Here is a 230,686-nt window from a genome sequence, read left to right on the forward strand (position 1 = left end):
AATCTCCATTAGTTGAAATATTTCCGGAATTTAAAATATCATTTTTTACAGTTATTTTGCCTATAGAAGTCAAGTTACCTGAATTATTTAACTTCCCGTCAATCCCTGTACTTTTAGAAACTTGAATGCTACCACTGTTTTCCAAGTTTTTAACATTCAAATTTCCACCTGTATTAACAGTTGCCAAAACATTTTTAAAATCATCAGCCTTAAAATTCCCGGCAACATTAATATCGCCTGTATTCAAAAGACTTCCTGTATTAAAATTCCCTTCAGAATATATTTTAGAGTTATTTTGAGTATTCCCATTTAAATTAATATCCCCAGCTGCCTGTGTTTCTCCATTTAGCTTAATATTTTTAGCATTGATATTAATCCCTTTATCAGAACTGGCAAGCTCACTTTGGGCATATTCTGTTCCATTAATTTCAATACCGTTCCCTTTAATTTTTGCAACATTAATTTTCCCATCTGCTGTAATTTCAAGTTTTTTATCTCTTGAGTAAACAATTCCCCTTGAGTTTACTCCTGCACCCTTATCAGTACTGATTATGCTTATCTGTCCTGCATACATCGAACCCAGTTTACTTGCATCAATTGCAACAGAATTTATTCCATGCTTTGAAGTAACTGCACCATTTTTATCAACTGTATTTTCTCCAAGAGTTACATCAACCTTATTTCCGACAAGGCTTCCCTGCAATTCAAGAGCTTTTGCAATTACATTGACATAATCCGTAGTCGATGCGTCAAACCCATTTGAGCCTATTACAACTCTTCCCTTTTCAACATCGATTCCTACAAAGTCCCCATTCTGAAGCTTTACTCTTCCTGTAGTCGGAACAAAATTTCTAATATTAATGGTTCCTGCACCATTTAAGTAAATACCATTTTCATTACTCAAAATGACATTTACCTTCTGACGGCTCAAAGCTTCCAGATACCCTTCAATATCCGAACGGTTAGACCCGTTTACCTGAAGGATTATCAAGTTTGCAGCCTGATTGGCAGCCAAATTCGGATTAGCATTAATAATCCCGGCAAGATGGCTACGCCCAATGTTATCAGCATTATTAAGCACTTGCCCTTCATGACCGACATTGTAGTTAAGAAACTCATTAATACTTATTCCACGACCATTCGGAGTAGAAATATTAACGATTGGAGTTCCATTTCGTGACATATCAAGTTTTGTATTGTATCTTGAGTTAGGATCTAGTTCAAGATTTGCTGCAAAGCTATTCATATTCATTGATAACAATAATAAAAATGCGATTGTTTTTTTTTAAAATTTTATTTTCCAAATTTTACCTCCTTTTATATTAATTATTAAAAACTAATTTTCATATTTCCGCTAAAGTATATATCCTGCTTTTTAGGATTTAAATAATCTGAATGTGCCATTGGCTTTGCATATCCAAAATCAAAATCAAGATATTTCGTATTAAGCCTTAATCCTGTTGTAATTCCTGTTACATACCCTCTTGCATATTTTGAATTATCCTTGTTGTATTTTGCCGTTCCATATCCATAACTCAAATATGGTGAAATTATTGCAAATTTTTTTATAGGAATGTTGTATGAAATCTCATTATCAATTTCAACTGCTTTATCCCCTTGTATCGTATCATTCTTGAATCCTCCGACACTTCCGACACCGCCTATTGTCTGTCTTTCGCTTCCGTAAAGCACATCATTTGAATAACTGCTGTAAATATTTGCCCTGTATACAAATTTATTTGTAATAGGCTTATAGTAGCTTACATCAAGAGTATATTTATCGAATTGAGCCTTTGGATTTATATCCAGCTTTCCATTATCCCTTTCTGCCCCAAAAATTTTAAGTCCTCTTTCATATCCTAAATTTACTCCTAGAATACCACTGAATAATGATGTTGTTGTATTTAAGCCAACTGTCCCTATTGACAATTTTCTATTTGATAGAACTGACTTTTCCAAATAGTTCTGATTATGCTTCTGTTTTATCCCCGCTTCAAAACTTACTTTGCTCTTTTGATTTCTGAACAATATTTTTTCCAAATTTGCTTGTGTAGTCCGACTCGATGAGTACATATCATAAACTGTGTTGCCTGAATAGAAACTGCTTTCCTGAATACTTTTACTTGAATTAAGTCTTAAAGTATATGTTCTAAATTTCATCGTATATCCAAAATTAAACATATCAAGCCGTCTTTTATATGGCAATGTATCTCCCTTTGAAGGATCATAACCAACTGGACCAATTGGTAAAATTTCTCCCGGAGCTAAATCTTCTATGTTTTTCTTCCAGCTTCTGTCAGGATCTTTTTTAGGAACTGTCATGTATGTGAAATAGAAGTTGTCCCCAATTCCAAGAGGGCTGTCAATATTAAGGTTTATACCTCTTCTCCAAATTCCGTTCTGCTTATCGTCCCCATAGTTGTTAGTCAAAATTCCAACAGTATATTTATTCTTTAATCTGTTTTTTACTTCAATTCTTGAGTAGTTTTCACGGCTTGAAGGAACAATATCCATCTTCATATTGTTAGCTCCAATAGAGTTAAAATTATCCGTAGCAGTATCCAGATCTCTTATATTCAACACTTTCCCTCTGTTTTTAGGGAACATAAAAAATTCCTTATATTTATCAAGTCCATTGCCAGAATTAATTCTGACGTCTTCAATCTTCCCTGCGATAACTTTTAAATTTAAAGTACCTGTAGTCAAATCATTTTTATCTGAAACTGTCGCAATACTTGTAATATACCCTTTAGAAACTAATTTATTAGTAATTTCAACCAGAATATTTTGAATATCGCTGCTTCCCATTTCCAAATATTCATATTTTTTAAGTATGTTTTTCTTTTCTTTCTTAGAAAGTAGTTTGTCTTTATCTTCAATATCAATTTCATTTATCAAAAACTTTTTAGAATTTTTATCATCAAAGTTGCTATCTTTATCAATTTTTGGAACATCATTAAATCTAGTATTTTCAAATTCTTCTTGACTTTTTTGCTGCTCCATCCTGCTTCTTTCCTGCTCTTGTTGTCTTTGTTGAATATCTAAAATTTTAGTAGCATCATCAACAGGTGCTGAAAAATTAATAGTGGCTAGGGGAAAAATTAGTATTGTTATATATTTTTTTATGTTTTTCACCTCCTGCTAATATAAATTAAATAATTTTAACATAAATCAGAAGGAATGTCAATTAAAAATTTTAGAGGCGACAGAGTAATTGTGTACAGATGTCAAACATTTGTTACAAAAATATATTAAAAAAATTTGAAATTAAAAATCAGATCCTAAAATTTTAAAACTATTTTTTATCATTGAAATTTTTCTAAAAATTGAAATGGCCTCTTTTTTTTGGTATAATTTAAGCATAAATAAAAATTTTAGAAAAAGTGAAGAGGGCAGTTATGATAAAAAGAATAAATACCAAAAGTGGTAAAACAATTTCTTATGTATATAATTTGAAAGATGAAGATTATAGAATTGTGTCTGAAAGATTGGAGATGGATGAGGAAAAGATAAAAAATGTTATTGATGAAGAAATTTTCACGCCTAGAATTTCGAAATCGGATTGGGAAATTTACAAATTATATTATCCGACTGTGAAAAAGTCTACAAGAGATAAAGAGGCTACCTCTTACGAAATTAATCCGATTGTGATTTGTTTGAAAGAAGATAAGATTGTTATTTTGGATGATGACTATTACGAAGATTTTTATGATTTTGTTGAAGAATATACTGAATTGAGAGATGATATTCTTGAAGAAAATCGATTTTTTCTAAATATGCTTCATAAAATTTCGCAAAGTTTGTATAAATATGTGCGAATTTTGATTGGGGAACACGATAAGATTGAAACAGTTTTAAGGGAGCAGCAAAGTAATGAGAAATTGATTTCGTTGTCGGAAGTGGAGCAAGGTTTTTATGTATATAATATTGCGATGAGAAATTTGGATTATGTCGTTGAAAATTTGAAAGAAGATGGGCAATTTCAACAATTTGAAGAATATATGACAAGAATTTTGCAAGAGATAAATTTTACGCTTGATTTGTCGTCTTCGTACTGTGAAATTTGTAAAACAACAAGAGAAACGTATTCGTCATATATTGGCAACAATATGAATATCACGATGAAAGTTTTAGCTGCAGCGACAATATTAATCACAGTTCCAAATATGATTTTTGGATTTTATGGAATGAACGTGAAATTGCCACTTCAAGATACGGGATTTTTTGCACTGGGAATAATTTTTGTGATAATGATGATTTTGATGATAGTTTTGTGGAAATATTTGAAAGATAAAGTTTTGTAAAACTAAGTTTTTTTTATTTTAAAAATTACGATATAATTTTGGAAAAAAATTTTGATTGAAAGAGGGAAAAATGGAAATAAAATATTTAGGCTTGGGAGCAGATTTAAAAGAATTTTTATTTTGTGAATTTGAAAAAAATGAAAACGTATTGTATGTATTTGAAAATGTTTCAACTTTTTATGAAATAAAAAAGGAGCTTTTACAAAATGTCGAATTTAATGAAAAAATTGGAATTTTTCATAATTTTAAACTTATGAGCGCTTATGATTTTAATGAGAGTCTTTTTTTTACAGATAAAATTTTTATAAAGGAAGAAAAGCAAGTTATCTTTTTTTACAATGCACTAAAAAACAATATTGATAAAAAAATGAAAGTTAAAAATTATTATGATATTATTGATGTGGCTTATAATTATTACAATCTGTTTGCGGAATTGCAAGAATACAAAATCAATGTGGAAAAAATTGAGGTGGAAAACTGGCAGCAGGAAATATTTGAAAATTTAAAGGAGATTGATCGAAGTATCAAGTTGCAAATTGAAAAAAAAGGGTTAATTTTACCATATATGGTTAGGAAAGTTGAAAATATTTCAAAAGAATTTGTGAAGAAAAATAAAAAAATTTATTTTGTGGGGAAAGTTAGTTTTACTCCATTTGAAAAGGAAATGATTGGTGAACTGGAAAAAAGAGGAGTGGAAGTAAAAAATATTTTGCAGCTTTCGGAAGAAGATTTTGACAAAAAAGAATTGAAAATAAAAAAAAGTTTTTCAATTTTAACAAAAGAAAAATTTGACAAAAAAAATATAAATATTGAAATTTGTGAGTATAGTTCTAAATTTAATCAGCTGTTAGGTCTAATAAAAAAATTATCGGACAATAAAAAAAATCAATATCAAATCTATGATATGCAGGATATAAATAGTGAAACTAAAAAAGATTATCAACTACTAAATCAAAATAAAATAGTTTATAATCTTGAAGAAACAATGAAAGAAACTAAAATTTATAAAGTTTTGGATGTACTCTATAAGATTTTAAATGAAGTAAAAGTAGGAAAAAATGAAAGCGGAAAAGAATATATTTTTAAAGTGAAAGAGCTCTATAACGGATTTAAATTAAAAGAGTTTTTAACAACATTTAAAATTGAAGATATTTATTCGTTATTTCAAAAATTTGTCAGAGAAGACTACAAATATTTGTCGCAACAAATGTTAAATAAATATTTGACAAATGAAAGTGAAAATTTGAAAGTCAAAGAGGAAATTTTTTCAGATTTTGAAAAAAAAGTTAAATATTTGAGAGAAGATTTTAAAAATGGGAAAAATGGAAAAGAAGAAAAATATTCAAAAATTTTCGATTCTGTAATTTCAAAAAATAGAAATATTGATGAAAAAAAGTTACAAGAATTGATTTTGTCAAAGAAAGAACAAATTGAATATGAAAGAAATAAATTTTTTGAATTGAGAAAAAATATAAATAAATTTTCTCAATTTTTAAAAGAATTGGAAGAAATTTTTGAAATAAAAGACTTGTCAGATTATTCAAAAGTTTTGGAAGAAATATTTGATAGACAAAAAAAAGAAAGAAAAAATGTAAGAGATAAATATTTTGAGGCGCTTTCAGAAATTGCGGTTTTGGAAGAGTTTGAATTTGATAATCTTTGGGATAAATTTTTTGACAATGAAAATATTTCAGCGGGACTTCTAAAGATGTTTTTAAAATATTTAGACAAAAAAGCGATTAGTTTGGATTTGGAAGAAATTGCAAGCCAAGAAGATGACAGTAAATATAAAATTAATGAATTTAAAACTTTGTCTGAAACAAATAAAAAAAATGTTGTATTTTTGAATTTTCAGGACACTTTTCCAAAAGGCAAAGTCAATAATTATTTGTTTTCACAAATTCAAAGAAAAAAAATGGGACTACTCGTTCCTGAAGATGTAAAATTGATAGAAATTTTTAACTTTTTAAATTCAATTTTTGGAGCGAAAAATGTCTGTTTGTCGTATATAAAAAATTTAGATGAAAATATTGACTGCTCTGGAATTTTAGAAGAGATAAAAATGAAATATGATTTGGAAATAAATGATAAAAACGAAAAGATTTCTGAAGAAGAAGAGATGGAATTTATAAAAAATTATTTTATAAAAAATCATGAAAATAAAAAAATTGGGAAGTTTATACAGTCAAAATTAATTAAGGATGTAGAGGAATTAAAAAATAAAAAAATAACTCTAGGCTATTATGATTACAAACATCTGAAAGAATCAGAGTACGCTTATTACATTGATAAAAAATTGGGGAAAGTTGAAAAAGAAAAAATTGAAGAAGTTATAGATGCAAAATTTTTCGGAACAATAATTCACTCAATTTATGAAAATATTGTCAAAAAAAATAAAAAAATACTGGAAAAAGGGAATTTTGATATAAGTTACGAGGAAATTGAAACAGAATTTAAAAAAGGGATACAGTTTTATAAATATAAAATTCCACAAGAATATTTGGAATTTTATAAAAATATTTCATTTGAAGATTTAAAAGCTGGAATAAAAAAATATTTTTTCAATTTATCAAGTAAAATTAGTGATAAAAGTATGATAAAAGTGAGCTCAGAAGAAAGAATAAAAGAAAAATTTGAAAAGGAAATTGATAGCGAAAAATTTGGAAATGCCTCTTTTAATATCTCAATTGATTTGCACATAACAGATGAAAATGAGGAAATTTTAGTGGATTATAAAACTGGAGATTTGAAGCAAAAAAAGATAGAAGATGCATTTACACAGCTAGATTTTTATTCGATAGTTCTAGGAGAAAAGGAATACAAAAAATTTGTCGTGGATGTCTGGGACGGTAAAATTATTTCTGATGGTAGAAAAGACAATAAAAAACTTACAAAAGATGAAGTTTTGGAAGTTTTAAAAAAATATTTTGAAGTTGAAACTGGTAAGAAAGTAAATTTTTACAGATTGGGAGAAAAAAATAATAACCTTGAGAGTTCAAATCAGAAAAAATATGAATTGATATTGCGATGGGAGGATGAAGATGTCAAAACAAGATAGTAATAAAGTAATACTAAAAGCCAGTGCTGGAACTGGAAAGACTTATAGGTTGTCGCTGGAATACATTTACAATTTACTAAAAGATATCAATTACAAAAATATAGTTGTTGTAACTTTTACAAAAAAGGCAACTGCAGAAATAAAAGAGCGGATTTTTGATTTTTTGTACCAAGTGGCGTTTGAAAAAGGGAATGTTTTTGAATTAAAAAAAAATCTGAAAGAAATTTACAGTTTGAATGAGTGTGATTTTGATAAAACAAAGTTACAAAACATTTATTTTGAAATGTTAAAAAATAAAGAAGACATAAGAATTTACACAATTGACAGTTTTACAAACAGAATTTTTAAACAAGCAATTGCTCCTTATTTTGAAATTTCTAGTTTTGAAACTCTTGACAGTGAGAGCGATGATTTTTATGAAAAAATTTTTAAAAAAATAATGGACAATAAAAATTATTACGAAAAATTTGAATTTTTGATTGAAGAAATTGGTGAAAAAAAAGAAATTAAAAATTATGTAAAAGTTATCGAAGAATTGGTGAAACTTCAAAAAAAATATGTGATTGCAAAAAATTTTGAGTTTAAGAAAGAAAAAAAAGACTTAGAAATTTATGATTTTTTGACGCCACTTCAAGAGATTTATTCAGAAGTAAAAAACTTTTCTGAAAAAAAAGGAAAAGAGCTTTCTGAATGCTTTAACAGCGGTTTTTATGAAATTTTTGAGCAATTGAAAAAAGAAAGTGAAAATTCTGATGAGAAAAAAATAGAAATTGTAATTAAAAATTTGGAAGTTTTTTCAATTTCTGAAGAAAAAAATTATTACAGTGGAAAATTTATTCGCGGAAAAACAAGTGAACATTTGAAAGAATTGCAAAATGAATTTTTAGATAAATTGTCAAAATATGTTTTGAAAAATAAAGTATATCCATTTCACAATAAGTTAAAGGAATTTTGTGAATTTTTATATGATTTGGTCAGAAGAGAAAAAATTTCTTCAAAAAAATTTACACATGATGATATTTCAATATACACATATGAATTTATTTTTGACAAAAATTTAAAATTTATTGAAAATAGTAAATTTAGTCAGGATTTTTTTGAGATAATCGGCGGAAATATTGATACAATAATGGTTGATGAATTTCAAGATACGAGTATTTTGCAATGGAAAATTTTAAAACTCATAATGGACTGCGCTAAAAACATCATTTGTGTAGGTGATGAAAAGCAAAGTATTTATGGTTGGCGTGACGGAGAAAAAGAACTTTTTGAAAATCTTGATGAAATAGTAAAAAATTCAAGAGTGGAAACATTAAAAAAATCCTACAGAAGTTACAAAGAAGTAATTGAAAATGTGAATAAAATTTATTTTAATTATGACGAAAACAGTAATTGGAACTATGAAAAAGTGAGTTATAAAGATGATGATAAAGAATATCAAAAAGGATATTTTAAATTTGAAATAAATGAATTAGAAAATAAGAAGTCGCAAAGTGAAACAAGAGTTTTTAGAAAAATTATTGAAATGATTGAAAATAAAGAAATTAAAAATCTTGGAAAAAGTTGTATAATCGCTGGAAAAAATGTATATTTGACTGAAATTGCAAATGAATTAAATGAAAATAACATTCCGTATACCTTGAAAAGCAACAAATCACTTTTGGAACACAGTGCAATTAATCCAATTTATAGACTTATAAAATATTTTTTATATAATAATTTTCAGTATTTATTGGAATTTTTCCGTTCGGATTTGATTGGGGGCTTGAATAGTCACGTAAAATATATTTTGGAAAATAAAAATATTATTGAAAATTTTATGAAAGTTTCAAAAGAAAAAAATTTTGTTTTATTTTTAGAAAATTTTGATTTTAAAAACGAAAATGAGAAAGAAAGATTGATAGAATATAAAAAAATAAATAAAATTGAAAGAAATGGATGGATTTTTTCGGATATTTTGAATAAAATAAAAAAACTAAAGAATTTATCTCAAAAATTAAATTCAAAAACAGAAAAAGAAAATTTTTCGCTGGAAGTAATAAGAGAATTTGAAATAACAAATTTTTATTCGACAAATAGTGACATAAAAAATATTTTTGAGTTTTTTAACATTTTAAAAAGTTACACCAATTTATTTGATTTTATAAACTATATTGAAGAAAAAAAAGAAGACATAAAACAGTTTGGAAGTGAAGATAAAAATGCTATAAACCTTATGACCGTGCATAAGTCAAAAGGACTGGAATTTGATACGATTTTTTACTATAAATGTAAAAGAACAAGTAAGAGTTCAAGAAATGAAACGTCAAAAATAAAGACATTTATTCAGTTTGACAAAAACTTTAAAAAAGTTACAGAATTTTTAGTAACTTTAAAAAAATATGAAAAATTAATTTTAAGACATGAAAAATACAGTAAAATTAGAAAATTAGAAGAGGAAAAAGAAAAAATCGAAGGAATTAATCGAGATTATGTAGCACTTACAAGAGCCAAAAAAAATCTGATTTTGTTATTTGATGTAAAAAAATCAAAAGAAGGTTATTGTGATGAATTAACTAAAAAATTAATCGAAAAATATTCAAGGGAAGATTATTTATGTGGAAATATTTATGAAGAGATTGGAGAAAAAAAAGAAAAGAAAGACAAAAAAGTGTTAGAAATAAAAAAAATACTCCCATATTTTTCAGATAATATCGTAAAAGAAAATAAAAATGATAGTAAAATCAATTTAGAAAAAGAGTTTAAACGAAAAAAAGGACTTGCTATGCACTACTATTTTGAACATATTTTGACAGATGTGGAAATTGAAAAAAAAATCGCAACTTCAGCTATTTTCAGTCGTTATGGGAATATGATTGGGAAAAATAATATTTTTAAAATGATAGAGAGAATGAATAATTTTATTCAAAAAAATCTTGAAATTTATGATCCAAAATACACAGTTTACAACGAATTTGAAATTTTTGACGATGAAAAAATGATAAAAAAAATAATTGACAGAATTAATATTGATGAAAAGAATAAAAAAATTTATATTTTTGACTACAAAACAGGTTACGAGCCTGAAAAAAATGAGAAATATAAAGAACAGATAGAAGATTATAAAAAAATTTTAGCAAGAAAAGTTGGAAAAAGTTATGAAATTGAAGCAAGAATATTGGAAGTTTAATTTTTACTACTTCGCCCAATAAAATTGAATGAGTAAAATATTTAGAGGTAGGTGTGTAAAAATTTTTGTGTAAAGTCAAAATTGATTTTACATTCCTAAAATTACAACTAAAATAAAATAAACACGGTAAGATAATTATACACTAGAAAAATAAAAAAATCTTGACATAAAGTCAAAATTAAAGTACAATTAGGTGAAATTGCTTATTTTAATTTTGAATTTTGACTATATTTTAAAAACAAAAATTAATGTATTTATTTGTTGATTCAAACGAAAATATAATAAATTTGTAGTATAATACAATAATTGTAATAGTTAGTAATTTAAATTGGTTTTAAAATTATAAAACTAAAAGAAAGGAGATTTTATGGAATACCATAAACCAGTGTTATATGATGAAGTCATCGAAAATATTATTACAGATAAAGATGCAATTTATGTTGATTGTACACTTGGTGGCGGTGGTCATACGCAAGGTATTCTTAAAAATTCTTCGAAAAATTCAAAGGTTATTGCAATAGATCAAGATATTGAAGCAATTGAATTTGCAAAAAAGAGACTTGAAAATTATAATAATTTTACAGTATTTCAAGATAATTTTAAAAATATAGATACAGTTGTTTATTTGGCGGGATTTGAAAAAGTTGACAGAATACTTATGGATATTGGAGTTTCTTCTAATCAGCTGGATAACGCAAAAAGGGGTTTTTCTTACAGATTTTGCGCAAAATTGGATATGAGAATGGATAAATCGCTAAAATTGAGTGCTTATGATGTTGTAAATACTTTTTCTGAAAAAGAAATTGCAGATATAATTTATAAATATGGGGAAGAGCCAAAATCCAGAAAAATTGCTAAAAATATAGTGGAATATCGTAAAGATAAAAAAATAGAAACTACAACAGAATTGGCTGACATTGTGATAAGATCGATAGGAAAAAGTATGAAAAGACATCCAGCAAAAAGGACTTTTCAAGCAATAAGAATTTTTGTAAATAAAGAACTGGAAGTCTTGACACAAACATTGGATAAAGCGGTTAAGTTATTAAATGACAAAGGGAAACTTCTGGTAATTACATTTCATTCGCTGGAAGATAGGATAGTAAAAGAAAAGTTTAGGGAATATGAAAATCCTTGTACTTGTCCAAAAGATATACCAATATGTGTGTGTGGGAAAAAAAGTTTGGGAAAAGTGATTACAAAAAAACCTATTGTGGCAAACGATAAAGAATTGACTGAAAATAAAAGAGCGCATTCAGCTAAATTAAGAATTTTTGAAAGGAGAGAAAATAGGAATGAATGATATTTCTAAAGAAAAAAAAATGCAAGTATTGGAAGTTCCAAAAATAACTAATACAGCTAGACAAGTTGCAAATCAAAGAAAAGAGCAAGAGATTATAATTCCTAAGAAAATGAATAAAAGACTTTCAAAAACTGCAGGACTTGATAAAGCAGTGATAAGAAAATTTATTGTTTATATTGGAATTGCAGTAATAGTAGCTTTAATAAAAATTGTAGCAATATATAATGTCAATTCTTTAGATGTTCAATTAAAAAATAAAAATAGAGAACTAAAAGATTTAAAAAAAGAAGTTTCTAGTTTAGAAAACAAATTTTATGACGGAATTGATAGAAGAAGAATGGAAAAGAAGGCGTATGAAGATGGCTTTGTTCCCAATGATCCAATAAAATATATCACAATAGAAAATAAAAATAAGGCAAAATAAAAAATAAATAGAAAAGATGTACATTTAATTTTAAATAAAAAAGTGTATGTCTTTTTTTTAAAAATATAATTTTTCCCTGAAAAAATTGATTATTCGGACTTGAATAACTAAAAAATTTATGATAAAATTAATAAGCGAAGTTTTGGAGGTAGAACTATGAAAAAGTATTTATGTCTAATAATTTTGTTAATTTTTGCGAGTTGTACATCTTTAAATGCCTATAACAAAAATATTTCTCAAATTGAAATTAATAAAATTAACAGTGAAATAACAGATGTTATAACAAATTTAAAAGAAGCTGCAAACTCAAATAGATATGATGAAATAAAAGAGATTTTTTTACCTACATTTAAAAATAATATTATTGTAAAAAAATTGCAAGAATATGACCTTTCAAGTTTAACATTTATTTTTTCTGAACCAAAAGTGAAATCTAATAATAAAGCAATCAGTGTTATGGCTATAAACTATAACACGGCAAGTAATTATTTTAATATAACATGGAAAAAAATGGATGACGGGAGTTGGAAGATTTCAAATGTAGCTGAAAAAAAATAAGAAGGGAGAAAAATGAACATAACAATAGTAATACTTATTTTATTAATTGTTATTTTTTCTTTTTTAGCTTTTCTAGTAGCTTATTTTTGGGGAAGTTCGGTATTTAAAAAAAAGTATGGGGAATTAAGCGAACTTGAACTAAGAATAGTTGATGTCAAAAGAAGACTTGTAACGTCAAAAAGAGAAGTTGAAAGAGAAATTGAGTCTTTTAGAAAAGAAGAAACATTAAAAGTAAAAGAAGAATTGTTAAACGAGAAAAAAATAGCAGATGATGAAATAAAAAAAATTAAATCAGAATTAGCTGTTAAAGAAGAAAGAATTGTAAAAAAAGAAGAAACATTAGAAACAAAAATGGAAAGACTGGAAGAAAAAGAATTAAGAAACGAAAAGTATCGGGACAGACTTGCAAGAAAAGAAAAAGAACTGGATGAAATGATTTTGAGCCAAGAAAAGGAATTGGAGCGAATTTCAGAACTTACTCAGGATGATGCAAGAAAGATTATATTAGAGAAATTAGAAAATGAATTGGATCATGATAAAGCAGTGCTAATAAGAGATTACGAGCATAATTTGGACAGGGAAAAAGATAGAATTTCCAAAAGAATAATTTCTACTGCAATAGGAAAAGCATCGGCTGATTATGTCGTGGATTCAACGATTTCAGTGATACAGCTACCTAGTGAAGAAATGAAAGGTAGAATTATCGGAAGAGAAGGTCGAAATATAAGAGCAATTGAAGCCGCAACTGGAGTGGATTTGATAATTGATGATACGCCAGAAGCTGTTGTACTTTCTTCGTTTGATGGAGTTAGAAGAGAAATTGCTAGAATTGCATTAGAAAAATTGATTTCAGATGGAAGAATCCATCCGACAAAAATTGAAGAAGTTGTGGCAAAAGCACAGCTAGAAGTGGAAGAAAGTGTGCTAGAAGCAGCAGAGCAAGCAATTTTAGAAGTTGGAATTCCAACTCTTCCGAGAGAAGTATTAAAAGTATTTGGAAGACTGAAATTCAGAACGTCATTTGGACAAAATATTTTACAGCATTCGATAGAAGTAGCTCATATAGCAGCTGCACTTGCAGCAGAAATCGGTGCAAATGTGGATGTAGCTAAAAGAGCAGCTCTTCTTCACGATATAGGAAAAGCGTTTTCACATGAGCAGGAAGGGTCACACGCATTAAACGGTGGGGAATTTTTAAGAAAATTTTCTAAAGAAAGTGAAATTGTCATAAATGCAGTTGAAGCTCATCACAATGAAGTTGAGCAGCTAAGTATAGAAGCGGTGTTAGTTCAAGCGGCTGATTCTATTTCTGCGTCAAGACCAGGAGCTAGAAGAGAAACATTGTCCAATTATTTAAAACGATTAGAGCAGTTAGAAGAAATAGCAAACAGTCACGAAGGAATTGAAACTTCATACGCTATTCAAGCAGGAAGAGAACTTAGATTAATTGTTCATCCTGACAATGTTGATGATGATAAAGCTACAATTTTGGCAAGAGATGTTGCAAAAGATATCGAAGAAAAAATGCAGTATCCAGGACAGATAAAAGTAACGGTAATAAGAGAAACTAGAGCGGTAGAATATGCAAAATAGATAAATTAAAGACTGAATTAGTTTTCAGTCTTTTTTATAACAATTTTTGTTTTTTTCCTAAAATAATGAATATTTTAAAATATAAATTTTTTTTAAGGAGGTTTATTTTGTGAAAATAAAAATTAGAAGAGCTAATAAAGATGATATTGATGGATTAAATATACTTTTATATCAAGTCCATGGAGTTCACGTAAATGGCAGACCTGATATTTTTAAAAAAGGCGAAAAGAAATTTAGTGACAAAGAATTGAAAGAATTATTAAAAGATGATACAAAGCCAATCTTTGTGGCAACCGATGAAAATAATAATATTTTGGGACATTGTTTTTGTGTATTTCGTGAAGTGAAAAATGATAAAAGTTTGTGCGACAGAAAAGTTTTATATATTGATGATTTATGTGTGGATAAAAATATTAGAAATAGTGGAATTGGAAAAAAGTTGTATGAATATGTGCTAAATTTTGCAAAAGAAAATAATTTCAATAGTGTTACATTGGAAGTTTGGAATTTTAACGGGAGTGCGCTTAAATTTTATGAAAAAATAGGATTTTTGCCATTGAAAACATTGATGGAAAAACAAATTTAAATTTTGAAAGGAAGATAGAATGAAATTTTTGATAATTGGAGATGTAGTCGGAGAGCCTGGAAGAAATACTTTGTTTAAATTTTTGGAAAAAAGAAAGCAAAATTATGATTTTATAATTGTAAATGGAGAAAACTCAGCTGGAGGATTTGGGATAAATGTAAAAATAGCTGAACAGTTTTTTTCCCATGGAGCGGATGTAATTACACTAGGAAATCATAGCTGGGACAAAAAAGAAATTTATCCATATATAAATGAGCATAAAAATTTAATTAGACCGATTAATTTTTCCAAAGAAGCTCCAGGAAATGGGTTTATAGTAGTTGAGAAAAATGGAGTAAAAGTTGCAGTTATCAATGCACAGGGAAAAGTTTTTATGCCACCGATTGCCTGTCCATTTTTAACTGTGGAAGAAATTTTGCCTGAAATAAAAAAAGAAACGGATATAGTTGTGCTTGATTTTCACGCTGAAGCAACTTCAGAAAAACAAGCTATGGGGTGGAATTTGACTGGGAAAGTATCTGTGGTATATGGAACCCACACGCATACACAAACTGCTGATGAGAGAATTTTACCAGGGGGAACAGCTTTTATTTCTGATGTTGGAATGACTGGCGGACATGATGGAATTTTAGGGATGAATAGAAAAGAAAGCATTCAAAAATTTAAAGATGGGATGCCAAATAGATATTCTGTCTGTAAAGAAAATCCTAAAATAAATGGGATAGAAGTGGAAGTAAACGAAAAAACTGGAAAAGCTTTCTCAATTAAAAGAATAAACATGAGCTATGACGAAATTTAAAAGTAAAAAATTAAAAAAATGAAAAGGCTAAAGAGGAAATAAATGAAGTGGATAAAAGTAAAAATTGATTATTTTTCAGACAACTTGAAAGAGACAAAAGCAAAATTAGTAAATATTTTTGAAGAAGTTGGGATAAAACAAATGGAATTTGTTGATTACTTTTCTGATAATTCCTTGGACTACAGTGTGAATTTTAAAAATAAAAATGATATTTGGAGCATAATTGGATACATCATTTACAATCGTTTTGCACAAACTAAATTAAATATAATTTATGAAAATGTCAATAAAATTTCAAAAGATGATAAAAATTTTATGTCTGAAATTTATACTTTACGGTGTTCTGATGAAGAGTGGCAAGACGAGTGGAAAAAATATTTTCACACAGTGAATATAACACCAAATATCGTAATTAAGCCAAGTTGGGATAATTATGAAGTAAAGGGCAATGAAACTGTGATAGAAATTGATCCAGGACTTGCTTTTGGGACAGGGACTCACGAGACGACTTCACTATGTGTAGAATTTTTAGAAAAATATGCAAAAGGCAAAAATAATTTACTTGATATTGGATGCGGTTCTGGAATTTTAATGCTAATCGCCAAAAAATTGGGGGTTAATAAAGTTACTGGAATTGATATTGATGAAAAAGTTGAAAAAGTTGTCTATGAAAATTTTAGAAAAAATAATATTGAAAATAATTATAAAGTCGTAATTGGAAATTTAGTCGATGATGTTTCCAAAAAGTATGATTTGGTGGTTTCAAATATATTAGTTGATGTTTTGATAGAACTGTTAAAAAATATTGAAAAAACTTTGGAAAATGAAGCAACAGTAATCTTTTCTGGAATTTTAAAGGAAAAAGAAGATATATTTTTAAAAGAAACGCTAAAATATAATTTAAAAAATATTGACAGAAATGAAAAAAATAACTGGGTATCTTTAGTTTTTAAATATAAAAAAATTTAAAAATGAAATGGAGAAAAAATGATAATTGCAATAGATGGACCTGCTGGAAGTGGGAAAAGCACGATTGCTAAAGAGTTAGCAAATGAACTTGACTTTGTGTATTTGGATACAGGAGCGATGTATAGACTTGTCACGTTGAAAGCGTTGAATGAAAAAATTTCATTTGATTCTTTGAAAAATATTGTAGATCTATCAGAAAATAAAAACAATAATTCTGATTTTGAAATTATTCAAAATATGAAAAAAATTTTGGAAAATTTGAATATTGATATTAAAAAAAATAGATTTTTTTTAGATGAAATTGATGTAAGTGATGAGATCAGAAAGCCTGTAGTTTCTGAAAATGTGTCAAATGTTGCAAAAATTAAACAAGTGCGAGAAAAACTAGTTGGTTTGCAAAGAAAGTTTTCTAAATCTAAAAATGTCATTTTGGACGGTCGGGATATTGGGACAGTTGTTTTTCCAAATGCCGAACTAAAAATATTCTTGGTGGCGGATGCAATGGAAAGGGCTAAAAGACGGTACAAAGAGTTAATTTTAAAAAATGAGGACATAACTTTAGATGAGATTTATAAAAATATTTTAGAGCGAGATAAAATTGATTCTACGAGAAAAGAATCACCTTTGGTAAAAGCGCAAGATGCTTTTGAGATTGATACAACTTTTAAGACAATCGAAGAAGTTAAAGATGATATAAAAAGTCTTTTAAGAAAATCAGCCAAATAGATTAATTAAAAATTAAATTTTTAAAAAAATAAAAAAATTTGAAAAAAACACTGGACAAATATTGAAAATAGTGTATAATAACTAAGTAATTTAAAAACACTAGAAGCAGTGTAAATATTAAATTCAGTTAAATAAAATTTTGGAGGTTTAAAATATGTCAAAAAAAGAATTTGTTGATGCTTATGCAAAAGCGACAGGAGAAACTAAAAAGAGAGCTGAAGAATTAGTAAATCAATTTCTTGAAACAGTGGAAGGAGCTTTAGTAAACGGTGATTCTGTTCAGTTTGTTGGATGGGGAACATTTGAAGTAAAAGAAAGAGCAGCAAGAACTGGAATTAATCCTCAAACTAAAAAAGAAATTCAAATACCTGCAAAAAATGTAGTTAAATTCAAAGTAGGTAAAAAATTAGCTGACAACGTAGCAAACGCTAAATAATTAAAAAAGGCTATTTTGATGTGACAACTGTCATTGACAAATAGTCTTTTGTTAATTTTATTAAATAAAATTTTATGGAAGAAGATATATATGTTAATAGTTTATAATTTAATAAGATTTTTTTTATATTTTGTAATAATGATATTGTCGTTATTCAACAGAAAATTATTGGGATTTTTTAAAACTAGATTGTTTCAAAAAATTTCAAGTGAAAAATTTTTAGGAAAAAATGAAAAGTCTATTTTGATTCATTTGTCATCAGTTGGGGAATTTAATTTATCATGTGAATTAATTGAAAAAATTTTATCTAGAAATGAAAAAGTAATTATTTCAGTTATGACAGATACAGGATTTTTAGCAATTAATAAAAAATACAGTGACAATAAAAATGTGAAAATTTTGTATTTCCCACTAGATGATTTTTTTGTGCTAAAAAAAATTTATAAAAGATATAAAATAAAAAAAACAATCATTATTGAAACTGAAATTTGGGTTAATCTGTATTATTTAGCAGCTAAATTTGGCGACCTATTTGTTGTGAACGGCAGACTTACTGATAAAAAAATGAAATCTTATAAAAAAGTGAGATGGTTTATAAGTTCAAGTTTAAATAAAGCTAAAAAAATTTTGGTGCAAAGTGAGAAAGATGCGAAACGATATGAAAATTTAAAAATAAAAAGTGAGAAAATAAAAGTTTTTAAAAATTTAAAATATTCGATAAAATATGATATTATTTCCGAAGAAAGAAAGAATAAATATCTCAAAGAAATTTTAGATAAAAATAAAAAAATTATAGTTTGTGGGAGTACTAGGGAAAATGAAGAAAGAATTTGGCTGAAAGTTTTTAAAAAAATAAATATTAAAAATGAATATCAGCTGGTGCTAGTCCCTAGACATCTGGAAAGAATAAAAAAAGTAGAAGATGAAATTTTAAAATTATTTCCTCAAAAAAATTATTCTTTGCTTTCGGATTTTGAAAATTGGAAAAATCTAAAAAAAACTGAAATAGTAGTTGTGAATAAAATGGGAGTGCTCACAGATTTTTATCAAATGGCAGATTTTGTGTTTGTAGGTGGGACACTTGTAAATGTTGGCGGACATTCGATTTTAGAGCCGCTGTATTATGGAAGAAAGCCGATAATTGGAAAGTACTACCAAAATATCGAACAGATCGTAAATGATGCGAAAAAGTTTAATTTTGTTGAAATTGCAGAAAGTGAAGATGAGATTATTAATTATTTAAAAAGTGGAGAAAAAATAAATACAAAAGAATTTTTTGAAAAAAATAATGAAATAGATAAAATAGTGAAAGAAATATTTTGATTTGGAGCAAGATTATGGACAATAAAAAAAGAGAAAATAGATTGAGAGAAAAACTAATTAAAGCTGAAAAAAATAAAAAAATTTTATCAAAGGAAGAACTTGAGCGAAGGGAAAAAATAAAAAAAATAAACGATGAATTTAAAATAAAAAATTACGAGAAAAGTCAAGTTATAAACGAAAAAGAAATTTGGAAATATTTTTTTGAAAAACCTAAAAAAAATTATAACAAATATATGTGTGAAATGCTGGATTATCCGGAATATTTAATGTATGACAACGAAAAAGTGAATGAGTTTCGTGGAAGATGGAACGAGTTTTTTAAAAATGAGAATGACATATATTTAGAAATCGGTTGTGGGAGTGGAAATTTTACGGTGCAAAATGCACAAAAGTTTTTGGATAGAAACTACATTGCGCTGGAATTGCGATTTAAAAGACTTGTGATGGGAGCTAGAAAAGCTGAGAAAAGAAATCTTAAAAATATACTTTTTTTAAGAAAAAGAGGTGAAACAATTTTGGAGTTTTTCGCTGAAAATGAAATTTCAGGAATTTACATCAATTTTCCAGATCCTTGGGAAGGAGAGGAGAAGAAAAGAATAATTAGTAAAGATTTATTTAAAAAGATGGATGTGGTGTTAAAATCAAAAGGGAAACTTTTTTTTAAAACGGATCACGAAAAATATTATAAAGATGTTTTGGAACTGGTTAAAAATCTTGAAAATTATGAAGTTATTTATCACACAGATGATTTGCACAATTCGGAAAAGGCTTCTCAAAATATAAAGACAGAATTTGAGCAGATGTTTTTGAGTAAACATAATATAAATATTAAATATATCGAGATACAAAAAAAATAGAGATAAAAATGAAATTTATTTTTCAAAATTCGGATTAACTTTAGCAAAACCCAAAAAATTTCCTTGAATATTTATGAAAATAATAGTATAATTCTAGTTAGGAAGTATTTTTAATAAATTTTATTAAAAAGACAAAATCGGGAGGTTTGTATGAAAAATAAAAAAAGATTAATTTTAATAGGGAGTCTGGTATTGGGTATACCGTTATTAGCAGTTAGTACAAATGTGATATTAAAACAAGCAAGAGATAATTATTATAAAGAACAAAAAATAAAAATGGAATTGGAAAAAGCACAGCAAAAGGCGCAGCAAGAACAGGAATTAGCACGACAAAAAGCAGAACAGAAAAGATTGGCAGCTCAGGAGGAAGAAAAAAGAGAACAAAAATTTGTTGAGGAAAAACCTAAAAGACAAGTAGTTGTACCTAAAAAAATAACTTCACAGGAAAAAAATAATGAAAAAGTAAAAGAAGTCATAACAGAAGTGAGAAAAGAAGTAAAACCTGTAGTTGTTTATGAACCTGTATCAAATGTGGTTGCAAAATCTGAATTGACAGCTAAAGATCGAGCAAGAGTACAAAAAGCACTAAAAAACATAAGAGCAGAGTATTTTGCAAAAAATAAATCTCAAAAAACAAAGAATAATGAGACACTTATAGTAAAAATGGATAGTGATGGAATTGAAACAAAAAAATATTCTAATGCAAAAATAAAAAAAGTTTTAAAAGAAATAAGAGAAAATTACAAAAAGTAAAAAGGTTTATAGTACACTTTAGATGTTGATTTAAAGTGTGCTTTGTTATTTTTTTAGAAAAAATTTTTTCGTATTATAAAAAAAGACTTGAAAAATTTTAAAAAATGTATTATTATATATTAGCAGTCAGAGTTAAAGAGTGCTAAAAAAGAAACATAATATTTAGGAGGCAATAAAAAATGAAAATTAAACCATTGGGAAAAAGAATTTTAATAAAACAAATCGAACAGGAAGAAGTGACTAAAAGCGGTATTGTACTACCGGGAACAGCTTCAAAAGAAAAACCTATAATTGGAGAAGTTTTGGCAATAGGAAAAGAAATTGAAGATGTTTCTGCTGGAGATAAAGTTATTTTTGAAAAATATTCGGGGACTGAAATAAAAGATGGCGATGAAACTTATCTAATCTTGGAAAAGGATAATGTTCTTGCTATCGTGGAATAATTATTTAAAATTTTTAATTTAGAATACAGGAGGAGAAATAAAATGGGAAAAATAATAAAATTTAATGAAGAAGCAAGAAAATCACTAGAAGTAGGTGTTGACACACTTGCTGATGCTGTAAAAATTACACTTGGACCAAAAGGAAGAAATGTTGTATTAGATAGAGGATTTGGAGCGCCTATGATTACAAATGACGGTGTTACAATTGCAAAAGAAATCGAGTTAAGTGATCCAATCGAAAATCTTGGAGCACAAATTGTAAAAGAAGTTGCAACAAAATCTAACGATGTGGCAGGAGATGGGACAACTACGGCAACAGTACTTGCTCAAGCTTTGATAAAAGAAGGATTAAAAATGGTTTCAGCAGGAGCAAATCCAGTGTTTATCCGTCGTGGAATGGAACAGGCTTCAAAAAAAGTGATTGAAGAACTTTCTAAAAAAGCTAAAAAAGTTGAGGCAAATGAAGAAATTGCACAAGTTGGAGCAATTTCAGCTGGAGATAAGGAAATTGGGAAATTGATTGCACAAGCGATGGAAAAAGTTGGAGAAGAAGGAGTAATTACAGTTGAAGAAGCACGTTCGCTTGATACAACTTTGGAAGTGGTGGAAGGAATGCAGTTTGACAACGGTTACTTATCACCATATATGGTTTCGGATTCTGAAAGAATGGTCGTAGAAATGGACAATCCTTACATCCTTATAACAGATAAAAAAATATCAAATATGAAAGAATTGCTTCCAATTTTGGAAAAAACAGTGGAAACAAGCAGACCTATGCTTATAATTGCTGAAGATGTTGAAGGAGAAGCGCTTGCAACATTGGTTGTAAATAAACTTCGTGGAACATTAAATGTGGCTGCTGTAAAAGCTCCGGCATTTGGAGATAGAAGAAAAGCAATGTTACAAGATATAGCAATTCTTACAGGTGGAGAAGTTATTTCTGAAGAAAAAGGAATAAAATTGGAAGAAGCTGATATTACATTCTTGGGACAAGCTAAAAAAGTTAGAATTACGAAAGACAATACAGTAATTGTGGATGGAATGGGTAAAAAATCTGAAATTAGCGCAAGAGTTGGACAGATTAAAAATTCTATTTCAGAAACTACATCTGACTATGATAGGGAAAAATTGCAGGAAAGACTAGCAAAACTCGCAGGTGGAGTTGCAGTGATAAAAGTGGGTGCTGCGACAGAAACTGAAATGAAAGAGAAAAAATTGAGAATAGAAGATGCGCTAAATGCGACAAAAGCAGCAGTTGAAGAAGGAATTGTAGCTGGTGGAGGAACTGTTTTAGTTGAAATTGCAAATGCGATTGAAGACTTTAAATTAGCCGGTGAAGAAGGATTAGGAGTGGAAATTGTTAAAAAAGCTCTATTTGCACCACTTAGACAAATTGTTGTAAATGCTGGAATTGATGCTGGAGTTGTGCTTGAAAAAGTTAAAAATTCTGAAAATGGAATAGGGTTTGACGCTGCGAAAGAAGAATATGTAGATATGGTAAAAGCTGGAATAATTGATCCAGCCAAAGTAACTCGTTCAGCAATTCAGAACGCTGTTTCAGTGTCTTCGGTTTTACTTACAACTGAAGTAGCTGTCGCAAATGAAAAAGAAGAAAGTCATGCAGGTGCAGGAATGCCAAATGGAATGGGAATGCCAGGAATGATGTAATAATTTAGGTATTTTCTAAAATAAAAATATTTTAGAAACAATAAAATAAATAAATGTAAATTAAAGAGAGGTAGCGGTTAAACTACCTCTTTTCTTTTTTTTATTTTATTTCTTTCAAAATTTTCTTCACATTTTCTAAGTTAATACTTTTCCCGCTTTCCAAGAGCCTTTCCACAGCAATATCAATTTCCTTTCCTTTTGCACCAGCAAATAATGCCAACGAACGAGCCTGCAACTTCATATGTCCGTGCTGTATTCCAGTTGTAACAAGTGCTTTTATTGCGGCAAAATTCTGAGCGAGTCCTACTGATGTAATAATGCTTGCCAGAGTTCTTGCGTCAGGATTTCCTAAAATATTAAATGCAGCTTTTACGCTTGGATTTAGCCCTATTGAGCCGCCTACACTTGCGATTGGCATTGGAAGGGTAAGTTCGCCTTTTAATTTATTTGCGTTTTCATCAAAAGTCCAAGTTGTAAGCCCTTCGTATTTTCCATTTTTCACAGCAAAGGCATTTCCGCCAGCTTCGATTGCGCGCCAGTCGTTTCCGGTAGCGATTACCACAGCGTCAATTCCGTTAAAAATTCCTTTATTATGAGTTGTGGCACGGTAAATGTCAAGTTTTGCAAATTTGCTTGCAAGTTCAATTTTTTTGGCAGTTTCAATAGATGTTTCCATTGAGCTGCTAAGAAGTTTTACATTTACTTCACATTCGGCTTTTACTAGAGATTCGGTTGCATAATTTGATAAAATTGCCATTAGGCTTTTTCCGTTTGTAATATTTTCAAGCGGTATTTTTATGGCTTCAAGCATTGTATTCAAAATATTTGCACCCATAGCCTCCTTCACATCGGCAATCAGATAAACAATCAAAAATTCATCAATATTTTTTACTTCAATATTAATTGCACCGCCGCCACGTGCCACAATCGAAGGATGAGCATCATTTGCAATTCTTAGAATCTCATTTTTGTTTTCTAAAATCATCGAAGTCGCATTATCAAAGTCCAAAATATCATACAATGCAACTTGTCCAATCATTTTCCTGTCTAAAATCTTTGTTGTAAAACCGCTAGATTTTCCAATAATTTTAGCTGCATAGCTGCACCCTGCCACAACAGATGGCTCTTCGGTAACCATTGGCACAGCATAATCCTTTCCGTCAATAACAAAGTTTGAAGCAATGTTAAATGGCAAAGCAAAGGTTCCAATCCCGTTTTCAGCCATCTGATTTGCAGTTTCCAGTGGCAAGTTCTCATTTTTTTTCAGAATTTTTTCAAATTCATCAGTTAAAAAGCCATTATCTTTTAACATTTGGATTCTTTCAAGCCGATTCTTTTTTTGAAATCCGAGCCAGTTTTTTTTCTTTTTATTCATTTTGACAACCTCTTTTTTATAAATTCTTTTATGATTTTCAATTTTTTCCAAATAAAAAAGACTGTTATCTTGCGGGAAATTAACACTATTTCCATCTTCATCAAGTTTTATCTGCTCAAAAAATATTTTTTCGTATTCGGCGGTGCTAAGTCTTTTTCTTTTGTCGAAGTCCTTAATTCTATCGTTTCTCAACTGATTTTTAAATCCATCGACAAGCGTAATACTAAAAATTTCACAAACCGCACCACTTCCATAACTGTACATTCCAATCACATCGTTAGATTTTAAATTTTGGCAATTTTCCAGTAATGAAAGTAAGCTTAAATAGAGAGAACCTGTGTAAATATTTCCAATTCGTTTGCCGTAAATTATTGAAGAATAAAAATTGTCCAAAAGTGATGTCTTCCGTTCTTTTGTCAAATTTTCAGTTTCGGAAAAAAGTGAATTTAAACCTTTCAGTCCAAGTTTTGGGAAAGGCAAATGGAAACAAAAGGCGCTAAAATCAAGTAAATTTTTATTATAACGTTTTTGATATTCGCAAAAAGTCGTAGTAAGGCAGTCCAAGTACTGTTTTGAAGAAAAATGTCCATCTACAAATGGGAAATTGGAATAATTTGGACGCCAAAAATCCATTATATCCCTTGTCTGACAGACACTGTCATCATTTAAAATTGCAATTTTGGGGTCTTTTTTAATAAGCATGGCCATACTTCCTGCACCTTGAGTGGATTCTCCAGCGGTACCAATACCGTATTTAGCAATGTCAGAAGCTATGACCAGAACTTTTGATTCTGGATTTTGTAAAATGTGATTTTTTGCAAAATTTAGTGCAGCAGTTGCACTGTAACAAGCTTCCTTTATTTCAATACATTTTGCAAAAGGCTGAATTTCAAGTAAATGATGAATAAAGACTCCAGCGGATTTGCTCTGATCAATTCCCGATTCTGTTCCAACTATTATTAAATCAATCTCTTTTTTATCTTTTTCATTTAAAATTTTTTCTGCTGCACTAGCTCCCAATGTTACAATATCTTGAGTAATTGGAGCAACACACATTTCACTTTGCAGCAGTCCCTTTGTAAACTTATTTTCATTTTGTTCCCTAGATAACGCTAAGTCTCTAATATCCAAAAAGAAATCAGGCATTGCAAATCCAATTTTATCTATTCCGATTTTCATATGAAATTCACCCTTTCGTTGTATTATTTATACTTTAAATTTTAAGTTTTTTTAAAATGTATTTTATAAGCATTTATTATATTTTACTACAAAAAAAATGAAATATCAAATATATTCTTAGACAAGATAGAACATTTGCAAGAAAAAAACTTTAAAGTCTGAATAAATGATTTTTAAAGAGTTTGAAATAATAAAAAAAAATTTTTTTATAAAAAGTTAATTTATTTATTTTATTCGATAAATAAAGAGTTTTATAGAAAATGAGAGTGTAAACTTTTTTGTGTAAATAAACTAGAGAATCCTTATATTACTGGATTTATATATACATTTACACAAAATTATGGACACTCTCGAGAAATTTTAAAATGTGATAACCCTATTAGATAAGAAATAGAGTAAAGTATTTAATAGAACTTTATTAGTGTGTTCACAAAGGTCAATCTTCTGAAAAAGGTATCTGTAAAGGCGTTTATGATGTATTGTTTCATGTTTTATCATTTTTGTTTGTTTTAAAATAATGATATTTTATTGTAAATGTTCACATTTTTCAAGAAGTTTTAAAAAATCTCTCACATCATTCATCCGAATTTTATTAAAAATTTGGGTGTGTAAAAATTTTTGTGTAAACCTCTAGATAATATATGGTAAAATAACTGTATAATATTTGGAGGTTTTTGTTATGACTAAAAAGAAAATTGACAACGAAATTTTTAAAACACTGATTGAGGATTACAATATTAAAGATACTAATGATATTAAGGATATGCTTAAGGATTTGCTTTCGGGTACTATCCAAACCATGCTTGAAGCTGAAATTGAGCATGAACTGGGGTATGCTAAACATTCTATGAAAGATAAGACTACTTCTAATGCTAGAAATGGACATTCCAAGAAAACTGTTAGAAGTGAGTATGGCAATCTTGATTTAGATATTCCTAGAGATAGAAATGCTGAGTTTGAGCCTCAAATCATCCCTAAATATCAAAGAGAAATTACTGGCATTGAAGGACAGATTCTTTCTCTTTATGCTAAAGGAATGAGCAATAGAGATATCGAGGACCATCTCAATAATCTTTATGGAATTGATGTTTCGCCATCTATGATCAGTAAAATTACAGATAAAATTATACCTGAAATTAGGGAATGGCAGTCTAGACAGCTTGAGGATGTATACCCAATAGTTTTTATGGATGCTATCCATTACAGCGTAAGAAAAGATGGAGTTGTTGTTAAAAAGGCGGTATATTTAGCTATAGGAATAGATAAGGAAGGGCGAAAGGAGGTCTTAGGATTTTGGATAGGAGAAAATGAATCAAGCAAGTACTGGCTAAATGTTTTAAATGAATTAAAAAACAGAGGAGTTCAGGATATACTAATTATGTCTGTTGATAATTTAAAAGGGTTCAGCGAAGCAATATCTTCGGTGTTCCCTAAGACAGAAATTCAAAAATGTGTGGTTCATCAAATTAGAAACAGCATAAGATACATATCTTACAAAGATGTAAGGGAATTTACATCAGACTTAAAAGAAATGTACAATGCACCAACACTGGAACAGGCAGAGTTTAAACTGGATGAACTAGAAGAAAAATGGGGTAAAAAGTATATGGCAGTAATTAATTCCTGGAGAAGTAACTGGAATGAGTTGACAACATACTTTAAATATGATACAAAGATAAGAAAGCTGATATATACGACAAACCCGATAGAAAGCTTAAACAGACAATTAAGAAAGTATACGAAGACAAAATCACTTTATCCGACAGATGAAGCATTGATGAAGTCAGTATATTTAAGTTTAAAGGAAGCAACAAGGAAATGGACTGGAAGAATACCGGGCTGGGGAGAAATATATTCTCAGTTAAGTATTTATTTTGAAGGAAGGATTTAAAAACAGGATGATAAAAATACCATCCTGTACCATATATTATATTTTGAGTTTACACAAAATTCTGGACACTCTCAAAAATTTTTGAATTTAAAAATCTAATCCATCTTCTTGAGTGAAAAAATTTTTTTATTTCTGTTTTTGTAGTTACATTTTTAGAAATTTTTTCATAGTAATCCAGTATTTCTTCTAAATTATAGTCAACTTTGTATTTTTCAAGCGAGAGTAAAAATAGAATCACATCCCTTATTTGCAGTTCTTTTACATATTTTTCCTCTATTTCTTCTTCGAAATCAATCATATAAACTTTGTTATCTTTTAAAGTAAAATTTCTAAGTTGGGATCCACCTTTTGCAAAGCCTTTTTTGTGTAGTTCAACGAGTGATTCTAATGCTTTTTTTACTAACGTGTTTACTTTTTCTTTATCATTGCTTTCTTCTATAATTTCAACAAAATTTTTTCCGGTATCTTCCATCACATAGTAATTTTTTGTTTTGTATACGACTTTTGGAACATTTAAGCCAGATTTTGCCATTTTTTCTAAAATATTTGATTCAAACAAGATCAAATTTACTTTACTTGATGGAACAGTTGGATAAACTATTGGATTTTTTGTGATTTTATAAAGCAATTTTTGCAATCTATGTCCTGTATGTAACTTTCTTTCATTATTTTGTTTCAAATAATATTTTTTATTTATTTTAAAAACTCTAGGTTTATCTTTTAATTGTTTTTTTGTATAAAAAAGCAGCGAATTTTCGTGCATCTTAATATTCCTTTTTATTATAAAATATAGTATCTTTTATTTATTAATATTTTTATTTTTTTAATATATAAATAAACTTTTATATATCTTTGATTATAAGTCATTCAATTAAAAAAGTCAATATATTTTAATGAAAATTTATGGATTTATTGAGATTTTTGTATTTTATATCTGAAGTTCATATTAGATGCGATATAATTGAAGTATAGAGATTTTCTGACTTTTGATATATCTAATGTTTAGAAGAATGTTACTAACAAATAGTTCCGCCAGTTTCTTTAATATCTTTATCATTTTTTACAATAGCTTCAATTGCGGCAATTAAACCTTTTACAGTAGTATTTAATTCCATTGATGGTGTATTTTTTTTATTAATAACTTGCTCTGGTAAAAATGGAATATGAATAAATCCAGATTTTTTGCTTTTATATTTTTTATTTATTAAATAAAGTGTACCGTAAAGAACATGATTACAGATGAAAGTTCCTGCGGTGTACGAAACAGAAGCTGGAATTTTATTTTTTTGTATGTTTTTTACCATAGCTTTTACAGGCAGATCTACAAAATACGCATTTTCTCCATCTGGAAAAATTGGCTCATCAATAGTTTGGTTTCCTTCGTTGTCAGGTATTCGGAAATCATCAAGATTTATTCCAACTCGTTCAACGGAAATATCAAATCTTCCGCCTGCTTGTCCGATTGACAAGATGACATCTGGATTATGCTCTTCAATAGCCTTTTCAATTTTTTTTATAGATTTTCCTTTTACTGTCGGAATTTCCAATTTGATAATTTGTGCTCCTGCAATATTATCAGGTAATTTTTTAACTGATTCGATAGCAGGATTTATGGGCTCACCTCCAAAAGGATCAAAGCCAGTAACTAATATTTTCATAGTATTTTTTGTATGATTTTATAAAAATAGATTGAATTTATAATTTCATACTCTCCTTTCTAGATTTTTTTTAATTTAGTTGTTTGTAAAAATTTAGAAATCTCAATAAACATAGTATTTTCAGTTTTATTTTACTCCAAATAACAACAGCATAAGTATAACATGTGTTACAAGCAGTAATAAAGCCATTGGAGCTTGGACTTTTATAATTCCATATTTATCTTTTATTTCCAAAATTGAAGCAGGGACAATATTGAAGTTTGCTGCCATTGGAGTCATAAGAGTTCCGCAATAGCCGGCGGTCATTCCTAAAGCACCGATAATAGCTGGATTTCCACCATTTTTGATAATAAAAGGGATTCCAATTCCTGCAGTTATTACTGAAAATGCAGCAAAGGCATTTCCCATAATCATAGTGAATATAACCATTCCAATAGCATAAATAACAATTCCTATAAAGATATTTCCAGTTGGAACAACAGATGAAATGTTGGCAGCTATTACTTTTCCAACTCCAGCTTTAGTAAATACAGCACCTAGTGCAGCAAGAAGTTGTGGCAAAATAGCAGTTGCACCAATTTGCATAAGGAGTTTTGAAGTATCTTCGTTTGTTTCGCTAAATTTTGGTTTTATGATAATTGCAGCTGCTAGAAGAGCGACAAGCGAACCTCCACCGATACCTAATGCGGGTGGTATAGCAGTTTTTCCAATTTTAAATTGAAGTATTAGAAAAGCGGCAATTCCAATTAATACAGCTGGGATGAAAATTTTATTTTTTAATTTTTCACTTTGTGCGATTTTGAATTGTGAAGAAATATTTTCAAATTTTCCAATATGTAATTGTTTTGTTACAGTAATTATGGCAAGAATTACAAGAAGTCCGCCAGTAACCTTATATGGAATAGCTTCTCCAAAAATAAATATTATCCCAAGAATAGTCCAAAACAAAAATGTTCCTATTTTTGCCTTTTCATTTTTCAATCCTCTAATTCCAGTACTTATACTGACAAGTCCGCAAAGAATATAAATAATTTGTGTCAAAAGTTTTAAAAGAGCTTTTATTTCCATTATTTTTTACCTCCTTTGCTCAAAATTATTTTTTTATCATAAATATATACTTGAATAAAAGTAAAAATTATTGCAATTATCCCAATTGGTATTGAAGATAGTGCCAATTGCTTCAAAGATACGGCATATCCATTTTCCTTCAGTGTAGTCTGAATCAAAAGAAGTCCCGATGCACCGACAAATATGTTTTGTGAAAAGAAATTTCCATAATTTTCAATTGCAGCACTTAAACTTTTTAACTCTTCAGTTTGCTTTTCTGTTAAATCCTGATTTTTATGAGCTTTTGCAGCAGCTTCAGACATTGGGTAAATAAGAGGTCGTATAAACTGAATATGCCCACCAATTCTAATTGACAATGCACTCGCAATCGAACGGATTACCATATAAAGTCCTAAGATTCTACCGGCAGTCGCATTTTTTAATTTTTCAATTAAAGCTGCACTTCTTTCTCTAAGTCCATATCTTTCAAGGACTGCAATGACTGGCAAACTAATCAAAAAAATTGACATAAGTCTATTATCCACAAAAGCCTTTCCAATAATTCCAAGAATTTCAAAAAAATTCATTTTTGCAGCAATTCCAGTAGCTATACCAGCAGTAAGCACCACAGCCAGCACATCTAGCTTCAAAGAAAATCCCACTACAATAATAACAATACCAATAAGTATCCATAAATTCATAAATATTCCTCCTAATAAAGTTTATTATTTTTTTAAAATTATCATATAATCCTAATATGATTTTACCTTGAAATAGTGAAAATGCAATAGTTTTAGAGAAAAAATAGATCTCTAATTTTATACTGCTTTTTAAGTTTTGAAAAATAGAAAATAAAATTAGTTTTAAATATTTTAAAGTATTGTATAGTAAAATGGGAAAAAATTCAAGATTTTTTAAAAAATTTTATATTAAGAAATAAATTTTATGTGAAATTATGATATAATATTAAAGAAAAGTAAATTACAAACATAGTTAAGGAGAAAAAATGAAAAATACAAAAGAATCAAATGAAACGACACAAAGAGCAGAATTACATCATAAAATCTGGGCAATTGCAGATAATGTGCGTGGAGCAGTGGATGGTTGGGATTTTAAACAGTATATTTTGGGAATATTATTTTATAGATTTATTTCGGAAAATATGACAGAATTTTTCAATAAAGCAGAACATGAAGCTGGAGATTTGGAGTTTAATTATGCGGATATTTCTGATGAAGAAGCCAAAGAAGATTTTAGAGCTGGTACTGTGGAAGATAAAGGATTTTTTATTTTACCAAGTCAACTTTTTGAAAATGTAGTAAAAACAGCGAGAAATAATGAAAATTTAAATACTGATTTGGCTAATATTTTTAAATCCATTGAGGCAAGTGCTATTGGTTTTGAATCGGAAAATGATATTAAAGGATTATTTGAAGATGTTGATACTACCAGTAACCGTCTAGGTGGAACGGTAGCAGAAAAGAATATAAGATTAGCAGATATTTTAATAGGAATTTCTGAAATTAATTTTGGGAGTTTTCAGCATAATGATATAGATGCTTTTGGAGATGCGTATGAATATCTGATTTCAAATTATGCCAGCAATGCTGGTAAATCAGGAGGAGAATTTTTTACACCGCAAACAGTTTCTAAACTTCTGGCAAGACTTGTAATGGAAGGAAAAGAAAATATCAATAAAGTATACGATCCGACATGTGGGTCTCGTGTCATAATAATGACAGAGGCAAATAGTTCAGTAAAATCAAAGGTTTTGAAGCTTCTACCAAAGTTAAAAACTGAAGAAACTGATAGTTTATGTGTTGCTTAGAGCTATTATCCATTAAAATAATGGTTGTAAGCAGCACATAAGCCGAAGAGAAAAGAGGTAGTGTATGCGATGGATATTAAAAATTATCTTATTTCCGATTAGTCTTGTCTTATCAATTCTGACAGCTTTCCTGACATTCTTACTTGGTATTGGAACAGCATTACTTTATATCGTTATGGTGTTCTGCATATTTGGGGCGATAGCTTCTTTAATTCGAGGAGAAATTGGGATAGGTATATCGGGCTTGGTCATCGGTTTCCTATTTAGTCCCTATGGGCTTCCGATGATAGGAGCGACTGTGATAGCGTTTATTGAATTGATAAATGATAAGATTAAGGCGGTGTAGACAAATTTGAAGTTGTGGAGGTAATTATAATGAGTTTTTTGGTTGTATATTATTCATATTCAGGAATAACAAGAAGATTAGCGGAAGATATTGCGTTGATTACCGATGGAGATTTGAGAGAGCTGAAACCACAAAAGCCCTATTCATTCTCATATAATACTGCTGTAAAAGAAGCGAGAGAAGAAATTGAAAAAGGATACTGTCCACCTCTTATTCAAGGAGCGGAAACTATTGAAAATGCAGAGGTAATTTTTATTGGCTCTCCCAATTGGCTCAAAACTTTTGCCCCACCCGTGCTATCGTTTTTAAGAACGGTTGATTTAAGCGGAAAGACAATCATTCCGTTTTGCACGCATGGTGGAGGTGGTTTTGGGAGAATGATTGAAGATTATAAAAAGGAATGTAAAAATTCAATTATTAAAGATGGAATAGCGTTAAAAGGAGATTACAGTTTTGATGAACTAAAAACATGGTTAGATAGCAATTTATAAATTCTAATTTGTCGAGCTGAAAAAATTAAATACTGAAGATACAAGGCGATTAAGAAATAGAAATCTTAGTCGCTTTTTCTTATGCAAAAAATTAAAAGAGAGGAGGCGATAGAAGTGGAATTTGATTATTTTTATAACCGGGACGGAGACCGTTTCAGCTACTATATGTTACCGAAAATCATAGTAACTGATGAAAGGTTTAAGAACTTAGGAGGAGGAAGTTACTTTAAAGAACTTTTGGATAGAATTAGGGATATCCGTTCAAGTGAAAAGGTTTTTTATCGACAGGTTTTAGACTTGTTTGCGACAAGTGTTGACTATAATTCAAAAAGCAACGAAGCAAAATGTTTTTTTGCTACAGTTCAGAATAAGATACATTTTGCAATACATAATCATACAGCAAGTGAACTGATTTATAATCGTGTTGATAGTGATAAGGAATTTATGGGACTTTCAACATTTAAGGGTGAACTACCTACTCTTAGTGAAGCGAAAATTGCTAAGAATTATTTGACAGAAAAGGAACTTAAAGGTTTAAATCAATTAGTTTCAGGGTATTTAGACTTTGCAGAAAGACAGGCAGAAAAAGAAGTTACAATGACAATGAAAGATTGGATAGAGCATGTAGATAGAATTCTGACAGCTACTGGAGAAAATTTGATTGACGGAAATGGGGAAATATCACATAACCAAATGACAAATAAAGTAGAAAAAGAATATAAGAAATATCAGGCAAATACATTGAGTAAAGTTGAAAGAGATTATCTTGAGGAAATTAAGAATATTGAAACAAAAGTTAAAAACAGTAAGAAGGGAGGTAAAGAATGAATTTTATAGATGAACTTTTGAAGGATGAGAAAGTAGAGTGGAAGAAGTTGGGGGAAGTTTTTAATACAAGAACAGGATATACTCCTTCAAAGAAAAAGCTATTCTATTGGGAAAATGGTACCGTAGATTGGTTTACAATAGAAGATATTCGTCAAAGAGGAAGAAATTTAAACTTCGCGAATATAAAAATTTCAGAATATGGAGTAAAAAAAGAAGTATTTAAAAGCAATTCAATTGTATTATCTATAATTGGTACAATAGGAGAATATGCTCTAATAAAAACAAATTTTGTAATTAATCAACAATTTATGGTATTTACTTTAAAAGAAAGTTATTCAGATTTTATAAATATGGAATTTATGAAATATTATTTTAGTAAAATTTCAAATTATTGTATATGGAATAGAAGAAAGTCTAGTGTTCCAACAGTTGATACAGATAAAATTTTAAGAATTAAAATTCCAATTCTTTCACTAAAAATACAAGAAAAAATTGTAAAAATACTTGACAATTTCACAAAATATGTTACAGAATTACAGGCAAGAAATAAGCAGTATAACTATTATAGAGATATGTTGTTAAGCGAAGATTATTTGAATAAAATTTCTGAAAAATTAGTTAGTCTAAATAATGAAAATTATGTATTACATTTAACAACTCTCGGTGAAGTTGGAAAAGTATCGATGTGTAGACGAATATTAAAAAATCAAACAACCAGTAATGGGGAAGTGCCTTTTTATAAGATTGGAACTTTTGGGAAAAAAGCAGATTCGTTTATATCTAAAAGTCTTTTTGAGGAATATAAATCAAGATATTCTTTTCCTAAAAAAGGAGATATTCTTATCTCAGCCTCTGGAACTATTGGAAGAACAGTTATTTACAACGGTGAAGATGCATATTTTCAAGATTCAAATATAGTTTGGATTGATAATGATGAAACAGTAGTAAAAAATAAATATTTATATTATTTCTATAGTACAAATCCTTGGAAAATTTCAAATGGTGGTACAATATCAAGAATATATAATAAAGATATAGAAAAAATCAAAATTTTTGTTTCTCCAATAGAAATTCAAAATAAAATTGTAAAAATTTTAGATAGGTTTCAGGGACTTCTTTCTGATACAAAAGGACTACTTCCTTTGGAAATAGAGCAAAGAAGAAAACAATATGAATATTATCGAGAAAAACTCTTGACATTTGATTCAATTTGTGATAGAACGAAAATTTTTAAGCAGTATTTAAGATTAGTTAATGAAGCGGCGAAAGTTGCTGGAATTGATATAAGTGATAAAGTTGAATGGAAAAGATTAGGAGAAGTTGCAAATGTGAATAGAGGTGCTTCACCTAGACCTATAAAAAATTATTTAACTGATGACATAACAGGAGTTCCATGGATAAAAATAGGAGATGCAAAAAAAGAAAGTAAATATATAGAAAATACTTCAGAAAAAATTACAAGAGAAGGCTCTTTAAAATCAAGAATTTTAAAAAAAGGGGATTTAATTTTATCTAATTCGTTATGGGCGAGCATATATCCTTAATATAAATGGAGCTATACATGATGGTTGGGCATCAATAAGTGAATATCATGATAAATTAAATACAGAATATTTATATTATTATTTGGAAACATCGGTTGTAAAAGGATATTGGGAGGGTAAGATTAATGGTCAAAGTATATCTAATTTAAATTCAGATATTATAAAAGAGGTTAACATCCCAATACCATCGCTATCAGTACAGCAACATATCGTATCAAAACTAGATAAATTTGATAAAATAATAAATGATATAAAACAGGGATTACCAAAAGAAATAGAATTAAGACAGAAACAGTATGAATATTACAGGGAAAAATTATTGAATTTTGAAAAATAGACATTTAAAAGGGGGAGAATATAAAAGGAGTGAATTTTTAAATGTCAGAAAAAAGTGCAGTTTATGAAACATCAACTATTGCTGAAATGACAAATGGGATTATTTTAGCTAATTATGAAAAAATATTGCAGGTGCAGGAAGCTTACCAGAGCGAAGCAGAATTAGAAGAAAGCATGATAAAAAATCTTGTATTACAGGGTTATGAGAAGTTTAATGGAAAAACATCAGATAATTTGTATAAAAATTTAAAAATACAGATTGAAAAGCTGAATAAGGTAACTTTTACAGATGAAGAATGGAAACGTTTTTTAGTTGAATTTCTTGATTCACCAAATGACGGTATGATAGAAAAAACTAGAAAAATTCAGAAAAATCATATTTATGATTTTATATTTGATGACGGACATCTGAAAAATATAAAAATTATTGATAAAAAAAATATTCATAACAACTTCTTGCAGGTAACGAATCAGATTAGGCAGGAAGGCACTCATAATAACCGTTATGATGTAACTATACTGGTTAATGGACTGCCGCTTGTTCATATAGAATTGAAAAAACGTGGTGTAAATCTTCATGAGGCATTTAACCAGATTCATAGATATAGCAAGGAAAGCTTCAATGCTGAAAATTCGCTTTATAAATATGTACAGATATTTGTAATTTCAAATGGGACTTATACACGTTATTTTGCAAATACTACGGCACAGAATAAAAATCATTATGAATTTACATGTGAGTGGGCAGATGCGAAAAATAAAGTTATTAGAGATCTTAAAGATTTTACAGCAACATTTTTTGAAAAACGTACAATGCTTGAAGTGCTGACAAAATATTGTGTTTTTGACTCAAATAATACACTCCTTATAATGAGACCTTATCAGATTGCGGCAACAGAACGTATTTTGTGGAAAATAGAATCTAGTTTTCAAAGTAGAAAAGCAGGAAAAATTGAAGCAGGAGGATTTATCTGGCATACAACAGGTTCAGGTAAGACTTTGACTTCCTTTAAGACTGCAAAACTTGCTACAGAGCTTGATTATATAGACAAAGTGTTTTTTGTAGTTGACAGAAAAGATTTGGATTATCAGACAATGAAGGAATATCAGAAATTTCAGCCTGATAGTGTAAATGGAAGCAAGGATACAAAGGAACTTAAACGAAGTATAGAAAAACAGGACAATAAAATAGTTGTTACAACTATTCAGAAATTGAATGAATTTGTTAAGAAAAATTCAAATCACGAAATTTATGATAAACATTGTGTAATAATATATGATGAGTGTCATCGTTCACAGTTTGGAGATGCACAGAAGAATATCAGAAAATCTTTTAAACATTACTATCAATTTGGATTTACAGGAACTCCTATTTTTCCTGAAAATGCTCTTGGTGTTGAAACAACAGCAGGAATTTTTGGAGCACAACTTCATAGTTATGTTATAACGGATGCCATTCGTGATAAAAAAGTTTTAAAATTTAAAGTGGATTATAATGATATTAGGGCAAAATTTAAAGCGGCTGAAACAGAAACAGATGATAAAAAGCTTAAAGAACTTGAAAAAAGAATGTTGTTACATCCTGAGAGAATTTCTAAAATAGTAGAATATATTTTAAAAGTATATAATACAAAAACTCATAGAAATGAATACTATAATATAAAACAGAAACGGCTAAACGGGTTTAATGCTATGTTTGCTGTTCAAAGTGTAGAAGCGGCAAAACTTTATTATGAAGAATTTTAAAAACAGCAAGAAAATTTGTCTGAAGAAAAAAGACTGAAAGTAGCAACAATTTATAGTTTTGCTGCGAATGAAGAGCGAAATGCGATAGGAGATATTCCTGATGAAAATTTTGAGCCAAGTGCAATGGAATCGACAGCGAAAGAATTTTTGGATAAAGTGATATCTGATTACAACGATTATTTTAAAACAAATTTTTCAACAAATGGAAACGAATTTCAGAATTATTATAAAGATTTGTCTAAAAAGGTTAAGGATAAAAAAATTGATATTTTAATTGTTGTGGGAATGTTTTTGACAGGATTTGATGCACCAACATTAAATACTTTGTTTGTTGACAAAAATTTGAGATACCATGGATTAATTCAAGCATTTTCAAGAACAAACCGTATTTTGAATAAAGTTAAAACTTTTGGAAATATTGTATGTTTTAGAGATTTGGAAAAGGCTACAAAAAATGCTATTAAAACTTTTGGAGATGAAAATAGTGTAAATGTAATTCTTGAAAAAAGTTATAACGACTATATGAATGGATTTAAAGATGAGGAAACAGGGAAATCAGTAAAAGGATATATAGATTTGTGTAATGAAATAGTTAAAAAATTTCCAAAGCCTGTTGAAATTGAAAAAAATCAAGATAAAAAGGAATTTGCAGAATTATTTGGAGAATTGCTTAAAACAGAAAATATACTTAAGAATTTCGATGAATTTGAAAATTTTGAGAAAATTATATCTGATAGACAAATGCAGGATATGAAGAGTGTTTATGTGGATATTTGTGAAGAAATAAGAAATGTTGGAAAAAATGATCAAAATAATAGTGATGAACAAGGAATTGATTTTTCTGATATTGAATTTCAAATTGATTTGCTTAAAACAGATGAAATTAATTTAGATTATATTTTAGAGTTAATTTTAGAAAAGACAAAAGAACATGATGATATTGAAACATTAAAATCTGAAATAAGAAGAGTTATACGTACAAGTTTAGGAACTAGAGCGAAAGAAAATTTAGTTATAAATTTTATTAACAAAACAGATTTAAAAAAATTGAAAAATAATGGAGAAATTCTTGACACTTTTTATAAATATGCAAAAAAAGAAAAGAAGGAAAAAATTGATGAATTAGTTAAAGATGAGAATTTAAAGGAAGATTCTAGAAGATTTATTGAAAAATCTATAAATAAAGGTTTTGTTGACTATGCTGGCTCTGAATTAGATAGTATTCTTCCGCCAACTTCACGAAGAAAAGGGGCAAGAGAGGTTAAAAAACAATCTGTATTGGAGAAAATACGGAAAATGGTAGAAATTTTTATAGGGATTTAAAATAACAAATTCATTGATTATATTAGATATTTATTATTTAAGTTATGATAAATTTAGGGAGAAAATTGCATCAATAGATTGGTGCAATTTATGTTATAAAAAAATTTTTAATTCTTTATTTTTCTCTAATATATTGTATCTCAAAAATTGTTGTTGTCAAGATAAAAAGAATGCTGTATTTAATATTACAATTTATGATGGATAACTTTATAGTATGCGTTTTAGTTATAGTGAATTTGCAGAATTAACATTGGACTTCAGGAAAAAAAATTGATAGAATAAGTTCAAGAAGAATAAACGTACAACTGTAATTAAAAAATGATATATAAAATTAGGAGGGAATATTATGAAATATATAACTTTAAACAATGGAGTAAAAATGCCAATATTAGGATTTGGAGTATTTCAAATTGATGATATGAAAGAATGTGAGGAAGCAGTTTACAATGCGTTAAAGGCAGGATATAGATTAATTGATACGGCTTCAGCATACGGAAATGAAGAGGCAGTGGGAAGAGCTATAAAAAAAAGTGGTATACCGAGAGAAGAAATTTTTGTTACAACAAAATTATGGGTAAGTGATGTAAATTATGAAAAGGCAAAATTAGCATTTGAGACATCTTTAAAAAAATTGGATTTGGAATATATTGATTTATATCTGATACATCAGCCATTTAATGATGTATATGGAGCTTGGAGAGCAATGACGGAATTATACAAGGAAGGGAAAATAAAGGCAATTGGTGTAAGTAATTTCTATCCTGACAGACTGGTTGATTTTATTATGAATAATGAAGTAGTGCCAGCTGTAAATCAGGTGGAAACACATCCTTTCAATCAGCAGGTCAAAGCAAATGAAATAATGAAGGAATATGGGGTTCAAATAGAATCATGGGGACCTTTTGCAGAAGGAAAAAATGGAATATTTACAAATGAAATTTTATCTGAAATTGGTAAGAAATACAATAAATCTACAGCTCAGGTAATTTTAAGATGGCTAATTCAAAGAGATGTAGTTGTAATACCAAAATCAGTCAAAAAAGAAAGAATTGAAGAAAATTTTAATGTATTTGACTTTGAATTGAACAGTGAGGATATGGAAAAAATATCTGAACTTGATAAAAAGGAAAGTTTATTTTTAAACCATGATGATGTAGAAATAGTAAAATGGCTTAATGGAAGAAAATAATAAAAATACGAGGGAGATTTCTTCCCTCTTATTTTTTAAGAATCTTTACTAAAACTAACAAAAAGTTTCTCAATTTCATTTTTTATATTTTTCTTACAGACACAGTAGAAAGTCATTTTTGCTTCCTTGTCAGCAATTGGGATTGAAATATTATTTTTGAAATTGTCTTCACGTTCAAGTGTGAAATTTGAACGGAAATGCAGTAAATTTTGCATTTCAGCTAATTCCTGATAAATAATCCTGTCGTTTTGGATAAAAAAGTTCATATTAGGCATTTTTTCTAAAACTACATCTTTCCATATTCCTATTGGATTGAATAAGAGCATTCTATCATCTGTAATATCTGAAAAATGTATTTCCTTCTTTTTAGCCAGTGGATGACTTAGAGGAACTGATAAAAATAATTGTTCAGTTTTATATTTTATGCAGAAAAATTCAGAATTATCAATAGGCTCAGAAAGTATGATCATCTGATAAATGTCATTTTTAAGTTTTTCAAATAGCTGAAGATTATTTTCTATTTTATGAAGAATATATTTTTCAGGATAAAATCTTCCAAATAATGAAATCATATCCCACAATGGAGCGGGAGCACATGAACCAATTGAAAAATTATTTTGAACCTGATTATTTTTATTAACTTTTTCTTCCATTTCATCTACAAGATTCAATATTTTTTCTGCGTACTGGATAACAGTTTTTCCATTTCCATTTAATTCCATCTTATTTTTTTTCCTGTCAAAAAGTTCAACCCCTAAAGCTTTTTCCAGCTTTTGTATCGAACGGGAAAGTGCAGGCTGTGAAATATACAATTCTTCAGCAGCTTTTGATAATGTTCCATATGTTGCAAACGCAATAAGCTGTTTAAGTTGTTCCAATTCTATCATATTAATCACCTCATATAATTTTTATTTCTAGTATGCATTTTAATTATAGCACATTTTCTAAACGGTATTGTACTTTTATCTTAAATTTTAGTATTATAACTACATGAAGATAAGGAAATAAAAATAAGAAAATGAAGGAGATTATATATGAAAAAAAATTTAATATTATTAATGGCAATAGGGATATTATCAGCAACTGCAAGTTTTGGATTTCAGAAGCCTGTAACAATTAAAGAACAGGGAAGTTTTATGGCAGGAGGAACAGTTGTAACATCACCAGGAGAATATAAAGATTCGGAGCCTACAAATTATGATGGAGAAACTTTACATGGAGATCATGCCTATGTATTTTATCAAAAACCAATGAATGCAAAAAAGAATAGTATTGTATTTTTACATGGGTATGGACAGTCAGGAAAAAGTTGGGAAAGTACACCAGATGGAAGAGATGGATTTCAAAATATATTTTTGGAAAAAGGATACAGTACATATATTGTTGACCAGCCTAGACGTGGTAGAGCTGGGCAGTCAACAGTTCCAAGAAATTTAACAGCAAGACCGGATGACCAGCTTTGGTATAATAATTTTCGTATAGGACAATGGCCAAATATATATGACAATGTTTCAGTCCCTAGAGATAAGGAATCGCGAGAACAGTTTTTTAGACAAATGACTCCTGATACTGGAGATTTTGACCAAAAAGTTATAAGTGATGCGATGGTAAAAGTTTTTGAAAAATCAGGAAACGGAGTTTTGGTAACTCATTCTGCCGGTGGAGGACCAGGATGGGATACTGCGATAAAATCTGACAAAGTCAAAGGAGTAATTGCACTTGAACCAGGAACATTTCCATTTCCAAAAGGAAAGTTACCTAAAGTAGAAAAAACTACAAGTCCATTTCCTGCTAGTGGATACGAAGTATCAGATGAAGAATTTAAAAAATTAACAAAAGTACCGATAGTTGTATATTTTGGAGATAATATTCCAACTGAAATAACAGATAACTGGGGGCTTGATAACTGGAGAATAAGAGTAAACTTAGCAAGAAAATGGGAAAAATTGATGAATGAAACAGGTGGAGATGTAAAAGTTGTAATGCTACCTGATATAGGAATAAAAGGAAGTACACATTTTATGATGGCTGATTTAAATAATAAACAAGTAGCTGATGCAATGGAAAAATGGATGAGGGAAAAAGGATTAGCAAAATAAAAATAGGAGAGTGATTATAATGAAAAAAATGATTTTACAGGGAAAAGAGTAATAGCATTTACTACTTCTATATCAACAGGTTCAGGAGAAAGTAGTAAAAGATTAGAAAAATTAGCAGGTACTGGTAATTGGCTTTCAGGACAAAGATTTTCAAGCAGTCATACTGAAAGAGAAGTTCTAAGTTGAGTTAAAAATTTTAATGTTAAATAAAATTTGAAAGGGAAATTATGAATAAAATCAAAAAATATATCTTAACTTTCATAATCTTTTTACTGGGAGGAAATTTAATTATGGCAAATTCAGTAAATAATCTAAGTATTACTAAAAAAGAAAATTTAAAATATATCAAAGCAGATCCAAAATATTTTTCAGGAGAAGCAGAGTTTGCAATCTTACCACAAATTGATATATCTAAGGATAGTGTTGCAATAGTAGATTTTGAAGTTGGAGTAGTTAACAATTGGCATTCACATTCAAAAGGGCAATATTTATATATAACTGAGGGAGAAGGTAGAGTTCAAGAATGGGGTAAGGAAATTCAATATGTAAAGAAAGGTGATGTTGTATGGATACCAGCAGATGTAAAACATTGGCATGGAGCTGGGGAAACAACTTCAATGTCCCACTTAGTAATAACACCTGATGCTAAAAATAATACAACTACTTGGTTTGAAAAAGTTGAATTAAATGAAAAACCAACAGAAGAAAGATTGAAAATTTCTATTGAGAAACATAAACAAAATACTTCTTTGACAGAAAAACAACTAGCTATTGTTTCAATAGCAGCTAATACAGCAAAAGGAGATTTAAATAAATTAAAAGTAGCTTTGAATAAGGGATTAGATAAAGGTTTAACTATTAATGAAATAAGAGGAATTTTAAATCATCAATATGCTTATATAGGTTTTCCAAGAGCACTAAATGGAATGCTTACTTTAAATAAAGTGTTAGAAGAAAGAAAAGTTAATGGTAAAAAAGATATTGAAGGGAAAGTTCCTACAAATAAGGGGGATATAAATTACTATGAATATGGAACAGAAACTTTAAGTATTTTATCTCAAAGAGATAGCAGTGGATTATTACAAAATTTTGATGGAGTTGACTATGCTTTAAAGGCACATTTATTTGGTTATTTATTTAGTAGAGATAATTTAAACTATGTAAATAGAGAATTAACAACAGTTTCAACTATTTCTACAATAGCAGGCGGAGAGTCACAATTAGCTTCACATGTTAATTTAATAACTAATTTAGGAATTAAAAAAAGTGATTTAGAAAAAGTTGTAAATATTTTAAATAAAGAAGTTGATAGTGATTCATCTAATAGATTAAAAGGAGTTGTTGAAAAATGAAAAAAATCTTATTAGTAGCTTTATTTTTATTACAAATTGGAACTGGAAATTTATCATTTTCTGAAACAAATGAAAATAAAAAAGTAGATAAAAAAATAGAAAATAATGTAAAACAAAATAATACAGTGGCTACAACAGAGTATGGTAAAATTCAAGGTTTTGTTCAAGATGGTATATATACTTATTTAGGAGTTCCTTATGCAACTGCCGAAAGATTTATGCCGCCTAAAAAATTAGAAAAATGGAATGGAGTTAAACAAACTGTAACTTTTGGAACATATTTTTCGCAAGGTAAGAGGATGGTTTCAAGTGGAGGTTGGTTTGCAGGACCTAAATTAGAAATGAGTGAAAATTCTCATAATTTAAATATATGGACTCCTGGTATAAAAGATGGAAAGAAAAGACCAGTAATGGTATGGTTACATGGTGGAGGTTTTAGAAGTGGTTCATCTGCTGAAAATTATTTCTATGATGGTAAAAATTTAAGTAAAACAGGAGATGTAGTAATAGTTTCAGTAAATCATAGATTAAATTTATTAGGTTTCTTAGATTTATCAGCTTATGGAAAAAAGTATAAAAATTCAGCCAATGTTGGAATTATGGATTTAGTTGCTTCTCTTGAATGGATAAGGGATAATATAGAAGAATTTGGAGGAGATCCTAATAATGTAACTATATTTGGAGAATCAGGAGGAGGAGCAAAAGTTTTAACTCTTATGGCTACACCAGCAGCAAAAGGTTTATTTCATAAAGCAATATCTGAAAGTGGTGCAGTGGAAGAAATGGGTATGACACTTTTGCCTGAAAAAACAACTAGAAGGGTTGCAGAATTAACTCTTGAAAATTTAGGATTAAATGCAACAAATATAGATGAAATTCAAAAAATACCTTATGAAAAAGTTATGGAAGCAACAGAAAAAGCCTTAGCAAAAACAGCTGAGGAACAAGGTTATAAGAATGTTTTAACAGGACAGCCAGGACTTGATTGGGCACCTAAATTAGATAGCTATATTCCAGTAGAACCTGTAGGAGAAAAATATTCAGAACAATCAAGAGATATTCCTTTATTAATAGGTACTAACTTAACAGAATGGGAAACAATGCCATTTGTATTATCAAATAATAAAGTTGAAAATAAAAATACTTTTACTAATGCAGAAATAAAAAAGAAAATGCAAGAAAAATATGGTGATAGAGCAGAAGCAATAGCGAAAGAATTTAAAAAGGCTTATCCAGAAAGAAAAGCAGTAGATGCACTTTATGTTGATGCTTTATTAAGAAAACAAACATTGAAAACAACAAGATTAAAAGCAGATCAAAATGGAGCACCAGTATATAGTTATATTTTTGCTTGGGATAATCCTATGATTGATGGTATGGCAATGTCTTTTCATACAGCAGAAATTCCATTTGTATTTAATAATATAGATAAAGTTGAAGGAACTTTAAAAGGTAGAGGAAAGGATGCCTATAAATTAGCAGGAAAAATTAGTCAAGTTTGGATAAATTTTGCAAGAACAGGGAATCCTAATGCAGAAGGTTTACCAAAATGGGAACCATATAATCGTAAAAATGGGACAGTTATGATTTTTAACGATAAGTCAGAAATAAAACATAAACATGATGAAGAGTTAATGAGATTATTAGCACCTGGCTATAATTTCTAAAATTATTATCAATTATGACATTTTTAATAGGAGGTATGGCAATGGCAAATTATAGAAATAATCCTTTTACATTTGTATATGATGGAGCGATTACAAAAAATGAAAAAGGAAAGGTAAATGTAGAAAAAGTAAGTTATAAAATTAATGGAATTGATATTGCAGCTAATGTATACAAACCTGCAAATTATACTCCAAATGGTAAATTTCCAGCAATAGTGGTAGCACACCCAAATGGTGGAGTTAAAGAACAAGTTGCAGGGTTATATGCACAAAAATTAGCAGAACAAGGATATGTTACAATAGCTTTTGATGCTGCTTATCAAGGAGCAAGTGGAGGAAAACCTCGTTATGTAGATAAACCTGCAAATCGTATGGAAGATATAAGAGCTGCAGCTGATTTCATAACTCAATATCCTGGTGTAGATAAAAATAGATTAGGTTTATTAGGAATTTGTGGTGGAGGTGGCTACTCAATAAAAGTAGCACAAACAGATAAAAGATTTAAAACTGTAGCGACTGTAAGTATGTTTAATACAGGTGATGTTAGACGTAATGGATATAATCGTACACAAATGGATACTATACAAACTCGTTTAAAAGATGCTTCAGATGCAAGAGCACAAGAAGCAGCAGGTGGAGAAGTTAGATACACACCAGCTTTTGCAGATGGAATGACAAAAGAAGAAATAGCAGCATTACCTTTTGAATTGTATAGAGATGGTTATGAATATTATGGAGTAACTCATAAACACCCAAATTCTCAAACTAATAATACAGTTAGTAGCTTATTAGATTTAATGTCTTTTGATGTTAACACTAATGTAGATTTGATAAATCAACCATTATTAATGATAGCTGGAGATAAGGCTGATAGTTTGTATATGACAGAAGAAGTTTTTAAAAATGCAACTGGAACAAATAATAAAGAATTATTTTTAGTAAAAGGTGCAACTCATATTCAAACTTACTGGAAGCCTGAGTTTGTGAAAGAAATTAGTGGAAAATTGACACAGTTTTATAATAAAAATTTATAAAACAAAGAATATAGAGTATATTTAAAAATAAAACAGGAGGCAAAAAAATGAAAAATTTTGTAAATAGATTTTGTAAAGTAATTTTAAATATGGCGGTATTATTTGGATTTATTGCATGTGGAAATAATTCTTCAGCAGTAAATAACCAAAATTCAAGAAAAAACGGAAATGCAAAAAAAGGGAACGGAAAAGTCTTAGTTGTATATTATTCACAGACAGGTACAACTGAAGGAGTTGCTAAAATTATTGCGAGAGAAACGAATGCAGATTTGGTTAAATTGGAAGTAAAAAACGAGTATACAAGTGATGATTTGAATTGGACTGATAAAAATAGTAGAGTTAACAGAGAACATGATAACCCAAATAGTAGAAATGTAGAATTGAAAAATGCGGTTATTCCTGATTTTTCTTCATATGATACCGTATTTATCGGGTATCCGATTTGGTGGAGAGAGGCTTCCTGGGTTCTGGATGATTTTGTTAAGAAAAATGATTTTACTGGAAAAACTGTAATTCCGTTTGGTACATCAATGTCAACAGGAGATGGGACTAGCGGAAACAGATTGAAAAAATTGACAAAAACAGGAAACTGGGTTGCTGGACAAAGATTTTCCAGCAGTTATAATGAATCTGAGGTTGTAGATTGGGTGAAAAGCTTAAAATACTGAATAGAAACTGGAGATGCAGAGTGGTTTGAAGAAGTTTCAGATGAAGAATATGAAAAACTGAAAATTGAATTTTCTACTGATTTATGATACAATTGTACTATTATTATAAAATCATGGAATGGAGTTTGATTATGAATAAGGAAAGACTTGCAGCTTTTATGGATGCCGTACTTGCAATTATTATGACAATTCTCATATTAGAGCTAAAAAAGCCTGAAACAGCAACTTTAAAAGCACTTTGGAATTTGAGAATAGATTTTTTTGCATATACGATTTCATTTTTTTGGCTTGGAACAATGTGGGTAAATCTGCATAATGAATGGCATAAAATAAAATATATTACACCGTTAATTGTTTGGGTAAATGTAGTTCTACTTTTCTTTTCCTCGTTTTTTCCATATGTAACTTCTTTTGTTACTTCATATTATAACAGTAGTGTAGCTCAAGGATTTTATGGGGTAATAGTTCTGGCTGTTACATTCTGCAATATAATTTCGTTGTATCTGCTAGAAAAGGTAAATAAACATAATAAAGAATCGCAGGAATCATTAAAAACAATGATAAGATGGATAAAAGTTGATATAAGTATAAAAATAATTGGGTTAATAATATCGTGTATATTTTATCCGCCTGCAATGATGATAAGTGTTTATATTACTTTATTTGGAATTGCATTTCCGGAACAGTATAAGGCAATAAAAAGAAGAAGGGAAAAATAGAAATATGAAATTTTTTCAGCTTATTCCTAGTGGACAGTTTGGCTTAGAAAATGTAGCAGAAGAGTTTGGGATAAGTGGAAGGACTCTTCAAAGAAATCTGTCGTCAGAAAATACCAGTTTTAATCAGCTGGTGAAAGATATTCAGAAAATAATGACTTTCAACTATTTGGAAGCAGAGGAACTTTCAATTGATGAAATAGCCTATCTGGTTGGATACACAGAGATTTCGTCCTTCTATCGAGCATTCAAAAATTGGACAGGGAAAACAGTTTCGCAGTATCAAAAAGAGAAGTAATAGATATTAAAATGCGTCAGAAAACCGACGCATTTTTTTTGTCGTATTTTTGACGGAATTATGGTATAATTTTTTCAGGAGGATTTAAAGGTATGAAAGAAAATAGAGAATTAGAATTAAAATTAACAATAACAAATACTTTTTTAAAAACAGTGAGTGCTTTTGCTAATTATGGTTCAGGTAGAATAATTTTTGGAATTGATGATAATGGAAAAATTGTAGGGATAGATGATTTGGATGAGACATGCTTAAATCTTGAAAATAAAATAAATGATAATATTGTACCAAAACCTAATTTTAGTTTTATAAAAAATAATAGGGATAAAACTATAACACTTGTAGTTAAAGAGGGACTTGATAAACCGTATTTATACAAAGGAAAAGCCTATAAAAGAAATGATACATCAACTGTTGAAGTTGACAGGTTAGAATTGAATAGACTTACTTTGGAAGGAATGAACAGATATTTTGAAGAATTACGATCAAATGATCAAGATTTAAAATTTGAAGTATTGAAAAAAGAATTAAAGGAAAAACTTGCAATTGAAAATTTTTCTATTGATTTACTTAAAACATTGAATTTATATGATGATAAAGAAGGTTATAACAATGCTGCGGCACTTGTAGCAGATAAAAATTCATTTTCAGGAATAGATATTGCGAGATTTGGTAAGGATATAAATGAGATTCTTGATCGAAATACATTTGTCAATATGTCTATTTTTTCTCAATTTCATAAAACTATAGAAGTATTTGAAAGATACTATAAATATGAGGAAATTCAGGGTTTTGAAAGAATTGAAAAAGAATTAATACCAGAAAAAGCTTTTAGAGAAGTGATTGCAAATGCGATAATTCATAGAACTTGGGATATAAACTCAAATATAAGAATATCAATGTTTGAGAATAGAATTGAAGTTGTTTCTCCAGGAGGATTGCCTTCGGGAATAACTGAAAAAGAATATTTAAACGGACAAATTTCACAACTTAGAAATCCTATTTTGGGAAATGTTTTTTTTAGATTGAAGTATATTGAAATGTTTGGAACAGGAATAAGAAGAATAAATGAAATTTACAGAAATTATAGCACAAAACCTATTTATAAAATCAATGAAAACTCAATAAAAATCACACTTTTTACAATTTTTAATAAAATATTTTTGTCTAAAGATGAAAAAATTGTATTTGAAACATTAAAAGATGGAAATATTTTATCGAATAAAGAAATATCAGAAATAACAGGGTTTAAAAAGGACAAAAATTTGAAATTATTGAAATCTTTGGTTGAGAAAAAATATATTGTAACTATTGGAAATGGAAGAGGAACTAAGTATTATAAAAACTAAAAAACCACAAAAAAACGATGTAAATATTTTTGTCGTATTTTAAATTAGAAATTTTTATTATTCAAATTATATTCTAATCAAAAAAAAAAAAGAATAGTGATGTAAAATAATATAAAATTGAAAAATATATTAAGAAAGGTGCTGATTTTTATGAAAAGAATTGTAATTCTTTTATCATTAGCTTTAGGAAGTTTGAGCTTTTCATTTGGACTTGGTTACCCTCAGATTACAGTTGAAAAAGGATATTGTGAAGGAGGAAAAGTTATAAGAAGGTATACGATGGGAGAAGAGGTACACGGAGGAGGAGGTACGAGAACTGTTATGAATTTCAAATTATGTAGAATTAATGGATTAAGATATAGAAATATAGGAGTAACAATACTTGGATATTATAAAAATTCAACTTTATCTATGAACGAAGGGGTCAATATAGCAATAGATTATGATAAGAGAATTATATTTTATGATCCAGCAGGTCTTTAATTTTTACGTAAAGTTTATATCTTAGTAAAAAATGATTGAAAAATGAAAAAGTTGTTTACTATATTTTCTTTACCCACTATAATGGAGGAATTAAGGGCAGAATACGGAAGTCATCACGAGCAGACAACATCTGTTCCTATGATTACAGCTGCTTACAATCTTCCTGCAAAAAATATAATTCACATAGTCGGTCCGATAGTAAGAAATAGGCTTACAGCAGATTTGGAGCAGGAATTGGCAGATTGCTATACAAATGTTTTAAATATGTGTCTGGAAAATAATTTGAAAAGTGTGTCATTTTGCTGTATTTCAACTGAGGTATTCCGTTTTCCAAATAAAAGGGCGGCAGAAATTGCTGTAAAAACAGTTAAGAAATGGTCTTTGGAACATCCAGAGGCTGCTGTTTATGCTTGTATAAATTACAGTGAAGCATTTTGTCCGATTAAACTTGAAGATAGAAGCATTTGTTTAGATGGAGATATTGGGGAAGTTTTGGGTGAAATATATAAAAAAATTGAAGAAGATATTTAAAATTTTTTTCATTTTCCAGTTGATAAAACCTGTATCAATTGATATTGAAAATAAAATATCAAAAAAATAAAAGATGTGCTGGATTTTATTGAACCTTTTTAGTATAATTACTATTATGGATTCAAATGTAAGGAGAAGGAGTAAGATGAAAAAAGACAGATTAGTAGGCTTTTTTGATGGAGTTATAGCGATTATAATGACAGTCTTGGTATTGGAGCTGCCTAAAATAAAAGGCACAACATTAGCAGCCGTTTGGGAAAATAGAGTGCATTATTTTGCATATATAACGACATTTATACTGTTTGTAATATTTTGGGATACTCATCATATGATATTTGACAAGGTTGAGAAAATAAATTCTAAAATAGTTAAAATACAGATGCTTCTATTGTTTTTAAATACATTGTTTCCATATATAACATTGTGGGTTTCTGAAAATCCTTACAGCTATTTGGTGGAATGCGTGTATATATTTTTTCTGTTGGGAGAGAATATCATTTATTCGTGGCTTTGTAATGAACTTGTAAAGGCAGATTCCAGGAATATAGAGCTAAAGAAAACAGTAATAAGTCTTAAAAGACACAAAATAACAACGATTTTACAAATTTCTTCTTTTATAATAGGTCTATTTAATCCAATGCTTATGCTAATAATAGGATTTATTTCATTGTCAATATGGTATATTCCAATGCCAAAATTAAAGAGTTTGAAGAAATAGTTCAAGTGCAGTATTTTTTTGAACAAAGGGAGAAGGAATTGCCACGTTTTGCAGTCTTGAATGAGTAGCTTATGCTGATAAATTTATTGAATAAAGGGATTGGAAAGAAAATATCTCCAGTAAGTGTTACAAGTCCTTTTGAGTATGGGGAATTATTGACAAAAGAGATAAATGCTACGATAAATAAAGCAAAATGAAGTTATTTTTAGCATGAAAGATTTGAAAGAGCCATTTTTGACAGCAAATAATATAATGGTGGAATATTTGGAACCTCAATTGAAGCAGAAACTCGCAGAAATGGAAAGTGAAACATTTGAAACTTTTATAAACTTTTTCAGCTTATTCCGAGTGGACAGTTTGGCTTAGAAAATGTAGCAGAAGAGTTTGGGATAAGTGGAAGGACTCTTCAAAGAAATCTGTCGTCAGAAAATACTAGTTTCAATCAATTGGTGAAAGATATTCAGAAAATAATGACTTTCAACTATTTGGAAGAAAAGGAACTTTCAATTGATGAAATAGCCTATCTTGTTGGATATACGGAACTTTCGTCCTTCTATCGAGCATTTAAAAAATGGATAGGAAAAACAGTTTCGCAGTATCAGAAAGAGAAAAAATAGGCTGGAGGGTGTGTAAAAATTTTTGTGTAAACCTCTAGATAATATATGGTAAAATAACTGTATAATATTTGGAGGTTTTTGTTATGACTAAAAAGAAAATTGACAACGAAATTTTTAAAACACTGATTGAGGATTACAATATTAAAGATACTAATGATATTAAGGATATGCTTAAGGATTTGCTTTCGGGTACTATCCAAACCATGCTTGAAGCTGAAATTGAGCATGAACTGGGGTATGCTAAACATTCTATGAAAGATAAGACTACTTCTAATGCTAGAAATGGACATTCCAAGAAAACTGTTAGAAGTGAGTATGGCAATCTTGATTTAGATATTCCTAGAGATAGAAATGCTGAGTTTGAGCCTCAAATCATCCCTAAATATCAAAGAGAAATTACTGGCATTGAAGGACAGATTCTTTCTCTTTATGCTAAAGGAATGAGCAATAGAGATATCGAGGACCATCTCAATAATCTTTATGGAATTGATGTTTCGCCATCTATGATCAGTAAAATTACAGATAAAATTATACCTGAAATTAGGGAATGGCAGTCTAGACAGCTTGAGGATGTATACCCAATAGTTTTTATGGATGCTATCCATTACAGCGTAAGAAAAGATGGAGTTGTTGTTAAAAAGGCGGTATATTTAGCTATAGGAATAGATAAGGAAGGGCGAAAGGAGGTCTTAGGATTTTGGATAGGAGAAAATGAATCAAGCAAGTACTGGCTAAATGTTTTAAATGAATTAAAAAACAGAGGAGTTCAGGATATACTAATTATGTCTGTTGATAATTTAAAAGGGTTCAGCGAAGCAATATCTTCGGTGTTCCCTAAGACAGAAATTCAAAAATGTGTGGTTCATCAAATTAGAAACAGCATAAGATACATATCTTACAAAGATGTAAGGGAATTTACATCAGACTTAAAAGAAATGTACAATGCACCAACACTGGAACAGGCAGAGTTTAAACTGGATGAACTAGAAGAAAAATGGGGTAAAAAGTATATGGCAGTAATTAATTCCTGGAGAAGTAACTGGAATGAGTTGACAACATACTTTAAATATGATACAAAGATAAGAAAGCTGATATATACGACAAACCCGATAGAAAGCTTAAACAGACAATTAAGAAAGTATACGAAGACAAAATCACTTTATCCGACAGATGAAGCATTGATGAAGTCAGTATATTTAAGTTTAAAGGAAGCAACAAGGAAATGGACTGGAAGAATACCGGGCTGGGGAGAAATATATTCTCAGTTAAGTATTTATTTTGAAGGAAGGATTTAAAAACAGGATGATAAAAATACCATCCTGTACCATATATTATATTTTGAGTTTACACAAAATTCTGGACACTCTCAGGCTGGATTATTCCAGCCCAATTTGTCACATTTTTTATTTATAAACTTAGTTTTTACTCTTTGAGGGTCTACCTTAAGGTATTTTTATTATATCAAATTATTATTTTTTTAAAATATCTAACCAAAGTAGTAAAGGTAGTATAGATACAAAAAATAGGATTATAGAAGATACTATTGCTCCAGGAAGAAGGAAAAAGAATTCGTTTAAAAAATCAAAATCTGTCCTACCATTAATATTTAAAATCATATTGCTATATCCCTTCTAAATTACTTACTCTTTTTTGAATATCTATAAATCTTATTTTTTCTTATATTTATTTCCATATTCGTTCATTAAATCAAAAATAGGTTTTAGTTCACTACCTTTCTCTGTAAGAGAATATTCTACTTTTGGTGGAACAACTGGATATACTTTTCTTACAACTATTCCATCACTTTCAAGTTGTCTTAAGTTTTCAGTTAAAACTTTTGCACTGATTCCAACTATAGATTTTGTTAATTCATTATATCTTTTTGTACCAGTTAATAAATCCCTCAATATTAGTATTTTCCATTTATTAGCTATTAATGAAGCAGTATATTCAACTGGACATTCTGTATATATTTTTCTCATAAAATCACCTCTTGTATTCATTATATCATCATATGATACTTTAAGTAAGTACAAAAAAAGAGCTGTCTCAAAATTTTAAAATTTTAAATAATTCAAAAATACAGTTTCCACATTATTTTTTAAATTTTTTTTTGAGACAAACCCTATTAATATATAATATTAATATATAATGGCATCATTTTCAGTATATGAAGTTAATGAATTTTTCTTTACTTGAACACATACATAGCTGATACCTTCATCATCTGCGGCTGCAAATTGTCTTTTACCATTAGGAGATATTTTAATTACATTTCCTTTTTTTATTTTAACAACTTCACCATCAATTGTCAGAGTACCTTTACCTTCTGTAATTATGTATATTTCTTCATTTTCTTTATGTGAATGGACAAATGGTACGCTTACACCTGCAGGTAAACTGTTAAAACTTACTTCCGCTCCTGTTAATCCTAATGTTTGATGGAATTCTGTTCTTGCTCCATCCGCAATTCCTATTGAATAATTTTTCATATATGATTCCTCCTTTTCTTTTATGTGTTTATTTTATAACATAATGAAACAAATAGCAAGAATGCACTTTTTTGTTATATAGTTACCTTTTGGTATAAATTGTGGAAATATAAAGAAAATGATTGAATAAATCTTAAAAATAGCTCTATACACAAATTATATAATATATTACGACAAATAAAAAATGGAACGAAAAGCTTTTCGTTGCAAAAATATTATAAAAAAGCTGTTTCATAAAATAAACCTCATGAGACAGCTTTTAATTCAATGAAATCTATTTTTAAAAATTTCAAATCTTACAATTCTCTAAATTTTTTATACATCTTGATTCACTTTCGGAATACTTTTCATTTCCTTTTTCAAAACAATCACAGATACAACAAAAGCTATGAAATCTGCTATTGGGAATGCGAACATAATTCCATCAATACCCATAAAATGTGGTAAAATTATTAGTAATGGTAAAAGTGATATAATTTGTCTTACAAGTGACAAAAAGGCTCCTTTTGAGGCCCTTCCAATTGATGTTAAAAACATTGTAATAGCACCTTGAATACCATTTAGGAATATGAAAAATAAAAATACTCGCATATATTTTGTTCCATATTGAAAGTAGAGTTTACTTCCGTTACCGAAGACAGAAATTATTTGAACAGGGAAAAGTTCGGCGATTGCAAATGCTACTAAAGAAATAATAAAAGCCACTTTTAGAGATAATTTTAAAATTTCTCGAACTCTTGTATATTTTTTTGCTCCATAATTAAATCCCGCAATAGGCTGTGCTCCTTGCGTCAATCCCAATAAGATCGCTAGAAAGATGACATTTATTTTCATAACAATTCCAGCAACGGCAATGGGAATTTCACTTCCATAAATAGATTTCGCACCATAAATTTTCAATAAATTATTTGTCACAATTTGAACAATTAGTGCAGAACATTGGAAAATCAAAGGCGATGTTCCCAACATAAACAAAATCCAAATTTCCCGTATTTTTATTTTAAAATTCTTCAATTCAAACTTTACACTTTTAAATCTGAAAAAATATAACCCCAGCATAACTGCCGAGATAAATTGCCCAATTACAGTCGCCCAAGCGGCACCATCCATTCCCATATTAAATCCAAACATAAACAGCGGATCAAGAATCGTATTTGTAATAGCTCCAATAACTATCGCAAGCATTGAATAAAAGGCATTCCCATCAGCTCTAACCATAGGATTTGCTCCTATCGAAAATAGTAAAAACGGTATCCCAAGAGATGTAATTTGAGTATATTCAATCGCATAATCAAAAATTTGATCAGTAGCTCCAAAGGCCGTCAACATTGGTCTTAAAAAAATATTAATTAATATGCACAAAATAGCTCCACTTAAAAGTAACATTGTAGCCGCAGTTCCAGCCACGCTTTTTGCCCTTTTTGGACGCTTTCTTCCCAATTCCAAATTAAAGTTAGTTGCAGCTCCGACTCCAGTCATAAGCCCAATTGCAAGACAAATCGTCGTAAGTGGAAAAGCCACATTCGTAGCCGCATTCCCAAGAAACCCGATTTTTTGCCCAATAAAAATCTGATCCACAACATTGTAAAGAGCATTAACCAAGTTAGCAATGATAGCAGGAACCGCAAGTGAAATCAACAGTTTTCCAACAGGTTCTGTACCAAATTTAGTTTTTCGTTCATTTATTGCTTTCGTTTTTCCCATTTTTCCTTCCTTTCCAAAATTTTTAAATCTGATAAATTTATCTCTAAAAAAAGAAAAAAATATTTTTTGTAACAAGAAAACTGAGAAAAAATCCCAGTTTTAAGCCATCATATTAGTATGGTAAAAAATAATATCTTAAAAGTATTTTACTACATTTGGTAAAGGTTTTCAAATCTTTTTATTTAGTGCGGAACAGAATATTATGGTGGATTTTAGAATAAAAGAATTTATTGTAATGAAAACTGACTTTAGAAATAAAAACTGATACAAAACATGTAGATTTTTTGTCAAAAATATTGTACAATAAGTAGAGGTGATTTAAATGATAGCTACAAATTATTCAAATGTGAGAAACAATTTAAAAAAATATTGTGATAAGGCAACTGATGATTATGAAACAGTCATTATAACAAGAAAAAACGATAAAAATGTGGTACTGATGAGTGAAGAGGAATATAACAATTTGATGGAAAATCTTTACATCATGTCAAATAAGAAATATTACAATGAACTATTAAAAAGAAAAGAAGAAGTAGAGGCGGGAAATGTACAAATACATGATATAATTGAGGTGGAATAATGAATCTGATTTGGAATAATGAGGCTTGGGAAGAATATATCCAGTGGCAAAAACAGGATAAAAAAATAGTCAAAAAAATAAATGAAATAATAAAAGACATCAAAAGAAACGGAAATGAAGGAATAGGGAAACCTGAGCCTTTAAAGCATGAACTGAATGGATACTGGAGCAGAAGGATTACAGATAAGCACAGGTTTATATATAAACTAACAGAAACAAATATAGTGGTTATCGCCTGTGCAAATCATTATAAATAATGGAAATTATGAAAAATAAAGTCATGATTAAAAAACAGACTTCTTTAAAATTGAGAGAAAATCTTAATTTAAGAGGTCTTTTTGTATTTTTTTGAAATTTATATAACAAAATTTGTAAATATTATTGTGTAGAGTCATTTTGATGAAAAATTCTATTTAAAGAAAATTTATGAAAAAAAATAGGGTATAATATTACTGTATAAAATTTAAAATATAAATTTTGTTAATACTGAAAAAATATAGAAAGGGCAAGTTATGAAAAAGATAATTTTAATTTTGGTAAGTATATTATTTTTAGTGAGCTGTAGTGGGAATATTCCTTTCTCGGAGGAGGAAAAAGGAGCTTTAAAAAAGGCAAAAACGGAAATTGCTGAAATGAAGAAAAATCCGACAATGGCAGAAAAAGAAAAAATTTTGCAAAAGGGGCTAGAAGTTCAGGAAAAATATTTACGAATTGGGGTAGTGTATTTTAAAAGTGTGGAAAAGGATATTCCGATGGCAGATTATTATCTGGCAAGAAACTATAGTGCGAGAGGGGAAAAAGAAAAGGCACTCAAATGGGCAAGAAAAGGCTCGGACAGAGGAGTGAAGGAAGCAAGTGCATTTGCAGGGCAGATATATGCTAATCGTATGGAGGAGTTAAATGCGAGAAAGTATTATATAAGGGCAATGGATCAAGGAGATTACAGCGAGGACACCTTGTTTAGAGTATGGGTATATGGAGAAAGGAAAGAAATTAATAGCGAAGTGGTGGAAGCGTTTAAAAGAAATTTAAATAAAAATATTGAGGTAAAAAATGCTTTGGCTTTTTATTATCAGAGGCACGATCACTTTGATGAAGCTGAAAAACTTTACAAGGAGCTTGTTAATGAAAAATATCCGAATGCAGAAAGACTTTTAGGGGAACTTTATATGTGGAAAAAAGATTATGACAAAGCTGAAGAATGGTTATTAAAAGAATCGGAAAAATTATTTTCACATTCAGAAGACAATGTGAAACGGATTGAAGAAAAAAGAGCAAGATTATTGCGTCTGTTAGCAGAAGTTTATGAAATAAAAGGAGATTACGGCAAGGCTGAAAATAGTCTTTTAAAAGCAAAAGAACTTGCACATAAGGAACTTGCATTAACAAGTTTGGTAAAATTGTATGAAAAGCAAGGGAAATATAGTCAAGCTTTGAAAATAAATGAAGAATTGGTAGAATTGAAGAAAACAAAAAAAGAAAAATTAAATCATAAAAGAAATAAAAAATGGAGGATTTTATGAGAATAGAAAAAAACGAAAAAGAAATATTTTTAGAATTGCAAATATCTGAGAAAGAATAATTATTTTTTAATGAGGAATATTTTTTATAGGGTTTGGAATAGAGCAAGAAACATCATCTTTAGTTGATAATAAAATAGAAAAGAACAAAGGTAAAAAACCAAGAGAACAAACCTATGACAGCATCCGTGAATGGCTACTATTGTAACTGTAATTTTTAAAAATAAAAAATAAATAATTAGAATAAAAAAATTTAAAATTAGAAAATGAGAGAGAAAATTATGAATTTATGGAAAATAAGGAACCTTTATATGAAATATTTACCAATACTTTTGCTTATAGCAACATTAAATATAGCTATAAAAAAATGTTCTTTACCCGAAGCAGAAGTAAAGAATAATGAAAGAAGCAGTGATTACAAAAAATATATTGAATTGTCAAATTTGGGAGATGGGGAAATAAAGAAAAAGAATTATAAAAAAGCACTAGAGTATTATGAAAGAGCTAGAGATTATGATAGTAATATGGCAGATGTAAGCATAGCAAATATATATTATAAATTTATAGATAAAGAAGAAGGTGAGATACGATACAGGAAAGCATACAATAATGGAATTTTTGAAGTTGCTTATACATTAGGGAATATAGCTTATAGAAAAGGAAACTTTAATTTGGCGAAAGAATGGTATTTAAAAGGAAGTGAAAAAGGGAATGAAAAATCAAGTATAGAACTAGCAAAATTATTAATAAGTGAAAATAATGAAATAGAAGCTAAAAGATTTTTATTGAAAGTTGAAAATGGAAACGAAGCTGAAGGATTTTATTATTTAATGACCATTTATTATAAAGAAGGTAATAAAGAAAAAATTTATGAATTGAAAAACAAAATGCTTGAAAAAAAAGAAATGAATCAAATATCTGATGAAATGATGCTTAAAATAGGTTTGATGTTAGGAGACAAAAGACAAAATAGGTTATTTGAATCAATTAATAATGCGGATAGTTTAATAAGAATAAAAAAATATGAAGAAGCTAAAAGAGAGTATGAAAAAAGTTTAGAATATGGTTTTGAAGGGAATTATTTTTTAGGTAATATGTATGGTGAGTTAAATAAAGAGACAGAAGCATTAAAATATTATAAAATAGCTTGTGAAAAAGGGGAAATAGGAATTGCGGCATACAAAATAGGCAATATTTATGAAGCAAATAATAATTTTATAGAAGCTAAAAAATGGTATCAAATAGGGATTGATTTAGGTGATTCACAATCATTAGTTTCATTAGGAACGTTAGAAATGAAAGAAGGGAATGATAAAGAAGCTAAAGAATTATTTTTAAAAGGCACTAATAAAAAAAATGCGGAAGCTATACTTGGGATGATAGCATATTATCAAAAAAATAATGATGTTCAAAAAGCTAAAGAAATGAAAGAAAAAATAATAACAGAGAAAGGGTTATATTATAATGATTCAGATATACAGTATGCAGCATTACTAGCCATTTTACCTTATAATTAATCAGGAATGGAGTTTATTATGGAAACAATAAAAGAAATTAAACGATTTAAATGTTTAAAAAATAAAATTTATGAAATTAAAGATAAATCAAAAAAAATTGGAAATAGAAATTTTGTTATAATGGCATGTCGTTCTGGAAGTAAAGAAAAATCGAAAAAATTTGTAGAAGATAATTTAGTAGAAAATTTAGGAGAAAATATTAAAATTGGTGATGTTATAGGTGTAAGAAGAAATAAGGAGACAAGTGTCTGTATGTCCTAAATGTCAAGGAAATTATTCAAAAGATAAGTTTATAGAAGGAATTTTATATGAAGCAGGAGGTCCGTGGGATGAAAAATATAAATGATGAAAAATTATTAAGTTTTGTAGAAAATGAAATTTTAAAGCATAAAAGAGGATTATTCAGAAAAGGAAATAAAAAAATTAAAATTATTAGAGATTTTCAATGAAATTATGAATGTTGTTCCTAAAAAAGCAAATAGCATAGGAGACATGTATATAAATTTCATAGGAAGTGATCATATGGCGGTGTATTATTTTGAATATATATGGACTATGGAATTATTAATTAAAATTTTAGAAAATTCATCAAAAAACAGGGCAAGAATTATATTTTGTTTATCTGTATTAAATGATTTGTATTATTTTGTACTTGATGATTCAGATAAATTTAGTAAAGACGAGTACTGGTCTGAATTTAGAAAAGTAAAAAAATTATTATATCCCTATTCAGATAAATTTTATGATGGATTACTTGAAAAAAATGTTGGGAATTGTTGTTGAAGATGAAGTTGTGGAAAAGATGGAGGAAAAAGAAGTAGAAGAAGAAAAGAAACTTACACCACAGCAGCTGAGAAAAAATATTTTCTTAAAAGAATGAAAAGGGAAGATAAATGGAAATAGAGAGAGGGGAATCAGTAACGTTTCAAGAATTTTCATAATGAATTATATTAGATATTGACAATAAAGGAAATCAGATATTTCCTGAATTTTTAAATGATTATATAGTTTATGAAAGATGAGAAGACTTTGGATATTTTAGTTATTAAGGGGGAGGATATTGAAAAAATTAATATAAATTTGTAAACACAAATATTGTTTTTTTGTAAAAAATGTGGTATTCTTACAATATAAAAATTAATTTTATAATAAATACAATTATGTAACTATAATTGTATAAAATGGAAAGGACGAAGAAAATGAAAAAATACGATGCAATAATAATTGGATTTGGAAAAGGTGGAAAAACTTTGGCAGGATTTTTGGCTGGGAAAGGGCAGAATGTGGCTTTGATTGAGAAATCGGACAAGATGTATGGGGGGACTTGTATAAATATTGGATGTATTCCTACGAAAAAACTTGTTGATAGTACAAAAGTTCTTAAAAATAAAGGATTAAGCGGTATTGAGGAAAAGGAGAGATTTTATGCGGAAAGTATAAATAATAAAAATACATTGATTGGTGCGTTACGTGGAAAAAATTATGAAATGCTGGCTACAAAGGAAAATATTGATATTTACGATGGATTTGGAAGTTTTGCTTCAAAAAATGTAGTTAATATTGAAAGTAATGGAGAAAATGTTCAGATTGAAGGAGAAAAGATATTTATAAATACAGGTTCAGCTACAATAATTCCTGGTATAAAAGGGCTTAAAGAAAGTAATCACGTTTATACAAGCACTTCAATTATGGAACTAAAGGAACTTCCTAAAAAATTGACTATTCTGGGAGCAGGGTACATTGGATTGGAATTTGCTTCGATGTATGCTGATTTTGGGTCAGAAGTTACGGTTATTGATTTGGCACAAAGACTTATGCCTAGAGAAGATGAAGAAATTGCTGATAGGGCAAAGGCTATATTTGAGGCAAAAGGAATCAAATTTTTACTGGAATCAAAAATTGAGGAAATCATTGATAAAAATGGAAAAGGATATGTGCAAATTTCACAAGGAACAAGCAAGAGCGAAATTGAATCAGACGCAATTCTTGTGGCAATTGGAAGAAAACCTAATACAGAAGGTCTTAATCTGGAAGTGGCAGGAGTAAAAACTGACGAAAAAGGTGCGGTTGTAGTTGATGAAACATTGAAAACAACAGCTGATAACATTTGGGCAATGGGGGATGTGAAAGGCGGACTTCAATTTACATATATTTCTCTTGATGACTTTAGAATAATAAGGGATAATCTTTACAGTGGTGGAAATAGAACAGTAAACGATAGAAATGTAATTCCATACAGCGTATTCATAAATCCACCTTTATCAAGAGTTGGAATGACTGAAAGCGAAGCAATTGCCAAAGGATATGAAGTAAAAACAGGAAGACTTGAAGCAATGGCAATTCCAAAAGCAAAAATAGAAGGTGTAACAGATGGATTACTTAAAGCAGTTATAGACGCAAAAACAGATAAAATATTGGGATGTACTTTACTATGTAACACTTCCCACGAAATGATAAACATTGTTGCTGCGGCCATGAAAGCTGAACAAAAATATACATTCCTGAAAGATATGATATTTACTCATCCGACAATGAGTGAAGCTTTGAATGATTTATTTGGGAGCGTGAAATAAAGAAAATAAAACATTTGTAGAATATATAAATTGGGGAGAAATATTTTCTAAAAGTTTTAATAAATTATAGTCAATATAGGATAATAATATTGTTATATACTTTTGGGATTATAAAATTTATGAATTGGAAAAAATATAAAAAATAAGTCCAACATTAAGGGCTTAACATTAACGAATTTTATTTAAATTCTTATACTACATTTTAAATAAGAATCAAGATAAATTAGTAATAATTTTTTTAACGCATAAATTGCAATATTAAATGCAACGGTTTTTAAGCTCATTTAAAATTAATAATATTCCCATTTGAATAAATTTTCTTAGTAAGATGTAACAATAAAAGTTATAACAAATAAAATTTAGAAACTTTATAAATATTAATGGGAGGAAATATTCACAGATTATTTGATGGAAAATTGAAAAATATACAAAATGCTATGGAAGATGAGATGAGAAAGTATAAGCTAGAAGGTCTTAGGAATGAAATTACAAGAATTTTAGCAGAAAAAGAATGAAAAAATTGAGAAGATGTTTGAAGATGTATAATATATTTGTGATGTTTTAACAAAAAGACAGCAAGAAGTCGTAGGCTTTCTACAAGTGGGAGATGAATTGCTTTTTTTGTAAAAAAATTGAAAATAAGGATACGTCTATGATACAATTTTTGTATAAAATATTGAAGAGAAATCTTAATGATAAATTTCTAAAGAAATAATTAAAAATAATACTCAAAATCAAAAGGAGGTGTAATTTTATGAAATATAATTTAGCATTCAAATACAGAATTTATCCAAATAAAGATCAAGAATTATTGATAAACAAGACTTTTGGATGTGTTCGTTTTGTTTACAATACAATTTTGTACACTGCGAATAAAATTTATGAAGAAACTGGAAAAAATAAAATAATTACACCTGCCAGTTTGAAAAGTGAAAATCAATTTTTGAAAGAAGTAGATAGTTTGGCACTTTCAAATGCTCAATTAAATGTAAAACGCTCGTTTACGAATTTTTTCCAGAAGAGAGCAAAGTTTCCAAGGTTCAAATCTAAAAAGAATAATGTTAAAAGTTATACGACAAATTGTGTGAACAATTCGATACGAATAGAGGAAAACAAATATTTGGTTTTGCCAAAATTGAAAAGAGTAAAATTGAAATATCATAGAGAAATACCAAAGAATTATAGAATAAAGTCGGTAACACTAACAAACAGTAATGGAAATTACTATGTTTCTATTTTGACGGAATTTGAAAAAGAAATCCAAAAAAATCCAAGTAATGATAAAGTGATTGGACTTGATTTTTCAATGTCTGAATTATTTGTCAGTTCTGAAAACCAAAGAGCTGATTATCCAAAATATTTTAAGATGTTGGAGAAAAAATTGAAAAAATTACAAAAATCATTATCGAAAAAAGTAAAATTTTCTAAAAATTGGTATAGACAAAAAGAAAAAATATCAAGATTGCATGAGTATATCAAAAATTGTCGGAGAGATTTTTTACATAAATTATCAAAAAAATTGTCTGAAACGTATAATGCTGTGGTTGTTGAGGATTTGAATATGAAAGGGATGAGTCAGGCATTAAATTTTGGGAAAAGTGTAGGAGATAATGGATGGGGAATGTTTTTGAGGATGCTTGAGTATAAACTGATGTTTTTAGGGAAACAATTTTTGAAGATAGATAAGTGGTTTCCATCGTCGAAAACTTGTAGTAAATGTGGAAACGTTAAAGAGGAGCTGAAATTATCAGAAAGAAGTTATAAATGTGAGTGCTGTGGAATTGAAATTGACAGAGATTACAATGCGGCATTGAATATAAGAGACATTGGAAAAGCGATGTTGAAATATTAAGAAAATAAAAGAAGACAGGGTAGGAACTACCCGAAGAGCTTGGTAAATATATTTGGCTAGCAAAAGCAGATACTTCCCAAGAAGCTCCCGCTTTTAAAAGCGGGAGTAGTTCACTAAATAATAGTTTAAAAATTATAAATTTTAAAAAATTGAAATTAGAAAAAAGTTTTGATATAATAAATCATATCATTTATTTAATTTTTTTTATGGTTAGAATAACTTTTTAGAAAGGAGGAAATACAAAATTATGGAATTTTATAATTTTAATTATTTAGAAAACAAAAAACTTATAACCGATAAGTTTTTTCTGGTGATAATGGTTTTAATAGTTATATTTCTTTTATTTGCACTTTTTAAATGGTTTAAAGGTAGTATTTCGTTACGGGGAAAGCAGCTTAGTTTACTTGGATTAATCTTTGTAATTTTGTTTGGATTGTATAAATTTGAAGATTATCAGTCTAAAAATAATAAAGAAAAAATTTATCGAAATTCTGCAAGTGTCATAAAAAAATTGTCTACTAAATTTAAGGTCAATGAAGATGAAATTTTTATAAATACGCCTGAAATAACTGAGCATACAGTTTATAAAATAAGGAATAAATTTTACCAGATTCATTGGGTTGACAACAGCATTTTGGTTGAAGAAATGACAGTACCTTATGTTGATGAGGTAAAAATTGTAAAAGAATAATTTACAAAGTAAAAAAATAGTATAAATTTTTTATTGATAGAAAGAGAGATGATTTAATTTTGGATTTTATAATTCCAGTTGCGATAAAACTTACGATTGGATTTATTGCATTAGTTTTATTTATGAATTTAAATGGGCGAAGCCAACTTGCTCCGATGTCAACTGGAGATCAAATTGGTAACTATGTACTTGGTGGAATTATCGGTGGTGTAATTTACAACCCTGCCATAACAATTATTCAATTCTTAATAGTTCTATTAATTTGGGGACTTTTAATGACAGCAATTGATTTTTTAAAAAATTCCAGTACAGATGTAAAGAATATAATTGATGGTGGAATTATTTCCTTAGTAAAAGATGGAAAATTAATTCCTGAAAATTTTGCAAAAGCAAATCTTACTATTGAAAATTTTTACACAAAATTGCGAATGAAAGGAATTATTAAAATATTAGACATTGATGAAGCCTTTGTCGAATCAAATGGTCAACTTACAATTATACAGAAGGATGATGAAAATTTTGCAAGACTTTTAGTTTCAGATGGAAAAGTTATTGAGGAAAATTTAAAACATATTGGAAAAGATGTCGAGTGGCTGGAAGAAAAGCTAAAAGAATACAATATCACAGATATAAGTGATGTTTTTTTGGTAGAATACACCAGTGATGATAAACTTTTTATTGTGAAAAAGTAAAAAATATTTAAATAATAAAAATTGATTTAGTGATAGGAATATTGTCACTAAATTTTTTTATTTTATTAAAAAAAATTAAATTTATTTGACAATAATTGACTCGTTTGATAAAATTTTATAGATAAAAAGTTTATTTTTTTATTTAAATGAAAATTTATAATATTGGAGGTGGATGTTTTGAATGAGGAAATTCCAGAAGAGAATTTTAAAAGATTGAATGACTTAAAATTTACAAATTTGTGCAAATATGAATAAAGGGAATATCTTCGTTGTTGTTATTCTCCCGGTTTTTATTTGCATAAAAATTTTAAAAGATTGAAAAAATTGGAAATGCAAAAAAGAAAGGAGATAATGATGAAAAAAAACATTATTCAAAAATTTATAGATGAAAAAAAATATTTTGAAATTAGAAAGTATCTAAATGATTTAAATATCGTGGAAGTTTCAGAACTATTAAATCAGTTTGAATCTTCTGAATTGATAATGATTTTTAGGTTACTTTCCAAAAATAGGGCAGCTGATGTATTTTCGTATCTGGATAGTGAACATCAGGAAATGATTATTAAAACCATGACAGATGTGGAAACTAAAAATATATTTGATGAGCTTTATTTTGATGACATTGTCGATATTATCGAGGAAATGCCATCAAACGTGGTCAAAAAGATACTAAAGAATACCGACGCAAAAGATAGACACACAATAAATCTTTTGTTAAAATATCCTGAAAATTCAGCTGGAAGCATTATGACAACTGAATACATGGATTTGAAAAAGAATATGACAGCTTCTTCTGCAATTTCTAAAATTAGAAATGTTGTGGAAGATATGGCAAATGTCTACACTTGCTATGTGATTGATGAAAGTAGAAAGCTGGAAGGGGTAGTTTCTTTAAAAGAGCTTATTACAAGCGAGGACGATGAACCTATTCAAAATCTTATGAATAAAAATGTGATAAGTGTTCATACAAATGATGATCAGGAAAAAGTTGCAGAAATAATAAAAAAATATAATCTTATCGTACTTCCTGTGATAGATAATGAGAATAGACTTTTAGGAATTATCACAATTGATGATGTAATGGATGTTGTGGAACAGGAAGCGACAGAGGATTTTCATAGAATGGCTGGGATTTCGCCTGTGGAGGAGTCTTATTTAAAAACAAGCGCCTTTACAATGGCAAGACAAAGAATTAGCTGGTTAATTGTACTTATGATTTCTGCCACATTTACTGGAAGAATTATAAGTAAATATGAAGATGTGCTGCAGTCTGTAGTCATACTTTCGTCATTTATTCCTATGCTGATGGATACAGGGGGAAATGCAGGTGCACAGTCTTCGACAATTGTAGTCCGTGCTTTGGCATTGGGGGAAGTTAATACAAAAGATACTTTTAAAATATTAAAAAAAGAATTTCTTATTTCATTTATAGTAGCTATTGTTTTGGCGGCAATAAATTTTTTAAGAATTATAACTTTGACAAAGACACCTTTAAATGTTGCAATAACAGTTTCGGTAACTTTAATTTTTGTAGTTATAATTTCTAAAATAATAGGTGCTTTTTTACCAGTTGTCGCTAAAGCCTTTAAAATGGATCCGGCAATAATGGCAGGGCCTTTAATAACTACGATTTTAGATGCGCTTACTCTTACTATTTACTTTAGATTTGCAACTATGTTTTTAAGTAATGTTATAAAGTAAATATTTTTATAAAATTTAAAAATATAAAAATTGATTGTCTAATCGAAGTTATATGATAACTATTTAAAAAAAATGAGGTGAGAAAAAAATGAAAAAGATAAAAAGAATAATTGAAGATCTTTTAAAAGAAAAAAAATATTTTGAAATAAAAAAAGAATTAGATAAATTAAATGCAGTTGAAATTTCAGATGTGATAAATTTATTTAAACTGCCAGAGCTTGTAATAATGATTTTTAGACTTTTAAAAAAGGATAAAGCAGCCGATGTATTTTCATATTTGGACAGCGAACATCAGGAAATGATTATTCACGCTTCAACTGATGTTGAAACACGGGAAATATTTGATGAACTGTATTTTGACGATATTGTCGACATTATCGAGGAAATGCCGTCGGATATTGTAAAAAAAATCTTGAAAAATACGGATAGAAAAGATAGACACTTGATAAATCAGCTTCTAAAATATCCAGATAATTCAGCTGGAAGCATTATGACGACTGAATATGTGGATTTTCAGAAAAATATGACAGTTCAAGAGGCGATAGGACAGCTGAAAAAAACTGGAAAAGACAAGGAAAATATTTATACTTGCTATGTTACGGACAAAAACGGGAAATTGGAAGGCGTGCTTTCACTAAAGGAATTGATTTCTAAAAAGGACAATACTGTAATTGAAAATATTATGAATACAAATTTCGTAAGTGTAAATACAAATGATGATCAGGAAAAAGTTGCAGATTTGTTTAAAAAGTATGATTTTATCGTTATGCCAGTTGTTGACCACGAAAATAGGTTTTTGGGAATAATTACGGTGGATGACGTTCTGGATGTTGTGGATCAGGAAGTTACGGAAGATTTTCATAAAATGGCAGGAATTACTTCGCCTACAGATGATTCCTATTTAAAGACAAGTGTCTTTACGATGGCAAGACAAAGAATCGGGTGGCTTGCAGTTCTTATGATTTCTGACACAATTTCAGGAAATATAATACAAGGCTATGAAAAAGTTTTGGCAAAGTCAATAATTTTAACGGCATTTATTCCAATGCTTATGTCAAGCGGAGGAAATGTTGGTTCACAATCTTCAACGGTTGTAATCCGTTCACTTGCACTTGGGGAAATTTCTCCAAAAGATGCCTTTAAAGTGATTAAAAAGGAATTTTCAATTGGAATAATGGTTTCAATAGTTTTGGCAATATTAAATTTTATAAGACTTGTAACACTTGAAAAAACTAATTTTATAATTGCTTTTGTCGTTTCATTGACACTTGTATTTACAGTAATAGTTTCAAAGCTGGTAGGAGCACTGCTTCCGCTTGGAGCAAAAATTGTGAAGGCTGATCCGGCGGTTATGGCAACACCTTTGATAACAACGATTTCAGATGCTGTAACACTTATAATTTATTTTAATTTTGCAACAATGTTTTTGAAACTTTAAAAAATTAAGAAAATTAAATAATTAAAAATTATGATAGAGTAAAAATATGATGGTTTAAAAATTTTAGGGGCAGATTTTTTAATTTCAAATTTTTTAGCTTGTTTTTGATTACAAGATGTTATTTTGTTTAATATTATTTTTTTATTTTTTTACATAAGGGGAAAGGACCGCCATTTCCCCTTATAATCCCCACGCTCGTCTAAGCATTTTTTTGAAGCAAAGCCGAAACTCGCACTAAACGTGCTCAAACAGTCGTCTTTACTCCAAAAAAATCACGACACCTTTTGTATGATAATAAAATTTAAACCGTCGGAGCATTTTTATGTGCTGACAAAACTGTCTGAGCGTAAGCGAGTTTTTTGGCAGTGCATAAAAATGTCGAAGACTAGCCGGGGTGCAGGGGTGCGGCGATGAGCACTTCTGCTTAAAAAAGAAAAAATTATTTTAGTAACTTTCTGGATTGAATGAAAAACTTAAAATAAGATTTTTTATTTACCCCTAACTATTTTACTCTGTCGTAAAAATATAATTAAGTTTACAAAGTAAAGAAAATATAGTATAATAAAAAGCAAGTTTGTTAGATAATATAATATAAAAATAAACATATTTAGCAATATATAAAAAAGTAAAAAATAACTATTGATAAAGTGTAATAAATGTGTTATATTTAAATTGTAAGTATTAATAAACTTATAAATAAAATTAACATTTTGAAAGTTAGTTTTATTACAAATTTATGAGAGGAAATAAATAATGAAAATAGGTAGAGAATTTTCTGATAAAAAAAGTACTGGGAGGAATATTTTAATACTGATAGTCGTAATAATTATATTATTTGCACTAAAAAATAGAATTTCCAGTTCATTTTCATTTTTGGACGGAATTACTAAAGAAATAGATTTTAGGCTTGTAAAAGTGAAAAGTATGCTTTATACTCAGACATTAAAATTAAAATCCAGAGTACAAGATATCAGTTACATCGAAGAGTATGTAAAAAACAATAAAATGAGAGATTTTGAATTACAGAAAAATAAAGTTCAAAATACAGAATTAGCATATTTAAAGGTTGAAAATGAAAATTTGAGAAGAATGCTTGATATGCGTCAAAAAAATCCTGCTGAGTTTATAGCAGCCGATGTTGCGTTAGTGGAAAATATAAATTATTCAGAGAAGTTTTTTATCAACAAAGGTCAAAATCAGGGAATAAAATTAAATTTACCAGTTATGTACAACGGCTATTTAATCGGAAAAATCTCGAAAGTTGATGCGGAATATTCAGAAGTTACTCTTTTGACAAGCAAAAATTCAAAATTAAGTGTAACTTTGAATGGTACAGATTTACAGATTTTGCGTGGAAATGGAAATGGAACTTTTTCAATCCAAAACTTCAATGAAGGTTCAGTCAATGAAAAAACGTTATTTAACATAGAAACTTCAGGTGTGAGTGATGTTTTTCCAAAGGGGATAAAAGTTGGAGTATTTAAAGTAAAAGATTTAAATGCGTTTAAGAAAATAAAGGAAATCAGATTCAAGCCAGAGTATGATATTTTTCAAATTCAAAACGTGATGGTTTACAAATGGAGCAGAAACGATGCAATTGACAATCAAATTCAAAATCAGTTAAATTTGGAAAAAGAGCAGGAATCAAATCAATCTCACGATTAATTGCAATAAAACTTTAAGTTCAATTTTTAAAATAATTTATGGAGGTAAAAGATGTTTAAAAAATTAACAATGAGTAAGTTAGTAATATTGATGACAATTTTTATTTCGGTTTTTTCCTTTTCAAAAGATTTTTGGGAAAAAAGAAATTTTACAGTAAATGTAACGGAAGATGCGACAATTAATGGTCAGAGAAGAACCAAAAGATACATTATGAGCTACAATTCAGGAACATTGAAATTGCAAATTACAGCTCCTAATGTAAATCGAGGTGAAATTTATACCTTTAGTGGAAGCACAAAAACTGTTTATTATCCATCTTTAAAACAGACAGTAAGACAAAAAGTTGCAAAAGATGAAGCAAATATTTTGTCAGTATTTAACAAAATATCGAGAATAAGCGGTAAAAAGACACAGACTAAAAATGGAGATACATTTCATTTTTCAGGAAATTGGTTAACTTCGATTACTAGCAGAGGATATACAGTAAATTTCAGCGATTATAGATTGTCAAATGGATATTATTTCCCAACAAAAATTTCTGTAAGAGATGGAAATTCCCAGATAATTTATAGATTGTCAAACTTTAAATAAAGGTCTTTATGAAAGTTTTTAAAATAAATGGGATAATTTTAAAAAAGAAAGAATACGGAGAAAATAATTTATTAGTTACTATTTTTTCTAAGGAAATTGGTAAAATTTTGGCAATGGCATACGGAATAACTAAATCTAAAAAAAGAAATTTAGCTGCATATAATCCAATGAATATTGTCGAATTTACTATTTCAAAAAAAAATAACTTTTATTCGATAAAAGAAGCAAGCATAGTCAAAGTATTTAAGAATATTTTGAAAGATATTGAAAAATTGGAAATTTCGTTATATATTTTAGACAGTATAAATAAAATTTATGATGAGAGTGTTGAAAATCAGATATTTTTTAATAAATTGTCGGATATATTAAGCTACATAGATGAAATTGTTAATTTAAAAGATGGGTATAAGTACTATATTCTTATGGCATTTTTGCATAGAATTATGGTTGAACATGGAATCTATGGAACTAGCGAAGTTAAATCACTATTAAAAAAAGAATTATTTTTGGAGTACAAAAAAATATTGATTTTAAGTAAAAATTTAAATTTTCAGAAAAAAGTGGAACAGCATAAGGATAGTTTAAAAAAAATAGTCATTATTTTTGAAAAATATGTAAATATGCAATTGCAAGTAGAACTAAATATGCAAAAATTTATTTTGGAGGGATTTTATGGAAAGCAAAAAAATTGCTGATTATATTCAGATGGATACAATTTGTTTGGATCTAAAATCAAATAACAAAAATTCGGTGATAAGAGAGCTTTATGAAAATTTAAAAAAATGTGGTTTAGTAAAAGACGAAGAATTGGCGCTAAATGATATCTTAAAAAGAGAAGAAATGGGAACAACAGGAATCGGTAAAAAGATCGCTCTGCCTCATGCTAAAACTAAATCTGTCGACGAGTTAATAATAACTTTTGGAATTTCTAGAGATGGTATTGAATATGAGTCGCTTGACGAAGATAAAGTAAATATTTTCTTTATGTTTTTATGTCCGGAAAATCAAACTCAGGAGTATTTGAGAATACTTGCGAGAATTTCCAGGTTGATTAGAGAGACAAGATTTGTTGATTCTTTGCTAAGCGCAAAATCAAATGATGAGATTGTAAAAATAATAAGAGAAGAAGAAAATTAGGTGAAATTATGAGATGTCCGTTTTGTGGAAATGCAAATACCAAAGTAGTTGACAGTCGTGCATATTTTGAAGGAAATTCAATCAAAAGACGAAGAGAATGCGAAAAATGTGGCAAAAGATTTACGACACACGAAAAAGTGGCAGAATTAGCTTTAAAAGTAATAAAAAAAAGTGGTGAAAAACAAATTTATTCCAGAGAAAAAGTCTATAACGGTATCATTCGTGCATTTGAAAAAAGATATTGCGACACTGAAAAAATAGAAGAAGTTATAGACAGAATTGAAAGAGAAATTTTGACTGAATATTCGGGTGAGATAAAATCAAATGCTTTAGGCGATAAAATACTTTCATATTTGATTGATTTGGATGAAATAGCATATGTTAGGTTTGCTTCTGTTTATAAAAAATTTGATAGTTTGGACAGTTTTATTTTTGAAATTGAAAAAATTAGAAATGACAAAAAAAATAAAAAATAAAATTTATAAAAAAATAGAAAAGTTTAGGAGAGTAGATGAAAAGATTAGTTTTTTTGTGGAATGTTATTTTTGGAATGATTGTAGTATATCAACTTTATGATAGCATAATGAAGTATTCAAGTAGAAATGAAATTCAAAAGAATATTGCGGCAGCTAATAAAGATATAAAGGAATATACTGAAAAAAAGAATAAAATTATTCAAAATACAAATGATCTTACAGATGAAAATAAATTTGAAAGATATGTAAGAGATAACTTGAATTTTAAGAAAAAAGGAGAAATTACTTACAAATATTAAGTGATGTTATGAAATATGGAAAATTTATTTGAGTCAAAAAGTTTAAAAGAAGAAGTACAAAAATATAAAATAGAAGATGAAAATAAAAAGTATATTTTTAGAGCCAATACAAAATATATAATTTCATCGTCTATTTTTTTTATAATAATTTTATTTGTTGCTTCAAATTCATTGTATAAAGGTGTTATAGGAGCTGAAAAATTATCGGCATTAAGAGTTATTTTGATTTTAATTTTGTTTTTATATGTTTTTGTGTCCATTTTTTTAATATTTAGTTATAAAATTGTGTTTGAAAATGATACTATTTTTGTGAAAAAAATAAAAATAGAAATTTCAAATATAGAAAGTGCAACCGTAAAGATTGCAAAAGTAAGTGCAGCAAAACTGGACAAGGTTTTGGAAGTTATAACTTACGATGGTAAAAGAGTACAAATTAGATTAAATATAAAAAATGAAAAATTATTGTTAAAGTTATTGCAAAGAAAGATTGGTGATAAATTGATTTTTAAAATATAAAAAATTTTTAGCAGTAATTTTAGGGAAAAGCAAAGTAAAAATAAGAAAAATTAAGGATAAAAAAATAAAAGAAATAAAAAATAAAAACAGAGATAAGGAAAGGAAAGAGGAAAAGAAAAAATGGTGGAGTTTTTTATTGCATTTAGGCACATTGTAGAAAGAAAGTTTCAAAGTATATTTTCAATGCTTGGAATTGCTATAGCTGTAACGGTTTTTATTGTGTCGTTAACTGTATCAAATGGACTTGGAAGAAATATGGTAAGTTCGCTTCTTACAATGAGTCCGCATATTTTAATAAAGCATAAGCAAAAAAATTTTTTTGAAAATTATAGTGAAGCGGTAGAAAATCTAAAAAAAGTAGAAGGTGTAAAAGCGGTTATTCCTAAAATAAATAGTCAGTCAATTATACGTTCACAGGGATTTGCAAGAGGAGTGCTTGCTTATGGAATAATGCCAGAAAATGTGAAAAATGACTTAAATTTGAAGATAGTTGCTGGAAATAACAATGTTGAAGAACTGAATTCAATTTTAGTTGGAGATGAACTGGCAAAGGGAATGGGTTTAAAAGTTGGTCAGGAGATAAGTCTTGTATCAGCGGAAAATAAAGAAATAAAATTAATTGTGAGAGGGATTTTTAAAACAGGATTTTTAGAATATGACACAAATCTTGCAATTGTTCCAATGAAAACTATACAAATTTTAGCAGAACAGGGAGAAGTGGCAACGGATATTTGGGTAAAGGTAGATAATCCTCAAAAAGTTGAAAATGTCGAAAAAAAAATACAGTTAAATAATGTAATTCCTAAATCAGAATACGAAATTGTGGATTGGAAAATGATAAATCAAAGTCTTTTAAGCGCTGAAAGATTTGAGAAATTTGTTTTAATTGCTATTTTGAGTTTACTTTTGCTAATTGCAAGTTTTGCCGTATCAGTTATTTTGAATATGATAGTCAGAGAAAAAATTAAAGATATTGGAATTTTAAAGTCAATTGGTTATACAAATAAACATATTCGAAAAATTTTTATGATAGAAGGACTTTTATTGGGATTTTTTGGAATGGTAATAGGGAGCATACTTTCACCAATTGTTTCAATTTTGTTAAAAATATTGTTTAAGGTGTTTATGAAAAATGGAACTTATTATTTGGAAGAATTGCCACTTTATATCTCAGCAAAAGAACTAATTATAATATATGTGGTTACGTTTGTAGTTGTATTTATCTCAACCATTTTTCCAGCAACAAGAGCAGCAAAATTAAAACCTGTGGAGGCTTTGAAATATGAATAAGATAATAGAGTTAAAGAATGTAAGTAAAATTTACAAAACAAAAGTTGAAGAAATTCATGTATTGAAAAATATTAATTTTGCATTTAATAGAGGAGATTTTGTTTCGATTCAAGGAAAATCTGGAAGTGGAAAAACTTCACTTTTGAATATAATGGGACTTTTGGATGAGCCGACAAACGGTGAAATTATAATTAGTGGAGAAAAAATTGATCACAAAAATGAAAAAATGAAAAATATTATAAGAAATGAAAAAATAGGATTTGTCTTCCAGTTTCATTATTTGTTAAATGAATTTTCATCGCTGGAAAACGTTATGATGCCAGCTTTAATCAATAAAAATATGACTCACGAAAAGGCCAAAAAAAAGGCAAAGGAACTACTGTCCCTTGTAAATTTGTCAAATAGGACTAAACATAAGCCGATGGAATTATCTGGTGGAGAAAAGCAAAGGGTTGCAATAGCAAGAGCTATGATGAATGATCCTGATATCATACTAGCGGATGAACCGACGGGAAATTTGGATACGGAAACAAGTAACATAATAAATGATCTGTTTATTAAAATAAATAGAGAAAGACAGCAGTCAATAATAATTGTAACACATAGTTTGGAGCTGGCAAATTTGGCAAAATATAAGTATAAAATTGAAAATGGTAAATTTAATATGATTTTGCCGACGATAAAATTATAATGTAAAATGGTAAAAACAATGGAAAATAACAAAATATATCTTCATTATGATATGGATGCATTTTTTGCTTCCATTGAACAGCGAGATAATCCAAAATTGCGTGGAAAGGCGATTGCAGTTGGTAGTGGCGTTGTTACAACGGCAAGCTATGAAGCTAGAAAATTTGGAATAAGATCAGCTATGCCAATGTCAAATGCAAGAAAGTTGTGTCCACATTTAAAAGTAGTTTATCCCAGAAAAGATGTCTATTTTGCTGAAGGGAAAAAAATACAGGATTTAATAAAAAAAATTATCAAAATCTATGAATTCACTTCGGTAGATGAAGGTTATTTGGATATCACACAATTCATTTTTGCAGAAAATCAGACGGAAATAAAAAAAATTTCTAAAATAAAAAGATTTATAAAAAAGTTTAAGGAATATATATACAAAAATGTAAATTTAACTTGTTCTGTCGGAATAGGATTTAGTAAAGTTAGCGCAAAAATCGCAAGTGATGCCAACAAACCAAATGGATTTTTTATTTTCAAAAATAAAAAACATTTTATAAATTACATCTACGATAAAAATTTGGAGATAATTCCAGGCATTGGGAAAAAAACGAGAGAAATTTTAAAATTTTCTTTTGAAGCGACAAAAGTTTCACAGCTATATGAAATTTCAAAAGAGACATTAATTAGAAAATTTGGTGCGAGTAGAGGCGAGTATATCTATAACGTTATTCGAGGTAAGCATTTTTCCAAGATTAATGTTGCTAGGCAAAGAAAATCATACGGCTATGAAATAACTTTTAGCCAAAATGTTGATGAGATTTATGAACTTCAAGAAGCAATGAAAGCGCAAGTAAAAAAAATTAGCCAAAAGTTAAAAGAGCAGAAAGAATTTATAAAAACAGTTACAGTAAAAATAAAATATTCTGATTTTACTGGGCACACTCGGTCAAAGACGTTTAATAATGCAACAAATGATGAAGAAGTAATTTATAAAATTTCACTTGAAAATTTTAATTATTTTATAAAAAAAGATGAAGTGAGACTTATTGGAATTTATGTGAGCAACATTTTTAAGAGGCGTTTTATACAGCTGAGATTGTTTGAGAAAACTTGACAAAATGTGAAAAAACTGGTAGTATTATAGGAGTAGTTAATGACTTTTTGGTCATAAATTGAGCATTAAAATATTAAAATTATTTTAATGAATATTTAAAAAGCGAAGGAGGTTATATCTTGGCAAAAGAAATTTTAGAAAAAATAAAAGCTGCTGAAAAAGAAGCGGATGGTATTATTATGGACTCAAACGATGCTGCAAAGGATATTTTGAAAAATATCGACGAGAAAATAAAGTCGGATAGTGAAAAAGTGCTTTCACAAGCATCAAAAGAAGCAGAAAATATAAAAAAAACTTCAGTGGAAAAAGCCAAAGAAAAAGTTAAGTTTCTTTTAGATAGTGAAGCAGAAAATATAAAAAAAATTCTTGAAATTGATGACGCAAAAATAGAAAAAGTCGTTGATTTATTGGCAGAGAGGATTGTAAAATAATGGCAATAGTAAAGATGAGTAAATTTGATTTGGTCATTTTTGATTCCAAAAGAGCAAAAGTGCTAAAAAGACTTCAAAAATTTAAAGAAGTCAATTTTGTCGATGTAAACTTAAATGATGATGAAAATGATGAAATCAATGAAAATAAAATCGAAGGCGTGACAAAATATGTGAACAATGAAGAATTGACACATATTGAAGAGAGACTTCATCAAGTTAGTAGTGCAATTTCCTTGATAAAAAAATATGATGTAAAAAAAACTCGATTAAGAGACGTTATCAAAGGGAATGAAAATTATACATTTGATGAATTGTCTAAAAAAGTTTTGTCGTACGATTGGAAAAAAATATCTTCTGAGTTAAATAGTATTGGAGCCAAGTACGCCAATATAAAAAGTAAAATTTCTAAAAAATATAACAAGTACGATGAAATTGATTTATGGGAAAGACTTGATGTCAATCCAAAAGAATTAAAGCAATTAAAAAAAGTTAATTCTTATTTAGGAACTGTGCCGTTAAAATTAAAAGGCACATTTATTGAACAAATTTCAAATTTGAGTAATACTTATTATGAAGAGTTGAAAATTGTAAAAGATGAAGTTTATTATCTTGTAATTTCACTTATTGAAGAAAATGAAGCCGAAAAGCTGTCTGAAGTATTTAGAGATAGCAGTTTTACTGTGGCAAATCTGGATATAGATGCAATTCCTCAGGATTACAAAGATAAGTTGCAAAAAGAAATTTCTGAATTAAAAAAGGAAAAAAGAAAATTAAAATCAAAAATCAAATCATATAGTGAAGATTTAACAGATTTGGAAGCAATTTATGAATATTTACAAAATAAAAAATTGAGAATTACTGAATCTGAAAAATTAGCACAGACAGAAAATACCAATATTATTAATGGATGGATACCAACATCAAAAAAAGATGAATTTGAAAAATTGATAAGAGAAGAAACAAATGGAAACTATTATGTAAGTTTTGAAGAAGCTAAAAAAGATGATGAAACGGTTCCAATTAAATTAAAAAATGGTAGAATTTCGACTAATTTTGAAACTCTTACACAGATGTACGCTTATCCAAGATATAACGAAATTGATCCTACACCATTATTTACACCATTTTATATTTTATTTTTCGGTATGATGGGAGCGGATGTCGGATATGGATTGGTGCTTTTACTCGCAACAGCCATCACTTTAAGAATTGTAAATCTTAATGATAGTATGAGAAAATCAGTTAAATTTTTCTTTTATTTGAGTTTTTCAGTTATCTTTTGGGGATTTTTATACGGTTCGTACTTTGGTGCAACAATACCAAAAATGTGGCGTTTAATTGATCCTTCCAGCGAATATAATACACTTCTTATAGGTTCTATTGTATTTGGAGTTGTTCATATTTTTGTTGGACTTGGAATAAAAGCGTATATGTTAATTCGTGATGGAAAATCGCTTGATGCAATTTATGATGTATTATTTTGGTATATGTCACTTGCAGGTGGAATTGTATTTTTAATTTTCAAATTGAAGAATTTATCGCCTGTTGTAACTCAAGTTTCAATGTGGGTGATGATTTTAGGAATGGTTGGAATTATACTTACGGGTGGAAGAGAAGCTAAAAGTGTCGGTGCAAAACTAGGTGGCGGATTATATAGTCTTTATGGTATTTCAAGTTATATTGGAGATTTTGTGTCTTATTCAAGGCTTATGGCGCTAGGGCTTTCTGGTGGATTTATCGCATCGGCAATTAATATGATTGCAGGAATGATTGCGGGAAATTGGGCTGGAATGATATTTGTACCTGTGATTTTAGTATTTGGACATCTATTTAATATGTTTTTATCGTTCTTGGGTGCATATGTTCATACATCAAGACTTATGTATGTAGAATATTTTGGAAAATTTTATGAAGGTGGAGGAAGACCTTTTAAAGATTTTAGAACAGAAACTAAAAAAATAAATTTAAAAGATTAATAAATTTAAAGATTAATTTATAAATAGTAAATAATTATTAGGAGGAAATAAAATGAATTTGAATTTATCACAATTTTTAGCACAAAATGGAGGTGCTGTATTTGCAACATTAGGAGCGGCATTAGCAACATTATTAGCAGGAATTGGTTCTGCTAAAGGAGTAGGATTAGTTGGAGAAGTGGCAACAGGACTTATGAGTGAAGAACCTGAAAAATTTGGGAAATCACTAGTATTACAATTGTTACCAGGTACACAAGGGTTATATGGTTTCGTTATTGGACTTATGGTTTTGGGAAAAATAACTAAAGATCTTACTGTTGCAAATGGTTTAGGAATTTTAATGGCTTGTCTTCCAATCGCAATCGCAGGATACGGTTCAGCAATCGCACAAGGTAGAGTAGCAGCATCAGGAATTAGCTTACTTGCAAAAAATGAAGAACAAAATACAAAAGGTATTATTTATGCGGTAATGGTTGAAACTTATGCACTACTTGCATTCGTAGTATCTATTATGTTATTAGGTAAATTTTAGTTGAATAAAAAAGTTATTAAAATTTACAAAAAAGGAGGCAGACGATGTCTAACATTGACAATTTGACATCAAAAATTTTAAATGATGCAAAAATTGCTGGAGAGCAGATTGTGAGTGAAGCACAAGAAAAAGCGGATAAAAAATATGAAACAAGTATGAAAAAAGTTGCACAAAAAAAAGAAAAAATTCTTGAAACAGCAAAAAAAGAGCAAGTGCTTTTGACTGATAGAATAAAATCAAGTGCAAATTTGAAAATAAGAAATGAAAAATTAAAAGCAAAACAAATAGTAATTGACAAAGTTATAGAAAAGTTAAAACAAAAATTAGCAAATATGACAAAAGAAGATTACATGGCGTATTTAAACAAAAACATTGATAAAAATTCGATTTCTTCAAAAGAATTAATTGTAAAAAAAGAATTTTTACAAGATGTAAAAAAAGAGTTTAAAGACGCTAAAATTAAAGAAAATGAATTTGTAAGCTCAGGATTTATCATTGAGGAAAATGGTGTTCAAAAGAATTATACTTTTGAAGTAAAAATAGATTTTATGAGAGACGAATTGGAAGTGGAAATTTCGAAACTTCTTTTCTCATAAGAAGATAAACTTAGCTGTAAATTACTTGAAAATTGTAAATTTAAAATATTTTGCAGTTTTGGGAAATTAAGGGAGAAAAAATATGAATAGAATGGATTACGGTCAAAGTGTCGTAACTATTAGAGTATTAGAAAAAAGACTCTTAACTAAAAATAGGCTTGAGCGAATGATAGAATCTGAAACTTGCGAAGAAGTTTTGAAATTATTATCGGAAACTGAGTATTCTCAAGATATGATGGATATTCAAAATAGTAGAGATTATGAAAAAATTTTAAAAAGGGAAACTGAAAGAGTTTTTTCGTTAGTTCGCAATATGTCTAAAAATAAAGAAGTTGTTGATATTTTGTCATTAAAATATGACTATCACAATTTGAAAGTATTGATAAAAAGCAAAGTTTTTGAAAAAGATAACACAAATTTATTGATGAATGCTGGAACAGTTGATATAACAAAATTTAAGACAAAATCTGAAGTTCAAAGTTTGGATTTGCCAGAAGGAATTTTGGAAGCAATTGCGGAAATAAAAAAGGAAGAAAATCTTAGTCCACAAAAAATTGATATTATTGTGGAAAAATATTATTTCAAAAATTTAGTGAATTTATCGAAAAAAATTGATGTGAAAGTCATAACAGATTACGTCAAAGGACTTATCGACTTTCAAAATATAATAACTTTATTTAGAGTTCAAAAACAAAATAGAAATGCAAAGTTTTTGGATAGTGTAATATTTGACGGTGGGACAATTTCAAAAGATAAAATTGTGGCGTCATTAAATGACAGTTCGGAAACAATTTTGAATAAATTTAAAAAAGAAAGATTGGGACCATATTTGGTAAAAGGAGTTGAAGTTTTTAACGAAACAAAAAGATTGTCAGAATTTGAAAAAATATCGGATAATTATTTGATGGAATTAACTAAAGAATCTAAATACATCGTATTTGGACCTGAGCCGCTATTTACATATCTTGTTGCAAAAGAGCGAGAAATCAATGCAATTAGACTTATTATGGTCAGCAAAATTAATAATATAAGTTCAGAGAAAATAAGGGAAAGGCTGCGTGATACATATGCATAAAATAGGTGTTGTTGGAGATAAAGATACAATTTTACCATTTAAAGCACTGGGACTTTGCGTATATCCTGTAATAACTAAAGAAGAGGCAAGACATTTTATAGATGAAATGGCAAAAGATAACTTTGGTATTATTTTTGTAACTGAGCAGATAGCTACTTTGGTAAAAGAAACGATTGAGCGATATGCGGGTAAGATAATGCCAGCAGTTATTGTCATTCCTAACAATCAAGGAACACTTGGATTAGGATTAAATAAAATAGATGAATATGTAGAAAAAGCAATTGGCTCTAACATATTTTAATTTTTTTATAGTTATTAGAATAATAGTTTTCAAAATTTTAAGAAAGAAGGTAGATTAGTTGAAAACAGGAAGAATTATTAGGGTATCAGGACCTCTTGTAGTTGCAGAGGGTATGGAAAATGCCAATGTTTATGATGTGGTAAGAGTTTCTGATAGTAAACTTATAGGCGAAATTATTGAAATGAGAGGAGACAAGGCCTCTATTCAAGTATATGAAGAAACAGTGGGAATAGGTCCAGGCGAACCTGTTTATACAACAGGGGAGCCTTTGAGTGTGGAATTGGGACCAGGATTACTGGAAGCGATGTTCGATGGGATCCAAAGACCGTTAAAAGAATATCAGAATATTGCTGGAGATTTTTTAACTAAAGGAGTGGAAGTCGCTCCATTAAATAGAACTAAAAAATGGGAATTTGATCCAGTTTTAAAAGCTGGAGAAAAAGTTCAAGAGGGAGATATATTAGGCGCTGTTCAGGAAACATCAGTTGTAAGCCATAAAATAATGGTGCCAGTTGGAGTGAAAGGAACACTAAAATCAATAAAAGCTGGAAATTTTACAGTGACTGAAACAGTCGCAGTAATCGAAACTGAAAATGGTGATGTTGAAGTTCAAATGATGCAGAAATGGCCTGTTAGAAGGGGAAGAAAATATGCAAAAAAAATAAATCCGGAAGCTCCATTGATAACAGGACAAAGGGTAATTGACACATTTTTTCCCGTAACAAAGGGTGGAACTGCGTGTGTACCAGGACCATTCGGTTCAGGGAAAACAGTTGTGCAGCACCAGATGGCAAAATGGGCGGATGCTGAAATTATCGTATATGTAGGTTGTGGAGAACGTGGAAACGAAATGACAGACGTTCTTATGGAATTTCCAGAAATTGTCGACCCTAAAACAGGGGAATCACTTATGAAAAGAACAGTACTTATTGCAAATACTTCAAATATGCCGGTTGCAGCAAGGGAAGCTAGTATCTATACTGGAATTACTATTGCTGAGTACTTTAGGGATATGGGATATTCAGTTGCGATAATGGCGGATTCTACATCGAGATGGGCAGAAGCATTAAGAGAAATGTCAGGACGTCTTGAAGAAATGCCGGGAGATGAAGGTTATCCAGCATATCTTGGTTCGAGAGCTGCTGAGTTTTATGAAAGAGCTGGACATGTTGTTTGTTTAGGAAAAGATGGAAGAGAAGGGGCACTAACAGTTATTGGTGCGGTATCGCCTCCAGGTGGAGATATTTCTGAACCAGTATCACAGGCGACTTTGAGAATCGTTAAGGTATTCTGGGGACTTGATGCCAATTTGGCGTATAGACGTCATTTTCCAGCGATTAACTGGTTAAATTCTTACACTCTGTATCAAACAAAAGTCGATAGATGGATGGACAAAAATGTTGGACCTGAGTTTTCTAAAAATAGATCAAAAGCTATGTCATTATTACAAGAAGAATCCAGTTTACAAGAAATTGTGAGACTTGTTGGAAAAGATACTCTGTCTGAAAAAGACCAATTGAAACTGGAAGTAGCAAAATCAATAAGAGAAGATTATTTGCAACAAAATGCTTTTATGGAATCTGATACTTATACTTCACTTGAAAAACAAGATAAAATGTTAGAGTTAGTTTTGAAATTTTATGATGAAGGAATAAGAGGTTTGGATAATGGAGCGTATCTAAGCGAAATTTCAGAGTTAGCGGTAAGAGAAAAAATTGCCAGAGCAAAATATTTGCCAGAATCTGAATTAAATAAAATCGATGAAATTTCAAAAGAGTTGACTGAAGAAATTGATAATTTAATCAGTGGAGGAGGTGCATTAAATGCTTAAAGAATACAAAACTATAAAAGAAATAGTAGGACCACTTATGGTAGTTGAAGGAGTGGAAGGAATTACATATGAAGAATTGGTAGAAATTCAGACTCAAACTGGAGAACTTCGTCGTGGTAGGGTTTTGGAAGTTAGTGGAGATAAAGCGGTTGTGCAATTATTTGAAAATTCGGCTGGAATTAACTTAAAAGACTCAAAAGTTAGATTTTTGGGAAGACCATTATCCCTTGGAGTTTCTGAAGATATGATAGGACGTGTATTTGATGGGCTTGGAAGACCAAAAGACAATGGTCCTAAAATTATACCAGAACAGACACTAGATATTAATGGGGTTGCGATAAATCCAGTTGCTCGTGATTATCCATCAGAGTTCATTCAGACTGGAGTTTCAGCAATTGATGGACTAAATACGCTTGTAAGAGGGCAAAAATTACCGATATTCTCTGGTTCAGGTCTGCCGCACGCTGATTTGGCACTGCAAATTGCAAGACAGGCAAAAGTTTTAGGAAAAGATGAAAAATTTGCAGTTGTGTTTGGAGCAATTGGAATTACATTTGAAGAAGCACAGTTCTTTATTGATGACTTTACAAAAACGGGTGCAATTGATAGAGCAGTGTTGTTTATGAACTTGGCAAATGATCCAGCGATTGAAAGACTTGCAACTCCTAAAATGGCTCTTACTTGTGCTGAATATTTGGCATTTGAAAAGGATATGCACGTGTTGGTAATACTTACTGATTTAACTAACTATTGTGAAGCGTTAAGAGAAGTTTCGGCCGCAAGAAAAGAAGTTCCAGGGCGTCGTGGTTATCCAGGATATCTTTATACCGATTTATCAACAATTTATGAAAGAGCTGGAAGAATTAAGGGAAGAAAAGGTTCAATTACGCAAATTCCTATTTTGACAATGCCTGAAGATGATAAGACTCACCCAATTCCAGATTTGACGGGGTATATTACGGAAGGGCAAATTATTTTATCAAGAGATTTGTATAAACAAAATTTGATGCCACCAATTGATGTTTTACCATCGCTTTCAAGATTGAAAGATAAAGGGATTGGAAAAGGAAAAACGAGAGAAGATCACGCTGATACGATGAACCAGTTGTTTGCAGCTTATGCGACTGGTAAGGAAGCTAAAGAACTTGCAGTAATTTTGGGAGAATCGGCGCTATCTGAAACAGATAAAGCGTTTGTAAGATTTACAAATGCGTTTGAGCAGCAGTATGTGGCACAAGGATTTGAAAATAACAGATCAATTGAAGATACACTAAATTTAGGATGGGATTTGTTAAAAATATTGCCAAGAACAGAGCTTAAGAGAATTAGAGATGAATATCTGGAAAAATATTTACCAAAAGGTGATGAATAATTATGGCAAAGTTGAATGTAAATCCCACTAGAATGGAATTGTCAAGACTAAAAGTCCGTCTAAAAACTGCAACAAGTGGACATAAGCTTTTAAAGGACAAACAAGATGAGCTTATGCGGCAATTTATAGGCTTGGTGAAAGAAAATAGAAAATTGAGGTTAAAAGTTGAAGGTAAATTACAGGATTCGTTCAAGGACTTTTTATTAGCTCGTGGAGTTATGTCAGATGAGATGCTGGAAGATGCGATTACTTTTTCACAGCAGGAATTAGGTGTAGATATTAAGACTAAAAATGTGATGAGTGTAAATGTACCTAAAATGACTTTTAATCAAACTGAATCTAAAGAAATTGCGTACCCTTATGGATATGCGCAGACTTCGGCAGATTTGGATGATGCAATTGAAGGTTTAAATAAAGTTATGAAAAATTTGCTGGAGCTGGCAGAAGTTGAAAAATCATGTCAGTTGATGGCAGATGAAGTTGAGAAGACAAGACGGCGTGTTAATGCACTAGAATATATGACAATTCCGCAATTAGAAGAAACTATCAGTTTTATTCAAATGAAATTGGATGAAAATGAAAGAGGAAGTATAACAAGGCTTATGAAAGTCAAAGATATGATGGCAAAAGACAAAGAGGCTTAACTTCTAATAAATGCGCTAAAATATTACAAAAATAGTATTTTGGCGTATTTTATTAAATACTTAAAATTTTAAATATTGCTGGGCTTATTTAATAGTTTTTATTTTTAAAACTTTTAATTTTTTTTAGAAAAAATTATGATTAAGTCTATTAATAATGAAGGGAAATAAAAAAATGATAAAACTAATAGCAATTGATATGGATGGAACTTTATTAAGTGAGAAAAAACACGTTGATTCACCACAGAAAAAAGCAGTTCACAAAGCGATAGAAGTTGGAGTAAAAGTAGTTCTTTGTACAGGAAGACCGCTTTATGGGGTATTACCGCCTTACAGGGAACTGGAGCTTGAAAAATATAATTTCAACGAATATGTGATTTTAAATAACGGATGTTCAGTTCATAAGACTACAGATTGGGAATTACTTGCTTTTGAAGAAATCACAAAAGAAGATGTTGCGTATTTGAATGAATTAAGAAAAGGGTATGATGTGGATTTGACGGTTTCAAATGACGATGATTATTTTGTAATCGGAGAAAGTGCAAATGAATATACGAAAGAAGATGGAGGACTAGTGTATGTTAAAGTTCAACCAATTTCAATTGAAGAAGCGACAAGTGGAAAGTATACATTTTTTAAATCAATGTTTTTGGGTAATGAAAATGAAATTGCAAGATTTGTAAAAGATAGAGGAGAATTGATAAATAGCAGATGTAGCGGCGTACTAAGTCAAAAACATATTTACGAAACATTACCAAAAGGCGCAAATAAAGGTGTAGCGTTAAAAAAATTGGCTAAAAAGTTAAACATTTCACGTGAAGAAGTTATGGCAATTGGAGATGGAAATAATGACATTGAAATGCTAGAATTTGCTGGAGTTGGAGTAGCTATGGGAAATGGGACTAAAATGGCTAAAGAAGCGGCAAACTATATAACTGACACAAATGAAAACAACGGAGTTGCAAAAGCTATAGAAAAATTTTTGGGGGAATAGACCCCCAATATTTATTTAGATTTATAAAAATTTAAGTATTCATTTATAAATAAATCAATGTCTCCATCCATAACTTTTTCAACGTTCCCTTCTTCAGCTTTAGTCCTATGATCTTTAACCATTTTGTAAGGTTGAAACACATATGAACGAATTTGGCTTCCCCATTCAATTTTTGATTCTGCACCTTTTATATCGGAAATTTCTTTTTCACGTTTTTCTATTTCCAGTTCAAATAGTTTCGCTTTTAATATTTTCATTGCTGTTTCTTTATTTTTTAATTGAGAGCGTTCATTTTGGCAAGTTACGACTGTATTTGTGGGAAGGTGTGTAATTCTAACTGCTGAATCAGTTGTGTTTACATGTTGACCACCAGCGCCGCTCGCACGATAAGTATCAATTTTCAAATCTTCACTGCGAATATCAATTTCCACCTCATCGTCAATTTCAGGAATGACATTTACAGCGGCAAAAGAAGTATGTCTACGAGCATTTGAATCAAAAGGTGAGATTCTGACAAGCCTATGAACACCTTTTTCTCCCTTTAAATACCCATAAGCATAATTTCCTTTAATATTTAGCGTAATGCTTTTAATTCCTGCTTCTTCCCCAGCTAGACTGTCAAGTACTTCTACTTTAAATTTGTGATGATTTGCCCACCTGTCATACATTCTATAGAGCATTTGTGCCCAGTCACATGCCTCAGTTCCACCAGCGCCGGCATTTATCGTAAGAATTGCACTGTTCATATCATATTCTTCGTTTAAAAGTAATTTTGTCTTAAAATTTTTTATTTCTTTGTCTAAATCCAATATTTTAGGTTCTAATTCGGATTCAAAAGAATTATCCCCCATTTCGAGAAATTCTATAATTGTGTCAACTTCTTCATAGGAATTTTTTAAAATGTTGTACTCTTCTAGTAATTTTTTTTTGTTATTCATATTTTTTAATATTTCTTTACTGTCTTTTTTATTCCAAAAGTCATTTTCAAAAGTCTTTTTTTCCAAATTATCAATTTCGTTCTTTAAATTTTTTGGGTCAAAGATGCCTCCTGATTTCTTCAATGTCAATATTATTTTGTTCCTGTTGTTTTTTTATTTCAAATAAATCCATATATTTTTACCTCTCTTTTTTCCTTTTTTATTAATACAATTTTTTTTAAAATAAAAATTATATTTTATTTATTTTTTGCATTTTCAAGAAAATATAAATATTAAAAGAAGCTGCTCCTAAAAAAACAGCCTCTCTTTAAGTTTTTAAAAAGTGAAACTAGACAATAGTTATTTTCTCAAACCTTCAACAACTTTACCAGTTTCTTCGTTGTACCAAACTTCGTTTACTAATGGTTCTTCTTTAACATAAGATAAAATGTTGTTAAATGTCGCTTCAGCGATGTTATCTAGTGCTTCTTTTGTCAAGAATGCCTGATGAGAAGTCAAAACAACATTGTTAAACGATAATAATCTAGCTAGCAAATCGTCTTCTAGAACGCTTGCTGACTCATCTTCAAAGAAATAACTACTTTCGTTTTCATAAACATCAAGTCCTGCACCACCAATTTTTTTATCTTTTAATCCTTCAACTAATGCTTCTGTATCGATTAATCCACCTCTGGCAGCATTAATTATAATAACACCATCTTTCATTTTAGCAATGGTTTCTTTATTAATTGTGTGTCTTGTTTCAGGGAATAGAGGACAATGCAATGAGATTACATCAGACTTTGCGAATAATTCATCTAATGTTACATAGGTGAAATTTCCTTCTTTTGCAGCTTGTTCATTTGGGAATTTATCATAACCAATAACTTTCATTCCTAAACCATTTAAGATTTTTATGAAAATTCTTGCTATTCTACCAGTTCCTATAATTCCAGCAGTTTTTCCATTTAAGTCCATTCCAGTCAATCCTGCTAGACTAAAGTTACCTTCTCTTGTTCTGTTATAGGCTTTGTGAGTTTTTCTGTTTACTGACATAAGTAACGCAAGTGAGTGTTCAGCTACTGCATATGGTGAATAAGCTGGAACTCTTAAAACAGTAATTCTGTTTTCACGTGCTGCTTTTAAGTTAATATTGTTATAACCTGCACATCTTGCTGCAATAACTCTTACTCCATTTTTTGAAAGTATGTTTAATACTTTTTCGTTCAAATCGTCATTTACAAATGTACAAACAACATCTTGATATTTTGTAAGCATCACATTTTTTAAGCTCAATTTTTCTTCAAAATATGTAATTTGAGCACCAAATTTTTTGTTCCATTTGTCAAAAAACTCAATATCATATGGTTTCGCATCAAAAACTACAATTTTCATTTTAAATTCCTCCTAAATATTATTATATTAATATTATAGTAAAAAAAGTCAATTAAGTCAAATAATTTTTAATTTTAAAGTAAAATGTCTAGGGGTAAATAAAAATTTCTATTTTAAGTTTCTTATTTAATCCACAAAGTTACTAAAATAATTTTTTCTTTTTTGAGCAGAAGTGCTCATCGCCGCACCCCTGCACCCCGGCTAGTCTTCGACATTTTTATGTGCTGACAAAAAACTCGCACTAATCGTGCTCAAACAGTTTTGTCAACACATAAAAATGCTCCGACGGTTTAAATTCTACTATTGTACAAAAGGTGTCGTGATTTTTTTGGAGTAAAGACGACTGTCTGAACGAAGTGAGTTTCGGCTTTGCTTCAAAAAAATGCTTAGACGAGCGTGGGGATTATAAGGGGAAATGGCGGTCCTTTCCCCTTATATAAAAAAATAAAAAAACTATGTAAGTAAGATGCCATTTTGTAAACAAAAATAAATTAAAGAATATTGAATCTAAAATTTACCTCTAAAATTTTTACACTATCCATGAAAAAATAAAAATTTGAAATATAAAATTTTTGATGCTATAATTAAAATTACAAAAAATGTAGAAATAGAAAGCGAGGATTTTTATGTTAAACGATTATCATATGCACTTTGAATACGGAAGTTATACAGATGAATTTGTAAATCCTTTTTTTGAACAGGCTAAAAAAATGGGACTTAATGAAATTGGAATAACGGAGCATACACACGGATTTAAAGAGTTTAAGGACTTGTATTATGAAGAGTTAATTTTAGATAACAGTGAAGTTGGAAATTTTCAAAAAAAATGGCTTGAACAAAAAACAAAGTTTGTTCATACACTTGACGAATACAAGGATTACATAGATTCATTAAAAAAACGAGGGTATCCTGTAAAATGGGGAATTGAAGTGTGTAATTTTAAAAATCAGAAAAAAGTTCAAGAAATTTTGTCAAAATATGAATTCGATTACTTGATAGTTTCAATCCATTTTATAAAAGGCTGGGGATTTGATTTTAGCGCATTAAAACATAAATTTACAGATGAAAATTTAACTCAAATTTGGCGTGATTATGTAAAAGAGATTGAAGCTGTGGCAAATACTGGATATTACGATATTTTAGGACATCCTTTTAATTTGAGATTATTTAAAAACATCCCAAATCCAAATGAAGTCGAAGATTTACTTGAAAATACAGCAAAAGTTTTGAAAAAAAATAATATGATTGTGGATGTGAATACGGGGACTTCTTATCGTTATCCGATAAAAGAAATTACGCCATATGAAGATTTTATGAAATATGTGAAAGAATATGATATTCCAGTGATTTTGTCAAGTGACGCCCATTACAGCGAACATGTTGGAATGAATATAAAAGAAGCGGCAGAATATGTAAAAAAATTTGGAATAGATAAAATTGTAACATTTGATAAGAGAAAAAGAAGTTTGGAAAAGATATAAAAATAAAATTTTTTAGCATTTTAATTTAAATATTTAACAAGGGGTCTTACCCCTTGTTATTAAACAAAATTTATTTTTTATTTCAAAAGTCCCCAATTTTTAGCAATATTACCGTTTGCTTTTAACGGCACTTTTTCAAATTTTACTGTGTTTTCCATAATATCTTTAATTTTTTTCATATAAGTTTCTTCAAATCCGTTTTTTACTTCAAAAATTAATTCATCGTGAACTTGCAGCAGCATTTTTATATTTTCATCGTTTTTCAACTCTTCATAAAGTTTTATCATGACAATTTTTATGATATTTGCCGCAGTTCCTTGAACAACTGTATTTACAGCCATTCTAACCGCTTGCGATAAGATATTTTTATTTTCTGAGTCAATTCCTTTTATGTATCTTCTCGTTCCGTAAAATGTTTCTACAAAACTATGAAGTTTAGCGGTTTTGGTTACAATGTCCAAAAATTTTCTTACTCTTGGATATTCTTCAAAATAAGTTTTTATATATTGAGCGGCATCTCCTACTGAAATATTGAGCTCTTTGGATAATCCAAAGTTGGTTTTTCCGTAAAGAATGCTAAAATTAATGACTTTTGCGATACTTCTCTCATTTCTTGAAATTTCTTCATCTTCATTTTTAAAGAATATTTTCCGTGCGGTTAATTCATGCAAATCTTTATCTTCTTGATAAGCACGAATTAAATTTTTGTCTTTTGAAAGTTCAGCAAGCACTCGTAGCTCAATTTGGGAATAGTCAAACGAAATTAAATTATATCCATCTTTTGCAACAAATCCAGTTCTGATTCTAATTCCATCATCGGTTCTCACAGGAATATTTTGTAAATTTGGATTAGCTGAAGACAATCTTCCAGTTGCGGTTCCATTTTGGTTAAAAGTCGTGTGAATGCGGCTGTCTTTGTCGGCATATTGCGGAATTGGCTCAATGTAAGTTGAAAGTAGCTTTTTAAACGCTCTGTATTCCAGCAAATTTTTTGCAATTTCTCGTTTTTCATCGCTTAGTTCTTCATTATTTGCAATTTTCTCCAAAACTTCAACATCGGTTGAATATCTCGTCTTTGTCTTTTTCACGACTGGAATTTGCATTTTTTCAAATAAGATTTCTCCTAGCTGTTGCGAAGAATCTATGTTAAATTCTTCATTTGCGATCTTGTGAATATTTGAAATCAATTTATCAATTTTTTCGTTTAACTCAGTTTCAAAATCTTTAAAATATTTTTTATCAATTTCAATTCCATTTTCTTCCATTTGTGCAAGTACGGGAATTAGCTTACTTTCCAAATGTTCGTACACATCAAATAAGCCGTTATTTTTAAGTTCAATTTTTAATATCTTTTCAAGATGATAGACGTAAAATCCACGAATTGCTAAAAAATTAGCTTTTATTTCATTGCTCAGTTCACTAAAATTTCTTTTTCTTCTCTCTTTTTGAAATTCAGTTTCAAATGGTGCAATTTCAATTCCCAGCTCATCTTTTATAATATTTTCAATTTCATTTTCCCCTTCAGTTTCAAGGACATACGAAGCGATCATAATATCAAAATAATTTTTACCTCGAATTGTGTAGTCAATTTCAGTATCTTTATTCCTTAAAGGCGAAAAAGAATAATTTTTTCCAGAAATAATGACATCAAAATAATTTGAGTGCTTTTTCATATATTCTTTTATATTGTAAGCGATAATTTCTTTTTTATTTAGCTCTTCATAAATTTTAAAAACATTTTCAGAATCGTTATTCTCTATTTTTTCAAACAAATTAATTTGAACAGTTTTTTCGTTATTTAAAATCTTCTCCAAATCGCTGTTTAAAAGAACAATATTTTCGCTTCCGTCAGAAATTGAAAGTCCAAATATATTTTCAAAAATAGAAACTTTACTTGCCATTTTTTTTATCATTTCGTGAGCTTCATTCCAATTCACAATTTTGTAGTCTTTATCTTTTTGTAAAATTTCTTTTTTTATTTCCAAAATATCAAATTTTTCTGAATTATTTTTATTTGAATAAAAACTTGAAATTCCATTGTAAATAGGATTTTCTCTGTCATATTTAGCTTCTTCTTCCAAAATTCTTTTTTTCTTTTCTTTCATTTCTTCAAGTTCTTTTTGTAATTTAAGCTGAATTTTTTTTTCTTCTTCACTGATTTTATCAGAATTTTTTAAATTTTGATTTAAAACTTTTTTTCTTTCTTCTTCTAGATTTGCACTAAATTTCTTAAATTCCATTTTTTTGTAAATTTCCAAAAGTTTTTCAAAATTTTTAGTCTCAAATTTTAGTTTGTTTTTGTCATATTCTATTTCAAGTTCCCTTTTTACAGTCGCAAGATCTCTACTTAAAAAGGCTTTTTCTTTATCGTTTATAAGATTTTCTTTCTGTTTTCCTTTTAAATCTTCAATATTCTTATAAAGATTTTCCAAATTTTGGTAAGTTGTTATAAGTTTTACACCGTTTTTAGGCCCAATTCCTGTAACGCCTGGAATACCGTCGGACTTGTCTCCCATAAGTCCAAATAAATCAGGAATTTTATCAGGAGTAACTCCCAAATAGTCGACGACATCGTTATCATTTCTTATATATTTAAAATTCGAGTCTTTACCATTGCCTTTGCCGAGTAGTGCAATGTTTATTTTCCCATTTACAAGCTGAGCTAGATCTTTATCTCCTGTTACTATAAAAGTTTCTATCGGTTCCTCATCTTTTGAAAAATGTGTTGCAAATGTCGCAATTACATCGTCAGCTTCCTGTCCTCTTTTTTTATATTTTGGAATGTTGTAGCCGTCCAAGACGTCCATTATAATATCCAGTTGTGCGACAATTTCTTCTGGCATACTTTCCCTATTGGCTTTGTATGTCTCAAGCTCATCACTTCTTTCAAGCTCCTCTCTTTTTACGTCGAGACAAGCAACCAGATAGTCGGGGCTAAATTCTTTTATGACATTTTCTAATGTATTGATAAATCCAAATGTAGCTCCTGTTGGAAGACCTTTAGAGTTTCTCATTCCCATCAGTGCAAAGTGGCTTCTGTAAATAATTGCACTCGTATCTAATATTACTGCTTTTTTCAAGTTAAAACCTCATTTCTAAATTTCCATTTCTAGTTTAATCATTTTAATATTTTTTCTAAGTGGATTATTTTTAAAATCTTCTGTCTTTTTAAATCCAATTTTTTCATAAAATTTTATCTCATTTTCCAAATCGTCTGAAACATAAGTAAAAATTTTCTCAAATCTCTTTTTGTAACAAAATTCCAGAGTCTTAGTGAGAAGTAATTTTTCTAACTCTTTTGCACGGTAATTCGGGTGCAAAATAAACCATCTGAGTTCAGCATCTTTGTAATCGTTTACCATAATACAGGAAAATCCAATAATTTCGTTATTATATTCGACAATCCAGATTTTGTCACTTTTTTCGTCATAAGTTTTAAAAAAATTTGAAAAAGAATTAACAATATTTGCTTCAAACGACAGCGGAAAATTATACTTTTGGATGTAAATTAAGCTATAAATATAAATTAAATAACTTATATCACCGTACATCAAAGTATCTCTAATAAAAATATTTTCCAAGTTAATTTTTTCGTCCACATCCAAAATCATTTTTATCGAAGACATATCTTTTACAAGTCTTTCACGATCATAAATATCCAAATTAGAAAATATTTCTTTAGTTTTTTTGTCAGACATTTTGTTAAAATTTTTTAATTTATTTTTTCCTTCTTTAGTCAAATCGAAATAATAAAGCCTTTTATCTAAAAGCGACAATTTCTTTTTAACCAAGTTAAATTTTTGAAATTTTCTCAAAGTCCTGTTTACAAAATTGCTTTCCAAATATAAGTTCCTGCAAATTTTTTTGGAAGTGCAATCTCTTAAATTATTAATTTCATTTAATATTCGATATTCATTTAAAGAAAAATCATAATTTACAATATCTTTATAGAAATTTTTTATAATATTGATGTAATAAAAATTAAAATTTCTCATAGTTTCAATTTTCTTTTTTTCGTATTCCATCTAAAAATTTCACCACCCAAAAAATTATACCTTTAGTTATAATTTTTAATGTTTTGACACAGAGATTATACTATTATTTTACATAATATGCAAATTTTTGCTTTAAATCGATGGTTTAAAAATTTTAGGGGCAGATTTTTTAATTTCAAATTTTTTAGGTTATTTTTGATTACAAGATGTTATTTTGTTTAATATTATTTTTTTATTTTTTTACATAAGGGGAAAGGACCGCCATTTCCCCTTATAATCCCCACGCTCGTCTAAGCATTTTTTCTGCGTCAAAGCCGAAACTCGCACTAAACGTGCTCAAACAGTCGTCTTTACTCCAAAAAAATCACGACACTTTTGTATGGTAGTAAAATTTGAACCGTCGGAGCATTTTTATGTGCTGACAAAACTGTTTGAGCACGATTAGTGCGAGTTTTTTGTCAGTGCATAAAAATGTCTTGAGCCTTGCTGGAGTGCAGGGGTGCGGCGATGAGCACTTCTGCTTTAAAAAAAAAATTATTTTAGTAACTTTCTGGATTGAATAAGAAACTTAAAATAGAAGTTTTTATTTCCCCTAAATATTTTACTCTGTCAATGTTTTTAAAAAAATTGTAAAAAGAATTAAAAAATGGTATAATTACATATGTTTTAAGAAGTTTAGGGAGTAAGTAATTGTAAAGATTTTTATTTTTTAGAAAAGTTTTTACTATTATTTGCTTCTCTTCTTAAAAAATAAAAAAATTAGGAGGAAAAATGTTTGACGAAAAAATATGTGAATTTAATTTAGGAAGACAAAAAATAAAAATAAGTACAGGAAAAATAGCTAGACAAGCAGGAGGTTCTGTTGTGATAAGTTGCGGCGGAACTGTACTTTTGGTTACGGCGACAAGAAGTAAAGATGTGAAAGAGGGACAGGATTTTTTTCCACTTACTGTGGATTACATTGAAAAGTTTTACGCTTCCGGAAAATTTCCGGGTGGATTTATAAAAAGAGAAACTAAACCAGGAACTGATGAAATCTTGATTTCAAGACTTATTGACAGACCGATTAGACCGCTGTTTCCAGAAGGATTTTTAAATGCAGTGCACATTGTAATTACGGTTATTTCTTATGATGAAATTAATTTTCCAGAAAATTTGGCGACTATTGGAGTGTCAATGGCGCTAGGATTGTCAGATATACCGTTTGCGGGAGAAGTCGCTGGAGTTACAGTCGGATACATTGATGGAGAATATATTTTAAATCCAACTGCTGAAGAACTTTTGGAAAGCGAAATTCAACTTTCTGTTGCAGGAACTAAAGAAGCGGTAACAATGGTAGAAGCAGGTGCAAGAGAAGTTAGTGAAGAAGTGATGTTAGAAGCGATAATGTTTGGACACGAAAAAATTAAAGAAATTTGTCTTGAACAAGAAAAATTTTTGTCTCAATTTGATGTGAAAAAATACGAATTTGAGAAAAAAGAAGTTCCATCTGAAATAAAACAATTTGTTGACTCATTTGAAAATGAAGTGGAAAATGCGATTATGACTCCTGGAAAATTGGAAAAATATGAAGCAATTGACAATTTGGAAGCTGAATTGTTTGAAAAGTATTTAGAAAAATTGGAAAATGAAGGAAATGAAGATTTGCAAGATAAGGAAGCTTTGAAAGATTTGGAAAAAGCTTTTAAAGGGTACTATAGAGATGTTGAGAAAAAGTTGGTAAGAAATGCTATTTTGTATAAAAAGTATAGAGCAGATGGAAGAACTACAACACAGATTAGACCGCTTGATGTAGAAATTGACACACTTCCTGTGCCACATGGTTCAGCTTTGTTTACAAGAGGAGAAACACAGGCACTTGTTGTTGCAACACTTGGAAGTAAAGAAGATGAACAAATTATAGACGGAATGGAAGATGAAAGTAGAAAAAAATTTTTCTTACATTACAATTTCCCACCGTATTCAGTTGGAGAAGCAGGGTTTATGAGAGCACCTGGCCGTCGTGAATTAGGACACGGAAACTTGGCTGAAAGAGCACTAAAATATGTGATGCCAGATGAAGAAACGTTTCCTTACACAGTGAGATTAGTTTCAGAAATTACAGAATCTAATGGTTCATCTTCGCAAGCAACTATTTGCGGCGGTTCACTTGCACTGATGGCAGCTGGTGTTCCAATTAAATCAACGGTTGCAGGAATTGCGATGGGACTTATAAAAGAGGGGGAAACATTTACTGTATTAACTGATATTCAAGGTTTGGAAGACCATTTGGGAGATATGGACTTTAAAGTTGCCGGAACTAGAAATGGGATTACGGCAATTCAAATGGATATAAAAATCGAAGGAATTACTAGAGAAATAATGGAAATCGCGCTAAAACAAGCTTTGGATGGAAGAATGTTCATTATTGATAAGATGGAGCAGGTGATTTCCAAACCAAGACCAGAAGTTGCTAAAAATGCTCCAAAAATAGAAATATTTAAAATTAATCCTGATAAAATTGCAGGACTTATTGGACCTGGTGGGAAAAATATAAGAGCGATTATTGATGAAACTGGAGTTTCTATTGATATTGAAGATGATGGAAAAGTATCAATTTTTGGAAATGATACTGAAAAAATGGCAAGAGCTTTAGAACTTGTCAAACTTCAAACTCAGTCAGTTGAATTAAACGAGGTTTACGAAGGAAAAGTTACAAAGATTATGAAATTTGGAGCTTTTGTGGAAATTTTGCCAGGTAAAGAAGGACTTCTTCATATTTCTGAAATAAGTGATAAAAGAATTGCTAAAACAGAAGATGCGTTAAAAGAGGGAGATATTGTAAGAGTAAAAGTAATTTCGATTGAAAATGAAGATAAATTTAATTTGAGTATCAAAGCATTAAATAATTAATAATTAAAACTGATTAAGGAGTGATATTTATGAATTTACCTAATAAATTGGCAACACTAAGAATAATTTTAGTTGTTCCTTTTGTCATAATTTTGACATTGGCACTAAATTCTGAAAGTCAAGTATTTGAAATAACTATGAGAATTTTTGCCACAATCATTTTTGCAGGAGCATCAATCACGGATTATTATGACGGAAAGATTGCCAGAAAGTATAATTTAATAACAAATTTAGGAAAACTTTTGGATCCACTTGCTGATAAAATTCTTGTGATTTCAGCGTTAGTAACACTTACAAAGTTTGATAAAATAAGTCTTTGGCTTGTACTTATAATTATTTTTAGGGAACTTTTAATCACTGGTCTTCGTTCGATTGTTGCCGCAGAAGGTGTCGTGATTGCTGCAGGAAATTTGGGAAAATGGAAAACATTTGTTCAGATGGTTGTTTTAATAATTATAATTTTATTTCCACTGGACTCAAAATTAAACAATATATTACTTTTAATTCCTGTTATTTTAACAGTGGTTTCAGGAGCGGAATATCTTTTGAAATGTAAAAAAATTTTAAATAAATAAGGAGAATTAAAAAATTGAATTTTTTTTTGATTACTGCGATAATTAGTAGATTGTTAGATGTTTACGAAACTGTTATTGTTCTTAAAGTTTTGGGGTCTTGGATCGATCCCTTTAACAATATGGCATTTTTTAGAATTATAAGAAAAATTTCCGAACCATATCTTAAATTGTTTAGGATAAATATTCCAATCGGAGCGATGAACATTGATTTTTCAGCGATTATAGGGATAATGGTTTTGGAAGCAATAAAAAGGCTTTTTGAGTTGTCTTTTTAGAAAATTATTTTTTTATCAAAATGTTGTAAATTTAAAGATAACATGCGATATAATTTTAAAATGGAAGTTTTTGGTTGTCATTTCTTTGTAAAAAGATTTTTTTGAAAGGAGGGAAATTTTGCTAAGAAAATACAAAAAAGTCTATTTGGATATAAGAGAAAAGATTACAGACGGGACTTTTAAGTCTGGGGAATTTTTAAAAAGTGAAATGGAGCTTGCAAAAAGTTATTCATATTCCAAAGATACCATAAGAAGAGCACTTTCAATGTTAGAAATGGACGGTTATATTCAAAAAATAAAAGGGAAAAATTCTCTTGTTTTAGAGTATGGACGTTTTAAAAATAGTTTGTCGAATTTACAGACTTCAGAAGAATTGAATAGAATTGAAAAAATTGATATTAAGACAAACCTTATAAGCCTTTATGTCGTGCAGGGTGAAAACGAAATTATGAAAATATTTGGAGTGGATGATAAAGTTGATTTTTACAAAGCCATAAGAAACAGAGTTTTGGATGGCGAAGCCTTGGAGTATGAAGTCGCATATTTTGACAGAAGAATAGTACGATTTTTAAATAAAGAAATTGCACAAAGTTCTATTTACAATTATTTGGAGAATGAATTGCAATTAAAAATTTCACATTCCAGAAGAGAGATAAAATTTCGTAATGCAACCGAAGAAGAAAAAAAATATATGGATTTGGGAAAATACAATATGGTCGTTGCAATAGAAAATCGCACGTATCTTTCAAATGGGACATTGTTTCAATATGGCGTAACTTCTTATAAGCCGGATAAATTTATATTTTCTACAGTAGCAAAGAGGTAAATACAGTTAATTTTTTATAAAAAATTTGTAAAAAAGTTAAAAAATAGGAGGAAAAAATGAAAAAAATTTTTAGTATGTTTATAATATTTTTATCTATTTTTTCGTTAAATTTTTCAAAACCAAGTATTTTTACCAAAAAGGAAATAGAGCCAATAAAAGCAAAAAAAATAGCACTTTCAAAAGTTCCAGGTGCAACATTTGCAAATGTTTTGGAATTTGAAAAAGAAAATGACTTTTACAAAGGTGAAATAAAATATCGTAACGTAACTTATAATTTTAGAATAAACTCTAATGGCAAAATTGTTGAGTGGAAAGAAAATGAGACACAGGAAAAAATGGAAGAAACAAATTAATTTTTTATAAATTAACGGTGAAAATTATAACTTAATGGATTTAATTTGTTAAATTTTTTGAAAAAATAGGAAAATAAAGATAAGAAAAAACTCAAATTTCTAATTGAAGAAACTTGAGTTTTTTTATGGAAAAATGAAAAGTTTAGTCTTGCATTCCTAAATATGCAGCTCCTAAAATTCCAGCATCATTTCCAAGTTTTGCTGTAACAATTTTTAGTGTTTCAAGTGTTGAAGGAAATGCTGTCTCTTTTATTTTTTCTTTAACTTTGTCAAATAGGAAATCTCCAGCAAGAGCAACTCCACCACCTACCACAACAATTTCAGGATCCAAAATATTTAATAAATTACCAATTCCAAGTGCTAATTTTTCAGCTTCATAGTCGACGATGTCAAGTGAAAATTCATCACCTTGTTTTGCAGCATCAAATACATCTTTTGCTTCTAAATCTCTTCCTTTTGTCATTTCATACAATAAATTCTGTTTGTTTACCGCAAGACGACTTTGAGCTTCACGAATTATTCCTGTAGCTGAAGCATAGGCTTCCCAGCAACCTTTTTGTCCACAGCCGCACAATTTTCCGTTATGTTCAATTTTTATGTGTCCAACTTCTCCACCGGCACCATTTAGTCCGCTTATAAGTTTTCCATCCACTATAATTCCACCACCGATACCAGTTCCGATGGCTAATCCTAAGACATTTTTGTAGCCTTGTCCAGCACCTTGCCACATTTCACCTAATGTTATGACATTCACATCATTATCAGCTTTTACTGGAATTCCAAGATTTTTTTCAAATTCAAGCGCCAAATCAATACCGTTTTTCCATGGGAAATTTGCCCAGAATTTTACTATTCTGTTGTTTAATACAGGTCCAGGAACACCGATTCCAACTGATTTTACATCATTAAAACTGACACTGCTATTTTCAATTTGCGCTTTCAAAATATTTGAAAGTCTTTTTATTGTTTCTGAGAAACCTTCGATAGAATCTGTTTTTGCAATTGTAGTAAAAATGATATTTCCACTTTCATCAACTAAACCTAATTTTGTGTTAGTCCCTCCTAAATCTATTCCAACATAATATTTCATTTTTCTTCTCCTCTTATTAAATTTTTATTTAATCTTTTCATAAATAGTTTACCTTATTTTTTTTAGATTTTCAAGATTAAAAAGTGTACTTTTGTTATTTTTTATTTTTTGATGGGATAATTTTGTCAGTACATAAAGATGCTTAAACTGATGTGAGGATTATAAGGGAAAATGAAATTCTTTTCCTCATTATGTAAAAAAAATAAAAATATTGACATTTCTAAGTTGAAAATAGTATAATGTGTTTTGAGAAATTAATGAAAGGACTTAAAAAAATGAAATTTAAAAATATAGTAACTTCGTCATTTTTTGCAGCGGCACTTGTCAGTGGAACTGCTATGGCGGAAGGACAAGTTTTACAAAATAAACAAGTTGTACAAAATACGAGTGTAACGAATGATATGTACAGAGCACAAGATGCATTTGCAGCTGTCTATGACAAAGCAAAAGATTCGGTTGTAAATATCAGAACAAAATCAACAATTGTAGTAGAAACTTATAATCCGTTGGAAGCCTTTTTATTTGGAACTTCAGGAAGAAGACAGCAAAGAAAAGAAACTGGAAGTTTGGGATCTGGATTTATCATTTCAAGTGATGGATATATTATGACAAACAATCATGTCATCGAAGGTGCGGATGAGATTTATGTAAAAATGTCAGATGGACAGGAATATTTGGCAAAATTAGTGGGAACTTCTCCAGAAGTTGACATTGCCATTTTGAAAGTTATGGCAAACAGAACTTTTAAACCACTTAAGTTTGCAAATTCGGATAATATAAAAATAGGACACTGGGCTATTGCGTTTGGAAATCCTTTAGGACTAAACAGTTCGATGACAGTTGGAGTAATTGGCGCGTCTGGAAGAAGTTCTCTTGGAATAGAACAAGTTGAAAATTTCATTCAAACGGATGCTGCAATTAATCAAGGAAACAGTGGAGGACCATTACTTAATATAAACGGAGATGTAATAGGTGTAAATACCGCAATTTATTCGACAACAGGTGGAAGTGTAGGACTTGGTTTTGCAATTCCTTCAAATTTGGCTACGAATGTCAAAGATTCAATAATAAAATCTGGAAGATATGAAAGACCTTATGTTGGAATTTCTGTACTTGATTTGACTCCAGAAATTAAAAGACAGAGAAATATTCCATATTCATCAGGAATTATGGTGCAACAGGTATATTCAGGCTCTCCTGCCGCAAAATATGGATTAAAACCAGGCGACATCATACTTGAAATAAACGGTAAAAAAGTAACTTCCGCAGGAACATTTATTGGAGAATTGGCAGCTAAAAAAATAGGTGAAACTGTAAACTTAAAAGTTTCTTCAGGTGGAAAAGAAAAAAATATATCAATGAAATTGGAAGCTTTTAGTTATTCAAGACAGCAGATAAACAATCGAAGAAGATAATTAGAAAAATAACAAGTAAAGAGATTCTCTCAGGAAATGAGGGAATTTTTTTAGTTAACATGATTTTTATAAAATTCATTGAATATTTGAACCTTTTGAGAAACAGTTATTCAAAACTTATTTTTTTCTTGAAATAACTGCATTTTTTTTAAAATTATTTGAAAAACTCAATAAATTTGGTATAATATAAACAAAATAAATTTTGTGTGGAGAGAAAATGAAGTGATTGAAAAAAAGAACAAATTAAATATTTTGGCGCCAGCGGGAAATTATGAAAAACTTGTCGCAGCAGTAAAAGCAGGAGCGGATGAAGTTTTTTTTGGACTAAAAGGATTTAGTGCGAGAAGAAATAATGAAAATTTGGATATGAAAGAAGTTTTTAGTGCGATTGACTATGCGCATTTACACGGTGTTAAAGCAATTATGGCTTTTAATACAATTTTGAAGGACAGTGAAATCAAAAGTATGTACAACAATATAAAAAGAGTGTATGAACACGGTGTGGATGCGGTTATTGTACAAGATTTGGGATTGGTCAAATTTTTAAAAGAAAATTTTCCAAATTTAAAACTTCACGCAAGTACGCAAATGACGGTTGCAAATCACGTTGAAGCTAGTAAATTAAAAGAAATGGGACTTAGCAGAGTTTGTCTTGCAAGAGAATTATCTTTTGAGGAAATTAAGGAAATTAGAAAAAATACTGATATTGAGCTAGAAATTTTTGTGTCGGGCTCGCTTTGTATCTCGTATTCGGGAAATTGCTATATAAGCAGTTTTATTGGCGGAAGAAGTGGAAATCGTGGACTTTGTGCTTATTCTTGCAGAAAAAAGTTTACCGATGAAAGTGGAAAAAGTGCATATTTTTTGAGTCCAAATGATCAGCTTTTGCAGGAAAAAGAGATTAATTTATTAAAAGAAATTGGAGTTGATGCGCTAAAAGTTGAAGGGCGGAAAAAATCTAGCGAGTACGTCTTTGAAACAGTAAGTTATTACGACAATATTTTAAAGGGGACTCCAAGGCCGACAGAAAGCTATAAACTTTTTAATAGAGGATATTCCAAAGGTTATTTTTATTTAGATGACAAGCTTATGAATCAAAAGTATTCTTCAAATTTTGGATATTTTTTGGGAATTAGATTAGGTAGTTCGAATAATTTTAAAATTGACGATGAATTAATTTTAGGTGATGGAGTTCAATTTGTTGATGAAAATTTTGAAAAAATTTCAGGAGAATATGTCAATAAAATTATTTTTAACGGCGAAAAAGTTCAAAAGGTTAAAAAAAATGACACGATTTCGATTGGAAAACTGCCAAAAGGGACAAAATATATTTACAAAAATTATTCTAAAGAAATCAATGACAAAATTATTCACAATATAAAAGTTTCCAAAAGATTTTCTGCCATTGATGCAGAATTTGTCGCAGAAAAAGGTAAAAAATTGAAACTTACTTTTGAGATTAAAAATTTGAAAAATGAAAAAATAACGGTTACAAAAGAAAGCGATTTTGTCTTGAGTGAAATTGCCAAAAAAACAATTACAAAAGAAAAAATTGCCAAAAAAATCGCAGAACTTGGTGACACATCTTTTGAACTTGCAAATGTCAAAATAATTTATGACGGAAATTCATTTATTCCATTTAGTGAACTTAAAAATTTAAAAAGATTATGCACACAAGAGCTTTCTAAAGAAGTTTTGGCATCGTACAAAAGAATTGCGCCTGAAAAGAAAGAATATGAATTTTTGCAAGAAAAAATTTTAAAAAAACCTATTTTTTCTGCACTTGTTTCAAATGAACAGCAAGAAAAAGTCTGTCGTAAGCTTGGAATTTCTAAAATTTATTAAATAATGCAAGAACACTCGCAACGCAAGGAACGAGATGAACTGCACAAAAATTTTAGTAAGCATATAGGGAAACTTGTATGTAGACACAGAAAGAACTGTGCAACAAAGAAACTGAATTGCTGGGAACTCTTAAAGCTGGTATGACCACAACATAGCAATCTTACTCATAAGAGGCAAATGTGAAGGTAGCGAAAGCAGAAAAAACATACTAGATGGTGCAAGGTTAAATCCTAAACATTATGATAATAGACAATCAGCAGCTAAGCCTGAAAAGGAAAGTTCAACGACTATCCCTCGTGAGGGGAGTACAATACAAGCGGTTGGTATTGGAAGTGGTTTCGCCTAAATCTTAGGTAGTAACAAATATAATTGTTATGAATATAAGATATGGATAAGATATAGTCTGTGCTTGTTAGAGATAACAAGAAGTTCAAGATATTCTTTTCTCCTTAACTTGTTAAGGAGTGAAAATATTAGGAGAACTGCATAAGTAGTAGCGAACTTATGTGAACGACGCTTCCCACTGTTGTGGGGTTTTAAAAACTTTAAAAATATTTAAAAATAAATAAAAAATATTACTTTTTGATAGTTAAAATGTAGAATATATAGTATAATATCTCTGATGAAAAGGAGGTGATTATATATGTATTTAACATTAAAACAACAGGTAAAGCATCTTAGTAAAAAGGAGTTTAGGAATTTAAAATATTTATCTCATATAGCCAAGAACTTAACTAATGAAGCTATATATAATATTAGACAATACTATTTTAAAAATAAAAAGTATTTAAGTTATAATGAAAACTATAAAATACTTAAAAATAGTGAGAATTACAAGAAATTAAATTCTAATATGGCACAACAAATTCTAAAAGAATTAGACGGAAGTTTCAAATCATTTTTTGGACTTTTAAAACTTGCTAAGAATGGTCAATATGATAATAAAAAAATAAAATTACCTAATTATCTTGATAAAGATGGTTTTACAACTCTTTTTATAGGTTTTGTAAGATTAAAAGATGATATTCTGATAGTTCCTTATTCAATTTCATTTAGAAAGACACATAAGGAAATCGCAGGAAAACTACCACCAGTATTAAAAGGCAAGAAGATAAAAGAGATTAGAATAATACCAAAACAACATTCTAGGTACTTTGAAATTCAATATACTTATGAGGTAGAAGAAGTTCAAAGGGAATTAAATAAAGAAAATGGACTAGGAATAGATTTAGGTATAGATAATCTATGTACTTGTGTTAGTAATAACGGAGCATCATTCCTAATAGATGGTAGAAAATTAAAGTCAATAAATCAATACTATAACAAGATAAATGCAAAATTACAAAGCATAAAAGATAAGCAAAAGATTAAGCGGACAACATTAAGACAAAAGAGAATAGCTAGAAAGAGAAATAATCGTATAGAAGATTATCTTTCAAAAGCAGCAAGAATAATTGTAAATTATTGTCTTAATAATGATATAGGAAAACTAGTTCTAGGGTACAATGAAGATTTTCAAAGAAATTCAAATATAGGAAGTATAAATAATCAAAATTTTGTAAATATACCATATAGAAAATTAAGAGATAAATTAATATATCTATGTAAACTATATGGAATAGAATTTAAACTACAAGAAGAAAGTTATACATCAAAAGCAAGTTTCTTTGATGGAGATGAAATCCCAATATATGATAAAGAAAATCTAAAAGAATATATATTCAGTGGAAAAAGGATAAAAAGAGGACTATATCAAACAAGTGCAGGTAAACTCATAAATGCAGATTGTAATGGAGCATTAAACATATTAAGGAAAAGTAAAGTTGTGGACTTAAGCGTCCTATACAATAGAGGTGAGCTGAACACGCCTAAAAGAATAAGGGTAGTTGTTGTGCTATCAAACTTCTTAGAAAATTTTTAAATAATTTTAAAGATTTTAGAACCCCATGACGTAAGAAGTGGGAGGTTCAGAAAAAGCAGTTTGATGTGGCAAAAGAGAAAAATTTGGATAAAATAGAGATAAATACGAATTTGGCCTCAAATCTTTATCAAGTTGTGATGGGTGATAAAAATGGGTTAAAAGGACAATCGCTTGATTGGAACTTAAATGTTTTTAATAATTTTACAGTGGAAGTTTTTTCTCAATTTCCAAATTTAGAAACCATATTTTTGTCGCCTGAACTAAGTTATCGGCAACTAAAATTTATAAAAAGTGATAAGATAAAAAAAGGACTTGTAATTTATGGACATTTGAAAGGAATGTATATCGAGCATAAAATTTTTAGCGAAAAGTATAAAGAGCTTGAGGGAGAGTTTTATGACAAATATAAAATTGTAAAAAATGAGTTGGATAATACCGAACTTTATTTAAATAAGCCTATGAATTTGATTCCTAAATTGGACGAAATTTTGGAGCTGGGGCTTGATGAATTGAGGCTTGATTTTACTTTTGAGACGGAGAAGGAAATTAAAAAAGTTATTGAAAGTTTAACTACAAAAAGTGGGAAATATACTCCGTATGCTTTTGAACAAGGAGTTTTATAAAAATTAAAATTTTAAGGAGAAAAAGTGGAAATTATAAAAAAACAAAAATATTTAGAAAAATTATATTTGTTATTGGGAGCTTCTATTTTTATTCATTATATTTTAGTAATTTTATTCAGCGTTTTAATATTATTTGAAATTTTTACCTCAAAGGAGTACAAAAAAATATTGAAAGACAGAACATTAATTACAGTTGGAGTTGTTTTGGGATTTTCGATAATGACTTCCGTCTTTTATAAAAATATTTTAGGGCTTGTGGCAATTCCAATATTTTTGTTCTTAGTGGTTGGAAGATATTATACTTTGGCAGTTGATGTGGAATTAAAGCAAAAAGTTTTGCAAATAATTTCAAAATTTTCGATAGTTCCATTTTTTATTGGGATTGTTGAATTTGTTTTGACAAAAAGCAGAATTGGTTATTTTGCATTTTTTAATCCGAATTATTTGGGAAGCGTTATGATGATGGGGGCGATTGTAAATTTATATTTATTTTTTGAAAAAAGAAATAAAAAAAATATTTTGTTTTTTTTCTCAAATATGGCGACTATTTTTTTAAGTGGTTCTCGATCATCGTTAATTGCAGTAATTTTAGGAATTTTTGTACTATTATTTTATTTTTTGGATAAAAGATATTTTATTTTTGGAACTTTGGTGCTTTTAATCTATATTTTGGGAGTTTATCTTCATATTTTCCCTTTCTTGCGAATGGACACTTTTGTAGAATATTTTTGGCTGAGGGTGGAAATTGTGCAAATGGCAATTGTCGTTTTTAAAAGAACAAATTTTTTGTACGGACACGGAAACTTTTTTTACTACAAGTTTACAAATCATGTCTATCCGCACTCGCACAATGCAATTGTGGAATTTCTTTTAAGTTATGGGTTTATTGGAACAGTTTTACTTGCGACAGTTTTTTTTAGATATTTATATGAAATTTTGAAAAAAGATAGAAACAATATTTTAAAGATTGCTTTGATAGTCGGAGTGATTTTTCACAATTTGACGGACTTTACAATTTTCTGGGTTCAGACGGTACTTTTGTTTATAATGATTTCGTCGTATGAAGAAGATAATAAAATGATAAAGGGTTATAGAAAAATAAAAAATGAAGAATTATTGGAGGAAAAATAAAATTATAAAAATTTTTTTAAGAAAGGAAAAGAAAATAAAAAAATGAGAAATAATATATATGTTGGACTGGTTCACTATCCTGTATACAATAAAAATAATGATGTAGTTGCAACTTCGGTTACAAATTTTGATATACATGATATTTCGAGAACTTGTAGAACTTATGATATAAAAAAATATTTTATTATAACGCCTGTTGATGCTCAAAAGGAGCTGACAAGTAGAATTATCGGTTTCTGGACTGAAGGTGATGGAATAGAATTTAATAAAAATAGGAACGAAGCGTTTGAAAATACAAAACTTGAAGATTCTGTACAAAGTTCGATTGAGACAATTGAAAAATTTGAAGGGAGAAAGCCAAAGATTATAACAACTTCTGCAAGAATTTTTTCAAATTCAGTTGATTACAATGTTTTAGGAAAAGAAATAATAGAAGATGAGTCGCCATATCTTATCTTATTTGGGACAGGATGGGGACTTACCGATGAAATTATGGATTTATCTTACAAAATTTTAAAGCCTATTCGAGGAAATACAAAATATAATCATCTGTGTGTAAGAAGCGCTGTGTCAATAATTTTGGACAGATTACTGGGAGAAAATTAAAAAATTTAAATATTTTGGGGAAAGGAAAAAATTATGGAAAGTGCAAATATGAAAAATAAAAAGTTGGTTGGAATTGTTGTTGTGAGCCACAGTAACAAACTTGCTGAAGAAATTATCAATTTTGCAAAAATTTTAAGTCAGGAAGATTTTCCAATTGTAAATGGTGGAAATGTAAAAAGAGAAGTTTATGGAACAAATGTGGAAACTGTGAAAAATGCGGTAATTTCCGCTGATAATGGAGCTGGAGTATTAATTTTCGTGGATATGGGAAGTTCTATTTTTAATGCTATGCAAGTGGTAAAAGAATTGGAAGGGAAAGTTGACGCAAGAATTGTCGATGCTCCAATTGTAGAAGGAGTTTTATCGGCTGCCGCTGCAAATTCTTTGGATATGGATTTGGAAGATTTGAAATTGATTGCTGAGGAAAGTAGAAATTTTACAAAATTAAGAAAAGAAATATAATTAATGTAATTTAAGAAAGTGAGAAATTTTTGAAAAAAATGGAAAATTTAATTAATATAGGGACAATTGTAGGGACACATCATTTAAGAGGAAGTGTAAAAATTAATTCAATTTTTGAAGAAATTAAGTTAATAAAAGGCGAGAAAGTTTTGCTTGAAAAAGAAGGAATTAAAAAAATTCTTTGTGTAAAAAATGTAAAACGATTAAATGAAAAAAAAGCAATTTTAGATTTTGAAGAAATAAAAAATATTGACGAAGCTCAAAAATTAAACGGATTTAAGCTAAAAATAAGAAGAGATTTGCTGCCACAAAAGACGGAAGATGAATTTTACATAAAAGATTTATTGGGAATGGGAGTTTTTTTTGATGATGAAAAAATCGGTGAAATTATAGATGTGATGGAAACCGCTGCTCACGATATTTTAATAGTCGAAGATATAAAAACCAAAAAAGAAATTATGATTCCGTTGATTGATGAATTTGTTAAAAAAATAGATTTTGAAAACGGAAGAGTCGAAGTAAATTTGATTGACGGAATGAGATAGAAAGCGAGAAATAATACAATGAAATTTAATGTTTTAACTTTATTTCCCGAGTTATTTGAGCAGTATCTATCACAAACTATTTTAAAACGGGCAGTCGATAAAAACATAATAGATTATGAAATTATTAATATTCGTGATTATGCAAGAAACAAACATAGTCAAATGGACGACATCCCTTTCGGTGGCGGTGCTGGAATGGTTTTAAAACCAGAAGCCTACTGGAATTATTTCTATGAAAATTTTGAATATTTTAAAAATGAAAATCCAAATTCAAAAAAACCGTATGTGATATTTTTATCTCCGCAAGGAAAGCAATTGACTCACAAAAAAGTTACAGAACTTTCTCAAAAAGATGAAATTGTGCTAATTTCAGGTAGGTATGAGGGCCTTGATCAAAGAGTTATTGATAGATTTGTCGACGAAGAAATCTCAATTGGAGATTATGTCTTAAGCAGTGGTGATTTACCGTCATTGGTATTGATGGATTCCATCATTCGAATAAAAAATGGCGTAATAAAAAAAGAATCTTTTGAAACGGATTCATTTTATAACGGACTTTTAGGGTTTCCGCAATATACAAGACCTGTAGAAATTGATGGAATGGAAGTGCCAGAGGTTCTAAGAAGTGGAAATCACGCAAAAATAGATGAGTTTAGACAGATGAAATCAATTGAGAAAACTATTCAAAATCGGAAGGATTTATTTGAGAAAAAGTTGGAACATATTGAGGAAGATTTAGAGTTTAAAAAGGTTTATAAAAAATATTTGAAAAGTAAATAAATATTATGAACTTAAGAACATAAATTTCAAAAAAAATTTTGAAAATATGTTCTTTTTAGGGTGTGTAAAAATTTTTGTGTAAACCTCTAGATAATATATGGTAAAATAACTGTATAATATTTGGAGGTTTTTGTTATGACTAAAAAGAAAATTGACAACGAAATTTTTAAAACACTGATTGAGGATTACAATATTAAAGATACTAATGATATTAAGGATATGCTTAAGGATTTGCTTTCGGGTACTATCCAAACCATGCTTGAAGCTGAAATTGAGCATGAACTGGGGTATGCTAAACATTCTATGAAAGATAAGACTACTTCTAATGCTAGAAATGGACATTCCAAGAAAACTGTTAGAAGTGAGTATGGCAATCTTGATTTAGATATTCCTAGAGATAGAAATGCTGAGTTTGAGCCTCAAATCATCCCTAAATATCAAAGAGAAATTACTGGCATTGAAGGACAGATTCTTTCTCTTTATGCTAAAGGAATGAGCAATAGAGATATCGAGGACCATCTCAATAATCTTTATGGAATTGATGTTTCGCCATCTATGATCAGTAAAATTACAGATAAAATTATACCTGAAATTAGGGAATGGCAGTCTAGACAGCTTGAGGATGTATACCCAATAGTTTTTATGGATGCTATCCATTACAGCGTAAGAAAAGATGGAGTTGTTGTTAAAAAGGCGGTATATTTAGCTATAGGAATAGATAAGGAAGGGCGAAAGGAGGTCTTAGGATTTTGGATAGGAGAAAATGAATCAAGCAAGTACTGGCTAAATGTTTTAAATGAATTAAAAAACAGAGGAGTTCAGGATATACTAATTATGTCTGTTGATAATTTAAAAGGGTTCAGCGAAGCAATATCTTCGGTGTTCCCTAAGACAGAAATTCAAAAATGTGTGGTTCATCAAATTAGAAACAGCATAAGATACATATCTTACAAAGATGTAAGGGAATTTACATCAGACTTAAAAGAAATGTACAATGCACCAACACTGGAACAGGCAGAGTTTAAACTGGATGAACTAGAAGAAAAATGGGGTAAAAAGTATATGGCAGTAATTAATTCCTGGAGAAGTAACTGGAATGAGTTGACAACATACTTTAAATATGATACAAAGATAAGAAAGCTGATATATACGACAAACCCGATAGAAAGCTTAAACAGACAATTAAGAAAGTATACGAAGACAAAATCACTTTATCCGACAGATGAAGCATTGATGAAGTCAGTATATTTAAGTTTAAAGGAAGCAACAAGGAAATGGACTGGAAGAATACCGGGCTGGGGAGAAATATATTCTCAGTTAAGTATTTATTTTGAAGGAAGGATTTAAAAACAGGATGATAAAAATACCATCCTGTACCATATATTATATTTTGAGTTTACACAAAATTCTGGACACTCTCTCTTTTTATTTATTTGAGAGTTTTTACTTTGAAACTTAGAATCTCAAGTATATAATCTATTATCCATTTTCTTGTATAAATTATACTACTTTCTAACGACATTCCTTTTTTTAGATTTAAGGTATTTACATTTTTAGCGTCTATATTTCCGATTACTAGATAGTATTTATTTCCATCCTCTCTTACAATACTGTCTCTTGAAATTAACTCAATTTTTCCTTTTAAAGATATATTTTTCTTTTCATCAGGAAAATTAAGATGATAATTTATATTATTTCCTTTTTTTATTTTTGTTATATCCTTTTCTTCAACATAAATATTAATTTTATAATCGTTTTCAGAAGGAATAATTTTGGCTACATTTATATCAGAAGTCACAATATCTCCGTTATTAATCGGTGTCATAACCTCTAAATATCCTGAGATAGAAGCAACAACTTTTGTCCCTTTAATACTGTCGTTCATTGATTTTATTTTCATTTCTAATTCTTTTATCTCATTATTAAGCGTTATTTTTTCACTATTTTTTGATATCTGATACTCTATTTCTAATTTTTTCTTTCTCTTTTTTAGAATTGATAATTGATTTTGGCTTTTTTCATAATCAAATCTTGAAAGTCCGCCCACTTTATATAATTCTGAATTAGTATATACTGTTCTTTCCTGCTCTCCTATTTCAATATTTAATGAATCTAATTCTGATTGATGTGCTTGTTTTTTTGAAAGATAATTTGAAACAGAGGTGTCTTTATTGTATTTTCCACTTGAAATTGCGTTATAAAGATTTTTCTTTTCTGCTAGACTTTTTTCTAAATAATTCTTTTCAATAGAAAGAGAATTATTCTCTATTTCATACAACAAGTCCCCTTTATTTACTTTTTTCCCTTGGCTTATATTATTATTTTTAACTTTTCCAGTCATAACATTAACTACAACACTGCTATCTACCTTTGTTTCTAATGTTCCTGTTCCTTTTATCTTTAAATCTATTTTTCCAAAATAACTCCAAATTAAGAATGAAACGATAATAGTTAATATAAAGTATACTAATATCACATAAAATGAATTGATTTTTTTATTCGATAATTCTTTGACTGTTTCTATTTCATCATACTTGTAAACTTTAATTTTCATGAATATTTTCCTGCTCTTTCCATAGCGTATAATACTTATTCTTTAATTCTATCAACTCCTCATGAGTACCTGCTTCTATTATTTCCCCCTCATCAAGAACATAAATTCTGTCACATAAACGAATAGTACTTAAACGATGGGCAATTATTATTGTAGTCATATTAAATTCAGGATTGTTTAATGTTTTTTGAATAGCACTCTCTGTTATTGAATCAAGATTACTCGTAGCTTCATCCATTATTAAGATGTCAGGTTTTTTAAGTAGTGCTCTTAAAATAGACAACCTCTGTTTTTGCCCTGTCGATAAATTTGTTCCATTTTCCTCTATCATATAGTCAAATCTTTGTGGCAATTCATTTATAAATTCATAGGCATTCACTTTTTTAGATAATTCTATAACATCATCAATTTCTATTTCATCACTTAACATAAGGTTTTCTTTTATTGTTTTATTGAACAAAAACATATCCTGTGAAATATAAGATATTTTATTTCTTAAAAAAGTATTGTCTATATCTTTTAAATTAAAATTATTAATATTAATATCACCTTTTTCAAAATCGTAAAATTTAAGAATTAATTTAGCCAAAGTTGTTTTTCCGCTTCCTGATTCACCTACCAATGCGATTTTTTCGCCTTGCTTTATTTCCATATTAATATTTTTTAAAATTAACTCTCTTGTTCCATATCTAAAATTTAAGCCTTTTATCTCAATATCTCCTTTTAAATTTTGAGGAATCATTTTTTCATCACTTTGTTCTATATCTAAATCTATTATTTCTCCGAGTCTATCTGCTGATACTGTTGCAGTCTGAATAGTTGGCTGTAAACTTATCAAATTTTTTACTGGATTTGTAAAATATCCCAGCAAAGTATTAAATACCATCATTTCTCCCAATGCTAATTTTCCATTTATAACTTGGATTGCACCTACCCACATTATCAAAGTATTCCCTATTAGTTCTACAACACCCGATAAAAAAGTTAGTAAATTATAAATTTTACTTCTCTTAAATGAAGATTTTATAACTTTTAAATATTTAAATTCTGTTTCATCTTGTATATTTTTTTCAAGATCATATGCTTTTATAGTTTCTATTCCGTTTATGTTTTGAATTATAAAAGAAGTTAATTGTGAATTGTTTTCCAAAACATCATTATTTATTTTTTTTAAAATTTCTTTAAATGAAAATACAATCACAATATAAAGCAGTAATATAACTATTGAAACAAAAAATAAATACTGATTTTGGATATAAACAATTATTCCACCTGTAACAGCTGTTATAACATCTAGCATTAATGTTAGTATCGTTTCAGCTACCGCATCATTTATATTATCAGCATCAGAAAATCTCGATGTTATTTTTCCTGTTTTTCTTGTTGAAAAAAAATTCATTGGCAATTTTATTACATGATTATAATATCCTAGCAATATTGCTATATCTATTCTCTGTCCTAAAAATATTAGTAAATATCCCCTAAATATGCTAAGCAGCATTTGAATTATTTCAAGTATTACCATTCCCACAACCATTACAGTTAATGTAGTCATAAGTTCATCTTTTAAAATATAGTCTATTAGAAATTTAGAACTGAATGAAGTTACTATGCCAAGCACAGTATAAAGTATTGAGGCTAGAAATATATTAAACAAAAGACTTTTTTGATTTTTTAAAACATAAAAAAACCTGGTCAAAGAATTATCCTTTTCGTTTCTCTTCTGAAAATCTTTTTTAGGCTCAATTAAAAGCAAGATTCCAGTCCATATTTCAGAAAACTCTTTGTGAGAAAGTTTTTTTATTCCACTTTCAGGATCAGAAATAATAATTCTTTTATTGCTTACGTCATGAACAACTACATAATGCAAAAAATTATTTTTAGACTGAATATGTGCTATTATTGGAAAAGATACACTGTTATCAATTTTTTTATCCTCAACTTTCACAGCCTTTGAATCAAATCCTAAATAATCCAGTCCTTTTATCATTCCCGCAAGATTAGTTCCGTTTCTATCTGTTCCTGATATTTGCCGTAACTTGGCAATTGAAAAATTGGAATTATACTGCTTGGCTATTGTTAATATACAGGCAGGTCCACAATCCTTCTCATCCTTTTGTAAAACACAGCAATATCTTTTAAACATCGAAAAAATCTTTTTCCACCTCTCTTTCTTTAAAAATAAAGAGTTCCTAGAAACTAGAAACTCTCTATTTAATTTAAAATAATTTATAATTAAATAACAAGTTAGAAATTACAATAACAAGTATTACTAATAAATATAACGCATTATCCTTTACAAATTTAATAATATTTTTTCTATCTTCATTATTTAGTTTAAATATTGAAAATATTTCTTTATATTTTTTTCTTATTAGGCCTATAATAAAAATTATAATAAGAACAACTGTAAAGATTCCCATAGCTATCATTATATAATCATTATAATATAAATACTTTCCTAAATTTGCAATTATATTTAAAATTATATGTAATTTTATAGAATATTTTAGCGAATACCTGTAAGTAATATATGAAAGAATAATTCCTGCTAAAATTGTTCTTCCTATAGCATTTACGTTAATATGATAAAATCCAAATAGAACTGAATTCGTTATTATAGCTACTTTATATCCATACTTCATTAAGTTATTCATTAATATTCCACGAAATATAATTTCTTCTAATATGGGAGCTATTAAAGAACTTAATATAATATTAGTAATTATATAATAAGTTGTACTTTCATAATTATATATAATTTTGCTCTCATTATTATAAACAATTCGGGCATTTACCATTATAAAGTTTATAAATATCATTATACCCAAGTAAAATATAAAATTATTAAACCTTAAATTCTTTCGTTCAAAAAAATATTGATTTTCTTTCATAGTTTTTTTGAAATAAAATATTACTGGAAAAAATGACAGCAAATATGTTATAGTGTCTACAATATAATATACTTTTGAACTTTCAAAATATACAATACATTTTTCATTTATAATTTTAAATACTATGTAAAAAAAACTTATTAAACATAAAAATAATGGTATATTTTTAATTTTTTTCATAAATTTATCCTTTTTAAACCTAAAAATATTATTTTTAGTTCTTAATTTTATTTATATTTTCAATAACTAATATATAATATTTAAATTATTTAATTAATGTCTTTTACAACTATTCCAACTTTTACTTATTTGTTTTATGGCTTTTGACTTGTGATAGTCTTCTGCCTCTGATCTAACTGCTGCAATTGCAGGATGTTCTCCATTGGTTGGTCCAAATAAATAGTGAGCACCTGCATATTGTCCAACTCCTTTAAGTACTCCATCCCAATCCTTTTACATGTCTTTTTCTTTGCTCCACCATCGATTGTCATTAGTTCCACTTCATTTAATTCTGTGATTTTCATGTTTACCACCTCGTAAAATAAATTTTAATAATTTTTTTAATTATTAATGAATGCATTATACCCCCCCCCCCCCCGTATTTTGTCAAGTTAATTTTTGTTTAATTTTAAAATAGTTTAAAATTATAATTAGAAATCAAAAAAAGTTTAATTTCTTGTTTCAAATATGTTTAATATCAACATTTATAATAAATTTTTCTTTTTCAAAATTTAAAAACAAATTCACTTTCCTAATAAAAAAAATAAAGAGCTCCTAAAAACTAGAAACTCTCTATTTAATTTAAAATAATTTATAATTAAATAACAAGTTAAAAATTACAATAACAAATATTACCACTAAATATAGTAAAACTTCTATAAAAATGATCTAGAAATATGGTATAATAATATTATGGCATATGAAAAAGATTATAGGAAAAGAATTTTAAATTTTTATTACGAAAATGGAAAAACAAAAATGTTACTTCAATTCGGCATAAGCTCTGGCACATTGTACGGATGGATAAAGCTTAAGAGGGAGACAGGGGATCTTTCATCAAGAAAACGGAAAAGAAAATTTAAGGTGCTTGATCCTGAAAAACTTGACCAATATATGAAAAATCCCAAAAATGCAGATAAATACATCCGTGAAATAGCAAAGGATTTTGGCTGTGGAAAGGAGACAGTGAGAGTAGCACTGAAAAAATTAAGATATACTAGAAAAAAAACAGGCAAAATACAGGGAGCAGGACGAAATAAAAGTAAACGAATATTTAAAAAAATTATCAGAAGCAGGTTCAGACAGGGAAATAATCTATACCGATGAAACAGGGTTTGACGAATATTATTACCGGGAATACGGATGGAGCAAAAGGGGAGTCCCTATTGAAGGGAAAAGAAGCGGGTTAAGGTATTCAAGAATAAATCTGGTTGCTGGAAAAACAGGAAATAGATTGATAGGGAGCATGATATACAAGGAAACCATGGAAAGTGAATTTTTTGAAGAATGGTTCAGGAAGATATTTTTAAGAGATATTGAAAAATTAGGGAAGAGAGTTCTAATAGTTATGGATAATGCCAGATTTCACAGAAAGAATATATTAGAAAAGATAATTAAGGGAACGGGGCATTGTCTATTATTTCTTCCGCCGTATTCTCTGGATTTAAATCCAATAGAAAAAGTATGGGCTAATATCAAGAAGAAATTAAAAGAGATAACCCATAATTTTGATACACTGGAAGAAGCTGTTACTTCTGTTTTATTTGATAAATTAGTTCAATTTTAAATAGGTTTTGCTATATTATACCTTTCTCCCATATTTTGTCAAATTAATTTTTTATTTAATTTTCAATCAGTTTAAAATTATAGCAAAATAGGAGCTTCTGAACATACAGAAACTCCCCTTCTAACACAATATTAAAAATTACCTATTCAGTCTAATTAAAAAACTTAAACAAATACTTTCCACCTAAGCCAATAACAGCACCTATCGCTGCTGCAGTCAATAATCCTGGAATCCAACCGTACATATTAATAACTTTACTTCCAAGTATGGAAGAAATTACAGAGGTTACTATAATTAATAAATTTTGATATTTTTTACTGCTCACAATTTTTACCTTCACCAACGATATTTTAATTTATTTTATCCTTCTGCGTATATATTACTCTAATTTAAATATTTTGTCAAATTACTTATTAATTAGGACAGAGTAAAATAGTTAGGGGTAAATAAAAAATCTTATTTTAAGTTTTTCATTCAATCCAGAAAGTTACTAAAATAATTTTTTCTTTTTTAAGCAGAAGTGCTCATCGCCGCACCTCTGCACCCCGGCAAGGCTCAAGACATTTTTATGCACTGCCAAAAAACTCGCTTTCGCTCAGACAGTTTTGTCAGCACATAAAAATGCTCCGACGGTTTAAATTTTACTACCATAGAAAAAGTGTCGTGATTTTTTTGGAGTAAAGACGACTGTTTGAGCACGTTTAGTGCGAGTTTCGGCTTTGCTTCAAAAAAATGCTTAGACGAGCGTGGGGATTATAAGGGGAAATGGCGGTCCTTTCCCCTTATGTAAAAAATAAAAAAATAATATTAAACAAAATAACATCTTGTAATCAAGAATAACTTAAAAAATTTAAAATTAAAAATTTGCCCCTAAAATTTTTAAACCATCTTTTTCAATCCCACACTTGACAAAGAGCCTAAAAATAATATACAATACAAATAAAGTGTCTTAAAAATAAAACTTAAAAATAATAACTGTTTTTTATTTATATAGTATCGTCTATTTAATTCCAAAAATTCATTATAAATAAATTTAGTTTGTATAATAAAAAAATTGAAAGAGAGTGCTATGATAAGAACTGATAAGGAAAAATTTCTAGAAAAAATTAAAGAAAATATTGATATTGAAAACTTAAAAGGAGATGGAAAAATATTTTCATATGTAAACAGAAACTACCTCGTAGGAGATAATAAAAAATATATGAATATGTATAATAAATTATCATTCTGGTATGATTTTGGTGAAAAATGGATAGGATTGTTCAGATACGGAAATACAATTTCCGAAATGAGAAAAAATCTTATGAAACATCTGGAATGGAGAAATGGCATTTCTGTTTTATATGTTTCTATCGGTACGGGAAAGGATTTAAATTTTATTCCACAGAATGTTGATTTAAAATCTTTAGATTTTACAGGTATAGACATTTCCTATGGCATGTTAAAAAAATGTCAATCCATCTGGAAAAAAAGGACGAATCTTACATTAGTAAATTGCTGTGCTGAAGATTTACCTTTTAAAGACAATGTTTTTGATATTGTTTTTCATGTGGGAGGAATTAATTTTTTTACTAATAAGGCTCTGGCTATAAAAGAAATGATTCGTGTATCAAAACCTGGTTCAAAGATAATGATAGCGGATGAAACCGCAGATTTTATTGGAACTCAATATAAAAAAAGTATTTTTACAAAAAATTACTATAAAAATACAGATTTTGATTTAAGCGAAATCCAGAAATGTATACCTGAAGGTGTAAAAGAAAAGAAAACAGATTTTTTATGGAACAACAGATTTTATTGTATTACATTCAGAAAATAGAGACAAAATAGAAAAACAGCACCTTCAATATCAAATTTAAGATAGGAAGAAAGTTCCATTTTATCAAATAAAACAGAGGGAAAATTTTAAATGAAATGTATAATATTGAACTGAAACAGTACATTTCATAATGTTTCATAAAAAGTGATATTTACTCTTGCAATTTACCTTAGGATTTGTCAATAATATTATACTTTTTTCATGCGTTTATTGCGCTAATGCAAGCAGACCCGCAATCCTTTTTATTTTTTTGTAAAACACAGCAATATATTTTAAATATCGAAAAAATCTTCTTCATCTCTCTTTCTTTAAAAATAAAGAGCTCCTAAAAACTAGAAACTCTACTATTTAATTTAAAATAATTTATAATTAAATAACAAATTAGAAATTACGATAACAAGTATTACAAGTAAGTATAATAAATTATTTTTTATAAAAGTAACTAGACTTTTTCTATCTTCAATGTCTAATTTTAAGATTGAAAACATTTCCTTGTATTGTTCTTTTGCAAGTCCAATTACCAAAAATATTAGTAAAAAAATAACTAAAAATATGAAAAATAAACCAATTGACACTATAAGTATTTCAATTTTGGAAAATATTACAACCTGCGATATCTTTGTTAATGTATTTAATAAGAAGTGTAGCAAGATAGAATATTTTAATGAATATTTGTAAGCAATATAAGAAAAAATAATTCCTGTTAAGATTGCTGGAATAATCATATTTATATTAGAATGAGATACTCCAAAGAGAATTGAATTTACAATTATTGCCGTTTTAATGCCATACTTTTTCAAATTATTCATTATAACTCCACGGAATACCATTTCTTCTAGTATAGGTGCCACACACAGCGTCATTATTATATCAATATACAAAGGTTCTTCCACTAAAGTTGTCTGTTCTTTAAATTTAAATGTTAATGTAGTTAGTATATGGGAAATGTTTCCTACCCAAAAAGCTAATGCAAAATATATGCTAAAATTTCTTATATTTAATCTTTCGTCTGTTTTAAAATATTTATATTTTTTATAAGTTTTTATAAAATAATATATTATTGGAAAACTGAGTATCCATCTATGTATTCTAAATATGAATACATATTGAAATATTTTATTATCTGTAACTAGCGTTTTATTATTTACAAAAATCATAAAGACGAGATAAAATATATAAACTATAAATAAAACTAGAAAACTCTCTTTTTTTGTATCTACCTTTAAATTTCTTCTTTTTTTCACTTGCTACTGCCTCCAACTGCTTTTTTTTTGATGTAGAGTTTACTTTAAAACTAGATTTAAGAATTATAACTTGCTAAATAATTAAAAAAGTTATAAAACTAATGTTAGATTCAAAAATTACAAAATCTAAAAAAAGACACTTAATTTTTAAAATTAAATTTATTCAAACGAAATCACTAATTTCTTTCCAAATGCAGCTGCCAATTTTTTTAATGTTTTTAGTGAAGGATTTGCATTTCCGTTTTCGATTTTACTTATATCTCTTTGTGTTATTCCAGTTAAGTCTGACAATTCCTTTTGTGTGATATTTTTATCCTTTCTTGCTTCAACAATTTCTTTTATAATTTGAAACTCTGCTTCAAGACTTTCATATTCTTTTCTAAATTCTTCATCTTTTAATTGTTCATTCAAAAAATCTTTGAAATATCTACTCATATTTTTCACTCCTCGTTATATTTTATATGATATAACATATATTTCCAAGAATTTTTAATAACTTTTTTTCATAATCCCAACTACATCTCTAACTTCATCAACTTTTTTAGTTGCAATTTCTCTCGCTTTTAACGCACCTTTTTTCAATATTTCGTTTACATAATCCATATTTTGCAAAAGTTCTTCTCTTTTTTTCTGAAATGGCGCAAAATAATCCATAAATTTGTCAAATAATTCAGTTTTTGCATGTCCGTAACCAAAATTTCCAGCTAAAAATTTTTCTTTTAATGCATTTACTTCTTCTTCGGTAGCAAATAGTGAATATAGTTTTGTTATGTTGTTATCTGGATTTTTAGGCTCTTCTAATGGTGTAGAATCTGTTACTATGTTCATTATTTGTTTTTTTAGCTGTTTTTTTGAGCCAAACATATTTATTACATTTCCGTATGATTTGCTCATTTTATCTCCGTCTGTTCCTGGAACTGTTGCCACATTTTCAACTATTTTTTCTTTTGGCAATTTAAAAACTTCTTTTCCGTAAGTTTCGTTAAATTTTATCGCTATGTCTCTTGTTATTTCAACATGCTGCTTCTGATCTTTTCCAACGGGAACTATGTCTGGTGAGTAAATTAGAATGTCACTTGCCATAAGTACAGGATAAGTAAATAATCCCACATTTGGTTTTATTCCTTTGGCAGTTTTATCTTTATAAGAATGAGCTCTTTCTAAAAGTCCCATCGGTGTTACATTTGATAAAATCCAAGAAAGTTCTGTATGTTCGGGAACATCTGATTGCAAAAAAAGCGTTGACTTTTCAGGATTTAACCCCAAAGCCAAATAATCTAAGATGACATTTATTGTATTGTTTTTTAAATCTTCTCCTTTAGGAGAGGATGTCAAGGCATGATAATTAGCTAAAAAATAAAATCCTTCGTATTCATCTTGCAATTCCACAAATTGTTTAATCGCACCAAAATAATTTCCAATATGCAACACTCCACTGGGCTGAATTCCAGATAAACTTCTTTTCATAAAAACCTCCATAGTAATTTTTTATTTTATAAAGTATTATAACACTAAAAAATTTTTTTGTAAAATTTTTACCCCGTCTCATTTCTTTTATATTTTGAAAAAATATTAAAAAATGTTATACTATTTTTAAGAATAAAAAATTTTAAATTTTAATATTATAAAGAAAGGAGAGATTTTAGTTTTGAAAAGGAAAAATGTGATTTATTTTTTGATGATGTTTATTTTTCTTTCAACTTTGACTTTTTCTGATGAAAATGGGGTTTTTTTAGAAAATCCGAAAGAAAATCTTGAGAAAATTTCTGAAAATGGGGACATTAAAAAAGATGATTTTGAAAAAGTTAAGAAAAAAGATTTTTTGGAAAAAAATAAAATAAATAGAAGTGAAATACCACAAAAAGATAAAAAAATAGGACTTGCACTTAGCGGTGGGACTGCGAAAGGGTTAGCGCATATCGGGATTTTGAAGGTTTTGGACGAGGAAAAAGTGCCTGTGGAATTTGTGACAGGGACAAGCATGGGAAGTATTATTGCAGGGATGTACAGCGTTGGGTACACTCCGGAAGAAATTGAAGAAATTGCTGAAAGTATGGACTGGATGGGATTATTTAGTGATAAGATTGAGCGACGTGACAAAGGTTTGACCCGGAATATGATTGAAGATCAAAATTCGATTGTTTTACCACTTGGGAAAAAAGCCATGCCTAAATTGCCTGTTGGTGTGGTTGGTGGGAAAACTGCAAGTCAGCAGTTAAACGAGCTTTTTTATGGTGCAATAGGAATTAACGATTTTTCAAAATTTCCAAAAAAATTTGCAGCTGTCGCGACGGACTTGAATTCGGGAGAAGGGGTTATGATCACAAAAGGTTCAATTGCAACAGCTATTCGTGCAAGTTTATCACTCCCTTCAATATTTGCGCCAGTTAGAAGTGGTGATAGGCTCTATATTGATGGTGGAGTGGTCAGAAATTTACCGGTGCAGGATTTGAAAGTTTTGGGAGCTGATTATACGATTGGAGTTAATGTTGGAGACGGATTTGTAAAAAGAGATGAAAATAAGATGAACTTAATTGACGTAATAACAGATTCATCTACAATTGCGGGTAGACAGGAAGTTGAGCGTCAAATTAGAATGCTCGATTTGTATATGAAACCGGATTTAGAAAAATTTGAATCGTATGATTTTTCAAAAGTCAAGGAAATTATTGCAGCGGGAGAAAAGATTGCAAGAGATAATATAGATAAAATAAGAGAATTGTCAAATCCTAAACTTTATGATGAACTCGAAGAAAAAAGAAAAGCGTTTAGAAAGACGTGGACGGATGAATACAAAATCACCTCTATAGACATAGAAGGAAATAAAAAGTACAAAGACAGTTATTTTAAAAAATTTTTACCTAAAAAACTTGGGAATATGAATCGTCTTGAAATGGAAGATATTGTAAATGAAATTTATCAAAATGGAAATTTCACAACTGTATATTATGAAGTGAAAAATGATAAGCTTGTAATCAATGTTCAAGAAAAACCAAGCGATTATATAACTTTAACAGGAAATGTGAACAATGAGGACAAAGCGACGATTACTCTTGGATTTCAAGGAAATAAAGTTATTGGTAATATGAATGCCAGATATGCGTTAAATGGAATAGTAGCTGATGAGTATGGCTTTAATAACAGTGTGATTTTAGAGCTTGGAAAAAATGATAAAGCCTTGATTTTTGGAAATATGGACTACAAAAGAGATGTGATTCACAATCAAAATGCTGGAAATGGCTATTATAACTTTGAAAATAAAAAATTTAATGTTGGAATAGGAGTAGGATTTCAAATTTCAAAAAATCTGTTATTATCTGGCGGTGGCGGTTACCAGATTTCAGATGTCAGAAAAAATGAAGACAACAGTAAAAATGGAAAAAAGAAATTTCCATATTTTGAAACAAGTTTGACTTATGATACAAGAGATTCGATAGAATCGCCAACAAAAGGAATTTATCTAACTTCAAAGTACACTTTTGCGAATTCAAAAGATGCGGATTTTAACGCTCTATATCAAACAGGAGAGATAAATATTCCAATTGGTGAAAAAATAACAATTACACCAAAAGTGTCATATTTAACAGTAAAAGGGGATGACATACCTGAAACATATGAGCCTAAATTAGGTGGAATAAAAACAGAAGATAATTCACTTGAATTTTTTGGACTTCCTACGGATAAAGTCAGAGGAGAGAGCATATTTGTTGGAAGTGTAAAGCTTCAATACAATATTTCTAAACATATATATGTGGATACGATGTATTCAAGAGCTTATATTTCAGATGAAGGATTTGATTTTGGAAGTCAAAGAAAAGAGAGCTATAAATTTGGATTTGGAGTGAAAACTCCGCTTGGACCAGGATACTTTGGACTTGCAAAGGTTCCAGGAGAAAGTCTGCGGTATATATTAAATTTTGGATATAAGCCGCAGTAGTCCGAAAGTTAAGTTTTGACTAATTTTAGAAATAAAAAAATAAGGAGAAGTTTTATGATTATAAGAAACGCGAAGATTTTTGATGGAGAAAAATTTATTGAAAAAGATACAGTTCTTGTGGAAAATAAAATTATAAAAAAGGTTTTAAATTTTGATGAATTGACAGGAGAAGAATTGGAGAGTAATGAAATAGTTGATATAAATGGAATGACGTTGTCGCCAGGGTTTATTGATTTGCAGATAAATGGATGTGGCGGAGTGCTATTTAACGATGATATTTCTGAAAAAGGTTTAAAAATAATGAATGAAACTAATAAAAAATCTGGTTGTACTTCATTTTTGCCAACGTTAATCACATCTCCTGATGAAAAAATTTTAGGTGCGCTAAAGGTTTTGAAAAATATAAAAAATTTGGAGGAAATCGGAGTTCTGGGGCTTCATATTGAAGGGCCTTATATAAACGTAGAAAAAAAAGGAATTCATAGACCTGAATATATAAGAGTGCTATCAGATGAAATTGTTCAAAAAATCGCAGACGCTGGAAGAAAAATAACAAGAATTATTACAATTGCGCCTGAAAAAGCTAAAATAAAGCATTTGGAAATTTTAAGAAAAGCTGGAATTAAAATAAATATGGGACATTCTAACGCAACTTATGATGAATGTGAAGAAAAAAAAGAGTATTATGACGGAGCAACTCATCTATACAATGCAATGAGTCCACTGGAATCACGAAATCCAGGAGTCGTGGGATTTTTATTTAATGATAGCAGACTTAGCGCTGGTATTATTGTGGATGGGCTTCATTCTAAGTTTTGTGCTGTTGAAATTGCTAAAAAAATTATGAAAGAGCGATTATATCTAGTAACTGATGCAGTTAGTCCAGCGGGAACAACTGATATGAAAGAATTTATGTTTGAAGGTAACAAAGTTTTGTGCGTCGATGGCAAATGGGTTTCATCTAGTGGAACTTTGGGCGGCTCAACTCTTGTCATGAGTGAAGGTGTGAAAAACTTGGTCAAGTATGTAAATCAGCCTTTGGAAGAAGCACTAAAAATGGCAACTTCTTATCCAGCCAAATTTATTTCGGTAAATGACAGATATGGCTATATAAAAGAAGGATATATTGCTGATTTGACTTATTTTGATGGAAATTTTAATGTGAAAGGTACAATTTCCAAAGGAAATCTTCAAAAATATTAAAAAATTTTTGTTTTATTGTTGCTTTTTTTTAAATTGAGGGTATAATTAAAATGTCAAAAGATTTTTATGAATTGAAGAAGGAGGTAAAAAAATGGTAGGAATTATCGTTGCAAGTCACGGTGAATTTGCTGCTGGTATAAAACAGTCGGCTTCAATGATTCTGGGAGAAGCTGAGTTATTGGAATCAGTTGTGTTTATGCCAAGTGAAGGACCAGATGACTTATATAAAAAAATTCAAGATGCCATTACAAAACTAGGAACAGAAGAAGTTCTATTTTTAGTTGATTTATGGGGAGGAAGTCCATTTAATCAATCTAATCGTTTTTTTGAAGAGAATCCTGAAAAGAGAGCAATTGTTGCAGGACTTAACTTGCCAATGCTTTTAGCTGCTTTATCAGAAAGAGAAGATGTAAATACAGCTCATGAAGTAGCTAAAGCAATTGTTCCAGAAGGAAAAGATCAAGTTAAGGTACGTCCTGAAGATTTGCAGCCAAAAGAAGAAGCTCCAAAAGCTGCGGCTCAAGATGATATGCCAAAAGGTGCAATTCCAGAAGGAACAGTTATTGGAGATGGAAAAATTAAATTTGTACTAGCACGTATTGATACACGTTTACTACACGGACAAGTTGCGACAAGTTGGACAAAGGCAACAAATCCAAATAGAATAATTGTTGTTTCAGACACAGTTTCAAAAGATGAATTACGTAAGAAATTAATTGAACAGGCGGCACCTCCAGGTGTACGTGCACACGTTATTCCACTTGATAAATTAGTAGAAGTTTCAAAAGATCCAAGATTTGGAAATACAAAAGCGTTATTATTGTTTGAAAATCCTCAAGATGCACTTTATGTAATTGAAAGAGGTGTTGACATTAAAGAATTAAATGTAGGATCAATGGCTCATTCTGTTGGAAAAGTTATGGTTAATAATGTACTTTCAATGGATCAAAATGATGTTGATACCTACAAAAAACTTAGAGATTTAGGTGTAAAATTTGATGTTAGAAAAGTTGCCGCTGATAAACGTGCAGATTTATTCAAATTAATTTCAGAAAAAGCAAACGAAGGATTAAAACTTTAATTTTAGGAGGATGTTATGGATTTTAATATTTTAGCAGTTATTTTAATATTAATTGTCGCATTTTTAGCAGGAATGGAAGGTATTCTTGACCAATTCCAATTCCATCAGCCAATTATTGCGTGTTCATTAGTTGGTCTTGCGACAGGACACATGAAAGAATGTATTATGTTAGGTGGAGCATTACAGTTGATGGCTCTAGGTTGGGCAAACGTAGGGGCAGCAGTTGCTCCAGATGCCGCACTTGCTTCTGTAGCTTCAGCAATTATTTTTGTTAAGGCAGGAAAATTTGATGCTGCAGGTCAAAATGTGGCGATTGGTACAGCGATTGCACTTGCAACAGCTGGATTGGTTTTAACTATGGTTGTTCGTACTTTATCAGTAGTTATTGTTCACCAAGCTGATAGAGAAGCTGAAAAAGGTAATTTCAAAGGTGTAGAATTGTGGCACATGGTTGCACTTGCTTGTCAAGGTTTGCGTATTGCTATTCCTGCTTTATTGTTGTTATTTATACCTTCTCACGTTATTCAACATGCTCTTAATTCATTGCCAAAATGGTTTACTGATGGAATGACAATAGGTGGAGGATTTGTAGTAGCAGTAGGTTATGCAATGGTAATTAACTTAATGGCTACAAAAGAAGTATGGCCATTCTTCTTCTTAGGATTTGCAATTGCACCGTTAAATGAACTTACACTAATTGCTACAGGAATTATAGGTGTCTGTGCAGCTATCATTTACTTAAATGTTACAAGTAATGGTGGCGGTGGCAATAGTGGTGGAGGAGATGGAGGTTCATCAGCTTCAGGAGATCCACTAGGTGACATCTTAAATGACTATTAATCTAAAGGAGGAATAAGAAATGGCAGAAGACAAAATAAAATCATCAAATGATAAAATAAAACTATCAAAAGCTGATCGTCGTAGTGTAATGCTTCGTTCTCAATTTTTACAAGGTTCTTGGAATTATGAACGTATGCAAAATGGAGGTTGGGCTTATTCATTAATCCCAGCATTGAAAAAATTATATCCAAATAAAGATGACGCAGCAGCGGCTTTAAAAAGACACTTGGAATTTTTTAACACTCACCCGTATATTGCTGCACCAATTTTAGGAGTAACTCTTGCTTTGGAAGAAGAAAAAGCCAACGGAGCGGCAATAGATGATGCGGCTATTCAAGGGGTAAAAGTTGGAATGATGGGACCACTTGCGGGAATAGGAGATCCGGTATTCTGGTTCACAATACGTCCAATATTAGGGGCAATTGCAGCTTCTCTTGCAACAAGCGGTTCAATTATCGCACCATTATTCTTTTTCATTATATGGAATGTAATTCGTATTGCTTTCTTATGGTACACTCAAGAATTTGGTTACCAAAAGGGTTCAGAAATTACAAAGGATTTATCAGGTGGATTGTTGCAAACTATAACTAAAGGAGCATCTATTTTAGGTATGTTTATTATGGGTATTTTGGTTGAACGTTGGATTACAATCAAATTCCCAAGAGTTATATCACGAGTTCCACTATCTGACGGAGCTTATATAAAATTTCCAAATGGTTCAGTAACTGGTTCTCAATTACAAAAAATTCTTGAAGATTTCGGAAATAAATTATCACTTTCAAATACACAGATAACAACTTTACAAGATAACTTAGATAAATTAGTACCAGGACTAGCCGCATTATTATTGACTTTCTTATGTATGTGGCTACTTAAGAAAAAAGTCAGTCCAATCTTAATTATCTTTGGATTATTCTTAGTTGGAATTGTAGGACACGCAGTTGGAATATTCTAAAAATAAAGATTGTTAAAAATTTGATCTTATATAATTAAAGGTTTGTGTACTAGTGAAAAAAAGTTGGAGCTAAAAATCCAACTTTTTTAATAATTTAAAATAAAAATAAAAACTAAAGAAATGAGGAATAAAATTGGCTATTTCAATGAATACAAAAGTACTGTTTACAACAAAGGCAAACTCTTTATCTGGAATGATTGGAAATAAAAATGGCGATGTACTTGTAGGTGATAAAGCCTTTGAATTTTACAATTCTAGAAATCCTGAAGATTATATTCAGATTCCGTGGAGTGAAATTGTGAGAGTAAGGGCACAGATGTTTTTTCGTGACAAGTATATTCGTGGGTTTTTTATTGATACAAAAAGTACTGGAACATATAACTTTGTTGTAAAAAATGCCGGGAAAACGTTAAAAACAATGCGAGATTTTTTGGGAAATGAAAAAATAGTTAGAAATAAACCTATATTTTCTCTAAAAAAATTATTTAAAAAGAAAAGTTAATTTTTAATTTATTTTATGGTTGAGACAGAGTAAAATATTTAGGGGAAATAAAAACTTCTATTTTAAGTTTCTTATTCAATCCAGAAAGTTACTAAAATAATTTTTTCTTTTTTAAGCAGAAGTGCTCATCGCCGCACCCCTGCACCCCGGCTAGTCTTCGATATTTTTATGCACTGACAAAAAACTCGCTTACGCTCAGATAGTTTTGTCAGCACATAAAAATGCTCCGATGGTTTAAATTTTACTATTATACAAAAGGTGTCGTGATTTTTTTGGAGTAAAGACGATTGTCTGAACGAAGTGAGTTTCGGCTTTACTTCAAAAAAATTCTTAGACGAGCGTGGGGATTATAAGGGGAAATGGCGGTCCTTTCCCCTTATGTAAAAAATAAAAAAATAATATTAAACAAAATAACATTTTGTAATCAAGAATAACTTAAAAAATTTAAAATTAAAAATCTGCCCCTAAAATTTTTAAACCATCTATGGTTGAAATTTTGTTGACTAGATATAAAAAAATGTGATAAAATGAATTATAAAATAGAATCTAGGAGGATTATTATGAAAAAAATACCTGAAGCAGTAGGACCTTACTCAGCATTTAGAAAAGCGGGAGATTTTTTATATATTTCAGGGCAAATTGCCATTAATCCTGAAAATCAAAAAATAGAAGCAAACACAGTGGAAGAACAGGCAAAACAAGTTCTAGAAAATATAAAAGCTATTTTGGAAAATAATGGACTTACTACTCAAAATGTCATTAAGACAACAGTTTTATTAGATAATATTGAAGATTTTGGAGCGGTTAATGAAATTTATGCAAATTATTTTGTAGAGCCATTTCCAGCTCGTTCAGCATTCGCTGTGGATAAATTACCAAAAAATGTTTTAGTAGAAATAGAAGCAATTGCTTATTGTGGCAAATAAATTTCACTTTTATGCAAGTAAACCTAAAACAAATTAGGTTTACTTTTTTTAATTAAAATTTAAAGAAATTTTTTATTGAAGGAGAAATGATGGTCGACATATTTAGTTCAATTTTAAATTACACGGTTTTTTTTGAGAGAATACACTATTTACTTGTGGTAATTTTGATAATAGTAATTTTATTATCGGACAGATCACCAAATGCTATGCTTTCGTGGATATTTACAATTTATATTTTTCCAATTGGAGGAATAATTTTATATTTTCTTTTTGGAATAAATTGGAGAAAAAATAGAATTGTTTCAAAGAAGATGAAAGGTGAAGAAAAAAAGATATTTTCCAGATTATTTAATTTTATGCAGCGGGATACGTCAGAGATTTTTAGGTCGAAAGATTTTTTTTACTACAATAAAGTTACAGATGTAAAAGAAGAAATTTTTGAGAAAATGACGCCGCAGGAAAAGTCAAGAAAGATAAAAAAACAAATTGGTATAATGCTAGAAAATATCAATATGAATGAAAGAGAACAGGAAATTGTAAAGATGCTCTACAAATCTGAAGGTACATTTTTGACGAATAACACTAGTTATAAATTGTTTTATAATGGAAAAGATGCGTTTGATTCAATTTTAAGAGATATAAAAGGTGCGAAAAAAAGTATATATATGGAGTATTTTATCTGGCGTTCGGATGAACTAGGAGAGAAAATAAAAAATTTACTTGTGAAAAAATCAAAAGAAGGTGTAAAAATAAAGTTACTTTTTGATGGCGTGGGAGCATTTAATTTGTCAAGAAAATATAAAAAAGAACTAAAAATGGCTGGAATTGAAATAAGATTTTTTTTGGATGTAAAATTTTCAATGACGAAATTAAATTATAGAAATCATAGAAAGATAACAATTGTTGACAATGAAATTTTGCACACTGGCGGAATGAATGTTGGTCAAGAATATGTTGACGGAGGTAAAAGATTTGCTAATTGGAGAGACACGAATGCGAGATTTACTGGAGAGATAACGGCACAATATCTGGCTATTTTTGTGACAGATTGGTTAAACAGCGGCGGAAAAGATGATTTTTCAAAAATTATAAAATCAGAAGCGGTTGAAGAAATAAAAGAGCAAAAACCGATAGATAAACAAAAGCTAAAATATGTAATGCAAGTTTCTTCGAGCGGTCCTGACACTGAGTGGACGACATTAAAATATTTGTATTCAAAAATGATTTCAATTGCAAAAAAAGAAATAATTATACAAAGTCCTTATTTTGTGCCAGACAGCAGCTTGATTTCACAGTTAAAAATGATGGCGCTCTCAGGAGTAAAAATAAAGATAATGGTAACAGGAGTTCCTGATAAAAAAATTCCGTATTGGATAGCAGAAACTTATTTTGAGGAGTTAATTGATGTTGGAGTGAAAATTTATCGTTATAAAGCTGGATTTTTGCACTGTAAAAATATAATCATAGATGAAAAAATGTCGACAATGGGAACTTGTAATTTTGATATGAGAAGTTTCGAAATAAATTATGAAGTAAATTCGGTATTTTTTAGCGAAGAAATTAGTCAGGATTTGAAAAAACAGTTTTTATGTGATTTAGAATTGTGTGAAAAATTTGACGAAGCGAGATTAAAAAAAGTTAATTTTTTAAAAAGGCTAAGAAATTCTATTTTTAAATTGATTTCGCCAATTATGTAAATATCGTTAATTTATTAAAAGGAGAAAAATGAAAAATAATTTTGAAAAAGATGGTATAATTTTATTAAATAAAGCTAAAGGAATCAGTTCGTTTGGAGCGATAAACTATTTAAAGAAAATTATCGGTGCTAAAAAAGTTGGTCACACAGGAACACTTGACCCGATGGCAGAAGGACTTATAATGGTGTTGATAAATAACGCTACAAAATTTTCAGATGAATTGACGAAAAGAGACAAGGAATATTATGTGGAAATGGAGTTAGGCTACGAAACTGATTCTTATGATTTAGAAGGCGTGGTTACAAGAAAATTTTCAGGTAAAATTGAAATTAGTGATGAAAAAATAGAAACAGTTATAAATGGCTTTTTAGGAAAAATTGAGCAAATTCCGCCGATGTATTCAGCAATAAAAATTGATGGTAAAAAACTGTATGATTTAGCAAGAAAAGGGATTGAAGTTGATAGAAAACCGAGAAAAGTGGAGATAAAAAATATAAGAGAAATAAAAATTGAACGGAATGAAAAAGTAAAAATATCATTTCTTGTAGAAGTTTCTAGTGGGACTTACATAAGATCACTTGTGCGGGATATAGGTGAAAAATTAGGTGTTTTTGCTACAATGACAAGATTAATTAGAACAAGAATTGGCGAATTTGTGATAGAAGATGCTATAGCAATAAGTGAAGTGGAAAAACAATTGGAGGAGTTTGAAAAAAATAGGAAAGAAAAATTTGAGAATTTCGAACCATTTGGATATTTCGCGGAAATAGAATATGTCTTGGAATATTTGGGAATTAACGTTTCAAATGAAAAATATGAAAAATTAAAAAATGGAATGACGGTACTGACTTCACACAAAAAATTTGAAAATATAAGTAAAAAATTTGGAAAAAGAATAGTAGTTTTGGTAGATCAAAAATATAAAATTTATGTGAGAGATAGAAGAACTCAAAATAGAGTTTTTCGTGGGATTGTGAAAGTTGTAAAAGTTACAGAGGACAGAATTTATTTGAAAAGAGATAAATATTTTTTATAAAAGGAGAATTTTTGTTTTATGAAAAAGGCTAGAAAATATGTATTTGATATTGAAGTATTTCCAAATTATTTTTGTGTCGTAACAAAGCAGTTGAATGGCAAAGACGTTTTTGTCATTGACTCGGACAACTTTAATCAGCAAAAGAAAAGATTGTATGACATTGTTTCAAAGAATGTGATGATTTCGTATGCAGGACATGGATTTGATGATTTAATTATAAATGAACTTTTGAGATATAAAAATAGAGTGGCTAAGAGATACATATTAAATAAAAATATTAATGAAATTCAAAATTTATATAAAGAAAAATATAAAAATGGAAAATGTGAATTTTATTCTTACGACGTTGCTGATGAGTATGACTTAAAATTGGGAGTAAAAGGTTTTGAGTTTAATTTGGGAGACAATATTGAAGAGCAGGACTTTGCAAATTTTAATAAAAATATAAAAAAAGAAAATTATGATGAAATAGTTGAAAAAGTGGTGGATTATTGTTTAAAAGATGTATTAGCTACGGAAAAAATGTATAACTACGTCATAGATAATAAAAATAACTGGGAAGAAAAAGAAAATTTATTAAATATTATAACAAAAGGAAATTATAAAAACGGTATGAAATTAAAAACTAAAATAAAATATCTTTACTACAACAATGACAAACTTTTATCACTGATTTTAAAAAATAACTTAAATATTGAGCAGCCAAGAATGATTCCAAAAAAAGTGTTTAAGATAGGGGAAGAAAGCTATTTCTTGAATGACAATGTGTACAAACTGTCAATAAAAAATGATTTTTTATATAAAAGTCTTGTGGAAAACAAGATATTTAAAAAGAATGACTTGAATATCTTAAAAAAAATTTCAAAAAATTTACTTTTACAATCTTCATATTTAAGAGGAATCATAAAAAAATATGAAAGAATAATTTTAAAAAAATTGAAGAAATACTTTAGAAAAGAAAATATTAAAGTGCTGGAGGTTTTTGAAAATGAAGTTTTTTTATTAATTGACAAAAATTTGGAAGAGTTAAAAAATAAAATGGAAAATAAATACAGTGATATTTTAGAAATAAATTACATAAATAATTTTTTAAAAGATAAAAAATCATTACTTTATGAAATTGATAAAAAAATTATAGGGACAAATGAATTTGATTATGGTGATTTAATTATTCCAAAGCAGCACATTTGGATGATAAAAGTGCTTAAAAATTACTTTTTTGACAAGGAAAACGTTGAAACTGAAATAAAAGAATTATTTTTAAAAAATCCTGATGTATTTTTTTTATATGCTTCTGTTTACGAAAGTGTTTATGCATGCAATAGCAAAGGTAAAGTAATTTATGAAGATAATGACAGGCTTAGAAAAAACAGAAAGTACAGATTATATTTTTCAAAAACTGGGAATTATAAAGTTGTAATTCAAGAGAAAAATAAATATTATAAAAAATTTGGCTTTGGAGATATAAATAGTAATTTGTACAAAGTAAAAAAAGTGGAAACGAGCGTAAATGAATTTAAAAATTATGAAGATATAGATTTATGCAGCTATATTGATTATGCAAAAAGTTATATAGATGGAAATTTTGGCGAAAACAGTAATTTTTAAAAAATAAAGTTCATAAAATGATTAAAAAAATGAAGAATTTTTAAAAACAAAAAAATTAAATAATAATAAAAAATGTTGGGAGAAAAAATGAAAGTTTTGGGAATTGATCCAGGAACAGCTATTGTCGGTTATTCGATTATTGATTATTCAAAGAAAAAATTTGATGTTTTGGATTACGGATGTATTTTTACTGAAAAAGATGAAGATATGCCAATTAGATTGGAGAAAATTTATAATTCATTAGATGAAATTATAAATCGATACAAGCCAACTGATATGGCGATAGAAGATTTATTCTTTTTTAAAAATCAAAAAACAGTTATAAAAGTTGGACAAGCAAGAGGTGTGATTACGCTTGCAGGACAAAAAAATAAATTAAATTTGTTTAGCTATACTCCACTTCAAGTGAAAATGGGAATTGCAGGATACGGTCGGGCGGACAAAAAACAAATTCAACAGATGGTAAAAATGATTTTGCACTTGGATGCAGTTCCAAAGCCTGATGATGCGGCAGATGCGCTTGCGATTGCAATTACTCACATCAATTCAAAAAATGGATTTGGTGGCTTTGAGCGAGGGGACAATATCACAAAAAAATTAGAAAAATTGAATACGGATAAAATAAAGTTATCCGATTATAAAAAATTGTTAAATAGTAAATAATGGAAATAAAAAGGTGGTAAAAAATGAATATAGTTTTATTAAATCCAGAAATTCACGTGAATACAGGTAATATAGGAAGAACTTGTGTTTTGACAAATACAAAATTACATCTAATAAAGCCTCTGGGATTTGAATTAGATGATAAAAAAATAAGAAGGGCTGGACTGGATTATTGGAAAAATGTTCAGCTTTTTGTCTGGGAAAATTTGGAAGATTTTTGGAGCAAAAATATTGAAAATAATGACAGTGCTAGAATTTATATGGCGACTACAAAAACTAAAAAGAAATATACCGATGTAAAATTCCAAAAAGATGATTATATAATGTTTGGACCTGAGTCGAGAGGAATTCCAGAAGATTTTTTGAATACTCATAAGGAAAAAAATATAACAATTCCAATGTTGCCGCTAGGGCGTTCACTAAATTTGTCAAATGCAGTTGCAATTGTTTTGTACGAAGCGTTAAGACAGATTAATTTTGAATTTGAATAATTAAAAAATATTTTTTGAGTTATATCGAATATGTGATATAATAAAAAGCGACAGAAAACAGTGAAAGGAGAAATTTCTTAAATTCAAAGTAAAATTAATTTTATAAAAAATAAATTTATTATAAATTTTGTAAATTTAAGAGCTAAGGAGTATGAAGCAATATTTAGATATGGTAAAATACGTATTAGATAATGGAACGAGAAAAAAGAATCGAACGGGAGTGGACACCATTTCTACATTTGCCTATTTTTACAAAGTTGATTTAGGTAATGGATATCCACTTTTAACCACAAAAAAAATGTATTTTAATTCAATGCTACATGAGTTGTTTTGGTATTTGTCAGGTGATGAAAATATAAGAAATTTGAGGAAAAAAACAAAAATCTGGGATGCTTGGGCTGACAAGGAAGGTAGACTTGAAACGGCTTATGGAAGATTTTGGAGAAGGTATCCTGTGCCAGAAATTTCGCTGGATGGGGAAGTTTTTGCAGATGAAAGTAATCCTTGGACAACACGGGAAGAAAATGGACAGCTTGTATTTGACCAAATCCAATACATCATTGATACATTAAAGGAAATGAAAGTAAACCCGCAGACAAAAAATGGACGAAGAATGGTAGTTGTCGCTTGGAATCCAGGAAATGCCACCATTAGTAAGTTGCCACCATGTCATTATACTTTTGCGTTTAATGTTACGGGAAATAAATTAAATTGTCATTTGACTCAAAGAAGTGGAGATATTGCGTTAGGAATTCCGTTTAATTTAGCTTGTTATTCATTGCTTACAATGATGATTGCAAAAGAATGTGGGTATGAGCCTGGAGAATTTGCTCATACGATAATTGATGCTCATATTTACGAAAATCATATTGATGGACTTTGCGAGCAGATTAAAAGAGAGCCGATGAAGTTAGCTAAAATTAAAATTGCAGATAAACCGTTTAATGAATTGACATTTGAAGATATTACGCTTGAAAATTATAAAAGTCATCCTGCAATAAAATTTGAAGTGGCGGTATAACTTTGGAGGTGGAAAGACATGTATAGCTTGATTGTCGCAGTCGGAAAAAATAATGAGATTGGAAAAGAAAATAGGCTTCTTTGGCACATTAGTGAAGATTTGAAAAATTTTAAGAAAATAACTTCTGGGAAAAAAATTATAATGGGGAGAAATACATTTGAGAGTATTGGAAAACCTCTTCCAAATCGTGAGAATGTAGTGCTTTCCAAAACAATGAAAAATGATGAAAATTCAGTTTTAGTCTACAATAATTTTTCAAAATTGATAGAAAATTTTAAAGATTTGGATGAAGAAATTTTTATTATCGGTGGGGAAAAGATATATAGAAAGTCGCTGGAAATGGGAATTATAGATAAAATGTATATAAGCTACATAGATTTTGAAGATAAAATGGCTGACGCTTATTTCCCTAAAGTAGATTTCAAAAATTGGAAAAAAGTTTTTGAGAAGAAATATGACGGTTGGAAATTTTGCATTTATGACAGAATTAAGCAGGAGAAAAATTAAGAATGCCAAAGTTAAAATTTACGAGGGAAACTATAGTTAATGCGGCTTATGATATTTTGAAAGAAGAGGGGTTTGAAAATATAAGTGCCAGAAAAATTGCAAAAAAGTTAAATTGTTCCACAGCGCCTATTTACTTTAATTTTGAGACAGTTGAAGAAGTGAAAAAAGAAGTTATTAATTTATGTAAAAAGAAACTAAATAAATATTTATATGGAAATTATTCGCAAAGAAAAATATTAAACGCTTCAATTGGATTTGTAATCTTTGCAAGAGAAGAAAAAGAGCTGTTTAAGACAATATTTTTAAATATTACAGAAAGATTTAAAAAATTGTATAACGAAACGTTGGATTACCTTTTGACTCAGGAAAGTCTTTTACTTAGTTTTCCCAATTTGACTTTTGAAGAAGGGAAAGAAACAATTAAAAAGTTGTGGTATTTTATATTTGGATATGCAACATTAGTTTGTACAAGCTTTAGTGAAGAAGAGAGAAAAAATGAAACTGATAAAGTTATTGAAGAAAAAATTATGGGAGTAGCAAAATATTTTAAAATAGAAAATTTTGAGTAAGAGAAAAATGGAGAAGATAAATTTATGAATAAATACAAATTTTTAGGAATAATTTTACATTTTTTTTACAGAGTTTTAAGTTTTACGACAAGAAAAGAATATTTTTATGAAAAAAATTCAGAAATGATGAATAATCCTAATATAATTGTCTTTTGGCACAGAAAAATTTTTACAGTTTGTAATGCGACAAGAATAATAAAAAAGAAAGCATCAATCGTCAGTGCTTCCAAAGATGGAGAGATACTTGCAGAAGTTTTGAGAAGAGAAGGAAATGAGTTAATTCGGGGTTCATCAAACAAAGATAACATAAAAAGTTTAAAAGAAGCTGTGAGATATGCAAAAAAAAATTATACGCTGGGGATTGCAATTGATGGGCCTAGTGGACCAATTTTTGAGCCTAAAGCTGGAGCGGTTTTTATAGCGCAAAAAACGGGAATGCCAATAGTTCCAGTGAGTTCTTATTGTAATAAAAAGTGGATTTTTAAAAATATGTGGGACAAATTAGAAATTCCAAAACCATTTTCCAGAAATATTCACTATGTTGGGAAAGAATTCTATTTGTCCAAAGAAGTGAAAATGGAAGATGCAATAAAAATGGTAAAAGAAAAAATACATAGTGCTGGCTACAAGGCATTTGAAATTTATGAAAAAAAATATAATAAAAATTCAAAAACACTTGAATTTAATGAGGAAAAGTTTTAAAATATAAATATAATGAAAATTAAACTGAAAATATATAGTCAAATAATTTTAAGGAGGAATGAAAATTATGTCAAAATCGTTTTATATAACAACACCAATTTACTATCCAAATGCGGCACCACACGTTGGAACGGCATATACGACGATTATTTGTGATGTTGTCGCAAGGTATAAAAGGCTGTTAGGGTATGATGTAACTTTTTTAACTGGAGTTGATGAACATGGGCAAAAAATCCAGCAGGCTGCTGAAAAAAATGGATTTACTCCGCAGCAGTGGGTTGATAAAATGTCACAAAATTTTACGACACTTTGGGAAAAACTAAATATTTCAAATACTGATTTTATAAGAACTACACAGCAAAGACATATAAATAGCGTAAAAAAAATAATAAAAATTGTAAATGAAAAAGGAGATATCTACCGTGGGGAATACAGCGGGAAATACTGCGTTTCAGAAGAAACTTTCGTTCCTGAAAATCAATTAGTTGATGGGAAATATATGGGAAAAGAAGTTATCGACGTAAAAGAAACTTCATATTTTTTCAGATTATCAAAATATGAGGATAAATTGTTGAAATACATTGAGGAAAATCCTAATTTTATCAAGCCTGAAAGCAAAAAAAATGAAGTGATTGCATTTATAAAACAAGGGTTGCAAGATTTATCAATTTCAAGAACGGTATTTGACTGGGGAATTCCGCTAGAATTGGAAGAAGGACATGTTATTTATGTCTGGTTTGACGCTTTGACTAATTATTTGACTGGAGCCAAGTATTCAGAAGACAAAGGAAGATTTGAAGATATTTGGATAAATGGGGAAGTAAATCATGTAGTGGGAAAAGACATTTTGAGATTTCACGCTATAATTTGGCCTGCCATGCTTATGTCTGCAGGTATTCCGTTGCCTCAGACAATAGCTGCACACGGATGGTGGACGGTTGAAGGGGAAAAGATGTCAAAATCACTTGGAAATGTCGTAAATCCGTCACAGGAAGTGGATAAATATGGACTAGATGCTTTTAGATACTATTTGATGAGGGAGGCAACTTTTGGACACGATGCGGATTATTCTAAAAAATCAATTGTTCAAAGAATAAATTCGGATTTAGCAAATGATCTTGGAAATTTGCTTAATAGAACGATCGGAATGCAGAAAAAATATTTTAATTTGGAAGTTGTGCTAAATGAAGATAATAAAGAAATTGACAATGAATTAAAAGATTTGTGGAACAAGACGTTAAAAGAATTAGATAGACATATGAACGAATATCAATTTTCAGAAGCGCTAAAAGATATTTGGAAATTTATTTCAAGACTTAACAAATATATTGATGAATGTGAGCCTTGGAGATTGTCAAAAGAAGAAGACAAGAGGGATAGGCTTTCAACAGTGATGTACAACTTAATAGAAGGACTTTACAAAGTTGCGATAATTGTTTCGCCATTTATGCCGCAGACGGCTCAAAAAATGTTAGATCAATTGGGATTAGTTGAAGATGTAACCAAGGATAAATTGAAAAAGTTTAAAGAATGGGGAATTTATCCGATTGGAAATAAATTAAAGGAACCTAAACCTATTTTTCCAAGAATTGATTTGAAAGAAATTGAAGAAGAAGCTGGAGAAGACGAATTTAGCTCAAATTTAAAAATAGGAAATTCAATTACAATTGATGATTTTAACAAAGTTGAAATAAAAGTTGTACAAATTATAAAAGTTTCAAAAATTGAAAATGCGGATAGACTACTAAAATTTGTTGTTGATACAGGAACTGAAAAAAGACAGATTGTGTCAGGAATTGCAAAATGGTATGAGAATGAAGAAGAATTGGTTGGAAAAAAAGTTATGGCCGTGTTAAATTTAAAGCCAGTAAAATTAAAAGGAGAAATTTCACAGGGAATGCTTTTGACAACTTCAGAGAAAAAACAGATAAAACTTGTATTTATTGATGAAAAAGTAAAACTTGGAGCGAATATTAAATAAAACTAAAAGGTTACGGGGTTACGGTTAATGTTTAATTTTGAAAGACAGGATTGATAAAATATGAAAAAATGGTTATATTTATTTTTTGTTCCATTTATATTTGTGGCGTGTTCCAATGACAGGGGATATGATTATTTGGAAAATTCCCTACTTGGTATTTTCTCAAAGCAAGAAAGTGATGACTATATAACAAAACAGCTGGAAAAAGCGATAAAATTGAAAAATAAAGAGGCTTTTGCGCTAGCACTTATATATTTGGAAGGAAATAGTGAAGAAATTTTTGATAAGTATTTAAAAAAAAGTAACGGATATGCTGAATATTTTAAAGCACTTTTATTAAAAAAACAAAATGGTAGTGAAAATGAAATTTTAGAACTTTTAGAGAGTGCTGCAAAACAAGGATTTAACAAAGCTTATTATGTAATGGGAGATATTTATGAAAATAAATTAGAATTTACAAAAGCTCAAGAGTATTTTAAAAAAGGTAAAGATAGTGGAGATTTTTTGTCTTTGCGTTCATATGAAGCTGGGAAAAATATGATGAATTATTACAAAAAGATAGAAACTTTAAATAAAAAAATGAGTGAAGGAAATATCTCAACTGATGAAAAAAAAGAGTTGGGAACATTGCTTGTGGAAAGAACACAGTATGCTGGAAAAGCTTATGATATTTTAAAGGATTTTTTGGTTGAAAATTATCCGCCTGCGCTTTATGCAAAAGCAAAAGTATTGGAAGGTGACGGAAAAACCGATGAAGCGATTAAAATATATCAAGATACATTATTTAAAAACAAATATTATTTGTCAGCTTATGAAATAGCAAAAAAATTGGCAGATGAAAACAAAAGCTATGACACTGCACTTCTACCTTTAGAAGATGTGAAAAGTGATGAAATCCTAATTAATAGTTATATGGGATTTTTATATGAAAACCTAGGTAATTTTAAAGAAGCTGAAAAATATTATTTAAAAGCAGTGGCTAAAAATGATATAGATACAATGTATTATTTGGGAAAAATGTATGAAACTCAAAATGAATTGAAAAAAGCTAAAAATATGTATACTAAAGCTTATTCTCTTGGTTCATCTGAAGCGGGAGAAAGACTAGCTTTTCTTTATGAGAATGAAGAGCAAAGTAAAAATACAGCTCAATCGGAAATTTTGAAAAATAAGGAAGCTAAAAAAATATTGGAAAGATTATCTAAAAATGATATAGACAGTGCAACAGTAGCTTTGAGTTCATATTATCCAAAAAACAGTAACAAAGTTAGAATATTAAATTTAAAAGCAGCTGTGGATCAATATCCTGAAGCATACTATAATTTGGGAGTTTATTATTTTAATAAGAAAAAAAATAAAAAATCTAAATTTTATTTTATAGCTGCTAAAAGTACAGGATTTGACATTGGAGACTTTTATGAAGCATTTTTAAAAAATTAATCAATAAAAATTAAGAAAAGAGGAGAAAAATGAAAAAATTTATTTTAATGTTATCATTATTTTTAGTATTTGTATTGTCTTGTGGGAAAGGTAAGGAATTTGTTGTGAAACCATTAAATGGAGCGCAAGATTTAGCAGGAGCTGCACTTCCAGAATTTGAGCTAAAAGATTTAGATGGGAAAAAAGTAAAAAGTACGAAAATTTTCAAAAATGGAAAAAAGACTTTGTTTATAGTCGCAGCTGAATGGTGTCCACATTGTCGTGAAGAAATCCCTGAAGTACAAAGATTTTATGAAAAGAATAAAGATAAAGTAAATGTAGTTGTGGTATTTACAAATGCCAGATCAAGTTTGGGAAAAACTCAAGCATATATGAAAGAAAACGGATATACGATACCCGCATATTATGATGAAAATGGAGAAATCCTAAGAGGATTTGACGTACAAGGATTCCCATTTAATTTAAAAATTAATGGTGATAAAGTCGAAGAAGAATTGGAGTTGCCAGTGGATGAAGATTCACTTACAAAAACTTTTATGAATTAATTTCTTTACATAAAAAAAAATGTATGATATAATATTAAGGAATTTAAACTATGAATATCAGTTTGCCACTATATTCTTGGTTTAGATAATAAAATTAGGAGGAAATTATAAATGGCATTAACATCGAAAAAAGAAATTATTGAAAAATTTGGAAAAAACGCTCAAGATACAGGTTCTGCTGAAGTTCAAATAGCTTTGTTGACAGATAGAATCAGTCACTTGACAGGACACTTAAAAGTACATCCTAAAGATGTTCATTCAAGAGTGGGATTATTAAAATTAATCGGAAAAAGAAGAAGATTATTAAACTATGTTAAAAATAGAAATGTAGACGATTACAGAAATTTAATCGAAAAATTAGGAATCAGAAAATAGTGAATATATAAGGAGCGTACTAGATATGCTCTTTTTTTTGAAAAATAAAAAGAACAAAGGAAAGGAGAGCATGGTATCTATATAGTTTTATATATTTATCCTGCAAAAAATATGTTAAAATTTTTTCTTACAGTATTTAAAAATATTTTGTCAATTTTTCCGCTGAAATGGCGATACAAATTTTTTGAAAAAATAGGACTATTAGCATATTTTTTAGTAAAAAAAAGACGAGAATTAACACTAGAAAATATAAAAAACGCTTTTCCCCAAAAAAATGAAAAAGAAGTCAAAAGAATAGCCAAAGAATCATACAAAACTATGGGAAAAATGATAATGACTTCAATTTTTTTGGAAGAAATTACAAAAGGTGAAAATACTGTAGTTGAAAACGAAGAATTGATGAAAAAAGCGATAGAAATAGCAAAAGACAAGGCAGTTTTAATTGTTTCGCTCCATTTAGGCGGATTTGAGGCGGGAAGTAAAATGGAAAATTTGAGAAAATTTTATGCCGTTTTCAGAAAACAAAAAAATGAAAAAATTAATGATTTAATGTCCGAGTGGCGAAAAAAAGGCGGATTAAATTCCATCCCGTTGCACGAAAGTCGGCTTTTAAGTAAGGCTATAAATGAAAAATCCATAATTGCATTAGCTTCAGATCACTACGGGAAAGATGTGGAAGTTGAGTTTTTTGGTAGAAAAACAACAGCGGTTGCTGGACCTGTACTTTTGTCGATTAAGCATAAAGTACCGTTGGTATTAGCTTATGCGGTATTTGATAAAAATAATAAAATAATTGTAAAAAATAAAAAGATTATTGAGATAGAAAAGCAGAGCAAGTTAAAAGAAACTATGAAATTTAATATGCAAAAAATTTACAATGAATTTGAAGAAATAATTAGAGAGTATCCAGAGCAATATATGTGGCAGCATAAAAGATGGAGAAAAAAAAAGTAAAAAAAGATTTAAAATGAGAAAAGAATATTTTTATTCAATTCAAAATTTTAAATCTTTTTATTTTTCCCGCTTTGATTTTATAAAGTGTATAAAAGTAATTATTTCTTTTTTTTCAGAGTCGCTAAAATTTTCGGAATTTAAAATATATCTGTCCAAATCATCGTTTGGTGCAATATCGTTTTGTTTATTCAAAAAATAGGTTGCAATTGTTCCAGTAATCATTCCAAAGGTACCAATTCCAATGAGCATTAGAAAGATGGCAACAAATCTTCCAATATAAGTCTTAGGAGAAATATCCCCATAGCCAACTGTAGTTGCTGTGACGAATGCCCACCAAAGGCTGTCGCCATAATTCATTTTTTCCACATAGGAAATGACAAGAGCTGAGATTATAATTCCAAGTCCCGCCATAATTAATAGATAAATTAACCCATTTAATTTTAAAAATTTTTTTACTTTTTTATATGTCTTTTTTACAAAAAGATAAAATCGAGATAATTTTAAATGTCTAAAAATTTTTGCAAATTTTCTAATTTTAAAAATTCTAAACAATCTAAAAATTGAATAATATGGAATTATTGAAATTAAATCGGGAATATTGTTTTCAATAAAATCAGCTTTGTGCTTAGCAAATATAAATCTTATGATATAATCAACGGCGAAAATCAAATAAATTGAAAAATCAATAAATTCCAAAAGAGGATTTTTTGAAATATGAATATCGCCGTGTAAATCAAGGAGTGTTGTGGCAAAACTGTAAATTGCAAGAAAAATAAAAAATATTTGATAATTTATCTTAAATTTTTTATTTTTATTAATATCACTTTTGATTTTATGTATTTTATTCTTCAAAAAAAACTCCCTTATTTAATAACTTTTCTATAAACTACAAGAAGAGGATTCCAAACACTCGCATTTGTTGGAGAGTAAGCAAAATCAATTTCGATAAATTTTTCAATTGGTATTTCAAAAGTGATAACAATTGCAATTTGGTCGATAAATTGTGCGACAGCTTCAAAACCAACCATTGCACCACCCAAGACAACTTTTTTATCTTTATCATAAACAATTTCTGCACTTGCAGGAAACGAATCTGCGAATCCAGAGTTTTTATACATCGCTTTCATTTTTACGACGTCAGCATTGTATCCAAGCTCAGTTGCTTCTTTTAACGACAACCCAGTTTGTGCCAATTTTATATCATAAAATGAAGTGGCAAATGAGCGGATTAATCCTTTCCAGCTTATATTTTTTCCAGATAAATGTTTAGCCAACATCATTCCGTGTTTATTTGCAACATCTCCAAGTGGCTCAAATAAATTTCTGTCAGTTTTGTAATACTTATTAAATACACAATCTCCAATTGCGTAGACATCGTCTATATTTGTTTCAAATTTGTCATTTACGACGATTTTTCCACTGTCAGTTTTTAATGTTTTAGGTAAAAAATCTATGTTTGGAGTAACTCCTATACTAAATAATGCGATATCAAAGTCAATATTTTCAGATGTATCCAATTTTACTGATTTTGCAATATTATTTTCAGAGTTTATGGCAACGACACCAGAATTTAATTTTAGATTTATATCTTTTTCTTCAAATTTTTTGTAAATTTTTGTCTTTAAATCTTCTGAAATTGTCGGAAAAATTTCCTTTGCTTTTTCAACCACAGTAACATTAAGTCCATTTTTTTTGAAAGATTCTGCCATTTCAATTCCAGCAAATCCAGCGCCAATCACAATTGCATTTTTTAATTTATTTTTATTTTGAGTAAGGTATTCTTTGATTTTAAAAGCGCTTTCAGCGTGAGATAACGTAAAGACATTTTCTAAATTTGGAAAATATCCTTCAATATTTGGAACAAATGATTTTCCACCGACAGCGATTATAAGTTTGTCATAAGAAAAAGTTCCATTAATTTCATTTCCCTTTATTTCAAGTGTTTTATTTTCAAAATCAACGCTTTTAACTTCGTGATGAATTTTTACATTAATTCCTCTTTTTATAAAATCTTCAGGTGTACCGTGCAAGACATCACTTTGTTTTAATTCGTCAGCGATAAAGTAAGGAGTTGGACACCCTGCCCAGGCTACATAGCTTGATTTTTCAAATAAGAAGATTTCATCGTTTGGATTTGCTTTTTTATATTGAGTGGAAAACATCATTCCGGCAGCTCCTCCACCAATTACAGCTATTTTCATAAAATTACCTCTTTTCTATTTGTTTTTTAATTTGTTAAATAAGTATCGAAGTCGGCTCGCTACCATATTTATACCGACTTTATTGTCTTTTCCACGTGGAATTATTACATCGGCGTATCTTTTAGATGGTTCTACAAATTCTAAGTGCATAGGTTTTACAGTTTTAATATATTGATTTTTTATACTTTCAAAACTTCTAGCTCTTTCATTTAGATCTCTTTCTATTCTTCGCAAAAGTCTTTCGTCATCATCTGTATCTACAAATATTTTTGCATCAAATAAATTACGTATTTTTTCAATTGCTAAAACTAAAATCCCTTCCACAATAATCAAATTTGCTGGCTCTATATGTTCAGTTCTGTTTACTCTGTTGTGAACTTGAAAATCATAAATAGGTTTTTCGATAGATTTATTGTTTTTTAATGCGAGAATGTGAGTTTCAAGCAAATCAAAATCTATCGCGTCCGGATGGTCATAATTTAATGTAACCCTTTGTTCGTAGGTCAAATGATCATTTCTTTTGTAATAGGAATCTTGTTCAAGAAGTATTGAGTGAATTCCTTTTTTTTCCAAATTTTTAATAATTGCATGAGTTACACTAGTTTTTCCTGAACCTGTTCCTCCTGCAATTCCGACAATAATCGTTTTATAATCCATAAAAATTACATCCTCCGTCTAATATTTTTTCCTGTATAAAGTATATAATAGGTATTAATTTTTTTCAATATTAAATTTCAAGTTTAAAAAAAAGAAATATTTCTAAAATTAGCATTAAAATTAGAAATATTTTCTTTATCAATAATTAATAATTATCTTGAATAAATTTTTGTCAATTTTGCAATTTTTCCAGCTAATTCATCTGTTAATTGATTTGGTTTTAATCGCCATTGCCAGTTTCCAGATGCAAGTCCTGGTGTATTTATACGAGCATAGCTGTCAAGCCCTAAAAAGTCTTGAATAGGAGCAATTGCAATGTTTGCGACTGAACTCCAAGCTCCTCTTATAGCATCCCAATGGATATTGTTGTCATTTGTTGAATTTAGATAATCTCTTGCAAATTGTCTGTCTTCTTCTTTTGCTTTTTCAAACCATCCAACAATTGTGTCGTTGTCGTGAGTTCCTGTATAAACTACGCAGTTTTTATCGTATGTATGTGGCAAATAGTCGTTTTCTTCACTTGAATCAAAGGCAAATCCTAAAATTTTCATTCCTGGAAAGCCTGTTGCATTTCTTAAATCAATAACTCCTTGTGTCATTGTCCCTAAATCTTCAGCAATTATAGGTAAAGTTCCAAGTTCATTTTTAATTGCGTTAAATAAGTCTATTCTAGGACCTGGACACCAAGTACCATTTTCGGCAGTTTTATCTCCATAAGGAACAGCCCAGTATTCATCAAATCCTCTAAAGTGATCAATTCTTATTATATCGCAAGTTGTAAGATTAGCTTTTACTCTGTCAACCCACCATCTGTAGTTAGTTTCTTTTAATTTTTTCCAGTCGTACAAAGGATTTCCCCAAAGTTGTCCTGTTGCACTGAAATAGTCAGGCGGAACTCCTGCCACTTTAACTGGCTTTTTATCTTTGTCAAATAAGAAAATATCAGTATTTGCCCAAGTGTCGGCACTGTCAGCAGCAACAAATATTGGAATATCTCCAATGATTTTAATCCCGTTTTCATTTGCATATTTTTTTACAGCTTCCCATTGTGAGAAGAATAGAAACTGAATGAAATTGTGATATTCAATGTCGTCAGAAAGTTCATTTTTATATTTTTTAATAGCTTTTGGCTCTCTATTTTTAATATCTTCTTCCCATTCATTCCACGCAAGTCCTCCAAAATGGTTTTTTAGTGAAATGTAAAGGCTGTAGTCATCAAGCCACTGTGTATTTTTAGATTTAAAATCTTCAAATTTTCTTTTTAATTCATCATTTGAATTAGTTTTGTAATTTTCATAAGCTTTTCGTAGTAGCGGATATTTGTTGTGATAAATTGCACCGTAATCAACAAATTCTTCATTTTCACCAAAATTTACACCTTCAAGATCACTTTCTGAGAGTAAATTTTTTTCGATTAGTAAATCAAAATCAATTAAATAAGGATTTCCTGCAAATGAAGAAAAACACTGATAAGGCGAATCTCCATAACCTGTAGGTCCAAGTGGGAAAATTTGCCAAAGTTTCTGATTAGATTTTTTTAAAAAATCTATAAAATTAAAAGTTTCTTTTCCAAGTGTTCCGATTCCGTATTTTCCTGGAAGTGAAGTAGGATGTAATAAAATACCAGAACTTCTTTTAAACATAATAGTAGCCTCCTAAAATTATTTATAAATATATTTAAAATCTATATTACTTAAAATATACTATATTTTTTTTAAAAAGTCAACTTATACGGAAAAGATATTATAAAAAATATTAGATATTCGAATATCTTGACTATGTGAAAAAAATGTTGTAATATTAAAGTGTAATGTAATAAAGAGAAATAGGAGGAATCGGAATGAAATTATTAACAATCAATACACATGGGTGGTTGGAAGAAAATCAAGATGAAAAAATGGAAACACTGGCAAAAGTGATTGCTAAGAAGCAATACGATGTGATTGCAATGCAAGAAGTAAATCAGCTTATGAACAGTCCGATTATTTACGATGACATTCGGAGTGATAATTATGGATGGAAATTGCTGGAAAAGCTGGAAAAGTACACGGATACTGATTATTATTATCATTGGAGCAATTCTCACATCGGTTTTGGAAAATATGACGAAGGAGTGGCAATTATTACAAAGCATCCAATAAAAGATGAGGATGAATTTTATTGCACCTTTTCACAATCTGTCAGAGTTATTAACGCAAGAAGAATTGTGAGTATAACTTTAGATTACGAAGGACAAAAAATAGAGTTTTACAGTTGTCATATGAATTTGCCAAATTGTGAAACAGAAGATATGGGAGAAAATATTCGGACAATTTTGAAAAGAACGAAAAATGATAATTTAAAATTTTTGATGGGAGATTTTAACACAGATGCAATACATAATCAAGAAGCTTATCAAAATATAATAAATCAAGGATTATTTGACACTTATAAGTTAGCCGAAAAAAAAGATAGCGGAATAACAGTCAATAAAGAAATTGATGGTTGGGCAACTAGCGGTTCTAAAAAAAGATTAGATTATATTTTTTCAAATAAGAAAATAAAAGTTTTGGAAAGTAAAGTTATTTTTAATGGGGAAAATGAAGAAGTAGTATCAGATCACTTTGGATTGGAAGTAGAAATTGAGTTATAAAATTTTCATTTTTATAAAAGATAAAAAAATTTAAAAAGTTTTACGTAAATGTCTTGACAAATGAAAATTATGAGGTATAACTAATATGTAAAATAAAATTTATTATAAATATTTTAGGAGGTTAAAATTATGATGAAAAAAATTCAGCGATTTGGTGGAGCGATGATGGCACCGGTTCTGTTATTTGCATTCACTGGTATAGTCGTAGGATTATCTTCTGTATTTACTAATACAGAAGTTATGGGAAACATTGCTAAAGAAGGAACAGCATGGTACAATTTTTGGTATGTGATATCTGAAGGTGGTTGGACAGTATTTAGACAAATGCCAATATTGTTTGCAATAGGATTACCAATCAGTTTAGCAACAAAGACAAATGCAAGAGCATGTATGGAAACATTTGCATTATACACTACATTTAATTATTTTGTGTCAGCAATATTAAAAGTTTTTTATGGAATAGATGCAGCTAAGCAAGTAGCAGATAAAGTAACAGGATATTCTGCAATAGGTGGAGTTCCAACATTGGATACGAACTTATTTGGTGGTATCTTAATAGCGGCATTAGTAGTATATTTACATAACAAATATTTTGATAAAAAATTGCCTGATTTCTTAGGAGTATTCCAAGGTTCGGTATTTGTATATATAGTAGGGTTTGTAGTTATGATTCCTTGTGCATTCTTAACCGTATTAATTTGGCCTAAATTCCAAATGGGAATTAGTGCATTACAAGGATTTATGAAAGCTTCAGGAATCTTCGGAGTATGGATCTATACATTCTTAGAAAGAATATTAATTCCAACTGGATTACACCATTTTGTTTATACACCATTTGTATTTGGTCCAGCAGCAGTACCTGATGGAATTCAAGTTTTCTGGGTTCAACATATAAAAGAATTTGCTCAAAGCACACAGTCACTAAAATCTTTATTCCCACAAGGTGGATTTGCATTACACGGAAACTCAAAAATATTTGGAGCGCCTGGAATAGCACTTGCTATGTACGCTACCGCAAAATCTGATAAGAAAAAGGCTGTAGCCGCATTATTAATACCTATAATATTCACAGCAGTAATTTCAGGTATAACAGAACCATTAGAATTTACATTCTTATTTATAGCTCCAGTATTATTTGCAGTTCATGCTTGTTTGGCAGCAACAATGGCAGCAACAATGTATGCTTTCGGAGTAGTTGGAAATATGGGTGGAGGATTATTAGACTTCTTCTTCTTAAACTGGATACCTATGTTTAAAAATCACTCTGGAACAGTAATTACTCAAATAGTAATAGGATTAATCTTTACCGTAATTTACTTCTTTGTATTTAGATTCTTAATTTTAAAAATGGATTTAAAAACTCCAGGTAGAGAAGATGATGATGAAGAAATGAAACTTTACACAAAAGCTGATTATAGAGCTAAACACGGTGAAGGAGATGGTAAAGGTGGTGCATCATCAGCAGAAGATGAATATGCTCGAAAAGGTGCAATTATTCTTGAAGCATTAGGTGGAAGAGAAAATATCGAAGAACTTAATAACTGTGCAACTAGACTTAGAGTAAGTGTAAAAGATGCAGATAAATTATTACCAGATGCAGCCTTTAAAGCAGCAGGAGCTCACGGTGTAGTTAGAAAAGGAACAGCTATTCAAGTAATCATTGGATTGTCAGTACCTCAAGTAAGAGAAAGAATTGAAGACATGATGAAAAAAGGATAAAAATAAAATTTGATAAATAATTAAATTTAAATTTTATAAAAAAATTGAGAAAGAATTTTCAAAAGTCAAAAATTTTAAGATTTTAATTTTAAGGTTTTAAAATACAGGATTTGAGAAAGTTCTTTCTTTTATACAATTGGATTTGTTAAAGCGTTTGAAAAAGTTTCAAAATAAAAGAAAAAGAGGTTATTTCAAAAATAATATAACCTCTATTTTTTGTATAAAAATTACCTTTTTGCAATAGCAGTGAAAGTAAATTTCTCAGGATGATGAATAATAGTTTCATATTGAAATAATGTGCCGTTTGACAAATAGGCGTGAGTTTCGATGACGACAACCATATTTATATCTTTTAATTTGAGATATTTTTGTTCTTCTGGAGTGATCTTTCTGAAATTAATGTCTCTTCGAGAGTATCCAATCTTTAGTTTCAAATCTTTCTCCAAATATTCATATATTGACTTTCTGGCAATCTCTTCATTCAAGAATGGCACAATTCTTCTGTCAAAAAAACTTGTGGAATAATTTAAGACTTCACCGTTTAAAGAATTAGTACGGACAACTTTGTAGAAATCGGCACTTTCAGAAACTTGAAATTCTTTCATTAATTTCTTATCTCCTTGAACAATATATAAGCTGATTAAGTCAGTTTCAAGATTAATATTTTGAAGTTTATTGAGTTCCTGCACAGTTTGAATTGAAGTCAGAGAAATATTTTCTAAATTTTTTTTCTCCAGTACAATTGATTTTTTCCCCTTCACTTTTTGAATAAAACCTTCAGCTTCCAGCATAGAAAGAGCTTTTCTCACGGTAAGTTTAGAAAAATTATAATCTTTTGCCAAGTCATCTTCTTTTTTTAAAAAATCTCCTGGTTTGATAATACCATTTTTAATTTTGTCTTTTATATCATAATATACTTTTTCATATTTAGTCATTTGTATAAACCTTTCATATCATTTTTATATATTATACAATAAATTTATTTAAATAACAACTAAAAATAAAAAGATTTATATAATAATAATAAATATCAAAAAAGATTTATATAAACCTATTGACTTTTTAAAAATTTATGATATAATAATTACTGAAATGAGAAAACAAAAAATATATAACTAATAAATTATAGGAGATGATTATTTATGAAAAAATTTTCAATTGTAGTAGCTGGTGGAGGGAGTACATTTACTCCAGGGATTGTTTTGATGTTGTTAGAAAACTTGGATAAATTCCCGATTAGACAGATAAAATTTTATGATAATGATGCCCAAAGACAAGAAGTTATTGCAAAAGCATGTGATATTATAATAAAAGAAAAAGCACCTGATATTAACTTTGTTTATACAACAGATCCTGAAACTGCATTTAGTGACATAGACTTTGTTATGGCACATATAAGAGTTGGAAAATATGCAATGCGTGAAAAAGATGAAAAAATACCTTTAAGACACGGAGTATTAGGACAAGAAACTTGTGGACCTGGAGGAATTGCTTACGGAATGCGTTCAATTGGTGGAGTTATTGAATTAGTCGACTTTATGGAAAAATATTCACCAAATGCTTGGATGTTAAACTACTCAAATCCTGCGGCAATTGTGGCAGAAGCAACTAGAAGACTACGTCCAAATTCTAAGATATTAAATATTTGTGATATGCCAATTGGAATTGAACTTAGAATGGCTGAAATGTTAGGATTAAAATCGAGAAAAGAAATGGTAGTGAGATATTTTGGATTGAATCATTTTGGATGGTGGACAGATATTAGAGATAAACAAGGAAATGACTTAATGCCTGCATTAAGAGAAAAAGTTGCGAAAGTCGGATATAATGTGGAAATTGAAGGTGAAAATACAGAAGCAAGCTGGAATGACACATTTACAAAAGCAAAAGATGTGTTTGCAGTTGATCCGACAACAATGCCAAATACTTATTTAAAATATTATTTATTCCCTGATTATGTAGTAAAACATTCAAATCCTAATCACACAAGAGCAAATGAAGTAATGGAAGGAAGAGAAAAATTTGTATTCGGTGAATGTAGAGCAATCGCTGAAAAAGGAACTGCAAAAGACAGTAAACTTCACGTAGATGATCACGCTTCATACATAGTTGACTTGGCAAGAGCAATAGCATACAATACTAAAGAAAGAATGCTGTTAATTGTAGAAAATGACGGAGCAATCTCAAACTTTGATCCAACTGCAATGGTTGAAATTCCTTGTATAGTAGGTTCAAATGGGCCTGAAAAAATTGTTCAAGGTAAAATCCCTCAATTCCAAAAAGGATTGATGGAACAACAAGTATCAGTTGAAAAATTGACAGTAGAAGCATGGATCGAAGGTTCATACCAAAAACTTTGGCAAGCAATCACATTGTCAAGAACTGTACCGAGTGCATCTGTTGCAAAAGCAATATTAGATGATTTAATCGAAGCTAATAAGGACTTCTGGCCAGTATTGAAATAGATTACATCTGAATAATTTTAAAATGAAAATAAATTTTTAGTGCTTGAAATGTTAATTAGTTTATGATATAATTATTTAGAAAAATGACCATTCAGCGTGGTATGGTAAAATAAATTGCAAAAATAAAGGCACTGCTATTGAAGTAGTGTCTTTTTTTGTGATATAATATTATATTGTCAAGAATGCAAACTTGACAATGAATCCACGCTGAATGGAGGTGGTAAAAATGAATTGGGATTTTACTATTTTGATAGCTATAATCGTATTATTTTTGATTATTAGTAAAAAATAGTTAAAATTCATCATCGACATCACCTTAATGCCTGTCAATCTGTATATTTAGATTGACAGGTTTAAAAAAATGACTTTATTGAATATGAAGGAGAAAAATATGGATATAAAAAAATTAGATAAAAAATGGTGGAAAAAAGAAGTTGGATATCAAATTTATCCAAGAAGTTTTTATGACAGTAATAACGATGGAATTGGGGATTTGAATGGGATTACAGAAAAGTTAGATTATTTGAAGGATTTAGGAATAACGCTTATTTGGGTTTGTCCGATATTTAAGTCGCCAATGGATGACAATGGGTATGATATTTCAGATTATTATGATGTGAATCCTGAATTTGGGACAAAGGAAGATTTGGAGAGATTGATTGCGGAGGCTGAAAAAAGAAGAATAAAAATAATTCTAGATTTAGTAATTAATCATACTTCTGATGAGCACGAGTGGTTTTTGGAAGCATTGAGAAATCTTGAAAGTAAGTATAGAGATTACTATATTTTTAAAAGAGGAGAAAACGGATTGCCACCGACAAACTGGAGAAGCCATTTTGGAGGTTCTGCCTGGGAAAAAGTTGAAGGGGAAACAGATGAAAACGGGAATGAAATGTATTATTTGCATTTATTCTCAAAAAAACAGCCTGACTTAAACTGGGAAAATCCTGAAGTCAGGGAAGAGCTTTATAAAATGGTAAATTATTGGCTTGAAAAGGGAATTGCTGGATTTAGAGTTGATGCAATTAATTCAATAAAAAAAGATGTGAGATATTTGAATTTACCTGTTGATGGAGCGGATGGATTCGCCTACAGTATTAAATATACGTTAAATCAACCTGGAATTGAGGAATTTTTGGGTGAATTAGCGAAAAAAACTTTTAAAAAGCATAATTGTATGACTGTGGCTGAAACGCCGTTGTTGGAGTATGAAAGATACAATGATTTTATTGGTGAAGATGGGTTCTTTTCGATGATTTTCGATTTTAGTTATTCTGATTTGGATATGACAAAAGGTGGATTTTACTATTCATTACGAGATATTCCAACTGTGGAATTGAGAAATAAGATTTTTGAAAGTCAGTTGACACAGCAAAAATACGGATGGGGAGCACCATTTTTGGAAAATCACGATTTACCAAGAAGTTTGAATAAATTTTTCGGTAAAAAAGCAAATATTTTGAACGCTAAACTACTAGCAAATTTGTTTTTCTTTTTGCGTGGAACTCCATTTATCTATCAGGGACAGGAAATTGGAATGGATAATTTTGTGAGAAATGATATTTCTGAATTTGACGACATTGCAAGTAAAGATCAATATCAACGGGCTTTAGGAGAAGGATTTTCATCTGAAGAAGCGTTGTATTTTGTAAATAAACGAAGCCGTGACAATTCAAGAACGCCTATGCAATGGGATAACAGTAAAAATGCTGGATTTTCAAAAAATAAAGACTCAAAATCGTGGATAAAATTAACAGGAAGCCAAGCCGCAACAAATGTAGCAGACCAAATAAATAACAAAAATTCAATTTTTTTACACTACAAAAAAATGATTGATTTACGACAAAATGGGAAATATTCAGATTGCTTGACTTTTGGGGAATTTGTTCCAGTAAAATTGGAAAATGATGAAATAATTGCATATGTAAGAAAATATGAAACTCAAAAAGTTCTTTGTATTAGCAATTTTTCTAAGTTGAAACAAGAAGTTAAATTGAGTGAAATTGCGAGAGTTCTTGGAGAAAAAGAAATTAAAATTGGAGGGATTTTGATTAATAATTTTGAAGGGCTTGAGAATAATGGAGAGAAAGTTGTTCTTGAAGGGTTTCAAAGTTTGTTAGTTGAAATTTAACAATAAAATTTAAGGTAAGATTTTTTCAAGAATTGAATAAAAATAAAAATAGAACTAAAGATAATTGATTACTCGGAGGAAAAATGAAAATAAAAGGAATATTATTTGATTTTAATGGAACAATGCTTTTTGATAGTGCTTTACAGGAAGATGTATGGAAAAAATTTTTAAGAAGCAAAATTGGTAGGGAAATAACAAATGAAGAAATTCATAAGTATATTCATGGTGGAAATAATAAAACTGTACTTTCATACTTTTTTAACAAAGATTTTTCAAATGAAGAAGTTCAAAAACTAGGAGAAGAAAAGGAAAGCATGTATCGGGATATGTGCCTAAAAGATGAGAAAATGTTCAAATTAGTAAAAGGATTGCCAGAATTTCTTAATAAGTTAAAAGAGGCTGGTATTCCAATTACTATAGCAACAGGTGCTCCGATAAGCAATGTAAAATTTTATTTTGAACATCTAAATTTGGGCAAATGGTTTGATATAAATAAAGTTGTTTATACTGACGGAAGTTTTAAAGGAAAGCCAGAACCAGATATTTTTTTGAAAGCAGCCAAAAATATAAATGTGGATATTGAAAACTGTGCAGTATTTGAAGATGCGATACTTGGAATAGAGGCGGCAAAAAGGGCAAATGCTGCAAAAATTATAGCTGTTTCCTCGACTCTTGAGAACAATAAATTATTATCAATTGACGGGATTTCGTATGTTATAAAAGATTTTACGGAAATATCAATAGATAATCTGTAATTTAAAAATAAAAAAAGAAAAAACTGACTTTTATTCTTAAAAATAGGAATATCAGACAGTTTTTTTTAAATCCTCAATTTAACCCAATAATTTAAAATTCAATTCAAAGATTTTAAATATAAATTTTATCCCTTTTATCTATTTGAACAACTAAAATAAGTAATTCATTTTCCTCAATTTTTACAATAATTCTATAGTTTTCAACTCGATATCTCCAAAATCCTTTTAGATTATATCTTAAAGCTTTTCCAAATTTTTTTTGATTATCTGTATCGAAAAGATTTTGATCAATATATTTTAAAATTTTTGATTTCATAGAATTATCTAGTTTATTTAGTTGTTTCTGTGCTTTTTCAGAGTACATTAGACTATATTTCATTTTCCAACCCTAATTTTTTTATTAAATCTTCGTGGCTAATCCAGTTTTCTCTGTTGTCTTTTTCTTCTTCATAAGCCTCAACAGCCAATTTATAGTCTTCTTCATCTTCGATTTTTTCAAGAATTAAATCTAACATTACTTGGTTTAAATTGATATTATTTTCCTTAACATAATTGTTTATTTTATTTTCTATGTCAGGATTAGCATTTATAGAAACGGTTATCATTGATTTCACACCCCTTCTTATCATTTTCATTAATGTAATTTTAACATAAAAAGAAAAGAAAAGCAATAAAAATGTTATTTTTTCTAAAATTATCATAAAAATAAGTTTTTTTAAGTTTTTATTGAAAAAGTAAAAAATATTAGGTATAATGTAATATATGAAAAAATTTTGGAAGGAGGATGTGGACAAAAAAGTTCATAAAATTATGAAAAATATAGAAAAGTTAAGAAAAGTATTAAAAATATCATATTTTCTAATAATTGTGGCAGTTGGTTTGATATTGACATTTCCAAAAGAATTGAAACCAAATGAGTGGAAACTTTACATCGTTGACAGTTATTTGATAACAACAGTTGGTTTGACAATTGGAGGAGCTTTGATTGGAATATTTTTGGGGATGTTTTTAGCATTTTTAAAATTTTTGAGAACAAACTTTCCAGTTTTTGATATGATAAAAGAAATAATAATTGATGAATACATAGATATAATGCGTGGAACGCCTATGATATTACAATTACTTATACTTTCAGTACTTATAAAATTATTTGCTAACTATTGGATAGCGATGATTGCACTAGGATTAAATAGTGCTGCCTATGTTGCAGAAGTAGTTCGTTCGGGAATTGAAAGTATTGATAAAGGACAAATGGAAGCGGCAAGGGCAACAGGTATGCCTTACAAAATGGCAATGAATGAAATAATTATGCCACAAGCGATAAAAAATATATTACCCGCACTTGTAAATGAGTTTATTACATTATTTAAAGAAACGTCAGTTGTGGGATATATAAGTGTTGTTGATATAACAATGAATAGTAACGGACTTCAAGCAACTTATTACAGTGTTGGACCAATACTATTTACAGGTATTATTTATTATGTGAGCGTAAAAATATTTTCATTTTTAGGAAGAATGCTGGAAATGAGGTTGAGAAGAAATGACTAATTCGAAAGATTTAACTCAAATAAAAAAAGAAATTAACACAAATGAAATGATTAAAATAAAAAATCTTAAAAAGTCATACGGTAAATTGGAAGTTTTAAAAGGAATTGATACAAAAATAAGAGAAGGTGAAGTAATTTCAATAATAGGACCGTCTGGTTCAGGAAAATCAACTTTTTTAAGATGTATTAACAGACTTGAAGAGCCAACTTCAGGGCAAATTTTTATACATGGGACGGATGTTTTAGGAAAAAAAGTAAACATAAATAAAATTCGTGAAAATGTAGGAATGGTTTTTCAGCATTTTAATTTATACCCTCATAAAACCGTGTTGGAAAATATTATTTTGGGTCCAATAAAATTAAAAAAAGTTTCAAAAGGTGAAGCTATAAAAAAAGCGATTGAATTATTAAAAAAAGTTGGTTTGGAAGATAAAAAAGATGTCTATCCAAATAAACTATCAGGTGGACAAAAGCAAAGGGTAGCAATCGCAAGAGCACTAGCGATGGATCCACAAATTATGCTGTTTGATGAGCCAACAAGTGCGCTTGATCCAGAAATGATAGGAGAAGTTCTTGCTGTTATGAAAGAACTTGCTCAAGCAGGGATGACAATGATAGTAGTTACTCATGAAATGGGCTTTGCAAGAAATGTTGCAAATAGAGTATTTTTTATGGATGATGGATATATTTTGGAAGATGATTCACCAAAAGAGGTTTTTGATAATCCAAAAAACAGTAGGACAAAAGAATTTTTAAACAAAGTTTTAAACCCAATTGATTAAAAAAATGAAAGAATAATTTCAAAAAAATAAATCAAAAATTTCAAAAAATGAAAATTGTTATTAAATAATGATTTTAAGAAGTTTACATAGATTTGTATAAGTTTACATAAATCAATTAATATAGCGTTTTTTTACTATATTTATACAAAATTTATACAAAAAGTTTGTATTCTTTAGAGTTAAATATGATTTTAAATATAAAAAATTAAATATGAAGGAGAAAAGATATGAAAAAAGTATTTTTAATGTTAACATTGTTAGTTTTTGGACTAACTTCGTGCGGAGGAAGTAAATCAGCAAAGGACTCAAAAAAATTGAGAGTGGGATTAAATGCAGTATTTGCACCATTTGAATATAAAGAAAATGGTCAGGTTGTGGGATTTGATGTGGATTTAATAAATGAGATTGCAAAAGATTTAAATTATGAAACTGAAATTGTTGATCAGTCGTTTGATGGATTAATTCCTTCGTTAAAAGCAGGGAAGATTGATGTGATAGTGTCAGGAATGACAGCGACAGAAGACAGAAGAAAATCAGTGGATTTTACAGATGATTACTTTGTGTCAAAACAACTTTATATTAGAAAAAAAGGAAATAGTGCGGTTACATCATCAACTTTAAAAGGTAAAAAAATAGGAGTTCTACTTGGTTCAATACAGGAAATTTTAGCTAGAAAAATTGACGGAGCTATTGTTGTACCAAATAAAAGTATTGTAAATACAATTTTGGATTTAAAAATGGGAAAAGTTGACGCTCTTATACTGGACAATGTAGTTGCAATTGAATATATGAAAAAAAATCCTGAAATGGAAATTTTTTACGAAAAACAAGATAAAGAAGGAATGGCAATGGCATTTGACAAAGGAAAAGATACAGAATTAATCCAAAAGATAAATGCAGAACTTAAAAAATTAAAAGAAAATGGAAAATACGATGAATTACTTAAAAAATACAATCTTAATTTAAGTAAATAATCAACTTTTATGATAACTTTAGTTTTTGAAAATTAAAAGTTAAAGGAGGTAAAATTGATGAAAAAACCGGTAGTGTTAGCGATGTCCTCGCTTGTAGCAATGTCAGTGCCGACTGTTTCAGGTAAAGTGACAACTTCTGAAATGAGGAAAGAAATCATTCGTGCAAATATGGCTGATGTAACGGAAGAAGAGGAAGAAGATGATGTACCGACATTGGATCCGCCTAATCCTGAAAAGCCTGCGAATGACCCCGATTTAATAACGGTGTCGCTCACTCAGGACGGAATGGGAACAAAAATAGACAAAGTTAAAAATGATGCTCAAAAGAAAAGTTCCAATTTGAATTTTGCGCAAACAAAAACTTCTGAGTCAACTAGCGAAATTCCGTCAAATAAAAATGATAAGTTTGAGTTGACAAAATCTGATTTTGTTTCTCTTCGTTCTTATGATTTAGTTTTTGATAAAAATAGTGCTAAGTTAAAAAAAGGAGCGTATCCTGTGTTGGAAGATGTAAAAGCTTATGCTGAAAAAAATGATTTTTTGGTTTCGGTAGTTGGATATACTGATACAACTGGTATGAAAGGATATAATAAAAGATTGTCGAAAAAAAGGGCAGAAAGTGTAAGTTCTCGTCTTTTAAATATTGGACTTGCGGAAGATAGAATTGTAAGTGTGCTTGGACGAGGCGAAAAAAACCCTGTAAGTTCAAATGATACCGAAGAGGGAAGAGTTAAAAATAGAAGAGTGGAATTTAAATTTATAAAAAAAGGTCAAATATAAAAAATAATGTTTTAAAATAAATATTTGTAATTTTCAAGGCAAATTGTAAAAAAAACTGTTTCAAAATCAAAGTATTATGAAACAGTCTTTTTTTTATATGGCTATTTGTCTTTTTTTATGGCCTTTTTATTCCTATCTTCAACGTCTCCAAAAATATCTCTGAAAAATCCGACTTCCAGTTCTTTTGAAAAGACGTTTTTTAAAATAATCATAACAATAGGTCCAATTAAAAATCCACTGACTCCAAAAACTTTAAAGCCGGAATACATTGAAATAAGTGTAATTAAAGGATGGACTCCCAAATTTTGACTTATTAATTTTGGCTCCAGCATCTGTCTTACTGACATAATTATTAAATAACAAATAAGTAGTGCAATTCCTAATTTAATATTTCTTGTAGCAAAAGATAAAATAGACCACGGAATTAAAATTGTTCCAGCACCTAAAATTGGTAAAATATCAGCAATACAAATAATGATTGACATAAGAAGCGGATATGGTACATCAAGTTTTAAAAATGCCAGTAAGTTTAATAATATCAGTGATTCAATAAGACAAACAGTTCCTAAGATTGCCTGTGCTTTTAAATATGAAACAAGCACTGTAAACATTTCCGTTTTTATACTGAATATTTTATCAAGCCAGCTTTTTGGTAATTGATGTTCCAAATAATTAAGTATCTCATCTCTATCTAAAATCATAAAAAAAGTTGATAAAATTGTAATCACAACATATAAAATCAGAGTTGGAATAGATGTAACAAAACTTATGATGGCATTTATAAAAGAGCCAATTTTTACAGAACCTTTTGACACAAAGCTATTTATTGTGTTATTTAGTTGATCATTAAATCCTGCGGGGAAATTACCCAAATAAACATAAATTTTTCTAACATTTTCTGTCCATAATTTTTGAATATCGGTGCTATAACTGTTTAAATTTTGAGATAATTTGTAAATTTCACCAAAAAACTTTAACGACAGAACTCCAATAAGTCCAAAAAATATTATTAAAAATGTTACAATCGAAATTACGGAAGCAGCTTTTCTTGAAAACTTCAATTTATTCATTAAAAACCTTGTAAGTGGTCGAATTATTATTGAAATAAATAGTGCAAGAGTAAATGGAAATAAAAAAATTCCCAGTTTAAACAGCAAAAAAACTACTAATAAAATTAGAGCTATGTATACAATAAAATATAATTTTTTAAAGTCAAAATCTTTATAACTAGCCATGAATACTCCTTTATTTTTATTGTTTTTGTATATTATATACTAAAATGATATAATTGTAAATGATTGATGGTTTAAAAATTTTAGGGGCAGATTTTTTAATTTCAAATTTTTTAGGTTATTCTTGATTACAAGATGTTATTTTGTTTAATATTATTTTTTTATTTTTTACATAAGGGGAAAGGACCGCCATTTCCCCTTATAATCCCCACGCTCGTCTAAGCATTTTTTTGAAGCAAAGCCGAAACTCACTTCGTTCAGACAGTCGTCTTTACTCCAAAAAAATCACGACACTTTTGTATGATAGTAAAATTTAAACCGTCGGAGCATTTTTATGTGCTGACAAAACTGACCCGCCGTAAGCGAGTTTTTTGGCAGTGCATAAAAATGTCGAAGACTAGCCGGGGTGCAGAAGTGCTCATCACCACACCCCTACCTAAAATTTTTACACCATCTCTTTTGGCAAAACCTCTAGTTTATTTCTTTCACTTATGGTAAAATGTTTGTGATTCATGATATATTTTCCTTTCGTTAGTTACTAACATTTTAACACGAAATTATCATGAGTTTTTATATTTTTTTATTTGTCGCAATATATTATACAATCTATGGAAATAAAAAGGATTTGGAAATTTTTAAAAAAAGAAAGAAAGAATTAGAATTATGGTTAGAAAAGTTAGATTATTATAACAAAGAAATAACTTTTGAAAAAATTCTTTCAGAGATTAAATTTTAAGAGAATATCTCAAATTTTGGACAGCCAAATATAAATAATGCGCTTTAGAGACGGAACAAGTATTTATTAAAAGTTCATGGAATTTTAAAATAATTAATAAATATCCATTAAAATAGAAGAAATGAGGGATAAAAGATGAATTATATAGAACTAAAAAAAGTTACAGAAGAATTATTAAAGATAATAAAAAAATATTATAAGGGAGATATTAATGACAAAATAATAATTGGTTTCCTGTCCGAAATATTAATTTTAATAAACGAAAAAAATTCTATACCAAGAGTTGAATTAAAATTAAAACAAAAATTAAAAAGCCTTTTTCCTCCACATGAAGGGTTGAGTGACTACTATGTATATATTGAAAATAATAATAGTGAGATGTATAATATAAATCAAAAAGTTGAAAACTTGAAAAAAAAACTTTGGTTTTTAATTATTGAATGAAAAACTATTCTCAGTAATGTAATGAAACATTTATTAGTAGTGTATAAAAACGGTTGATATTTTGATTATTTTTTTATTATAGAGATGACAGTGCTTCGATGAAACCAGAAATTGCTTTTGAAAAAGGCATTTCACCAAAAGGGGAACACGATGATTTAATTAAACATATTCGTGGACAGAGGGGGGATTTTGCGTCTACTTCTTCAAATTTTGATATTAGTGATGGTTTTGCTGAAAAAATGGGTAGAACTACATAATAGATACTGATGGGGGAATAGATACTGCAAAATTTTTTGGAAAAATACATCTTTTTCTGGAACAAAAAGAATTTTCTATTTTTAATGAAATAAAAAATACAGAAATAAAAAGTGCTTGGAATAATAATGATTTTAAGCTAACAAATTCTGTAAGGAGTATTTGGGAAGGAACTTCATCAAGTGATGTAAAAATAAGAGGATACATGAATGATAAAACTTTAGCATATCCATTGTACGAAGGAGGTATAAAATGAAAATGAAATTCTATTATTATATAAGTAAAAATGGAGAATTATGGGGAGAATTCTGTAGTATTATTAACGGAGAAAAATATAATATAGGTTATTCTGTATTTCTTAGTAGGAAATTAACTGAAATAAAATCTGAGGGAATAGACTATTTTCTAAAAGAAATAGAAAAAATAAAGAATGGTGAAAAAGAATGTGTTGAGGGCTATGGAGAAACATTAGATTTTTTTATATTCAAAGACAGAGTAGATTTTATAGATTGGTTTGGAGACTATGATAATTGGAGTTGTACAATAGAAGAATTTACAAAAGCTTTATTAGGAAAAAAGAAATTTTTAAAAATGCCACGAGACATAAGTAGTTATCTGGAAGTTGAAATAAATGATTTATAGAATTATAGTTCGAGTTAGACAAGAAAAGGAGCGGCAATTCTTGAATAGGGGTCTGATGGAGTATTTCAAGTTCCTAAAAATGTGACAAAACCTTTAAAAAGTTTACACTCTTGAAACTCTTTCCCCAAAAATTTTATATGTTTTTTTCTAGCAGAAGTCATGCATATGAAAATACAACAACTCTGTTATTACCTCAATTTAATTTGCCAGTAATACCTTTATTAGAATACAAAACAGTACCATTATTAGAATATAAGCCAGATTATATAAATAATATACAAAATATAATTCAAAAACAACAAATGAAAATACCTACAAAATAATAGGAAGGGGATATCAAAATGTCAGAATATAGAACAGTATCAGCAGCAGCAATGTTAGGAACATATGAAGATTTTTTAGAATTATTTGAAAAAGGATATGAAGATAAAGAAAGTGTCTTAAAAAGTAATATTTTATATGATGCCTTAAGAAATAATAATGACGAAGCACGTTATAAAATATCAATTTTTTTAATAAATAAAGGTGCTAATATTAAATACAGAACAAAGGAAGGAACTACTTTATTTTTCCCTTTATTTGAAAGTGGAGGGAATGATATAGCTGGAACAATAGAATTATGCAGAATTTTTTTAGAAAAAGGAGCAGATATAACAGCATTATACAAACCAGACAGAATTGTAGTTTTTAAAAATATTTTTAATTACTTTGTCGATGAAAACAAAATGATTCCGTTATATAAATTAATCTTTTCTCAACCGGGATTACAATTATTAGTAAAAGATAAATGGGGGTTAACAGCTTTAGAATTTGTTAAAAGGTGTCAGAAACCAATAGCAGTGAAAATGATGGAAGATTATGTAAAAAAATATAATCTAAAAGAAAATAGTTAGAATTTTTAGATAACCGTTGTTGTAAAAGACAGCGGTTATTTTTAATTTATTATGTTTAATGTTGGAAATAAGCCTACCTAGGCTTTTATATTCTAAATTGAAAAAAATATTAAAAATTTGTCATACTTTTGTCAAAAAAATATGATATAATAGAAAAAAATTTTTTAAAATGAAACTTTTGTTTATAATAGTTTTATTTGAGAAAGGAAAGTGATGTTTAAAACGTTTTTTGATATTAAGATTATTAATGTAAGTATATTATTTTGTTTTATGGAAACTTTGAGCTATGGAATTAATGTTGATGACGTGATTTCACAGTATGAAAAAAATTCTTATACAACCAAGATAAACGAAGTTAATATGAAAACTTATGACATAAAAGACAAAGCTTTAAAAAATGGTGACTGGAATGAAATTAAAGTAACTTCTGATAGTAACTATACATTACACGGAGATTCTGATGGTTTAACTATGGAAAATAATGTGAAATACGGAATGCTTTATTACAAAAATGGGTATAATTTTAGAAATAAAAAGGTTACAGAAAATAAAATAGGGGTTTCTAAAGAGTTAAATGATTATTTCGGGTATAGCGACAATAAATATAATAAAAGTACTAATGATATTTCAAGAAATATTCAAAAAATAAATAATGAGACTACTAAAAATTCTGAAATTAGGGATTTAATTGATTTGTATAAAGATTATAAAAATAAAGAAAAAGAAATCGAGCAGGAAAAATTGACGCTGGAAGATAGTAAAAGAGATTATGCCATTCAATCAGAAAAATGGAATTTGGGAACGACAACGCTTTATGATTTTGAGCTGGCAAAAACAGAATATGAAAATTCCCAGTTAAAATGTGAAAATCTTGAAAGAGAGTTAAAGATTTTGGGAGAAAAATTTATGATTTATAATGTGAAATTGCCTGAAAAAAGCGAACTTGAAGATTTGAAAAAGGTTGAATTAAAAAAAGAGGATTTTTATGATTTGAGATTGTCGGAAGCGGAGTCGATTGAGTTAAATAGCAAGCTAAATGACGAAAAATTGAGAAAGGAATCAATAGATTATAAGTATCCAAAATTGACGGCGGACGTTGGATATTCATTAAAAAATCATTCAGTTGTATTTGGTCTTGGTGTTACTAAAACATTTAAAAGGTATAATGATACGATTGAAGATTTGAAAAATGAAAAAGAAAAATTGGAACTACAGTATGCGCAGAAAAAAAATGAGCTATTATCAAATGTAGGACAGCAAATGATAACTTATACAACTTATGAAACCAATGAAATAACAGCTGAAAACACTATGAACATCACAAAGAGAAACTCTGAAATTTATGCGAAAAAATATGAATTGGGAGTTGATACTTTTGAAAACTATGTGGAAAAAAGAAATGAGTACAGAAAAGCTGTAAAAGATTATGAAAAAGCTAAAAATGAACTTGCGGCATTTACGAAAAAGATAAAATATTATAAATAATACAAAAAAAGAGGTGATTTTGTGAAAGGAAGTTATATTTTGAATAAAAAAAATATTATGAAAATATTGTCAATTTTTATTATTTTATCATTTCTTTTAATTAGTTGTGGTAAAAAAGAAGCTGCTTTGGAATATGAAGTAACGAAAGTAGGTGTTGGAGATATAGAACTTTCGGTGTCAAAAACGGGACAAGTCGTGTCTGAAAATGAAGTGTCGGTGTACACGAGTTCCAGCCAAAGAGTAAAAGATGTATTTTTTAAAACAGGTGATAATGTAAAAAAAGGAGATGTAGTCGTAACATTTTATCCAGCTGATAAAAATGAAACTTTGAGAAAAATCCAGATGAAAAATTTGGAAATTAAAAAATATGAAAGAAATTTGGCAGACGCTAGACGTTCACTTGGAAGAAAAAGAGAGTCAAAAAGTATAGAAGTTCAACAAAAATCAAGAGATTTGCATAATGCTCAGGAGTTGTACAAAGTCGGCGGGGAAACAAGAGTTAATGTAGATGATGCAAAAAAGGCGCTAAGAACATCTAGAATTGAATTGGATACGGCTGACAGCGAAGAAAGAGCTAATATAGAAGACGCAAGAACATCATTAAAGACTGCAAAATTGGAACTAGCGACATTGCAAGAAGATATGACGCTTATAAAAAATGAAATAACAAGTCCAGTAGATGGAGTTATTACAGAGATGACTGCCGATGAAAATTATAAAGTAAACACTGAAACAACTTTATTTAAGGTATCAGATTCCAAAAATATGAAAGTGGAAGTGAGCTTATCAGACACGCAAGTGAAAGATATAGAAGTGGGACAAAGAGTAGAAATTACATCAGATGCATTGCCTAAAGGAGAAAAAGTAGAAGGATATGTATCACAAATTTCAGGAGTGGCTAAAAAAAGTGAGAACTTAGATGAAAGTAATACGACTGTTACTATAAAAATGAACGATACAAAAAATTTAAGACCAGGAACTACAATAAGTGCCACAATTTTTTATAAAGAAAGAAAAAATGTTATAAAAATTCCGTATAGCGCAGTAATAAACGAAAATGGAAAATATTTTGTGTTTGTAGTTGGAAAGGATAAAAAAATTAAAAAAAGAGAAGTAAAAGTGGGAATCAGTGATGAAACTTATTATGAAGTAACTTCCGGATTAAGCTTGGGAGATAACATAATTTCTATTGTTGACGAAACATTAAAAGATGGTCAGAAAATAAAAATTGCTGATCCTAAAAAACCTAGAAAAGATAACAAAAAAATAATAAAACAACAAAATGTAGAAAGTGTACCAGCAGGTGATGCAGCACCAGGAGGTCCAGGACCTATGTAAAATTATATGAAAAAATTTAAAATCTGATAAAGGAATTATAAATCTATGATAGATGTAAAAGATGTTGTAAAGACATATAAAAATGGAAATTTGGAATTGACTGTATTAAAAGGACTTAATCTATCGGTCAAAAAAGGAGAGTATGTCGCATTTATGGGACCAAGTGGAAGTGGAAAATCTACTCTTATGAATATTTTGGGCTGTCTTGACAGTCTGACTTCAGGAACATATATTTTGGACGGTCAAGATGTTTCTAGAATAAAAGGCGATGCACTGGCAAAAGTGAGAAATGAAAAAATTGGATTTGTGTTTCAGACTTTTAATTTGCTTCCCAAAATGAACGCTGTTGAAAATGTTGCACTTCCAGCGCTTTATGCAGGGGTAAAAAAGTCAGAAAGAATGAGAAGGGCGATAGAAGCACTTGAAAGTGTAGGACTGGGAGATAGAATTCACCATAAGCCAAATGAAATGTCTGGAGGGCAAAGACAAAGGGTTGCAATTGCAAGAGCCATCATTAATAGTCCAAATATACTTTTGGCAGATGAGCCAACTGGAAATCTGGATTCCAAATCGACTGAAGAAATTTTGGAAATTTTTAAAAAATTAAACGATAAAGGGACAACGATTGTTATGGTAACTCACGAAGAAGATGTCGCCGAGCATTGTAAAAGAATTATTAGATTAAAGGATGGCGTAATTGAAAAAGATGAAATTGTCGTAAACCGGAGAGGAGTGTAAATGGATTTTTTGGAATCGCTAAAGTTGTCTTTATCCAATTTATTTAGTTATAAAGTGAGATCATTTTTGACAATGTTAGGTATAATAATTGGGATTGGAGCGGTTATTATGATGTCTTCATTGGGAGCTGGAATGAAGCAAAATATAACGGGAGACTTAAATAAGCTGGGAGTGGGAAATTTCAACGTTTCGATTGACACCTCTCCTGGACAAACTTATAAAAGCGAAGATCTGATGACAGAAAAAGATATTGAAAATATAAAAAAAATAGAAGAAGTTGAAGCGGTTAGTCCAACTTCCAGTGCTTTTGCCAGAATTGAGATTGGTGAAAATACAAAAATGTTTATGGGAACGGGAGTTACACAAGATTATTTTAAAATATCAAATTTTACTATAATAAAAGGAAGAAAATTTTTACCAAGTGAGTATAGAAAAGATGGAAGATTCATAATAATTGACAGTTCTACAGCAGAGCAGCTGTATCCAGATGAAAACCCAATAGGAAAAAAGGTAACTCTAAACTTTAAAAAGAACAGATATGAATTAGTCATTGTCGGAGTGTATAAAGATCCCTATTCAAGCCTAAATTTTGGAGGTGGAGGAGGTGCGCCATCGAGCGGACTTATACCAAACCAGTTTTTAGTGTTTGTCAATGGAGGAGAGCAAAATAAGTTTGAAGAACTTCAAGTAAAGGTGGCTTCTGCAAATTCATTAAATATCGCAATGGCGGAAGTTAAAGATTTGATGTCAAGAAGAGGAAGTTCTCCTGACGTATATAATGTGAGATCAGAAAGTTCTGGATTAGATCAATTTAATAATATCTTAAATATGGTAACTTTATTTATAAGCGGAGTTGCTGGAATTTCGCTATTTGTCGGTGGAATTGGGGTAATGAACATTATGCTTGTCAGCGTTACCGAAAGAATAAGGGAAGTTGGCCTAAGAAAAGCATTGGGAGCCAGAACGAAGGACATTCTTGTGCAATTTTTGATTGAAGCGGTAATCTTAACATTTTTTGGAGGTATAATTGGAGTTATAATTGGGTATTCTTTGGCACTTTTAATTGGTATATTTATTAAGACATCTCCAGTATTAGGTCCAGGTGTAGTGTTTGTATGTATATTTGTTTCTACAATGTTAGGACTTGTATTTGGAGTTTATCCAGCTAAAAAAGCGGCAAATTTGGAACCTATGGAAGCACTTAGAACGGACTAGGGAAATAAATAAGCGTCTTTTTGTTTTTAAGTTAAATTTTAATTAATAAAAAGTTGACTTTTTGGAGTATATGTGGTATTTTTATAGTAGCATTTATGGTAATATTTCTCATAAAAAAATGAATTTTAAGGAGAATAGTTATGACGAAGAATATAGCGGCTTTTTTTGATATAGATGGGACGATTTACAGAGATTCGCTATTAATTGAACATTTTAAAATGTTACTGAAATATCAATATATAGATATGACGAGCTGGGAGCTGAAAGTAAAAGAAAAATTTTCTAAATGGGAAAATAGAACTGGAGATTATGATGATTATTTAGATGAGCTGGTTAGAACGTATACGGAAGCGTTAAAAAATTTTAGCAAAAGTGATATGGATTTTATAGCAAAACGGGTAATGGAATTAAAAGGCGACAAAGTCTATCGCTATACAAGGGAAAGACTTTTATTTCATAAAAATGAAAATCATAAGGTCATCATAATTTCTGGGAGTCCAGATTTTTTGGTAAGTAAACTTGCCATAAAATATGGAGTCAAGGATTATCGCGCTTCTATTTATAAAGTTAATAAAAATGGAATTTTTACGGGGGAAGTGGTACCGATGTGGGATGCCGAAAGCAAGCAAAAAGCAATTTCTGATTTTGTAAAAAAATATAATATTGATTTAAAAAAATCTTACGCTTATGGAGATACGACGGGTGATTTGACAATGTTTAAGAATGCAGGAAACGCCATTGCTATTAACCCTGCGAAAAAATTACTGGAAAAAATAAAAAAAGATAGAAGTTTAATTGAAAAAGTGAAGATTATCGTTGAAAGAAAAGATGTCATTTACAGTTTGGATGCAAAAGTTGAAATTTTATAAAACGGAGGAAAAGGCGATGAAAAGATATATTTGTGTAGGAGTATTGGCATTATTAATTGTAGTTTCATGTGGAAATAGACAAAAAGATGAAAATAAAAATAAAAAAGATAAAGTGAAAGTAACTTATGTGAAAGATGATTTAAACTCTGATAAAATTTCAAAATATACAGAGTATGTAAGAATAAGTGAAGTGCCTAATTCAGACGAATGGCTTATGTTATTCGATAAAATTGATGAGAATGAATTTAAGGATAAAAATGGTGAAGTTGTAAAAAGTTTAAAAGGCATAAATTCCATAAGAGATATAAAAAGTTCGGTTAAATTATTGGGAAATCAAATAAGAGATTTGGGGGAAGTAATTCAAAGAAATCCAAAATTTGAGACAATTGACAAAAATGGAGAAAATCTTTTAAAATCGCTTGTTGAAGAACAAAAAGTATTAAATGAGATAGACGACTATTTTGAAAAAGGTGAATATAGAGCTGATAATTTGGAAAGAGTAAAAGAGCTTAATGACAAATATAAATTAGTTTCGCAGACAAGAAAAGAAAATGATAAGATTTTGGCAGCTTCATTACAAGAAATGTCGAGTACGATAAATAAAAAATTATCAGAAAAATTTAGTAAAAATAATAAAAAAGTTAAATTAAACGTTGTACAATTTGTTGATGCCATAAATAAATTTTCAGATGCAGCATTTTCAAAAGATAATCTAAACTATGATGAAACTGAACTTGCGAATTTGGAAAAATTAAATGAAGAAATAAAAAAATCCTATAAAAATATTTCGACTTTGACTTATGAAGACGCTAAAAAAGAACATGTAAGCAAAGAAAGCTATGAAAAAATTAAGCAAAGTGCTAAGGTATTAACAGAGAGCGTGGACGGTATGATAAAATCCATAAAAGTTAAAAATATAGAAGGAGTAGTCAAAAATGCAAGTAATATTTTGGGAAATGAAACAGATTTAAAAAATATTTACGGAACATTAATGATGAAAGAGTAATTTTTTTACAGGAGATAAATTTTTCTCCTGTATTTTTAGTAAATGGAGTACGATAATTGATAGTGGACAAAGTAAAATATTTACGTAGAGTTTATAAGAGGAAATGGTGGTCCTTTTCTCTTTATGTAAAAAAGTAAAAAAATGTTATTTTGTCAATTTTGTAGAAGAGAGGAGAAAAAAATTGTTCGGAAAAAGTAATTCTAATTTTACAGAATATATACCGATAAATATCACTGATGAAACAGAATTCGAGATTATTTCCAATCCAAATACTTCTTGCAGCAATTTGCTGCTTACAGGGGAGTTTAATTCTGACGGGAATGTCATGCTTAATGCAAAATTCTGTGCAAAGGAAACAAATGTTAAAATCGCAACAATAGTATTAAAAATTATAGATTCTGATAAAGAATTAAACTTGTTTCCAAAATCAGCAATTGAGATTAAAAAATTAGAAGTGGTAGGAAGTGGAGAAGTAAAATTCAAAGTTGTAATTTCGTTTAATTTTTAGGAAATTATTAAATAAAATAAAATCACAGTCTTAGAATGATTGTGATTTTTTTTAAATAACTAGTTTAATTTTATTACGATAATGTTATTTAGGTTATTGGAGAGTATTCCAAATTTTTTATGAATGTATATACAAATAAAGAAATATAAAAATTTTCTAGTTTATTTTCTAAATTTTTCTCTTAATTTAGCGACTTCTAATTTTAGTCTGTTGTCAGCTTCTTCAAATTTATCTTTTAAATCTGAAAGTACATCATCCACTCTGTTTTTAAATTTATCTTTTTCCTCATTCGCTCTTTTTTTAAATTCGTTATAGGCAGCTGTTTTATATAACTCTCTTTCGTATTCTTTTGCAAGTTCAATTTCTTTTTGAACAGCTCTTGCATCTTTTCTTAAAATAACTTCTTCATCGTATTTCTGCAAATAGTTATCAAGTTCTGATTCATTTTCTTCAGTTGCAAGTAAAATTAATCCAAAATTATTATCTGTCAAATATTTTGTAGTATCAGATAAGATTCCAGATTTTACCTCATCTGAAGCATTTCCTCTGCTTTCGCCAATTAATGCACCTATTGACCCTCCTAGAAGAACTCCCAAAGGACCGCCGATAATTCCAACAAAGGCTCCTAACAATCCTCCTGAAAGAAAACCTGCATTACCTTCTGAGGTAATTTGAAATCCTTCCTTGAAACTCACTTTTCCGTCTTCTTTTTTGACTACCGCAGCTTCAGTAATTACATAATTTTTTCCAACAAAATTACTTTTAATATCATTTAAAACTTCATAAGCACTAAGCTGATTTTTAAATACAGCCAGCAAAACATTATTTTCCATAATTTTTACCTCCTGTTTTTTATTATGCTTTTTTAAATATTATACTCTTTTAGACTTAAAAACATATTATAAATTAATTATTAATTTGATAGTCAATTAGTGAGAAAATTCCAGTTTTTAGTTAATGGTATCTTGTAATTGAAATAAATTAAAAAATATTGACATTAAAATATTTCCTAACATTTTTACACTATTTTAGTCCCTAAATATTTTATTTTGTCTCTTGACATTTTTCAAAAAAGTGGTATGATAAATATAGAAGCAAAAGATTTGACGGTCAAAATATTTTAAATTAGGAGGATGATTACTATGAAAAAAAGATTAGAAAAAATGAGAAACGGAAAAGGATTTATTGCAGCGTTGGATCAAAGTGGTGGAAGTACTCCAAAAGCATTAAAATTGTATGGAATTGATGAAAGTGAATATTCTAATGATAAAGAAATGTTTGATTTAATTCATAAAATGAGAACAAGAATCATAAAAAGTCCTGCTTTTAGCGGTAAAGAAATTTTGGGAGCTATTTTATTTGAACAAACTATGGACAGAAAAATTGATGATAAGTATACAGCCGACTTTTTGTGGGAAGAAAAAGGAGTTCTACCTTTCTTGAAAGTTGATAAAGGACTTGAAGAATTGGAAGACGGAGTTCAAGTAATGAAACCTATTCCAGGTTTGGATGACCTTTTAAAAAGAGCAAATGAAAGACATATTTTCGGAACAAAAATGCGTTCTGTTATTAAAAAAGCGTCACAAACAGGAATTGCAAAAGTTGTAGACCAGCAATTTGAAGTTGCTGCTAAAATCATTGCGGCTGGACTTATTCCTATTATTGAACCAGAAGTAGATATTCACAATGTTGATAAAGCAGAATGCGAAACTATCTTAAAAAATGAAATCAAAAAACATCTTGATAAATTGCCTGAAACTTCAAATGTTATGTTAAAAGTTACACTTCCAACAGTTGAAAACTTTTATGAAGATTTGACAAAACATCCAAGAGTTGTAAGAGTTGTTGCATTGTCAGGAGGCTATCCAAGAGAAAAAGCAAATGAAATTCTTTCTAAAAATAAAGGAGTTATCGCAAGTTTTTCAAGAGCATTAACTGAAGGACTGTCAGCACAACAAAGTGATGATGAATTTAATAAAGATTTAGCTAAAGCTATTGAAGAAATTTACAAAGCTTCTGTAAAATAATTTTATAGTAGCAAAATATTAAAAAATGGAACATTACGAAAAAATCACAGCCTTAAATAGTTGTGATTTTTTGTTTCTTTGATTTTTCATTGCTTTCACATTGCTTTTTCAAATTATCTGTGGTAAAATAACTGTATTAATAAAGGGAAAATAGGAGAGTTTTATTGGCTCTTAAATATAGCTCTTGTGAAAGTTTTTTTAAGTAGAGCTGTATTATTAAACTATTTTGCAAATGAAAAAATAAAAATTATGGAGGTAGCAAAAATGAAAAAAGTATTTTTATTGATGATTTTAGCGCTGTCGCTTGTGATGTGCAGTGTTAAAAAGGATGAAGGAAAAGAAGTTAGTAAAAGTGGAATTCCAAAGAAAGTTATCGTAGGACTCGATGATTCATTTGTTCCGATGGGATTTAAAAATGAAAAGGGAGAAATCGTTGGATTTGACATTGATTTAGCTCGTGCAGTTTTTAAAAAAATTGGAAGTGAAGTTGAGTTTAAGCCGATAAATTGGGATTCTAAAGTTCTTGATTTAAATGCGGGAAATATAGATTTGATTTGGAATGGACTTACTATTACAGAGGAAAGAAAAAAAGAAACAGAAATGTCTAACCCTTACTTGACAGTGCATCAACTTATTGTTACAAGAGTTGGCGATAAAATTGAAAATAAAAATGATTTAACTGGAAAAATTGTGGGAAGCCAGACTCAGAGCAGTGGAGAAGAAGCTGTGAAAAAATCTGGATTTGACAAGAAGTTTAAGGAGTTTAAAACATATGCTCAATATGACCAGGCGTTTATGGATTTGGACGCTAAAAGAGTGGATGCAATTGTAGCGGATGAGGTTTTGGCAAAATATACAAAAAAAGTGAAAGAGGCACAAGCTAAAAAAGAATTATACAAAATTTTAAAAGAAGATTTTGGGCAAGAAGAATATGCGGTTGCGGCTAAAAAAGGAAATACAAAATTAATCGACGCAATTAATAAGGCAATTGAAGAGTTGAAGAAGGACGGGACTTATCAACAAATTTATTCAAAATGGTTTAAAGATTAAAAATGGAAAAAATGACTTTTTTTCAAATATTTTTTGAACTTGTAAAGACGTTACCAAGTATGTTTTTATTGTATATAACAACGATAGTATTTTCCGTCCCGTTAGGAATTTTAGGTGCTCTATCGTATACAGGGAAAAATAAAGTTGTGAAATTTTTGATTTCAACTTATACTTGGATTTTTCGTGGAACGCCATTGATGCTACAGCTTTTGATGGTATATTACGGATTACCGCTTATAAAAATAAACGGATACAGCATAACCTTAACAGCTTATTTGGCAGTTGTAGTAACATTTATCATAAATTATGCTGCCTATCTAATAGAAATTATAAGAAGTGGACTTGAGAGCATTGATAAAGGACAGCATGAAGCTGCAAAAGTCTTGGGTTATACATATTGGCAAAAAATTATTTATATCATTTTGCCACAGGCGTTAAGAAGAGTACTTCCAACTTTGGGAAATGAAGCAATTACCCTTATAAAAGATACATCGCTTATGTATATTTTGGCTGTTACGGAAGTTATGAAGAGAACAAAAGATTTGGCGAATATTTCTTACACGATAACTCCTTATATTTGTGCAATTATCATTTATTTAATACTTAGTTTTTGTGTTGACAGATTGTTTAAAATCATTGAAAAACGAAATAAAGTTAGAATTTAATATTATTTTGTGAATCTAACAATAAGTTTTAACTATGATATTTTTAAATTGAGTTTTGCTACCAAGAGAATTTCGGAAAAGATATTAAAGAGGCAAACATAAGATTTTGTAGAAGAAATAGGAGTTAAATAATGGAAAAAATAATAGAAGTAAAAAATTTAAAAAAGAGTTTTGGAGAAAATGAAGTTTTGCATGATATAAATTTGAATATTAATAGAGGAGAAGTTGTTTCACTTATAGGGCCTTCAGGAAGTGGAAAATCCACTATTTTAAGATGTATCATCGATTTGGAAACGATTACCTATGGTGATATCTTTATTGAAGGAAAAAATTTGAAAGATAAAAAGATAAAAAAACAAATTTTACTAAAAACAGGAATGGTTTTTCAGTCGTTTAATTTATTTCCGCATATGACAGTGAGAAATAATATTGTGAGAACGCTAAAATTAGTAAAAAAAACTTCTTTAGATGAAGCAACAAAAATTGCAAAAGAAGTTTTGGAAGTCGTTGGACTTTCTGATAAAATTGATAATTTTCCTAGCGAACTTTCAGGAGGGCAGAGACAAAGAGTGGCAATTGCTAGAGCTTTGGCGCTTCAACCCGATATTCTGCTTTTTGATGAACCAACTTCAGCACTTGATCCAGAACTTGTAAAAGAAGTTTTGGATATAATAAGAAAATTAAAAAATAAAAAAATAACAATGCTAATTGTCAGCCACGAAATGAATTTTGTGAAAGAAATTTCAGATAAAGTTGTCGTTCTAGAAAAAGGAAAAATATTGGAAAAAGGAACTTCAAAACAAATTTTTGAAAATCCAAAATCCAGTCGTGTAAGAGAATTTTTAAATACAATTTATTAGTATTTTTATTTTTGAAAAATTACTGAATTTTTAGTATGGCAGTCGAGTTTAAAATTGTTAAAATAATAATTTCTAAGCAGGGGTACCATCGCCATACCCCTGCACCCCGGCTAGTCTACGACATTTTTATGCACTGCCAAAAAACTCGCACTAGTCGTGCTCAAACAGTTTTGTCAGCACATAAAAATGCTCCGACGAATAAAGAAATAAAATAAACAAATGACATCTTGTAATCAAAAATAAATTAAAAATATTGAAATTAGAAATATATCTTTGAAATTTTTATTATTTTAAGAAAAAAACATTTGCATATACACATAAAAGATGATATAATGAAGCATAATAATTCTGATTCTAAAATTATTTGAAAGTAAAAAATAGATTGGAATAAAATAGGTATGAAAGAGGTGAGAAATGGATGGAAAGTTTTATTCAAATAAAAGATTTAGTAAAAAAATATAAATTAGCTGATGGAAAAGAGATTTTTGCGGTAGATAACGTTAATCTTGAAATTGAAAAAGGCGATATTTATGGAATTATGGGACTTAGTGGCGCTGGGAAATCGACGCTTATAAGACTTTTAAATAGACTTGAAGAACCGTCTTCAGGACAGATTTTGGTTCGGGAAGAGACAGATTCAAATGATGAAAATTCTGATCTTGTGAATAAAAATATTTTGGAATTTAACCAGAAGGAACTCAGAGAATATAGAAAAAAAGCAGGAATGATTTTTCAGCACTTTAATCTTTTAAATTCAAGAAATGTTGCACAAAATGTTGCGTTTCCTCTAGAAATTTCTAATTGGGAAAAAGATGCTATTGATAAAAGAGTGGACGAATTGCTTGAAATCGTTGGACTTTCGGACAGAAAAGAAAATTATCCAGAACAGCTTTCAGGAGGTCAAAAACAGAGAGTGGCAATTGCAAGAGCCTTGGCAAACAATCCTAAAATACTTTTATCAGATGAAGCAACTTCAGCGCTTGACCCCAGAACGACAAATTCAATTTTGGAGTTATTAAAAGAGATAAACAGGGAATTTGGGATAACTATTATTCTTATTACTCACCAGATGGAAGTGATTAGGAAAATATGCAACAAAGTTGCGATTATGTCAGACGGAAAAATTGTGGAAACAGGGACAACTAAACAAATATTTTTAAGTCCAAAAAATGAGCTTACTAAAGAATTTGTAGATCATTTGTCGCACGACACTTTTAGAACGGAAGAAGAAATTAAGCGAAGAAAAGAAAATAGTAGTGGGAGTAAATTGAGATTAAAGTTAAAATATAACGAAGAGCAAGTTAACCGCTCCTATATAGCAGAACTTATAAGAACTTTTGATGTGGAAGTAAATATTTTAGGTGGTTTTATTGATAAAGTCAGCAATATCATAATTGGAAATGTACTTATTGAAATTACGGCAAATGAAACAAAAGTACATGAAATCATAGATTGGCTTGCAAAACATAAAATAGATTCGGAGGTGTTATAGTTTATGAGATTTGACTGGATAGAGTTTTTTCAGTTTCAAAATATGATTGGACCACTTTGGGAGACGATTTATGTAGTTGGAATTGCAACTGTAATTTCACTGATTATTGGCTTTCCAATAGGAATTTTGCTTGTTACTTCCGAAGAGAAGGGGATACGTCCAAATAGAACGTTGCATAAAATACTAGATATTATTTTGGTAAATATAACAAGGTCAATTCCATTTATAATATTAATGGTTTTGTTAATTCCAGTGTCGAGATTAATTGTGGGAGTATCGTATGGAAATGTCCCATTTATTGTACCACTTGCGCTAGGAGCTGCTCCATTTGTTGCAAGAATAATTGAAGGAGCGCTAAAGGAAGTGGATGAAGGGTTAATAGAAGCCTCAAAATCAATGGGAGCAAATTATAAAGAAATAATTTTAAAAGTGATGATACCTGAAGCTCTGCCATCGCTAGTTCATGGGATTACTTTGTCGATTATTACACTTATTGGATATTCAGCACTTGCGGGAACTATCGGTGGCGGTGGACTGGGTAAAGCAGCTGTAATAGATGGTTTCAATAATCAAAATTACGCAGTTATGTGGCAATCTACGATTGTTATCATTATTTTAGTCCAGGTTATACAATTTGCTGGAGATAAAATTGTAAATAAAATTATTAATAAAAGAAAAAAAGTGTAAATAAATAATTTAAAAAGAGAGGATGATATAAATGAAAAAAATATTAGCATTATTAGTGGCACTTACACTATTTGTGGTGTCTTGTGGAAAAGGGGAAAAATTGAAAGTTGGAGCGACACCTGTTCCCCATGGAGAATTACTAAAATTAGTAAAGGATGATTTGAAAAAACAAGGAATTGATTTGGAAATTGTGCAATTTGACGATTATATCTTGCCAAATAAAGCTCTTGCAGATAAAAGCATAGACGCAAACTTTTTCCAACACGTTCCGTATATGGAAGATTTTGCCAAAAAAAATAATATTCCTTTAGTATCAGTTGGAAACGTGCATTTAGAACCAATGGCACTTTATTCTAAAAAAGTTAAAAATATAAAAGACTTAAAACCAAAAGATACGCTTATTATTCCAAATGACCCGACAAATGGTGGAAGAGCTTTAATTTTACTTGACAAAGCTGGAATTATAAAATTAAAAGACAACAAAAAATTGGATTCTACTACAAAAGATATCGTAAGCAATCCAAAAAATATTAAAATTGTAACTTTGTCAAATGAACAAATCGCACCAAGATTAGTTGAAGTGGCAGGAGCAATTATAAATTCAAACTTTGCAATTAATGCGGGAGTTACAAAAAATGAAATTATTTTGCAAGAAGATAAAAATTCACCATATGCAAACGTTGTAACTGTTCTAAAAGGTAATGAAAATGACCCTAGAATACAAAAATTGATGAAAGCTCTACAAAGTGAAAAAGTTAAAAAATATATTGAACAAAAATATGAAGGAAGAATTATTCCAGCATTTTAGTTTTTTTAATTTTTTTTAACAGAGGGAAAAAGCCATCACTTCCCTTTGTTTCTATGTTAGTCTTTGATGTTAAAAATTAAGACACTATTATTGAAATAGTGTCTTTTTTTAATTCCTTTTAACAAGGGGAAAACATCGCCTTTTCCCCTTGACCCTGCGCTAGTCTTCGACATTTTTATGCACTGCCAAAAAACTCGCTTTCGCTCAGACAGTTTTGTCAGCACATAAAAATGCTCCGACGGTTTAAATTTATTTCAAGAAATTATGGTACTTTTATATGGTAGTAAAGTTTGAATTGTTGAGGTACTTTGATGTATTGACAATGTGTTGAAAAATTGATACAATAAATTTAAGAAGGAGGTGTTTGTTATGACAAATGCTAATTTAAGTATTAGAGTTGATAAAGATACGAAAGAAAAAGCGAATGAACTATTTAACAGACTTGGGCTAACAATGACGACAGCTGTAAATATATTTTTGAAAACTGCGATTAGAGAAAATGGGATTCCTTTTGAATTAAAGTTGGAAGAAGAGCCGAATGAAACAACGATACGGGCAATTGAAGAAGGAAGAAGAATTGCAAAAGATGACAGCATAAAAGGATATGACAATATAGAGGAGTTGAGAAAAGCACTTGGCGTATAAAGTTAAGTTTACAGGACAATTTAGAAAAGATTTAAAATCGGCAAAAAAACAAGGAAAAGATCTTAATAAACTCTTTGATGTGATAAAAGTATTGGAAAAAGGTAAAAAACTTGAAGATAAATATAAAGATCATAGTTTATCAGGAAAATATAGTGGAACAAGAGAATGTCATGTCGAGCCAGATTGGCTATTAGTTTATGAAATAATAGATGATGTATTAATGCTCGTATTATACAGATTAGGTTCACATTCAGAACTATTTTAATTAGTACAGTTATTTTATAAGAAAAAAAATATCTCTTTTTCAAAAAACTCTACTGGTCGTGCTCAAACAGTTTTATCAGCATATAAAGATTTTTCGGCGGTTTAAATTACTATATTTTAAAATTCTAGAAAAATTTTTAAAATTAAAAAAATGAGTGATGTAATGATTTTGAGAGAGTGTCCAGAATTTTGTGTAAACTCAAAATATAATATATGGTACAGGATGGTATTTTTATCATCCTGTTTTTAAATCCTTCCTTCAAAATAGAGAGTGTCCAGAATTTTGTGTAAACTCAAAATATAATATATGGTACAGGATGGTATTTTTATCATCCTGTTTTTAAATCCTTCCTTCAAAATAAATACTTAACTGAGAATATATTTCTCCCCAGCCCGGTATTCTTCCAGTCCATTTCCTTGTTGCTTCCTTTAAACTTAAATATACTGACTTCATCAATGCTTCATCTGTCGGATAAAGTGATTTTGTCTTCGTATACTTTCTTAATTGTCTGTTTAAGCTTTCTATCGGGTTTGTCGTATATATCAGCTTTCTTATCTTTGTATCATATTTAAAGTATGTTGTCAACTCATTCCAGTTACTTCTCCAGGAATTAATTACTGCCATATACTTTTTACCCCATTTTTCTTCTAGTTCATCCAGTTTAAACTCTGCCTGTTCCAGTGTTGGTGCATTGTACATTTCTTTTAAGTCTGATGTAAATTCCCTTACATCTTTGTAAGATATGTATCTTATGCTGTTTCTAATTTGATGAACCACACATTTTTGAATTTCTGTCTTAGGGAACACCGAAGATATTGCTTCGCTGAACCCTTTTAAATTATCAACAGACATAATTAGTATATCCTGAACTCCTCTGTTTTTTAATTCATTTAAAACATTTAGCCAGTACTTGCTTGATTCATTTTCTCCTATCCAAAATCCTAAGACCTCCTTTCGCCCTTCCTTATCTATTCCTATAGCTAAATATACCGCCTTTTTAACAACAACTCCATCTTTTCTTACGCTGTAATGGATAGCATCCATAAAAACTATTGGGTATACATCCTCAAGCTGTCTAGACTGCCATTCCCTAATTTCAGGTATAATTTTATCTGTAATTTTACTGATCATAGATGGCGAAACATCAATTCCATAAAGATTATTGAGATGGTCCTCGATATCTCTATTGCTCATTCCTTTAGCATAAAGAGAAAGAATCTGTCCTTCAATGCCAGTAATTTCTCTTTGATATTTAGGGATGATTTGAGGCTCAAACTCAGCATTTCTATCTCTAGGAATATCTAAATCAAGATTGCCATACTCACTTCTAACAGTTTTCTTGGAATGTCCATTTCTAGCATTAGAAGTAGTCTTATCTTTCATAGAATGTTTAGCATACCCCAGTTCATGCTCAATTTCAGCTTCAAGCATGGTTTGGATAGTACCCGAAAGCAAATCCTTAAGCATATCCTTAATATCATTAGTATCTTTAATATTGTAATCCTCAATCAGTGTTTTAAAAATTTCGTTGTCAATTTTCTTTTTAGTCATAACAAAAACCTCCAAATATTATACAGTTATTTTACCATATATTATCTAGAGGTTTACACAAAAATTTTTACACACCCGATTTTGAAAAAAATCATTCTGATATGAAATAAATAAATTACAAAAATTAAGACACTATTACTAAAATAGTGTTTTTTTTGTAACTAAAAGTCAAGACCACCCTTCAAAAGGGTGGCTTGCTCTACGGCTATAAGCCGTCGGGTCTCCTACTTCGCCTAAAGACGATACTTGACCTTCGTTCAAGCTACTGTTGTATTTGACTCGTTGCTACCTCTTAAAGAGGTATCCGTACTACTTGCTACCCTTAAAAGGGTCTTCATATTCCTTTACACTTAATTTGTCCATCGCTATATCATGTTTCTCCTGTTCGGCTATATATTTTTTTATTGTTGCTTCATTTAAGCCTACTGTGCTTACATAATATCCTTCTGACCAGAAATGTCTGTTTCCAAATTTATATTTTAAGTTTGCATGCTTATCAAACATCATCAATGCACTTTTCCCTTTCAGATATCCCATAAAACTTGATACACTTATTTTTGGTGGTATGCTTACCAGCATATGCACGTGATCTTTCATCAGATGTCCTTCTATTATTTCAACTCCTTTATATTCACATAATCTTCTTAAAATTTCTCCCACACTTTTTCTGTATTGACTATATACAATTTTTCGTCTATACTTAGGTGTAAATACTATATGATACTTACACATCCATTTAGTATGAGACAGGCTATTAGTTTTATTAGCCATATAAACACCTTCCTTTCATTAATAGTAGCTTGAACAACTCTATTATAACGGAAGGTGTATTTTGTTGCAAACTTACGTTTCCGCACCCGCATAGCAGGTGGTTTTATGTTTCGCACGCTTTGCGTACTCAACTGACTAAAGTCAATAATAAAAAAAAATTTTTTTATTAAAAAAATAAAAAACTTTTTTACTTTATCCTTATAAATGTTGAGCTTGTTTTTGTTTTACCTTTACAAATAAATAAAAAATTGGTCATTATTAAAAAATTTTTGAAAAATCTTAAAAAAATACTTGCTTTTTTTTTTTTTTTTTTGTTACAATATTAACGTCAGATGAGACAAAAACAAATTAAATTGAAGAAACTGAAAAATCTATTAACCACTCACTCACTCATTTTAAACTATTCCTGATAGTTTTTTTGGATTTTTTAATTTTAGGAAAGAAGAGGTAAAAGTTATGACAAATGATTTGAGAATTCTAAAAAAAGAATTGAAATCTTTTGCAAAAAGAGTTAAAGATTTTAAGTACACTGATTCGGCGCTTATCACTTTCTTACTTACAGGACTAATAATGCTTAGCGGTATTTCACTTAATCTTTACTCAGATGAAATTAAGGCGCAGCAGGAAGCAATAAACACTTCAATAACGCAAATTAGAAAGGATTTTAAACGGGCAAGACAGGAAAATAACAAGCTTTTGAGAAACACAAACTTAGAACTAATTCAACTAATGGAGCAAGGAGACCAAGTGGTAAAATCACCTTGGAGCAGCTGGCAGTTTGGAATGAATTATGTGTATAACGACTGGCAAGGAACTTATAAAGGTCGTGGAGATAAAAAGGAATCTATGAAGTATGCAAGGGTAAATGACAAGTTTGGTACTTATACAGGAGCAAAGCAGGGAACTACTGAGTTGAAAAGGGTAATTGAACCAGTTTCAGCTGTGCCTGTGGATGCGGCAGTTAGACCAAAAACTGTAACTATAAATGCTGTAGCCGGTGCCTCAGCTCCGGTTATAACAACACCGACTTTGAATGTTAATGTGTCAAGTGTAACACCGTCAACTACAACGGTTCCATCTATAACAGCTCCTACTGTAGCGATACCAGGAATTAGTATGGAATCAATAAATGGTTATAATTTAATATTCCCAAATAGTGGCGTGTACGGAACTGATATTCCTCATGCTACAGATATGACAGTTTCAAGTAGTACAGGAGTTAAAAGTTCTCCAGTAGCAAATCCAGTAGTAAATAGTGAGCAATATATTTCTTATTTCTATTCTGGTCAAAATGTTACTAAGGCAGGAACAAAGGATGCAACAGTAACTATTAAAGATGATATTATTGTAGATAATTTTAATGGAAATAATAAATATTATGCTGGTGGTTCTCGATATGCGTATACGGATGATGTGTTTATGGCAGGAACTGGAACTAATCGAAGCTCGTTTACACTTCAAACACAAGATAAAGTGACATTGAGGGGACCTAAAATAGTTGCATTATTAGCAGAAGAAACATTATGGAATGCAGGATATACTGATTTTAATATAAAAAATAAAGGAACTATAACAGATTATAATGAAGGATTAAGTGCGGGTGCGACTCTTTCTTCTACAACGGGAAATGATACTGTTAAAGTAGATGCTAGCGGATATTCAGGATATAAAACTGGTATTGCGCTTACAACAGAAGAATCAGATTCTTGGTCACAGGGGCATAATAATTACAATTTACAAAATGATGGTACTATAGAATTTTATGGAAGTAATTCTACTGGGATTCAATATGATTCAACAAGAGAATCAGCATATTCTTATATAGGAATGTTTAATGAAGGGAATACTTTTTTTAGAAGAGAAAATGGTTCTAAAAGTCCCATTCCAGGAGCTAATATAAATTGGTGGACAACGCCTATAACTTGGGGTGATGGTCCAGCAAAAGTTTCTTTAATTAATGCAAATGGTTCAAAAATTATACTACATGGAGATTATTCACATGCCTTAAAAATGGCGGGAGAATTAGTGAGATATGGTACTAATGATGGAACTGATTCACAATTCTATAATTTAGGAACAATCACTATAACTGGTAATAATGGATCTAAAGGCTCATCAGCCGCTATTACTAAAATGACATCAAAATTGACAGATACAAGAGGAGCAAATGATGGAGGAACAACTGGTGTAAAATTAAGAGGTAATTATGATTCAGATGACGGAGATATTTCAGATGCTATAATGCAAAATAAAGGAACTATTGAAATTGCTGGATATAATAACGCTGGATTATTAATAGAATCTAATAATAAAGATACGACTATAAATGCAAGTAACGGAGTTATAAACATTGATAGAGATAAAAATCAGAATAAAAAAGCCGCAAGTAATGCAGCAATAAGAGTACAGGCTAGCAAAATAGATCCTACTCAAGTGACTGCGACAACTGCAAATTATCGTGATACAAGTGGTACATATACAGGTTCTTTGAATTTAAGTGGAATAATAAATGTAAGAACTCAAGCCAAAGTTCAAGGAGTAAATAACGGAACAATTAATCTTCTGAATAGTACAGACAATGGGCAACAGGGGGGAATGGAAACGTTGGTATCTATGCAGTAACTGAAACAGGATCTACGGGGACTTCTGGTTCAGAGATAACAGGTATTAATAATACAACTGGTAAGATAAATGTACTTTATAATAATGTAGGAATGATGTCGTCACAAGATGCGGGGCTTTCTAACTATAATACAAATATTATAAATAAAGGGACAATAGAAGTAGGTTCAAGTGATAGCGGAACTAATGTAACATCTGGTGGAGTTGGTATGTATGTTGGAAAGAAAGATAGTAACGGTGAGCAAAGTGGAGGAGTAATTACATCATATGCAAACAACGTCGGAGTTGTAAATAACGGAATCTTTAACTTCAACGGTGGAACAATTTCGGCAAATGGAGTAAATTCAGTGGGAGTTTATTCTAAAGGTGGAGGAAACTCAAAGACATATATAGGTAACAATACTCCAAATTCAGCAACATTAAATGTGTCTGATGGTGGAGTAGGACTTTATACAGATGATGGTTCTACACAAACTTTACAAGGGTTGAATGCCAATGTTTCAGGAACTGACAAGGCTGGATCAATTTTATTCTATAACATTAAATCACAAGCAGCATCAGGTAATGGAAAATTTGATTTGACAAACCCAAATGCAGGTAATGCTACAATGGGTGCTCATTCATTTGTTTTCTATACTAATGATAATCTATTTTCAGGTGGAACGACATTTACTCAATTTTTAAATGATTGGATTGGTACATCATCAGGTCCAGGAGTAAATTTAACAATGAACTCTGGTTCAAGTTTATTATTAGATGATGTAAGTGGTGCTGGAAACAAAAATGTATTATTCAGTAATATAACACCTATAACAGGTCCAACTTTGCAAAATAAAAATGGTCAAATAGTAGCAACGCTAACTGGAGATTATCAATATTTGACAGTAAAGGGAGCAGATGTAAAAGTCGATGAAACAAACTATGATTTATCAGATCCTAATAATAAATTAAACAAAGTTTCAATATATGACTCGAATATAACTGTAAATAATGGAACAACTATTCACGATGGAGCTACCCCTAATGTGGCAACATCGACTAATTTGGTTAGTCAAGGGTATATCCTTGGAGTAAATAATGGAAAAACATTGATTAACAAAGGAACAATTACAATGAATTCTTCAACACCTGCACTAAAGACATTAGTTGCAGTAGGAACTGATGGAAGTGCTACACCGACAAGTTCAAAAGCTATAAATGATGGAACAATTACAAGTAAAATCAATGATGGAATTGGAATTTATGTTGGAGACGGTGCAGAAGGTACGAATAACAGTGGTAAAACCATAACAATGGACGGAACAAAAGCGTTTGGTATGGTCGGTTCAGAAGCTAATACAGAAAACCAGGGTGATATTATAGTTAACGGAGCGTCATCAATAGGAATGTACTCTATTGAAACTAAAGCTTCACCTTCAGATAAAGTGGCAAAAAATAGTGGAACTATAACAACAACTGGAGATAATAACATTGGAATGGTTGGAAATTATTCTGACATATTAAACGATACAAAAGGAGTAATTAAATTAAATAATTCTAATAATAATGTTGGAATGTATACTTCAGCAGGAACTAGTGGAAAAATTACAAACAATGGAACTATTACAGGAATAGACGGAACAATAGGAATTTATGGAACTGATAGAGTTGAATTGGGAAGTAGTTCAAGTATAACAGTTGGAGATAGAGGAGTTGCTCTGTACTCGGATACAGGAAATGTTACAGTTAATCCCGGAGCTAAGATTGAATTAATAAAAGGTGGAACTGGTTCAACACCGGCTGACAATGCAACAGGAGTATTTATAGACAATTCTCGTGGTACAGCTTCAACTGTAAATATGAATGTACATAACTTAGTTCAAAGTAATCTTGGTAAAAACTCTTATGGATATTTCTTTAAAGATGTGAATACTTTAAATTACACAAATACAAACGGAAGTAATCCAATTACATTAGACGATGGTTCAATTTTTGTCTATTCTGATGCAACTGCTGGAAATGTATATAATACACAAGACTTAACTGCTGTGGGTAATGGAGTAATTGGACTATATCAAACTGGCGGAACAATTACAAATGATGGAAAACTTGATTTTAGTGCAGGAACAAAAAATACTGCAATATATACTGCAAATGGAACAGCAATTAACCAATCAGCTGGAACAATTGGTGTAGGAGCTTCTAGTTTTGGTATGGTTACAACAGGTGGTACTTTAACAAATGATGGAAAAATCAATATAACAGCAAACAAAGGTACTGGTATGTATTCATCTAGTTCAAATGTAACAACAAATAACGGCTTAATAACAACAGCAGCTGGTGTAACCGATGCAGTTGGTATCTATGGTAAATCTGTAAATAATACATCAAGTGGTAAAATTACTGTTGGAGACAGCGATATAGCTATTTATACTGACGGAGGAAATGTAACAAATGATGGAGACATCACAGTTGGAAATAATAAAGCAATTGGTGTTTTAGCAATTGGAGCTAATCAAAATATTGCTTTAAATGGAAATGTAGCAATTGGTGATGATTCGTTTGGATTAGTAAACAAGGGAAATAGCAATAAAATTACTTCTAATGCCTCAAACACTACATTAGGAACAGATGCAGTATTTATTTATCAAAATGATAATACTGGAGAAGTAAAAAATTATACTAACCTGGTTTCCACTGGAGACAGAAACTATGGACTATACGGAAATGGTACTACTGAAAACTACGGAACAATAGACTTCTCAAATGGAAATGGTAACGTTGGAATGTATGCAACTGCTGGTGGTGTTGGAACAAACTTTGGAACAATTAAAGTTGGTGCTTCAAACACAGGTGCAAAAGAATATGGTGTAGGTATGGCTACAGGATATTATGATGAAACAACACATACAACCTCAAATGAAGGAACAATCATAAACAGAGGAAAAATAGAAGTAAGCAAGCCGAACACAATGGGAATGTATGCGGTAGGACCTAATTCAAAAGCAATAAACTATGGAGATATAGACTTGTCAGGAAATGATACGATAGGAATGTATCTTGACAGAGGTGCCAAAGGTGAAAACTGGGGACATATTCAAACGACAGCATCAGGACTTAAAGGAGTAAAAGGAATATATCTTTCAAATGGAAGCTACATTAAGAACTACGGAACAATAAACATAGCAGCTTCAGATATGAAGAGTGCAGGAATATGGTCTGATACGCAATCGCAATCAAATGCCGAAGAAAATGCAAGTGGAGTAAATCCAGTAACAGGGGCAAGTCAGACAGGAACATCAACACCGGCAATGAGAGTAGTTACAGCAGATGACATGAAGGAAATGGGAGGAGTAACAATAAAGGTTCCGCCTAGAGCGACACCGGTAACAGTAACAGATGCACACGGAAACGTAATACCGATAGTAAAAGTTGACACAGACACTCCAACACCAACCCCAGTGTCAGTAACAGTAACATCGCCGTCAGGAATAACAACGTTAAACTTGGCAGCAAACAATATGCAAAACTTCGCATCATCTTCAGAAGCGACAAGCCTTGGAATGTATGTGGATACATCGGGAGTAAATTACACAAATCCAATACAGGGACTTAATAATTTAGTTGGACTTCAAGATATAAACTTGTATTTTGGACCGGAAGCTTCGAGATACACTACATCTAAAGCGATAGAAATAGGGGATAATATTTTAAAACCTTACAATGACGCGTTAAGAGGACTGGTAACAGCAGGAACAACATTGTATGTAACTTCACCAAGTCTAACTTGGATGGCACAGCCAACAAAAAATGCTGCAACAGGACTGTTAGACAAAGTATACTTAGTAAAAGTTCCGTATACAGCGTTTGCAAAAGATGGAGATGACCAGACATACAACTTCCTTGCAGGACTGGAACAAAGATATGGAGTACAAGGATTAGGAACTAAGGAAAAATTGATATTTGACAAGATAAGCAGTTTAACTGGAGGAGAAGGACACATACTGGCTCAGGCGATTGATGAAATGAAAGGACACCAGTATTCAAATATCCAGCAGAGAACAAAAGAAACAGGAGATATTTTGAGCAATGAGTTCAACTATTTGCAGACTGAATGGGAAAACCCAACAAAAGATAACAACAAGATAAAAGCGTTTGGTCATAGAGGAGAATACAAGACAGATACAGCAGGAGTAATTGATTATTCAAACAACGCTTACGGAGTAGCCTATGTTCATGAAAATGAAACTGTTAAATTGGGAAATAGCTCAGGATGGTATGCGGGAGCGGTAACAAATAGATTTAAATTTAAGGATCTAGGAAAATCAAGAGAAGACCAGACAATGATAAAAGCGGGAATCTTTAAGAAAATGTCTCCAGCTTCTGACCACAATGGCTCATTACAGTGGACAATTTCAGGTGAAGCGTTTGCAGGAATAAACCATATGAAACGAAGATACTGGATAGTAGATGACACTTTTGAAGCGAAATCAGACTATGGAACATATGGAGTGGCACTAAAGAATGAAGTTGGAAAAGACTTTAGAACAAGTGAGAGAACAAGTATAAGACCATATGGAGCATTAAACTTGGAATACGGAAGATACACAGGAATAAAGGAAGACGGACCGATGGCACTAGAAGTAAGAGGAAATGACTACATTTCAGTACAGCCGGAAGCAGGAGTATCATTTAATTATAGACAGCCAGTGGGAGTAAGAAGCAGCATAAGAGCAAGTTTAGTAGCAGCGTATACAAATGAGCTTGGAAAAGTGAACGATGTAAAAAACAAAGCGAAATTAAGAGGAACAGATGCAGAATACTATGAACTACGAGGAGACAAGGAAAATCATAAGGGAAGCGGAAAGTTTGATTTAAATTTAGGCTTTGAAAATACAAGATTTGGAGTAACAGTAAATGCAGGATATGATACAAAAGGAGAAAATATAAGAGGAGGTATAGGATTTAGATTGATTTACTAATCTTACTAAACTCTACAAAATTTAATTTAAATAAAAAATAGTGAAGCTTTTGTGGTTTCGCTATTTTTTTTAAGCAGGGGTACCATCGCCGTACCCCTGCACCCTGGCTAGTCTTCGACATTTTTATGTACTGCCAAAAAACTCGCACTAATTGTGCTCAGACAGTTTTGTCAGCACATAAAAATGCTCCGACGGTTTAAATTTTACTATTATACAAAAGGTGTCGTGATTTTTTTGGAGTAAAGACGACTGTCTGAACGAAGTGAGTTTCGGCTTTGACGCAAAAAAATGCTTAGACGCGTGTGGGGATTATAAGGGGAAATGGCGGTCCTTTCCCTTTATGTAAAAAAATAAAAAACTATATCTTTTGTTATTTTTTTATTTGATTTTGTTAAAAAAAAATGATATAATTTGAAAGATAGAATTTAGTATAATATTTTATGATATGATTTTAATTGAATTTTGTTTAAAAGTATATAGTTTTTAAGAAAAAATAATTGAAATGAAAGGAAAAAAATGAAAAAGATATTTATAATTTGTGCAATTTTAGTAACTGCAAGTAGTGCTTTTGCTGATGAAAATACAAATGCGGCAGCAGCAACTGAAACGAAAGTAGAAGGAGCAAATAAAAAAACAACTGTAAAAAAAGCTGGATTTTGGGATTTTTATGAACAACAGCAGACAAAATTTTTAAAGCCTAATGATCAAAAATTGTTTAATGATTTAGATAAAAGTGTGAGACCGCAAGATGATTTTTACAAATATGTAAACAATAAATGGGATAAAAGTACAGTGATTCCAAGAGCAAAATCAGCTTGGGGATCATTTGTCGAAGTTACGGAAAAAAACCATGATTTCTTGAAAAATTTGATAAAGGAACTGGAAGAAAAAAATGTGAGCGGAAATACAAATGAACAAAAAATTTTGACTTTATACAAAAGTTTTTCTGACATGAAAAAAAGAAATGAACTTGGAATTTCGCCTATTAAAAACAGCTTAGAAAAGATCGATGCAATAAAAGATATAAAAGATTTACAGAAATATAATATCGAAAATACAAGACAGGGGAAAAACGAATTTTATGGCTGGGGAATTGGAGCTGATTTTAACAACGCCAAAAATTATGCAGTATTTTTAGGAAGTGCAAGTTTAGGATTATCGGTGGACTACTATCAAAAAGATACCGCTGAAAACAGAAAAATTTTGGCAGAATATACAAATTATGTCAGTGATATACTAAAATTTGCCGGAGAAAAAGATACATTGCAAAAAGCTCAAAAGATTGTGCAATTTGAAAAAGATATGGCGAATACGATGTTAAAAGTGGAAGATTACCATGATGTGAAAAAGTACAACAATCCAAAAAGTGTAAAGGACTTGGCAAATATTACAAAAAATATAAATTTAGCTGACTATTTGCAAAAAGTTGGAGTAAATACAGATAAAGTCATCATTACTGAGCTAAATTACTTTAAAAATCTGGATAGATTCTTGCGAGATGAAAATATAGATTTAATCAAGGACTATATGAAATTTCAATTAGTTGACGGCTCATCTTCATACCTTACAGACGAACTTGGAAAAAGAAGTTTTGAGTTTTATGGAAAATATTTAAATGGTCAGAAAGAAAGAGAAACTCTTGAAAAAAGGGCATTATATTTTACAAACGGTTCGCTTGGAGAGATGGTAGGACAAATTTATGTCAAAAGAAATTTTTCGCCTGAAGCTAAAAGAGATACAAAAGAAATGGTTGAATATATAAGAAAAGCGCTAAAAAATAGAATTACAAAACTTACTTGGATGAGTGAAACGACTAAGAAAAAAGCGCTGGAAAAATTGGCAAAAATAAATGTTAAAATAGGTTATCCAGATAAATGGAAAGACTACAGCACATTAGTTTTCACAAATGACGATACACTTTATGACTTAGTTGAAAAAATGAACGACTGGAGCTACAAAGAAGCTCTAAAAAAAGTTGGAAAACCTGTAGATAAAACTGAGTGGGGAATGTCTGCAAATACAGTAAATGCCTATTATTCACCAACTGGAAATGAAATAGTATTTCCAGCAGGAATACTTCAGCCTCCATTTTATGATGTCAAAAACTCTGAAGCCGCTGCAAATTTTGGAGCGATTGGAACTGTGATTGCACATGAAATAACGCACGGATTTGATGTATCGGGAGCTTCATACGACGGGGATGGAAACGTGAAAAACTGGTGGACAGCTGAGGACAAGGCAAAATTTGATGCAGTTTCTAAAAAATTGGCAAATGAATTTTCAAGTTACACAGTAATTGATGATACAAAAGTAAACGGTGAATTTACATTGACTGAAAATATCGCTGATTTAGGTGGAGTAAACATCGCTTATGATGCATTACAACTTTATTTAAAAGATCATCCAAATTCAACAAAAGCTTATGATGACACAATAAGTAAACTTTTCTTTTTAAGTTATGCGAGAATGTGGCGTCAAAAATCAACACCTGAATATTTAAAAAATATGACAAAATCAGATTCTCATTCACCAAATTTCTTAAGAGTAAACGCCATTTTGAAAAATGTTGATGCTTTTGAAAAAACATTTGAAGTAAAAGAAGGAGACAAAATGTATAAAGCTCCTGCTGATAGAATTAAAATCTGGTAAAAATTTTTAGCAGTGCATAAAAATGACTTGAGCCTTGCCGGAGTGCAGGGGTGCGGCGATGAGAACTTCTGCTTAAAAAAATAAATTATTTTAGTAACTTCGTGGGTTAAATAAGAAACTTAAAATAAAAGTTTTTATTTATCCCTAAATATTTTGTTCTGTGTTATAAAAATTTTTAGGGGTTGAAAAAATATAAAAAGTATGATATAATTTATTTACGAAAATAGGTTTTTACAAGAGTGGGTTATTCCCACTCTTTAGTTTTAGATATAGAGGTGAATTATGGAACGAATTTTGAATGAATTTGAAAAGAAAATCGAATTGCATTTGAAAGAAATGAACTTAGAGTTGGCAGATGTCGAGTATGTAAGGGATGGGGGATACAATTATTTAAGAGTTTATGTTGAAAAAGAAGAAGGGATAACAACGCTTGATGATTGTATTGATTTTAGCAGAAAGATTGATGGAATTGCCGACGAACTTATAGATGAGAAATTTTTTCTGGAAGTTTCAACTCCAGGAATTGAGCGAAAATTGAAAAAGGAAAAAGATTTTTTGAGATTCACTGGAGAAAATATTAATGTTCAAACAAAAAGTAATATCGAAGGAACCAAAAAATTTAATGGAAAACTGGAAAAATTTGAAAATGGTGTAATTTTCATTTCTGATGGAAAATTAAATAAAGTAATACAGATTCCAATAGAGAAATTAAAAAAGGCAAATTTGGTATATGAAATACCTAACGGTATATTAGATAGTGAGGAGGAGTAAAGCAGTGAAAGGAAAAGACCAAAAAATATTTTTGGAAGCACTTGATGAATTAGAAAAAGAAAAAGGAATTTTGAAGGAGGAATTGTTTGAAACAATAGAAACAGCACTTTTAGCAGCATATAAAAAAAATTACGGGGAAGCAGATAATGTTGTAGTTTCAATAAATAGAAATAGTGGAGATGTAAAGGTATTCGCGCAAAAAAAGGTTGTAGAAGCTGTGGAAAATCCAGATGATGAGATAAGTTTAGAAGATGCGCTCTCATTTAAAAAAAGAGCAAAATTAGGTGATGTCCTGGATTTGGAAATCAATGCGGAAAACTTTAAAAGAAACGCAATTCAGAATGCAAAGCAAATTGTTGTGCAAAAAGTTAGGGAATGTGAAAAGAGAAACATTTTTAATAAATTTAAAGAAATTGAAAACACGATTGTTTCAGCAAATGTAAGAAAAACTGATGAAAAAGGTAACTTATATGTCGATATTAATGGACTTGAAGCAATTATTCCAGCAAAGGAATTATCGAGTGTGGACTCTTTTAAACAAGGGGACAGAATAAAAGTTTTCATAGGAGAAGTCGAAGAAAATACAAAATTCACAAAAACATTTATTTCAAGAAAATCGGATGAACTTTTAAGAGGTTTATTAGAACTTGAAATCCCTGAAATTGAAGATGGGATCATAGAAATAAAAAACATTGCCAGAGAAGCTGGAAGCCGTGCTAAAGTGGCAGTTTATTCGAATGATGAAAACCTTGATGTGAAGGGAGCCTGCATTGGTAAAAATGGACTTAGAATACAGAGCATTATTGATGAATTAGGTGGTGAAAAAATTGATATTGTCCTTTGGAATGAAGATATTAAAGAATTTGTAAAAAATTCACTAAATCCGGCACAAGTTTTATCAGTAGAAATTACTAGCGAAAGTAAAGAAACTAAAAATGAAAACGAGAATGAAAGTGAAGATGAAAAAACTAAAAAAGAAACTGAAGAAAAAGGCAAGTTAAAAATTGCAAAAGTATTTGTAAAAGAAAATCAGCTCTCACTTGCAATAGGTAAAAAAGGTCAAAATTCAAGACTTGCAGCTAGACTTTGTGGAATAAAAATTGATATTAATACTGTGGAAGATGACGAAATAGAAGAATAAATTTTTAAAAGGAAAATAAATTATGCCAACTAGAATGTGTGTCTGCTGTCGAAGAAAAGATGAAAAAAGTTCTTTTTTCAGAATGGCACAAAAAGATAAAAAATATATTTTCGACAAAGAAATGAAGATTCAAGCTCGTGGATTTTATGTGTGCAAGACTAAAGAATGTATTGAAAAATTATCAAAAAATAAAAGATACGACATTGAAATTGAGTATTTGGTAAAGATGCTTAAAAATATAAAAAAAAGTGATATAATTGATGTTTTAAAACCAATGAAAAATTCAAAGTTTTTTGTGTTTGGAATCGAAGATAATATTGATTTTATAAAAAAGGAAAAGTAAAATTAGTTGTAATTCCTCGTGATATAAATAAAAAGTATATCGAAGAGTTTTTGCGTCTAAAAGAAAAATATTTAATAAATATTATTTTTATTGAAAAAAAAGAAACGTTTAGTAGATTTTTTATACGAGATGTAAATGTTGTTGGAATTTTTGATAAAAAAGTAATAAAAGGAATACTAAAAAAAATATAGAAAATATAAAGGAAAGTGGAGGTGATCTTGGATGAAAAAAGTACACGAATTGGCAAAAGAAATGGGATATGTCGGAACAGCAAAATTTATTGAGGATATTGCTAAAGTAGGTGTGAATAAAAAACATCATATGAACGCTTTGACTCAGGAAGAAGAAGAACTCATAAAAAAAAGTCTTTCAAAAAATAAAAAAGAAGAAAATCCCACCAAATCAGTAAAAGAACTTCAAAAAAAAGATATTGCACAGGAAAAGGGACAAAATCTTAAAGAAAATCAAAAGAAAATGGAGATGAAAGTTAATTTGAGTAATCAAAATATAGATAAGAATTTGAATAAAGAAAATAGCAAAGATAGTAAAAATTCGCCAATCAATGAAAATAAAGACAATAGAAATTTCAAGGAGAAGGATAACAGCAAAAACCCCAGCAATAAAAATTTTAGAAAAGATAGATCATTTAATAGAGATAATAAAGAGAGCAATAAAGATAGTAAAAATTCAGTAAACAAAGAAAACAGGGGAAATAAAAATTTTAGAGATAGAGAAAATAATAAAAACTCTGATAATAAAAATTTTAGAAAAGATAGATCGTTTAATAGAGATAACCGAGATAATAGAAACTTTGGAAACAGGGAAAATAGAGAAAACAAAGAAAATAGAAATTTTAGGGACAGAAATAACGACAAAAACTCTGATAATAAAAATTTTAGAAAAGACAGATCGTTTAATAGAGATAACCGAGATAACAGAAACTTTGGGAATAGAGAAAATAGAGACAACAGAAATTTTAGGGATAGAGATAATGATAGAAGTTTCGATAATAAAGACAGAGGATTTAATAAAGACAATAAAGATAGAAAATTTGGAGCCAAAAAAGATATTCAATCTGACATCATAACGCCTGTATCTGAAAAAGGTAAAAGCGGCGGAAAAGGTAAAGGGAAATTTGACAAGAAAAAATATGAAAAAAACAGAAGAAACAGGGAACAGGAGAAAGAAAAAGAACTTCGTTCAGATTTTAGAAGAGATGACAAAAAGAAAAAGAAGAACAAAAAACAGGAAAAAGTTGTAAAAGATGAAATCGTAAGAATTGAAGGAGAATCTATAGGAATGATAACAATCGGAGAAGAAATCGTTATCAAAGATCTTGCTGAAAAATTGGGAATAAATATTTCAGACATAATTAAAAAGTTCTTTATGGAAGGTAAAATGCTTACTGCAAATGCAATTTTAACTTTTGAAGAAGCTGAAGAAGTGGCGCTTGACTATGATGTAATCGTGGAAAAAGAAGAAGTCAAAGAAATTAGTTACGGGGAAAAATACCATTTGGAAACAGTGGACAATGAAAAAGATTTAGTAACAAGAGCGCCTGTAATTACTATAATGGGACACGTCGATCACGGAAAAACTTCACTATTAGATGCACTTAGACATACAAATGTAATCGAAGGTGAAGCTGGTGGAATCACTCAAAAAATAGGAGCCTATCAGGTCAACTGGAAAGGTCAGAAAATAACATTTATCGACACTCCTGGACACGAAGCGTTTACTGAAATGAGAGCGCGTGGAGCAAATATCACAGATATTTCCATTTTAATTGTAGCGGCAGACGACGGGGTAAAACCTCAAACTGTAGAAGCTATTTCTCATGCTAAAGAAGCTGGAGTGCCTATAATCGTTGCAATCAATAAAATTGATAAACCAAGCGCTGATCCAATGAAAGTTAGAACTGAGTTGACAGAATATGGACTTATGTCGCCTGAATGGGGTGGAACTACTGAATTCGTAGAAATTTCAGCCAAGAAAAAAATTAATTTGGAAGAATTATTGGAAACAATTTTGATTACGGCTGAACTTGAAGAGTTAAAAGCCAATCCAAAAAAACGTCCAAAAGCTGTTGTTGTAGAATCCAGATTAGATCCAAAAATGGGAGCAGTTGCCGATGTCTTAGTACAAGAGGGGACACTTAAAATAGGAGACATTTTTGTTGCTGGTGAAGCGCACGGAAGAGTTCGTTCAATGGTGGATGACAGAGGTAAAAAAGTTAGTAAAGCTCTAATTTCTCAGCCAGTTGAAATCACGGGATTTAATGTCGTTCCAAATGCAGGAGATATTTTGTACGGTGTAGAAAGCGATAAGCACGCTAAAAAAATTGTAGAAGATTTCATCCGAGAAAAAAAAGCAAACGATCAAAACAAGAAAAAGCATATTTCATTGGAAAGTTTATCTCAGGAATTGGAAGAACAGGAATTAAAAGAGTTAAAATGCATTATAAGAGCGGATTCAAAAGGGTCTGTTGAAGCGTTGAGAGAATCTCTTGAAAAACTGAACAATGAAAAAGTTGTCGTAAATGTAATTCAAGGAAGTGCTGGAGCGGTGACAGAGGGAGATGTAAAACTTGCTGAAGCTTCAAATGCGATAATTATTGCGTTTGGTGTAAGACCAACTACGCCTGCTAGAATCATTGCGGAAAAAGTTGGAGTAGAAATTAGAAATTACAATGTAATTTATCACGCAACCGAAGAAATTGAAAAAGCGATGAAAGGAATGCTTGATCCAGAATATAAAGAAGTGTATTTTGGACGAATTGAAGTTAAACAAGTATTTAAAGTATCAAATGTTGGAAATATTGCAGGAGCTATTGTCGTTGACGGAAAAGTTACGAAAGATTCTAAAATTCGTGTTATTCGTGATGGAATAATCATTTTTGATGGTGAATTAGGTTCGCTTAAAAGATTCAAGGACGATGTAAAAGAAGTTGCAACTGGACAAGAATGTGGAATAGGAATTCAAGATTTTAATGACATCAAGGTTGGGGATATTATTGAATCGTACATTTTGGAAGAAATTCCCAGATAGTCTTTTTGAAGAATTTAAATAATATTTTTGAATATTTAGTAAAAAGATTTTTTGAAAGGAGGGGAAAAATGAACGAGAGAAGAAGACAGGGACTTGAAAAAGAGATTTCAAGAATTGTTGGAATGACGCTTTTGACAGATATAGAAAATGAAAAAATAAAAAATCTCGTGTCAATCCATAAAGTTGAATTGACAAAAGACGGCCGTTATCTCGATTTGACTTTTTCTATATTAGATTTGAAAAATAATGTGAACAAGAAGAAAATTGAAGAGGATTTGAACAAGTTAAAAGGTTTTTTTAGAAAAAAAATTGGTTCGCATCTTTCGGTAAGATTTGTTCCAGAAGTAAGAATTCATATGGATGACAGCGTCGAATACGGAGTAAAAATATCGTCAATATTAAACGATATTAAAAAAGATTAATAATTTATGAATGTAGAAAGCGATTTAATTTGTAATGAAATGGGAATTAAAAAAATATGATATAAAATATTTAATGTCAAAAAGTTCGGAGTTTGGCGAAAGTAAATTAATTACAAGGCTTTTGCTGAATAGAGGCATTGATACACGAAAAAAAGTTGAAAAATTTTTAAATACAAGCGAAAATGATTTACTAGATCCGTTTTTGTTTGAAAATATGGAAAAAGTTGTAGAAAGAATAAAATTAGCAAAATTAAAAAAAGAAAAAGTTGTAATCTATGGAGATTATGATGTAGATGGAATTTCAGGAGTCGCATATTTGGTCATTATGCTAAGAAAATTGGGATTAAATGTCGACTATTACATTCCTAATCGTGTACACGAAGGTTTTGGAATAAATAAATCCACCTTGAATTTTTTGAAGCGAAGAGATACAAAATTATTTATTACAGTGGACATTTCTATAAATAGTCGCAAAGAAATAATGTTGTTAAAAGAAAGTGGAATTGACATAATTGTAACAGACCATCACAGACAGACAACTGTTTGTGATGAAATGGAAATTTTGACAATCAATCCCAAAATAAGTAAAAGTTATCCAAATAAGTATTTATCTGGTTCGGGAGTTGCATTTAAAGTGGCCTGTGCCGTTTATGAAAGATTTGGGATAAGCAAAAAAACACTTTATGATTATTTGGATATTGTTATGATTGGTACAGTTGCAGATGTAGTTCCAATGGTCAATGAAAATAGATTTATAATAAAAAAAGGATTAAATAATATAAAAAAAACGAAAATAAAAGGTTTAAAGTATATTATTAATTATTTGAAAATAAATCCAAAAAATATTACAACAAGTGATATTGGATTTTTGATTGCACCGATTTTTAATGCGCTTGGAAGAATTGATAATTCTAAAATCGTAGTAAATTTTTTTATTCAGGAAGATGATTTCAAATTAATCTCCATTATCGAAGAAATGAAAAAAGCCAATAAAATAAGACGTTACTTGGAAAATGAAATTTATAATGAAATTGAAGAAAAAATACAAAAGTTAAATCGTCCCAAATATATTTTTTTGAAAAGTAGAAGATGGCATTCTGGCGTCGTGGGAGTTGTGTGTTCACGAATTTCTATAAAATATAATATACCAGTTATTCTGGTCTCAATAAAAAATGGCTATGGAAAGGCGTCTTGCCGGAGTATTGAAGGAATCAATATTTTTGATATGTTAAAAGAGATTTCAACAAAATTGGATCGGTTTGGGGGACACGATTTAGCGGCAGGATTTTTAGTTTCAGAAAAATATCTTCTTGAAGTGGAAAGATATTTGCGGCAGAAATTGGTCAGTAAAAATCGGGAAGATGTGGAAAAAGTTTTAAATATAGATTCTTGGCTTAATATAAAAAGCATTAACAAAAGAAAATTAAGTGATATAAATAGACTTGCTCCATTTGGATTAGATAATCCAGAACCAAATTTTATCGACACCGAAGTTGAGTTTATAAAAATTTCAAAATTTGGAATAAATAATAGACATTTTAAAGGATTTGCCAAAAAAAATGACAGAGTTATTTCTATGATTGGGTATAATTTAGGACATAAATTGAAAGTTAGAAATTTGAATGAAAGAAAATACCGAGTGATTTATACACCAATATTTAAGACAGTATATTCTGACTTGTACATCGAATTAAGAATAAAAGACTTTATTTAAAAAAGTAAAAAAATGTAAAATAATTATTTAAATAGTAAAATTAATTAAAAATTTAATTAATTTGAATCGTATAAATAAAATAAAAAAATCAGGAGGAAAATTTAAATGGCAGTAAAAAAATTAAATGAAACAACCTATGAAGTATCAGTAACAGTGGAAGGAGAAAAATTAAAACATTTAAAAGATCATGTTTTAGTACATTTTAAAGACGCTAAAGTGGATGGATTCAGACCAGGACATGTACCTGCCAATGTTATTGAAAAAAACTTCAGAAAAGAAATTGACGGAGAAATTTTAAATCATATAATTTCTGAAGAATATCAAAAAGCGGTGGCAGAAAATGAGTTAAAACCAATAGCCGATATAAAATTAGAAAAATATGAAATTCAATCTGATAAAGTGGAAGTTGTATTTACAATACCTGTGTTACCTGAATTTGAATTGGGACAATATAAAGGACTGGAAGTGGAAAAAGAAAATTTTGAAGTTACTGACGAAAAAGTAAACGAAGAAATTGAAAGAATGAGAAAAAATGCTTCTAAATTAAAAGAAGTGCCTGAAAATGAAGAAGCTAAAAACGACGATGTTGTAAATATTAATTTTGAAGGATTTGTTGATGGAGTTGCATTTGACGGTGGAAAAGCCGAAGGATATGACTTGACTTTGGGGTCTCATAGCTTTATTGACACTTTTGAAGAACAAATCATAGGACACAAAAAAAATGACGAATTTGATGTAAATGTTAAATTCCCTGAAGAATATCACGCAGAAAATTTAAAAGGAAAACCTGCTTTATTTAAAGTAAAGGTAAATTCTATTAAAAGAAAAGAAGAAGCTGAGTTAAACGACGATTTGGCAAAAGAACTAGGATTTGACTCATTGGATGATATGAAAGCTAAAACAAGAGAAAATATCACAAAAAGAGAGGAAACAAGAGTAGAAAACGAGTTTAAAAATAAGATTATTGAAAAAATTGTAGAGGCTACAAACGTTGAAGCTCCAAAAGCTTTAGTAGATAGAGAAATCGAATTTCAAATCAATAGATTTGCACAACAATTACAAATGCAAGGAATTAATTTAAATCAATATTTCCAGATGACAGGTCAAACTATTGATAAAATGAGGGAAGACTCAAGAGAAATGGCCGAAAAATCTGTAAAAACTGAATTAGTTCTTTCAGAAATTTCAAAAGTTGAAAATATCACAGTTACCGATGAAGAAGTGGACAACGAATTTGAAGTGATGGCTACAATGTACGGAATGGACAAAGAAACAATGCTAAATGAAGTAAAAAAATCGGGGAATTATCAAAGATTTTATGATGAAGCAAAATACAGATTAATAAACCAAAAAACTATTGATTTATTAGTAAAAGAAACTAAAGTAAAATAGATTTATTGTAAGACATTTTGATTTCAAAAGAATTTTGTGATATACTATTGCAAGATTCTTTTTTATATAATTCTAATTTATATAATCTCAAATAAAATATTTAGTAAAAGTTCAATTTTATATTTTTTAATTTAGTTTTTTTAGCAGGGGTATCATCGCCATACCCCTGCACCCCGGCTAGTCTCCGACATTTTTCTGCACTGCCAAAAAACTCGCTTACGCTCAGACAGTTTTGTCAGCACATAAAAATGCTCCGACGGTTTAAATTTTACTATTATACAAAAGGTGTCGTGATTTTTTTGGAGTAAAGACGACTGTTTGAACGAAGTGAGTTTCGGCTTTGCTTCAAAAAAATTCTTAGACGAGCGTGGGGATTATAAGGGGAAATGGCGGCACTTTCCCCTTATGTAAAAAAAGTATTATTAAATAAAATAACATTTGATATACAAAGAAAATATTAATAAATTGTGTTGATTTTACGAGGAGATTGTGATATAGTAAAAATAGTTTAAAAAAAATTAGAAAATAGAAAAAACTAAATTTATAAATAAAATGTAGAAAAAGGAGAGTATTATGTCAGTATATAGTCCGGTAGTCATTGAAAATGATGGTCGTGGGGAAAGAAGCTACGATATTTATTCAAGACTGCTTAAAGATAGAATAATTTTTGTGAGTGGGGAAGTTGAAGACAATATGGCAAATGCAATTGTTGCTCAACTTTTGTTTTTGGATGCACAAGATAAGGAAAAGGATATAGTTATGTATATAAATAGTCCAGGAGGTGTCATTACAGCGGGACTTGCAATCTATGACACAATGCGCCATATAAAATGTGATGTTTCAACAGTTTGTGTGGGACAGGCTGCCAGTATGGGAGCTTTGCTTTTAGCGGCTGGAACGAAAGGAAAAAGATATTCATTACCGAATTCTCGGATAATGATTCATCAACCGCTTGGAGGAGCGAGAGGACAAGCAACAGATATTCAGATTCAAGCAAAAGAAATTGAACGAATGAAAGAAATTACAAGCAAAATTTTGTCCGAAGCAACAAATAAATCAGTTGAAGAAATTTATAAAGACACGGAAAGAGATAATTTTATGTCGGCTGAAGAAGCTGTGGAATATGGATTAGTAGATAAGATATTATAGAAATTTTAAAGAGGTGGAAAGATGCCAAAAGATAAGAAAAAATATTACTGTTCTTTTTGTGGAAAAGAAGAGTCCCAAGTTGAAAGACTTATTCAAAGTCAAGAAGAAGACGATGTGTTCATTTGTAACGAATGTATAGAAGAAAGTGAACAGTTACTTGAAAGTTTTAGGGAATATGACGAATTTGAAAATAGATATAAAGAGATAACACTTTTAAAGCCAGTTCAGATAAAAGCAAAACTGGATGAGTATATCATAGGTCAGGAAAGAGCAAAAAAAGTTTTATCTGTCGCAGTTTACAACCATTTTAAAAGAATTACGCATAAACAGAACAAATCGGTTGATGACGATGTGGAACTGCAAAAATCTAATGTTTTATTAGTTGGACCTACAGGAAGTGGAAAAACATTACTTGCACAGACACTTGCTAAAACGTTGAATGTACCTTTGGCGATTGCTGATGCGACAACTCTTACAGAAGCTGGATATGTTGGGGACGATGTGGAAAATGTGCTGCTAAAATTAATTAAAGCTGCGGACTATGACATTGAAGCCGCTGAACACGGGATTATTTATATTGACGAAATAGATAAAATTGCAAGAAAATCGGAAAATATGTCCATCACAAGGGATGTCTCTGGAGAAGGAGTGCAACAGGCATTGCTTAAAATCATCGAAGGGACAGTTGCAAGTGTTCCGCCACAAGGTGGAAGAAAACATCCAAATCAGGAAATGATAGAAATTAACACAAAAGATATTTTATTTATCGTCGGTGGAGCATTTGAAGGATTAGAAAGCAAGGTTAAAAATAGAATTAACGAAAAGAGAGTCGGATTTGGTCTGGAAACTAAAAATGTGAAACTGGATGATTTGACTTTATTCGAAAATGTACTGCCTGAGGATTTGATAAAATTTGGATTAATTCCTGAAATAATAGGAAGACTTCCAGTAATTACAGCGCTTCACGGACTTGATGAAGAAGCTATGATAAGAATACTTACAGAACCTAAAAATTCACTTACAAAACAATATAAAAAATATTTTGAAATGGAAGATGTGGAGCTGGAATTTGAAAAAGATGCAATTGTTGAAATTGCCAGACTTGCACTTAAAAGAAAGATTGGAGCGAGAGGACTTCGTTCAATAATAGAAAACGTTATGACGGATTTAATGTACGAAATACCATCTGAAAAAGATGTAAAAAAGGTTATTATAACAAAAGAATCTGTTACAGACAAAACTAAAGTAAGAATTGAAAAAAAAGAAAAATAAAAAAATCAAATTATGAAAGGGGAAAGGAATGTCAAATAAACCATATATAGCAACGAGAGAATTGGTTATATTTCCAGAAACTGTAACACCTATTTTTATTGGTAGGCAGGCTAGCTTAAAAAGTTTAGACGAAGCGATAAACAATTTTGACGGGAAATTAATTCTTTCGATGCAAAAAGATACGGAGATGGAAGAGCCAAGATTACCTAAAGATGTATATACGACAGGTGTTTTAGTAAAAATAATTCAATCTGTAAAAATGCCAAATGGAAATACAAAAATCTTAGTTGAATCAAAATCAAAAGTTATCATAAATAAATTTGAAAAACAGGACGATGTTATTTTTGGAGAATATGAAAAGTTATTTTTACGTCCTATTTCTGAAAGTAAATCACAGGCATTGAGAAAAAAAGTTTTGGAAAAATTTTCAGAATATGCGAAAAAAACGCAGAAAATTTTGCCTGATATCGTGCAAAATATAAATGAAATTGAAGATGTGGAAAAAGTTTTTAATCTGATTTGTACACATTTGCCAATAAAGGCCACTATAAAACAAGAAATTTTAGAAATCACAGACATTGAAAAATGTGCATTAAAAATTTTGGAAGTGTTAAGTGTTGAAATAGAGGTATTCGATCTTGACATGAATATTGAAAGCCGTGTAAAAGATCAGATGGCAGATTTACAAAAAAACTATTATTTGCGTGAAAAAATTAAAGTGATAAAGGATGAGTTGGGCGAAGAAATTGATAACGAAGAAGATGCACAAGAATTGGACGGAAGAATTAAAAGCTCTAAAATTCCGAAAGATTTGAAAGAAAAACTTTTAAAAGAAGTGTCAAGACTTAAAAAAATGCCTGATTTTTCTTCGGAAGCTTCGGTTATAAGAAGTTATGTTGAAACAGTTTTAGATTTACCTTGGAGTAAGTCGACTAAAGATGAAATTGACATTGAAAAAGCGAAAGAAATACTGGATGAGGATCATTACGGTTTAGAAGAAGTCAAAGAAAGAATTTTGGAATTTTTGGCTGTTAAAAAATTAAACAATACACTGAAAGGTTCGATTATTTGTCTTGTGGGACCTCCAGGTGTAGGAAAAACTTCACTTGCACATTCAGTTGCTCGTGCAATGAATAGAAAATTTACGAGAATTTCACTTGGAGGAGTCAGAGATGAAGCTGAAATTCGTGGACATAGAAGAACCTACGTGGGAGCTATGCCAGGAAGAATTGTAAATTCGTTAAAACAGGTTGGGGTAAACAATCCAGTTATGCTATTTGACGAAATTGACAAAATGGCGTCTGACTTTAGAGGAGATCCAGCGTCTGCTATGCTTGAGGTGCTAGATCCTGCACAAAATAACAATTTTGAAGACCACTACATAGATCACGTTTTTGATTTGTCCAAAGTATTTTTTATCTGTACAGCAAATGATTTGGGTGGAATTCCAGGGCCGTTAAGAGACAGAATGGAAATAATTTTTATCGAATCGTATACAGAATTTGAAAAATTAAATATTGCAAAAAAATATTTAATTCCACAAACTCAAGAAGAAAATGGATTAAAAGATTATAAAATTCCATTTTCAGATGCATCAATCCTAAAAATTATAAACGAATATACGAGAGAGGCTGGAGTTAGAAATTTAAGAAGAGAAATAGGAAAATTATTTAGAAAAATGGCCAAAGAAGCAGTGCTTTCAAAGTCTAAAAAGTTGTCAGTTACGGAAACAAAAATTAAGAAATATTTGGGAAATGCCAAATTTAGACCTGACAAAATTAGAAAAGATGAAGGAAAAGTTGGAGTTGTTAATGGACTTGCATGGACAGCTGTCGGAGGAACTACATTAGAAGTTCAGGCTGTTAAAATGGAAGGAAAAGGAAGATTGCAGCTTACTGGAAAATTGGGAGACGTGATGAAAGAATCCGCACAAGTTGCTTATTCTTACGTCAGATATATAAAGGATAAATTAGGAATAAAAGAAAATTTCCATGAAAAGTATGACGTTCATTTACATTTTCCTGAAGGAGCCGTACCAAAAGATGGGCCTTCTGCCGGAATTACAATAACTACAGCGATAATTTCTGTCTTGACAAATAAAGAAGTGAGACAAGATGTGGCAATGACTGGAGAAATCACAATTACAGGAGAAGTTTTAGCGGTTGGTGGAATTAAGGAAAAAGTCATAGGAGCGCACAGAGTTGGAATAAGAGAAGTTGTGCTACCTTTTGACAACAAAATCGATACAGAAGAATTACCAAAGGAAATATCGAGCCAAATGAAGTTTTATTTTGCTAAAACTTACGACGATGTAAAAAAAATAGTTTTTAAAGATGAAAAAAAAGCGAAAAAAGCTGTAACAAAAAAAGTAGCGAAAAAAGTTTCTGAAAAAAAAGAAAATAAAGTAATATAATAAAAAGTCAGATGTTTTGTGCATCTGATTTTTTTTTGTATAAGAAATATTTAAGAACATTTAAAAATTTGTGTAAACATATATACAAATATAGCGTTTTTTACTGTATTTATATAAAAAAGTTTATATATCCTAATGTTCCTTTTGATTTTCTAGTTTTTGTTTGACTTATAAATACCTTCTGCGCGCCTTCTAGTCGCAGTTTTAGAATACCAAGTATCTTCTAAAATAAGTGAATCTCTAAAAGGAGTTTTTAAAACTTGTTGTTTCATATGATTTAAAAACATACATCTGGAAGAATGATGATTATCTAGCGTAACACAGGAAGCAAAGTGTATAGCCACTTCTTCAGGCGTGATCTTCCCTTCTTTTTTTATACATTTATTTACATTTGACAAAAGGGAATTTACTCCTTTTCCATTACATCCTCCACATTGAAACATAAGAAGCCTTATGTTTTGTTCCATCGGATATTTTGAAAATCCCCCGCTTCTCTCGTAAAATGATTGACTGCAATGATACCCGCTACAGCGTCTTTTTGCAATTTCACATTGAATTATTATAACTAATTTAATTTTTGATAAATCCATAACATCACCTCAAAATATATTTAAAATTTTTAAAACGTACTTAAATAAAGTTATTTAGTATAAAGTATCATAATTTTAGGGAAAAATCAATTCAATTAATTTTACTTGATAAAATAAGTAAATTGTAAAAATTAATTGACATTTTTTTTAAAATAAATTATAATTTAAGGAGCAAAAACTTCAATAACTAAGGAGTGAATAAATTGAAAAAAGTACAATTTATAATAATTTCTACAATATTATCTTTTGGGTTGATTGTGTCGGCGGCGCTAATTGCAAATGCAATTGACAAGACAAATAAACTGGATAATAGAATTACAGTAAAAGGAGTTGCCGAAAAGAGAATTAAATCGGATAAAGCTCTTATTAAAATAATAATTTCAGATAAAGATGAAAATTTGGATAATTTAAAAAAAGAAATAGATGGGAAGGAAAAAGTTATAATTGAAAAATTAAAAAATTTAAAAATTAGTGAAAATGATTATAACATTGAAAACTTAAAAATTCAACCTAACTACGATAAGACGAAAGAAAAAACTTCTCAAAATGAAGAAGCTTCGATTTTGGCTAACAGGATTTTAGATTATGATGGACAGGAAATTATATCAATTGTAACTGGAGATATTGACAAAGTAAAGGGATTTTATGAAAATTTATTGGAGTTGAAATTGCAGATGGAAAATATTGAAATTACAAAACCAGAATATGTAATTACAAACATTGAAAAATATAAAAAAGATTTGTTGATTGATGCAACAAAAAATGCAGAGTACAGAGCAATTCAAATGTTGAAGGTGAATGGCAATGAAATAAACGGACTAAAAAATATGACGCAAGGACAGTTTGAGCTATTAAAAGATAATGAAGACATCTTAAATAAAGATGATGAGCAGCAAAATCAAATTTATAAAAAATGCGTCTAGTTGTAACAGCCACTTATTTTATAAGATATTAGTTAATTAAATAATAAATAAAATAAATCAGGAGGAAAATTAATGAAACCAGCAGCAGAATTAAGACAGGGAAGTACATACAGAAAGGACAACATACCATATTTAATACTAAAAGCTGAAAGACACCAATCCACTTCAGGAAAAAGACAAAGAGCGGCAGAAGTAAAATTTAAAACAAAAGAATTAATTTCTGGAAAAATTCAAGAAATTACAGTACTTGCTACCGAACTTATGGACGACATCATTTTAGATAGAAATCAAATGCAATTTTTGTACGAAAGCGATGGAGATTACAACTTTATGGATCAGGAAACTTTTGAGCAAATAGCATTAACAGCAGAAGATTTAGGAGATGCAGTAAATTTTTTAGAAGAAGAAATGATTATTCAAGTATTGATGTATGAAGGAAGACCGGTTGGTGTGGAACTACCTAATACGGTAATTAGGGAAATCACTTACACTGAGCCAGGATTAAAAGGAGATACGATCGGAAGAGCAACAAAACCTGCAACACTTGCAAATGGTTACAGTTTACAGGTCCCTTTATTTGTCGTAATTGGAGATAAAATCAAAATTGACACAAGAACTGGAGAATACATCGAAAGAGCAAATTAATAACGAAAATAAAAAAAGTATAAAATTATGAGCTATCGTTAAAAAACGATGGCTTTTTTTTGAAAAATAAGTTATAATTAATATTATATTAAAATTTAGGAGATGAGAAATTTATGGATGATAAAAAACAAAAAAAGCTGAAATAGCTGAAAAAATAAAAAGAATTGAAGAAATGGAAAAATTTTGGATAAATCGGCAGATATATTTAGAGAAGTGAATTTGGCGCTAGATAAATTAGAAAAAAATTTTTCGGATTATAGAAAATTGGACGAGTATTATAGCAGTAAAAATTGGTTTTCGGATGCAAACGATTACAATAATGGTAATTTGCCGCAGGACTTAAAATGCGGGGTTTTGAGTGAAGATGCGGCTTATGATTTGTTTGGGGATAGTCATGAGCTAGCGATTAGAATGGTGGAAATTGCGGCGAAGATGCTTAGAAGATAGTTTTTTATCTAAAGGGGGAATTAGAGTTTTTAAATTTATGAAAAATCATTTTAAGTAAAAAAATTAAGGGGTTGATTGAAGTGAAAAAAAAGATAATAAAAGGGTTAATATTTATAATTTTCATTTTAGGTTTATTTAGCTGTTCAAAAAAGAAAAATGTGGATTTAGATTTAGGAAGTGGAATTAATCGGAGTGAAAATACAGTTTTAATTGCTTCGTTTAATGCGTTAAGACTTGGAGAAAAGCAAAAGGATTATTTAGCGTTTGCAAAAATTTTGGCAAATTTTGATTTGATCGGGATAGAAGAGGTTATGAACGAAAAAGGTGTAAAAAAAGTGAAAGCTCAATTGGAAAAATTGACAAAACAAAAATGGGAGTACATCATCTCGGAACATTCTGTGGGAAGTGAGAATTATCGAGAATTTTATGCTTATATTTACAGAAAAAACAAATTTTTGGAAGCAAAACCGCTGGGATTCTATGAGGAAAAAGATGAAAATGAGTTTATGCGGGAACCTTTTGGCGCATATTTTAAAAGTGGAAACTTCGATTTTGTCTACATCATAGCACATTCAGTTTTTGGAGATAAAGAAAAACAAAGACTTATCGAAGCTTCAAATTATGCGAATGTCTACGAATATTTTTCAAAACTCACAGACGAAGATGATATTATTATTGCTGGAGATTTTAACATGTCTGCGGATAGCTTAGCTTTTAAAAATTTGTCTGAAAAATACAATGTTTCATATATTTTAGATCCAAAGGAAAACCCAACAACATTATCGGACACAAAACTTGTAAGTTCATATGACAATTTTTTTATTAATCGTAAAAAAACAAAAGAATTTACTGGAAATTCTGGAGTTTGTAACTTTATAAAAAATGATAATTATGCTGCAATTAAAAAATATGTGTCAGATCATTTATTAATTTTTTCCGAATATTATACGACGGGTGAATGAAATTAAACTTAAAAGAAAAATAAATTTTAATTAAATAAAATATAATATATAGTTCATTTAGTGAACTACTTTCACTTGTAGAAGTAGAAGACTTCTTGCTATCTTTTGTTAAAATTTACAGAAATGTTAAATTATCAAGGCATATATAAAAGTTGTAGATTTCTTTTTTTTAATGGTCTTGATTTTGATAGAAAATAAGGTATAATATATTGTTATAAAAAAGTATTGAATTATAATTTTATTTTAGAGAGGAGTTTCTATGAATAAGTATCATGATGATGCCGTTAAGTTATTAAAACTTGTCGGTGGAAAAGAAAATGTCGTAGCAGTAACTCATTGTGCGACTAGAATGAGATTTTCTCTTGCGGATGAAAAAGAAGCAAATCCAAAAGAGATAGGACAGCTTGATTCTGTTAAAGGAACGTTTACTAATGCAGGACAGTTTCAAGTAATTGTTGGAAATGATGTTGGAGACTTTTATAAAGAATTTATAGATGTGTCAGGTATTCAGGCGGCTTCAAAAGAAGATGTAAAAAAAGCTGCAATGAAACAACAGCCATTATTACAAAGAATGGTTGCACATTTGGCAGAAATTTTTGTGCCGTTAATTCCAGCATTGGTAGCTGGAGGGCTTATGCTTGGTATTGGAAACTTTTTACAAGCTAATCTGCCATTCTTAGGTGGAAAATCGTTTAAAGATGTTTCAGAATTAGCGAGAGTTATTTTATTCTTTACAGATTGGATTGGTGGAGCTGTATTTGGAATGTTACCAGTATTAGTTTGCTGGTCTACAGTTAGAAAATTCAAGGGGAACGAAGCTCTTGGTATTGTGCTAGGATTGATGTTAGTGGCAGGAACTATGCTAAATGCTTATGTTTACGGTAATATTTCTTCAAGTAAGGAATTAGCGGGTGCAGGAGTTCACCTAAAAGATATTTTAATTAATGGTTCAGCTAAATATGCTCATTTATTTGGTGGAAAAGATCCGTTTAACGTTGAGGCAGGAAAGCATGTGTTAAATTTAGGATTTACAAAATTAATGTTAGTTGGATACCAGGCACAAGTATTGCCAGCAATGTTTGCAGGAATTGCATTATGTTATATTGAAGGTTTCTTTAATAAGAGAACACCAGAAGTATTAAAATTAGTGTGGGTTCCATTTATTACATTGATAGTTACAGGATTCTTAACAATTTTATTCATTGGACCATTTGCAAGAACATTGGGAGAATGGTTAGTTGCAATATTTGCATTCTTATTTAAGACACCGGGGTTAAAATATGTTGGAGCACTTTTATTTGGTTCAACTTATGCGCCACTAGTTATAACAGGACTACACCATACATTTATAGCAGTTGATTTACAATTGGCAGCAGCTTCAGGTGGAACATTTATCTGGCCATTGATTGCACTATCAAATATGGCACAATCAGGTGCGGTTTTTGCAACATACTTTATTTACAAAAAAGATAAAAAACAAGAATCAGTATCGTTATCTTCAACTGTATCAGCTTGTTTTGGGATTACAGAACCGGCATTATTTGGAGCAAACTTGAAATATATGTACCCATTCTACGCAGCAATAACAGCTTCAGCATTGGCAGCAGTTATTTCTACTGGATTTAATGTATTGGCAAATGGAATTGGAGTAGGAGGAATCGCATTAGCATTCTTATCAATTAAATTTGGAGGTGTTCATCAATTAGGATTCTGGTTAGCTTCAATAGTTGCCTTTGGATTGGCATTTGTATTAACGTTTGTATTCTCAAAAAATCCAAAGTTGAACAAAGGAAGTTTAACAAATTAATTAAAAGCTATAAAAGTATAGATTAAGTTTTATAATAATATTATTTGTTGTAGAATTTGAGAATAAAATAATAAAATTTAGCGGGAGTTTTAACTCCTGCTTTTTTTGAAAATATTTGTTGTGTGTAAGTCTATAATTTTTATAAGCGGAAAATGAATTGATTTAACAAAAATAAAATTCTGGTGCATTGAAATTTTTAATTTCTTTAGCTTGTTTTTTTAGTTTTTTTTTTCAACTCCTTGAATTTTAACGAAAGATTTGGTAAAATAAATACATATTGAAATTACTGGGATATTAATAATGAGAAAAGATCAAAATTCTTTTAATCTTTAAAATAACCTTGTTTTCAGAAAAAATATACAAATCAATTGTTTTAAGAAAAGGATTTTTTTTGTAGAAATAATATTATTAAAAAAATCAAGTATTAAAATGTTAAAATATAGTATAAAGTAATGATGAGTTATGATAGTTTGTATACAAAATAGAACTTTGAATGGCAAAAAAGGAGGAAACTATGTTTAAAATACTAGTTGGAGAATATATTGACGACGATGCAGTTGCTGGTTTAAAAGCGGCAAAAGATGTCGAGGTGGATGTGAAAATTGGAATCTCCAGAGAAGAAATCTTGGATATTATACAAAATTATGACGCTTTAATTGTAAGAAGTGTCATTAAAGTGGATAAAGAATTATTGGATAAGGCAAAAAATTTAAAAATAGTAGGTCGTGCTGGAAATGGAGTGGATAATATTAATATTCCTGAAGCGACAGCTCACGGAGTAATTGTTGCAAATACACCTGACAGTAACACAGTTTCAGCTTGTGAAATTGCAATTGGGCTTATGATAGCCTCAGCTAGAAATATAGTTTCTGCAAATAATTTTATCAAAAGCGGAAAATGGGAAAGAGAAATTTTCGTGGGAAATGAGTTATTTGAAAAAACATTGGGGATTATTGGACTTGGAAGAATAGGAAGCCTTATGGCAAAGAGGATGAAAGCGTTTGGAATGAATTTAATCGCATATGACCCGTATATTTCTGATGAAGTATTTAAGAGAAATAATTGTGAAAAAGCTAATACACTTGACGAACTTTTGGCAAAATCAGATGTAATTACAATTCATACACCAAAGACAAATGAAACAATAAATATAATAAATTCTGAAAATATTTCTAAGTTAAAAGATGGGGTTAGACTTATTAATGCGGCTCGTGGAGGACTATTTAATGAAGAAGCGGTTGCAGAAGGTCTAAGAAGCGGGAAAATAGCAAGTTTTGGATATGATGTCCACTCGGTTGAGCCTAGAAGTGAATGTGTGCTTTACGAATTTGAAAATGCGATTACAACTCCACATATCGGAGCGACAACTTACGAAGCACAAAGAAATGTTGGAACTCAAGTTGTAAAACAAGTATTAAATGGACTTCGTGGAGAAATTGTGGAAACAGCGGTAAACTTGCCGTCAATTGGAAGAGAAGAGTATTTAATCGTAAAACCTTATATAAATTTGGCTGAAAAATTGGGAAAAATTTATTTTCAAATTGAAAAAAATCCAATTTCAAATATTGTAATTAATTACTATGGTGAAATTGCACAACAGGAGACAGCTTTAGTTGATGCGACGGCAATAAAAGGGATTTTGGAGCCTGTGTTAAAGGAGGAAGTAAATTACATAAATTCAAAACCACTTGCTGAAAAAAGAGGAATTAATATTGCAATAAATAAAAAAGATGTCAAATACAAAAATTATTTATCGGCAATAGAATTTGTAGTAAGCAATGAAGAAGGGCACAAAATTCATGTTGTCGGAACAATTGGAATAAATGGCGAAGAAAGAATAGTAAACATTAAAAAACATGATGTCGATATGGCAATTTCAGATAATATGATTTATCTTGGAAATGACGACGTTCCAGGAGTGATTGGAGCGGTAGGGGAAACATTAGGAAAAGCTGGTGTAAATATTGCAACAATGAATGTTGGAAGAAGAAATGACAGTGCTATAATGTTACTTACAGTAGATAGTGAAGTCGAAGAAAAAGCGCTGAAAAAATTAAGAAATTTAAGTCAAATAAAGTGGGCTTACTATTTGGATTTAAAATTATAACAATGGAAGGAGAACGATTGAAAAGTTTTAGTAAAACTTTATCAATTTATAAAAATGGGTTTAAAATTTAGAGTAAAAGTGCCAGGAACTTCTGCAAATATCGGTGTTGGTTACGATTGCCTGGGAGTGGCATTAGATTATTTTTTGGAAATGGAAGTAGAAGAAAGTGATAAAATCGAGTTTTTGGAAGGTGGAAAACCGTTTTCTATACCAATTGAAGAAAATCTGATTTTTGAAGCGATAAAATACACTGAAAAGCATTTGGTAAAAAATATTCCAAGTTATAGAGTTAATATCACTAGAAATGACATTCCTATTTCTCGTGGACTTGGAAGTAGTTCGTCAGCAATCGTCGCTGGAATTTTAATTGCAAATAAATTTGCGGGAGATGTTTTAGATGTGGATGAAATAGCAAAATTGGCTGTGGAAATGGAAGGGCACCCAGATAATGTCATTCCTGCAATATTTGGAGGGATGGTTTTGACAGCACATGACAAAGATAAATTGGTGTATAGTTCGCTTCTTAGTTCAGACGACTTATGTTTTTATGTGATGATACCGGATTTTAAATTGGCTACTGAAAAAGCTAGAAGTGTGCTTCCTAATTCTTATTTAGTTTCGGATGTAATTAACAATATGTCGAAACTTGGATTGCTAGTTAATGCCTTTAATAAAAGCGAATACCAAAATTTAAGATTTTTATTGGGTGATAAAATTCATCAGCCTTATAGATTTGCACTTATAAATGATTCTGAAAAAATATTTGAAATGTCAAAAAAATATGGTGCGCTTGGAGAATATATAAGTGGAGCAGGTCCTACTTTAATTTCTCTTAATTATGACAACGATGAATTTTTGGAAAATATGAAAAAAGATTTGGAAAAATTACCAGATAAATGGACTATTGAAAAGAAAAAAATCAATTTGTACGGTGCCGAAGTTTTTTAAATGAAAATTTTAAAATGAATAAATTTAATAAAAAATAATTGATATTTACTGTAATTTTACAGTTTATATCTTTTATTTTTTTTAATAGTTTGTATATTTTTTTATAAAAAAATTTAGAAAGGGGAAAAATGGTAAATCTTAATGTAGGGTCGCTGGAAGTAATAACAGGAAGTATGTTTTCTGGGAAAAGTGAAGAACTTATAAGGCGACTTAGAAGAGCAAAATTTGCAAAACAAAAAGTTGTTACATTTAAACATTCTGTCGATAATAGATATGGAGAAAATGGCGTATTTTCTCACAGAAAAGAAAGCATTTTTGCGTATCCGGTAAAAAATGTCGCTGAAATGGAAAAAATTATGGATGAAAATATTGATGCCGAAATTATTGGAATTGATGAAGTACAGTTCTTTGGCAATGAAATTGTAGATTTTTGTAAGAAATATGTCGATTTTGGGAAAAGGGTGATTGTGGCAGGACTTGATATGAGTTTTAGAGCTGAGCCGTATGAACCTGTTCCAGAACTTATGGCAATTGCCGACGAAGTTGATAAATTACATGCTATTTGTACCGTTTGTGGAAAACCTGCTTATGCGAGTCAAAGACTTTTGGATGGGAAACCTGCATATTATGAAGATCCGCTTGTGATGGTTGGAACAAGTGAAAATTATGAAGCTAGATGTAAAAGGCATTTTATTATAAATCACAGAAATGAAAAAAAAGCCAAAATTTATTTTTTTGTCGGAACGGAAATTAATGTTGGAAAAAAATTTGTTGAAGAAATGTATATAAAAAATTTGTCAAAAGATGGAAATGTGAAAAGTGAAACAATAATTTTGAGCGGAAATATTATAAATTGTGAAAAAAATGTGCTAAAAAATTTACGGAAAAAAGTTGAAGAAAAAATTTCGAAAAATGATTTTTTGTTTGTAAGAATTACAGGGGGAATTTTACTTCCAATCGAAAAAAATTATACAATTTTGGATTTTATGTGTGAGATGCGAAAAAGTTCTGAAGTTGTAATTGTTTCAAAAAATAAAAAAGGAGTGTTAAATCAGATTTTGGTGATGGTGGATTTGTTGAAAAAATCAGATTTGAATTTGAGAGAAATTGTTTATAAAAAAACTGGCAATAAAAATGAAATTGAAGAAAATCAAATAATTGAAAAAATTTCAAACTTAGCTGGAATTGGATATAGAATGATTTAAAAAATAAAAAAGGAGAAGAAATTGGGTATATTAGATAAATTAAACGAAGAACAAAGAAAAGCGGCGGAAAAAGTCGAAGGACCTGTGTTAATATTGGCTGGAGCAGGAAGTGGGAAAACTAGAACGGTTACTTATAGAATGGCACATATGATAAAAGAAAAAGGAATTTCGCCACTTAACATACTTGCGTTAACTTTTACAAATAAAGCTGCAAGAGAAATGAAGGAAAGAGCTGAAGAGCTTATTGGAAGTGAAGCACAAAACTTGATAGTATCAACATTTCACGCTTTTTCGGTAAGACTTTTAAAAATGTATGCCGATAGAATTGGATATGATAGAAATTTTAACATTTATGATGTGGACGACCAAAAATCTATTATTACAAAAATAAAAAAAGAAATGAACATTGGAGACAATGACAGTTCAAAGCCTGGAGTTTTGGCAAATAGAATTAGCAAATTGAAGGAGCAGGGAATCGGAGTAAATGAATTAGGGCAGCAAGTTGACTTAAAAGTTCCAGCAAATAAAATTTTTGCACAAATTTATCAAAGTTATAACGAGACTTTGAAAAAAAACAATGCAATGGACTTTTCGGATTTGCTTGTGAATGCTAGAAAATTATTGGATGATAAATTTATTCTTGAACGAATACAGGAGAGATATAAGTATATTATGGTGGATGAATATCAAGATACAAATGATATTCAATACGAGATAATCAATTTGATTGCAGAAAAATATAAAAATATTTGCGTCGTGGGAGATGAAGATCAGAGTATTTACGCTTTTCGTGGAGCAAATATTAATAATATACTAAATTTTGAGCGAGATTACAAAGATGCGTTTACTGTAAAATTGGAACAGAATTACCGTTCAACTAAAAAGATACTCGATACAGCAAACGAACTTATCAAAAACAACAAAAGCTCAAAAGGAAAAAATCTTTGGACGAATTCTAGTGAAGGAGAAAAAATTAAAGTTTACAACGCCACAGATATTTTTGACGAAGCAAATTACATCGTGTCAGAAATAAGAAAAAAAGTTAAAAATGGTGCGTCTTACAGCGAAATGACTATTCTTTATCGTACAAATGCGCAATCTCGAATACTGGAAGAAAAATTACTGGCTGCAAATGTACCGTATAAAATTTATGGTGGAATGCAGTTTTTTCAAAGAAAGGAAATAAAAGATATCTTGGCGTATCTAAGTTTGTTAAATAACAGAAATGACAATCACAATTTTACAAGAATTATAAATGTTCCAAAAAGAGCGGTTGGAGAAAAGACACTTCAAAAAATTTCAGAATTTGCGGTTGAGAAAAATATGTCAATGTTGGATGCACTGAAATATGTTGATGAAATTTCAATTAGGGCAACTGTAAAGCCAACATTAAAAAGTTTTTATAATATGATGGAAAACATTCATTCGAATCTTGAAAATTTGTCAATAAAAGAAATATTTGAGCAAATTTTGTCAAAAACGGGTTATATTGAAAGTCTTGAAGATAATAAAGAAGATAGGATAAAAAATATAGAAGAACTTTTAAACAGTATAACTGAACTAGAAAAACAAAATCCAGGAATTTCATTGAACGAATATCTTGATATGGTGTCTCTTACTTCGTCATCGGATAACATCGAAGAAGATGAAAATTATGTTAAGTTAATGACAATTCACAGTTCAAAAGGTTTGGAGTTTAACTATGTATTTTTAGTTGGAATGGAAGAAGGATTGTTTCCCTCAATCTCATTTGATGCGCCAGAAGAAGAAATTGAAGAGGAGCGTAGACTTTGCTACGTGGCAATCACTCGTGCCAAAAAAGAATTGTTTGTTTCGTACGCTTCAACAAGAAAAATTTGGGGAAAAGATGATAATTTTAGAAAACCGTCAAGATTTTTATATGAGATGAAGCAGGATAACTTGGAATATGTCGGTGGAAGATTTGGCACTTTAAAAAGGGATAACAGAGTTAAAAATATTACAAAAATTGAAAATTTTAATCCATTTTCAAAAGGCGGATTTGGAAGAAAAGTAGAAAAAAGAAAATCAGAAAAGTCAGAAGATTTAAAATATAAGGTGGGACAAACCGTAATTCACAAAAAATTTGGTTCGGGTAAAATAAAAAAGATTGATATGAAGAGTATGACTGTGGAGTTTAAGGTTGGAGAGAAAAAAATCGCACTAATACTTGCCGATAAAATTTTGGAAAGTTAAAAAAATTTTTTAAAGAGTAGGAAATAAAAAAATTTTCTACTCTTTTTATAAAGAAAATGAAATTTTTTCGTATTGAATTCCCCAAAGAAATGTGTTATTATTTAACTAGTAAAAATTTTTTACAAGGAAAATAAAAGTAGGAGAAAAAGATGAAAAAAGATATTATTTCAATGAATGATATGACAAAAGAAGAGATAATGGAAATTTTAAAGTTGGCAAAAAAAATTGAAAATATTTCAGAAGAAGAAAAATTAAAAATTTTAAGTGGTAAAATAGTTTCCACTCTTTTTTTTGAGCCAAGCACACGGACAAAGATGTCTTTTGAGTCGGCAGCATTTAGGTTGGGAGCAAATGTTTTGCAGTTGCCACCGGCAGAGTACTCTTCATTAAAAAAGGGGGAATCGTTTACGGATACAATAAAAATGGTAGAAAGCTACTCTGATGTAATTGTTGTGCGTCATCCATTTGATGGAGCAGCAAGACTTGCATCAGTAACTTCAAAAAATCCCGTCATAAATGCGGGAGATGGATCAAATCAACACCCAAGTCAAACGCTATTAGATTTATACACAATTTTGGAAGAAAAGAGAACATTGGAAAATTTATCAATTGCTTTTGTTGGAGATTTGAAGTATGGAAGAACAGTCCATTCACTAATGAGGGCACTTACACATTTTAATCCAACTGTTTATTTCGTAGCACCGCAAATTTTACAGATGCCAGATTATTTGCTGGAAGATTTGCAAAAGCATAACATAAAATATGAAATTTTATCTGATTTCAGAGATTGTCTCGATAAAATTGATGTTTTTTATATGACTAGAATTCAGAAGGAAAGATTTCTCGATGTTGATGAGTACGAAAAATTAAAGGGAATCTACATTATAAATAAAAAAAATATTTTAGGAAAATGTAAAGATGATATGATTATTTTACATCCGCTTCCAAGAGTTGATGAAATTTCAACAGATCTTGATTCAACAAAACACGCTTTATATTTTAAACAAGCTAAAAATGGGATTCCTATTAGACAAGCAATGATGATAAAAGTTTTAGAAAAAGAAAAAATGATTTAATAAATAATTTTATTAAGAGAATTAGATATTTTATTGAAAAATTTAGATTTATTGTTTGATTATGTTAATATTTTTTACAAATATTTAAAAATGAAAGGTTAATAAGATGAGCAAAAGAAAAGAATTGTTAATTGGAGCTATAAAAAATGGAATTGTAATTGATCATATTCCATCAAAAAAAGTTTTTTTGATTGTAGAAATTTTAAAATTAAAAGATTATTCAGAAAGAATTACAGTTGCAACAAATATGCCTAGTAGTTCGCTTTTAAAAAAAGGAATTATAAAAATTGAAGATAAGATTTTGCAGGAAAATGAATTAAACAATATTTCTTTAATTGCGCCAAATGTTACAATAAACATTATAGAAAATTATGAGGTTGTGGAAAAAACAAAATTAGAAAGACTGGATGAAGTCGAAGAACTTGTAAAATGCGATAATCCAAAATGCATTTCAAATCACGAAAATATCAAGACAAAATTTGTAAGATTGAGTGAAGAAAACAAATATAAATGTTTTTATTGTGAAAAGATTATTTCAGAAGATGAAATTCAGCTAAAGACTAAATAGATTTTTTGTCAAAATAAAAATTAAAATTTTTGAAAAATAAAAATATAATTGAAAAATATTAAAAAAATTTGAAATGGAGAGAAAGTTTTAAAATGCAAAATAATTGTGAAAAAAATGATAAGAAAGAATTTTTGGAAAATGTAGAAATTTTGGAAAATAAAGATGTCGGTGGAGATAATTTTTTGATGAGAGTAAAGTCTGAAAATGTCAAAAATAGGAAAAATATTCCAATTGCAGGACAGTTTTATATGTTAAAATTGAAAAATGAAATCATGATTTTAAGAAGACCAATAAGTCTTCATAGTGTAGATTATGAGACGGGAGAAATAGAATTTTTGTACAAAGTTTTAGGAAAAGGAACAAGAGAGCTGTCAAATTATGAAAAAGGAGATGTCATAAACATTCAAGGACCGCTTGGAAATGGTTTTGAAATAATAAAAAGTTCATCTAAAATAGTGATTGTTGGCGGTGGAATTGGACTTGCGCCATTAAAGCAGCTACTTAAAGAATTATTAAAAAGTGAAAAGAATAAAAAAATCATTTTTATTGCTGGAGGTAGAGATAAAAAGACTTTGGAAATACTAAAAAATTTTGATTTTTCGGATAAAAGAATTTTTCTTAAAATTTGCAGCGATGATGGAAGTGCTGGAGAAAAGGCAAATGTTATTGAATTATTGAAAAAAGAAATGTCAATTGATGAAGAAATTGACGTTGTTTATTCTTGTGGGCCTCATAAAGTATTGGAATTAATTTCTGAATTAGCAAATGAAAATGGAATAATTTCGCAAGTTTCGATGGAAGAAAGAATGGCTTGTGGGGTAGGAGCTTGTGTGGGATGTTCTATTCCAAGCAAAGAAGGAATGAAAAAAGTTTGTAAGAATGGACCTGTTTTTTACAGCAAAATTTTTGATATAAAATCTGAAAATGCAGAAAATGGGGGTGAATCAGATGGAAAATAAGATAAATAGACTTTCAACAGACTTTTTGGGAGTAAATTTAAAAAATCCCATTTTTACAGGAAGTGGATGTTTCGCTTTTGGAACAGAATATATAGATTATTTTGATCCGAATGAATTGGGGGCAGTTGTGATAAAGGGATTAACTTTGGAAAAAAGAGACGGAAATTCAGGATCAAGAATTGCAGAAACTCCAGCGGGGATGTTAAACAGTGTGGGACTTGAGAATCCTGGAATTGATTATTTTGAGAAAAATATCATAAAAGAGATAAAAAAATATTTGACAGTGCCAATAGTTGCAAATATTAACGGAAGTACGGTTGAGCAATATGTGAATCTCACAAAAAGACTTGATAAAATGGAAGAAATAAAAATTTTGGAATTAAATATTTCTTGTCCAAACGTAAAAGATGGCGGGATGGCGTTCGGAGCAAATCCAGATATGGCAAGATTTGTCACAAGAGAAGTGAGAAAAGTAACAAATAAGCCATTAATGGTAAAATTATCACCAAATGTTACAAACATAGTAGAAATTGCAAAAATTGTGGAAAATGAAGGTGCAGACGCTATTTCGATGATAAATACTTTGCTTGGAATGGCAATTGATACAAATACTGGAAAAGCAATTTTGGGAAACACTTATGGGGGAATGTCAGGACCTGCGGTTAAGCCTATTGCACTAAGAATGATACATCAAGTTTCACAAGAGGTGTCAATTCCAATTTTAGGGATGGGTGGAATAAGCTGTGCAAAAGATGCGATTGAGTTCTTTTTGGCAGGAGCGTCAGCAATTTCGGTGGGGACAGCTTTTTTTGGAAATCCTTTAGTAGCAATGGAGATAAAAAAAGGACTTTTGGAATATTGCAAAAAGAAAAGTTTATCTAATATTTCAGAAATTATAGGATATTCTCATTCTGATGACGGAATTTCTTACAGAAAAAGATTAAAAATTATAGAATAAAAAGAAAAAAAGGAGAAAAATTTTGAATAAAATAAATGAAAAAGCTAAAGAAAAAATATTTGTAGCGTTGGACTTTGACAATTTAGAAGATGCAAAAAAATTGGTGGAACAACTTGGAGATAACATTTCTATGTACAAAGTGGGACTAGAAAGTTATTTGAGCACAGATGGAAAATTAGTTAACTATTTGCACGGAAAAGGGAAAAAAGTATTTTTAGATTTAAAATTTCATGACATTACAAATACAGTAAAAATGGCGTGTAAAAATGCTATTCAAAAAAATGTTTTTATGTTTAACATTCATTGCTCAAACGGAAGTAAAACTATGAGAGAAGTTTCAAATTTAGTGAAAGAAAGTGGTTCAAAAAGCCTTTTAATCGGTGTAACAGTTTTGACAAATTTATCTGGCGATGACATTTCTGAAATGTTCAAAAGTAGCTTAAATGTCGAAGAAATGGTTCTAAATTTAGCGACAATTGCAAAAAATAATGGAATGCATGGGATTGTCTGTTCTCCTTTGGAGTCGAAGAAAATTAAAGAAAAGTTGGGACAAAACTTTGTAACTGTGTGTCCAGGAGTTAGACCTCAGTTTACATTAAATGCGCAGGGAAAAAGTGATGATGATCAGAATAGGATAATGACGCCGTTTGATGCGATTAAAAATAATGTAGATTTTTTGGTTGTGGGAAGGCCTATTACAAAAGCTAAAAATCCTTTAAAAAGTGCCAAAATGATATTGGAAGAAATTTCTCGTGCACTGTAATATTAAAAATTTTTTTAAAAAAAGTAATAAAAAAGTAAAAAAAATCAAATTCAAATATATTTATATTATAATATTTAAAATAAAAATTTAAGGAGAAAGTTATGAGAAAAAAAGCAATAATGATAATGGCAGTACTTTTTTTATGTCAATTGTCATATGCGGCAAGCCAAGTTGAAGATGTTAATAAATCAAATCCAGCTTTGGGTGGAAAAACAGAAACAAAAATAGAAAATACATCGACAACAACAACAACTACTACAATGCCATCTGAAAAAGAAAATGTAGGAAACGAAAATACAACAGTAAAAGAAAATACACCAATTACAACACCAGCACCTGCTGCAGAAACTGGAACAAATGAAGAAACTACAGTAGTAAGTCCAGCGCCTGCCACAGACAATGAAACTGAAACTACTTTGAAAGATACAAAACGAGAATCTATAACAACAAGAACAAACAAAACGACAAAAAGAAGTCAACTTAAATCTAAATCTAAGGCAAAAAAGATGACGTTGGATCAAAAATTGGATGCAGAATTGTCAAATCTTACTCGTATGTTGGATAGACTGGAAGGAAAATAGAAGAATTAAAAAAAATCTCTTGTAATATTTTATATATTTGAGAGATTTTTTATTTTTATAAAATTGGGAGTACTCAGAATTCTGGACACTCTCTCTATTTTGAGTTTACACAAAATTCTGGACACTCTCGTTTTTTACTTTATTAATTATACATTTCTTCTTTCTCTTTCACGTCTTTCTCTTCTGGAAAGCGGTCTTTGAGGTTGTTGCGGCTCTGGAATAACTTCTTGTTGATAGTCATCGCCAATCATATCAGTTTTGTCATCAGTATGTTCATATTTTACATTTGAAACTTCCTCACGTGTAAGATGATTTGTATCTTCTTCTCCACGAACTTTTAATTTTAAGATAAACGAACTTGTTTCTCTTTTAATTGCATCAATCATTTCGTTGTAGACATCATATGCGACAATTTTGTAATCGTGAATTGGATTTCTTTGACCGTAAGAACGAAGTCTTATTCCTTCTCGAAGCTCTGTTAAGTCTTTTAAGTGCTGTCTCCATTTTGAATCCAGTACTTCTAACATTATATAACGTTCTATTCTTCTGAAAACTTCATCTCCTACAGCTTTTTCTTTTTCATCATAAATTTTTAACAAATCTTCATAAATTAAATTTGAAACTTCTTCTGTTGATTTACCTTCGATTTTATTTATATCAATTTTATAATCAAATATTTCATTTAATTTATCTTCCAATAAATTTAAGTTTTTTTCTCCACTTTCTCCAGCAAACGCATTGTTTACAATATCGTCCACAGTTTCTGAAATCATTCCTTCAATTAATTCTTTTAAATTTTCATTTTTTAGAATGGCATCTCTTTGTTCGTAGACAACTTCCCTTTGAATATTATTTACATCGTCATACTCAATAAGACTTTTTCTCGATGAAAAGTTTCGGCTTTCAATTCTTCTTTGAGCATTTTCAACAGATTTAGTAATTTGTCTATGGCGGATTTCTTCATCTTCATCGATTTTCAACATTTTCATCATTGATTTTAATTTATCTCCACCAAAAAGTCTCATTAAGTCATCGTCTAGCGACAAATAAAATTCTGATGCTCCTGGATCTCCCTGACGACCGGCACGACCTCTCAATTGGTTGTCAATACGTCGAGATTCGTGTCTTTCAGTCCCTAAAATGAAAAGTCCACCAACTTTCAGCACTTTTTCTCGATTTTCAGCGCACTCTTTCACATAAGTGTGATAGATATCTTCATATTCAGGGGTCCCTTTTATAGCGATTTTTGAGGCAAAAGACTCGGGATCTCCACCAAGTTTTATATCAGTCCCTCTACCTGCCATATTTGTCGCAATTGTTACTGTTTTAAATCTTCCAGCTTGAGATACAATTTCAGCTTCTCTTTCGTGATGTTTTGCATTTAATATTTCGTGTGGAATTCTTGCTTTTTTTAGTAAAGCCGAAACTTCTTCTGAGTGCTGAATAGATGCAGTTCCAACTAAAACTGGCTGTCCTTTTTCGTACAATTCTTCAATTTTTCTTGCTATTGCTCGATATTTCGCATTTTTGTTCATATAAATGACATCTGGCAAATCTTTTCTTATAACAGGTTTATTCGTAGGAACAACTATAACTTTTAAGTTATAAATTTGCTTAAATTCTTCTTGTTCTGTCTTGGCTGTCCCTGTCATTCCTGACAATTTTTCGTACATTCTAAAGTAATTTTGTAGTGTAATTGAAGCTAGTGTCTGATTTTCACCTGCAACTTCCAAGTGTTCTTTGGCTTCAATCGCTTGGTGAAGTCCATCTGAATATCTTCTACCTTCCATTAATCTTCCAGTAAATTCATCAACTATTATAACTTCTCCATCGCTGTTAATAATGTAATCCCTGTCGATTTTAAACAATTCTTTAGCTTTTAATGCTTGTGTCAAGAAGTGCGTAAGTTCAACATATTCAGGGGAATAAAGATTGTCAATTTTTAAAATCCGCTCAACATTTTTAATCCCTTTGTCTGTAATTGTAACAGTATGTGATTTTTCGTCAACTTCGTAATCTTCCCAATCCTCATCGGGAATTACTGTATTTTTTTTATCTTTTATTTCTTCAGTTTTATAACTTCTTTTTAATTTTTTAGCAACTTCTGCAAAAGTGTTGTACCACTCTGTTGTTTCTTCGGCCGCTCCAGATATAATTAACGGGGTTCTGGCTTCATCAATTAAAATTGAATCCACTTCATCGACGATTACAAAATGGTGTCCTCTTTGAACTTTTTCTTCAAGAGAGCCAACCATGTTATCTCTTAAATAGTCAAATCCAAACTCACTGTTTGTTCCATAGGTTATATCTGCCTGATAAGCTATTTTTCTTTGTTCTGGAGTTATGTTTCCACCGATAAAATCAGATTTTAAACCTAAAAATTCAAATAGTCCAGCCATAGTATCCCTATCTCTTTTGGCCAAGTAATCATTTACGGTTACGACGTGTACTCCTTTTCCAGTAAGTGCATTTAAGTAAATCGGAAGAGTTGACATAAGTGTTTTACCTTCTCCAGTTTTCATTTCTGCAATACTTCCTTTGTGCAAAATCATACCACCTATGATTTGGACGTCGTAGTGGCGCAACCCAATAATTCTTTTAGACGCCTCTCTCACAGTCGCAAATGCTTCCACCAAAATATCATCCAAAGTTTCTGATTTTGCAATTCTTTCTTTAAATTCTACTGTTTTATGTTGCAACTGCTCATCTGTCATTTTTTCAAATAGCGGTTCAATTTCATTGATTTTTTCCACTATTTTTCGCATTTTTTTTATTTCTCTTTCATCTGAAGTTCCAAATATTTTTTCTCCCAGTTCTTTTAACATTTTATTTCCTTTCAATTTTATTTTTTGGTTAATAAATTGAAACTTTCTATTCTCTTATTCGCAAATCATTTTCTTTTCGCTTTTCAAAAATTCTGTCATTTTGGAATAAATCTCGATTTCTTATAATATCGTCAAAAAAGTCTATATTTTCATTAATTTTCGTGATAATATGAAATTCATTTTTTGAGTTATTCTCATTTTTTTTTCTTTTCCCAATTTTTTTTAGTTCTCTAGCAAAAACAGCGTTTTTATCGCTATTCATTTTGCTAATTTCATTTGCTATGTCGTCAATATCTTTATGCGACAAATTGTTGTCATTTACAAAGTTATTTAGTTTACTTGTAAATTTAGGTGTTCCTAAAAGACTCGAATAAGTCATCATAAAAATAATGCTCATAACGACTAAAACTATATTTTTTTTATTCATCTTGTCATTTCCTTATAAAATTTTAATATGCATTGTGTTCATTTAAAGGAATAGTTCCCTTGAAAAATAAAGTTATTGCATAAAGTTATTATATCAAATATGTTAAATTATATCAATAAAAAAAATAGGAAAAATAGAAAGCTAAATAAATAAAAATTATTGTAACTTAACTTTAACTTCTTATTTTCAAAAAGAATGCAAGAATATTCAAAATCCAAAATTGTAAAGGGTAAAAAATATAGAAAAACCATTTGTGAATTGGTGCCTTGCTTCCTTTTTTTCCATTGTATAAAAATATGAATGGCAAAAATAAAAATGTTAAACCGTCGCTGTTATAGCAAAAACTATCAAACCATGCTCTTAAATTAGGGTATTTGGCAGGATTTAACGATGGCGTAAATAATGGAATATATAACATATTCAAAATTAAAAATGTTATTACTTGCTTTTTTCTATTTCCATAAAATGCCCAAAAACTAATCATTGTAAACAAAGTCTGTATTCCACCTTCAAGGCCCATGATATAATTTCCAATTACAATCGGAACAAAAGAAAATACCAATCCCAAAATAAAAAGAAAAATTCCTAAAATATTATAAATTACTTTTTTACTACTTCTCCCTTTTTGCAAGAAATAAATTATTGTAAATCCAATCGCAAGACTTAAAAAAATATTATCTACTATTTGATATCTTTCTCCTAGTATGATAAATGAAATTACATTTCCAAATTGCATCAAAATAGCGGCTATCCACAATCTTGCCATATATTTTTTACGGTTTCTTGTATGATAAAAGCCTTCCACTGTAAAAAATGCAAATAATGGTGCCACAAATCTTGTGATTAAATGAATCCAAGATGGTAAAAATCCTGAAAATACAAAAAATACTGAGTCTAAAAACATAAAAAATAAAGCAATATATTTCAACTGATTTGTATTTAATTTTTTCATAAAATCCTCCTAAAATATTATTTTTGTAAAAAATTATAACACTTTTATCAGATAAATTTATAATATTTTATATAAAATAATCTTTATTATTAAAAATAAATAAAATATTTTTAAAAATTGAACTAATAAATATAAAATTTTTATATTTGAAAAAATAAGCACATTATTTTAATATGTTTAGGTGTTGTATCTTAATTATAAAATCCATATTACAAATTCCAAAGTAAAAATTCCCAATCCTCATTCTTAATTTCTTCATTATTTTTACAATTACAAATTTTCTCATAAAAAACCCTATACATCTTGCTCTTGTACTTAAAAACCTTCATTTTATTCAAATTCTTCTCCAAAAACGAGTTTTCATAACTCCCAATCATAAAAAAATCACAATTATAGCCCTTATTTTGAATAAATTTTACAGCTTTTCTAAATTCATTTTTATTTTTTTTCTCGTCTGCATTTTTATCCTTTAAAATAAAATCCACATACAAAAAATTTGAAATTTTATTAATTTCAGGCATTTCTGGATATCCAAAAAATGCTATCACTTTTCTAAATTTATACAAAAATTTATAAATTTTTTTATAATCCATCACAACATATTTTTTATTGGCCTTATTTTTCAAGTGAATTTCAAAATTTCCATAATTTAAAATTTCCTCATCGTTTACTGCCAAATCACCTTTTCTACTATTTTTCAAACTAAAAAATACAATATTTTTGTAAAACTCATAAACCGGCATACTTTTTCGCCTTTTTGTCAAGATTCTTTGTGCTATTTTATTTTCTTCAAGAATAGTCGTAATTACGGTTTTTACTCCACATTTTTTGGCTTCTGTTATTAACATCTTGTAAGCCTTGCCAAAATTAACTTTATTTCTATATTCTTTTTTTATTCTAAATGAATTTAAATACCCGATATTATTTTTAAAAATAGAACAAGCCCCAACACCCACAAGATTGTCATTTTCAGTATCAATTCCTACCACGATAATCGGTGTCTTTTCACTATCTTTTTGCAATGATTCAAATAAATTCGGCACTTTCTCATATTTTACCTGTACAAGCGATTCCATTTCCTCTTCATCCAGAATATTTCTTATTTCATCGCTGTAATCACTATTTTGAATAATTTTAAATTCTATTTTTTTCATCTTTCCCCAATCTCCTAATCAAATCTCGTGCCGTAACCTGTTTCCCTGTCGCAGGAAAAATTTTATCATAATCATCCAAAATAATCTTTTTCCAATTTTCAATCAACTCTTCCTTATTCTTCCCAAATAACGGAATTAACGGAAATTTAAAACATAAGTTCTGAACCATATCCCCACAAAACAGATATTTCTCATTATTTTTTTCATCGAAAACTGCAAGAGAAACCGAATCATCTGAATGTCCCTTTGTTTCAATAATTTCCATATTCCCAAAACTATATTCTGAAAGCAAAATCCTTTCCTGTTGTAAAAAATTAATAAAAATCACTTTTTCCATATCAGTTTTCTCCAATTTTGGAAAGATATTTTTACTAAAATTCTTTTTACTTTTCAATTTTTTAGAAACCTTTTCTGTAAACGGATAAAATCCATTTGGAATAACACTTCTTCCTGTTTCTAATACATTTTCAGAATTTCTATGTGCAATAACTCTAACATCTCCAATTGCATCAATAAGAATTTTCAAATTTCCCACATGATCAGCGTGAGAATGGCTTAGAACTATCACTTTTATCTTTTTTACCTCTCCAATTTTCTGAATTATTCTCTTCAAAATTTTTTTCTTTTTTACATGTACCCCCGTATCTAGCAATAAATATTCATCATTTTTATTTTTAAATAAATACAAATTATTTAACCCAATTTTTATTTTTTCTATCATTTTTAGAAAGCTCCTTGATATTTTAATGAAAAACCTGCCAGTCCAGTAAATAGAACTGACAGGCATAAGGTGGGAAGAACAATGGGAATTTACTTAATTATTTTTGACTGCTAAAAAATAAAAAAGCAGTGATTATAACTGCTAAAACAGTCAAATCCCAGTTCATCATTGAGACCACCTCCTAACTTTATAACATGGCATCAAGGTTTGTGAAGCCTTGACAAATGATTATAACATAAAAAAAAGCCCCATTCAATAATGAACAAGGCTTTTTTTTTCACAATTTGCCATATTATAACCGTTAGGTTTTTATCCGTAAATATTATAACATTTCTAAAGATAAATTTCAATATTAAAAATTAATTTTTTTATTTTTTGTGGTATAATTTATTAAATAGATTATGTTTAAAGGAGCATTTTATGAAAACAACCATAGATTTTATAATATTCTCAATTTTTTATATTTTTATAAAAATCTTTAACTTTTTTCCACCGAAAATTCGTCTAAAAATATCTGAATTTATTGGAGTTCTGCTTTTTTATCTCATTCCAAAAGGAAGAAAATTGTCGTATCGTAACTTAAATTTGATTTTAAATGAGCAAAATAGTTTTAATTATTCAAAGAAAAAAATTAAGGAAATTGCGATAAAATCTTATAAAAATACAGCAAAGTCGTTTTTACTGCCTTTTTGGATATATGAATATTTTGAGAATTTTCCGCCAAAAATATATAATTCTGAATTACTGAAAAAATTAAAGAGTGAAAATGAACGGATTATTCTTGTTACTTCACATTTCGGATTTTTTCATGCAAGTCTTTTTCCAACGGGAAATGATAGGATGTTTATCCCAATTAGAATTATTCCAAATAAATTTATTGAATCCTATATGGATAAAATTCGTTTTAGAAACAATATGACTTATTTTCCGGAGCAGAACTACAAGTCCTTTTTGAAAAAGAAAAATTCAAAGGGCGTTTTTGTGCTTTTAAGTGATGTAAGAAAACCAGGTGGCGATAAAATCACATTTTTTGGCTTACCCACTACTAATTCAGGCTTTCCTGCCTATTTTTCCAAGAAAGAGAATATTCCGATTGTTATTATTCACAATGAAGTTGATAAAAACAATATTTGCCACATTTTTATAGACAAAGTCATCCATCCTGAAAATTACAAAAATAGACACGAAATAATGAAATCTATTTTAGCTGAATACGAAAAAATTATCTTAAACCTGCCGGAACAATGGTTCTGGTTTCAGGACAGATGGCGGGATGGAATCTAACTTTTATTTTTCCTGTCCTTGATTTTCAATATATCTTTTAAAAACTTACTAAATCTGTTAAATAAAATAAGGTTTTTTTATTTTCACAAGGGGGCAATACCCCTTGCTTCAGAACATTTGTTTTATCAAATTCTAAATATAGTCGAACCCGTTTAAAACTAAACTGTTAAAAATTATATAAATTTAGGATTTGAGTAAAATAGTTATAACTTTTTATTTCGGTTTTAAAGCAGTTTTGCTGTATCTTTGAAATTATCACAATACTTACGACTTATTTTACTGAAAATTATTTTGGAGCTTCATCCAAGTTTTGTGCATACGGTAAATCATATTTCCCCATAACTTCTTTTTTCAAATTAAAGTTTTGTGCAAAAAATATTGCAAACATTCCCAAATCATGGCTTCGTTTTAACTGCATAAATCCTCTTTTAAGTATTGAACGCCATCCAAAAAAACTTTTTCTTGCATTGGCACATTTTTTGGAAAGTTCATCGGGAGTCTGATCACTTGGAAGAAAGGAAATTCGTCCGTATGGGTATTTTTCATCCAGCCACCATTTTTCACTAAGAAGCCGTTTTTCTTCTCTTAATTTTCTATAAACGCCTGTTTTTGGGAATGGTACAAGATGGTTAAATGCTGCAAAATAAAATCCATGTTTTTTGGCAAATTTTACCGTTTCGTCAAAAGTCTCCTGTGTATCGTTTCCGTATCCAAATACAAAAGTGGCATAAATTCCGATTCCATAACTATGAATTTTTTCCGTCAGTTCATTTATTTCCCCAACGCCATTTCTCCAGCTTTTTCCCATATCCTTCAAAATATTTGGATTCATTGACTCGTATCCAATCAAAATCATTTTACATCCACTTTTTTTCATCCAGTACAGCAATTCATCATTTTTTGCAATGGTAATAGCCCCTTGCGTTACCCATTTTATATTTAATGGAGCAATCGCCTTGCAAATCTCAATTGCATGTTTATGATCCGCCACAAAATTATCATCAATAAAAAAAACATACTTCTTTCCAGAATTTTTTATATCCTGTACAATTTCCTCAATAGGTCGTCTAAAATATTTTTTCTGATAATATGAATGAATTGCACAGAAATCACACCCAAAATTACATCCACGCCCTGTTTCAATCAGTGCAAGCGGTGAATATTTCCTGTCCTTGTAAATACTCCTGTCAGGCATTGCAAAAGACGTAGTTACCCCATAATACCGTTTTTCCAGCTTATTCTTGCTCAAATCGTTCAACATCTTTGTCCACACGCTTTCTGCATTTCCCAAAATAATCGAATCAAAATGTTCCAGACACTCGTCAGGCTCTACAGTTGGATGATATCCCCCTGCAAGTGCCTTTATCCCTCTTTTCTGAAATTTTTTTGCTATTTCGTAAGCCCTTTTGGCAGTATAAGTTTCTACAGAAATCACAACCAAATCTGTATTTTCCTCATAATTTATAAACTCATTCCTGTCGTCCATAAAATTCGTTTCAACATCCTCAGGAGTTAAAGATTTTAAAACTGCAATCATAAGCGGTTCCATATTTTTCCATGTTTTTATATATTTCTGCCCTTTTTTCTTTCCAATGGCTGGCAGTATAAATGTTATTTTCACTGTTTTTCTCCTTTTTTCTCAACGTCTATTTATCAAATTTTATCTTCCCATACTTCCTAAATTTCCGTGCATGCTGTCTTGAAAATACTTCCAGAATGAATTTCAGCCCCTTATTCCTAGAAGTTTTCACTCTTCTTAAAATTCGCTTGAAAGTGAAAGTGTCAAGCCACAATTTCTGAACCTCCCACGACTAAAGTCGCAGGGTTC

General features: G+C 29.5%; 216 protein-coding genes (1 of these 216 only partly in view). 174 read left to right on the top strand and 42 right to left on the bottom strand.

Annotated features, from left to right (window positions below; all coding sequences use genetic code 11):
* Together AXF11_RS08980 and AXF11_RS08985 are read right to left on the bottom strand one after the other, a co-directional pair.
* Nucleotides 1-1,252 carry the 5' end (the start) of a two-partner secretion domain-containing protein gene (locus tag AXF11_RS08980; RefSeq protein WP_068157348.1) on the bottom strand. The gene continues 7,277 nt to the left of window position 1, outside the view, so 1,252 of the gene's 8,529 nt are visible here — the first part of the coding sequence; its start codon is at nucleotides 1,250-1,252; its stop codon lies beyond the left edge, outside the window.
* Nucleotides 1,253-1,329: 77 nt separating this feature from the next.
* Nucleotides 1,330-3,126: a ShlB/FhaC/HecB family hemolysin secretion/activation protein gene (locus AXF11_RS08985; RefSeq protein ID WP_068158134.1), complete on the bottom strand. Its 1,797-nt coding sequence runs from the start codon at nucleotides 3,124-3,126 to the stop codon at nucleotides 1,330-1,332.
* A gap of 272 nt (nucleotides 3,127-3,398) precedes the next feature.
* Here AXF11_RS08985 and AXF11_RS08990 point away from each other — a divergent pair, with 272 nt between their 5' ends.
* From AXF11_RS08990 to groL, 17 genes are all read left to right on the top strand, one after another.
* Nucleotides 3,399-4,304, top strand: coding sequence for a CorA family divalent cation transporter (locus tag AXF11_RS08990; protein ID WP_068157351.1), 906 nt, complete (start codon nucleotides 3,399-3,401; stop codon nucleotides 4,302-4,304).
* A 70-nt stretch (nucleotides 4,305-4,374) separates the two neighbouring features.
* A complete protein-coding gene (locus tag AXF11_RS08995) occupies nucleotides 4,375-7,362 on the top strand; it encodes a PD-(D/E)XK nuclease family protein (RefSeq protein WP_068157354.1) in 2,988 nt (995 codons plus the stop codon).
* Nucleotides 7,346-10,531, top strand: a complete 3,186-nt coding sequence (locus AXF11_RS09000; protein ID WP_068157357.1) for a UvrD-helicase domain-containing protein — start codon at nucleotides 7,346-7,348, stop codon at nucleotides 10,529-10,531. The genes AXF11_RS08995 and AXF11_RS09000 overlap by 17 nt, the downstream gene beginning before the upstream one ends.
* A 367-nt stretch (nucleotides 10,532-10,898) precedes the next feature.
* On the top strand, nucleotides 10,899-11,834 hold the full coding sequence (gene rsmH / locus AXF11_RS09005; protein ID WP_068157361.1) for a 16S rRNA (cytosine(1402)-N(4))-methyltransferase RsmH: 936 nt from the start codon (nucleotides 10,899-10,901) through the stop codon (nucleotides 11,832-11,834).
* The gene (locus tag AXF11_RS09010) at nucleotides 11,827-12,258 is read left to right on the top strand and encodes a hypothetical protein (protein ID WP_068157365.1); all 432 of its coding nucleotides are present in this window, start codon (nucleotides 11,827-11,829) and stop codon (nucleotides 12,256-12,258) included. The genes rsmH and AXF11_RS09010 overlap by 8 nt, the downstream gene beginning before the upstream one ends.
* A gap of 156 nt (nucleotides 12,259-12,414) precedes the next feature.
* Nucleotides 12,415-12,816 carry a hypothetical protein gene (locus tag AXF11_RS09015; protein ID WP_068157368.1) on the top strand — a complete coding sequence of 134 codons (402 nt, stop codon included), beginning with the start codon at nucleotides 12,415-12,417 and terminating at the stop codon, nucleotides 12,814-12,816.
* 12 nt (nucleotides 12,817-12,828) lie between these two features.
* Nucleotides 12,829-14,409, top strand: a complete 1,581-nt coding sequence (rny, locus tag AXF11_RS09020) for a ribonuclease Y (protein ID WP_068157371.1) — start codon at nucleotides 12,829-12,831, stop codon at nucleotides 14,407-14,409.
* Between the two features lie 109 nt (nucleotides 14,410-14,518).
* Nucleotides 14,519-14,995, top strand: coding sequence for a GNAT family N-acetyltransferase (locus AXF11_RS09025; RefSeq protein WP_197416822.1), 477 nt, complete (start codon nucleotides 14,519-14,521; stop codon nucleotides 14,993-14,995).
* 19 nt (nucleotides 14,996-15,014) lie between these two features.
* The gene (locus tag AXF11_RS09030; protein WP_068157375.1) at nucleotides 15,015-15,794 is read left to right on the top strand and encodes a TIGR00282 family metallophosphoesterase; all 780 of its coding nucleotides are present in this window, start codon (nucleotides 15,015-15,017) and stop codon (nucleotides 15,792-15,794) included.
* Nucleotides 15,795-15,836: 42 nt separating this feature from the next.
* The gene (gene prmA / locus AXF11_RS09035; RefSeq protein WP_068157378.1) at nucleotides 15,837-16,763 is read left to right on the top strand and encodes a 50S ribosomal protein L11 methyltransferase; all 927 of its coding nucleotides are present in this window, start codon (nucleotides 15,837-15,839) and stop codon (nucleotides 16,761-16,763) included.
* An 18-nt stretch (nucleotides 16,764-16,781) separates the two neighbouring features.
* Entirely contained in the window at nucleotides 16,782-17,489 is a 708-nt protein-coding gene (cmk, locus tag AXF11_RS09040) for a (d)CMP kinase (protein WP_068157381.1), read from the top strand.
* Nucleotides 17,490-17,643: 154 nt separating this feature from the next.
* Nucleotides 17,644-17,925, top strand: coding sequence for an HU family DNA-binding protein (locus tag AXF11_RS09045; protein ID WP_068157382.1), 282 nt, complete (start codon nucleotides 17,644-17,646; stop codon nucleotides 17,923-17,925).
* Nucleotides 17,926-18,015: 90 nt separating this feature from the next.
* Nucleotides 18,016-19,248, top strand: coding sequence for a 3-deoxy-D-manno-octulosonic acid transferase (locus AXF11_RS09050; protein ID WP_231724693.1), 1,233 nt, complete (start codon nucleotides 18,016-18,018; stop codon nucleotides 19,246-19,248).
* A gap of 14 nt (nucleotides 19,249-19,262) precedes the next feature.
* The gene (trmB, locus tag AXF11_RS09055; RefSeq protein ID WP_082729406.1) at nucleotides 19,263-20,105 is read left to right on the top strand and encodes a tRNA (guanosine(46)-N7)-methyltransferase TrmB; all 843 of its coding nucleotides are present in this window, start codon (nucleotides 19,263-19,265) and stop codon (nucleotides 20,103-20,105) included.
* A gap of 150 nt (nucleotides 20,106-20,255) precedes the next feature.
* Nucleotides 20,256-20,858: a hypothetical protein gene (locus AXF11_RS09060; protein ID WP_068157387.1), complete on the top strand. Its 603-nt coding sequence runs from the start codon at nucleotides 20,256-20,258 to the stop codon at nucleotides 20,856-20,858.
* Nucleotides 20,859-21,037: 179 nt separating this feature from the next.
* Nucleotides 21,038-21,301: a co-chaperone GroES gene (locus tag AXF11_RS09065; protein ID WP_068157390.1), complete on the top strand. Its 264-nt coding sequence runs from the start codon at nucleotides 21,038-21,040 to the stop codon at nucleotides 21,299-21,301.
* Between the two features lie 42 nt (nucleotides 21,302-21,343).
* Nucleotides 21,344-22,969: a chaperonin GroEL gene (groL, locus tag AXF11_RS09070; RefSeq protein ID WP_068157395.1), complete on the top strand. Its 1,626-nt coding sequence runs from the start codon at nucleotides 21,344-21,346 to the stop codon at nucleotides 22,967-22,969.
* Between the two features lie 100 nt (nucleotides 22,970-23,069).
* On the opposite strand, the gene AXF11_RS10485 is transcribed toward groL, so the two are convergent.
* Complete coding sequence (locus AXF11_RS10485) at nucleotides 23,070-25,523, bottom strand: hydroxymethylglutaryl-CoA synthase (protein ID WP_082729407.1); 2,454 nt, start codon at nucleotides 25,521-25,523, stop codon at nucleotides 23,070-23,072.
* Between the two features lie 679 nt (nucleotides 25,524-26,202).
* Here AXF11_RS10485 and AXF11_RS09085 point away from each other — a divergent pair.
* Nucleotides 26,203-27,414 carry an IS256 family transposase gene (locus tag AXF11_RS09085; RefSeq protein WP_068153993.1) on the top strand — a complete coding sequence of 404 codons (1,212 nt, stop codon included), beginning with the start codon at nucleotides 26,203-26,205 and terminating at the stop codon, nucleotides 27,412-27,414.
* A 49-nt stretch (nucleotides 27,415-27,463) separates the two neighbouring features.
* Here AXF11_RS09085 and AXF11_RS09090 read toward each other — a convergent pair whose 3' ends face one another.
* From AXF11_RS09090 to AXF11_RS09105, 4 genes are all read right to left on the bottom strand, one after another.
* Nucleotides 27,464-28,177 carry an RIO1 family regulatory kinase/ATPase domain-containing protein gene (locus AXF11_RS09090; RefSeq protein WP_068157399.1) on the bottom strand — a complete coding sequence of 238 codons (714 nt, stop codon included), beginning with the start codon at nucleotides 28,175-28,177 and terminating at the stop codon, nucleotides 27,464-27,466.
* Between the two features lie 253 nt (nucleotides 28,178-28,430).
* Nucleotides 28,431-29,072, bottom strand: coding sequence for a pyroglutamyl-peptidase I (gene pcp, locus AXF11_RS09095; RefSeq protein ID WP_068157402.1), 642 nt, complete (start codon nucleotides 29,070-29,072; stop codon nucleotides 28,431-28,433).
* Nucleotides 29,073-29,198: 126 nt separating this feature from the next.
* Nucleotides 29,199-30,140: a DUF979 domain-containing protein gene (locus AXF11_RS09100; RefSeq protein ID WP_068157405.1), complete on the bottom strand. Its 942-nt coding sequence runs from the start codon at nucleotides 30,138-30,140 to the stop codon at nucleotides 29,199-29,201.
* A complete protein-coding gene (locus AXF11_RS09105; RefSeq protein ID WP_018498989.1) occupies nucleotides 30,140-30,820 on the bottom strand; it encodes a DUF969 domain-containing protein in 681 nt (226 codons plus the stop codon). The genes AXF11_RS09100 and AXF11_RS09105 overlap by 1 nt, the downstream gene beginning before the upstream one ends.
* A gap of 305 nt (nucleotides 30,821-31,125) precedes the next feature.
* Between AXF11_RS09105 and AXF11_RS09110 the strand changes: the two genes are divergently transcribed.
* The 9 genes from AXF11_RS09110 to AXF11_RS09145 all read left to right on the top strand — a co-directional run bounded on the left by AXF11_RS09110 (nucleotide 31,126) and on the right by AXF11_RS09145 (nucleotide 39,750).
* Nucleotides 31,126-31,947 carry a type I restriction-modification system subunit M gene (locus AXF11_RS09110; protein ID WP_082729408.1) on the top strand — a complete coding sequence of 274 codons (822 nt, stop codon included), beginning with the start codon at nucleotides 31,126-31,128 and terminating at the stop codon, nucleotides 31,945-31,947.
* A gap of 64 nt (nucleotides 31,948-32,011) precedes the next feature.
* Entirely contained in the window at nucleotides 32,012-32,293 is a 282-nt protein-coding gene (locus tag AXF11_RS11030) for a CD1845 family protein (RefSeq protein ID WP_068157408.1), read from the top strand.
* A gap of 29 nt (nucleotides 32,294-32,322) precedes the next feature.
* The gene (locus AXF11_RS09120) at nucleotides 32,323-32,784 is read left to right on the top strand and encodes a flavodoxin (protein WP_068157411.1); all 462 of its coding nucleotides are present in this window, start codon (nucleotides 32,323-32,325) and stop codon (nucleotides 32,782-32,784) included.
* Nucleotides 32,785-32,898: 114 nt separating this feature from the next.
* Complete coding sequence (gene rhuM / locus AXF11_RS09125) at nucleotides 32,899-33,612, top strand: RhuM family protein (RefSeq protein ID WP_231724694.1); 714 nt, start codon at nucleotides 32,899-32,901, stop codon at nucleotides 33,610-33,612.
* The gene (locus tag AXF11_RS09130) at nucleotides 33,609-35,156 is read left to right on the top strand and encodes a restriction endonuclease subunit S (protein ID WP_082729410.1); all 1,548 of its coding nucleotides are present in this window, start codon (nucleotides 33,609-33,611) and stop codon (nucleotides 35,154-35,156) included. Before rhuM ends, AXF11_RS09130 begins: the two co-directional genes overlap by 4 nt.
* Before the next feature lie 34 nt (nucleotides 35,157-35,190).
* Nucleotides 35,191-35,493, top strand: a complete 303-nt coding sequence (locus AXF11_RS09135) for a restriction endonuclease subunit S (RefSeq protein WP_068157414.1) — start codon at nucleotides 35,191-35,193, stop codon at nucleotides 35,491-35,493.
* A gap of 41 nt (nucleotides 35,494-35,534) precedes the next feature.
* A complete protein-coding gene (locus tag AXF11_RS10730; RefSeq protein WP_197416823.1) occupies nucleotides 35,535-37,238 on the top strand; it encodes a type I restriction endonuclease subunit R in 1,704 nt (567 codons plus the stop codon).
* 15 nt (nucleotides 37,239-37,253) lie between these two features.
* Nucleotides 37,254-38,561 carry a type I restriction endonuclease subunit R gene (locus AXF11_RS10735; protein ID WP_197416824.1) on the top strand — a complete coding sequence of 436 codons (1,308 nt, stop codon included), beginning with the start codon at nucleotides 37,254-37,256 and terminating at the stop codon, nucleotides 38,559-38,561.
* Nucleotides 38,562-38,907: 346 nt separating this feature from the next.
* Complete coding sequence (locus AXF11_RS09145; protein WP_068157417.1) at nucleotides 38,908-39,750, top strand: aldo/keto reductase; 843 nt, start codon at nucleotides 38,908-38,910, stop codon at nucleotides 39,748-39,750.
* 35 nt (nucleotides 39,751-39,785) lie between these two features.
* Here the strand turns inward: AXF11_RS09145 and AXF11_RS09150 are convergent, their stop codons facing one another.
* Nucleotides 39,786-40,637, bottom strand: coding sequence for a LysR family transcriptional regulator (locus AXF11_RS09150; RefSeq protein ID WP_068157420.1), 852 nt, complete (start codon nucleotides 40,635-40,637; stop codon nucleotides 39,786-39,788).
* Between the two features lie 147 nt (nucleotides 40,638-40,784).
* Here AXF11_RS09150 and AXF11_RS09155 point away from each other — a divergent pair, with 147 nt between their 5' ends.
* The 15 genes from AXF11_RS09155 (at nucleotide 40,785) to AXF11_RS09215 (ending at nucleotide 52,574) form a co-directional block, all read left to right on the top strand.
* Complete coding sequence (locus tag AXF11_RS09155) at nucleotides 40,785-41,849, top strand: alpha/beta hydrolase (RefSeq protein ID WP_068157422.1); 1,065 nt, start codon at nucleotides 40,785-40,787, stop codon at nucleotides 41,847-41,849.
* A gap of 290 nt (nucleotides 41,850-42,139) precedes the next feature.
* Nucleotides 42,140-43,201 carry a cupin domain-containing carboxymuconolactone decarboxylase family protein gene (locus AXF11_RS09160; protein WP_231724696.1) on the top strand — a complete coding sequence of 354 codons (1,062 nt, stop codon included), beginning with the start codon at nucleotides 42,140-42,142 and terminating at the stop codon, nucleotides 43,199-43,201.
* Nucleotides 43,198-44,868 (top strand): carboxylesterase/lipase family protein, encoded by a 1,671-nt coding sequence (locus AXF11_RS09165; RefSeq protein WP_068157428.1) that lies wholly within the window; start codon nucleotides 43,198-43,200, stop codon nucleotides 44,866-44,868. Before AXF11_RS09160 ends, AXF11_RS09165 begins: the two co-directional genes overlap by 4 nt.
* Before the next feature lie 41 nt (nucleotides 44,869-44,909).
* Nucleotides 44,910-45,902 (top strand): alpha/beta hydrolase, encoded by a 993-nt coding sequence (locus AXF11_RS09170; RefSeq protein ID WP_018499009.1) that lies wholly within the window; start codon nucleotides 44,910-44,912, stop codon nucleotides 45,900-45,902.
* Between the two features lie 47 nt (nucleotides 45,903-45,949).
* Nucleotides 45,950-46,570 (top strand): flavodoxin, encoded by a 621-nt coding sequence (locus AXF11_RS09175; RefSeq protein WP_068157431.1) that lies wholly within the window; start codon nucleotides 45,950-45,952, stop codon nucleotides 46,568-46,570.
* 131 nt (nucleotides 46,571-46,701) lie between these two features.
* On the top strand, nucleotides 46,702-47,289 hold the full coding sequence (locus AXF11_RS09180; protein WP_068157436.1) for a TMEM175 family protein: 588 nt from the start codon (nucleotides 46,702-46,704) through the stop codon (nucleotides 47,287-47,289).
* A 4-nt stretch (nucleotides 47,290-47,293) separates the two neighbouring features.
* Nucleotides 47,294-47,584: a helix-turn-helix domain-containing protein gene (locus tag AXF11_RS09185; protein ID WP_068157438.1), complete on the top strand. Its 291-nt coding sequence runs from the start codon at nucleotides 47,294-47,296 to the stop codon at nucleotides 47,582-47,584.
* A gap of 92 nt (nucleotides 47,585-47,676) precedes the next feature.
* The gene (locus AXF11_RS09190) at nucleotides 47,677-48,930 is read left to right on the top strand and encodes an RNA-binding domain-containing protein (RefSeq protein ID WP_068157441.1); all 1,254 of its coding nucleotides are present in this window, start codon (nucleotides 47,677-47,679) and stop codon (nucleotides 48,928-48,930) included.
* A 150-nt stretch (nucleotides 48,931-49,080) separates the two neighbouring features.
* The gene (locus AXF11_RS09195; protein ID WP_068157443.1) at nucleotides 49,081-49,413 is read left to right on the top strand and encodes a hypothetical protein; all 333 of its coding nucleotides are present in this window, start codon (nucleotides 49,081-49,083) and stop codon (nucleotides 49,411-49,413) included.
* 42 nt (nucleotides 49,414-49,455) lie between these two features.
* Nucleotides 49,456-49,944 (top strand): macro domain-containing protein, encoded by a 489-nt coding sequence (locus tag AXF11_RS09200; protein ID WP_231724697.1) that lies wholly within the window; start codon nucleotides 49,456-49,458, stop codon nucleotides 49,942-49,944.
* Nucleotides 49,945-50,089: 145 nt separating this feature from the next.
* Nucleotides 50,090-50,662 carry a TMEM175 family protein gene (locus tag AXF11_RS09205; protein WP_068157446.1) on the top strand — a complete coding sequence of 191 codons (573 nt, stop codon included), beginning with the start codon at nucleotides 50,090-50,092 and terminating at the stop codon, nucleotides 50,660-50,662.
* 71 nt (nucleotides 50,663-50,733) lie between these two features.
* Nucleotides 50,734-50,859, top strand: a complete 126-nt coding sequence (locus AXF11_RS11035) for a hypothetical protein (protein ID WP_257720972.1) — start codon at nucleotides 50,734-50,736, stop codon at nucleotides 50,857-50,859.
* Nucleotides 50,860-50,872: 13 nt separating this feature from the next.
* Nucleotides 50,873-51,028, top strand: a complete 156-nt coding sequence (locus AXF11_RS10740; protein WP_197416825.1) for a hypothetical protein — start codon at nucleotides 50,873-50,875, stop codon at nucleotides 51,026-51,028.
* Entirely contained in the window at nucleotides 51,004-51,279 is a 276-nt protein-coding gene (locus tag AXF11_RS10745) for a helix-turn-helix domain-containing protein (RefSeq protein ID WP_197416869.1), read from the top strand. Before AXF11_RS10740 ends, AXF11_RS10745 begins: the two co-directional genes overlap by 25 nt.
* 83 nt (nucleotides 51,280-51,362) lie before the next feature.
* Complete coding sequence (locus tag AXF11_RS09215; protein WP_068153993.1) at nucleotides 51,363-52,574, top strand: IS256 family transposase; 1,212 nt, start codon at nucleotides 51,363-51,365, stop codon at nucleotides 52,572-52,574.
* A gap of 372 nt (nucleotides 52,575-52,946) precedes the next feature.
* Here the strand turns inward: AXF11_RS09215 and AXF11_RS09220 are convergent, their stop codons facing one another.
* From AXF11_RS09220 to AXF11_RS09230, 3 genes are all read right to left on the bottom strand, one after another.
* A complete protein-coding gene (locus tag AXF11_RS09220; protein WP_269465222.1) occupies nucleotides 52,947-53,282 on the bottom strand; it encodes a winged helix-turn-helix transcriptional regulator in 336 nt (111 codons plus the stop codon).
* 138 nt (nucleotides 53,283-53,420) lie between these two features.
* Nucleotides 53,421-53,771: a cupin domain-containing protein gene (locus tag AXF11_RS09225; RefSeq protein ID WP_068157452.1), complete on the bottom strand. Its 351-nt coding sequence runs from the start codon at nucleotides 53,769-53,771 to the stop codon at nucleotides 53,421-53,423.
* Nucleotides 53,772-54,086: 315 nt separating this feature from the next.
* Nucleotides 54,087-55,475: an MATE family efflux transporter gene (locus AXF11_RS09230; protein ID WP_068157455.1), complete on the bottom strand. Its 1,389-nt coding sequence runs from the start codon at nucleotides 55,473-55,475 to the stop codon at nucleotides 54,087-54,089.
* Between the two features lie 322 nt (nucleotides 55,476-55,797).
* Between AXF11_RS09230 and AXF11_RS09235 the strand changes: the two genes are divergently transcribed.
* From AXF11_RS09235 to AXF11_RS09390, 34 genes are all read left to right on the top strand, one after another.
* On the top strand, nucleotides 55,798-56,055 hold the full coding sequence (locus AXF11_RS09235) for a type II toxin-antitoxin system Phd/YefM family antitoxin (protein ID WP_053393071.1): 258 nt from the start codon (nucleotides 55,798-55,800) through the stop codon (nucleotides 56,053-56,055).
* On the top strand, nucleotides 56,055-56,312 hold the full coding sequence (locus AXF11_RS09240; RefSeq protein WP_068157457.1) for a Txe/YoeB family addiction module toxin: 258 nt from the start codon (nucleotides 56,055-56,057) through the stop codon (nucleotides 56,310-56,312). Before AXF11_RS09235 ends, AXF11_RS09240 begins: the two co-directional genes overlap by 1 nt.
* Before the next feature lie 255 nt (nucleotides 56,313-56,567).
* Nucleotides 56,568-57,578, top strand: coding sequence for a tetratricopeptide repeat protein (locus AXF11_RS09245; protein ID WP_068157461.1), 1,011 nt, complete (start codon nucleotides 56,568-56,570; stop codon nucleotides 57,576-57,578).
* A 278-nt stretch (nucleotides 57,579-57,856) separates the two neighbouring features.
* The gene (locus AXF11_RS09250) at nucleotides 57,857-59,092 is read left to right on the top strand and encodes a tetratricopeptide repeat protein (protein ID WP_197416826.1); all 1,236 of its coding nucleotides are present in this window, start codon (nucleotides 57,857-57,859) and stop codon (nucleotides 59,090-59,092) included.
* A gap of 18 nt (nucleotides 59,093-59,110) precedes the next feature.
* Nucleotides 59,111-59,353 (top strand): hypothetical protein, encoded by a 243-nt coding sequence (locus AXF11_RS09255; RefSeq protein ID WP_068157472.1) that lies wholly within the window; start codon nucleotides 59,111-59,113, stop codon nucleotides 59,351-59,353.
* Nucleotides 59,354-59,584: 231 nt separating this feature from the next.
* Nucleotides 59,585-59,875: a hypothetical protein gene (locus AXF11_RS09260; protein ID WP_156440409.1), complete on the top strand. Its 291-nt coding sequence runs from the start codon at nucleotides 59,585-59,587 to the stop codon at nucleotides 59,873-59,875.
* Complete coding sequence (locus AXF11_RS11040) at nucleotides 59,847-59,972, top strand: hypothetical protein (RefSeq protein WP_257720973.1); 126 nt, start codon at nucleotides 59,847-59,849, stop codon at nucleotides 59,970-59,972. The genes AXF11_RS09260 and AXF11_RS11040 overlap by 29 nt, the downstream gene beginning before the upstream one ends.
* Before the next feature lie 319 nt (nucleotides 59,973-60,291).
* Entirely contained in the window at nucleotides 60,292-61,665 is a 1,374-nt protein-coding gene (locus AXF11_RS09265) for an FAD-dependent oxidoreductase (RefSeq protein ID WP_068157479.1), read from the top strand.
* A gap of 380 nt (nucleotides 61,666-62,045) precedes the next feature.
* Nucleotides 62,046-62,180, top strand: a complete 135-nt coding sequence (locus AXF11_RS11045) for a hypothetical protein (RefSeq protein ID WP_257720974.1) — start codon at nucleotides 62,046-62,048, stop codon at nucleotides 62,178-62,180.
* A 239-nt stretch (nucleotides 62,181-62,419) separates the two neighbouring features.
* On the top strand, nucleotides 62,420-63,517 hold the full coding sequence (locus AXF11_RS09270) for an RNA-guided endonuclease TnpB family protein (RefSeq protein ID WP_068157481.1): 1,098 nt from the start codon (nucleotides 62,420-62,422) through the stop codon (nucleotides 63,515-63,517).
* Between the two features lie 247 nt (nucleotides 63,518-63,764).
* A complete protein-coding gene (locus AXF11_RS09275) occupies nucleotides 63,765-64,208 on the top strand; it encodes a DUF3290 family protein (protein ID WP_068157484.1) in 444 nt (147 codons plus the stop codon).
* Nucleotides 64,209-64,267: 59 nt separating this feature from the next.
* Nucleotides 64,268-64,900, top strand: a complete 633-nt coding sequence (locus tag AXF11_RS09280) for a YetF domain-containing protein (RefSeq protein WP_068157486.1) — start codon at nucleotides 64,268-64,270, stop codon at nucleotides 64,898-64,900.
* Between the two features lie 354 nt (nucleotides 64,901-65,254).
* Complete coding sequence (mgtE, locus tag AXF11_RS09285; RefSeq protein WP_068157488.1) at nucleotides 65,255-66,601, top strand: magnesium transporter; 1,347 nt, start codon at nucleotides 65,255-65,257, stop codon at nucleotides 66,599-66,601.
* Nucleotides 66,602-66,689: 88 nt separating this feature from the next.
* Complete coding sequence (gene mgtE, locus AXF11_RS09290) at nucleotides 66,690-68,039, top strand: magnesium transporter (protein WP_068157490.1); 1,350 nt, start codon at nucleotides 66,690-66,692, stop codon at nucleotides 68,037-68,039.
* Between the two features lie 753 nt (nucleotides 68,040-68,792).
* Nucleotides 68,793-69,704 carry a rod shape-determining protein MreC gene (gene mreC / locus AXF11_RS09295; RefSeq protein ID WP_068157494.1) on the top strand — a complete coding sequence of 304 codons (912 nt, stop codon included), beginning with the start codon at nucleotides 68,793-68,795 and terminating at the stop codon, nucleotides 69,702-69,704.
* 51 nt (nucleotides 69,705-69,755) lie between these two features.
* The gene (locus tag AXF11_RS09300; RefSeq protein ID WP_068157497.1) at nucleotides 69,756-70,295 is read left to right on the top strand and encodes a hypothetical protein; all 540 of its coding nucleotides are present in this window, start codon (nucleotides 69,756-69,758) and stop codon (nucleotides 70,293-70,295) included.
* Between the two features lie 8 nt (nucleotides 70,296-70,303).
* A complete protein-coding gene (recO, locus tag AXF11_RS09305; RefSeq protein ID WP_068157501.1) occupies nucleotides 70,304-70,990 on the top strand; it encodes a DNA repair protein RecO in 687 nt (228 codons plus the stop codon).
* Nucleotides 70,968-71,432 carry a PTS sugar transporter subunit IIA gene (locus AXF11_RS09310; protein WP_068157502.1) on the top strand — a complete coding sequence of 155 codons (465 nt, stop codon included), beginning with the start codon at nucleotides 70,968-70,970 and terminating at the stop codon, nucleotides 71,430-71,432. Before recO ends, AXF11_RS09310 begins: the two co-directional genes overlap by 23 nt.
* Before the next feature lie 8 nt (nucleotides 71,433-71,440).
* The gene (gene nrdR / locus AXF11_RS09315) at nucleotides 71,441-71,908 is read left to right on the top strand and encodes a transcriptional regulator NrdR (protein WP_068157505.1); all 468 of its coding nucleotides are present in this window, start codon (nucleotides 71,441-71,443) and stop codon (nucleotides 71,906-71,908) included.
* A 35-nt stretch (nucleotides 71,909-71,943) separates the two neighbouring features.
* Nucleotides 71,944-72,207, top strand: a complete 264-nt coding sequence (locus tag AXF11_RS09320; protein ID WP_068157507.1) for a hypothetical protein — start codon at nucleotides 71,944-71,946, stop codon at nucleotides 72,205-72,207.
* A 15-nt stretch (nucleotides 72,208-72,222) separates the two neighbouring features.
* Nucleotides 72,223-72,723, top strand: coding sequence for a hypothetical protein (locus tag AXF11_RS09325; RefSeq protein WP_068157509.1), 501 nt, complete (start codon nucleotides 72,223-72,225; stop codon nucleotides 72,721-72,723).
* 120 nt (nucleotides 72,724-72,843) lie between these two features.
* A complete protein-coding gene (locus tag AXF11_RS09330; protein WP_068157512.1) occupies nucleotides 72,844-74,013 on the top strand; it encodes an ABC transporter permease in 1,170 nt (389 codons plus the stop codon).
* The gene (locus AXF11_RS09335; RefSeq protein WP_068157515.1) at nucleotides 74,006-74,704 is read left to right on the top strand and encodes an ABC transporter ATP-binding protein; all 699 of its coding nucleotides are present in this window, start codon (nucleotides 74,006-74,008) and stop codon (nucleotides 74,702-74,704) included. The genes AXF11_RS09330 and AXF11_RS09335 overlap by 8 nt, the downstream gene beginning before the upstream one ends.
* An 18-nt stretch (nucleotides 74,705-74,722) precedes the next feature.
* Entirely contained in the window at nucleotides 74,723-75,811 is a 1,089-nt protein-coding gene (gene dinB / locus AXF11_RS09340; protein ID WP_068157518.1) for a DNA polymerase IV, read from the top strand.
* A gap of 119 nt (nucleotides 75,812-75,930) precedes the next feature.
* Nucleotides 75,931-76,242 (top strand): ATP synthase subunit G, encoded by a 312-nt coding sequence (locus AXF11_RS09345; RefSeq protein WP_068157521.1) that lies wholly within the window; start codon nucleotides 75,931-75,933, stop codon nucleotides 76,240-76,242.
* Nucleotides 76,242-78,218, top strand: coding sequence for a V-type ATP synthase subunit I (locus AXF11_RS09350; protein ID WP_068157525.1), 1,977 nt, complete (start codon nucleotides 76,242-76,244; stop codon nucleotides 78,216-78,218). Before AXF11_RS09345 ends, AXF11_RS09350 begins: the two co-directional genes overlap by 1 nt.
* A gap of 52 nt (nucleotides 78,219-78,270) precedes the next feature.
* On the top strand, nucleotides 78,271-78,750 hold the full coding sequence (locus AXF11_RS09355; RefSeq protein WP_068157527.1) for a V-type ATP synthase subunit K: 480 nt from the start codon (nucleotides 78,271-78,273) through the stop codon (nucleotides 78,748-78,750).
* A gap of 44 nt (nucleotides 78,751-78,794) precedes the next feature.
* The gene (locus AXF11_RS09360; protein WP_068157530.1) at nucleotides 78,795-79,346 is read left to right on the top strand and encodes a V-type ATP synthase subunit E; all 552 of its coding nucleotides are present in this window, start codon (nucleotides 78,795-78,797) and stop codon (nucleotides 79,344-79,346) included.
* An 82-nt stretch (nucleotides 79,347-79,428) separates the two neighbouring features.
* A complete protein-coding gene (locus tag AXF11_RS09365; RefSeq protein WP_068157533.1) occupies nucleotides 79,429-80,421 on the top strand; it encodes a V-type ATP synthase subunit C in 993 nt (330 codons plus the stop codon).
* On the top strand, nucleotides 80,414-80,722 hold the full coding sequence (locus tag AXF11_RS09370; protein ID WP_068157535.1) for a V-type ATP synthase subunit F: 309 nt from the start codon (nucleotides 80,414-80,416) through the stop codon (nucleotides 80,720-80,722). The genes AXF11_RS09365 and AXF11_RS09370 overlap by 8 nt, the downstream gene beginning before the upstream one ends.
* Before the next feature lie 58 nt (nucleotides 80,723-80,780).
* Complete coding sequence (locus AXF11_RS09375) at nucleotides 80,781-82,553, top strand: V-type ATP synthase subunit A (protein ID WP_082729412.1); 1,773 nt, start codon at nucleotides 80,781-80,783, stop codon at nucleotides 82,551-82,553.
* A complete protein-coding gene (locus AXF11_RS09380) occupies nucleotides 82,546-83,925 on the top strand; it encodes a V-type ATP synthase subunit B (protein ID WP_068157539.1) in 1,380 nt (459 codons plus the stop codon). Before AXF11_RS09375 ends, AXF11_RS09380 begins: the two co-directional genes overlap by 8 nt.
* A 2-nt stretch (nucleotides 83,926-83,927) precedes the next feature.
* Nucleotides 83,928-84,569 carry a V-type ATP synthase subunit D gene (locus AXF11_RS09385; protein ID WP_068157542.1) on the top strand — a complete coding sequence of 214 codons (642 nt, stop codon included), beginning with the start codon at nucleotides 83,928-83,930 and terminating at the stop codon, nucleotides 84,567-84,569.
* Nucleotides 84,570-84,741: 172 nt separating this feature from the next.
* On the top strand, nucleotides 84,742-85,560 hold the full coding sequence (locus AXF11_RS09390) for a Cof-type HAD-IIB family hydrolase (RefSeq protein ID WP_068157547.1): 819 nt from the start codon (nucleotides 84,742-84,744) through the stop codon (nucleotides 85,558-85,560).
* Between the two features lie 11 nt (nucleotides 85,561-85,571).
* On the opposite strand, the gene prfB is transcribed toward AXF11_RS09390, so the two are convergent.
* Nucleotides 85,572-86,670 (bottom strand): peptide chain release factor 2 gene (gene prfB, locus AXF11_RS09395; RefSeq protein WP_231724698.1). Its coding sequence is split into 2 segments (ribosomal slippage): nucleotides 85,572-86,606 and nucleotides 86,608-86,670, totalling 1,098 coding nucleotides; the frame shifts between segments, so codons are not numbered across the junction.
* 167 nt (nucleotides 86,671-86,837) lie between these two features.
* On the bottom strand, nucleotides 86,838-87,872 hold the full coding sequence (locus tag AXF11_RS09400; RefSeq protein ID WP_068157553.1) for a 2-hydroxyacid dehydrogenase: 1,035 nt from the start codon (nucleotides 87,870-87,872) through the stop codon (nucleotides 86,838-86,840).
* Between the two features lie 626 nt (nucleotides 87,873-88,498).
* Here AXF11_RS09400 and AXF11_RS09405 point away from each other — a divergent pair.
* Complete coding sequence (locus AXF11_RS09405; protein ID WP_068157556.1) at nucleotides 88,499-89,353, top strand: histidinol-phosphatase HisJ family protein; 855 nt, start codon at nucleotides 88,499-88,501, stop codon at nucleotides 89,351-89,353.
* A 77-nt stretch (nucleotides 89,354-89,430) separates the two neighbouring features.
* Here the strand turns inward: AXF11_RS09405 and polA are convergent, their stop codons facing one another.
* Both polA and AXF11_RS09415 read right to left on the bottom strand, forming a co-directional pair.
* A complete protein-coding gene (gene polA / locus AXF11_RS09410; protein WP_068157559.1) occupies nucleotides 89,431-92,433 on the bottom strand; it encodes a DNA polymerase I in 3,003 nt (1,000 codons plus the stop codon).
* Nucleotides 92,434-92,448: 15 nt separating this feature from the next.
* Nucleotides 92,449-93,378, bottom strand: coding sequence for a helix-turn-helix domain-containing GNAT family N-acetyltransferase (locus AXF11_RS09415; RefSeq protein WP_068157561.1), 930 nt, complete (start codon nucleotides 93,376-93,378; stop codon nucleotides 92,449-92,451).
* 741 nt (nucleotides 93,379-94,119) lie between these two features.
* Between AXF11_RS09415 and pnp the strand changes: the two genes are divergently transcribed.
* From pnp to AXF11_RS09440, 5 genes are all read left to right on the top strand, one after another.
* Complete coding sequence (pnp, locus tag AXF11_RS09420) at nucleotides 94,120-96,240, top strand: polyribonucleotide nucleotidyltransferase (RefSeq protein ID WP_068157564.1); 2,121 nt, start codon at nucleotides 94,120-94,122, stop codon at nucleotides 96,238-96,240.
* A 29-nt stretch (nucleotides 96,241-96,269) separates the two neighbouring features.
* The gene (gene pgsA, locus AXF11_RS09425) at nucleotides 96,270-96,815 is read left to right on the top strand and encodes a CDP-diacylglycerol--glycerol-3-phosphate 3-phosphatidyltransferase (protein WP_068157567.1); all 546 of its coding nucleotides are present in this window, start codon (nucleotides 96,270-96,272) and stop codon (nucleotides 96,813-96,815) included.
* Nucleotides 96,816-96,829: 14 nt separating this feature from the next.
* Complete coding sequence (locus AXF11_RS09430) at nucleotides 96,830-97,090, top strand: YggT family protein (RefSeq protein ID WP_231724699.1); 261 nt, start codon at nucleotides 96,830-96,832, stop codon at nucleotides 97,088-97,090.
* Between the two features lie 118 nt (nucleotides 97,091-97,208).
* Nucleotides 97,209-97,916 (top strand): UTRA domain-containing protein, encoded by a 708-nt coding sequence (locus AXF11_RS09435; RefSeq protein WP_068157570.1) that lies wholly within the window; start codon nucleotides 97,209-97,211, stop codon nucleotides 97,914-97,916.
* Nucleotides 97,917-97,972: 56 nt separating this feature from the next.
* Nucleotides 97,973-98,269 carry a PepSY domain-containing protein gene (locus AXF11_RS09440; RefSeq protein WP_068157572.1) on the top strand — a complete coding sequence of 99 codons (297 nt, stop codon included), beginning with the start codon at nucleotides 97,973-97,975 and terminating at the stop codon, nucleotides 98,267-98,269.
* A gap of 142 nt (nucleotides 98,270-98,411) precedes the next feature.
* On the opposite strand, the gene AXF11_RS09445 is transcribed toward AXF11_RS09440, so the two are convergent.
* Nucleotides 98,412-99,359, bottom strand: coding sequence for an ROK family protein (locus AXF11_RS09445; protein ID WP_068157575.1), 948 nt, complete (start codon nucleotides 99,357-99,359; stop codon nucleotides 98,412-98,414).
* 275 nt (nucleotides 99,360-99,634) lie between these two features.
* Here AXF11_RS09445 and AXF11_RS09450 point away from each other — a divergent pair, with 275 nt between their 5' ends.
* The 10 genes from AXF11_RS09450 to AXF11_RS09495 all read left to right on the top strand — a co-directional run bounded on the left by AXF11_RS09450 (nucleotide 99,635) and on the right by AXF11_RS09495 (nucleotide 110,034).
* Nucleotides 99,635-100,774, top strand: coding sequence for a S1C family serine protease (locus AXF11_RS09450; RefSeq protein ID WP_068158379.1), 1,140 nt, complete (start codon nucleotides 99,635-99,637; stop codon nucleotides 100,772-100,774).
* Nucleotides 100,775-100,996: 222 nt separating this feature from the next.
* Nucleotides 100,997-102,619 carry a peptidase U32 family protein gene (locus tag AXF11_RS09455; RefSeq protein ID WP_231724700.1) on the top strand — a complete coding sequence of 541 codons (1,623 nt, stop codon included), beginning with the start codon at nucleotides 100,997-100,999 and terminating at the stop codon, nucleotides 102,617-102,619.
* A 643-nt stretch (nucleotides 102,620-103,262) separates the two neighbouring features.
* Nucleotides 103,263-104,540 (top strand): RNA-guided endonuclease InsQ/TnpB family protein, encoded by a 1,278-nt coding sequence (locus tag AXF11_RS09460; protein ID WP_068157578.1) that lies wholly within the window; start codon nucleotides 103,263-103,265, stop codon nucleotides 104,538-104,540.
* A gap of 65 nt (nucleotides 104,541-104,605) precedes the next feature.
* The gene (locus AXF11_RS09465; RefSeq protein WP_068157581.1) at nucleotides 104,606-105,163 is read left to right on the top strand and encodes a hypothetical protein; all 558 of its coding nucleotides are present in this window, start codon (nucleotides 104,606-104,608) and stop codon (nucleotides 105,161-105,163) included.
* A 24-nt stretch (nucleotides 105,164-105,187) separates the two neighbouring features.
* Entirely contained in the window at nucleotides 105,188-106,294 is a 1,107-nt protein-coding gene (locus tag AXF11_RS09470; protein ID WP_068157584.1) for an O-antigen ligase family protein, read from the top strand.
* Nucleotides 106,295-106,336: 42 nt separating this feature from the next.
* A complete protein-coding gene (locus AXF11_RS09475; RefSeq protein ID WP_068157586.1) occupies nucleotides 106,337-106,900 on the top strand; it encodes an RNA methyltransferase in 564 nt (187 codons plus the stop codon).
* A 33-nt stretch (nucleotides 106,901-106,933) separates the two neighbouring features.
* A complete protein-coding gene (locus AXF11_RS09480; RefSeq protein ID WP_231724701.1) occupies nucleotides 106,934-107,362 on the top strand; it encodes a PTS-dependent dihydroxyacetone kinase phosphotransferase subunit DhaM in 429 nt (142 codons plus the stop codon).
* A 38-nt stretch (nucleotides 107,363-107,400) separates the two neighbouring features.
* Nucleotides 107,401-107,907, top strand: a complete 507-nt coding sequence (rimM, locus tag AXF11_RS09485) for a ribosome maturation factor RimM (protein WP_068158388.1) — start codon at nucleotides 107,401-107,403, stop codon at nucleotides 107,905-107,907.
* An 18-nt stretch (nucleotides 107,908-107,925) separates the two neighbouring features.
* Entirely contained in the window at nucleotides 107,926-108,687 is a 762-nt protein-coding gene (trmD, locus tag AXF11_RS09490; RefSeq protein ID WP_068157590.1) for a tRNA (guanosine(37)-N1)-methyltransferase TrmD, read from the top strand.
* A gap of 135 nt (nucleotides 108,688-108,822) precedes the next feature.
* A complete protein-coding gene (locus AXF11_RS09495; RefSeq protein WP_068153993.1) occupies nucleotides 108,823-110,034 on the top strand; it encodes an IS256 family transposase in 1,212 nt (403 codons plus the stop codon).
* An 82-nt stretch (nucleotides 110,035-110,116) separates the two neighbouring features.
* On the opposite strand, the gene AXF11_RS09500 is transcribed toward AXF11_RS09495, so the two are convergent.
* The 4 genes from AXF11_RS09500 to AXF11_RS09515 all read right to left on the bottom strand — a co-directional run bounded on the left by AXF11_RS09500 (nucleotide 110,117) and on the right by AXF11_RS09515 (nucleotide 114,659).
* The gene (locus AXF11_RS09500) at nucleotides 110,117-111,241 is read right to left on the bottom strand and encodes an HlyD family secretion protein (protein WP_068157593.1); all 1,125 of its coding nucleotides are present in this window, start codon (nucleotides 111,239-111,241) and stop codon (nucleotides 110,117-110,119) included.
* Nucleotides 111,231-113,387, bottom strand: a complete 2,157-nt coding sequence (locus tag AXF11_RS09505; RefSeq protein ID WP_068157596.1) for a peptidase domain-containing ABC transporter — start codon at nucleotides 113,385-113,387, stop codon at nucleotides 111,231-111,233. The genes AXF11_RS09500 and AXF11_RS09505 overlap by 11 nt, the downstream gene beginning before the upstream one ends.
* A gap of 73 nt (nucleotides 113,388-113,460) precedes the next feature.
* A complete protein-coding gene (locus AXF11_RS09510; protein ID WP_068157599.1) occupies nucleotides 113,461-114,315 on the bottom strand; it encodes a CPBP family intramembrane glutamic endopeptidase in 855 nt (284 codons plus the stop codon).
* Nucleotides 114,316-114,449: 134 nt separating this feature from the next.
* The gene (locus tag AXF11_RS09515; protein ID WP_068157602.1) at nucleotides 114,450-114,659 is read right to left on the bottom strand and encodes a hypothetical protein; all 210 of its coding nucleotides are present in this window, start codon (nucleotides 114,657-114,659) and stop codon (nucleotides 114,450-114,452) included.
* A 388-nt stretch (nucleotides 114,660-115,047) separates the two neighbouring features.
* Here AXF11_RS09515 and AXF11_RS10945 point away from each other — a divergent pair, with 388 nt between their 5' ends.
* Together AXF11_RS10945 and AXF11_RS10950 are read left to right on the top strand one after the other, a co-directional pair.
* On the top strand, nucleotides 115,048-115,461 hold the full coding sequence (locus AXF11_RS10945) for an IS630 transposase-related protein (protein WP_068157605.1): 414 nt from the start codon (nucleotides 115,048-115,050) through the stop codon (nucleotides 115,459-115,461).
* The gene (locus AXF11_RS10950; protein ID WP_231724790.1) at nucleotides 115,391-115,921 is read left to right on the top strand and encodes an IS630 family transposase; all 531 of its coding nucleotides are present in this window, start codon (nucleotides 115,391-115,393) and stop codon (nucleotides 115,919-115,921) included. The genes AXF11_RS10945 and AXF11_RS10950 overlap by 71 nt, the downstream gene beginning before the upstream one ends.
* A gap of 151 nt (nucleotides 115,922-116,072) precedes the next feature.
* Here the strand turns inward: AXF11_RS10950 and AXF11_RS09530 are convergent, their stop codons facing one another.
* Entirely contained in the window at nucleotides 116,073-116,261 is a 189-nt protein-coding gene (locus AXF11_RS09530; RefSeq protein WP_231724702.1) for a glycerol transporter, read from the bottom strand.
* Between the two features lie 729 nt (nucleotides 116,262-116,990).
* On the opposite strand from AXF11_RS09530, the gene AXF11_RS09535 reads away from it, so the two are divergent.
* Complete coding sequence (locus tag AXF11_RS09535; RefSeq protein ID WP_068157613.1) at nucleotides 116,991-117,740, top strand: class I SAM-dependent methyltransferase; 750 nt, start codon at nucleotides 116,991-116,993, stop codon at nucleotides 117,738-117,740.
* 353 nt (nucleotides 117,741-118,093) lie between these two features.
* Here the strand turns inward: AXF11_RS09535 and AXF11_RS09540 are convergent, their stop codons facing one another.
* From AXF11_RS09540 to trpS, 3 genes are all read right to left on the bottom strand, one after another.
* Entirely contained in the window at nucleotides 118,094-118,984 is an 891-nt protein-coding gene (locus tag AXF11_RS09540) for a CPBP family intramembrane glutamic endopeptidase (RefSeq protein ID WP_068157616.1), read from the bottom strand.
* A gap of 159 nt (nucleotides 118,985-119,143) precedes the next feature.
* Nucleotides 119,144-119,419 carry a helix-turn-helix domain-containing protein gene (locus AXF11_RS09545; RefSeq protein ID WP_068157619.1) on the bottom strand — a complete coding sequence of 92 codons (276 nt, stop codon included), beginning with the start codon at nucleotides 119,417-119,419 and terminating at the stop codon, nucleotides 119,144-119,146.
* A gap of 54 nt (nucleotides 119,420-119,473) precedes the next feature.
* Nucleotides 119,474-120,451, bottom strand: a complete 978-nt coding sequence (trpS, locus tag AXF11_RS09550; RefSeq protein WP_068157621.1) for a tryptophan--tRNA ligase — start codon at nucleotides 120,449-120,451, stop codon at nucleotides 119,474-119,476.
* A 181-nt stretch (nucleotides 120,452-120,632) separates the two neighbouring features.
* On the opposite strand from trpS, the gene AXF11_RS09555 reads away from it, so the two are divergent.
* The 21 genes from AXF11_RS09555 to AXF11_RS09655 all read left to right on the top strand — a co-directional run bounded on the left by AXF11_RS09555 (nucleotide 120,633) and on the right by AXF11_RS09655 (nucleotide 142,017).
* Nucleotides 120,633-122,921: a patatin-like phospholipase family protein gene (locus AXF11_RS09555; RefSeq protein ID WP_231724703.1), complete on the top strand. Its 2,289-nt coding sequence runs from the start codon at nucleotides 120,633-120,635 to the stop codon at nucleotides 122,919-122,921.
* Between the two features lie 54 nt (nucleotides 122,922-122,975).
* Nucleotides 122,976-124,124: an N-acetylglucosamine-6-phosphate deacetylase gene (nagA, locus tag AXF11_RS09560; protein WP_068157624.1), complete on the top strand. Its 1,149-nt coding sequence runs from the start codon at nucleotides 122,976-122,978 to the stop codon at nucleotides 124,122-124,124.
* Nucleotides 124,125-124,215: 91 nt separating this feature from the next.
* Nucleotides 124,216-125,205, top strand: a complete 990-nt coding sequence (locus AXF11_RS09565; RefSeq protein ID WP_068157633.1) for a PTS sugar transporter subunit IIB — start codon at nucleotides 124,216-124,218, stop codon at nucleotides 125,203-125,205.
* Between the two features lie 15 nt (nucleotides 125,206-125,220).
* A complete protein-coding gene (locus AXF11_RS09570) occupies nucleotides 125,221-126,045 on the top strand; it encodes a PTS mannose/fructose/sorbose transporter subunit IIC (protein WP_018499559.1) in 825 nt (274 codons plus the stop codon).
* A 19-nt stretch (nucleotides 126,046-126,064) separates the two neighbouring features.
* Nucleotides 126,065-127,000, top strand: coding sequence for a PTS system mannose/fructose/sorbose family transporter subunit IID (locus tag AXF11_RS09575; protein WP_068157636.1), 936 nt, complete (start codon nucleotides 126,065-126,067; stop codon nucleotides 126,998-127,000).
* 133 nt (nucleotides 127,001-127,133) lie between these two features.
* The gene (locus AXF11_RS09580) at nucleotides 127,134-127,502 is read left to right on the top strand and encodes a DUF956 family protein (RefSeq protein ID WP_068157641.1); all 369 of its coding nucleotides are present in this window, start codon (nucleotides 127,134-127,136) and stop codon (nucleotides 127,500-127,502) included.
* 560 nt (nucleotides 127,503-128,062) lie between these two features.
* Nucleotides 128,063-128,428 (top strand): Rid family detoxifying hydrolase, encoded by a 366-nt coding sequence (locus AXF11_RS09585; RefSeq protein ID WP_068157644.1) that lies wholly within the window; start codon nucleotides 128,063-128,065, stop codon nucleotides 128,426-128,428.
* An 86-nt stretch (nucleotides 128,429-128,514) separates the two neighbouring features.
* On the top strand, nucleotides 128,515-130,125 hold the full coding sequence (cls, locus tag AXF11_RS09590; RefSeq protein WP_335338991.1) for a cardiolipin synthase: 1,611 nt from the start codon (nucleotides 128,515-128,517) through the stop codon (nucleotides 130,123-130,125).
* Nucleotides 130,126-130,153: 28 nt separating this feature from the next.
* Nucleotides 130,154-131,161, top strand: a complete 1,008-nt coding sequence (gene truB, locus AXF11_RS09595) for a tRNA pseudouridine(55) synthase TruB (protein WP_068157650.1) — start codon at nucleotides 130,154-130,156, stop codon at nucleotides 131,159-131,161.
* Nucleotides 131,162-131,179: 18 nt separating this feature from the next.
* Nucleotides 131,180-132,769 carry a hypothetical protein gene (locus AXF11_RS09600; protein WP_068157653.1) on the top strand — a complete coding sequence of 530 codons (1,590 nt, stop codon included), beginning with the start codon at nucleotides 131,180-131,182 and terminating at the stop codon, nucleotides 132,767-132,769.
* Nucleotides 132,770-132,856: 87 nt separating this feature from the next.
* A complete protein-coding gene (ruvC, locus tag AXF11_RS09605; RefSeq protein ID WP_068157656.1) occupies nucleotides 132,857-133,432 on the top strand; it encodes a crossover junction endodeoxyribonuclease RuvC in 576 nt (191 codons plus the stop codon).
* A gap of 23 nt (nucleotides 133,433-133,455) precedes the next feature.
* A complete protein-coding gene (locus AXF11_RS09610) occupies nucleotides 133,456-133,923 on the top strand; it encodes a tRNA (cytidine(34)-2'-O)-methyltransferase (protein ID WP_068157659.1) in 468 nt (155 codons plus the stop codon).
* A gap of 151 nt (nucleotides 133,924-134,074) precedes the next feature.
* Nucleotides 134,075-134,944 carry a thymidylate synthase gene (gene thyA, locus AXF11_RS09615; RefSeq protein WP_068157661.1) on the top strand — a complete coding sequence of 290 codons (870 nt, stop codon included), beginning with the start codon at nucleotides 134,075-134,077 and terminating at the stop codon, nucleotides 134,942-134,944.
* A gap of 18 nt (nucleotides 134,945-134,962) precedes the next feature.
* Nucleotides 134,963-135,451 (top strand): dihydrofolate reductase, encoded by a 489-nt coding sequence (locus tag AXF11_RS09620; RefSeq protein ID WP_068157663.1) that lies wholly within the window; start codon nucleotides 134,963-134,965, stop codon nucleotides 135,449-135,451.
* A 2-nt stretch (nucleotides 135,452-135,453) separates the two neighbouring features.
* Nucleotides 135,454-136,020, top strand: coding sequence for a TetR/AcrR family transcriptional regulator (locus AXF11_RS09625; RefSeq protein WP_068157665.1), 567 nt, complete (start codon nucleotides 135,454-135,456; stop codon nucleotides 136,018-136,020).
* Nucleotides 136,021-136,044: 24 nt separating this feature from the next.
* Complete coding sequence (locus tag AXF11_RS09630; RefSeq protein WP_068157668.1) at nucleotides 136,045-136,722, top strand: lysophospholipid acyltransferase family protein; 678 nt, start codon at nucleotides 136,045-136,047, stop codon at nucleotides 136,720-136,722.
* A 67-nt stretch (nucleotides 136,723-136,789) separates the two neighbouring features.
* Nucleotides 136,790-138,703, top strand: coding sequence for a methionine--tRNA ligase (metG, locus tag AXF11_RS09635; protein ID WP_068157671.1), 1,914 nt, complete (start codon nucleotides 136,790-136,792; stop codon nucleotides 138,701-138,703).
* A 60-nt stretch (nucleotides 138,704-138,763) separates the two neighbouring features.
* Entirely contained in the window at nucleotides 138,764-140,143 is a 1,380-nt protein-coding gene (locus tag AXF11_RS09640; protein ID WP_068157674.1) for an SEL1-like repeat protein, read from the top strand.
* A 29-nt stretch (nucleotides 140,144-140,172) separates the two neighbouring features.
* Nucleotides 140,173-140,688: a TlpA family protein disulfide reductase gene (locus AXF11_RS09645; protein WP_068157678.1), complete on the top strand. Its 516-nt coding sequence runs from the start codon at nucleotides 140,173-140,175 to the stop codon at nucleotides 140,686-140,688.
* Nucleotides 140,689-140,799: 111 nt separating this feature from the next.
* Nucleotides 140,800-141,063, top strand: coding sequence for a 30S ribosomal protein S15 (rpsO, locus tag AXF11_RS09650; protein ID WP_068157681.1), 264 nt, complete (start codon nucleotides 140,800-140,802; stop codon nucleotides 141,061-141,063).
* A 111-nt stretch (nucleotides 141,064-141,174) separates the two neighbouring features.
* Complete coding sequence (locus AXF11_RS09655; protein WP_068157683.1) at nucleotides 141,175-142,017, top strand: lysophospholipid acyltransferase family protein; 843 nt, start codon at nucleotides 141,175-141,177, stop codon at nucleotides 142,015-142,017.
* 57 nt (nucleotides 142,018-142,074) lie between these two features.
* On the opposite strand, the gene AXF11_RS09660 is transcribed toward AXF11_RS09655, so the two are convergent.
* The 4 genes from AXF11_RS09660 to malQ all read right to left on the bottom strand — a co-directional run bounded on the left by AXF11_RS09660 (nucleotide 142,075) and on the right by malQ (nucleotide 146,518).
* A complete protein-coding gene (locus AXF11_RS09660; protein ID WP_068157686.1) occupies nucleotides 142,075-142,869 on the bottom strand; it encodes a potassium channel family protein in 795 nt (264 codons plus the stop codon).
* A gap of 11 nt (nucleotides 142,870-142,880) precedes the next feature.
* Nucleotides 142,881-144,218, bottom strand: coding sequence for an FAD-dependent oxidoreductase (locus AXF11_RS09665; protein ID WP_068157689.1), 1,338 nt, complete (start codon nucleotides 144,216-144,218; stop codon nucleotides 142,881-142,883).
* Between the two features lie 15 nt (nucleotides 144,219-144,233).
* A complete protein-coding gene (udk, locus tag AXF11_RS09670) occupies nucleotides 144,234-144,875 on the bottom strand; it encodes a uridine kinase (protein WP_068157692.1) in 642 nt (213 codons plus the stop codon).
* 152 nt (nucleotides 144,876-145,027) lie between these two features.
* Complete coding sequence (gene malQ / locus AXF11_RS09675) at nucleotides 145,028-146,518, bottom strand: 4-alpha-glucanotransferase (protein ID WP_068157695.1); 1,491 nt, start codon at nucleotides 146,516-146,518, stop codon at nucleotides 145,028-145,030.
* 197 nt (nucleotides 146,519-146,715) lie between these two features.
* Here malQ and AXF11_RS09680 point away from each other — a divergent pair, with 197 nt between their 5' ends.
* Nucleotides 146,716-147,507 (top strand): endonuclease/exonuclease/phosphatase family protein, encoded by a 792-nt coding sequence (locus tag AXF11_RS09680; RefSeq protein WP_068157697.1) that lies wholly within the window; start codon nucleotides 146,716-146,718, stop codon nucleotides 147,505-147,507.
* Between the two features lie 129 nt (nucleotides 147,508-147,636).
* A complete protein-coding gene (locus AXF11_RS09685; protein WP_036059312.1) occupies nucleotides 147,637-149,226 on the top strand; it encodes an alpha-glucoside-specific PTS transporter subunit IIBC in 1,590 nt (529 codons plus the stop codon).
* Between the two features lie 227 nt (nucleotides 149,227-149,453).
* On the opposite strand, the gene AXF11_RS09690 is transcribed toward AXF11_RS09685, so the two are convergent.
* Nucleotides 149,454-150,161, bottom strand: coding sequence for a GntR family transcriptional regulator (locus AXF11_RS09690; RefSeq protein ID WP_068157699.1), 708 nt, complete (start codon nucleotides 150,159-150,161; stop codon nucleotides 149,454-149,456).
* A 207-nt stretch (nucleotides 150,162-150,368) separates the two neighbouring features.
* Between AXF11_RS09690 and AXF11_RS09695 the strand changes: the two genes are divergently transcribed.
* The 3 genes from AXF11_RS09695 to AXF11_RS09705 all read left to right on the top strand — a co-directional run bounded on the left by AXF11_RS09695 (nucleotide 150,369) and on the right by AXF11_RS09705 (nucleotide 154,577).
* A complete protein-coding gene (locus AXF11_RS09695) occupies nucleotides 150,369-151,691 on the top strand; it encodes a 6-phospho-alpha-glucosidase (RefSeq protein ID WP_068157702.1) in 1,323 nt (440 codons plus the stop codon).
* A gap of 391 nt (nucleotides 151,692-152,082) precedes the next feature.
* The gene (locus tag AXF11_RS09700) at nucleotides 152,083-153,822 is read left to right on the top strand and encodes a glycoside hydrolase family 13 protein (protein WP_068157705.1); all 1,740 of its coding nucleotides are present in this window, start codon (nucleotides 152,083-152,085) and stop codon (nucleotides 153,820-153,822) included.
* An 83-nt stretch (nucleotides 153,823-153,905) separates the two neighbouring features.
* Nucleotides 153,906-154,577, top strand: a complete 672-nt coding sequence (locus AXF11_RS09705) for an HAD family hydrolase (protein ID WP_068157708.1) — start codon at nucleotides 153,906-153,908, stop codon at nucleotides 154,575-154,577.
* A gap of 112 nt (nucleotides 154,578-154,689) precedes the next feature.
* Here AXF11_RS09705 and AXF11_RS09710 read toward each other — a convergent pair whose 3' ends face one another.
* Together AXF11_RS09710 and AXF11_RS09715 are read right to left on the bottom strand one after the other, a co-directional pair.
* Entirely contained in the window at nucleotides 154,690-154,956 is a 267-nt protein-coding gene (locus AXF11_RS09710) for a type II toxin-antitoxin system RelE family toxin (RefSeq protein WP_068157711.1), read from the bottom strand.
* Nucleotides 154,946-155,182, bottom strand: coding sequence for a DUF6290 family protein (locus tag AXF11_RS09715; protein WP_015769735.1), 237 nt, complete (start codon nucleotides 155,180-155,182; stop codon nucleotides 154,946-154,948). The genes AXF11_RS09710 and AXF11_RS09715 overlap by 11 nt, the downstream gene beginning before the upstream one ends.
* A gap of 181 nt (nucleotides 155,183-155,363) precedes the next feature.
* On the opposite strand from AXF11_RS09715, the gene AXF11_RS09720 reads away from it, so the two are divergent.
* From AXF11_RS09720 to AXF11_RS09735, 4 genes are all read left to right on the top strand, one after another.
* Nucleotides 155,364-156,128: an amino acid ABC transporter permease gene (locus tag AXF11_RS09720; RefSeq protein WP_231724704.1), complete on the top strand. Its 765-nt coding sequence runs from the start codon at nucleotides 155,364-155,366 to the stop codon at nucleotides 156,126-156,128.
* A 46-nt stretch (nucleotides 156,129-156,174) separates the two neighbouring features.
* Nucleotides 156,175-156,909 (top strand): amino acid ABC transporter ATP-binding protein, encoded by a 735-nt coding sequence (locus tag AXF11_RS09725; protein WP_068158398.1) that lies wholly within the window; start codon nucleotides 156,175-156,177, stop codon nucleotides 156,907-156,909.
* A gap of 227 nt (nucleotides 156,910-157,136) precedes the next feature.
* A complete protein-coding gene (locus tag AXF11_RS09730) occupies nucleotides 157,137-157,883 on the top strand; it encodes a basic amino acid ABC transporter substrate-binding protein (protein WP_068157714.1) in 747 nt (248 codons plus the stop codon).
* Nucleotides 157,884-157,940: 57 nt separating this feature from the next.
* Nucleotides 157,941-158,663 carry an OmpA family protein gene (locus AXF11_RS09735; protein WP_068157717.1) on the top strand — a complete coding sequence of 241 codons (723 nt, stop codon included), beginning with the start codon at nucleotides 157,941-157,943 and terminating at the stop codon, nucleotides 158,661-158,663.
* 101 nt (nucleotides 158,664-158,764) lie between these two features.
* On the opposite strand, the gene ytvI is transcribed toward AXF11_RS09735, so the two are convergent.
* Entirely contained in the window at nucleotides 158,765-159,898 is a 1,134-nt protein-coding gene (gene ytvI / locus AXF11_RS09740; protein ID WP_068157719.1) for a sporulation integral membrane protein YtvI, read from the bottom strand.
* 868 nt (nucleotides 159,899-160,766) lie between these two features.
* On the opposite strand from ytvI, the gene AXF11_RS09745 reads away from it, so the two are divergent.
* From AXF11_RS09745 to AXF11_RS09790, 11 genes are all read left to right on the top strand, one after another.
* Nucleotides 160,767-161,075, top strand: a complete 309-nt coding sequence (locus tag AXF11_RS09745; protein ID WP_068157722.1) for a hypothetical protein — start codon at nucleotides 160,767-160,769, stop codon at nucleotides 161,073-161,075.
* 98 nt (nucleotides 161,076-161,173) lie between these two features.
* Nucleotides 161,174-161,332: a hypothetical protein gene (locus AXF11_RS10670; RefSeq protein WP_156440410.1), complete on the top strand. Its 159-nt coding sequence runs from the start codon at nucleotides 161,174-161,176 to the stop codon at nucleotides 161,330-161,332.
* A 250-nt stretch (nucleotides 161,333-161,582) separates the two neighbouring features.
* Nucleotides 161,583-161,972, top strand: coding sequence for a hypothetical protein (locus AXF11_RS09750; RefSeq protein WP_068157726.1), 390 nt, complete (start codon nucleotides 161,583-161,585; stop codon nucleotides 161,970-161,972).
* Nucleotides 161,973-162,313: 341 nt separating this feature from the next.
* Nucleotides 162,314-162,865, top strand: coding sequence for a hypothetical protein (locus tag AXF11_RS09755; RefSeq protein WP_068157730.1), 552 nt, complete (start codon nucleotides 162,314-162,316; stop codon nucleotides 162,863-162,865).
* A gap of 213 nt (nucleotides 162,866-163,078) precedes the next feature.
* Nucleotides 163,079-164,350, top strand: a complete 1,272-nt coding sequence (locus AXF11_RS09760; RefSeq protein ID WP_068157733.1) for a TolC family protein — start codon at nucleotides 163,079-163,081, stop codon at nucleotides 164,348-164,350.
* A 21-nt stretch (nucleotides 164,351-164,371) separates the two neighbouring features.
* Nucleotides 164,372-165,688: an efflux RND transporter periplasmic adaptor subunit gene (locus AXF11_RS09765; protein ID WP_068157736.1), complete on the top strand. Its 1,317-nt coding sequence runs from the start codon at nucleotides 164,372-164,374 to the stop codon at nucleotides 165,686-165,688.
* A gap of 45 nt (nucleotides 165,689-165,733) precedes the next feature.
* Nucleotides 165,734-166,426 carry an ABC transporter ATP-binding protein gene (locus tag AXF11_RS09770; protein WP_068157739.1) on the top strand — a complete coding sequence of 231 codons (693 nt, stop codon included), beginning with the start codon at nucleotides 165,734-165,736 and terminating at the stop codon, nucleotides 166,424-166,426.
* Nucleotides 166,427-167,641 carry an ABC transporter permease gene (locus AXF11_RS09775; protein ID WP_068157743.1) on the top strand — a complete coding sequence of 405 codons (1,215 nt, stop codon included), beginning with the start codon at nucleotides 166,427-166,429 and terminating at the stop codon, nucleotides 167,639-167,641.
* A gap of 140 nt (nucleotides 167,642-167,781) precedes the next feature.
* Nucleotides 167,782-168,510 carry an HAD family hydrolase gene (locus AXF11_RS09780; RefSeq protein ID WP_068157746.1) on the top strand — a complete coding sequence of 243 codons (729 nt, stop codon included), beginning with the start codon at nucleotides 167,782-167,784 and terminating at the stop codon, nucleotides 168,508-168,510.
* 16 nt (nucleotides 168,511-168,526) lie between these two features.
* On the top strand, nucleotides 168,527-169,516 hold the full coding sequence (locus tag AXF11_RS09785; protein ID WP_197416827.1) for a DUF3829 domain-containing protein: 990 nt from the start codon (nucleotides 168,527-168,529) through the stop codon (nucleotides 169,514-169,516).
* 181 nt (nucleotides 169,517-169,697) lie between these two features.
* The gene (locus AXF11_RS09790; RefSeq protein WP_156440411.1) at nucleotides 169,698-170,024 is read left to right on the top strand and encodes a hypothetical protein; all 327 of its coding nucleotides are present in this window, start codon (nucleotides 169,698-169,700) and stop codon (nucleotides 170,022-170,024) included.
* A gap of 161 nt (nucleotides 170,025-170,185) precedes the next feature.
* Here the strand turns inward: AXF11_RS09790 and AXF11_RS09795 are convergent, their stop codons facing one another.
* Nucleotides 170,186-170,857 carry a DUF1269 domain-containing protein gene (locus AXF11_RS09795; RefSeq protein WP_068157753.1) on the bottom strand — a complete coding sequence of 224 codons (672 nt, stop codon included), beginning with the start codon at nucleotides 170,855-170,857 and terminating at the stop codon, nucleotides 170,186-170,188.
* A 309-nt stretch (nucleotides 170,858-171,166) separates the two neighbouring features.
* Between AXF11_RS09795 and AXF11_RS09800 the strand changes: the two genes are divergently transcribed.
* The 9 genes from AXF11_RS09800 (at nucleotide 171,167) to AXF11_RS09840 (ending at nucleotide 178,523) form a co-directional block, all read left to right on the top strand.
* Nucleotides 171,167-172,051, top strand: coding sequence for a fructose bisphosphate aldolase (locus AXF11_RS09800; RefSeq protein ID WP_068157756.1), 885 nt, complete (start codon nucleotides 171,167-171,169; stop codon nucleotides 172,049-172,051).
* A gap of 264 nt (nucleotides 172,052-172,315) precedes the next feature.
* Nucleotides 172,316-173,101, top strand: coding sequence for an amino acid ABC transporter substrate-binding protein (locus tag AXF11_RS09805; RefSeq protein ID WP_068158400.1), 786 nt, complete (start codon nucleotides 172,316-172,318; stop codon nucleotides 173,099-173,101).
* Nucleotides 173,102-173,112: 11 nt separating this feature from the next.
* Nucleotides 173,113-173,766, top strand: a complete 654-nt coding sequence (locus AXF11_RS09810) for an amino acid ABC transporter permease (RefSeq protein WP_156440431.1) — start codon at nucleotides 173,113-173,115, stop codon at nucleotides 173,764-173,766.
* 140 nt (nucleotides 173,767-173,906) lie between these two features.
* Nucleotides 173,907-174,626 (top strand): amino acid ABC transporter ATP-binding protein, encoded by a 720-nt coding sequence (locus AXF11_RS09815; protein ID WP_197416871.1) that lies wholly within the window; start codon nucleotides 173,907-173,909, stop codon nucleotides 174,624-174,626.
* 418 nt (nucleotides 174,627-175,044) lie between these two features.
* On the top strand, nucleotides 175,045-176,118 hold the full coding sequence (locus AXF11_RS09820) for a methionine ABC transporter ATP-binding protein (RefSeq protein ID WP_068157767.1): 1,074 nt from the start codon (nucleotides 175,045-175,047) through the stop codon (nucleotides 176,116-176,118).
* 3 nt (nucleotides 176,119-176,121) lie between these two features.
* Complete coding sequence (locus AXF11_RS09825) at nucleotides 176,122-176,805, top strand: methionine ABC transporter permease (RefSeq protein WP_068157770.1); 684 nt, start codon at nucleotides 176,122-176,124, stop codon at nucleotides 176,803-176,805.
* 31 nt (nucleotides 176,806-176,836) lie between these two features.
* Nucleotides 176,837-177,613: a MetQ/NlpA family ABC transporter substrate-binding protein gene (locus tag AXF11_RS09830; RefSeq protein WP_068157773.1), complete on the top strand. Its 777-nt coding sequence runs from the start codon at nucleotides 176,837-176,839 to the stop codon at nucleotides 177,611-177,613.
* Nucleotides 177,614-177,982: 369 nt separating this feature from the next.
* The gene (locus AXF11_RS09835) at nucleotides 177,983-178,258 is read left to right on the top strand and encodes a type II toxin-antitoxin system RelB/DinJ family antitoxin (protein WP_068157777.1); all 276 of its coding nucleotides are present in this window, start codon (nucleotides 177,983-177,985) and stop codon (nucleotides 178,256-178,258) included.
* Nucleotides 178,248-178,523: a type II toxin-antitoxin system YafQ family toxin gene (locus AXF11_RS09840; RefSeq protein ID WP_068157782.1), complete on the top strand. Its 276-nt coding sequence runs from the start codon at nucleotides 178,248-178,250 to the stop codon at nucleotides 178,521-178,523. The genes AXF11_RS09835 and AXF11_RS09840 overlap by 11 nt, the downstream gene beginning before the upstream one ends.
* Before the next feature lie 339 nt (nucleotides 178,524-178,862).
* Here AXF11_RS09840 and AXF11_RS09845 read toward each other — a convergent pair whose 3' ends face one another.
* Both AXF11_RS09845 and tnpA read right to left on the bottom strand, forming a co-directional pair.
* Nucleotides 178,863-180,074 carry an IS256 family transposase gene (locus tag AXF11_RS09845; RefSeq protein WP_068153993.1) on the bottom strand — a complete coding sequence of 404 codons (1,212 nt, stop codon included), beginning with the start codon at nucleotides 180,072-180,074 and terminating at the stop codon, nucleotides 178,863-178,865.
* A 309-nt stretch (nucleotides 180,075-180,383) separates the two neighbouring features.
* Nucleotides 180,384-180,845, bottom strand: coding sequence for an IS200/IS605 family transposase (gene tnpA / locus AXF11_RS09850; RefSeq protein ID WP_068154106.1), 462 nt, complete (start codon nucleotides 180,843-180,845; stop codon nucleotides 180,384-180,386).
* Between the two features lie 456 nt (nucleotides 180,846-181,301).
* Here tnpA and AXF11_RS09855 point away from each other — a divergent pair, with 456 nt between their 5' ends.
* From AXF11_RS09855 to lon, 13 genes are all read left to right on the top strand, one after another.
* Nucleotides 181,302-183,467 carry an autotransporter-associated N-terminal domain-containing protein gene (locus tag AXF11_RS09855; protein WP_068157784.1) on the top strand — a complete coding sequence of 722 codons (2,166 nt, stop codon included), beginning with the start codon at nucleotides 181,302-181,304 and terminating at the stop codon, nucleotides 183,465-183,467.
* A 92-nt stretch (nucleotides 183,468-183,559) separates the two neighbouring features.
* On the top strand, nucleotides 183,560-188,428 hold the full coding sequence (locus AXF11_RS09860; RefSeq protein WP_156440412.1) for an autotransporter domain-containing protein: 4,869 nt from the start codon (nucleotides 183,560-183,562) through the stop codon (nucleotides 188,426-188,428).
* A gap of 516 nt (nucleotides 188,429-188,944) precedes the next feature.
* Complete coding sequence (locus AXF11_RS09865) at nucleotides 188,945-191,077, top strand: M13 family metallopeptidase (RefSeq protein ID WP_068157792.1); 2,133 nt, start codon at nucleotides 188,945-188,947, stop codon at nucleotides 191,075-191,077.
* Between the two features lie 282 nt (nucleotides 191,078-191,359).
* The gene (gene rimP, locus AXF11_RS09870; protein WP_068157795.1) at nucleotides 191,360-191,848 is read left to right on the top strand and encodes a ribosome maturation factor RimP; all 489 of its coding nucleotides are present in this window, start codon (nucleotides 191,360-191,362) and stop codon (nucleotides 191,846-191,848) included.
* A 4-nt stretch (nucleotides 191,849-191,852) separates the two neighbouring features.
* Nucleotides 191,853-192,989 (top strand): transcription termination factor NusA, encoded by a 1,137-nt coding sequence (gene nusA / locus AXF11_RS09875; RefSeq protein ID WP_068157797.1) that lies wholly within the window; start codon nucleotides 191,853-191,855, stop codon nucleotides 192,987-192,989.
* A gap of 22 nt (nucleotides 192,990-193,011) precedes the next feature.
* Nucleotides 193,012-193,332 (top strand): YlxR family protein, encoded by a 321-nt coding sequence (locus AXF11_RS10955; RefSeq protein ID WP_231724705.1) that lies wholly within the window; start codon nucleotides 193,012-193,014, stop codon nucleotides 193,330-193,332.
* Between the two features lie 222 nt (nucleotides 193,333-193,554).
* Nucleotides 193,555-196,380, top strand: coding sequence for a translation initiation factor IF-2 (gene infB, locus AXF11_RS09885; protein WP_068157801.1), 2,826 nt, complete (start codon nucleotides 193,555-193,557; stop codon nucleotides 196,378-196,380).
* Between the two features lie 68 nt (nucleotides 196,381-196,448).
* Nucleotides 196,449-196,802, top strand: coding sequence for a 30S ribosome-binding factor RbfA (gene rbfA / locus AXF11_RS09890; protein WP_068157803.1), 354 nt, complete (start codon nucleotides 196,449-196,451; stop codon nucleotides 196,800-196,802).
* 34 nt (nucleotides 196,803-196,836) lie between these two features.
* On the top strand, nucleotides 196,837-198,516 hold the full coding sequence (gene recJ / locus AXF11_RS09895) for a single-stranded-DNA-specific exonuclease RecJ (protein WP_082729416.1): 1,680 nt from the start codon (nucleotides 196,837-196,839) through the stop codon (nucleotides 198,514-198,516).
* Between the two features lie 105 nt (nucleotides 198,517-198,621).
* Nucleotides 198,622-199,908, top strand: coding sequence for a trigger factor (tig, locus tag AXF11_RS09900; RefSeq protein WP_068157805.1), 1,287 nt, complete (start codon nucleotides 198,622-198,624; stop codon nucleotides 199,906-199,908).
* A 573-nt stretch (nucleotides 199,909-200,481) separates the two neighbouring features.
* A complete protein-coding gene (gene clpP, locus AXF11_RS09905) occupies nucleotides 200,482-201,057 on the top strand; it encodes an ATP-dependent Clp endopeptidase proteolytic subunit ClpP (protein WP_068157806.1) in 576 nt (191 codons plus the stop codon).
* A 21-nt stretch (nucleotides 201,058-201,078) separates the two neighbouring features.
* On the top strand, nucleotides 201,079-202,329 hold the full coding sequence (gene clpX, locus AXF11_RS09910) for an ATP-dependent Clp protease ATP-binding subunit ClpX (protein WP_068157809.1): 1,251 nt from the start codon (nucleotides 201,079-201,081) through the stop codon (nucleotides 202,327-202,329).
* A gap of 28 nt (nucleotides 202,330-202,357) precedes the next feature.
* On the top strand, nucleotides 202,358-204,742 hold the full coding sequence (gene lon / locus AXF11_RS09915; RefSeq protein ID WP_068157811.1) for an endopeptidase La: 2,385 nt from the start codon (nucleotides 202,358-202,360) through the stop codon (nucleotides 204,740-204,742).
* A gap of 152 nt (nucleotides 204,743-204,894) precedes the next feature.
* Here lon and AXF11_RS09920 read toward each other — a convergent pair whose 3' ends face one another.
* A complete protein-coding gene (locus AXF11_RS09920; protein WP_068157813.1) occupies nucleotides 204,895-205,332 on the bottom strand; it encodes a CGGC domain-containing protein in 438 nt (145 codons plus the stop codon).
* Between the two features lie 203 nt (nucleotides 205,333-205,535).
* On the opposite strand from AXF11_RS09920, the gene AXF11_RS09925 reads away from it, so the two are divergent.
* The 15 genes from AXF11_RS09925 to AXF11_RS09995 all read left to right on the top strand — a co-directional run bounded on the left by AXF11_RS09925 (nucleotide 205,536) and on the right by AXF11_RS09995 (nucleotide 221,495).
* On the top strand, nucleotides 205,536-206,255 hold the full coding sequence (locus AXF11_RS09925) for an SIMPL domain-containing protein (protein ID WP_231724706.1): 720 nt from the start codon (nucleotides 205,536-205,538) through the stop codon (nucleotides 206,253-206,255).
* Between the two features lie 72 nt (nucleotides 206,256-206,327).
* A complete protein-coding gene (efp, locus tag AXF11_RS09930) occupies nucleotides 206,328-206,900 on the top strand; it encodes an elongation factor P (protein WP_068157814.1) in 573 nt (190 codons plus the stop codon).
* A gap of 183 nt (nucleotides 206,901-207,083) precedes the next feature.
* Nucleotides 207,084-207,347 carry a DUF4298 domain-containing protein gene (locus AXF11_RS09935; protein ID WP_231724707.1) on the top strand — a complete coding sequence of 88 codons (264 nt, stop codon included), beginning with the start codon at nucleotides 207,084-207,086 and terminating at the stop codon, nucleotides 207,345-207,347.
* Between the two features lie 80 nt (nucleotides 207,348-207,427).
* On the top strand, nucleotides 207,428-208,309 hold the full coding sequence (locus AXF11_RS09940) for an endonuclease/exonuclease/phosphatase family protein (protein WP_068157816.1): 882 nt from the start codon (nucleotides 207,428-207,430) through the stop codon (nucleotides 208,307-208,309).
* Between the two features lie 259 nt (nucleotides 208,310-208,568).
* Nucleotides 208,569-210,116: a PTS transporter subunit EIIC gene (locus AXF11_RS09945; protein ID WP_068157818.1), complete on the top strand. Its 1,548-nt coding sequence runs from the start codon at nucleotides 208,569-208,571 to the stop codon at nucleotides 210,114-210,116.
* Between the two features lie 514 nt (nucleotides 210,117-210,630).
* Nucleotides 210,631-212,223, top strand: coding sequence for a phosphoglycerate dehydrogenase (serA, locus tag AXF11_RS09950; protein WP_068157823.1), 1,593 nt, complete (start codon nucleotides 210,631-210,633; stop codon nucleotides 212,221-212,223).
* A gap of 54 nt (nucleotides 212,224-212,277) precedes the next feature.
* Nucleotides 212,278-213,171 (top strand): homoserine kinase, encoded by an 894-nt coding sequence (thrB, locus tag AXF11_RS09955; RefSeq protein ID WP_068157829.1) that lies wholly within the window; start codon nucleotides 212,278-212,280, stop codon nucleotides 213,169-213,171.
* Nucleotides 213,172-213,299: 128 nt separating this feature from the next.
* Nucleotides 213,300-214,376 carry a thymidine kinase gene (locus AXF11_RS10965; RefSeq protein ID WP_068157831.1) on the top strand — a complete coding sequence of 359 codons (1,077 nt, stop codon included), beginning with the start codon at nucleotides 213,300-213,302 and terminating at the stop codon, nucleotides 214,374-214,376.
* 21 nt (nucleotides 214,377-214,397) lie between these two features.
* The gene (locus tag AXF11_RS09965; protein WP_068157833.1) at nucleotides 214,398-216,590 is read left to right on the top strand and encodes an ATP-dependent helicase; all 2,193 of its coding nucleotides are present in this window, start codon (nucleotides 214,398-214,400) and stop codon (nucleotides 216,588-216,590) included.
* A gap of 149 nt (nucleotides 216,591-216,739) precedes the next feature.
* Nucleotides 216,740-217,666, top strand: a complete 927-nt coding sequence (pyrB, locus tag AXF11_RS09970; RefSeq protein ID WP_068157835.1) for an aspartate carbamoyltransferase — start codon at nucleotides 216,740-216,742, stop codon at nucleotides 217,664-217,666.
* Between the two features lie 106 nt (nucleotides 217,667-217,772).
* Complete coding sequence (gene pyrI, locus AXF11_RS09975) at nucleotides 217,773-218,234, top strand: aspartate carbamoyltransferase regulatory subunit (protein WP_068157837.1); 462 nt, start codon at nucleotides 217,773-217,775, stop codon at nucleotides 218,232-218,234.
* A 92-nt stretch (nucleotides 218,235-218,326) separates the two neighbouring features.
* Complete coding sequence (locus AXF11_RS09980) at nucleotides 218,327-219,193, top strand: dihydroorotate dehydrogenase electron transfer subunit (protein WP_068157842.1); 867 nt, start codon at nucleotides 218,327-218,329, stop codon at nucleotides 219,191-219,193.
* On the top strand, nucleotides 219,183-220,151 hold the full coding sequence (locus AXF11_RS09985; RefSeq protein ID WP_231724708.1) for a dihydroorotate dehydrogenase: 969 nt from the start codon (nucleotides 219,183-219,185) through the stop codon (nucleotides 220,149-220,151). The genes AXF11_RS09980 and AXF11_RS09985 overlap by 11 nt, the downstream gene beginning before the upstream one ends.
* Before the next feature lie 22 nt (nucleotides 220,152-220,173).
* On the top strand, nucleotides 220,174-220,914 hold the full coding sequence (gene pyrF / locus AXF11_RS09990; protein ID WP_068157844.1) for an orotidine-5'-phosphate decarboxylase: 741 nt from the start codon (nucleotides 220,174-220,176) through the stop codon (nucleotides 220,912-220,914).
* Nucleotides 220,915-221,015: 101 nt separating this feature from the next.
* The gene (locus AXF11_RS09995) at nucleotides 221,016-221,495 is read left to right on the top strand and encodes a hypothetical protein (protein WP_068157847.1); all 480 of its coding nucleotides are present in this window, start codon (nucleotides 221,016-221,018) and stop codon (nucleotides 221,493-221,495) included.
* A gap of 146 nt (nucleotides 221,496-221,641) precedes the next feature.
* On the opposite strand, the gene secA is transcribed toward AXF11_RS09995, so the two are convergent.
* From secA to AXF11_RS10020, 5 genes are all read right to left on the bottom strand, one after another.
* Nucleotides 221,642-224,320 (bottom strand): preprotein translocase subunit SecA, encoded by a 2,679-nt coding sequence (gene secA, locus AXF11_RS10000; RefSeq protein WP_068157849.1) that lies wholly within the window; start codon nucleotides 224,318-224,320, stop codon nucleotides 221,642-221,644.
* 46 nt (nucleotides 224,321-224,366) lie between these two features.
* Nucleotides 224,367-224,747 carry a hypothetical protein gene (locus tag AXF11_RS10005; protein WP_068157852.1) on the bottom strand — a complete coding sequence of 127 codons (381 nt, stop codon included), beginning with the start codon at nucleotides 224,745-224,747 and terminating at the stop codon, nucleotides 224,367-224,369.
* Between the two features lie 172 nt (nucleotides 224,748-224,919).
* Entirely contained in the window at nucleotides 224,920-225,699 is a 780-nt protein-coding gene (locus tag AXF11_RS10010) for a TraX family protein (protein WP_068157854.1), read from the bottom strand.
* 209 nt (nucleotides 225,700-225,908) lie between these two features.
* Nucleotides 225,909-226,853: a GNAT family N-acetyltransferase gene (locus tag AXF11_RS10015; RefSeq protein WP_068157855.1), complete on the bottom strand. Its 945-nt coding sequence runs from the start codon at nucleotides 226,851-226,853 to the stop codon at nucleotides 225,909-225,911.
* Nucleotides 226,834-227,574, bottom strand: a complete 741-nt coding sequence (locus AXF11_RS10020) for an MBL fold metallo-hydrolase (RefSeq protein ID WP_068157857.1) — start codon at nucleotides 227,572-227,574, stop codon at nucleotides 226,834-226,836. Before AXF11_RS10020 ends, AXF11_RS10015 begins: the two co-directional genes overlap by 20 nt.
* Nucleotides 227,575-227,994: 420 nt before the next feature.
* On the opposite strand from AXF11_RS10020, the gene AXF11_RS10025 reads away from it, so the two are divergent.
* Nucleotides 227,995-228,858: a lysophospholipid acyltransferase family protein gene (locus AXF11_RS10025; protein ID WP_068157859.1), complete on the top strand. Its 864-nt coding sequence runs from the start codon at nucleotides 227,995-227,997 to the stop codon at nucleotides 228,856-228,858.
* Between the two features lie 286 nt (nucleotides 228,859-229,144).
* Here the strand turns inward: AXF11_RS10025 and AXF11_RS10030 are convergent, their stop codons facing one another.
* Nucleotides 229,145-230,479 (bottom strand): B12-binding domain-containing radical SAM protein, encoded by a 1,335-nt coding sequence (locus AXF11_RS10030; protein WP_068157862.1) that lies wholly within the window; start codon nucleotides 230,477-230,479, stop codon nucleotides 229,145-229,147.
* Nucleotides 230,480-230,686: the final 207 nt, after the last annotated feature.

It is taken from the genome of Leptotrichia sp. oral taxon 847 (assembly GCF_001553645.1).
In the GTDB taxonomy this organism is placed as follows: domain Bacteria; phylum Fusobacteriota; class Fusobacteriia; order Fusobacteriales; family Leptotrichiaceae; genus Leptotrichia.

What these genes read in the sequence shown, in the direction of transcription:
- AXF11_RS09835 (WP_068157777.1), top strand. Translation starts at nt 177,983, where the DNA reads ATGACAAATGCTAATTTAAGTATTAGAGTTGATAAAGATACGAAAGAA.
- AXF11_RS09495 (WP_068153993.1), top strand. Translation starts at nt 108,823, where the DNA reads ATGACTAAAAAGAAAATTGACAACGAAATTTTTAAAACACTGATTGAG.
- rimP (WP_068157795.1), top strand. Translation starts at nt 191,360, where the DNA reads ATGGAACGAATTTTGAATGAATTTGAAAAGAAAATCGAATTGCATTTG.
- AXF11_RS10945 (WP_068157605.1), top strand. Translation starts at nt 115,048, where the DNA reads ATGGCATATGAAAAAGATTATAGGAAAAGAATTTTAAATTTTTATTAC.
- AXF11_RS09585 (WP_068157644.1), top strand. Translation starts at nt 128,063, where the DNA reads ATGAAAAAAATACCTGAAGCAGTAGGACCTTACTCAGCATTTAGAAAA.
- recJ (WP_082729416.1), top strand. Translation starts at nt 196,837, where the DNA reads ATGAAATGGGAATTAAAAAAATATGATATAAAATATTTAATGTCAAAA.
- AXF11_RS09825 (WP_068157770.1), top strand. Translation starts at nt 176,122, where the DNA reads ATGAGATTTGACTGGATAGAGTTTTTTCAGTTTCAAAATATGATTGGA.
- AXF11_RS08995 (WP_068157354.1), top strand. Translation starts at nt 4,375, where the DNA reads ATGGAAATAAAATATTTAGGCTTGGGAGCAGATTTAAAAGAATTTTTA.
- thyA (WP_068157661.1), top strand. Translation starts at nt 134,075, where the DNA reads ATGAAGCAATATTTAGATATGGTAAAATACGTATTAGATAATGGAACG.
- AXF11_RS10005 (WP_068157852.1), bottom strand. Translation starts at nt 224,747, where the DNA reads ATGAATAAAAAAAATATAGTTTTAGTCGTTATGAGCATTATTTTTATG.
- AXF11_RS09050 (WP_231724693.1), top strand. Translation starts at nt 18,016, where the DNA reads ATGTTAATAGTTTATAATTTAATAAGATTTTTTTTATATTTTGTAATA.
- AXF11_RS09610 (WP_068157659.1), top strand. Translation starts at nt 133,456, where the DNA reads ATGAATATAGTTTTATTAAATCCAGAAATTCACGTGAATACAGGTAAT.
- AXF11_RS10025 (WP_068157859.1), top strand. Translation starts at nt 227,995, where the DNA reads ATGAAAACAACCATAGATTTTATAATATTCTCAATTTTTTATATTTTT.
- AXF11_RS10955 (WP_231724705.1), top strand. Translation starts at nt 193,012, where the DNA reads ATGCCAACTAGAATGTGTGTCTGCTGTCGAAGAAAAGATGAAAAAAGT.
- AXF11_RS09360 (WP_068157530.1), top strand. Translation starts at nt 78,795, where the DNA reads ATGTCTAACATTGACAATTTGACATCAAAAATTTTAAATGATGCAAAA.
- AXF11_RS09310 (WP_068157502.1), top strand. Translation starts at nt 70,968, where the DNA reads ATGGAAAGCAAAAAAATTGCTGATTATATTCAGATGGATACAATTTGT.
- AXF11_RS09545 (WP_068157619.1), bottom strand. Translation starts at nt 119,419, where the DNA reads ATGAGTAGATATTTCAAAGATTTTTTGAATGAACAATTAAAAGATGAA.
- AXF11_RS09845 (WP_068153993.1), bottom strand. Translation starts at nt 180,074, where the DNA reads ATGACTAAAAAGAAAATTGACAACGAAATTTTTAAAACACTGATTGAG.
- ruvC (WP_068157656.1), top strand. Translation starts at nt 132,857, where the DNA reads ATGAAAGTTTTGGGAATTGATCCAGGAACAGCTATTGTCGGTTATTCG.
- AXF11_RS09150 (WP_068157420.1), bottom strand. Translation starts at nt 40,637, where the DNA reads ATGATAGAATTGGAACAACTTAAACAGCTTATTGCGTTTGCAACATAT.
- pyrI (WP_068157837.1), top strand. Translation starts at nt 217,773, where the DNA reads ATGAGCAAAAGAAAAGAATTGTTAATTGGAGCTATAAAAAATGGAATT.
- AXF11_RS09770 (WP_068157739.1), top strand. Translation starts at nt 165,734, where the DNA reads ATGATAGATGTAAAAGATGTTGTAAAGACATATAAAAATGGAAATTTG.
- AXF11_RS09100 (WP_068157405.1), bottom strand. Translation starts at nt 30,140, where the DNA reads ATGGAAATAAAAGCTCTTTTAAAACTTTTGACACAAATTATTTATATT.
- efp (WP_068157814.1), top strand. Translation starts at nt 206,328, where the DNA reads ATGAAACCAGCAGCAGAATTAAGACAGGGAAGTACATACAGAAAGGAC.
- pyrB (WP_068157835.1), top strand. Translation starts at nt 216,740, where the DNA reads ATGAAAAAAGATATTATTTCAATGAATGATATGACAAAAGAAGAGATA.
- AXF11_RS09235 (WP_053393071.1), top strand. Translation starts at nt 55,798, where the DNA reads ATGATAGCTACAAATTATTCAAATGTGAGAAACAATTTAAAAAAATAT.
- AXF11_RS09200 (WP_231724697.1), top strand. Translation starts at nt 49,456, where the DNA reads ATGAAAAAGTTGTTTACTATATTTTCTTTACCCACTATAATGGAGGAA.
- mreC (WP_068157494.1), top strand. Translation starts at nt 68,793, where the DNA reads ATGAAAATAGGTAGAGAATTTTCTGATAAAAAAAGTACTGGGAGGAAT.
- AXF11_RS09275 (WP_068157484.1), top strand. Translation starts at nt 63,765, where the DNA reads ATGGAATTTTATAATTTTAATTATTTAGAAAACAAAAAACTTATAACC.
- AXF11_RS10730 (WP_197416823.1), top strand. Translation starts at nt 35,535, where the DNA reads ATGTCAGAAAAAAGTGCAGTTTATGAAACATCAACTATTGCTGAAATG.
- AXF11_RS09325 (WP_068157509.1), top strand. Translation starts at nt 72,223, where the DNA reads ATGGAAAATTTATTTGAGTCAAAAAGTTTAAAAGAAGAAGTACAAAAA.
- AXF11_RS09645 (WP_068157678.1), top strand. Translation starts at nt 140,173, where the DNA reads ATGAAAAAATTTATTTTAATGTTATCATTATTTTTAGTATTTGTATTG.
- AXF11_RS09860 (WP_156440412.1), top strand. Translation starts at nt 183,560, where the DNA reads ATGATGTCGTCACAAGATGCGGGGCTTTCTAACTATAATACAAATATT.
- serA (WP_068157823.1), top strand. Translation starts at nt 210,631, where the DNA reads ATGTTTAAAATACTAGTTGGAGAATATATTGACGACGATGCAGTTGCT.
- AXF11_RS09820 (WP_068157767.1), top strand. Translation starts at nt 175,045, where the DNA reads ATGGAAAGTTTTATTCAAATAAAAGATTTAGTAAAAAAATATAAATTA.
- AXF11_RS09380 (WP_068157539.1), top strand. Translation starts at nt 82,546, where the DNA reads ATGCTTAAAGAATACAAAACTATAAAAGAAATAGTAGGACCACTTATG.
- AXF11_RS09945 (WP_068157818.1), top strand. Translation starts at nt 208,569, where the DNA reads ATGAATAAGTATCATGATGATGCCGTTAAGTTATTAAAACTTGTCGGT.
- AXF11_RS09985 (WP_231724708.1), top strand. Translation starts at nt 219,183, where the DNA reads ATGGAAAATAAGATAAATAGACTTTCAACAGACTTTTTGGGAGTAAAT.
- AXF11_RS09170 (WP_018499009.1), top strand. Translation starts at nt 44,910, where the DNA reads ATGGCAAATTATAGAAATAATCCTTTTACATTTGTATATGATGGAGCG.
- AXF11_RS09980 (WP_068157842.1), top strand. Translation starts at nt 218,327, where the DNA reads ATGCAAAATAATTGTGAAAAAAATGATAAGAAAGAATTTTTGGAAAAT.
- AXF11_RS09240 (WP_068157457.1), top strand. Translation starts at nt 56,055, where the DNA reads ATGAATCTGATTTGGAATAATGAGGCTTGGGAAGAATATATCCAGTGG.
- AXF11_RS09855 (WP_068157784.1), top strand. Translation starts at nt 181,302, where the DNA reads ATGACAAATGATTTGAGAATTCTAAAAAAAGAATTGAAATCTTTTGCA.
- AXF11_RS09760 (WP_068157733.1), top strand. Translation starts at nt 163,079, where the DNA reads ATGTTTAAAACGTTTTTTGATATTAAGATTATTAATGTAAGTATATTA.
- mgtE (WP_068157490.1), top strand. Translation starts at nt 66,690, where the DNA reads ATGAAAAAGATAAAAAGAATAATTGAAGATCTTTTAAAAGAAAAAAAA.
- AXF11_RS09795 (WP_068157753.1), bottom strand. Translation starts at nt 170,857, where the DNA reads ATGGAAAATAATGTTTTGCTGGCTGTATTTAAAAATCAGCTTAGTGCT.
- thrB (WP_068157829.1), top strand. Translation starts at nt 212,278, where the DNA reads ATGGGTTTAAAATTTAGAGTAAAAGTGCCAGGAACTTCTGCAAATATC.
- AXF11_RS09785 (WP_197416827.1), top strand. Translation starts at nt 168,527, where the DNA reads ATGAAAAGATATATTTGTGTAGGAGTATTGGCATTATTAATTGTAGTT.
- AXF11_RS10965 (WP_068157831.1), top strand. Translation starts at nt 213,300, where the DNA reads ATGGTAAATCTTAATGTAGGGTCGCTGGAAGTAATAACAGGAAGTATG.
- AXF11_RS09700 (WP_068157705.1), top strand. Translation starts at nt 152,083, where the DNA reads ATGGATATAAAAAAATTAGATAAAAAATGGTGGAAAAAAGAAGTTGGA.
- AXF11_RS09165 (WP_068157428.1), top strand. Translation starts at nt 43,198, where the DNA reads ATGAAAAAAATCTTATTAGTAGCTTTATTTTTATTACAAATTGGAACT.
- AXF11_RS09515 (WP_068157602.1), bottom strand. Translation starts at nt 114,659, where the DNA reads ATGAAAATCACAGAATTAAATGAAGTGGAACTAATGACAATCGATGGT.
- AXF11_RS09510 (WP_068157599.1), bottom strand. Translation starts at nt 114,315, where the DNA reads ATGAAAAAAATTAAAAATATACCATTATTTTTATGTTTAATAAGTTTT.
- AXF11_RS09460 (WP_068157578.1), top strand. Translation starts at nt 103,263, where the DNA reads ATGTATTTAACATTAAAACAACAGGTAAAGCATCTTAGTAAAAAGGAG.
- AXF11_RS09355 (WP_068157527.1), top strand. Translation starts at nt 78,271, where the DNA reads ATGAATTTGAATTTATCACAATTTTTAGCACAAAATGGAGGTGCTGTA.
- AXF11_RS09015 (WP_068157368.1), top strand. Translation starts at nt 12,415, where the DNA reads ATGAAAAAGTATTTATGTCTAATAATTTTGTTAATTTTTGCGAGTTGT.
- AXF11_RS09205 (WP_068157446.1), top strand. Translation starts at nt 50,090, where the DNA reads ATGAAAAAAGACAGATTAGTAGGCTTTTTTGATGGAGTTATAGCGATT.
- tig (WP_068157805.1), top strand. Translation starts at nt 198,622, where the DNA reads ATGGCAGTAAAAAAATTAAATGAAACAACCTATGAAGTATCAGTAACA.
- AXF11_RS09575 (WP_068157636.1), top strand. Translation starts at nt 126,065, where the DNA reads ATGGCAGAAGACAAAATAAAATCATCAAATGATAAAATAAAACTATCA.
- AXF11_RS09600 (WP_068157653.1), top strand. Translation starts at nt 131,180, where the DNA reads ATGAAAAAGGCTAGAAAATATGTATTTGATATTGAAGTATTTCCAAAT.
- AXF11_RS10670 (WP_156440410.1), top strand. Translation starts at nt 161,174, where the DNA reads ATGAAACCAGAAATTGCTTTTGAAAAAGGCATTTCACCAAAAGGGGAA.
- udk (WP_068157692.1), bottom strand. Translation starts at nt 144,875, where the DNA reads ATGGATTATAAAACGATTATTGTCGGAATTGCAGGAGGAACAGGTTCA.
- AXF11_RS09715 (WP_015769735.1), bottom strand. Translation starts at nt 155,182, where the DNA reads ATGATAACCGTTTCTATAAATGCTAATCCTGACATAGAAAATAAAATA.
- rbfA (WP_068157803.1), top strand. Translation starts at nt 196,449, where the DNA reads ATGAACGAGAGAAGAAGACAGGGACTTGAAAAAGAGATTTCAAGAATT.
- AXF11_RS09445 (WP_068157575.1), bottom strand. Translation starts at nt 99,359, where the DNA reads ATGAAATATTATGTTGGAATAGATTTAGGAGGGACTAACACAAAATTA.
- AXF11_RS09385 (WP_068157542.1), top strand. Translation starts at nt 83,928, where the DNA reads ATGGCAAAGTTGAATGTAAATCCCACTAGAATGGAATTGTCAAGACTA.
- nagA (WP_068157624.1), top strand. Translation starts at nt 122,976, where the DNA reads ATGATTATAAGAAACGCGAAGATTTTTGATGGAGAAAAATTTATTGAA.
- AXF11_RS09805 (WP_068158400.1), top strand. Translation starts at nt 172,316, where the DNA reads ATGAAAAAAGTATTTTTATTGATGATTTTAGCGCTGTCGCTTGTGATG.
- AXF11_RS09745 (WP_068157722.1), top strand. Translation starts at nt 160,767, where the DNA reads ATGAATTATATAGAACTAAAAAAAGTTACAGAAGAATTATTAAAGATA.
- mgtE (WP_068157488.1), top strand. Translation starts at nt 65,255, where the DNA reads ATGAAAAAAAACATTATTCAAAAATTTATAGATGAAAAAAAATATTTT.
- AXF11_RS09130 (WP_082729410.1), top strand. Translation starts at nt 33,609, where the DNA reads ATGAATTTTATAGATGAACTTTTGAAGGATGAGAAAGTAGAGTGGAAG.
- AXF11_RS09265 (WP_068157479.1), top strand. Translation starts at nt 60,292, where the DNA reads ATGAAAAAATACGATGCAATAATAATTGGATTTGGAAAAGGTGGAAAA.
- AXF11_RS09370 (WP_068157535.1), top strand. Translation starts at nt 80,414, where the DNA reads ATGCATAAAATAGGTGTTGTTGGAGATAAAGATACAATTTTACCATTT.
- AXF11_RS11045 (WP_257720974.1), top strand. Translation starts at nt 62,046, where the DNA reads ATGGGAGGAAATATTCACAGATTATTTGATGGAAAATTGAAAAATATA.
- AXF11_RS09330 (WP_068157512.1), top strand. Translation starts at nt 72,844, where the DNA reads ATGGTGGAGTTTTTTATTGCATTTAGGCACATTGTAGAAAGAAAGTTT.
- AXF11_RS09160 (WP_231724696.1), top strand. Translation starts at nt 42,140, where the DNA reads ATGGCAAATTCAGTAAATAATCTAAGTATTACTAAAAAAGAAAATTTA.
- cls (WP_335338991.1), top strand. Translation starts at nt 128,515, where the DNA reads ATGATGGTCGACATATTTAGTTCAATTTTAAATTACACGGTTTTTTTT.
- AXF11_RS09190 (WP_068157441.1), top strand. Translation starts at nt 47,677, where the DNA reads ATGAAAGAAAATAGAGAATTAGAATTAAAATTAACAATAACAAATACT.
- AXF11_RS09690 (WP_068157699.1), bottom strand. Translation starts at nt 150,161, where the DNA reads ATGACTAAATATGAAAAAGTATATTATGATATAAAAGACAAAATTAAA.
- nrdR (WP_068157505.1), top strand. Translation starts at nt 71,441, where the DNA reads ATGAGATGTCCGTTTTGTGGAAATGCAAATACCAAAGTAGTTGACAGT.
- AXF11_RS09415 (WP_068157561.1), bottom strand. Translation starts at nt 93,378, where the DNA reads ATGGAATACGAAAAAAAGAAAATTGAAACTATGAGAAATTTTAATTTT.
- AXF11_RS09155 (WP_068157422.1), top strand. Translation starts at nt 40,785, where the DNA reads ATGAAAAAAAATTTAATATTATTAATGGCAATAGGGATATTATCAGCA.
- AXF11_RS09750 (WP_068157726.1), top strand. Translation starts at nt 161,583, where the DNA reads ATGAAAATGAAATTCTATTATTATATAAGTAAAAATGGAGAATTATGG.
- AXF11_RS09775 (WP_068157743.1), top strand. Translation starts at nt 166,427, where the DNA reads ATGGATTTTTTGGAATCGCTAAAGTTGTCTTTATCCAATTTATTTAGT.
- pnp (WP_068157564.1), top strand. Translation starts at nt 94,120, where the DNA reads ATGTTTGACGAAAAAATATGTGAATTTAATTTAGGAAGACAAAAAATA.
- AXF11_RS09710 (WP_068157711.1), bottom strand. Translation starts at nt 154,956, where the DNA reads ATGAAATATAGTCTAATGTACTCTGAAAAAGCACAGAAACAACTAAAT.
- pcp (WP_068157402.1), bottom strand. Translation starts at nt 29,072, where the DNA reads ATGAAAATATTAGTTACTGGCTTTGATCCTTTTGGAGGTGAGCCCATA.
- metG (WP_068157671.1), top strand. Translation starts at nt 136,790, where the DNA reads ATGTCAAAATCGTTTTATATAACAACACCAATTTACTATCCAAATGCG.
- AXF11_RS09065 (WP_068157390.1), top strand. Translation starts at nt 21,038, where the DNA reads ATGAAAATTAAACCATTGGGAAAAAGAATTTTAATAAAACAAATCGAA.
- recO (WP_068157501.1), top strand. Translation starts at nt 70,304, where the DNA reads ATGAAAGTTTTTAAAATAAATGGGATAATTTTAAAAAAGAAAGAATAC.
- AXF11_RS09920 (WP_068157813.1), bottom strand. Translation starts at nt 205,332, where the DNA reads ATGGATTTATCAAAAATTAAATTAGTTATAATAATTCAATGTGAAATT.
- AXF11_RS09175 (WP_068157431.1), top strand. Translation starts at nt 45,950, where the DNA reads ATGAAAAATTTTGTAAATAGATTTTGTAAAGTAATTTTAAATATGGCG.
- AXF11_RS09830 (WP_068157773.1), top strand. Translation starts at nt 176,837, where the DNA reads ATGAAAAAAATATTAGCATTATTAGTGGCACTTACACTATTTGTGGTG.
- AXF11_RS09780 (WP_068157746.1), top strand. Translation starts at nt 167,782, where the DNA reads ATGACGAAGAATATAGCGGCTTTTTTTGATATAGATGGGACGATTTAC.
- AXF11_RS11035 (WP_257720972.1), top strand. Translation starts at nt 50,734, where the DNA reads ATGCTGATAAATTTATTGAATAAAGGGATTGGAAAGAAAATATCTCCA.
- dinB (WP_068157518.1), top strand. Translation starts at nt 74,723, where the DNA reads ATGGAAAATAACAAAATATATCTTCATTATGATATGGATGCATTTTTT.
- AXF11_RS09250 (WP_197416826.1), top strand. Translation starts at nt 57,857, where the DNA reads ATGAATTTATGGAAAATAAGGAACCTTTATATGAAATATTTACCAATA.
- AXF11_RS09030 (WP_068157375.1), top strand. Translation starts at nt 15,015, where the DNA reads ATGAAATTTTTGATAATTGGAGATGTAGTCGGAGAGCCTGGAAGAAAT.
- AXF11_RS09220 (WP_269465222.1), bottom strand. Translation starts at nt 53,282, where the DNA reads ATGAATACAAGAGGTGATTTTATGAGAAAAATATATACAGAATGTCCA.
- infB (WP_068157801.1), top strand. Translation starts at nt 193,555, where the DNA reads ATGAAAAAAGTACACGAATTGGCAAAAGAAATGGGATATGTCGGAACA.
- trmB (WP_082729406.1), top strand. Translation starts at nt 19,263, where the DNA reads ATGGACAATAAAAAAAGAGAAAATAGATTGAGAGAAAAACTAATTAAA.
- AXF11_RS09640 (WP_068157674.1), top strand. Translation starts at nt 138,764, where the DNA reads ATGAAAAAATGGTTATATTTATTTTTTGTTCCATTTATATTTGTGGCG.
- AXF11_RS10740 (WP_197416825.1), top strand. Translation starts at nt 50,873, where the DNA reads ATGAAAGATTTGAAAGAGCCATTTTTGACAGCAAATAATATAATGGTG.
- AXF11_RS09180 (WP_068157436.1), top strand. Translation starts at nt 46,702, where the DNA reads ATGAATAAGGAAAGACTTGCAGCTTTTATGGATGCCGTACTTGCAATT.
- AXF11_RS09085 (WP_068153993.1), top strand. Translation starts at nt 26,203, where the DNA reads ATGACTAAAAAGAAAATTGACAACGAAATTTTTAAAACACTGATTGAG.
- AXF11_RS09735 (WP_068157717.1), top strand. Translation starts at nt 157,941, where the DNA reads ATGAAAAAACCGGTAGTGTTAGCGATGTCCTCGCTTGTAGCAATGTCA.
- AXF11_RS09800 (WP_068157756.1), top strand. Translation starts at nt 171,167, where the DNA reads ATGAAAAAAAGATTAGAAAAAATGAGAAACGGAAAAGGATTTATTGCA.
- AXF11_RS09090 (WP_068157399.1), bottom strand. Translation starts at nt 28,177, where the DNA reads ATGCACGAAAATTCGCTGCTTTTTTATACAAAAAAACAATTAAAAGAT.
- AXF11_RS09260 (WP_156440409.1), top strand. Translation starts at nt 59,585, where the DNA reads ATGTATATAAATTTCATAGGAAGTGATCATATGGCGGTGTATTATTTT.
- truB (WP_068157650.1), top strand. Translation starts at nt 130,154, where the DNA reads ATGAAAAATAATTTTGAAAAAGATGGTATAATTTTATTAAATAAAGCT.
- groL (WP_068157395.1), top strand. Translation starts at nt 21,344, where the DNA reads ATGGGAAAAATAATAAAATTTAATGAAGAAGCAAGAAAATCACTAGAA.
- AXF11_RS09145 (WP_068157417.1), top strand. Translation starts at nt 38,908, where the DNA reads ATGAAATATATAACTTTAAACAATGGAGTAAAAATGCCAATATTAGGA.
- AXF11_RS09215 (WP_068153993.1), top strand. Translation starts at nt 51,363, where the DNA reads ATGACTAAAAAGAAAATTGACAACGAAATTTTTAAAACACTGATTGAG.
- ytvI (WP_068157719.1), bottom strand. Translation starts at nt 159,898, where the DNA reads ATGGCTAGTTATAAAGATTTTGACTTTAAAAAATTATATTTTATTGTA.
- AXF11_RS09440 (WP_068157572.1), top strand. Translation starts at nt 97,973, where the DNA reads ATGAAAAAAATTTTTAGTATGTTTATAATATTTTTATCTATTTTTTCG.
- AXF11_RS09475 (WP_068157586.1), top strand. Translation starts at nt 106,337, where the DNA reads ATGAGAAATAATATATATGTTGGACTGGTTCACTATCCTGTATACAAT.
- trmD (WP_068157590.1), top strand. Translation starts at nt 107,926, where the DNA reads ATGAAATTTAATGTTTTAACTTTATTTCCCGAGTTATTTGAGCAGTAT.
- AXF11_RS10020 (WP_068157857.1), bottom strand. Translation starts at nt 227,574, where the DNA reads ATGATAGAAAAAATAAAAATTGGGTTAAATAATTTGTATTTATTTAAA.
- AXF11_RS09255 (WP_068157472.1), top strand. Translation starts at nt 59,111, where the DNA reads ATGGAAACAATAAAAGAAATTAAACGATTTAAATGTTTAAAAAATAAA.
- AXF11_RS09270 (WP_068157481.1), top strand. Translation starts at nt 62,420, where the DNA reads ATGAAATATAATTTAGCATTCAAATACAGAATTTATCCAAATAAAGAT.
- AXF11_RS09405 (WP_068157556.1), top strand. Translation starts at nt 88,499, where the DNA reads ATGTTAAACGATTATCATATGCACTTTGAATACGGAAGTTATACAGAT.
- tnpA (WP_068154106.1), bottom strand. Translation starts at nt 180,845, where the DNA reads ATGGCTAATAAAACTAATAGCCTGTCTCATACTAAATGGATGTGTAAG.
- AXF11_RS09105 (WP_018498989.1), bottom strand. Translation starts at nt 30,820, where the DNA reads ATGAATTTATGGATACTTATTGGTATTGTTATTATTGTAGTGGGATTT.
- AXF11_RS09400 (WP_068157553.1), bottom strand. Translation starts at nt 87,872, where the DNA reads ATGAAAATTGTAGTTTTTGATGCGAAACCATATGATATTGAGTTTTTT.
- lon (WP_068157811.1), top strand. Translation starts at nt 202,358, where the DNA reads ATGTCAAATAAACCATATATAGCAACGAGAGAATTGGTTATATTTCCA.
- AXF11_RS08990 (WP_068157351.1), top strand. Translation starts at nt 3,399, where the DNA reads ATGATAAAAAGAATAAATACCAAAAGTGGTAAAACAATTTCTTATGTA.
- AXF11_RS09245 (WP_068157461.1), top strand. Translation starts at nt 56,568, where the DNA reads ATGAAAAAGATAATTTTAATTTTGGTAAGTATATTATTTTTAGTGAGC.
- cmk (WP_068157381.1), top strand. Translation starts at nt 16,782, where the DNA reads ATGATAATTGCAATAGATGGACCTGCTGGAAGTGGGAAAAGCACGATT.
- AXF11_RS09725 (WP_068158398.1), top strand. Translation starts at nt 156,175, where the DNA reads ATGATTAAAATAAAAAATCTTAAAAAGTCATACGGTAAATTGGAAGTT.
- rimM (WP_068158388.1), top strand. Translation starts at nt 107,401, where the DNA reads ATGGAAAATTTAATTAATATAGGGACAATTGTAGGGACACATCATTTA.
- AXF11_RS09300 (WP_068157497.1), top strand. Translation starts at nt 69,756, where the DNA reads ATGTTTAAAAAATTAACAATGAGTAAGTTAGTAATATTGATGACAATT.
- rny (WP_068157371.1), top strand. Translation starts at nt 12,829, where the DNA reads ATGAACATAACAATAGTAATACTTATTTTATTAATTGTTATTTTTTCT.
- clpP (WP_068157806.1), top strand. Translation starts at nt 200,482, where the DNA reads ATGTCAGTATATAGTCCGGTAGTCATTGAAAATGATGGTCGTGGGGAA.
- prmA (WP_068157378.1), top strand. Translation starts at nt 15,837, where the DNA reads ATGAAGTGGATAAAAGTAAAAATTGATTATTTTTCAGACAACTTGAAA.
- secA (WP_068157849.1), bottom strand. Translation starts at nt 224,320, where the DNA reads ATGTTAAAAGAACTGGGAGAAAAAATATTTGGAACTTCAGATGAAAGA.
- AXF11_RS09655 (WP_068157683.1), top strand. Translation starts at nt 141,175, where the DNA reads ATGTTAAAATTTTTTCTTACAGTATTTAAAAATATTTTGTCAATTTTT.
- AXF11_RS09450 (WP_068158379.1), top strand. Translation starts at nt 99,635, where the DNA reads ATGAAATTTAAAAATATAGTAACTTCGTCATTTTTTGCAGCGGCACTT.
- AXF11_RS09500 (WP_068157593.1), bottom strand. Translation starts at nt 111,241, where the DNA reads ATGAAAATTAAAGTTTACAAGTATGATGAAATAGAAACAGTCAAAGAA.
- pgsA (WP_068157567.1), top strand. Translation starts at nt 96,270, where the DNA reads ATGAATTTACCTAATAAATTGGCAACACTAAGAATAATTTTAGTTGTT.
- AXF11_RS09680 (WP_068157697.1), top strand. Translation starts at nt 146,716, where the DNA reads ATGAAATTATTAACAATCAATACACATGGGTGGTTGGAAGAAAATCAA.
- AXF11_RS09695 (WP_068157702.1), top strand. Translation starts at nt 150,369, where the DNA reads ATGAAAAAATTTTCAATTGTAGTAGCTGGTGGAGGGAGTACATTTACT.
- malQ (WP_068157695.1), bottom strand. Translation starts at nt 146,518, where the DNA reads ATGTTTAAAAGAAGTTCTGGTATTTTATTACATCCTACTTCACTTCCA.
- AXF11_RS09000 (WP_068157357.1), top strand. Translation starts at nt 7,346, where the DNA reads ATGTCAAAACAAGATAGTAATAAAGTAATACTAAAAGCCAGTGCTGGA.
- AXF11_RS09060 (WP_068157387.1), top strand. Translation starts at nt 20,256, where the DNA reads ATGAAAAATAAAAAAAGATTAATTTTAATAGGGAGTCTGGTATTGGGT.
- AXF11_RS10010 (WP_068157854.1), bottom strand. Translation starts at nt 225,699, where the DNA reads ATGAAAAAATTAAATACAAATCAGTTGAAATATATTGCTTTATTTTTT.
- AXF11_RS09810 (WP_156440431.1), top strand. Translation starts at nt 173,113, where the DNA reads ATGACTTTTTTTCAAATATTTTTTGAACTTGTAAAGACGTTACCAAGT.
- AXF11_RS09620 (WP_068157663.1), top strand. Translation starts at nt 134,963, where the DNA reads ATGTATAGCTTGATTGTCGCAGTCGGAAAAAATAATGAGATTGGAAAA.
- rpsO (WP_068157681.1), top strand. Translation starts at nt 140,800, where the DNA reads ATGGCATTAACATCGAAAAAAGAAATTATTGAAAAATTTGGAAAAAAC.
- AXF11_RS09730 (WP_068157714.1), top strand. Translation starts at nt 157,137, where the DNA reads ATGAAAAAAGTATTTTTAATGTTAACATTGTTAGTTTTTGGACTAACT.
- AXF11_RS09320 (WP_068157507.1), top strand. Translation starts at nt 71,944, where the DNA reads ATGAAAAGATTAGTTTTTTTGTGGAATGTTATTTTTGGAATGATTGTA.
- AXF11_RS09335 (WP_068157515.1), top strand. Translation starts at nt 74,006, where the DNA reads ATGAATAAGATAATAGAGTTAAAGAATGTAAGTAAAATTTACAAAACA.
- AXF11_RS10485 (WP_082729407.1), bottom strand. Translation starts at nt 25,523, where the DNA reads ATGAAAATCGGAATAGATAAAATTGGATTTGCAATGCCTGATTTCTTT.
- AXF11_RS09350 (WP_068157525.1), top strand. Translation starts at nt 76,242, where the DNA reads ATGGCAATAGTAAAGATGAGTAAATTTGATTTGGTCATTTTTGATTCC.
- AXF11_RS11030 (WP_068157408.1), top strand. Translation starts at nt 32,012, where the DNA reads ATGCGATGGATATTAAAAATTATCTTATTTCCGATTAGTCTTGTCTTA.
- AXF11_RS09570 (WP_018499559.1), top strand. Translation starts at nt 125,221, where the DNA reads ATGGATTTTAATATTTTAGCAGTTATTTTAATATTAATTGTCGCATTT.
- rsmH (WP_068157361.1), top strand. Translation starts at nt 10,899, where the DNA reads ATGGAATACCATAAACCAGTGTTATATGATGAAGTCATCGAAAATATT.
- AXF11_RS09365 (WP_068157533.1), top strand. Translation starts at nt 79,429, where the DNA reads ATGAATAGAATGGATTACGGTCAAAGTGTCGTAACTATTAGAGTATTA.
- AXF11_RS09685 (WP_036059312.1), top strand. Translation starts at nt 147,637, where the DNA reads ATGATGAAAAAAATTCAGCGATTTGGTGGAGCGATGATGGCACCGGTT.
- AXF11_RS09630 (WP_068157668.1), top strand. Translation starts at nt 136,045, where the DNA reads ATGAATAAATACAAATTTTTAGGAATAATTTTACATTTTTTTTACAGA.
- AXF11_RS09390 (WP_068157547.1), top strand. Translation starts at nt 84,742, where the DNA reads ATGATAAAACTAATAGCAATTGATATGGATGGAACTTTATTAAGTGAG.
- AXF11_RS09230 (WP_068157455.1), bottom strand. Translation starts at nt 55,475, where the DNA reads ATGGGAAAAACGAAAGCAATAAATGAACGAAAAACTAAATTTGGTACA.
- AXF11_RS10015 (WP_068157855.1), bottom strand. Translation starts at nt 226,853, where the DNA reads ATGAAAAAAATAGAATTTAAAATTATTCAAAATAGTGATTACAGCGAT.
- AXF11_RS09625 (WP_068157665.1), top strand. Translation starts at nt 135,454, where the DNA reads ATGCCAAAGTTAAAATTTACGAGGGAAACTATAGTTAATGCGGCTTAT.
- AXF11_RS09865 (WP_068157792.1), top strand. Translation starts at nt 188,945, where the DNA reads ATGAAAAAGATATTTATAATTTGTGCAATTTTAGTAACTGCAAGTAGT.
- AXF11_RS09120 (WP_068157411.1), top strand. Translation starts at nt 32,323, where the DNA reads ATGAGTTTTTTGGTTGTATATTATTCATATTCAGGAATAACAAGAAGA.
- AXF11_RS09110 (WP_082729408.1), top strand. Translation starts at nt 31,126, where the DNA reads ATGAAAAATACAAAAGAATCAAATGAAACGACACAAAGAGCAGAATTA.
- AXF11_RS09225 (WP_068157452.1), bottom strand. Translation starts at nt 53,771, where the DNA reads ATGAAAAATTATTCAATAGGAATTGCGGATGGAGCAAGAACAGAATTC.
- AXF11_RS09755 (WP_068157730.1), top strand. Translation starts at nt 162,314, where the DNA reads ATGTCAGAATATAGAACAGTATCAGCAGCAGCAATGTTAGGAACATAT.
- clpX (WP_068157809.1), top strand. Translation starts at nt 201,079, where the DNA reads ATGCCAAAAGATAAGAAAAAATATTACTGTTCTTTTTGTGGAAAAGAA.
- AXF11_RS09565 (WP_068157633.1), top strand. Translation starts at nt 124,216, where the DNA reads ATGGTAGGAATTATCGTTGCAAGTCACGGTGAATTTGCTGCTGGTATA.
- AXF11_RS09535 (WP_068157613.1), top strand. Translation starts at nt 116,991, where the DNA reads ATGATAAGAACTGATAAGGAAAAATTTCTAGAAAAAATTAAAGAAAAT.
- AXF11_RS09185 (WP_068157438.1), top strand. Translation starts at nt 47,294, where the DNA reads ATGAAATTTTTTCAGCTTATTCCTAGTGGACAGTTTGGCTTAGAAAAT.
- AXF11_RS09010 (WP_068157365.1), top strand. Translation starts at nt 11,827, where the DNA reads ATGAATGATATTTCTAAAGAAAAAAAAATGCAAGTATTGGAAGTTCCA.
- AXF11_RS09480 (WP_231724701.1), top strand. Translation starts at nt 106,934, where the DNA reads ATGGAAAGTGCAAATATGAAAAATAAAAAGTTGGTTGGAATTGTTGTT.
- AXF11_RS09995 (WP_068157847.1), top strand. Translation starts at nt 221,016, where the DNA reads ATGAGAAAAAAAGCAATAATGATAATGGCAGTACTTTTTTTATGTCAA.
- trpS (WP_068157621.1), bottom strand. Translation starts at nt 120,451, where the DNA reads ATGAAAAGAAGTTTATCTGGAATTCAGCCCAGTGGAGTGTTGCATATT.
- AXF11_RS09195 (WP_068157443.1), top strand. Translation starts at nt 49,081, where the DNA reads ATGAAAAGAATTGTAATTCTTTTATCATTAGCTTTAGGAAGTTTGAGC.
- AXF11_RS09505 (WP_068157596.1), bottom strand. Translation starts at nt 113,387, where the DNA reads ATGTTTAAAAGATATTGCTGTGTTTTACAAAAGGATGAGAAGGATTGT.
- AXF11_RS09045 (WP_068157382.1), top strand. Translation starts at nt 17,644, where the DNA reads ATGTCAAAAAAAGAATTTGTTGATGCTTATGCAAAAGCGACAGGAGAA.
- AXF11_RS09705 (WP_068157708.1), top strand. Translation starts at nt 153,906, where the DNA reads ATGAAAATAAAAGGAATATTATTTGATTTTAATGGAACAATGCTTTTT.
- AXF11_RS09665 (WP_068157689.1), bottom strand. Translation starts at nt 144,218, where the DNA reads ATGAAAATAGCTGTAATTGGTGGAGGAGCTGCCGGAATGATGTTTTCC.